The following is a 230,686-nucleotide window of genomic DNA, read 5'->3' on the forward strand; positions in this document are numbered from 1 at the left end:
ACTCAAATTTAACCGCATCTGGGAAAAGTTGAGGCGAGCCGTAGCTTGGGGAATAAATTTATCTAACGGACTCTCTATCGGCTTATCCGCCGGCAACGTTTTTAATGCCGGTGTATCGCTAATATTGACACCCGCGGTCTCTAACAAATCTGGGGTAAGTACCGGAACCAGCTCACTGTCGCCATTACGCTGGAATGTAATATCCCGTGAATCAAAAAAAGTGCCATTCACGTAAATGTCTACCCGATAAGTCCCAGGTGCCTGACCTCCGGCAGTTTCAAACTGTGATAAATCCACCGGTTGTCCTGAATTCGAACCAAAGTCCAACAAGGCCGGGTCAAAATAATCACGCGCTGTCGCCTGCACACCCCATCCAGTCAGAAATACCAGCACCATCCGACAGAAAATGAGAGAAAGGCGTAATTTCACTGAGCATTTTAATAAAACCAGAGAAATAGAAATATTTTGATTTACACGATGATAAATAGGCGGCCGTTCTAAACAGCAATTTATCATCGGAATTAACATTTTCATTATTAAAGTCGCCATCTCTTATTTAAATATATTTAACTCATATCTACTCTGTCGGTATCTGTAATATTGCTATTAGCCACATTTGTTATTAACCATATTTGCTATTAACCATATTTGCTATTAACCAGTTATTAACCACTGCCAGATACAGTAATAGATCGACTCTCTTCATCGGTGCCTAAGCCGAATTCATCAATGGCACGCCACGATATCGTGACATTATTACCAGGAAGTACTTTGCCCACCGGCAGTGACCAGCTCTGCTGACCAAATGGCGGCACCATCCTAAATAAATCCTGCTCCGGTACGGCAAACGAACTTACATGTAAAGCCTGCAATGTGATCCAAAACGGTGACGGATTAGTCAGCGTTACAACACTCTCTTTTACTGACGCGCTTAATTGTTTCACTGCGCCGGCAACGCCCTCTTTTGGCAATCCTTCAGGACGATAGAACACCTTCACCGCTAAAGCCGTCGTCATTTTCACCTTGCCTGAGAAACCTTTAGATACCGATGATGGTTTCTCAGAAGGCAACATACGCACATTGAGAAAGAACAGAGATTCCCGATCCTTAGGAAAATCCCCACCAGTACGAAGGATTTTCAGCACCTGCCGTTCATGCGCATCCACCTTGGCAATAGGCGGAATCACGATAAATGGCGCCTTAATATCCAGCGGTAAACCGGTGGCAGGGTCCAATTCCCGTACCGTTGACTGAATCAGATAATTGCTGTCGCTGTTATTAATGAATGTTGAAGGAACCCCATTGTTGAATGATTCAAGGTAAAGCACACGGGCATCATTGATATATAATGCCCCCATCAGAGCCTCTTCCGCCCTCAGTGGCAAAACCGGTAATATCATTGCCAGAGCGCATAACACAGACGTCACCCTCTGCTTTATTGAAACCTTACGTTCCGCCATGTGATGCTCTTCCAATCTCAAAATATACTCAGCCAGCCTGTAACGTACCGCTCTGTAACTTACTCACCCCGCCGATATCAGTGATCATCGACCATTCCACCTTACTTCCAGCTTTGCCCGCCAAGGGAAAAGTGGTCTGGCCGAAAGGGACCAATATTGACGGGGCTTTGTCAAAATCCACCGCCTTGCCGTCAAATTTCAGTTGAGCAAAAGTCTGGTAATACGGCGTTGGGTTGGTCACTACCACACTATTGCCTGATTGTGTAAACGTCAGCCGACCCCGGGCCTGTTCCGGTGTCATCGGCAGCTTATCCGGCCGGTAGATAAGTTTAATGTTCATCCCCAACGAGATAGACAGCGACGCGCCAATCTCATCTTGTTTGCCGCTGCTATTTTCCTGGCCGTTATCAACTGTTTTCTTCGCTGGGATCGCATTAATCCGAAAACGAAACAGAGACTCACGATCATCAGGAAAATCACCGCCGGTACGCATAACCCGCATCACATTCAAGCTATTGCCCTCCATACGGAACAACGGGGGCAACACAGTAAACTCCGATGAACGAGTATTTGGGTTATCCCACGGCGTCACCGCAGCTTGTACCAGATAGACCTCTTCGCCTGAATTTTGCAGTGAGATGCTTTGCACCTTGTCGCCCTGCTGATAAATAATGCGTGTCTTCCTCAACATAAGACCTGCGTGTGCTGATGACGACGCCACAACCGCCCATATCCCCAGCATCCCCATGACTATCAGCTTTTTCATATATCCCACTTCATCTCAGACATTCCTCCTCAAATACACCCGGCTTATAACGTTTTATCTACTTCAAGTGCTCATAGGAAAACTCAAAATGTATCTGCACATTCGCAGTTCCTCCGCATAACACATTGGTACCGTCACTTTTACACGTTGCTGGATTATTTTTATCACCTAAACCTCCGACATAAGCCCGGAACGTCCTCGTTGTTCCATCCCCCGCGGACGGTAGCGGCACCTTAAACGGATCATTAATAGGTTTCACCTTAACAAACTGATTGGTGCTAACGTCCAATAGCCTAATCCCCACTCCTTCGGCACTAGCAGTCCCATCCGCAGGCATGAACAGTTCCGAATCATCTGAGTTGCCAGCATACAGACTCCATATGTATAAAGCTGGCGATTGACCTGGACTACAGTGACTGAGCTGAACTTCCAAATCTAAGGCTGAACTTTCTACATATTTGCTATTTCTAAGTTGATTCGCATAGACCTGAGGCATAGTATCGTCATAACTACCACCACTAGATCCGCCATACTTGCCGTTTACACTCAATGCACAGGTCGGACGTAACAGATTGCCTTTAATTGTGATCTCAATATTCTTACCATCCGCCTGAACCGACAAAGACACACAACCAATGATCCATCCAATCAGTATCATGATGAGTAACGAATATTTCGCTCTGCTGTGACATGTTATTAACTCACGGTTTATAAGAGTGTTATTTTTCGCTTTCATTTAACTCTCCGCTCCCCCCCTAATTCCCCATTTTTATCATCCGTGATAAACCACATCTCACGGATAAGAGTAGGTAAACGCAACTCGCGCAATTAATGAGCCAGGTCGAATAACCTTACTATCTTTTCCACGCGCAACCGCTACTGTTACCGGAAGCTGTGCACGACCATCATCAAAAAATAGCGAATCAAGGCGATTCTCATGATTATTTATTACCAAGTTACCCCAATCTATTTTCCCTTCACCTCCTAAATGAACAATAAACCCCAACCCCTCAGAGGCGTTATCATAGGAACCAGAGACAGGACCACGGAATATTGAACCTTGTTCAGCGTCGATGGTGTTTCCTGACACAGTGATAACAGGTCTACTCGGTGAAACATCCGGATCACCACAATTGGTTAATTCCAGATTAAATCTCCTGGGGTTTGATATATGCCCTGCCTGACTGAACTCCGCCGCTGGCAACGAGCCGAAATTCAGCTCCGAGCCATTGATATCATCACCACTGATCCCTACGTCACAAGGTTCAGGCACAACAGTTATGAACAGATCTACGTTTATCCCACTCGATTTCGTCGATGGGAATGGGGGTTTAGGATCTTCGGATTCAGCCATAACGCTGCCTGCCAAGAACAGCGCAGCTAACATAACCCCCCAACAAAACCGGAGTACCACGATACGCAACGTCGAGCAGCCGCCATTACTCAGAAAAGCTGGTTGGTCGCCCACTCTGTTTTTTTCTTGCCTTGTCACTTTGTGTTCACCTTAAACTCACTCGTTTACAACTCTTCTGTTAATGAACCGCGCTGCAAACTCAACGATAATCAAATGTAAAATTCACGTTGGCATAGATTTTTCCTGGCTTTTTACAGACCATTACCGTCTCCCCGGCTGCCGGGGCGCATACCAGTGAAAATCTCACCGGCACAGAAGGAGTTTGATCGTTTATGACTGTGCCTTTATCCGCCAGATAAAATGGTTCACCATCCGCTATATTTGAGGACCACTCCGTTCCATTAAGCTTCTTCAAACGCACCGTGACGCCCACGGCCTTTGAAACCGAATCTTCGCTTTTTTGACTACGAAACAGCGTGTTATCATTTGTACCAAAATGCTCTCCGGTAATGGTAATCGCAGGAGCAACCCTATTTGCATCGATCACATCTGAGCAATTTCTCAGAGTGAGATTGGTTTCCCCGTAGGCGTTCCCTGATACCAAGCTGGCAAATTGCACTTTGCCCAAATCGATATTATTGTTATCCACAGTGACATCACACGTTCCGTAGGCAATGTCGGCCTTAAATGTGGCGATGGCAGAATTCGCTGCCCACAAGGGACCCGAAGAGAGCCACAGAATTCCTCCTATGCCGATGTAATTCAGGTATCTGCGTACACGCTGAATCCTTGAGATATCGGCTTTACTGAATTTCACCATTGAAGTTCTCTCCACCGCCGAGATCGCTAATCACCGCCCATTCCACTTTCTTTTTATTCTGATTATTTTGAGCGGGATAAACATGGCTACTGAAAGGCGCCAACATTTGTGGATGGCTTTCAGAAAACTTCACAGGTACGCCATCAACTTTGATCTGGGTAAAGCTGATGTGATAAGGCGAATTGTTGCTAACTTGAATGCCATCGGGAGCATGGGTAAAGCGCAGGGCTTTGTATGCCTGCTCCGGCGTTCCCACCAATCCCGTTGGCCGATAAAATAGTTTGATGGTATTGCCGATGGCATAAGCTATCCCACCGCCAATTTTGGCGCTTTCAAAGCGCTGGCCCGGCGGATTATTACTACCGGGAATAGCAGAGGCATTAAAATAAAAGACGCTTTCTCTGTCAGTCGGCAACTTACTGGTATCGCCTAAGATGCGCAGGACATTGGTTCCTTTAGGCTCCAAACGGAACAAAGGAGGAGAGACGTAAAATGGCGCTTTACCCTTACCATCAACGGTGCGAGTAATTTTAGTCGTCACTAGGTAAGGGATATTGGTTGTTGTATTGCGCACCGATACCGTCGTCGCTTCGGCTTTATCCTGTAAGAAAATAATGCGCGTAACATCGATGCCAAATCCGCCTTCGGCCTGACTCTGCGACGCGAACAGAAACGCACCCAATATAAGGCTTTTTACTATGATGTTGGGAAGTCGGAGTTTATTGATCATCTTTTGTTTCTCACTATTTTGGCTCTGCCCGCCAGTAACTGCCTAATAAAAGGCATCATCAATCATCTAAAATTTTTCGCCAAAGAAGCCCGAGGAGGTGCTCCTCAGGCTAAAACCACATAAACGTTAGTTATATGCATAGGAGAAGGTGATAGGGGCATTAACGTGCTGATTTGATCCCGGCTTAGGGACTATTGATGCCATATACGCAGTAAATGTTATGGACTGACCATTAAACTCTGCGCCCGTAGACCCCTTAGCTCCCAGAAGGACATTGCTATTGTTTGAGACAACTGTTTCTTTAGCATCTTTATCCTTATAAGTTAGTATTGCGCCTACATTCTTACCATCTTCACTGTTATTAAAGATGAGGTTATTCGATCCACCTAACACTGGTCCTGTCACATGCAATTGAACTTTGTCTGCCACGGTATTCTTGTCATCACAGTTACTAAGAGCGATAGTAATTGGTCTAGAAGACTCCTTAGCATAAGATACGATGCCTTTTTGATCCGTAAAGGCGCTAGCTAAAAATGCGTTTTCCGAAGCATTCCCCAAATTCACTTTCCCGTTTGCATTAGGGCTGGTTACATCACACGTCGCAGCCACAACGTTACCTGTAATCGTTACCATGGTATTCTTCCCCACATGTCCCTCCTCAGTCGCCTCACCTGCTGCCAAAGCAGCCGAAGCTGCCCCCATAACCAGCGCTGCCACCGCGCTTATCTTTAATATCTTTTTCATTTCATTAATTCCACTTAACCATCGAACAAAAGTCCAACATAGATTTACATATCATTTGCTGATAAACAGCAACACTCGGTTGTACATAAATTTGTCAAATTGGTCCTAATTGTAATGATTAACGTTTGCCCTTCATTCCCCAAACTCCTTGAAAACGTTCAGCATTACTCGCCGTATAACGTACAGTATGACGAATGTTTTTATGTCCAAGATAATCTTGTATCAGTCGGGTATCCACTCCCCGGTCTGCAAGGGCAAAACCACAGGCATGACGCAACATATGCGGATGCGGAACGACAGCAATATTCGCCAGTTGCCCTAATCGGCTAATAATCTGGTAAATCCGCTGACGCGTCAGCGGCTTCCCGGAACGAGACAAGAACAGCCAATCACTATCTGCCCCCAAAAAAGTTTTGCGTACTTTGAGCCACGCCTTAATTGCCCGAATTTCACGACGCAATAGGGGATGGTTGGTACAAAATCCCCCTTTTAGTCGCCGGATATACAGGCATCTTTCGTTCAATTCCATATCAGATAATCGTAAATGTCTGGCTTCGCTGACACGAAAACCGTGGATAAAACTCATGTACACCAGACAATAGTTCCGCTCTGGATTAGCACCGACTTTCGCCATTTCCAGCATGCTTTCTACTTCCGACTGAGTCAGATATTTTCTTTGGCCCATGATTATTTCTCCAAACATATTAGATAGCACAACCCAGCGGTTATCCCCTGACAGAACTATTTCCAACTTCGAGACATAAGCCAGAAACAGACTAAATCCGGAAATAAAATACACACCATTAATTTGCCCAAATGGTATGTTGTTCACCGGGGCTACAGAGGGTTATACAGATGAGAGGTAGGATTTAAACACCTTTTTTTGATTATTTTTTCATCTTATGAACTCGCTGTTAAATTTGGTTGAACCAAGCAAAGATGCAACAAGCGTTAGCACACGATACATAACCTTGATGATTGCAGGTGTTTAACCGCAATGTATTGACATGATTTTCAACCAATTATTAGGAAAATATTACGTTGCTTACATTAACCCGGTCTGTATTATTATGGAGAATAAGCAAGACCGGTTCGTAACCCATGCAACATGACGAACTGCCATGCCATCAATGGAGAAAAAAATCGTATGAAAGGCCAACTGCTTGATGCCATCCCTTTAACTTCCCTGCATGGAGTCGGGGCAAGTCAGGCAGCTAAACTGGCAAAAATGGGCCTGATCAACTTACAGGATCTGCTATTGCACTTCCCCCTGCGTTACGAAGACCAAACCCGCCTTTATACGATTAATGATCTTCTACCGGGTATCTCTGCCACAGTCACAGGTGAAATTCTCCATACCAATATTATTTTTGGCCGCCGCCGGATGATGATCTGCCAAATCAGTGATGGCACCGGTGTACTCACACTACGTTTTTTTAATTTCTCTGCGGCAATGAAAAACAATCTAGCAAAAGGCAAGCAGGTCGTTGCTTACGGTGAAATCAGAAGAGGTAGTCAGGGAGCGGAAATTATCCATCCTGAGTATAAGATTCAAACTTATGCTGGAAATGTACGGCTTCAAGAAACATTAACGCCTATTTATCCCACGACGGAAGGGATTCGTCAGGCGACTCTTCGTAAGCTGATTGAGCAGGCCCTGCAATTGCTTGATACCTGTGCTATCAACGAACTCTTACCGGAAGAGTTAAGCCGTTCGATGATTAGCCTGCCACAAGCATTACATACTCTGCACCGTCCCACACCAGATATTGTGCTGGCTGATCTGGAAACCGGCAAACACCCAGCTCATCGCCGTTTGATCCTGGAAGAACTGCTGGCTCACCATTTGAGTATGTTAGAAGTTAAGGTGGGAGCACAACGCTATCATGCACAGTCGCTGCCGACTGAAAACAAGTTAAAACAGCAATTCCTTAATCGTCTGCCATTTACGCCAACTAATGCGCAACAACGGGTTGTAGCGGAAATTGAGCAGGATCTGGCAAAAGATATACCTATGATGCGACTGATTCAGGGCGATGTTGGCTCAGGAAAAACGCTGGTTGCCGCGCTAGCAGCGTTACGTGCCATTGCTCATGGTAAACAGGTCGCCTTAATGGCGCCGACTGAATTACTGGCAGAGCAACACGCTAATACCTTCCGGCAATGGCTGGAACCTTTAGATATTCAGATCGGTTGGCTAGCGGGTAAGCAAAAAGGAAAAGCACGTCAGAAACAGCAAGAAGCCATTGCCAGCGGCCAAGTCGCCATGATTGTTGGTACGCATGCCATGTTTCAGGAGCAGGTGAAATTTTCCGGTCTGGCACTGGTGATTATTGATGAGCAACATCGGTTTGGTGTGCATCAACGTCTGGCTTTGTGGGAAAAAGGACGCGAACAGGGTTTTCATCCTCATCAATTGATTATGACGGCTACCCCGATTCCCCGAACCTTAGCAATGACTGCTTATGCTGATCTCGATACTTCTATTATTGATGAGCTGCCACCGGGGAGAACACCAGTCACAACGGTTGCGATCCCGGATACGCGCCGCGAAGAAGTGATCAAACGAATCAAAAATGCCTGCCTTGATGAAAACAGGCAAGCCTATTGGGTCTGTACGCTGATTGAAGATTCTGATGTGTTGGAAGCTCAAGCGGCACAAGTCACAAGTGAAGAATTGACGCTCGCCTTGCCAGAATTAAAAGTTGGGTTGGTGCATGGCCGAATGAAAGCCGCAGAAAAGCTGGCAGTGATGGAGGCTTTCAAATGTGGAGAGCTACAGCTTCTGGTTGCAACAACGGTTATTGAAGTGGGCGTGGATGTACCTAATGCCAGTTTGATGATCATTGATAACCCGGAACGGCTTGGCTTGGCGCAACTTCATCAGTTACGTGGACGAGTTGGCCGTGGCGCTATTGCCTCCCATTGTGTCCTACTTTACAAAACGCCGCTGAGCAGTACTGCCAGAATACGCCTGCAAGTGCTTAGAGACAGTAATGATGGTTTTGTTATCGCGCAAAAAGATCTGGAAATTCGTGGTCCCGGGGAGCTATTAGGAACACGCCAAACTGGGAATGCAGAATTTAAGGTGGCTGATTTGCTAAGAGATCAGGGAATGTTGCCGGAAGTTCAACGTATTGCCCGGCATATTCACCAGCGCTATCCTGAACATGCCCGTGCCCTAATTGAACGCTGGTTACCGGAACGGACACATTATAGTAATGCATGATTGAGAATATATCGGAGTGGGCTTTTCGTTTCTCAACGCAACCAAAAATACGGATATCTGGTTTTATCCCATAATTAAGATGCTCTGCTATAGAACTTGCTTTAAATTATTTCGTTTAATTGGTAATATATTATTTATTTGAGGTGGGAAATACCTATACCCAATAGATTTCGAGTTGCAGCGCGACGGCAAGTGAACGAATCCCCAGGAGCATAGATAACTATGTGACTGGGGTGAGTGAGTGCAGCCAACAAAGAGGCAACTTGAAAGATGACGGGTATATATGTGAATTCACTAATTTTGAACAGAAGAATTTAGAGGAGATATACATATTCATTGCCGTTATTACGTGAACACGTGACTCAATTTACTAATAATTAATTGTAAAACAGGGAATAAGAAATTATTGAGGTTTTTGTCGTAATACCCGTTGTATATAGATTATAAGAAATCAGTTATTTTGAGGTTTTTAATATTTATTTTACAAACTATTGGGTAAAATTATTTTCTTTTTATATTTATTTAAAAAGTAGTTTTGGTAATAACAAAATACGGGAGAGCTAATATTTCAAATTAAATAAACAATAGGCTAAGCCGGGATATTATAGCTCAGCCTTAGTTTTAGTGTTTTTTAGTGATTCATAATGACAATGGATTAATCATCATATTCACTGTGTACTATATTATCGTTATTAGTATTCCAAGCCACCATCTGACCATTCCTCCGTAAGACTGCGAATGCATTTTTTGACGCACTTAGGCTAACGATATCTTGTAATTGTGCAATTTCCGGCGGAATACTGCTGCCCGAAGATGAGTTACCCCAAGCGACGACACTGTGATTTGCCCGTAGGTACCCAAAAAGTCATCTTGGTTGGCGGTTGGCTATTTTAATTATTGGTAGCTCCATGCACTTTTAGCCATAATAGCTATTCGAGCCATTTTAGACGGAAGGTGATGTATGGAAATTATTCCCGCACAACTAGCTAAGAACCAGTTTGGTGATCTGCTTATGAAAGTTCAGCGTGAACCTGTGGAAATTAGTAAGCATGGTAAACGTGTGGCCGTGGTTATCTCTCCCGAAGAGTATGATCAGTTCGCACAGCTCAAGTTACAGAATTTAAAAGCCGTTCTGGCTGAATCTATTGCACAAGCTGATCGTGGCGAATTGCATAGTATTGATGATGTATTTGCACCGTTGACAGTTGATGAACTTGAAGGTAAGGCTTAAGGATGAGTGTCCGGTTTACTAAGAAAGCCAGAGAGCATATTCGTGCAATCAAACTCTATTCTATGCGTCGATGGGGGGCGAATGTCGCGGAAGCTTATTCAACTTCGTTACGTGTGACTATGACGGAAATTCTTGATCGTCACCCATCCCCCGCGTGATCGCAGTGAGGACCTTTGTTTAGGTGTACTGAGTTTCCCCGTAGAGAGCCACATTATTTACTACCGGGAAGTTCCGACTGGTATTGAAGTGTTGGCGGTGTTGCATTAGACGCAAGATCCACATAATCATCTATACCCTTCATCTTTCAAGTTGCTGCTTTGTTGGCTGCTTTCACTCACCCCAGTCACATAGTTATCTATGCTCCTGGGGATTCGTTCACTTGCCGCCGCGCTGCAACTCGAAATCTATTGGGTATATAATGAAGAGCATAAAACGTGGGATACTTTATTTAATTCATGACAAAACAATCAGTAGCGTTGGAGCGATCTCATTGTGGTATATTTATTATATAATTCGTTTACAAGCTATTTCATAAGTTTTCTCATCTTCCCGTTTACCAACAGCTATCACCCAGATTACGATCTCTTCTTCTATCACTTGGTAAACCAGACGAAAGCCTGAAGAACGGAGCTTAATTTTAAAGCAGCCAGCCAGATCACCGTGCAATCTGGCTGACTCAATATAGGGATTGTTCTGTAACTTCCGTAGCTTCTTTTTAAACTGATCGCGTATGGTCTGATCCAGTTTGCACCACTCTTTCAAGGCTCGTTCGTCGAAATCGATATTAAATATCATCAAGGTTTACCCTGATACGTCTAGCGGGATTTTTAAGACGGTTACGTACCACTGCTAAGATCTCTGCATCTTCATCATGATCTGCCACCATAACGGAAACTTCAGCGAACGGCAGCTTTTCATTCTCGACAACATAGCGCAGAAAGAGACGCAGCGCATCGGATGGCGATAAGTTCAGTTTCTCAAATGTCTGATACGCACTTTTTTTAAGTTCTTCATCAACTCTGATCTGAATAGTACTCATAACGTTATCTCCTGTAATGACATTTGTATTACATTTTATTGCATAACATTTGTAATGCAATAAAATTTTTTGCTATAAGTGGAGTATAGAATCGCTGGTAAATGAATTACACATGGCAGGTAAACAAAGTGAAATCCCGCCATAGGCTTATACCAGAAACCATTTTATGATCATTTAAAAAAATCGGGATTTGCCACTTTATCCGGATGACAATCCATAAGAAACATCATCATCTCAGTGGCATCTTTGCTCAGGTAGAAGCGGACCATTTTTTCATTGAACTCATGCAATTTTGCCGCAGGTACACTGATTGCATCGATGCCATTCGACATCAGGATACCATTCATCATAAAACGTGAAGTGCGTTTGTTACCGTCAAAGAAGAATTGCTGTAACGCCCCGAAAAGAAAGAATGCAGTTGCTTGTTCAAAAGGCTGACATTCACTCAACACAGCAATACCTTCGTGAAAAACGCGATTCAACTCTGGTGCGTCTGGCTCAGTAGGCAACGGCGTGTGGCGACCATATTCACCCAGTCCAACGTCTGGAGTGTAGTTTATCTCTCGGCCTTCCCCACGAAACGCTCCCCATTCCAAAGCTTCATTACGGGCAACTATACTATGAAGTTCAGTAAACGTAGCCTTGGTCAACTCAAATTGACCTTTTTTCACCAGAGATAACAGGCATCTGGAACTTTCTGCGAGATTCAGTACTTGCTCCTGATCAGAAACCTTCCTACCACCGACGGTTACACCGTCCAACAATGTTTTCACTTCTGGGAAGGTGAAGGGATTGCCTTCAAGCACGCTGGCATCCCAAACAAACTCCGGTAGCATCCGGTGAAAACGAAAGCATACCCGCTCAATAGAATGAATCGGAACAATAAGAGGAACCGCAGACCGGTCCCAATGAAACCCCAATGCGTTGAAAAGCTTCATCGTTGCCCATCCTTTTTACTACATTTGAATGCGCTAAATTATAAGTAAAACACAGTAAAAGACCATCTCACCAGAAACGCTCTCGTTTGACGAGCTAGTCTCTAAAAATCATTTGCTCCGTCAAGAGCAGGCCAGAGAAAACCGATTAAGCTCATGAGTGAAAAAAGATTTACAAACTGCGAATATATTGCGTTGTATTGTCGTTTTGACAGTGAAACTATGACGGTTCTTGCCTAATCAAAGAACACAACAACAATACTGCACCAACTGTATAGCTGGTGCAGTATCTAGCTAATTTACCCTACACCGCCGGGAATACCGGCAACAGCAGATAGAGTTTAATCACAATCGCGTTAACGATATCGATAAAGAATGCCCCAACCATCGGCACCACCAGAAACGCCACATGAGATGGGCCGAAGCGATCGGTAATCGCCTGCATGTTCGCAATGGCGGTAGGTGTCGCGCCCAAGCCAAAACCACAGTGACCCGCCGCCAGCACCGCAGCGTCATAGTTTTTCCCCATCACCCGATAGGTGACAAAAATTGCATACAGCGCCATAACGATGGCCTGGATGGTGAGAATGATCAACATCGGTAATGCCAACGATGCCATCTGCCACAATTTCAAGCTCATTAACGCCATTGCCAGGAACAGGGAAAGGCTTACGTTACCCAATACAGAAACCGCTCGGTCAAATACCCGATAAAAACCTAACACCGACAGGCTGTTACTCAGGATAACCCCGATAAACAGCACACAGACGAATGTTGGTAGTTCAAACCATGTACCTTGCAAAAATTCAGAGACAAAATTACCTGCCATCAGGCAGATAGCGATCAAGGCGATCGTTTCCAACATCACCAATGCGGTGATCATCCGCCCGGTATAAGGTTTTTCAAATGCGGTTGGCACTTCGGTATCGTCGGCCCTGAGTCCTGGGGTTTTGGTATTTTTCACCAGGAAACGAGCCACCGGACCACCAATCAAACCACCCAATACTAAACCGAAAGTCGCACAAGCCATTGCAACTTCGGTTGCATTTTCAAAACCATAACGCTCACTAAACAGTTTACCCCAAGCAGCCCCCGTTCCATGACCACCAGACAACGTAACAGACCCCGCCAGCAAGCCCATGAGTGGGTCCAGACCCAGCAGTTCAGCCAACGCGATACCTACCGTGTTCTGCACTAGTAACAAGCCAACAACGACGAAGACAAATGTGAGCAAGACCTTACCACCCGCTTTCAGGCTGGCAAGATTGGCATTCAAGCCGATAGTGGCAAAGAAAGTTAACATCAAAGGGTCTTTAAGAGACAGGTCAAAACTGATTTCCCAGCCGGTTGTTTGTTGAAGTATTAAAAGAATCAGAGCAACTAACAGGCCACCCGCGACAGGTTCAGGAATGGTGTATTTTTCAAGAAATGGAACTGATTGTACAAGTTTACGCCCAAGTAATAGTACTAATGCAGACGCAACAAGCGTGCCATAAACATCAAGATGATACATCTATGTACCCCAGCTATATTGTTAAAATTATGTAAGTTACGACGTTAGACTCATCCTTTAGAAAACGCCAAAAGCAGGCAACGCTGGATTAGAAAAAAAATCTGCAACAAATACAAGTTAAAACATATAAAAATGTGACCAGAGCAAATCATGATAAATAACAGAATTTTTAAGCAAACGATTGCTTTTACACGATTGATCATTAAAATGCGTTTTTTGTCAGTCCGGAATCACACCATGTTCACCTCATCCCCTGAACAAGCCGCAACAATCCCCGTGAAAAAACCAGATAGTGAATTGATTTATCGCTTAGAAGATCGGCCACCGCTGCTACAAACATTGTTTGCTGCCTGCCAGCATTTACTGGCAATGTTTGTCGCTGTTATCACACCAGCAATTTTAATCTGTCAGGCACTGGGGCTACCTGCTCACGATACACAGCGGATCATCAGTATGTCTCTGTTTGCTTCAGGGATAGCTTCATTAATCCAGATCCGAGCCTGGGGACCTGTCGGTTCTGGTTTACTTTCTATCCAAGGAACCAGTTTTAACTTTGTGTCCCCATTGATTATGGGCGGTCTGGCATTAAAAAACGGTGGAGCAGACATCCCGACCATGATGGCAGCACTATTCGGTACTCTAATGTTGGCATCCGTTACCGAAATTCTGTTATCCCGCGTATTACATCTGGCCCGGAGAATTATCACGCCGCTGGTTTCCGGTGTTGTTGTGATGATTATTGGTTTGTCTCTTATTCAGGTCGGATTAACTTCGATCGGTGGCGGATTCTCTGCTATCGAAAATCACACCTTTGGTTCTCCAGAGAATCTGTTTCTGGCCGGTGTTGTGTTGGCGGTGATTGTTTTGCTGAACCGCCAGCGTAATCCTTATCTACGTGTCGCTTCTCTGGTGATTGCAATGTCGGTCGGTTATGTTGTCGCCTGGCTTATGGGCATGCTGCCACAAGCAACAGTACCGGAGAATAGTTCATTAATAACGATTCCTACACCGCTCTATTATGGTCTTTCTTTTGACTGGCATCTGCTTCTCCCTTTGATGCTAATTTTTATGGTCACTTCACTGGAAACCATCGGCGATATTACCGCGACCTCTGACGTTTCGGAACAACCGGTCAGCGGCCCTCTATATATGAAGCGTATTAAAGGCGGTGTTTTAGCTAACGGTCTAAATTCAATGCTTTCTGCCGTATTCAATACCTTCCCGAACTCCTGCTTTGGACAGAATAACGGAGTTATCCAGTTAACCGGCGTTGCCAGCCGTCATGTGGGTTATGCCGTAGCGTTGATGCTGATTCTGTTAGGTCTGTTTCCTGCGGTGGCAGGCTTTGTACAACAGATCCCTGAACCGGTATTGGGAGGTGCCACTATCGTGATGTTTGGTACGATTGCCGCGTCTGGTGTCCGTATCGTTTCCAGAGAGGCTCTTAACCGCCGGGCAATTATGATTATTGCACTATCTTTAGCGGTTGGGATGGGTGTTGCTCAACAGCCACTTATTTTACAATTCGCGCCTGATTGGCTGAAAACGCTACTCTCTTCCGGTATTGCCGCTGGTGGTCTGACAGCCATCGTTCTTAATCTGATATTTCCTCAGGAAAAATAATATCCACTGAAAAGTCTAATATCAGGTTGCAGGCAATCACCGTAATAATCACGCACATAAAATCATAGTTGTGCGTGATTATGATTTAGCCTAGCGACTGGAAGGCCAAATAAAATCGTTACCAATCCAACCATGAAGATCATATTCACTCATACACTGCTCAGCAAATCCCTTAAATTGATCCATTAGCCCTGATTCTTGGGCCGTTAATAGCAGTTCGATTCTTATATTTTCATGGTTGCCAGAGTAATTGCGCTCATATAATTCATGCCTACCGGCAAATTCCGTACCGATAGAATCCCAAATCAGTTTCATCAGTTTTACGCGTTCAACAGCGCTATAACCGTTTGAGCCACGCACATACTTATTAAGATAGGGAGCAAGCTCCGGGTTAGTAAAATCTCTGGCATGAGAGTTAACATAAATCAGCGCACTCCCTAAATCCTGCTCAATAATTTCTTTTATCCGCGGGTAGCCCAGTGTCATAAACCAACGATAAGCCATGCCATATTCAGATCGCGGTAATAAAGCATCCCCATGCCAAGGTTGAGGTGATTTAACCATCGCATCACTAATTGCCCAAAACATATTACGCCATGCCAATACCTCACCAACACGTGTTTGCACACCACGAAAAGCCTGAGTCCCCGTCGCTTCAACGCCTTTAATAATTAATCCACAAAGAAAATCAAGTTTAACCGCCAATCGGGTGACACCATGTAACAATGCCCGATGAAAAAAGCCAGCTTCAGCAAAGAACGACGACGTTTTCTCAACATCACCATAGATAAATATGTTTTCCCAAGGGACCTTCACTTTATCTAAAACAATAATGGTATCGTTCTCATCAAAACGGGAAGAGAGTGGGTAATCAAAAGGACTGCCCATTTTATCCGCCGCCAGTGCATAAGAGGGACGACAAATTAATTTCAATCCCGGTGAATTCATCGGCAATGTACAGACCAATGCAAATTCTCGTTTTTTGATCGGTAAACCATAATGGCCGATAAAGTTGTAATGAGTGATCGCCGACCCCGTGGCAACAACTTTAGCACCGCTGACAATTAAGCCATCATCGCACTCTTTTTCCACATGAATACAAACATCACCAATTTCATCAGCGGGTAAATGACGATCTATTGGTGGGTTAATCAGCGCGTGATTCCAGTAGAGTACTTGTTCCTGTGAACGGGTGTACCAGGTTTTCGCATTATCAGCAAAATCACCATAAAACTCTGGATTTACGCCCAGTGTGGTAAGAAACGAAGCCTTATAATCTGGGCTTCTCCCCAGCCAACCGTAACTTATGCGCGCCCACGCGGCGATAGCATCACGATCAGCAATTAAGTCTTCCTGTGATCGCGGGATACGAAAAAAGGGATGTGTCACACCACAGCTACCCGTATCAGTCGCTGTAGTCAGTACGTCACGGTAAGCAGGATCGTGCAAGGCATCATAGAGTTTCGCCACCGCGCGAGCTGGATTTTGAAAAGCAGGATGGTTAGCAATATCGTGGATACGCTCACCATAAGCCCAAATTTCCCGACCATCATTTAACCCTTCCAGAAATTCCTTGCCATTTAGTGGACGGGTTATACGGGTATTATTTTCATCCGGCGATTCTTGTTTCATTTCATCTGACATAGTATATTCCTGATATTATTTATTCACTGGAAAATAAGTAGAATCAAACGTAACGTTTTATTCAAAACATCACTCTAATTAAGATAAAAATAGGCTTAATTATGCAAATAAATTATTATCTTATTGCTAATAACCTCGTAATACATTCATTTACCGGGAGAGTTTTACGATATAATTACACCACTCTTGATAATTTTAAGGTTATATTAATCACACAATAGAACTAAAAATACGCCCTAAAATTTTAACAAAAAATTCAGCTTTGTATAGGGAATAAAAATACAGTCAAATAAAAATAAACACTTACGACTTATTCTTGTTGAAATAAACTAACAAACAATAATGATTCATTTTCAATTTATTTTTCCATCTGAAAATCATTAAAACTGGCAATTAATATGGTTATTGATTGGCATCTCTGTTTTTTATTGTCCAATTAATGCTATATACCCAATGGATTTCAAGATGCATCGCGACGGCAAGGGAGCGAATCCCCGGGAGCATAGATAACTATGTGACCGGGGTGAGTGAGTGCAGCCAACAAAGAGGCAACTTGAAAGATAACGGGTATAAACGTTATAAATAATCACTCCTGCGTGTTTTTAACTTTTATGCGTCATATCTTGAGTGAACAAGAAAATTACGGCATAAAAAGAAGTTGTTTAGCCACTTAAGTTGGGGTTTGATGATGAAATGGTTAGGAAAATCGCTGGTTACTCTGTTATTACTGCTAATACTGGCCGTGGTCACTATTTATGTCGCGATACAGACAAACTGGGGAGCATATCAGCTTAGTCAATGGCTTAGTCATCACAGCCGTTATCAGGTTCAAATCGGCGATATTGAACATCGCTGGTTACAACCAGGCACTTTGGCATTTTCCAATATCGTCATTCGTAATAAGCAACACACTTTCACTTTAGAAGCGCAAGTTGCAGCGTTCGATTTCAACTGGCAACAACTCACTTCCCCGCGTCATTTTCATCGTCTGTTATTGCAGCAGGGCCAATTAACAATAAAAGGCCCGCAACAATCTTTACCTTTTAGCGCCAATATTCTGCAACTTAATCAGATGGCTATTCAGTCAGAAAATGCAGACTGGCAAATCCAGGGACAAAACATTACCGGCGGCATCACTCCCTGGAACCCGCAATCAAATAAATTGGCAGGCAACGGAAAATTCCAATTCAGTGCTGATAAACTGAATTTCAATGATATTTCTCTTGCAAAAGTCATTATGCAAGGAGATAGCCAGCAGAATACCCTGATTATCCGTTCACTGGGTGCAACATTGGCACAAGGTTCAATATCGGGTAATGGACAACGTCTGCCTGATGGTAGCTGGCAGTGGGATAACTTACTTATCAGCAATGTTCGTTGGCAAACGCCAATGACATTTGAGGAGTTATGGTTAAAAGTGAGTCAATTACCCGCAATCAGCATCAAAGATCTGAGCCTGACTAATGCTAAGCTGGAAGGTAAAAACTGGTCTGCTAACTATTTAGATGCCTCAGTAAAAAATATCGGCTTGGCTAACGGGAGCTGGCAAGCAAAAGAGGGCATCCTTGATTTCAACGTCATGGATACTACGCTGAATGATCTGCATTTCACCGACGCTATTGGTCACCTGCTTCTTGCCGGCAATGAACTCCGTATTACCAATCTCACTACTCGTTGGGAAAAGGGATTATTCCACGTCAAAGCTCAATGGAATCACCAAACAAAGCAATTCAATATCGCAAATGCAACGGTTGCCGGTTTAACTTATACCTTGCCACAAAATTGGTATCAGTCATTGAAAAAATCACTGCCTCAATGGATATCCGGATTTTCCATTAACCAACTGACGATTAATAACAGCTTGTTGATTGATATTAATCCCGATTTTCCATTCCAGCTTACCGCTCTCACTGGCTATATCAATGACATGGAATTACTGAAAGAAGGGGAGTGGGGAATCTGGAACGGTTCTTCAAACCTGAGCGCCACCAGCGCAACATTCAACAAAGTTGAATTACATCGCCCTTACCTTAAATTACACACAGAGGGCAATAAACTGATCATTGATCAATTAGATGCCTCTGTTGATGATGGATTGCTGAAAGTGAAAGGCACAGTCGATCAACAGGCACAGAAGCCATTCACTTTAGATTTCCGGGGAATAGATGCAGATTTAGCAATTTTGCCTCAATGGCAGTGGGTTCCGTTAAAATTACCGGGTAAAGGCAATTTTACTCTGTCGATACAAGGCGATCTTGCTGCTGATGATATTAAAAGTACTATCGATGGTACATTGACTGCCACGGATAAACAATCAGGCAAAGAAACTCAAGTAATCGATAAAGGGCAGATATCCATACAAAATTGTGAAACCTGCTCAGTTATTAGGCTATAACCGTGTAAACACCCAGTAACACCAAATAGCCCAAAAATTGGGCTATTTGGGATGAGATCACAGCTTAAATAGTTTTGCATGACTTCCAACCCGATATAAGAAAACCTCTTGCTCAGTTCTCTTATAAATCAATAGGAGATCCGGCTTTCCATGACATTCCAGATACCCAATATAATCCCCCTTCAATGAGTGCTCTTTATATTCACGGGGAAGTGGTTTTCCCGTGGCAAGCAGTTTTAATACGGTATTAATAACAGAAATAGCTGATTTATCATGCTGAAAGGGTTTTAAATCCTTTTTAAATGCAGATGAATATCGAATTTTTAGCATATTTTATTTAAAAATTTCATCCCAAAATTCATCTACGGTATCTACACTTGTACCACCACCACTTTCCAGCTCACGGATCGCCGCCTGCGTTGTGGCATTAGGAATGTGGCGTTCCTTTGTCGCTCGGGTTAATACCAGGCGGACAAAACTAGACATATCCAAACTGTTATCCTGAGCAGCTCTCGCTACCGCATTTTTTAGTTCTTCAGGAACACGAACTTTTAATATGGCCGTATTCATAGTATCCCCCTCTTCTGACTGTTTTCTCCCTTATCGTAGGACTATTGTGGACACAAATCAAGATTATCAGACTAATAAACACACAAAATCTGTATTCTATAGCGTTATGAAGGTACAAAAAATGGCGTGCATACTGCCTAAACCTGATGCCTTTATGTTGCGCGTACTCAACGAAGCTTAACCTTATAAAAGCAGCCTTTCATTTCTGCTGTTGACATGAAAAATACCACCAGTGGCATATTTAATGCCACTGCGAAATCTAAGCGATAGCCGTATAAGCATTTGGCAATACCATATAGGTGCCAGTAAACACGGCACCTACACCATGATCACCACTAACCGCCACTTCCAACTTCACTCTCGCTTTGCTGCCCTGTGCCAGGCGAGCCAAATCGCCACTCATATTTTTAAGGTCGGCAACAGCTCTTGGCCTGCCAACAACAGGCTTTTTATAGCGGATATTGGCATCAACCAGAATAATATCACCACCCAATTGGCGTTCTTGTAACAACAACCAAATCAACCCCCAACCGGTCAGCGTTGCCAGTGAGAACAGACTACCTGCAAAGAGAGTTTGGTGAGGATTTTGATTGCCCGATTCCGGCATCGTGGTAATAAAACTCTGACCAGTATATTGAGAAATCCGCACCCCCATTTTCTCACTGAGGGGAATATATTTGTACCAAGCTTTTTGCAGTTCATTACACCAATCCGGCCGGTGAAGAATATCATCAAGTGTTGCAACCGGTTTGATCATCAGAAAATGGCGAACTGGTGTCGTTTGTGGGCTGGTAATTGGCCCTCGATTTTCAAATCCTAATTTGCTGAAAAAATCTACCGCATATTCACGAGCACTGCATACTACCCGTTTCACACCTTCCTGACGGGCAACAGATTCCAAAGCCATTGCTATTAGCTTTCCCAGCCCTTTGCCCTGTACATGAGGATGTACTGCCAGGAAACGGATTGCCCCTTCGCTATCCGCATTGATATATAAACGTCCTACCGCTACCGGGTTACCTTTCTCATCCACGACCATTTGGTGATGAGCCATGGTATCGTAACCATCTTTCTCAGAGCCTACCGGCTGATTCAGCGGCTTACGCAACATTTCCCAACGAAATCGGTAATATGCTTCCAGTTCTTGTTCTGTTTCAGGTACTCGCAGATGATACATAGAAACTGCCCTTTTCTCTTGATCATGATGTGTAATCGGGGATGATTGCGCTTTACTGGCTGTTTTTCGTTCTAGACCTGCAACCAGAAAGTAACTGGCCCATTATTTATTAGGCTGACTTTCATATCGGCAGCAAACCGCCCGCTTTCTGTTTTTACACCACTTTGGCGACATCGTTCAACAAAATAGCGATATAATTCATCAGCCTTATCCGGGCTTGCTCCGCCAGAAAAACTTGGTCGCATGCCTTTTTGAGTATCGGCAGCCAATGTAAACTGGGAGACAACCAGCAAGCTGCCTCCGACCTGTTGAACATTCAAATTCATTTTGTCCTGCTCATCATTGAATATCCGATACCCTATCACCTTCTCACATAACCGTTTTGCCTTCTGTTGATCATCTTCCTTTTCAACGCCCAGCAACACCAGCAGACCGTGCCCAATTTCTCCAACAATTTCATTCTCAATAACAACATTTGCCTGTGTGACTCGCTGGATTAATGCAATCATATTTTTCCTTGTTCAGAGGTTAGCATCAGCATATTGCCCTCTATTATCCGTACAATCCCTTATTTTATTCAGAAAAACCAATCTCTTTGAAATAATCTGGTACTGTCTGCCTATCAACAACATGAATGCCCTTGATCCCTAGTGCACTGGCCGCTTCCACATTTTCCAGCACATCGTCGAAAAACACGGCTTGATCCGGTGAAAAACCTTCTTTCTCAAGAACATATTTGAAAATATCAGGCTCAGGTTTACGCATTGCCAAATCTTGAGACAAATAGAGGTAATCTGCTGACGCCGCAATTTCAGGGTAATTATGCGGCCAGTAATCCTGGTGCAGACGGTTCGTGTTAGATAACACCACTACCCGATGCCCTGCTTCACGCAATTTCTCCATTATCTGAATGACTTCCGGCCGTATATCAATAAAAATAGCCTGCCATCCCGCAGTAAACTGCTCAAAACTGAGTGAAATACTCATTTCCTGACATAAAGTATCAGCGAATTCCAGATCAGTAATTTGACCACGCTCATGCTTTTCAAACATTTCCCCCATAGAGAAACTTTTTGTCAATGTTGCAAGAGGTGTACCGCTAAGGTTACTCCACACAGCTAAAACTCTTTTAAAATCAATATCAATAATTACATTACCCATATCGAGAATATATAGCATAACCACCTCCTGGCTAATTAATAACTTTTTACTTTAATCGTATTTCCAATTAGAAAACAGTGTGGAAAAGTAAAAAGCGAATTACTTCACGGTATTTTTCTTATGAAACGATAAAGTAGCAACCAAATTAAAAACGTAGAGTAAGGTATTATAGTATATGTTGTGGTTTATCCTTTGTATTGCACTTCTTCTAGCTGGATATTTTATATATGGCAAGCTCATAGAAAAGATATTTGCTATTCGCCCAGAAAGAAAAACTCCCGCTATTTCTATGGCTGACGGTGTTGATTATGTCGCCATGTCCACCCCAAAAGTTTGGTTAATTCAGTTACTGAATATTGCTGGCGTTGGCCCCATTTTCGGCCCGATTCTTGGTGCTCTCTATGGTCCACTCGCCATGCTGTGGATTGTATTCGGCTGCATTTTTGCCGGCGCAGTACACGATTACTTCTCCGGTATGCTTAGCGTTCGTGCTCGCGGAGCATCAGTACCTGTCATCGTCGGAAATGAACTGGGCAAGACCATGAAGCATTTCATGAACATCTTTGCTGTCATCCTGTTGATGCTGGTTGGCGTGGTATTTGTTCTAAGTCCAGCCGGCTTACTGAACAACCTTTTCAAAGATTCTATCGGCTGGGATAACATTGGCATCTGGGTTGGTGTCATCTTTGCTTACTATATTCTCGCAACCCTGGTCCCTATCGATAAAATCATTGGCCGCCTTTATCCGCTGTTCGGTGCATTATTGCTGTTTATGTCTGTCGCGCTGATAGTCGGTTTAGTTATGAGTGATAAGCCTTTCTATTCACAAGGATTGGATTTCACCACTAACTTTAACCCAAAAGATCTGCCTGTTTGGCCATTGCTGTTTGTCACTATTGCCTGTGGTGCTATTTCTGGTTTCCACGCCACTCAATCTCCGCTGATGGCGCGTTGTATGCAGAACGAGAAGAATGGCCGCTTTGTTTTCTACGGTGCAATGATTGGTGAAGGTATTATCGCGCTGATCTGGTGTACGCTGGGTCTGAGCTTCTATGAAGATACTAATGCATTACAGGCGGTGATTGATAAAGGTACAGCATCTTTAGTCGTTCACGAAGTTTCCACTTCTCTGCTGGGCACTGTCGGCGGTATTCTGGCAATCCTTGGCGTGGTGATTCTGCCAATCACTTCTGGCGATACCGCATTCCGTTCTGCTCGTCTTATTATCGCTGAATTCCTGGATATTCCTCAGCAAAAAATGATTAAACGCTTATTACTCAGTGTGCCAATGTTTATTGTCGGCTATCTGATCACCAAAACTGACTTCAATATCATCTGGCGTTACTTCGGCTGGGCGAACCAAACCACAGCAATGGTCATGTTATGGGCTGCCTCAGCATGGCTGCTGCGCCGGGACAAATTCCATTGGATTACCACCTTACCAGCTATGTTTATGACAGCGGTATGCTTCACCTATCTGGCATTCGCTCCAGAAGGTTTTGCTTTAAACTGGAATACCTCCGTCATTATCGGTCTGTCAGCTATGGCAGTTGTCACCATCGTTTTCTTTGCTAAAGTCCGCTCTAAATCAGTTTCTAACAATATAGAAACCGAAGCGTTTAATGAGTAAAAACTAAAAGAGATAGTTAAAAAATTATAGCCCCTCACGATAAACAGCTGAGGGGTTTTTCATTCCAGATTTCTTTTATAAGGTAAAAAACATTTACTTCTCCAAAAAATGTCTGGAATAACTTCTTTATAAGTAATGAGCATCCAACCGATGATTTCTTATCTGAAAGAGCATCTATAATGTATATTTAAATATAGCTTCTCAATGGTATGGAGGAATGAATTGTAGAAAATTAGATAGGCCAAACCATTTAAAAGCAAACCTACCAATAATGGTCAAATTGTAGAATCTGCAAGCAAAGATACCCTTCACCACTTTTAATCGTTTCTTGCTTAACTATTAAATAAAAAACGACTCATTAAAACTCTCACAAGATTATAATCACGCTCATCCTTCTGAATAGTGGCAGACATAAACAATATTGACTACAATTGCTATTAGCAACACAATACGAATAGTGGGTTAAACCCTACACCATTCAAAATTCGCTTTAATAAATACAGGCTTGTACGTTTTCAAATGCGATACCAAAGGGAGTAACTCCCATTAATGGCACCAAAGCGTTTCTTTTAATGGACAACTTGCTTTTGGATAATTGATCGTTTGTTTCGAAGTAAATGATCCTAAACTTAGTACGATGAATTCACTACCCTGAAGGACTCAATCTACTACAGGGAAAGGTCTTAAATGTTTTTAGAAAACAGGAGAATCAACCATGTATATGTTTTTGCCTTTTTTACTCGCATTATTTGCGGTTATCACCACCCTATATGGAAAGTATAAAACCAGTTATGCTCTATGGGGTCTTCTTTTGGTGACGACTGTAGCTTGGTTTATCCATCATGCAACTAATTCGTTAAATCTATCTTTTTAACTGGGGACAATCTGATGAATCAGGTATTAGCAACAAAACAGAATACCAGCTACGGCATGATATTCAACATCATTGGATTATTTGGTATTAGTGCTGCACTTACCGTTGCCTTCTATTACCAATTAGTCCTTTCAGAACTTCCTTGCCCATTATGTTTACTACAGCGAACAGGCATGATAATGATAGGATTTGGTTTCTTATTTAATCTACGCTTTGGTATTAAAAGCGCGCATTATGGCATCGCACTTATTGGCTGTATCGTGACCGGGATTATTGCCATCCGGCAAGTATTCTTACATATACTGCCCGGTGATATCGGCTATGGCTCCGCCCTTTTTGGTATACATTTTTATACTTGGGCGCTTCTTTCCTCAGTGATTGCTATTATTGCCATATCCGTCATGTTGATATTAAAAAGCCTGGAAAAAACAACCGAGGAAAAGGGAAACACACCTGTTTTCGGTCAGATTCTTATTGGGTTCTTTGTCCTATTAATTACAGCAAATTTAATCTCTACCGTTTTGGAGTGTGGTGGCGGGCAATGCGACGACAACCCAACGTTCTACCAATTGCTGGGTAAATAATCTTATCTGTTTAAAATTAAAAAACTCAGGGCGCCATTGGCGCCCTAAGCATTAATATCGCAATAAGATTATGATGCCTCTTTACTGCGATACGCACGGCGACGTTCGTTTTCTGTCAGATAGCGTTTACGCAGGCGAATAGACACAGGAGTCACTTCTACCAGCTCGTCATCATCAATAAACTCCAAAGCCTGCTCCAGGGTTTTCTTAATATGTGGAGACAGGGTTGTCGCTTCGTCAGTGCCTGATGCACGCACGTTCGTCAGTTTTTTACCCGTCAAACAGTTCACTGTCAGGTCATTTGAACGGGAATGAATACCAATCACTTGGCCTTCATACACTTCTGCACCATGACCCAGGAACAACTTACCGCGATCCTGTAAGCTGTAAAGCGCATAAGCCACTGCTTTACCCTGACCATTAGAAATCATCACACCGTTCTGACGGCGACCGATTTCACCTGGACGAATATCATCATAGTGACTGAATGTGGCATACAACAGACCAGTACCAGAAGTCATGGTCATGAACTCAGTACGGAAGCCAATCAAGCCACGGCTTGGAATAACATAATCAAGGCGCACACGGCCTTTACCGTCTGGTAACATATCACGCAGATCCGCTTTACGCTCCCCCAACGCCTGCATCACATCACCTTGATGCTGTTCTTCAATATCCAGCGTCACCTGCTCGAATGGCTCTTGTTTACGGCCATCGATCTCACGGAAAATAACTTTTGGACGAGATACCGCCAGTTCAAAACCTTCACGGCGCATGTTCTCAATCAAAACAGATAAGTGTAACTCACCACGGCCAGAAACACGGAACGCATCCGGATCTTCGGTTTCTTCGACACGCAATGCAACGTTGTGAACCAGCTCTTTCTTCAGGCGTTCAAGAATCTGACGTGAAGTCACATACTTACCTTCGCGTCCACAGAAAGGGGAGGTGTTAACACAGAAATACATGCTCACCGTCGGCTCATCAACAGCCAGCGGAGGCAACGCTTCAACCGCATTGGTATCACACAAGGTATCGGAGATATTCAATTCACCCAAGCCAGTAATCGCAATGATATCACCCGCTTCTGCTTGCTCACTCTCAATACGCTCCAGACCCAAGTGGCCCAACACTTTACCAACTTTGCCGTTCCGGGTTTTCCCTTCGCTATCAATAATCGTGACGTTCTGGTTTGGTTTAACAGTTCCACGTTTGATACGACCAATCCCAATAACACCAACATAGTTGTTGTAATCCAGCTGAGAGATCTGCATCTGGAATGCGCCATTCAGGTCAACTTTCGGCGGCTCTACATGATCGACGATCGCCTGATACAACGGCGTCATATCTTCAGCCATATCTTCATGATCAGTACCGGCAATTCCCATCAATGCCGATGCATAGATAATTGGGAAGTCCAGCTGTTCATCAGTCGCTCCCAAGTTGACAAACAGGTCAAATACCTGATCGACAACCCAATCAGGACGGGCACCTGGACGGTCAACTTTATTAATGACCACAATTGGTTTTAAACCATGAGCGAACGCTTTCTGTGTCACAAAACGGGTCTGAGGCATCGGCCCATCCATGGCATCGACCAGCAACAGTACGCTGTCAACCATAGACATAACACGTTCTACTTCACCGCCGAAATCGGCATGTCCCGGAGTGTCTACGATATTAATACGGTAGTCATTCCATTTAATGGCGGTATTTTTTGCGAGGATAGTAATTCCACGCTCTTTCTCCAGATCATTGGAGTCCATCACACGCTCTGTCGCTGTCGCACGGTCACCGAAAGTACCGGATTGTTGCAGCAGCTTGTCAACCAGGGTGGTTTTACCGTGGTCAACATGCGCGATGATGGCGATATTACGCAATTTTTCGATCACAAACTTTGCCTCAGGCATTTAGAAATGGCGCGCTATTGTACACACATTAGTCGAAGGACTAAACAGGATCACAATAATCTATTCTTAACAACTTGGCACCTATGGAATTGTGATCCTTTTCACGCCCATAAACAGACGCATCCTCAGCACAAATGCACTAACATGGTGCGCGATAGTAACATAATTGCACCAATATGGTGCTTATTCCCTAAGAATAAGGATATCCCGTCATGGGCATACCCATAACACAGTATATTGCAAGGTGTTAGAAAGTTGGCACGTTTTTCGCAATTCATTCACAAACACGTAATAGTTTGCAAACGAGTAAATAGCCTTGTTAAGGTAAAAAATGATATCGCTGTGTTTTCTTTAAGTCTTATCACGACCATTTTATCAAGACCGACACAAACCAGGAGAAACCGAGTATGTCCGCTGAACATGTTTTAACCATGATTGAAGAGCATCAGGTGAAGTTTATTGATTTGCGTTTCACTGATACCAAAGGCAAAGAACAACATATGACCATTCCTGCTCATCAGGTTAATGCGGACTTCTTCGAAGATGGCAAAATGTTCGATGGTTCCTCAATTGGCGGGTGGAAAGGCATTAACGAATCGGACATGGTGCTGATGCCAGATCCAAGTACAGCCATGCTTGATCCATTCTTTGATGATGCCACGCTGATCCTGCGTTGCGACATCCTGGAACCAGGCACCATGCAAGGCTATGACCGTGACCCTCGTTCCATATCCAAACGTGCTGAAGATTTCCTGCGTTCAAGCGGAATTGCAGATACCGTCCTGTGTGGACCGGAACCTGAATTTTTCCTGTTTGATGACGTGCGCTTTGGCAGTTCTATGTCCGGTTCTTATTATCATATTGACGATATCGAAGCCGCTTGGAACTCTGGGACTCGATACGAAGGTGGTAACAAAGGCCATCGACCCGCGGTAAAAGGTGGTTATGCCCCAATGCCTCCCGTTGATTCTTCCCAGGATTTACGTTCTGCTATGTGCCTGACAATGGAAGAAATGGGACTGGTCGTAGAAGCTCACCATCATGAAGTTGGCACAGCTGGTCAAAATGAAATCGCGACCCGCTTCAACACCATGACCAAGAAAGCTGACGAAACTCAGATTTACAAATACGTCGTGCATAATGTGGCGCACAATTTTGGCAAGACTGCCACCTTTATGCCAAAGCCGCTGGTTGGCGATAATGGCTCCGGTATGCATTGCCATATGTCCCTATCCAAAAATGGCACTAACCTGTTTGCTGGGGACAAATACGGTGGCCTATCCGAACTGGCGCTGTTCTACATCGGCGGTATTATCAAACATGCCCGTGCCCTAAACGCGTTTACCAACCCGACAACCAACTCTTATAAACGTCTGGTTCCGGGCTATGAAGCACCCGTTATGCTGGCCTACTCTGCCCGTAACCGTTCTGCATCTATCCGTATTCCGGTTGTGGCAAGCACCAAGGCTCGCCGAATTGAAATACGCTTCCCGGACCCAGCAGCTAACCCTTATCTGGCTTTTGCTGCTCAGTTGATGGCTGGTCTTGATGGTATTATCAACAAAATCCATCCGGGTGATGCAATGGATAAAAACTTATATGACCTACCACCGGAAGAAGCCAAAGAGATTCCAACTGTCGCTTCTTCTCTGGATGAAGCATTGGCAGCCCTGGATACCGACCGCGAGTTCTTGACCCGTGGTGGTGTATTCACCGACGACGCCATTGATGCTTATATTGAATTGAAAAACAGTGAAATGGAACGTGTCCGTCTGACACCACATCCACTGGAGTTTGAACTGTATTACAGTGTGTAAATTAGCAGCGCCATTCCTGCTGATCATTTTTTGTTGCCGTGAAACCTTTAGCCCATCCCCGGATGGGCCCTTTTCCCTCTTTCCGAGTTCAGGCTTTTGCTAGGTTTTACGCTCGAACATGATACAGTGCACCAAAAAGGTGCAGGAGTGTAACCAGATGAAAACGGAAAATCTACCCGATACTGGGCAAATATTAAACTCACTCATTAACAGTGTGCTGGTACTGGATACCGACCTTGTGATCCGTTATGCCAACCATTCAGCGCTGCAATTATTAGCTCAGAGTGCCCGTAAACTATTTGGTACACCTCTTCCGGTACTGTTTAGTTATTTTTCACTGGATACAGAATTGATGCGTTCCAGTCTGGTTAGTGGCCAGAGTTTTACTGATAACGAAGTGACATTAGTGGTTGATAACCGCTCTCACATCATGTCGCTCAGTGCCCAACCAATTTCCGAACAGTTCATTTTGTTGGAACTGGCGCCTATGGATAGTCAACGCCGGTTAAGCCAAGAGCAGGTACAACAAGCCCAACAAATAGCTGCACGGGAATTGGTTCGGGGGCTGGCACATGAAATCAAAAATCCCCTCGGTGGATTGAGGGGAGCCGCGCAATTACTTTCAAGAGCGCTGCCTGATCCTGCTCTACAGGAATACACCCAGGTGATCATTGAACAAGCCGATCGATTACGTCATTTGGTAGACAGACTACTTGGGCCACAACACCCAGGCGAACAAATTAAGCAAAGCATCCATTATGTTGCTGAACGGGTCTATCAGTTAGTCTCACTGGAAATGCCGGATAACGTGACACTGATAAAAGATTACGATCCCAGCCTGCCAGAACTGGCTCACTACCCTGATCAGATTGAACAAGTGTTGCTGAACATCACCCGTAATGCCTTGCAAGCTCTAGGAAAACAGGGGGGTTCTATTACCCTGCGTACCCGAACCGCCTTTCAGATCACTCTACATGGTAAGCGCTATCGCCTGGCCGCCAGAATTGATGTAGCAGATAACGGGCCGGGTATCCCGCCACAGATACAGGACACCTTATTTTATCCAATGGTCAGTGCTCATGAAGGCGGAACCGGTCTTGGTCTATCCATTGCCCGCAATTTGATAGATCAACACTCCGGCAAAATAGAATTTACCAGTTGGCCGGGGCACACAGAATTTTCCATCTACTTACCGATCAAGAAATAGAGGATGACTATGCAACCAGGAAAAATCTGGATCGTCGATGATGATAACTCAATCCGCTGGGTACTTGAGCGGGCATTAAGTAGCACTGGGATGGAATGCAGCTGTTTTACCGATGCTGACAGCGTACTCACCGCACTGGCGCAAAACACACCTGATGTACTGATTTCCGATATCCGTATGCCAGGGATGAATGGACTCAACCTGCTGAATAATATCAAGCAGAGTAACCCATTACTGCCAGTCATCATTATGACTGCCCACTCTGATCTGGATGCCGCAGTCAGTGCCTACCAGCAAGGCGCTTTTGATTACCTGCCAAAACCCTTTGACATTGACGAAGCCGTCGCACTCATGGAGCGAGCGCTGAGCCATTCCCGTGAACAAAATCAGCCAACCAGAAACCCGCAGGCAGTCACGCCAGTTTCCGACATGATAGGTGAAGCGCCTGCCATGCAGGACGTTTACCGTATCATTGGCCGTCTCTCCCGTTCTTCTATCAGCGTTCTGATTAATGGTGAATCTGGTACAGGAAAAGAATTGGTGGCCCACGCCCTGCATCGCCACAGTCCACGGGCTAATCAGCCATTTATTGCGCTCAATATGGCAGCAATTCCTAAAGATTTGATTGAATCAGAGCTATTTGGTCATGAGAAAGGTGCTTTTACCGGTGCCAATCAGGTGCGTCATGGACGGTTTGAGCAAGCCAACCACGGCTCGCTGTTTCTTGATGAAATTGGTGATATGCCACTGGATATTCAAACTCGCCTGCTACGGGTATTAGCTGAAGGCCAGTTCTACCGGATTGGCGGCTATGCCCCCGTGAAAGTGGATGTGAGAATCATCGCAGCAACCCATCAGGATCTAGAACGTTTAGTACAGAAAGGCAAATTCCGTGAAGATTTGTATCACCGCCTGAATGTTATTCGTATGCAATTACCCCCTCTACGTGACAGAGTAGAAGATATCCCTCGCCTGACTCGCCATTTCCTACAACAGACCGCGAAAGAACTGGGCGTAGAAACCAAGATTCTGCATCCCGACGCAGAAATGGCTTTAATGCGTTTACCCTGGCCGGGTAATGTCCGCCAGTTGGAAAACATCTGCCGTTGGCTGACAGTCATGGCGGCAAGCCAGGAAATATTGGTACAAGATTTACCCTCTGAATTATTTGAACTCCATCGTACCGAAACCGGCACAACAATACCTGTCAATACAATACTTACAAGTCCAACACCTATAAATACAATGCAGGAAACTTGGCCGCAGCTACTTACTCATTGGGCCACAAATGCGTTGGAAAATGGTCAGCAGGATCTACTATCTGAAGCATTACCGTTATTAGAGCGTACCTTACTCAACTGTGCGCTTAAACATACCAAAGGACATAAACAAGAGGCTGCCCGGTTGCTAGGTTGGGGACGCAACACAATTACACGAAAATTAAAAGAACTTGGGCTGGAGTAAAGGAGATAATTATCTCCAGCTTTATCACTATCTCATGGAATTTAATATAACAGAAATTCCGGCAGTAAAACCTCTCGATATAGAATAAGGGGCGTTATAATTGATTGACTGGTCGTATTACATCTGATAAAAATGTTATCAAATGTGATTAACTTAGAATCAATCAAGAAATAAAATCGACAAAAGACAAGATTCAGCAGTATCACCCGCTAATTGAAAACTACAATTTTGTACACGTGAATAAAGCACATCTGAAAGAGTGGCGTTCACTGACAAGGACAAGTCCAATAACCTCATGCAACTGGTTGGAATGCAAGGCTCTCAGCCAACGTAGATGTATACAGTTACGTAACTCTGACTGAAGTTACGGGGATATTTTAAAAAAATCCTCAAAGAGGATCGCTGGCTTGAGGCTGTAAGGTTCGACAATACAGCAGCATATTGCGTCAATATATACCCAATAAATTTCGAGTTGCAGCGCGGCGGCAAGTGAACGAATCCCCAGGAGCATAGATAACTTTGTGACTGGGGTGAGAGAAAGCAGCCAACAAAGCAGCAACTTGAAGGATGAAGGGTATAAGTGCATTCTGGTAAGAAACCTAAAGAAATACACAATATTTCAAGCAACTGTTGTTACCTAATCAAGTAAGCAAAAACCTAATTTTTTCACCGAATCACAATCTCCGTTGTGATTTAGATTCAGACTAATATTGTAAAGTTGGTTCAAGATGATAAAGTTGTGCAGTATTATTTTTGGTGTCATTATATTTTATTCTCTTTTCGTTGGTATGATGCAAGTATTGTTGATAAATTTTTATATTTTCCGTGATTATTTTGGATGGTGGGAGATTCCAGCTAAAGTATCCGCAACTATAGCATCTGTTTACGTTTTTTACTTACTTTTTAATTTTTTACCTCTTATTATTGTTATTTTTATATGTAGTTTGGCTATAGTTGTCAATGTATGGCATTGGTCATTATGGACTTCGATATTTATATTTATTTGGCCGGTTATTGTTGTTTTTTTATATTGCATACTCACCAAAAGACTGAAATATAATACATCAGACTGATTTTTTAAAAAAATTAATTTGATGTGATATTCAATAATAATATAAATGATAAATCCAAGCATATTAATGAAAATAGGAAAATTTAAATACGATTCAGAAAACGGGAAAACCCATTGGGTTTATGGAAACTATTCAATTAAAACCACCCATTAAATGAGTTTTTAACTAAAAAGTAAAAAAATCTCGAAATCAGAATCGTTTTACAAGATTATTCTCTTTTACTTGCCCTTTTTTAAGGTTCGAAAATCTGCTTTTTTCAGTGGTTAATATCAGATAAAGGGGAAAAAATAGATACCATTAATGCCAAATTTTTAAAAGGTACAGAGTAACTAAAAACCCTGTTATGTTTAACATTTATCGGTGATTCTATCCTTCGTTTATTCTAACATTTACCTGATATGCCATAACGATTTAAAAAATCGAATACAGAGACATTAAATATTTTATATAATAGGAGGATTCAACCATAAGTAAAACCTTTTAAAATAAATCAGAGATAAAAAGAATATCATTCAAATAATAAGTTGATATTAAGGTGTTTTTTCTCCATTATTTTACAAAGCAAACTATAAAAAATAATAAAACGTATAACCCGGTTAATTTTTCAGGATTTAAATCCTGAAAAAGAGGTTGATTAAATTTAATAAAAATCAGATGTTAAAACAGTTAAAACAGTTAAAACAGTTAAAACAGTTAAAACAGTTAAAACAGTTAAAACAGTTAAAACAGTTAAAACAGTTAAAACAGTTAAAACAGTTAAAACAATAGGTTAAAAAAATGGTTTTTAATAGCAGTCTGAAACCGATCTATCATAAAAGTATCAGTGAAAAAAGGAACCAGATTTAATAACCTTTTCAACCGGGAAATAAATTTTTTTATAAACCAATTAAAAAGGTTAAAAATTTTTATTTAAAATCATGCTCTGAATAATCAAATCACACTTGAAAACTGACGTAGACGAACCTGATGGCGCAAATAAATATCAAAACACATACAAATATTACGAATCAGTAACCGACCTCGTGGCATCACTTGAATCCGTTTTTCATTCACTTCAACCAGCCCATCTTCCGCCAATGGCACCAATAATTGCAAATCTTCGGCAAAATAATGGGTAAAGTTCAACCCATATTGTTGCTCAATATTGGCAAAATTTAGGCGGAAGTTACAGATCAGCGCCTTAATAACATCACGGCGAATACAATCATCCTGGGACAGGGTTAAACCACGCCATAAAGCATGTCCCTGTTTTTCCAATTCCACATAATAGGTTTTTAACTCTTTCTGGTTTTGGGAATAACTATCGCCCAACAGACTAATCGCAGAAACGCCTATTCCCAGCAGATCACAATCTCCCTGCGTAGTATAACCCTGAAAATTGCGATGTAACTTCCCTTCCCGCTGAGCTACCGCTAGCTCATCATCCGGACGAGCAAAATGATCCATACCGATAAACTGGTAGCCACTTCCTGTCAGGGTCGCAATTGTTTGCTGCAAAATATCCAGCTTTTGCTCAGCACTCGGTAAATCATGCTCTTTGATTTTACGCTGAGCCGCAAATAAATTCGGCAAATGAGCATAATTGAAAATACTCATTCTATCCGGTGCTAACGCTAATACTCGCTCCAGAGTGAAAGCAAAACTTTCTGATGTCTGTTTCGGCAGGCCATAGATCAGATCAATACTGGTGGAATTGAAACCTGTTTCGCGGGCACGCGCTACCAAAGCAAAAATAAAGTCTTCATCCTGTTCACGATTAACCAGACGCTGTACTTCTTTATTAAAGTCTTGCACTCCCATGCTCAGACGGTTAAAACCCTGATGGTGCAAGTGATCAATCATATCTAGTTCAATTTCACGCGGATCAATTTCAATAGAAATTTCAGCATCTGGCAGAAAATCAAAATGGTCACGCAACACTCCCATCAATTTACTGATTTGGTCTTTATCAAGATAAGTTGGCGTACCTCCGCCCCAATGCATCTGGCTAACTTTACGGCCAGAAAACAGCTTTGAGCGCTCGCGGATTTCACGTTCAAGCAATTGCAGATATTGATCCACTTTATGCTTCTGACGGGTTATCAGTTTATTACAACCACAGAAATAACAGAGCTTATGGCAAAACGGGATATGAATGTACAGAGAGAGCGGCCGTTCAGGGTAAAGGACAGCCGCCTGCATGAATGCTGCATTATCATACTGTTGATTGAATTCCAGCGCCGTAGGATATGAAGTATAACGGGGGCCGGAATAATTGTATTTCTGGATCAAAGGCAGATCCCAGACAATGGCTTGCTCAGACACGCTTATTCCTTCCGATGTTTTTGCTCACCACAGCGTAACGCTTTCATGTGCTTGATATGTTGCACTGTAGTGATTCTGCGCAGCTGGGTTTTATACCGCGACAATCGCCATAGTTTACCCAATAACCATAACAAATAACATACTAATAGTATGGTTATTAGGATTAACCCGCCTTTGATCATGGAAGATTGAACTAGTTACCTTTCAGCAGTTGCATTATGTCATCCTGCTTCTCTTCTTCACTCTCTTCCTCATCCAGCTTAATCCCTAACTCTTCCATCAGGGCATCAATCCGATCCAGCGTCGTGTCAACATAAGTATTTTCTTCTTGAGACAACTTTTCGCCATTTTCCAGACGTTCCAACAATGCATCCAGACGATCATCGCTTTCCAGCATTGCCAGCTCTTCCTGCGGCGATATACGCGGTTTTATCTCGGTCTTCGGTTTAGTGGCGACTGGTTTCGTCGGTTGCTCTCCAATAATCAGTGGAACAGGCACCTTACTGCCAAGACGTGGATCAGATTGTTTCCTACTTGACTGATGCTTATCGCTGCTTCGCTCCTGATGGCGACTACCAGCCGGATTGCCACGATGTTTTTTCTGACGCTTACGAGCACGCCCTTCCGCATTTAGTTCTTCGCGACTTTTTCTTTTCTGTTTACCAGCCGATGCTCTCGCTGGTGCTTTTTTCTTTAACTGGTTCATAGCCCGTTACTCAGTTTGGTTTATCAGGGTATTGCTGCGCCGGAATCTAACAGAAACCGCACGTATAGAAAAGCGCCGTGGACAACTCTTTATGTTTAATAAATGTAGCCAAAATTTTCTACCATTCATGCATGGTTTAACCATCAACGAATATTCTATTAGCCTTGGCTTTTAATAAAATGATGAATCGATATGCCTATTTTTGATACTTCTTCCCACAAATCTGTTTACTGGTGGGTCGCTGGTTATGCTTTTTTATGGATTATAGTGAGCTATTCATTCGACCCAACTGTCCCTTATGATGCCGTCGAAGCATTGAACTGGGGTAAAAACGGAGAATGGGGTTCTCCCAAAAATCCGTGGTTAGTCGGTGCCATGATGCTACCTGCGATTTATATAAGTGGTATTTCATTAAGTTTTTACTGGTACTTCATCCACTTTATCGCTATCGCTATCGGCCTACTCGGCGTATGGCATCTTGCATTTCGGTTAACCGGAAAAAAAGAGCTGGCCTGGCTAGCTATGCTGACATTGAACCTGTCCGGTATTATTAATTTCGATATTATCCCTTATAACGATAATTATCTGCTAATTATGCTCTGGCCGTGGACTATGCTGTTCTTTCTGCGAGCCGTGTACGACAATCCGCGTTGGTGGTTAGTATTTGCCCTTTGTTCTGGGCTGGCAACGATGGGAAAATATTCCACATTGGCACTGGTTGGCTCGATTTTCCTATTAACCCTGTTTGTACCTAAAGTGCGTCAATGCTACCGCCAACCTGCTCTTTACATCGCACTAATCATCTGGTTTATGCTGGTTCTACCTAACGTCTGGTGGTTGTGGAACAATGACTTTGCCGCCTTCAAATGGGTAGATTCACAGATAGATAGCGGTTTTAATCTACACACCACACGATCATTATTATCGGTATTTTATCCACTGATCATTGTTAGCACCGTTATCTACGCACTCGGCGGCCGTATTAGCTGGCCAAAAGAACAACCGAACCGACTGGTAAACATCGCCATTCTGTTACCATTACTGATTATTTACTGCTGGTTCTCATTTAATGAGGGCGGAAGAATGACTGAGTGGTTACAACCCTTTATGTCGGTAGCATCAGCGCTGTTAGTCGGTTCTATCACCCGTTTTCCACAAAAATCATTACGCAGCACCCTGCAAGGACTCACTGTCGTCGCAATATTGGTTTGGATGGGATATGTGTTGATTATGGTTGCCAATGTCCGTGGTGCTGGTCATAAGTTCGAAGGTATCAAAGATTTTTCCTGGCAATTGGAACAACGCTGGCATCAACTCTATCCAACACCGCTCCATTATGTCGGAGGCGAATACTTGCATCAGTGGCTGACTTTTTACGCGCCAAGTCAGCCGGAAACAATCCAACCCTGGACGCTAGAAGGGCAAGCACCAAATATCTATAACCGGCATGTCAAAGAAAGCGATATTGTACGTGACGGTACTATTCTGGTGGGTGCAAAGGGTAAAACCTGTGAACAAGAAGATTTTCATGGCGTTTTACAAGACTGGCCAATACTCAGAATAAATAGCACTGATGAATTTCTTTTTCAGCCTGAACCTGAAACTCAGCCAACCCCGGTCTGTGTAGGCTTTGTGTCACCGGAAAAATATCAGTAATTTCCCCTGCAAGTTGAAAGCCTGTTAAGTGAACTGACCCCAGAAAGTTGGACATTTTAGTTAAACGGCGTGTAAGGCCTGGTTTCGATATTCTATCGGAGTTAGGCCTTTTAATTTCACCTTGATCCGTTTTGTATTGTAATATTCAATGTATTCTTCTATTTTTTCAATCAGTTCATCCGCACTTTTAAAGTGCTGCTGGTGATACATTTCTGTTTTGAGTAAGGCAAAAAAGTTTTCTGCCATCGCATTATCCAAACAGTTCCCTTTCCTCGACATACTTTGTTTAATATCTTTATCAGCAAGTTGCTTTTGATAAGCCCTATGCCGATATTGCCAACCTTGATCACTGTGAATGAGTGGCTTAGAGTGAGCATCTAGCCCATCTAATGCCCCTTTTAGCATCTCTGTCACTAAAGGCAGACTCGCCTTTTTCGCCACGTTGTAAGCGATAACTTCTTGATTAAATAAGTCAATAATAGGTGATAGATAGACTTTTTGTTCATTCACTTTAAATTCCGTCACATCCGTTACCCATTTCTCATTAGGTTTTGTCGCGCGAAAATCTCTTGCCAACCAATTCGGTGCTGTTTTTCCAACTTCCCCACGATAAGAACGATATTTCTTCGGCCTTACCGTGGATTTTAGGTTTAATTGCCCCATTAATCGTTGGACTGTTTTATGATTGATTTTAAAGCCATTTTTTCTCAATGCTAAATGAATGCGGCGATAGCCATAACGACCTTTATGCTCATGATAGATAGTTTTAATCATCTCTATTTCTTGTTCATAAGCACGCGTTTTTTTAAGCGCTTGGCATTGATAGTAAAACACGCTTCTTGCAAGATTAATGGCACAAAGTAAGTGCTTTAATGGATATTTCTTTTTAAGAGCTAAAACAATTAACGCTTTTTCTTTGCTAGTGGGCGTTTCTTCTGTTCCAGCTCTTCTAACTTTTTTAGGACAGCATTTTCTGCACGCAAATAAGCTAATTCTTCTTTAAGTTCCTCAACTGTCATTTTGTCATCAGACTTCGGCGGGGTTTTAGGTCGGGATTTCATTGGGGGTCTTCCTCGCTGATGACTTTCGAGTCCTTTGATACCGGTTTCATTATACTTATCAAGCCAGACTGATAAGGTACCTGGAGTCGTTAAATTGAGAACTGCACTAGTGTGAGTGAGAGACCAATCATGTGTCCACATTAATTTTAAAGCTTGGAATTTTGTTACAGCACAAAGAGAGTGAGACGTTGGCAAAAAGGCGTTATCGCCATGAATGGCAACAACTTGAGCCCAGTATCGAATTTGTCGAGAAGAGATTGAATATTCCGCTGATAGCTTATCCGATGTGTTACCTGCTAGACATCGTTTAGCAATAATGATTTTTAGTTCACGACTATATTTAGACATAAAAAAACCCCCAGTAAGTGGTTGTCCAACTATTGGGGGTCACTTCATAAGTCAGGCTTTCAACTTCTTATGCGCTTTTAATGCGCATCCACAAATACCATTTTCAGCACGAACAGCAAAGTCACCACCACACAAGGGCTGCTTTCATGACACAATACGCGATAAAACCAAGCGCAATGCCTCTGTAATTGAAAAACCAAATGGATAATCAATAAGTTAAATAAAATCATGATTATTAAATGAATATAAAGAACGAGATTGAAACAGATGCAATATTATAAATTCCCTACTTTGCTTAAAATAAGGAATTTATAATCTCAATACAAATTAGTTAAACAAAAATAAATATTAAAGCTGGGGGGCTAAAACTAATTTTTCTTTTCGCCAGAAACGGAAAAAGGGTATTTTTCGACGTTGCAGAGAGAAACGACGTGCAATATAGTTTGCTGCCAATTCCAGCGTCAGACACATCACAAAGTATATGAACGCGACAAATAAAAAGACTTCTGTTGGATAAACCATGCTACGGTTATTCACCTGAGTTGCTAAGAATGACAATTCTGCCACACCAACAATATACGCCAACGAAGTATCTTTTATCAGGGCAATCCACTGATTAATAAAAGAAGGTACCATCATGCGCAATGCCTGTGGCAAAACAATGTACCAAAGTACCTGCCAGCGGTTGAAACCCAATGATAATCCTGCCTGCCACTGTCCCGCCCCGATAGCAATAATTCCTGCTTTTACTCCATGCGCCAAATAAGCAGAAGTGATCAATGCCAAAGCACAAACCACGGTGGTAATTTCTGGAATTTCCATACCAAGCATCACCGGCAGCAGGAAATAAGTCCAAAAAATCAGCATAATAACGGGAATCGCACGGAAAAAGCCCAATACTGCGGCCAATAGGTTAACCCAGAAGCCTTTCTGCATTGCCAGAGCAACACCTGCAACCGTACCTAACACAATAGAAATCACACCGGCTATCAAGCTAATAACCAACGTCAACGCCGCTCCTTCAAGAGGACCATCCGGGAATGTCCCGAACAGTAGATAGCGCCAGTTTTCTGCAATGACTGAAAAATCCATTTTAATGTCCTCTCGCTATGGCTTGTTGCTGACGCCATTGTCCCCAGCCTTCCATGACGGCAATGGTGGCAATATACAGCACCGTCGCAACACCAAACGCTTCAAACGTTTTCAATGTTTCGGTTTCCACCTGACGGGAAGCATATGACAATTCAGCTACACCAATTGCCATGGTCAGTGACGAGTTTTTCACAATATTCATGTACTGCCCCAGTAATGGAGGCATTGCTATCTTCAACGCCTGTGGCAATACCACATAGCGCATCGCCTGCCAACCGGTTAGCCCCAATGCATGGGCGGCATATTTCTGCCCACGCCCAATACCTTGAATACCCGCACGTAGTTCTTCCGCCACAAATGGGGCTGAATAGAGCGTTAGGCCAATAAATCCAGCCAGAAATTCGAATGAAGGCCATGACAATGGTAAACCTAACAAGTTGATTTCATGCGGTGTATTCAACCAGAGCATCACGTCTTGCGGCAGTATTTGTCCGGATGCGAAATACCAGAAGAATAGCTGCACCAACAGAGGGGTATTGCGGAATAAGGTGGTGTAAGCCGTTACCGGCCAACGGAGAATTTTTAATTGGCTGTCACGAGCAGCAGCCAGTAAAAAGCCCAATAGCGTAGAAGCCACAACGGTACAAAAGGATATCCACAACGTAATTAGAAAGCCCTGCCAAAGCCATTCCAGATATTGGGGAGCAAGCAAGTGCTCTGTAACAAATAACTCAAACATATCTTACGATTACCAGGTATTACTTAATGGTAAAGCCCCGCAACAAAAAGGCGGGGCTTTGTCACTCATCAGAACTTAGCTTGCTGCTCTAAAGGCGCGAACTTAAAGTCACCGCGCGGCTGGGCCGACTTGGTATCTGGGCCAAACCAGTGGTTGTAAATTTTCTCTGCTTCTCCCTCTTTTTCCAGCTTCAGCAAAGTTTGGTTCACCACCTCAACCAAGCGCCCTTCCCCTTTCGCAGCAGCTACCGCCTGATATTCACGGGTGATGCTGAAAGGAGAAATCTCAAACTCAGCTTTTTGTGCTGCCGGTACGTTAGCCAGCAGACCTACCAGCTTAGCATCATCCTGAGTGATTGCTTGTACATTGCCGTTACGCAGTGCAGCAAATGCTAAAGGAGTATCATCATAAGAGATCACTTTTGCCGTCGGATAATGCTCACGCAGAGTAATTTCTTGTACCGTGCCTTTATCTGCACCGATGCGTAAGTTTTTAATATCTTCCGGAGATTTCAGCACACCCTTACGGGCAATAAACTTTTGCCCGGTGGCAAAATAAGGGATTGAAAAATCGACCTGTTTAGCACGTTCATCAGTGACCGTAAAGTTGGCCGCAATGAGGTCAATTTTCTTTGATGCCAACAGGGGTAAACGGTTTGCTGGGTTAGTTGGACGCAATTCCAATTTAACACCAAGGTCATTAGCAATTGCGTTAGCAATATCCACATCATAACCTGCCAGTTTTTTGGTTTGTGGGTCAATAAAACCAAACGGTGGATTACTGTCGAAAACAGCGATCCTCACTGTGCCGGCTTTTTTAATATCATCCAGTTTATCTGCCTTCGCAACACCCGTAACCAGTGCTAATCCGGCCAACAATGCCGTAACAAGAACGCGGGATTTCATTGAACACTCCTGATGGTAATTAATCATTTATTAATCATCACAAGCTATCAATTTCAATATAGTGCAGGAAATAATAAAAAAAACTATGTTTATAACTATACCCGTCATCTTTCAAGTTGCCTCTTTGTTGGCTGCACTCACTCACCCCGGTCACATAGCTATCTATGCTCCCGGGGATTCGCTCCCTTGCCGTCGCGATCCATCTTGAAATCTATTGGGTATATAACGAATTATAGCGCCAAAAATGCTGGCAAGAAAAATACCAGCATTGTCAGTTAGTTACTTGTTCTCTTTAGTCAACAATCTTTCCAGCTCATCACCACCCACATGCCGGAAATCCTGTCCCTTAACATAGTAGAAAATGAATTCACAAATGTTCTGACAACGGTCACCAATCCGTTCAATAGAACGGGCACAGAGCAGTGCTATCAGTACACTTGGGATAGTTCGAGAATCTTCCATCATATAAGTCATTAACTGGCGGACAATACCCTCATACTCTTTATCCACCTTCTTATCTTCGTGATAAATACGAATAGCTTCTTCCAGATCCATACGAGCAAAAGCATCCAACACATCATGCAACATTTGTATGGTATGACGGCCAAGTGATTCCAGGCTGACTAATAATGGCTGATGCTGATGTGAAAACTTTTCAAGTGCCGTCTGACAGATTTTTTTTGCCACATCACCGATTCTTTCCAACTCAGCAATTGTTTTCGAAATTGACATAATCAACCGCAAATCACTTGCTGTCGGTTGGCGCTTGGCAATGATACGAACACACGCTTCATCAATCGCAACTTCCATCATATTGACCCGATGATCGCCCTCAATCACTTCGCGCGCCAGTGCTGCATCCTGATTATGCATCGCGTTAATCGCTTTGCAGAGTTGCTCCTCCACCAGCCCACCCATTGCCATCAGTTCAGTACGGATATGCTCCAGTTCAGCATTAAACTGACCCGAAATATGTTTATTGAGATTCAGATTGTCCATGTTACGCCCCGTAATCAACCATAACGACCAGTAATATAGTCTTCAGTTTGTTTCTTTTTTGGTGTGGTAAACAACGTGTCTGTGTCACTGAATTCAATCAATTCACCAAGGTACATAAATGCGGTATGGTCTGAACAACGTGCCGCCTGCTGCATATTATGAGTCACAATTACCACGGTATATTCAGATTTCAGTTCGCTAATCAATTCTTCAATACGCCCCGTAGAAATGGGATCAAGCGCTGAACAAGGCTCATCCAGCAATAACACTTCCGGGCGGATTGCAATACCACGAGCAATACATAAACGCTGCTGCTGACCACCAGACAAACTGTATCCGCTCTGATACAACTTATCCTTGGTTTCATTCCACAATGCCGCTTTAGTCAAAGCCCACTGAACACGTTCATCCATTTCTGCTCTTGAAAGCTTTTCAAACAGACGAACACCAAAAGCAATATTGTCATAAATAGACATCGGAAAAGGTGTTGGTTTCTGAAATACCATGCCAACTTTGGCACGCAGCAATGCTACATCCTGTTTATCCATCAGGATATTATTGCCATCCAACAAAATTTCACCTTCCGCCCGCTGTTCACCATACAATTCATACATTTTGTTGAAAGTCCGTAACAGCGTAGACTTACCGCAACCAGACGGACCGATAAAAGCCGTTACTTTGTTCTTTGCAATATTCAACGTAATATTTTTCAGCGCGTGAAATTTGCCATAGTAAAAGTTCAGATTGTGAACCTGAATTTTGCTACCAGCGATATCATTAACTCTGCTCATTTACTTCTCTCTGTTGAAAATATCAGTCAGTGCTTTTTCTTGGCAAATAGCACACGCGCCACAATGTTAATCAGCAACACACACAGGGTTATCAATAATACGCCTGCCCATGCCAGTTGCTGCCATTCGGAAAATGGACTCATAGCAAATTTAAAGATAGTCACTGGCAGGTTAGCAATTGGCTGGCTCAGATCGGTACTCCAAAACTGATTGGAGAGAGACGTGAACAGCAATGGCGCAGTTTCCCCAGCGATTCGAGCGATCGCCAGCAACACACCCGTGATAATGCCGGATACTGATGCCTTTAGCGTAATGGCTGAAATCATTTTCCACTTAGGTGTTCCCAGTGCATAGGCCGCTTCACGCAGACTATCAGGCACCAGTTTCAGCATGTTTTCCGTAGTTCGGATAACAATTGGTACCTGTAACAACGCCAACGCAATCACCCCAGCCCAACCGGAGAAATGTTGCATTTTCATCACAATGACAGTGTAAACAAACAAGCCGACAACAATAGAAGGCGCTGACAGCAAGATATCATTTATAAAGCGGATCACCTCTGCCAGCCATGAACGGCGGCCATATTCTGCCAGATAGATACCCGCCATAATCCCCAAAGGGGTACCGATGATTGTCGCCCACAGGATCAGTAATCCACTACCAACAATGGCATTTGCTAAACCACCACCTGCTGTATTCGGTGGCGGTGTCATTTCAGTGAACAGTGCCAGCGACATCCCATCGAAACCCTTGGTGACTGTGGAAAATAGAATCCATACCAGCCAGAATAGACCAAACAACATAGTTGCCATTGATAACAACAGAGCAAGGCGATTTTTATGACGACGCCATGCCTGTTTGCGGCTACGTGCATCAACATTAACAGGCTGTTGTCCATCCATTATTGCCATATCAACGTCCCTCATCCTTCGCCAGACGCATAATCATCAGTTTTGACAACGCCAATACAATAAAGGTGATCACAAACAAAATCAGGCCAAGTTCCATCAATGCTGCGGTATGCAAGCCAGATTCTGCTTCGGCAAATTCGTTCGCCAATGCTGAGGTAATACTATTGCCCGGCATAAACAGTGAGAAACTGTCGAGCTGGTAGGTATTACCGATGATAAAAGTCACCGCCATGGTTTCCCCCAGCGCACGACCAAGTCCCAACATGACTCCACCAATCACACCATTTCGGGTGTAAGGCAACACAATGTGCCAGATAACTTCCCAAGTGGTACAACCGATACCATAAGCGGATTCTTTCATCATCACTGGCGTCTGTTCGAATACATCACGCATAACCGAAGCAATATAAGGGATAATCATGATGGCAAGGATGACACCCGCCGCCAGAATACCAATACCAAAGGCCGGACCAGAGAAAAGTTCACCCACAACAGGAATACTGGAAAGGATATGACCTACCGGCTGCTGGAAATAGGTAGCAAATAGAGGTGCAAAAACAAACAGCCCCCACATGCCATACACAATACTTGGAATGGCAGCTAACAGTTCAATTGCCACTCCAAGCGGACGTTTCAACCAATTAGGTGCCAGCTCCGTCAGAAATAATGCGATTCCGAAACTCACCGGCACCGCGATAATCAGAGCAATCAATGAAGTCACCAATGTACCGTAAATCGGCACCAATGCGCCAAATTGCTCTGTCGGGACATCCCACTCTTTATGCCAGAGGAATGCGATGCCGAACTGCTGGATACTGGGCCAGGAGGCGATAATCAGTGAGATAATGATGCCTCCCAGCAAAAATAAAGTAATCAGCGCCGCTAGTCGAACCAGGGCGCTGAAAATAAGATCGCCATTTTTACTGGGTGCTTTTATTGCCGTTTTCTGTTCGGCCATAGAGCTTATTCTCATCCGGGTTAACTCCCCCAACGCGAGGGGGAGAAATTAAAACTATACCCGTCATCTTTCAAGTTGCCTCTTTGTTGGCTGCACTCACTCACCCCGGTCACATAGTTAGCTATGCTCCCGGGGATTCGCTCTCTGGCCGTCGCGATGCATCTTGAAATCCATAGGGTATACAAATTTAATCGATATTTAATACAGTAACTATCAGAACAACTCAGTACAGTGCTTTGCCGCTACTATCTTTCACATGAGTTTTCCAGGCCGCACGAACTTGCTCAACCACTTCCTTTGGCAAAGTTGCATAATCCAAATCATTTGCTTGTTTACTGCCATTCTCATAAGTCCAGTCAAAGAATTTCAACACCTCAGCCCCCTTGACCGAATCTTTCTGCTGCTTATGAACCAGAATGAATGTGGTGGAAGTAATTGGCCAAGCATGTTCCCCTGACTGGTTTGTCAGATCCTGAGCAAACGTTTTATGCCATGCTGCTTTTCTCGCCGCGGCGCTGAAACTGACTTCAGTCGGACTGACAACGTTGCCATCAGCAGATACCAGTTTGGTATAAGCCAAATGATTCTGTTTAGCGTAAGCATATTCAACATAACCAATGGAACCTGTCAGACGCTGAACAAAGGCGGCAATCCCATCATTGCCTTTACCCCCTAAACCAACAGGCCAGCTTACCGTGGAACCCACACCGACTTTCTCTTTCCATTCTTCATTCACTTTAGAAAGATAATTGGTAAATACAAAAGAAGTGCCGGAACCATCAGCACGACGCACTACAGCAATATCCTGCTCCGGCAGCTTAACTCCCGGATTCAGTTTAGTAATCGCCGGGTCATTCCACTTTTTCACTTTACCTAAATAGATATCGCCTAAAGTTTTACCATCCAGTGTTAACTCACCGGATTTAATACCTGGGATATTAACCGCCAGTACTACCCCACCAATGACAGTTGGGAACTGGAACAAACCATCAGCCGCTAATTTTTCATCAGACAAAGGCGCATCAGAAGCACCGAAATCAACGGTATTTGCCAGAATTTGTTTTACACCACCGGAAGAACCGATACCTTGATAATTGACTTTATTGCCTGTCTCTTTTTGATAAGAATCAGCCCACTTCGCATACACAGGGGCGGGAAATGTCGCACCTGCCCCCGTCAAGCTGGTAGTCGCGAATACAGACAGAGTTGTCAAAGAAAACGTCGCTACCATTACGCTGACTACAGTAGTACGCATCAGTTTCATAATCCCTCCTAATGGGATATTGAGAATCAATAAAGGAATGTATTTCGTCAGATTAAAAAGAGTACCAAGAAGAAAATAGGTCAGTTTGGTTACAGCAAAATGTCTTAAATATGACATTTTTATGACAGCAAAATGGGACTCAGTCTGAGACTGACATAAAACTGTCATATTCGCAGATCATTAAAAATTATCTTCCACAACAGGAATACAGGCACGGATAGATAACCCCCCTCTGGGACTTGTGCCAACTTCAATTTTTCCTTCATGTGCATCAATAATCCGTTGAACAATAGCCAGACCTAATCCTGTTCCACTGTTACTACGTGCTCTTTCGCCCCGAACAAATGGTTGAAATAACCGAGGTAAATCTTCCTGTTTAATTCCGGCACCATTATCCTCCACCTGAAACCAGGCGAATTTATTTGTCTGACCGCTACTGACTTTAATCCAGCCATTGCCATAACGATTAGCATTGACCAACATATTCGCCAATGCCCGTTTAATGGAAATCGGATTGGCATTCACAGTTATTGGATTAAGCGACAAATTATTTTCAATATCTTGCTCATAGCCATTTTCTGCAGAAATAACTTCTTTGAGAATAGAATTAAGCTCGCAGAATTCCATTGGCATTTCCTGCCCAGTACGGAGGTAGTCAATAAATTGCTCAATAATGGCATTACACTCTTCAATATCTTTATTAATAGATTCGGACAGATAAGCGTCTTCCTTGCTCATCATTTCTGTTGCCAGCCGAATACGTGTCAATGGAGTGCGCAAATCATGACTTACTCCGGCCATTAATATCGTACGATCACTTTCTAGTAACTTTATTCCTGCGGACATCTGATTAAATGCACGAATAGAAGCCCGTACTTCCTGCGAACCCGCTTCTCGCACCGCAGGCATCATAATGCCTTTACCTGTCTGTCTGGCAGCATATTCCATTTCCAGCAAAGGTCGGTTCTGAAAACGGATATAAAGCCAGATACAACCCACTGTCAGTAATAAAATTGCCAGAATATAGCGGAAAATAGGAGAAAATTGATTTTGTTCGATTTCCGTCAGAGGAACCCTAACCCAAATATCAGGGGCAAGATAAGAATTCAACCAAAGTATAGGAGTATCTTTGCTTATCTCAAGACGTAAATCAGCTTCACCACCAAGGTATTGGCTCATCTTCTCACTCAAGAAATCATAATGCCTGGCCCAGCGTAAACCTTGCATCTCTGCGTCAGATTCAGAATAGAGCGTAATACCCAGCTCCTGATAAATCTCCCGGCGTACTATCGGGGAGATCACCAGAAAAGAGCCATCCTCCAACTTCAATTTTTCAGCCATTAAAGTACGAACTTCATACGCTAACACTTTATTGAACTGCTGCAAGCTTGGCATGATAACGAAATTGACAACAACCAAATAACTACTTACCAAACTGATAAACAGTATAGCCATGATCAAAAATAAAGTTCGGGTAAACGTACTACGCGGGGAAAATCGCAATAGTTTCATACACAGCTTCCGTCAGGCACAAAAACATAGCCCAAGCCCCAGATGGTCTGAATATAACGGGGATGTGCCGGATCTTCTTCAATCACACGACGCAGACGTGAAATCAGCACATCAATGGATCGCTTCATTGTGCTATATTCCCGACCAAGGGCCAGATTCATCAACTTATTGCGAGACAGTGGCACACTAGGATAAGAAACCAGCACTTTCAGTACGGAGAATTCACCACTGGTCAACGGTATATGTTCATCTCCCTGAAACATTTCTCGAGTACTCAGATTGAGACTAAACTTACCAAAATTAATAATTGCATCATCTTCAGTAGGTACACCCAGTAATTTATTCGCTTGACGACGTAATACTGCCCGAATACGTGCCAATAACTCACGCGGATTAAATGGTTTCGGAATATAGTCATCTGCGCCAATTTCCAGCCCAACAATCCGGTCTACCTCTTCTCCTCTTGCTGTCACCATAATAATCGGCACCGAATTATTTTGGTTTCTCAGCCTTTGACAAACAGAAAGACCATCCTCCCCGGGCAACATTAAATCCAACACGATTAAACTAATAGATTCCCTTGTCAGTAAGCGGTCCATTTGCTCCGCATTAGCAGCACTGCGTACCTGAAAACCTTGTTCCGTCAGATAACGTTCTAATAACGTTCGCAAACGCATGTCATCATCCACCACAAGGATTTTATTGCCTTCTTGCATTATTAAACTCCAAAATACTACATACTTTTACAAATTTACCATTATGAAGAAGATTAAACCAAGCATAGAGATCAAGTATATATTTTAAGGCAATTATCTATAAGGCCCATTTTCATACGTTATTAACTTGAATGATTAATCCAGTGGTTTACAATTAATAGCTACAATCCAATAAGCTACTGCCGCACATAGGATTTTTACGGTAATTTCTTCATCCACCAGTTTACTCATCAATGCTCTGGCTACCGGAGAATCAATAGAAATACATTTATTAATTGGATCAAATTCATCGGTCAGACTAAACGAAAAACATTCTCTGCCTCAATATCACTTTCTAACCTGACCTACACACTAAAACAAGTTTTTCCTTTCCAATAAAAAATTGGATCAACAACTTTCAATCCATCCTAACATTTGGATAAGAAAAATACCTACCGATCGATTTTTCTTAATCTTTGCTTACCATAGTAAACAATATTGAACACTATTTATCCAGTCAAATCTCATAATTTGTTTTCACTATCAGCAAGATCCACAGCATACCAGACTATGTAATACTCAAAGCTATAAACTATACGATGTATGTTATAAATATCAGAGTTAAATAGCATAATGCTCAGACTTTTAAGAAAATTCTGTTACCAACAGTGCTAACTAAAAACAGTTTATTGATCCCTCATTTTCCACCTTTAGCATCCACTTTCACCATAGCGAATAGAATGTCACATTTGCTGTCATACTGCCGAATAAACTCATTAATATTAATAAAGATAAATTCTGAATTACGACTGAATTTCTCACTGAAATAACATCGCTAAAGGGGTGATGATGACTATAACCACCCAGATATAGCTAATAGAAGGGACTTATTAATTCACGATTTTTAAAGAAAAATTTTCTCCCTAAACAATTTAAATACATAAATATAAAAAACGGTGCAAAAATCAGAAAATTAAAATTAACAATATAAATTTTTAATTATTAACCAATTAACTATTAACCATGTCATTTTTATCCTGGCAATGGAGAGTCAACATAATTGCAATGACATAAGTATTCCTTCTTATCTCCAAAGATTACGGTATCAAACGATTAAAAGATGTGTTGGAAGGGGTTAAACAATATACCCGTCATCTTTCAAGTTGCCTCTTTGTTGGCTGCACTCACTCACCCCGGTCACATAGTTATCTATGCTCCCGGGGATTCGCTCCCTTGCCGTCGCGATGCATCTTGAAATCTATTGGGTATATATTCAGCATCAGCGTGGCTGATGATTCTTCGGGCTTTTCGAGCCCGACCCAATTCCCCTCCCGCCTTATGTCGGCGGGAGTACCCTTTGGAGGAAAAGATGGCCGTTAACGTATTTCCTTTTGTGTCGTCAGCCCGTCTTTAATGCGACGAAACCACCGACCTCCCAATAACGCCACCACCAGTTCAAGAGAGGCGATTACAGCCAGGACCAGAATAAACAAGAGCTTGCCCGAGCTAACTAATATCCATCCACCGATTACCGGAAATCCAAATATACCCACAAAATAGGCGACAACGAACCAAGTGAGGGCCGCATGACGATCCTCAAGAGCAGAGTCGTTTACTGCCCATGTTTGAATAACAGGATATACCAATCCATACCCTATCCCCGTTAACATAGCCGCCACAATCTGGAACACAGGGTGAACCGGCATGCCAAGCAAGGCCAAAATGCCCATGATTAAGCATGACATCAACACAGTGACTAACGGGATACGGGGCATCGTCGATAAACGTCGGGCTAACAAAAGTCGCGACACAACTACAGTCGCTGCATGTACAGCAAAGAATGCACTTGCATTTGCACGAGTCCCTTCGACCAGCGAACTCTGGAATGACATCATTCCGGAGAATACGCCGCCACCCAGCCCTACCATTATGATGGGACGGATCGCACTACTTGTAGCAATCTTCGTTATTTTTTTCACCCAAGGTCTCAGTGATAACTCCTGTTGACCATTCGGTTCCCTGATCCCAAAGGTCGCCAGAAGTAGTGAGGCAAGGATGCCAACGACGCCAACAAAGAGAAACGTTGTTCGGATGGGCATTCCTACTTGCTCAACCGCTGTGGCGAGGAGGATGGGACTCCCGCAAATCCCAGCCATTTGAAACGCACTAAAACGGGTAAACCATTGGCCCCTGTCAGCATCGGTAACACGCTCCGACAACGCCATGGGCCCACTGATATAGAACATTCCCCAACCAAGTCCAATTAAGAACGCTGCGATACGCGGGATGTAACTCAATTCACCGTTGAAGCCGCCTAAAAGAAGATAACCACAAGACATCGCCAACGCTGCCAAGGCGGCAAGTCGCGATGCTTCCAACCGCCCGGCAAACCATCCGACCAAAGGAACACCAATTAAGGTGCCGACCAAGGCCACGCCGAGCGTCGTTCCAGCATCAATGTCACTCCCCCCTTGTGACCGAAAATACGCGGAAATAAGAAAGGTGGCACCATATCCCCCCGCAGTGAATAGGGTTCCGAACAGGAGAAAAAGTGCCGACATTGTTCGCATTATTCAAACTCCATCTTAATTATCATTGAGTAACGAATGACTTTGGTGCCATCGACCGCAATTTATTTACTGCTTTTTCCAGACGGAGACAAACATACCGTATCTCGTCCTCATTATTAAATCTGCCCAATCCGAAACGCACACTGGCTTGAGCGAGTGCATCACTGACCCCTATCGCCTTCAGTACATGTGACGGTGCCCTGTTAGCAGATGTACATGCAGACCCGGAAGACAGCGCAACCTCAGAAAGCTCCAGTAAAAGCGAGTCAGCATCTATACCGTTGAAGGAGACATTTAACAGACCAGGAAGGCATTCGGTGAGATGGCCGTTTATCCGAACATCAGCCACGTTCTCGATAATATACAACCGAAGCAAATCCCGTAAATAACGTAGCCTCATCGATTCAGCGGTTAAATTTTTAACAGACAGTTCGACGGCTCGCCCAAAGCCTACAATCCCCGGGACGTTAAGGGTCCCGGAGCGTAAGCCCCGCTCATGTCCCCCTCCAACGATAAGCGGGGTGAGACTGATATTCTTATCGCGTGAATTAATATAAAGTGCGCCGATCCCCTTCGGTCCATATATTTTATGCGCGGAAAATGAGGCAAGGCTAACGTTCATACGCTGTACATCAAATTCTATTTTTCCGAGCGCTTGCGTAGCATCTGTATGCAGAGGAATATCACGCGCCTTACAGATTGCGCCTATCTCTTCAATTTTTTGTATTGAACCAATCTCGTTGTTAGCCGCCATAATCGAGACGAGATAGGTATCATCTCTTATTGCACGAGATATTGAATCTGGGGATACGATGCCGTCGCTTTGCGGCGGTAAATAAGTCACTTCCGTTCCCATTGATTCGAGCCTACCACAACAATCAAGAACGGCCTTATGCTCGATTGTCGATGTGATGACATGCCCCCCTTTACCCCGATGTTGAAGGCCCATGATTGCAAGGTTGTTTGACTCGGTCGCGCCAGAAGTGAATATAATATCGGCATGACTCGTCGCATTTATTGATGTTGATATCACTTGTCTTGCATCATCAACCGCTTCCATCGCTTTCCACCCAAATACGTGGTTATTGCTGGAAGCATTTCCGTAAGCATTGGTAAAATAGGGCATCATAGATTGAAGTACATCAGGATCTAATGGCGTTGTAGCGTTGTTATCCAGATATATAGGTCGGGCTAGGTTATACATAATTTTCTACCTTAATAAAGATGAAATTATTTTCTTATTATCTGACTATATCTGCTGGGCAGTAATTATATCGCCTTTACTTACATCACCCTCTTCATTAACAAGATTAAGACGAATGGCGGTTGAAACACCAAGCATGTGGCTAAGCTGGAGCCCGCGCACATATGCCAGAGCTCTCGACCAAGCGCAGTCCTCAAAAAACACCTCCAGAATAGCGTCTTGGCCTTTGTGGTCGCCTGCGGCTTTCTCGAAATACTCCTTCGTAATTGCCGCACAGGTGAGTTTCTGAGTCGGCGCTTCGTAAGAAGCATCTGATGTCGGCGGCTTGCTATCAGCGAGGTTTTTGGACACCATCCGTCGTGTGACAGTTTCGGGTATTTCCCCCGAGGCAAGGATGTGGACAAGGTGCTGCCTGGCTGAATCTTCGTGAATAACGCGTATTTCACTGAGTGGGATCTGATATTTTTCAGCTACGGGCAAGAAGACATTCCTGATCGAGGCGTGGAGATGACTCAATCGGGGATTCCGCTTTTGAGAATTAGTGAGGTTCTCTGTCAGGAATTGGAGACGGAATATCCCATGATGATCGAACGCCATGGATATCCTCGGTAATTGGCCACATTTATCTTGGCTTTGCCTGGAGAACAGCAACGCAGCCTCAAAAGCTTTCAATTGAGCCTCGACAACTATCTCATTATCCTTATCGAGATAAACTCGTGAATTCCCTGCCAGTATGCTGACATTAGTATCTTGTTGATTCATTATTATACCCCCATGATAGATCGAGTAACTGCAAAGATCCGTTGATTATTAGATCGGGGGACGTTCAGAGTGGCTGGTATAACACATGGAAAATAGTGCGCTCTTTATAACTTAAAGTTCGCTAAATACCGTTTTCTCTTGCAACCCCTGTTATATGAAATAAGTATCTCTTATATCAGACAAGGGTATATTTCCCAGAAAAAAAGAAAGGGTAAAGATTCACACCGCTTTTTTATTCAAAAGTAGATCTTCATCTTATTTAAACTGAAAGTTAACGTGTCTCTTTTATATCAAAAGTAGATCTCCATCCTGTTTAAGATTTTGAACCGTCAAGATATCTATGGGTGACTATCGTATTCAGAGTTGGGAGCAAAAAGTTGTACTATCTCCGGTGCTGGATCTGTATAACGGTGAAATCATACATACCCTATGGATTTCAAGATGCATCGCGACGGCAAGGGAGCGAATCCCCGGGAGCATAGCGAACTATGTGACCGGGATGAGCGAGTGCAGCCAACAAAGAGGTAGCTTGAAAGATAACGGGTATATCAAAGCAAATTAACTACTGTATCTACATCAAACTAAAATGAAGACTAAGCTTATAACTCGTGAAGGCTATAACAAGTTAAAGAAAGAACTAGATTATCTATGGCGTGAAGAACGCCCGGAAGTCACCAAAAAAGTAACTTGGGCGGCAAGTCTCGGTGACAGAAGTGAAAATGCAGATTATCAATACAACAAGAAGAGACTACGGGAAATTGATCGAAGAGTCAGATACCTTACCAAGAGTCTGGAAGAACTGCGATGTGTTGATTACTCACCTCAACAAGACGGGAAAGTGTTTTTTGGTGCATGGGTCGAAATAGAAAATGCTCAAGGAGAGATCAAACGTTTCCGGATCGTTGGATACGATGAAATTTTTGGTCGTAAAGACTATATATCCATCGATTCTCCAATGGCTCGGGCTTTACTAAAGAAAGAAGTTGGAGATAGCGTAATCGTTCATACACCAACAGGAGAAGTGATGTGGTACGTGAATGAGATCGAATATGTGAAATAGTCTGGCAGGCTATTTCAACATGACACAGATTACCGACCTCTTAATGTATGAGATCTCTGACTTCGACTGACAAAATCTGTTTTCTTGGTTTGTATCTGGATGAGAACGATTCTACTTGCCTGGAATCACAAAATTTCACGCAGTGCAGTAAATCGGGTTAGCTCAAATGATATTGGCTTCCAAATCACTTATTGAATCTCAATATTCAACCAAAGTTAAAAATGTGACTTCCGTCACATCACACCACAATGAGCTTATTTTTCAGACAATTCCTAAAACAAACTAACCTCTCAGGGTGGTGGGTAACTTTTTTCCATAAAAAATCCAAAGAAAAGATTCGATTCAATAGCAATTACTAGAACATAACCAGCAACAAATTCGTTGAATTGTGGAGTAACCTGTCAGAATAAGATTAAGCATGAACTGGAAATTGTTTCTCCTAAAACGTATAAAGGGGTTTTTGCGAGTATTTGAAGCCTATTCACCAGAAGAAAACACACATGAATGAATCTCTGAGCCAAATTATTGCAAGTGAGCTACAGGCCCAACCACACCAGGTACTTTCAGCGATCAATCTACTTGATGAAGGGAATACCGTTCCTTTTATTGCACGATATCGTAAAGAAGTCACCGGGGGTTTGGATGATACCCAACTTCGCCAACTTGATAGCCGCCTTGGTTATCTACGCGAACTGTCAGACCGCCGCCAAACCATTCTTAAATCCATTGATGAACAAGGTAAGCTGACCCCAGAACTGGCCGAAGCCATTAATGGAACCCTGAGCAAAACAGAGCTGGAAGATCTCTACCTTCCATATAAACCCAAACGCCGCACCCGTGGGCAAATCGCTATTGAAGCGGGTCTTGAGCCTCTGGCGGACTCTCTATGGCAAGATCCGCAACAAGAACCAGACTTGGCTGCCGCTGCCTTTGTTGACACCGATAAAGGCGTAGCCGACACCAAAACTGCTCTGGATGGCGCTCGTTATATCCTGATGGAACGTTTCGCCGAAGATGCTGCATTATTAGCAAAAGTTCGTGACTATTTATGGAAAAATGCTCATCTGGTCGCCAAAGTCGTCACAGGAAAAGAGGAAGAAGGCGCTAAATTCCGCGACTATTTTGAACATCATGAGCCTGTCGCACAGGTCCCTTCTCACCGTGCATTAGCCATGTTCCGGGGCCGCAATGAAGGAATATTGCAACTTTCCCTGAATGCTGATCCCCAATTTGATGAACCTCCCAAAGAGAGCTACTGCGAACAGATTATTACGCAGCATCTTAACCTACGTCTGAACAATGCACCGGCAGATAGCTGGCGCAAAGCCGTAGTAAATTGGACATGGCGTGTCAAAGTATTGCTGCACCTTGAAACTGAGTTGATGAGCACCTTGCGCGAAAAAGCAGAAGATGAAGCCATCAAAGTATTCGCGCGCAACCTGCAAGATCTGCTGATGGCTGCACCAGCGGGTATGCGCGCAACGATGGGACTCGATCCGGGTCTGCGTACTGGTGTTAAAGTCGCGGTAGTCGATGCCACTGGCAAATTAATAGCCACAGACACTATTTATCCTCACACCGGACAAGCCAACAAAGCAGCCGCAAGCGTAGCCGCATTGTGTATCAAACATCAGGTAGAACTAGTCGCTATTGGTAACGGAACCGCTTCTCGCGAAACAGAACGTTTCTTCGCGGATATACAAAAACAGTTCCCGGAGATAAAAGCACAAAAAGTTATTGTCAGCGAGGCAGGAGCATCTGTTTATTCTGCTTCTGAGCTGGCGGCCCAAGAGTTTCCTGATCTGGATGTTTCACTGCGTGGCGCAGTTTCTATCGCCCGCCGTCTGCAAGATCCACTGGCTGAGTTAGTGAAAATCGATCCTAAATCCATTGGCGTGGGTCAGTATCAACATGATGTCAGCCAGACTCAACTTGCCAAGAAACTGGATGCAGTAGTCGAAGATTGTGTGAACGCTGTCGGTGTCGATCTGAATACCGCTTCCGTACCTCTGCTCACTAAAGTTGCCGGGCTGACGCGTATGATAGCCCAGAATATCGTGAACTGGCGTGATGAGAATGGCCGCTTCAATAACCGTGCACAACTCATGAAAGTCAACCGCCTTGGTCCAAAGGCTTTTGAACAGTGTGCTGGCTTCCTGCGTATCAATCACGGTGATAACCCACTGGATGCATCGACCGTTCACCCGGAAGCCTATCCGGTCGTTGAGAAAATTCTGGCAGCGACTGAACAGAAGCTTCAAGAATTAATGGGCAACCCTTCCTCACTGCGTGGATTGAAGCCTGAGGATTTCACCACAGAACAATTTGGGGTTCCCACCGTTAGCGATATTCTGAAAGAGCTGGAAAAACCGGGCCGTGACCCCCGCCCAGAGTTTAAAACTGCCACCTTTGCAGAAGGCGTGGAAACAATGAACGACCTGCGTCCAGGTATGGTACTTGAAGGTAGCGTGACGAATGTGACGAACTTTGGTGCATTTGTCGATATCGGCGTTCATCAGGATGGTCTGGTGCATATCTCTTCATTATCAGATCGATTTGTGGCAGATCCTCATACCGTGGTAAAAGCAGGCGATATTGTCAAAGTAAAAGTGCTGGAAGTTGACCTAAATCGTAAGCGTATTGCACTGACCATGCGCCTTGATGAGCAACCGGGAGAAACCAATTCACGCCGCAGCAGCAATCCCCAAGCTGACCGCCGTACTGAACGCAATGACCGGAGCCGTAATACTCCACGCTCTCCGGCCTCAGCCGGTAACAGTGCCATGAGTGATGCACTCGCCGCAGCATTCGGAAAAAAACGCTAAGATTCATATGCCTGCAAATAGATGCACTGCCTTGGCAGTGCATCTTTATCTTTTCAACCAGAAAAAATCCACATTCACTGATCAATACCAACCTTGGTTAATTCAATAACGAAAATGCAATTAATATTGAAATCAATGTTGGTTATTATTTCCATTTACAATTAATATGGATAGAATAAAAATCGTACTTTATATTAATAAATATGATTATCACTCTTACTTGCAAACATCGCGGAAGGTTATATGCAACTTCTTCCAGACCATAGTTACAAAATCATTGGCTTTTCTCCAAAGATCAGCCCTGCTTACCGGCAAAAATTGCTGTCATTAGGCATGTTACCCGGTTCCTCTTTTCATGTAGTCCGCTTAGCTCCTTTAGGCGACCCGATACAAATTGAGACTCGCAGAGTCAGTCTAATTCTGAGAAAAAAAGACTTGGAATTTCTTACATTAGACAACGCTCAGTGAAACGAATAATCCACTACAAACCGCAAAATTGTTATTCCTAATCTTAATTTGGCAACGAAAACATGAAAGCACTCACCATTGGCTTAATCGGCAACCCCAATGCCGGCAAAACAACATTATTTAACCAACTTACTGGTGCCCGCCAACGTGTAGGCAACTGGGCGGGCGTCACGGTAGAACAGAAAACGGGCCGTTTTATCACTGCGGATCATAAAATCGAATTAGTTGACCTACCAGGAACCTACTCTCTCACCACGATTTCCGAACAAACATCACTGGATGAGCAGATAGCCTGTCACTATATTCTAAGCGGTGATGCTGACATGCTGATTAACGTAGTAGACGCTTCTAACCTTGAACGAAATCTCTACCTAACACTGCAACTACTAGAATTAGGCATTCCATGCATTATTGCTCTGAATATGCTGGACATTGCTAAAAATCAACATATCCAAATTGATATTGCCGAACTGGAACAACGCCTTGGCTGTCCGGTCATTCCAATGGTGTCAACACGTGCTACCGGGCTAAATGAGCTGAAACAAGCAATAGACCATCATAAACAGAATTCTGGGCAGCCACTGATTCGCTACCCCGACAGTCTATTACAGGAAGTTGACAAGCTGTCTGGAGCAATTTCAGACAATTTTAATCCTCAACAACGCCGCTGGTTAGCACTTCAGATGCTCGAAGGGGATATTTACAGTCTGGGACGTTCCGGTCTTGCTACTTCAATGTTGGCTGAATCCAAAGAATGCTTACAACAACAGCAACATGAAGAACCTGAACTGGTCATTGCCGATGCACGTTATCAAGGTATCAACGCATTATGTATGGCAGTGATCGACACCCAAAAAGCCATGCCAAACAAACTCACACAAGCAATCGATAAAATTATCCTCAACCGCTGGTTGGGCGTGCCAATTTTCCTGATTGTGATGTATTTAATGTTCGTGCTGGCAATTAATATCGGTGGTGCATTACAGCCCATTTTCGACAGTGGTTCTATTGCTATTTTCATTCACGGCGTTCAATGGCTTGGTCATACGTTAAGCTTTCCTGAATGGCTGACAGTTTTCCTCGCGCAGGGTATCGGTGGCGGTATCAACACCGTGCTACCACTCGTGCCACAAATCGGCATGATGTATTTGTTCCTCTCTTTCCTTGAAGACTCCGGTTATATGGCACGAGCGGCGTTTGTTATGGACCGTCTGATGCAAGTCCTGGGGCTGCCGGGCAAATCATTTGTCCCGTTGATTGTTGGTTTCGGTTGTAACGTCCCATCAATAATGGGAGCAAGAACGCTGGATGCACCACGTGAACGCCTGATCACCATTATGATGGCACCATTTATGTCCTGTGGTGCACGATTGGCCATCTTTGCCGTATTCGCTGCGGCGTTCTTTGGCAAAAACGGTGCAACCATTGTTTTCTCCCTTTATATATTGGGAATTGTAGTGGCTATCCTGACTGGCCTGATGCTGAAATACACCATTATGCGTGGTGAAGCTTCACCCTTCGTTATGGAACTTCCGGTTTACCATATTCCACATCTGAAAACCCTGCTTCTGCAAGCATGGCAGCGCCTGAAAGGGTTTGTTATCCGTGCTGGCAAAGTGATCGTTATCGCCAGTATGTTTATTGGCGCCCTTAACAGCTTTTCTTTCTCAGGCCAAGCTGTGGATAGCATCAACGAATCCGCTCTGGCTTCGGTCAGCAAAGCCATTACACCTGTATTACAGCCAATCGGTGTTCACTCAGATAACTGGCAGGCAACAGTCGGTCTGATAACCGGCGCAATGGCAAAAGAAGTCGTTGTCGGGACACTCAATACCTTATACACCGCAGAAAGCATCACTAATGAACCGTTTGATGCAGATGGTTTCAACCTACTTGGTGAACTGAAAGATGCTGTTAACGAAACCTGGGATAGCCTGAAAGATACCTTCACTCTGAGCGTACTTTCCAACCCAATTGAAGCCAGCAAAGGTGACGGTGAAATGGACAGCGGTTCAATGGGAACAATGAGTACCAAATTCGGCTCTGCCATTTCTGCTTACAGTTATTTGATTTTTGTCCTGCTGTATGTCCCTTGTGTTTCTGTCATGGGAGCTATCGCCCGTGAAACCAGCCGTGGCTGGATGACATTCTCCATTCTGTGGGGGCTGAACGTAGCTTATTCAATTTCAACCCTGTTCTACCAGATGGTGACTTTTTCACAGCATTCGCAAAGCAGCCTGATCATTATTCTGACCGTCATTACATTTAACGCGCTGGTGTTCTACTTCCTGCGCCGAGCACGCAGCCGTGTAACGATGAAATTAATCAGCAACCCGGGAAATAACTGCCACTGCTCCAGTGGAAACTGTCACTAGGAGTTAAAAATGATTAGCCTGTTACAAGTAAGGGATGCCGTCGCTCTGAATGGACGGGCAGATGCTAAATTGCTGAGCCACCAGCTTTCTGCTTCATTATCGATGGTTGAAGCGATGCTTGAACAGCTCACCGTAATGGGCAAATTGGAAAAGATTAATGCAACTGCCTGCCTAAGCGGCGGTTGCAAACAATGTCCTGAAGCACAGAAATGTGATACGGCGGTTTATAGGATTGCTGGGGGGCATTAGTCATCTTATAGAATGGCTAATCATATTATAGCTAGTCTGGGATAAACCCTATTTTTTAAAGTGGGGTTTATCAACAATCTGTTGGTCCAAGGGTCATAAGCCACAACTAAACACATACAGTCTGTTAACTTACCGGCATTTGGAAAACAAATCTTCCCCCAAGCGCGGCAGCGTAACGGCTTAAAGTATCCAAATTTGGCACACTTTTGCCATTTTCCATACGACTAATGTTTTGTTTCTGTGTACCAATCTTCTGAGCAACATCTTGTTGAGTAAGATGTAACGCTTTACGTGCATCTTTAAGCTGTTTCATCAACGCCTTGCGGATCTGGATATCGTTATATGCTTCCAGAGTCGCGGCGTCTTCTAAGAGAAGCGTTTTAGCTTCAGAAAACGGGATAATATCATAATCATTATCAGACATTTTTAAGACTCCGTTTAATCTCTTGCATTCGTTGGTTTTGCTAGATCGATCGATTTCTTCGGCGTTTTTTGGGTTTTCTTTTGCAGTATATGAACAACATAAAACTGTTGTCCAACTGCAAAAAAGAAAAACCCCCTCGCAATACCCTCAGAAGCATTGACTCTTAACTCTTTAAGCCCGTTTTCCCATGTCTCTAACTTTAGGCTCTTTTAAATCTGTTCCAGCAACTTCTAGTTCTTCAATGGCCTCAATCATTGAAACTTTGAGACCAACAGGTAACTTAGAAAGCTCCTTAAATGCCGCTCTTATAATGTTTGCTGAAAACATAAAATTAATCCATTCAATTTACTACTTTAACATGCACACCAAAAGTAATCAAAATAGATTACTTTTGTGAGCGAAGCAAGCTATCTATTTATAGGGAACAAGCACAGATATGCTCCCAATAAAATCACTCAAAAAATTATGCGTACTAACACCCACGATAGCGTCAGTTCACCGACAAAATCAGCATTTTTTCACTTATGCAACGAAAAAATTAATTAAACCGCCGCATCCACGCGGCGGATACTTGACCATTTTAATAACTCATCAAACTCATAATGCTTCTCTACCCACAAATTCAGTCAATAACCCAACAAACTCATCAGGATGAGAAATAAAAGGTGCATGAGCGGCATGACGCATTATGGTTGAAACCGAACGCGGCCATTTTTCATCCAAGATATTGAGAATTTTTCTTGGCACCAAACCATCCAGATAGCCGTAAATCCGCAGGAATGGAATGGTCAGCGCAGCCAAAGATTCTCTTAAATCTTCAGTACACAAAATTTCCAAACCAACATGCAGCACTTCAACAGCAGGCATCGGCTGCACCAGTACAACTGATTTCAGTAGCCTTGCATCTTGACGGGCACTATCTGTACCCATCGTCTGTAAAGCAAGGAAACGCTCGACGGTACGCTGGAAATCTTCACTAAGTTGATGTTCGAAATCGCTCAAAACTTCCGGCTTAATCCCCGGCCAGTCACCTTCTGCACTGAAATGTGGTGAAGAAGCCACAGTAATTAATCCGGCAACCTTATCCTGATGATCAAGCGCAATCCGACTGGCAACCAACCCTCCCAACGACCAACCGAGCCACAGCGCATTTTCAGGGGCATGTCGCCAGACCTCATCCGCCATATCCGCGAGGCTCATCGGGCCATATTTCTGGCTACGGCCATAGCCCGGTAAATCCACCAGATGCAACCGAAAATGCGGAGCGCATCGCATTTCAATGGAACGCCAGACTTCCGCATTCAGCCCCCATCCGTGCAGCAGCACAAGATCACGCGAATCTCCATCAGAAGTCTGCCAAAACAGATCAGCCATTGTTATTCTCAACTTTATTTGCCATCAAGGAAGAAGCCTATGCTAACAATGGTTGGGTACTGTTGGCTATGCCATCAACCTCTTTGGTTTCCACATCATGGAATATGCAGTTTTTGCAACAAGCGGCTGAAACGTTTGATAAACATGTGCCCATGCTACGCCCTGCCCTCAGAATTAACTTCACTGCCTTGTGGGCGCTGTATCAAGACACCGCCTCTATGGGAAAATATGATAGCGATCACCGATTATCGCCCTCCATTGAGCGGCCTTATTCGCCGCTATAAATATCACTAGTGAATAGGTTAAAAGATCTAAGCCAAAGAAAGTGTAAAATGAAAAATAATTACTATTGTTTTATATAAGCATGCTTTACAACTAGGAGGATAAAATAAGAAAATGAGATTGTGACGATCAGAATGAGAAAAATATAAGGGGATTTATAATATGAAATTAAATATCCCATCAGAACAGGACTGACCGCTGCACCTAAACTGCCTAGGTTTTGTATTGCGAAGTAATGTCCCCTGAATCCCTCAGGTGCTATACTATCAGTAAGCGCGTAAAGGACAGGGATAAAAATGATCTCTCCCAACGAGAAAGAAAACATTGCAATTATCCAATAAATCAAGTTCTGTTCAGAATAGATAAAACCAAAAATACCGAGGATAAAAAAAATTGCTCCTCCCGTCAGCCATCTTCCGATATAATCATCTTTAATATACTTTCCAACATGATATTGAAATCCTATAACAACCATAGCATTTGTTACCATCATTGCAGCAATAGCTGTATATGAAAACTCCTTATTTGTATAAACAATTAAATATTGAGATAAGTAGCTAATGGTACTACCATATACAAAAGACCCGAGTACTGATGAAATCGTTATCAGAAAAAGCAAATGATTCTTTAAGGGCTTTATATTACTGATGGTATCTGCCAATAATCTATTATTCCTCTGAGATAATATAGGCAAGGAGTGAAAACATGAAGAATAGTATATTATAATAAATATCATCGGGAGCAATGCAGTAAGACCAGACAATATGAAAGGGAAACTATGATTATAACCTGAAAGCAAGGCACCAATTAATGGACCAACGGACCACCCTACATTAATAAGCGTGTAGTTTAAAGAAAATAATCTTATCTTAATACTTTGTGGTAAATAATCAGAAAAATAACTCTTTAATAGCACCTCAAATAATGAGTAAGCTAAGTTCACAAGAGCGAGAAGAAAAGAAATAAGGATACTATTTTTAAAATATGGAAAAATTAAAAAACAGAATAAAAAAGTCAAAAGTGAGGATAGAATAGGAAGTTTGAATTTTTTATTGTCAGCAAGCATACCTCCAATTAAGCTGGTTATTATTCCAAATACCATAGATGAAGATATAATATATCCAACAATAACAGGACTAAAATTAAGCTCTACAGATAAATATATGGCTAAATAAGGGAGTGATGCCCCGCGGCCAATCGTTAACAATAATGATGAAAAGAGAAAAAAAGATACTATTCTCTCGTTTTTAAATACATGTAATAAACTAATATTATAATTCATGATATTGATTAAATTCTCCCTTAGTTTATTTTCATATAATGGTCTATATATTTTTTATCATTATGAACACCATAAATACTTTCTAAAATAACATATAAATCCGTTATTAATTCCTGGTAATACCGCCGAAAACCCTTAAAACAAATGGAAAAGACCTTAAATATGGCGATTTTTCTTTATTTTCGCTAATATTATGAGAAAAATAATCACCCTCGATTACTTTCCGACTACCATCAGCTGATATCTTTTCAATACGAATATAACGTACAAGATAAAATCCAGTGGTAAGTATTACTTGCGATTGTAGAGTCTGCAAGCCATTTCTAAAGAAAATTATTAGGAAGAAAAAATTAATTAATGATAATATTAATTAATTTTCGGTATTGTTTTTCTAGACATATCCATCCAGAAATTAGCACAATTACTGTTATTTTCTAAATGTTTTATATGCAATGGGTTATAATGTAGTTGTCATAAAAAGCACTTTTAGTCAAAATTATAATTTTAACATTAACTTGCTGATATTTAAAAATAAAAAATCCCAAATGACATCAAGCTTCGACAATGAGAATAAATCTTATAAAAAATTGATTGATCTTCTATAAGAATGTTGTTATTAGAATGTGTGGTATTCGCCTCCTGCTCTATATATTTTTATTGATTAATACAACGTAACTAGTTGCATTGTGGCAACTTAAAATTCTTATAATCAATTATGATTTATCATAACCTGTATCAATTTTTTATTCTTTAAACCGCATTATACCGAGAGCATTGAATCATTTTATGCAAGTTGTAGCGTTATATGTTGTACCCGTATTTTCATATGAAATGTTCCGTATTGTGATCATGTCATTTAGGAGAAAATTATGGAAAACGTTCATGCTAAAACTATCAGTACAAACCATATCATCAGTTCAGCAATGGTAAGCCAGAATGAGCTGTGTCGTATATCAAACAATGCAGATGCTATCAGAGCTAAGGCAATGGAACTCACGGATTCTTGGGAGGGAGTGATGTTTGCCCTGTCTGCGGAAGAACTAGAAAATATTGCACTAGCGTTAGAGTTTTCACCAGATATTGCTGATAAGATCCACAATGAACTTAAAACATTACAATATGCAAAAATACAGTCTCAAGTTGGTCCTTCTTTTATCGCAACTTATCATGTCTTAGATGTCAGCTTGCTGGCTCTAAGGGGAGTAACAGATTTTGATAATGCCCTTTCCCATGTAAATGATTTTAATCTACAGTCCTTTCTGAACGAGAATCAGTACACCTTCCAGAAAATCCGTGCTGCTCTGCCGGGACATGCTGCACGTATGAATTTCAAGCCTGAAACCGCTGCGGCTGTTCTGAAAGCCTTAGGTGCAAATATTTCCCCAGATCTGCTTTATGAACTTTGTCCAAAATATGGCACAAGCTCAGTTATCGATCTGGAAGGTCGACGTGGTGTTACCACGGAATTTATCAGGAGTGTGACACTTACTCTCGGGATGACACTGGTATAGTTCATCATAATGCTCATATCTGGTGCTGTTTTTCTTTCAGCGCCAGTTTTTACGTATTCACAGCTCGGCCTGAATATAATCTTTCATCTGTTATTTTCTTGAAAACTATTTTATATATGGAAAGAAAAATGTGTTCTGATATAAATAGATTAGAACCTGGACTAATAAAGAAATATAAAGAAGAGGGGTTTCTTCTTATTCCTTCTCTTATTAGCGAAGAAGATTTGATCATCTTGGAAGCGACCATTCAAAATATCATCAGAGATGTCGAAAATCATGAAACAGCCACCCAAGTTATTGAATACGAAAATACTCAAGTTGATGGTCTCTGGCTGCCAAGAAGATTGTTTAATCCCTTTGAGTTACATGAGCAGTTCAGACGAATTGCCACTTCAGAACAGATTCTCGGGCATGTTATATCTTTGATAGGCCAGGATATAGCCCTGCAACATAGTAAACTTAACATGAAGCCACGAAAAGTCGGCGCTGCTGTAGAATGGCATCAGGATTTCACCTATTTCCCACATACTAATGACGATCTTGTTGGTGTACTTATTTATCTGGATGACGCTACTTCTGAAAATGGCTGCCTGGAAGTTTTGCCACGTCAACATACGCGATCTTTCGATCATTCACTTCCTGATGGCTCTTTTGCCGGGATGATTACAGAAGAAATAGATGAAGAAAATTATGGTCAGCCTGTTACGTTAGCAGCTAAAGCAGGAGGTACAATATTTTTGCATCCTTTTACTCCTCACCGTTCGGCTCCTAATGTTTCAGAGCAACCAAGAAAAACGTTGATTTTTGAATACAGGGCAGCTGATGCTTTCCCGATATATACAGGAAGCCAGCTAGTATCCATGGAGTCATATGTCCATCACCTTCATGGTAATCCTGCCACATACGCCCGCTTCGGTGGCCCCTCTCCTGCTATTTACACACCAAAAAATATACCTAAATCCCTCTATGAGCTTCAGGAGGTTTCGAGCAAAATTTTGAAACCAAAGGAGTGATTCTTATTAAAGTTTCCACTCTACAATTTATTTCGTTTGGGAGATAAAAAATGCTTAGTAATCAATGTGTAAATATTATCGATCAGTACAGGAATGATGGTTATGTTGTTATACGTAATGTTCTTAATCCAGTTACAGATCTTTTACCGGTTATAAAAGAATACGGTGAACTTGCAAATAAACTTGCCAATCAATGGCTGGGGCAAGGAATTATTACAAGTTATGATAAAAATGCACCCGAAGAAAATCGGCTTTTACAGTTAATGAAGCAAACTGACGGAAACTGTTTTCAGGAGCTTGATATTACGCTTCCGGTGGAAGCCGAAATTAAGGAGGACTCTCCGGTACATTTAGGAGAGGCAATATTCAATCTCTTGAGAAACCAGACAATTCTTGACGTAGTAGAAAATATTATTGGGTCTGAAATCTATTCAGTTCCCGTACAACACATGCGCATTAAACCACCCGAAGCACAAATTACAGATGAAACTCAAAGTCACACACTTACATTAACGGGAAAAACCTTTTGGCATCAGGATTTAGCAGTTGTGACCCAGGACGCTGATAATACAGATATGTTGAGTGTCTGGTTACCCCTGAATGAAGCAACCGAAAAAAATGGTTGCTTGGTTGTGATACCCGGAAGTCACACCAAGGGACTTGTGCACCATTGTGATACCCCTGTTTTACAAGGAATTCCCGATTCACTGATAGGTGAAAACATACGTCCTATTCCAGCGAAACCAGGAGACATGGTGCTCCTTCATCCACTGATGATACATGCATCTTTATCCAATATCAGCACGCACGGAAGATGGAGTCTTGATCTGCGATATTGCCCTACTGGTCAACCGACAGGTCGACGATGGTTTCCTGGTTTTATTGCGAGAAGTAAATCTCACCCTGAGAAAGAATTATCTGATTATGAGGTCTGGGTCGAATCATGGCACTTTGCAAGACAAACCTTAGCCGGGCAACCTCATCCAAAATTCGATCGCTGGGATAAAAATGATCCCAGCCCTTTATGCGCATGAGGAGAAACGAATGTTAGATCTCTCTCTACTTCGCGACTCTGGTACGTTTTCGATCGATGGCGGCTCCCCACGGCTTGCCCTCGTTCATCATGGCTTTCGTACGACGCAACTAGGAGCAACAGATAAAAGGCAGGATAAATATGCCGCCAGATATGCTTCGCTAGGATTGCTTAATCTGGCTCGTTCCGCTCAAGTGGACTTTGAACGTGGCCGTATACCTTTTCAACCTGAGATACAATATTTCGATGAGGATAATTTTACAGATGACGTTGAGCTGGCAAAAGCCATAAGCGATTGGTTAAGGCCATCAAAAGCGAGATTTGTATTGGTCAGCCTGTATTCACTAGCATTTGAAAGGACAAAGAATATGCTGTCCAATCTTAACCCCGAAGAAGTTTGCATTATGGTTGGAGGGGCACACCCAACCGTAGCTCCTGAAATTGATTTCGTGCATCTTGTAGCAAGAGGTGAAGGAGGAAATGCTCTAAGGCATGTTCTTAGGCTGTTCCTACATCCTGAATTTGGCATGGGGAACGAAGCGCGTGGTTTGTGTTTCATGTTGGATGGTAAAGTTCAAATGGGAGAAGTCGTATTTGATAAATCTCTTGAGGATATTCCCTCACCAGCCTTTTCCTATGAACTAATACAGAATGATACTAGCTTCGCTGGGCAGTCCCGGGAAAGATGGTGGAAAGCGGTAGGAGAATCGCAACAAATTTATATTTGTACACAAAGCTGCCGAGCTCGCTGTACGTTTTGTTCAACATATCTTATACATGGGAAGCTCGTTTCCCGACCAGTTGAGTTAATTGCAGGAGATATTGAACACCTTTTAACATTCGGTCATGACTCAATTCAGTTTCATGATGACGATCTACTTCAACATGAAAATTTACATGAACTTCTTGATTTGCTTTTAGAGTTTAATATTGCATGGACTTGCAATGCAAGATCAGAAGTAATAACACCAGCACTTGCTCGCCGAATGTACGATGCCGGATGCAAAAAAGTTTTTTTAGGGGTTGAATCGTTAGACCAGAGAAGCCTAAATTATTACAACAAAGCGACCACCGTAGAAATGAATATAAATGCGGTAAATGCATTAAATAGCTCAGGTATCGGAGTTATATGCGGATACATCATTGGCGCACCTCATGACACAGTTGAAAGCATCTTAGCTGATTTAGATCGAGTTTTAGCTTTACCTATATATTTCCTAGCCACAGCAATACTAACACCAGATATAGGCACTGTTGAATACCGCAGAGCCTTGCGGCGAATACCTTTGCTGCAAGAGTTAGGTAACGATGGAACGAAAATGAATATTAGACCACGTCCTGAGATATTTGGAACTTCTGCCCCATATGGTTTACCTACTGTAGCTGAAGCTATATCTAAAGAAGAGTTAAATGAGCTTTATGCTCTTATTAATTGTGAATTCTTCTTAAGGAAAGAATATATTAATAGAGTAATAAAATATACTTCAAATGATAGGCTAAATGAAGCGCTTTCATGGTGTTCACTACAGAAGCTGAAAGCAGAAGAATTAGCAGAAAGCGCAACACTGGCCTCAGTACAGGAGAGAACTGTTCAGTTACTCCAGAAAATAGATGCAGACTATCCGTATTATGGTGTCCTTTCTGAATTTGCTGAGGCTAGATAACTATGAAACCAGAAAAAGAAATTATCCCTTTTTCCCCCGAGATGATACAAAAGTTGATAAGTGAGGGGAAAGATCCACACTACTACGTTATTCAAGACTTCATGGAGGATAAATCATTAAATTTATCCGAATTGGATAAACAAAGCCTTGTTGACAGTCACTATTTGATTTCAAAAAAAATCATCAGCCCACACAGCACAGAAGATATATTTACTTTTATCAAAGAAATATTATCAATACCATCTTCACGAGAGGGTTGTATCGTGGAAGCAGGAAGTTATAAAGGCTCAAGTACAGCCAAGTTCAGCCTGGCTGCTAAGTTAACAGGCAGAGAACTTGTTGTTTGTGATTCTTTTATGGGCCTTCCGTTTCATAATGAAGTTCATGGCATTAGTATTGAAGGAAGAGAAGCAGTGTTTAGGGAAGGTGATTTCGCAGGTTCTCTTCAAGAAGTAAAAAATAATATTATAAAATATGGTAATATCAGTTCATGTACATTTATTAAAGGGTGGTTTGAAACGTCCTTAGCTAATTGGTCACGACCAATAGCTGCAATCTATCTGGATGTCGATCTTCAAAAATCAACTCGCGACTGTCTCAAATATCTGTATCCATGGTTAACACCAGGCGGTAGCCTTTATTCACAAGACGGCCATTTACCACTTGTTCTTGATGTTTTTGAGGATGTGAATTTTTGGCGCAAAGAAATAGGCACTCAGCCCCCCACAGTAGTGGGTATCAGGAAAAAGAAACTAATAAAAATAACAAAACCTGATACACCCTCTTTACCACTACTTTAATAATATTTCTTCAACCATCAATACGGAATTTATATCGTTTACCTATCCATATAAGCATGCCAGGGATAACCTCAATATTTTTAATTTCATTATCTTCTTTACTTTTATCAACACGAACAGCTCCTGAACGAATTAGCCGCCTTAGTTCAGAACGACTTATCGTTGGCAGGGCTACTGAACAAAGATCTAGCAGTGTTATATAAGAGCCTTTTGGTAAAATCAATACATCATGATCAGCTTCTTCAGGTGTCCGCTTTTGTACTACACGCTCAAAATGCTCAGCTGCTTCCTTTGCAGATATGTCATCGTGATATCTTTTAACAATATTATAAGCGATATCTTTTTTGACCTTCATTGGATTAAGGCCCAGTTCTAGTTGACTGACTATCGCAGATTGTTTTTCTGCCTCCATGTCTGTAGCAAGTGTCAAATAATTGATAATGACACTGTCAGGAATTGACATTACTTTGCCATACATATCATTTGCATTATCAGTTAACCCAATATAATTATTTTTTGACTTACTCATTTTCTCAATACCATCTAGCCCTTCTAATAATGGCATTGTTATTACTATTTGCCCTTTTTTCTCATAGGCTTCTTGAAGTGTTCTCCCTACCAAGTTATTAAATAACTGATCTGTTCCACCAAGCTCGATATCAGCATCAATCATAACTGAATCATATCCTTGTAGAATCGGGTAAATAATCTCATGTAAATGGACTGGTGATTTTGATTCAAATCGGGTTTTGAAATCATCTCGGTGCATGATTTGTGCAAGAGTAATTTTAGAGATTAACTTTATGACATTACTGAATGGCATATTACTAAACCATTCTGAGTTTTTCCTTATTTCAATATTTTCGATATTTATAACTTTTGCAAGCTGATTTATATAAGTCTGACTGTTTTTATTAATTTGTTCAAGTGTTAGTGGAGGACGAAGCTTATTTCTCCCTGTCGGATCACCAATTCCAGCCGTAAAATCCCCAATGATCACAACAATCCGATGTCCTTCATCCTGAAAATCTTTAAGCTTTTGTAATACAACCGAATGCCCCAAATGTAAATCAGGTGCAGTTGGATCAAAGCCTAATTTTATCGTCAGTTTTCTATTCTCTTGTCTTGCAAGAGCAAGTTTATCCTGTAGCCCTGAGGGTGGCTCCATAATTGCGATGTTTGAAAGCAACTTATCTATATTTTCTTTCATATAGTTAACCTAAATAATTATGTTTATTAATGATGAATAGAACAACTTTATACCATGTTTATAACAATCTCTATTGTCAAGTAAATAGTTATTCATTCGGGTCTTGTTGCATTAACGGCGATGTAGTACGCAAAAATATGTTGTTTGTTTTTTTACAGATGTACCTATCTCTATCAGAGACAAACAATCCCCTTTACCTTACATCCTCATTCGATCAACAAATTAAGGATCTTCGACAATTTTAGGTTTTTGCAAAGCCGAATAACCGGTTAACTTATCAACTGAAGTTAACTGTACTGAAAAAGATCCCTTATAAAACAAAAGACTTGTTTACCTGAAATCCGCTTAATCAAAGATTGCAGCCGGTCACCCATAGCATCATTTCGTAAAGCTCTTCGTTGCATGACTACTCTGGCACCATGGACCAGAATATATCGAGAGTATCGATTACCGTTTTTGGTGATGCAACCGAAAATGCGGAGCGCATCGCATTTCAATGGAACGCCAGACTTCCGCATTCAGCCCCCATCCGTGCAGCAGCACAAGATCACGCGAATCTCCATCAGAAGTCTGCCAAAACAGATCAGCCATTGTTATTCTCAACTTTATTTGCCATCAAGGAAGAAGCCTATGCTAACAATGGTTGGGTACTGTTGGCTATGCCATCAACCCCTTTGGTTTCCACATCATGGAATATGCAGTTTTTGCAACAAGCGGCTGAAACGTTTGATAAACATGTGCCCATGCTGCGCCCTGCCCTCAGAATTAACTTCATTACCTTGTGGGCGCTGCATCAAGAAACCGCCTCTATGGGAAAATATGATAGCGATCACCGATTATCGCCCTCCATTGAGCCGCCTTATTCGCCGTTATAAATATCACAGTACTCCACAGCTTGCGTCAGTTTTGGCGCGTCTGTTTCTGCTGCATTGGCAACAGGGCTATCGTGATGGGCGATGGTTTAAACCCAATATTCTGCTCAGTGTGCCACTGCATCGGCACAGACGCTGGAAACGGGGATTTGATCAAGGCGAATTAATGGCAAAGCAATTATCAGAATGGCTACAATGCGACTATCAGCAAAGCATTCTGCAACGCACGCGTGCTACACTACCACAAAGAAATTTATCAGCAGCACAGCGCAGAACCAATCTCAGGAAAGCATTTCAGCTTTGTGGCCCAGTTGCAGGACAACATGTCGCCATACTTGATGACGTTATTACCACTGGTGCGACGATAACTGAAATTTCCCGTTTGTTAATTCGTGCTGGCGCCCGTTCAGTACAGGTCTGGGCGATTTGTCGAACCTTGTAGTCAATATGAGAATGGGCGTATCATAACCAACTATAGCAGTCAACTATTGAGCAAATGACATGATTAATATTACTGAAGCAGCGCAAGCTCATTTTGCCAAATTACTGGCAAACCAAGAACCCGGTACACAAATCCGCGTATTTGTCATCAATCCAGGTACGCCCACCGCTGAATGTGGTGTGTCTTACTGCCCACCGGATGCCGTTGAAGCAACAGATACAGAACTGAAGTTTGAAAAACTGTCAGCTTACGTTGATGAACTGAGTGCACCGTTCCTTGAAGAAGCAGAAATTGATTTTGTCACTGATCAGCTAGGCTCCCAGCTAACACTAAAAGCCCCCAACGCCAAAATGCGTAAGGTTTCTGATGATGCTCCGCTTGTCGAGCGTGTGGAATATGTTTTGCAGTCACAAATTAACCCACAATTAGCAGGTCACGGTGGTCGTGTTAGCCTGATGGAAATCACTGATGAAGGTTTCGCTATCCTTCAGTTCGGTGGTGGTTGTAATGGCTGTTCAATGGTCGATGTCACCCTGAAAGAAGGGATTGAAAAAGAGTTATTGAACATGTTCCCTGAACTGAAAGGGGTAAAAGACTTAACCGAACATCAGCGCGGTGAACATTCTTATTACTAATAATTGATTTTCCCGCTCGGATAACCGTCGGGAAAACATCATTACAATAATAACCATTGGTATAGCCGCTAAATTCTAAGAGCAATTCAAAATATATGGAACATTTTCAAACAATCAGCCCCGAGCAAGCTTATCAACACTGGCAGGATAAATCCGCTATTATGGTAGATATCCGCGATCCACAGAGTTTCCAAGCCGGTCATGTATGTGGGGCTTTTCATTTAACCAATGAAACATTGAATGAATTTATGCTACAGGCCAATTTCGAACAACCTGTGATGGTTATGTGTTACCACGGCCACAGCAGCCAAAGTGCTGCGCAATACTTACTGAACCTGGGTTTCGAAGCCGTTTACAGCATTAATGGCGGCTTTGAAGCCTGGCTGAAAAACTATCCTCACGCTGTTGACTCCTTACGTAATCCGGCATAACAAACATCTCATGATCCGCGTAATCACTATTTCAAATCCGCGCCTGGCGCAAAGCTTTATCGATTATATGGCAACCCATCAGGTATACCTGACTATGCATCCGGGTCACGATGAACGCCATGTAGAACTGTGGCTAGAAGATGACACTAAACTCGCACTGGTTCAGCAAGAGCTGGAGAAATTTACCCGTGATCCACTGAACGAACGTTATCAGGCCGCCAGTTGGCAATCTGGCAAAATCAGCCACTCATTAAAATACCAGAATAATCTAAACTGGCATTATTTGAGCCGTCAGGCTGGCCCGTTAACGATCACCGTTCTAATCCTGAATATCGCCGTTTATCTCTGGATGCAGTTCGCCGGGGATTATCAGGTGATGTATTGGCTGGCCTGGCCTGACAACAGCCAACATATGGAGCTGTGGCGTTGGGTTACTCACGGTTTGCTGCATTTCTCACTACTACATATCATATTCAATCTGATGTGGTGGTGGTACCTTGGCGGGCAAACAGAAAAGCGTCTCGGTACAGGAAAACTGTTTGTTATTACTATTGTCTCCGCCGTTTTTAGTGGCTGGGGGCAATCACTATTCAGCGGCTCTAATTTTGGTGGTCTTTCCGGTGTTGTTTACGCCTTAATTGGTTATGTTTGGTTAACCGGTGAACGAGCCCCCGAACACGGCATTGGCGTTCCTCGTGGTTTGATGGCTTTTTCGATCCTCTGGCTGATTGTTGGCTACTTCGATACGTTTGGACTCTCTATTGCCAACGCAGCCCATTTCTCTGGTTTAACTATCGGCTTACTGATGGCACTGTGGGATAACCGCCATACATTTAAAAATAATAACCGGCATTTTTAAGAATTAGGGGACTATCGTGAAGCAAACTCAACGGCATGATGCAATAGTTGAGCTGGTACGTCTTCAGGGCTATGTCAGTACTGAAGAGTTGGTTGAACACTTTAATGTCAGCCCCCAGACTATTCGCCGTGACCTGAATGATTTGGCAGATAAAAATAAAATACAGCGGCATCACGGCGGTGCAGCATTGCCATCAAGTTCAGTTAATACCGCTTACCATGACCGCAAAATCATGTGGTCAGAAGAGAAAGCGCGTATTGCCCAACGGGTTGCCAGCCAGATCCCAGATGGCGCAACACTGTTTATTGACATCGGCACGACACCAGAAGCCGTCGCTCACGCACTGTTAAATCATAAAGATCTACGGATTGTAACCAACAACCTCAACGTCGCGACCCTGTTGATGGCAAAAGAAGACTTTCGCTTAATCCTTGCGGGGGGTGAGGTTCGCACTCGTGACGGTGGGATTATCGGCGAAGCCACGCTGGATTTTATCTCCCAGTTTCGGCTTGATTACGGCATTCTGGGCATTAGTGGTATTGATATGGATGGCTCACTACTGGAGTTTGATTACCATGAAGTACGCATCAAACGCGCAATTATCGAAAATTCCCGCTGTGTTATGCTGGTGACTGACCATTCTAAATTTGGCCGCAATGCCATGGTTAATTTGGGCAATATGAACCTTATTGATTGCTTATTTACCGATCAAACCCCTCCTGCAAGCATCCAGAAAGTGATTGAGCAACATAACGTTCAACTCGAACTTTGCTAACCATTTTTCTCTATACCCAATAAATTTCGAGTTACAGCGCGGCGGCAAGAGAACGAATCCCCAGGAGCATAGATAACTATGTGACTGGGGTGAGTGAAAGCAGCCAACAAAGCAGCAACTTGAAGGATGAAGGGTATATATTGGGGATAAAGCTATCCCCAATATATTCTTACAATTCCATCTCTATAATCTCCTAATTAATACCATGTCAATTATATAGGTACGACAATATTTGCCACCCATATCACGCAAACATGTTTTTTCTCAGTTAGTAGTTGGCTATTAATAAATTTATGACTACAATTGTGAGCGAAAACGAACATTAAAGAACTGTTTCGAACATTTAGGGGGATGCATGGAAACTAAAGACTTGATTGTTATCGGCGGCGGGATCAACGGCGCAGGTATTGCGGCTGATGCCGCTGGCCGGGGGCTCTCCGTTCTGCTGCTGGAGGCACAAGACTTAGCCAAAGCCACTTCATCCGCCAGTTCAAAACTGATCCACGGTGGCCTGCGCTATCTGGAACATTATGAATTCCGTCTGGTCAGCGAAGCGCTGGCAGAACGTGAAGTTCTATTGAATCTCGCACCACACATCGCTTTTCCAATGCGTTTCCGTCTGCCGCACCAGCCACACCTGCGCCCGGCATGGATGATCCGCATTGGCTTGTTCCTCTATGACAATTTAGGTAAACGTGTCAGCCTACCAAGCAGTAAGGGGCTGAAATTCGGTGCTAATTCCGTGTTGAAACCAGAATTGGTCCGTGGCTTTGAATACTCTGACTGCTGGGTTGATGATGCTCGTTTAGTTGTCCTTAACGCCCAGGAAGTGAAAAAACACGACGGTGAAGTCCGTACTCGAACAAAAGTGACTCGCGCATGGCGCGAACATGACGGTTGGATGGTTGAAGCCGAAGATCTGCGTACAGGTAAAACCCATACCTGGCGCGCAAAAGGTTTGGTTAATGCAACGGGTCCTTGGGTTAAAGAATTCTTTGACGATAGCCTGAAACTGAAATCACCTTATGGTATTCGTCTGATCAAAGGCAGCCATATTGTGGTACCAAGAGTGCATGATGAGCCACAAGCTTATATTCTGCAAAACGAAGATCATCGTATCGTATTTGTTATTCCGTGGATGGATGAATTCTCCATTATTGGTACAACCGATGTCGAATATACAGGTGATCCAAAAGAGGTGAAGATAGACGATCAAGAGATTAACTATCTGTTGAAAGTCTATAATGCTCATTTTAAGAAACAGCTTAGCCGTGAAGATATCGTTTGGACCTATTCTGGCGTCCGCCCACTGTGCGATGACGAGTCTGATTCACCTCAGGCAATCACCCGTGACTACACGCTCGATATTCATGATGAGCAGGGTAAAGCCCCATTACTATCTGTGTTTGGTGGTAAGTTAACCACTTACCGTAAGCTGGCAGAGCACGCAACCGAGAAGCTCATGCAATATTATCCTAATGCTGGAAAAGCCTGGACCAAAAATGGTCAATTACCGGGGGGTAATCTGGAAGGGTGCGATCGTGATGGTTATGCCCGTTTACTACGTAAACGCTACAACTGGTTACCGGAAGGTGTTGCTGTACGTTATGCACGTACTTACGGCAGTCACAGCGAACTGATTCTGCAAAGTGCTAATAATCTGGCAGATCTGGGTAAATCCTTCGGTCACGGACTGTATGAAGCAGAGCTTCGTTATCTGGTTGATAATGAGTGGGTTGTTGAACTGGATGACGCAATCTGGCGCCGGACCAAATTGGGTATGTGGCTGAATGAAGAGCAGAAGCAGCACGTTGCAGCATGGTTGGTGGAGAATGCTAAACCACGTAGCGAGATTTGATTTTTCTTCACAGAAAATCATTGATCTTCCAGTTTAGGAAACTCAATTACCGCGAGAATGTTAAAAACTTTCTCGCGGTTCTATTACGTTGAACTTATGTCCTATTTCTCCTTTAAACGTTATATTAGTCTTTCCAACTCAAAATTGACACAAAAATTAGCAAAATATTATATATATTAAGTGTAAAATACTGCCCTATTCTCCATGTTGGAGCAATTAACCTATGAACATTTTAAGATTCTTATATAAACAATACTTTTGATTCTTTTATATTATGGAGATAATATAGACACTTCTATTAACTGTTATGGGACTGATATAGGATGTTTATATGAGCTTTTCTATTTACTTAAAACTAAATGGCCGTAAACAAGGGTTAATATCATCAGGGTGTTCAACATCTGACTCTATAGGAAATAGATATCAAATTGGGCATGAAGATGAAATTCAAGTTTTATCTTTCGTTCATAGTCTAACTAGAGAACAAAATTCTGATCATCACCCAGTAGATTTCATAAAAATAATAGATAAATCATCTCCTCTACTTGGCATAGCTATTTCTAATAATGAAGTTTTAAATGCTTTTTTCGATTTTTACAGAATTAATTCTTTTGGTGTTATGGAAAAGTTCTACACCGTTGAGTTAAGAGATGCTTCTATTGTTGATATATGTGCTAACTATCCTCACAGTATAGACAGTTCAAATACAATACCATTTGAAACTATTTCTCTAGCATATAAAAGCATCACATGGAAACACCACATAGCTGGAACTTCAGGCTATAGCATATGGGATGATAGAGTGTATTGACACGTTATTAATCAATGCCATGCCTTATTGTTGAAGTTATTTTAACTTCAACAGTTTTTTCTTTACTTTTATTGTAACGAAATACGACGCTATAAGAATAATTATCCCTCCAATTATACCAAACCCTTCAGGAGTAATTACAAACCATGCTAAACAAAGAGCAAATGTTATGAAAATTCCAGCAAGATCTATTACAAAAGATTTAATCAAGTCCATTTTTCTTCACCAATTATCTCATGTTAAGTTAAAGGTAAATTAGTCTTTCTATTTCATCTAAAAGTAATTTTTCATCTTCTAAGGTCATGATATTTTTTCTATAAATATTTATTAATTTCTCCATGTATGGTTCAACCAAAAAATAAAGCATTTCTAATCCCTTTTTCTTTAAGGCTAAATATGTCACCGGAGATTCTATTTTTAATTTTCGTGCAGATCTAGCTGCTTTTTCAAATATCCCATAAATAGCAAGGGAGTTTATTGATATATTTAAAAATGTTGCTATTTTTGTCTTTACAGATGGAACGGCATTTATCTTAATCGATATTAAACTTGTTATTGCGGTAGCTACGCTAATCTTTGTTGCTGTTTGAACGCCATATGTTGCTACTATTAAATGAAATTTCTCAGATATAATTCTTTGTGTTCTCTCAGGAATAAAATCATACATTGTATTTATGATTGTAGACACAATATCATAAATGACATCTCCTTTTTTAAAAATCGTCTTAATAGCTGCATCAATCATTCTCTGGTCTTCATTGGATATCTGCTTACCATAAATATCTTTATACAAAAAAGCCTGAGAGTTTCTTAATCTAACTAAACCTAAATAAATATCCTCCATAGTTGAATATACAATTGGTGCAGATTTTCTTGTTACATTATCTATGTTTTTTGCTATAACATGATCAGACTGTTTTTTGTATGATAGATAATCCATAATAGAACTCCTTAGTCACCTATAGAATAGTCATCACGACATAGACATTTTCATTAATGTAACTAATATGTCAATAGAAAAAGATAATAGATGTTAAAAAATGATAACTAGCGAGATATTACATGATTATAGATATGAATATTAATGAATTATTGACAGCCGAAGCCTCATTTATGCTGGCAACCTTGACGTTAGAATCTAACATTATCGGGGTTATGAAATACGAAAATGGCGCCATTTTGATAACCCAAGATAGTCCATTCTACCCGAAGAACTATAAGTGGCCAGACCAACTACATGATAATGGCATAATCTCAATAGATGATAAAGAACTCGCCGTGACAAAAGTTTATACCGCTGGTCTTATCAATGGTAATTTATATATAGATCAGGAAATAACGAAACAAGCAACGTCGCCAGCTAAAATTATGCCAGCACATTACTTACCTGATTTACAGGGAATTTCAGAAAGAGATCTCATAGGGAAAACGGTAACTTTATCTATCAACGATAAGACAAGATATAGGGTAAGCGCCGCACACTCGATGGCTCACTTTATGTCTCTTGCTTTGAATAAAGCAACTAATCATATATGGTCTAAAGTATACGACACCGACGATTTAGGAAATTATAATTTAGATAAAGCCGCAATTTACCAATCTTCGATCACAGAACTTAAATCGGTGGATATTTATCGCTTTGGTAAATCACTTAAAAAGAAAGGGTTCGATAAAAATATATTAATTGAAAATCTGGATAAAATTAATAGAGAAGTGAATAGTACGCTCAATAATTGGCTGACCCAAGGAGTAGAAATCACTGTCGAATATAAATCAAAAGAGATCAGTGATACCAGATTATGGAAATCGACTATTGACTCCACAGTAGTCACTATTCCATGTGGTGGCACTCATATAAAAAATATCAATGAAGTCAAAGGGGTAAATATTGAAATAAAGATCGGTGAATCTGTTGATTTTATTCAAATAACGACTCGTTGTGAAATATAGAGCCATGAACCTCAATTTGCTTTATTTATTTTTTATCTTATATAATACTGGGCCAAAATTGGCCTATTATCAATAAATTGGTGCTAAGATTATGACATATTATAACTATCAAACATCGCTAATCTAAAGTTTATTCTTTATAATAAATAAAAAAGCAAAACCTTATCATAAATCTATTTTATTTTCTATTCGATAAGGATTGAATGACTAATAGAATAACTGCAAAAAAAGAAGAAAATTTTCCAGTTCCTTCTTATAACCTATATCCCTCATCTTCTTACGAAAATAAAATACTTCATGAATATACTTCTACATAAATTAAATACTTCTCTATTGTTCTACCATAAAAAATATCAATCCTTCTGTAATAAAGCTTTGACAGTATATCCTTGATTGGGATGATTCGGTGTTTGTGGAAATGCCATCATTAGGTTCTGCTTATTAAGCAGTGGTTTTATATGGCGCTGTCTGAGATTCTTTGCAGAACGATTAAGTAGTATGCTTAACACATCAATACGAATATAGTGAGACTCACAAAGTTTCATAATAATCGATTGCATTTGTTCTAGCTCTAATCGACGATTTTCACAAGCTGGTTTAGCAATTTCTCGCAATTTTTCTCTTAAATCGGATGTTATGTACTTTAAGTCATCAATAAATGGTAGGCTAAATGACGAAGGAGCAAGACGCCCTAACTCATCTCGGTGGATTTGAATACCTGAATATGAATGAGGCAAGCTAGATTCCTTATGAGGTAAGTCCGATTTATTGTTAATATTATTTATTGCTCCAACAGAGAAAAGTTCTTCAGGGTTTGGTAACGACACACCCGGCAATGTATAGGATTTATTATGTTTTTCACCCGATAAAACCTAAAATCCCTTATGTTCAAGACGGAAAAAGGCCAAAGCAACTTCTTGGAAGTGCAGCGTTGTTAACTCAAGGTCCGCTGATAATTAATCCGTCCTATTATTAATTCCATTCACCAAATCCACCGCTTCGCGAGTCAAACGGCCAATTTCCTGCCAGTTTTGGCTGTCCACCAGCACTTTACTAACCATCCATGAACCACCGCACGCCACAATGCGCGGCACAGCAAGGTAATCACAGATATTCTTCGGCCCTATTCCCCCAGTAGGCATAATTTGAAGTTCAGTATAAGGTGACAATATCGCTTTAATCATTGGCAAACCACCTGAAGGCTCCGCCGGGAAGAATTTCAACAGTTTCAGTCCCAATTCCATTGCACCTTCAATCGCACTTGGGTTATTTACACCTGGAATAATCGGAATATTCAGTTCCTGACAGGCTTTAACGGTATTTGGATTAAAACCCGGGGAAACGATAAAAGTCGCCCCTGCTTGTTTCGCTGCCATCACCTGCCCACGATTCAGCACCGTACCTGCACCAATCAGCATATTCGGCTGAGCCTTTCTCAGCAGACGAATAGCCTCCTCCGCTGCCGCAGAACGGAAAGTAATTTCCGCTACAGGCAACCCATTGTCAGCTAATGCTTTACCCAACGAAATAATATCTTCTGCCCGGTCAACCTCAATCACAGGTACAATTTTTAACTGGCGTAACTGCACAATGATTTGTTTCATCAGTTTTTCTCCTGCTCTGAAAAGAAGCTGTCAGTCATCGTTTTAGTAACGCTGCTGGGAATAATCGCCCCTTTATGCTGAATGACGATACCGGCAAGACGATGCCCCATGATTGCCGCTTGTTGTATCGGGCAATCCATCAGATAGCCAGCCAAAAATCCGGCATTAAAGGCATCTCCCGCCGCCGTAGTATCAATCACTTTGGCGACCGGTTCCGTTGGGATCAGTTCAAGCGGAGTACCCCGCCCCAAATTCTGATAATAGCAACCGACTTCACCGGCTTTAATAACTGCTTCTTTCACCCCTGCCCGTTTAAGGCGAGTCATGGTTGCTTTAACCGATTTATCACCCCATAGATTCTCCTCATCGTCATCCGTTACCAATGCCAGTGAAGTACAAGAGAGTAATTTCTGATAACACACTTGGGTTTCCGCTATACTTTCCCATAATGCTGAGCGGTAATTACTGTCAAAGACAATGGTTTTTCCTTGCTCAGCCAGTTCAGCCAGCAAGTTCAGTAATTTTTCACGATCATCGGCAGGCAAAATAGCCAGACTGATGCCACTGAGATAAACGACATCCATCTGTTGCAATGCTTGAGAAATAGAAGTGAAATCTGGGTGGCGCACCATATAACGAGCGGCAGAATCGTTACGCCAGTACAGAAAGGTACGCTCTCCCTGTTCATCAAGTTGAATCAAATACAATCCCGGTTGATGAGCCGGATCACGCAAAACCAGATGTGTATGAATACCCTCGTCTTGCCAACGTTTGATCATTCCTTCACTGAGTGAATCCATTCCCAACGCAGTAACAAAATTGACCGCAATCTTTTGCTGGCTTGCTCGTGCTAAATAAACCGCACTGTTCAATACATCACCGCCAAAAGTCTGGTGCAAGGTACCGAAAGGCACGCCATTAAGCTCAATCATACACTCACCAAGGAGTGCAATTTGCTTCATGAATTTTCTCCCGGCAAAGCAAAATAACGGCGAGCGTTGTTAAAACAAATATCCTCGACCATTCGACCTAACATCGTTCTATCGTTGGGAACTTCGCCATTTTCGACCCATTTCCCCAACAAATTGCAAAGAATACGACGAAAATATTCATGCCGTGTGTATGAAAGAAAGCTACGAGAATCGGTCAACATACCAACAAATCGACTCAACAGCCCAAGTTGGGAAAGTTGCTCAAGCTGGCGCAACATGCCATCTTTCTGATCATTGAACCACCAGCCTGAACCAAATTGCACTTTACCAGCGATACCACCACCTTGAAAGTTACCGGCCATCGTTGCAATCACTTCGTTATCTCGTGGATTCAGACAGTAAAGAATCGTTTTCGGCAGCTCATCCGTCACATCCATACTATCCAGCAAGCGAGATAACGACCGGGCGATATTGTTATCACCAATGGAATCAAAGCCACTATCCGCCCCAAGTAGACGGAACATACGAGTATTGTTGTTACGAATAGCACCGATATGCAACTGCATCACCCAGCCGCGGGCAGCATATTGCCGACCAAGCCACACCAGCACCGCAGTGGTGTACTGCGCAATTTCAAGCTCAGAGAGAGTGCCCCCTGCAAATCGTTTTTGCAGGATGCTATTTAATACCGCTTCATCAGGGATGGGGGCATAGCGTAAATTTTCTATGCCGTGATCAGCAGCTCGGCAACCATGAGCAGCAAAATGTTCAAGACGACGCCCCAACGCACTCAGTACGTCAGCAAAAGAAGAGATAGACACATCAGCCACAGCTTCAAGCTGTTGAATATATTCAATAAAACCCTCCAACTCGATTTTAAATACCCGGTCGGGACGCCAACTCGGTAATACTTCGATATCAAAATCCTCGTCTGTCGCGATTTGGCGGTGATATTCCAGAGAATCCACCGGATCATCCGTGGTTCCAACCATACGCACATTCATTTGCTGCATAATGCCACGTGCTGAAAATTCTGGAGTTGCCAACTTTTCATTGCATTGATGCCAAATTTCATCAGCAGTTTGCGGTCCAAATAATTTCCCGGTAATGCCAAATGGACGACGTAATTCCAGATGAGTCCAATGATAAAGCGGATTTCCTAATGTCAACGGTACCGTTTTTGCCCATGCTTGATATTTTTCATTATCACCGGTTTGCTTGCCGGTAATGAGTGATTCATCAATACCCACAGAACGCATTGCCCGCCATTTATAGTGATCCCCTTCCAGCCAAATCTGACCAAGATTATCAAACAGGCGGTTTTCAGCAATTTCGCGCGGATTGAGATGACAGTGATAATCGTAAATCGGCATATCTACGGCGTATTCATGATATAGCTGACGGGCAGTTTCATTGTTTAGCAGAAAATCTTCACACATAAAATTTTTCATATCGCTTTCCTGTCGCCCCATTCAGAGTGCCGCCACAGCCCGACGAGCGCCGTAATCTAGTAATCGCTGGTAAGCTTCAGTAACTACCCGCACAAAATGCGGATTGGCTAGCAATGGATTGCCAAAAACAGCCAACAATGCAGGTACCACATCAACAGATAACCCATACTTCTGGTAAATAGATTTAAATTGGTCAACCATTGGATCGCGCACATCAATCAATTTGCCTTGTTCATCTTGACCGCTGACATAGCACATCCATCCGGCGATACCCAATGCCAAGTAACGGTAATCGCTGCCATTTGCCAAATGATAAGCCACAGAATCAAACATACGCTGTGGTAATTTCTGGCTACCATCCATCGCTATCTGCCAAGTCTGGTGTTTAAGACTAGGATTACTGAAACGCTCAATCAGCAGATGGGCATATTGGGAAAGATCTGTTCCTACCGGCATCGTCAGAGTTGGTGCTTGCTCTTTCAGCATTAGATCCAAAACAGCCTGCCTGTAATCGGCATTAGCCATTGTGTCAGCAATATGCGCATATCCTGCCAAATAGCCCAGATAGGCCAAAAATGAGTGGCTACCATTTAACATCCGTAATTTCATGGTTTCAAAAGGCATCACATCTTTAACGAATTGGGCACCGGCAACATCCCAGTTTGGACGGCCATTAGCAAAGTTATCCTCAATCACCCACTGACAGAAAGGTTCACAGGTGATTGCACAGGGATCATATACACCTAACTGTTCAGCAATCTCTCCCAACGATTCTGATGTAGCAGCAGGAACAATACGGTCAACCATTGTGCATGGGAAAGTCACATTCAGTTCAATCCATTGCGCCAGTTTTTCATCGCGTAAACGGGCAAAACCCACCACCGCTTCACGAGCAACATTGCCATTTTCTTTGACGTTATCACAGGACATCACCGACAACGGCGATAAACCACGTTCATAACGTAAGCGAAGCGCTTCAACAATATAGCCAATAGCGGATGTTGGTGCGGTTGGGTTAGCTAAATCCCATTGAATTAGTGCATTATTTACATCAAGTTTTCCGTTGACTGCATCGATACAATACCCTTTTTCGGTAATTGTCAGAGAGACAATCGCAACCTGCGGTTGCGCTATGGTTTCCAGAATACCTTGCTGACCCACAAACTCAGGGTGTAAAGCATCAATCATAGAACCGATAACTTTCAGCTCAGTTTTTTCTGCTCCTTTCTCCGCAATAGTACACAAGCAATCCTGATCGTTAAGTTGCTGAATCAACCTATGACCGGAGAACAAACTAACTTCACAAATACCCCAGTCACTGTCCGTTTTTTCCAACATATGATGAGTAAAAACCGCCTGATGTGCCCGGTGAAAAGCACCACACCCCAGATGAACAATACGGGTAATCAACCTATTACGATCATAGGAAGGGAGAGAAACAGCAGGATTGATTTTGCAATTGGCTATATTGCGGCTCATGGAACAATTCCTTTTTAAAACGCAAATTACCTGAATAATCAGTAATTCAGTAACATTTGAGGCAACCACAAACTCAACTGAGGCATAAAAGTCACCAACATCAGGGCAATAATTAAGGCGCAATACATTGGTACCAAAGGCTTCAACACCTTATTAATGCTGACCTCACCAATGGAACAGCCAACAAATAGCGCACTACCTACCGGAGGCGTACAGATACCAATAGCCAAGTTAAAAGTCATAATGATGCCGAAGTGTACCGGATCAATTCCCATACTCTGTGCTACAGGCAGAAAAATCGGCGTAAAAATCAGAATCGCCGGGGTCATATCCATAAAGGTTCCGACCAGCAATAAAATGATATTAATGACCAGCAGAATAACCAGCGGGTTTTCCGAAACTACCATCAATGCATCAGCAATCAGATAGGGCAGATCAGCATTTGCCATTGCCCAAGACATTCCCATTGATGCACCAATCAGCAGCAGAACAATGGAAGTGGTCACAGCAGAATCCAAAATGATTTTCGGCAGCTTGATGATACTGACTTCGCGATAAATCAGTACTGCCAATACAAAGCTGTACAATACGGCAATTGCAGAAGCTTCTGTCGCGGTAAAAATACCGGCAATGATACCGCCCATAACGACCACAATCAGCATCAGGGAAGGCAATGCGCGAACCAAAGTGATAAAAAACTCGTTCCATGTGGGTCTTGGTGATACCGGATAGCCACGGCGTTTGGCAATAATTGCCGACACTATCATCAGAGATACCCCCATCAGAATGCCTGGAATATAACCTGCCAGAAATAGCGCCGCAATTGATGTACCACCGGAAACCAGAGAATAAACAATCAAAGTATTACTTGGTGGGATCAACAAACCAGCAGGGCAAGAAGCAATGTTTACAGCAGCAGAATACTCCGGTTCATAACCCTCTTTTTTCTGCATTGGTGCCATCGTTCCGCCGACAGCCGCAGCGGATGCCACCGCTGAACCCGAAATCGCACCAAAAAACATATTCGCCATAATATTGACGTGAACCAATGAACCGGGCAAGCGTCCCCCCATAACTTTCGCCAGATTAATCAACCGGGTAGCAATTCCCCCCTGATTCATAATATTCCCCGCCAAAATAAAGAACGGAATAGCCAGTAAAGAGAAGTTATCAACACCCACAGCCATACGTTGAGCAACAACAGTAACAGCCGCTTCTATGGGAAGCGTCATCATAATGGCCAGTAATGATGACAAACTAATCGCAAAGGATACCGGGATACCAAGTGCCAGTAATATCGCGAAACTACCGAACAAAACTAAAACAACTTGCCAATCCATAAGCTCATCCTCTTGTGTCTGGTGATTTCAACGACTTTCATAAACGACAGTGTCTTTACCTGAAAAATTCTGAATAAGAGCAACGCTATCTGTCAGCGTATAGAAGATCATCAGAACACCGCTGATTGGCAGACATAAGTAGACATACCCCATCTGTAGTCCCAACGCAGGCGTGATTTGCCCAGTCTCAAGCGTTGAAATAGCCAACACTGATCCGCCATACACCAGCACAACTGAAGCAAACAGAGCAATCGAGGCCAGTATGACTAAACCAACAATATTTTTGCCTATCCCCTTAAGTTTCATCGCTAACAGGTCGATAGCTAAGTGACGGTGTTGGCCTGTGGTATATGCCGCGCCAATCATGGCGACCCAAATAAACAGATAACGGGCGAGTTCATCAGTTACCGTACTCGGCGTACCAAGCACATAGCGGGAAACAACCTGCCATGTCACACAAAACACCAAAAAAACAAAAAGGCAGATTGTAAAAAATGCCAAGCCTTTATTGATGCAATCCACAAGGTTTTTCATGGAACTTGTCCTTTTATTGGCTTTAACAGAAGCCACATTTGGTCAACCAAATAGCAGAAAACTGCTTGACCAAAATCAGTAAAGAGAACGTTACGTCACCCGGATTATAAGATCCAGGTCAAAAAAACATCCAGTGAGCGGGATCACAAACTGACTGGTTTACTCACTGACGCGATTATTTTGTGATATTGGTCAACCAAATGGTATTTATTTTTTGACGACAGCAGAAGCGGTGCTTATGGTTTGGCCGTCAGTTCAGTTGTGCCCGTAACCTATTTACAGCAATTGGAGAACGAACAATGAACAATTCTAAGCGTATTTTATGTACTGTAATCGGCACGATATTTACCTTGGGAGCATCACAAGTCATAGCGGTGACAACATTAAAACTCAGCCATAACCATAACCGCGATCACGCAGTACACAAGGCAATGACTCAGTTTGCTGATGAAGTTCGCCAAAAAACAAATGGTGATGTTCGTATTCGGATCTATCCAGATGCACAATTAGGCAATCAACGGGAATCGATGGAATTGATGCAAAATGGTGCGTTGGATTTAGTCAAATCTAACGCCGCAGAACAGGAAGCTTTCTCACCCGCTTATTCCGCTTTTAATCTGCCTTATCTATTCCGCGATCAAGCACACTACGAAAAAATTAAAAATGGAGAAATTGGTAAAGAGATCCTCGCTTCCAGTAAAAACCGTGGATTTGTTGGTATAACCTTCTATGAAGCTGGTGCACGCAGCTTCTACGCCAAAAAACCTATTCGTACTCCTGCGGATCTCAAGGGCATGAAGATCCGAGTACAGCCTAGCCCAACAGCCATTTCAATGGTGAAAAACCTGGGAGGTAATCCAACATCTTTAGCTTACGGCGAATTGTATACCGCTCTGCAACAGGGTGTTGTCGATGCCGCAGAAAATAACATTCCTTCTTTCAGCCTGAGTCGCCACAGTGAAGTTGCCGGATATTTCTCACTGGATAAGCATACAATGGTGCCAGATGTGCTAGTTATTTCTAATAAATCTTTAAATAAGCTGTCATCAGAACAACAAAAAATCCTTATGAGTGCAGCGACCCATTCCTCGGAATATATGACCAAATTATGGGAAAAATCAGAGGAAAAAGAGCGCCAACATGCCGAAAAAATTGGGGTTAAATTCGTCGATGTTGATAAAAAATCGTTTGAAGAAGCGGTTAAACCTATATACGACGACATTAAGAAAAGCGATCCGATGCTTTACCATATGGTAGAGCGCATTCGCGCAGTAAAATAATCAATCATAGATGAAGATCTTTGGCCTTCACCTTGAAATGGTGTTTTTGGTTGACCAATTTTTGTTTTTAACTATGATCCGTGCAATTAATAGATAGTCATCGTAATGGTAGTAACATGATGAAGCATTTACTTGAGTCAAAACGTCCTTATCAAGAAGTCGGTATTTCATTAAGACAGATGATTGCTAACCAGCAATATCATATCGGGGATCGCTTACCGCCAGAGCGAGAACTGGCTGAATTATTAGGCGTTTCCAGAACAGTTGTTCGTGAAGCATTAATTATGCTCGAACTAGAAAATCTAATCGAAGTCCGTAAAGGTTCTGGGGTCTATATTATCAGCCTCCCTCACCTGCTGCCTGCTTCTTCATGCTCAGTCAATGCGGCAGGACCTTTTGAGCTATTACAGGCTCGCCAATTGCTGGAAAGTAATATTGCTGAATTTGCCGCCATGCAAGTAACACCAAACAATATTGCTAATATGCGTCGAGCATTACAAAAGGAATCCGAAGATTTGGCCTCCGGTGAAGATGAATCCGGTGACAGAGAATTCCATCTCGCCATTGCTGAAGCCACCCATAACAGTATGTTAGTTGAACTGCTTAAACAATCTTGGGCATGGCGGGAAAATAATCCCATGTGGCAGAAACTACATACTCGAATTACCGATAAAGATTATCGTAAAGAGTGGTTGCATGATCATCAGATCATTTTATCCGCCATGATCAAGAAAGATCCGGCAGCAGCTAAACAAGCAATGTGGCAACATTTGGAAAATGTGAAATTACGTTTACTGGAACTGTCTGATATTGATGATCCCTATTTCGACGGTTATCTCTTTAATTCGTATCCCTATGAAATAGCAAAGAAGCGTAATTAATCTAACGGAACAATTAATAAATAAGTTTTTATATCCAGTTGTTTTGATGACTGTTTTTCATTCTAGAGTTCATGTAAAGGTAGATAACAATGGAACAAACCTGGCGTTGGTTCGGCCCAAATGACCCTGTCTCTTTAGATGATATCCGTCAAGCTGGTGCAACCGGCATCGTTACCGCGTTGCATCATATTCCTAACGGACATGTTTGGCATCAAGACGAAATCTTGGCGCGTAAAACCCTTATCGAAAATAAGGGACTTATCTGGTCAGTTGTTGAAAGTATACCTGTCCATGAAGAAATTAAAACCCAGACCGGTCACTATCAACAATGGATTAATAACTATAAAACCTCACTGAAAAATCTGGCAGAATGTGGCATCAATACCGTTTGCTATAATTTTATGCCAGTACTCGATTGGACACGTACCGATCTTGAATACCTGCTCCCTGATGGTTCTAAAGCTCTACGTTTTGATCAAATTGCCTTTGCTGCATTTGAAATCTATATCCTCAAACGCCCGGGTGCAGAAGCTGATTACACCGTTGAAGAACAAGCTCAGGCAAAAGTCTATTACGACAATATGTCTGCTGCTGATATTGAGAAGCTGACTGCTAATATCATTGCCGGTCTGCCAGGGGCCGAAGAGGGCTATACGTTAGCAGAATTTCAGGCGCAATTAGATCGCTATCAAGATATTACCCACGATAAACTGCGTGAACATTTGGCTTATTTCCTGCACCAAATTGTTCCTGTATGTGAAGAATATAGTTTACGTCTGGCAATTCACCCAGATGATCCACCTCGCCCTATTCTGGGCTTACCACGTATTATTTCCACCATTGAAGATATTGAATGGCTGACAACCATTGAACCAAGCCCGGTTAACGGCATTACAATGTGCACCGGTTCCTACGGTGTTCGTAGTGATAATGATTTGGTTGAGATGATTAAGCGCTATGGCAACCGCATTTATTTCACTCACTTGCGCTCTACCCAACGGGAAGAAAACAGTAAAACTTTCCATGAAGCCGCTCATCTGGCAGGTGATGTAGATATGTATAACGTAATTATGGAAATCCTACGTGAAGAATATCGCCGTAAGGCGGCTGGAGATAACCGTTTAATCCCTATGCGCCCTGACCACGGCCATCAAATAATTGATGACCTAAAAAAACAGACTAATCCCGGTTATTCCTGTATTGGCCGATTAAAAGGTTTAGCCGAAATTCGTGGGCTGGAATTAGGTTTAAGGCGGGCATTTTTTGAAAACAAATAATTAGTTTGAATGATTCACTATATTTACTAGTAACCCTAAAAAGGGTTACTTTTTATATTTATCCACATCGATGTGATTATCAGGATGTTGAAATAAAAACTTAATTTATTATTTTAATTGTTTTTCTAACAGTAGAAAACAGAAAACCTTATCAAGCTCTCTGTTTTTCAATAAATAAGAATAAGTTATACCAATTTATTTTTTATTCTCACCAATCGCATAAGTCTTAGATTTATCTTTACCAGATGTCTGTAGGTTACGGCGCGTTTTCAATCCACCTTTCTTCCAATCTGGCCATTGTTCAACTATTTTACTCGCTTCACTTAAATAAGCTAAAAACTCCTCTTTCTTAGTCATTTCTTTAACTCCTTTATTAATCTATCTACATTAGCTGCTGATTCGGTTTCTTTCTCTATATAAGATAATGATAGCATCTTCATTCTGAGTTTTCCATCTCTCCTATCCCAATTAAGAGTTTTACCCTCTTTATTTTTTCTTTTGATTTTATAACCTACTCCTAGATTTATAGAGAATAAATTAAAGAAACAACGAGGCCCAACCCCCACAAATGGCTCAAAAATTACTTTATTGTCATCTACCCCAGGAGTTGAAATAGAATCAGGATGAAAATCAAAGGCTTTACTTTTAGGATAAGGTTCAATATATACAACTCGTTTTATACCACTGGCAACGATATGTTTTGCACAATTATGACATGGAAATGTAGTACAATATAATATTCCATTATAAGTACTAATATTACTTCTTGCACATGCTAAGATAGCTTCCATTTCAGCATGCACAACCCTCCCATACTCGGTAATATCCTTAATCTTACTTCTCAGAAGATATTCTTTAAATTCTTCCTTTTTTTCATCTTTGACATCTTTAAGTATATCTTCAATAATTAATCTTTTCTCTTTCGCATTTGAATCCTCACCTACTTTATAATCTCTACCATTTTTAGCATCTTCAATTTCATCTCCTACATATTCAGGCCAATATAATCCTCCGCCAAATTTTGGTACATCGTTAGCCCCAGTTGATATGATATTTTTATTTTTCGTTAATACAGCCCCAACCTGACGGGAAAGATCTCCAGATCGTAATGAAGCAGAAAAAGCCATGAACATAGCATATTCATCAAAGGTCGGAGTAACATATGGATTACCAAAAATAAGATCCAATATTCTCCATATACTATTGTCGGCCCTATTTTTATTCCCATCATAACTTATAAAGAAATCTGATAACTCATAAGTATCTCTTGTATGCTGTCCCCACTCATTTCCCTCATTGGAATCACGACTAATCAACTCCTTAGCCTTTTCCCTATCAATGCCTTTATCAACAGTAAGATTCTTTAATCTTTGAGACTCACTAGTATATACACCTATCAGGAAAAATCCATTCGCATAAATCTCCCTTAATGCATTGACCTCATCTGGATGTTTGAGAGAATTTATAATATATGCTCTCCTAATAGATGGTATTGGTAAGGAATTCTTCTTCTCTCTTCTTTTATTTATTTCGGCTACCGCAGCCAATGCCAATATAGAGTTATCCTGACTAACCTCTCTTAGATTATTACCCTCTGTCATTAAACAACTTATCTTTTCATAATTATCCTTTGTTAAGGGAATATCCCTTAATACTGAGATAATTTCAGAAGATATTCTTACCTCTTGTACATCATACCGGAACGCATTAAGTTTCTGTGTTATAGAATCTTTAATTATTTCTAAATCGGTTCCTACAGCACCAACCAGCCCAATAACGACTTCGGAATCAAAATCACAAGGCATCTGGTTATCCTCCGATAAATATGTTTTATTTATATCAATCATGTGAATTATTTCCACCTATTATTGTTTTATCTTATTTATTAAAAATAACAATTAATTACAGATAATGATATCTATAGAAAATAAATGATAACATTAAAATAAATATAATTTCGAAACCAAATAAAAATCCATTTAATTACTCTATCCTATATATCCTAGACTAAAATATTTTTTCAACATTAAGTTGGAGAAATAGTAATCAATATCACATAATTTATTTTCTATAATAAATTCACACTCCTTTTATTGTGATCAAGATTAAACTATATTTCTCAATTATGTATATATCACTATACTATTGTTAGTGGAAATCAAGGTAATTTATTTGGCAATTTTAGATTTCAAGTCACTGAAAATAGCTCACATAATCATTTAAAGTGCATAAGCTATGTAAAAAAACGGCCAGAACATCATCATGATAGTTCTGACCGAAAATAAATAGATTAGATAGAAAATATCTTTATGATCTCAACCAAATCTTTTCATCCTACCAGAAAAACACAGTTCTTAATTCCTATTTACAATTCTGTCAATTAAACCGGGACAAACTCTATCTTCCAACAACGTGAGTCATTGACATAAAGATGAGGTTTATTTGTATCAGAGTCCAATTTAAAATCAATAATCAGCTCTGTAGCCTGAGAAAAATAACTATTCTCGTAAGCCCATCGTAAGGCTTCTTTTTTTCCGGGCAAGACAACCGCATCGAGATAAAGCTTATCACCGGATGATTCAATATTAATAATCGATTCTGTTTCGTGATTATAATAGCGACCTGATAATCGCTGAATATCGATATCAGCTTTATCGATCATCTTTTTTAAATAAAAAATGTTGCCATTTTCATCAATCTGTTCCAATGCGATAACTTCATTATTGCCAATAACAGCTCTAAATCGGATGTCTCCCCCTTTCTCCTGGAATGTCCCATCAGCATTAAAAATAATCGGATTACCTTTCTCGAATAAATTACCTAATAAATAGCAATCTTCCTTGGTAATAATATAAGGATAGGGATCTTCTCCTTTAAACATACCGGTGATATCAATATTACTGGTTCGGCAATGTTCTGGCTCAGTTATATCAGTGTTAAATAATATATTCAGACATTGATTAGTAAATTCAACGGTATTAATACCTGTTGCAGCCGTAATCACGATACCTAATTTAATATCAGGTAAAACACAAACCTCAGCTTTAAAACCACCATAAGAACCATCGTGCCGTATTATCTTTTGCCCTTCACGTTGGCTGATCATCAAACCGTAAGCATAATTGTTACGATTTCCATTGGTTAAATTTGGTGTACGGGATAAATGAGGCAACATATCCCGAACAATCGATGGTGAATAAAATGCTTTCATCCAGCGACATAAATCACTTACTGTAGAACGAAGCCCCGCACTACCTATAGTTGAATCGTTGTGATCCGATCTTTTCCATTGTTTTGCATCTTCGTTATAAACATAACCTATCGCCCGATCATCGATAATCTCAGTAACCTCATCATAGAAAGAAGTATTATTCATCTTTAATGGAATAAAAATATTTTCTTTCGCATATTCTCTTAACGATTTACCGGAAACTACTTTGATAATTTCTGCCAGCAAATTATAGCCCGTATTGCTATAACGAAAGCGTTCTCCCGGTGTGAAATTAAGTGCCTGTTGCCGTTGAATTAGTTTTCTCAATAAACCCATACTGCGGTGGTCAAAATCTGAGTTTTTACCTGCCAAGCCATAAGGGACATATTTATCTCGTAACCCACTGGTATGATGAATAAGATGCTCAATGGTAATATCAGAGAAACGCGTTGGGAAATAATCCACATATTTCCCAACTTTATCTTTAACGTTGAGCTTTCCAGCTTTTTCCAGCAAAGCAATACAAAAAGCCGTGAATTGTTTTGAAACACTCGCCATATAGAATTTCGTATTTGGGGTTATCGCAGCAGAATGTTCAATACTGGCTTGCCCAATATAGCGCTTATAAATGGTTTCATTTTCATGAGTAACAGCAACCGCGAGAGCGCCGCCATTTTTCTTATTTTCAATATCAATTAAATTGTCTATTTTCTTCAGAAGAAACTTAATATTATCTCTAGATATCGTTAATGCCATCATGAATTTCCTTATTTAAGGTTATCGAACAGGCAGAATATAAATCGATCGTTCTGCCTGGAACAAAATGTATCTAATAAAAAAATATCTTTAAACGCTCAATAACATTAATTCTGTTCTGCTAAGGTAATATTATCTCCTATCAATTAAATTGCACGAGCTCTACATTCCAACAGCGTGAATCATTGATATAGAGACGAGGCTTATTAGTATCAGAATCTAATTCAAAATCAATAATCAGTTCAGTACTGGGGGAAAAATAACTATTCCCGTAAATCCGCCGTAAGACTTCTTTCTTCCCAGGATAGACAATTCCATCAATATAAATTCCATTGTCAGAAGAAGAAATAAATAGCATTGCTTCTGCTTCATGACTATAATAACGTCCTGACAATAGCTGAATATCAACACCCCCATCATCAACTCGCTTTTTAAGATAAAAGATATTGCCATTTTCATCAATCTGCTCCAATGCAATAACACTGTCATTTTCAATGATAGGTCTGAATCGGATTTTACCGCCTTGTTCTTGGAATGTACCGTCAGAGTTAAAAATAATCGGGTTACCTTTTTCGAATAAATTACCTAACAAATAAGTATCTTCCTTGGTAATAATATAAGGATAAGGTTCTATTCCTCGGAAAATACCCGTGATATCGATATCATTGGTTAAGCAATACGGTTCTTCTCGCTCAATATCGGTATGAAACAATATATCAATATGCTGCTCCACCCATCCAGTAACTTCAGCGCCTGTTGCAGCGGTAATCGCAATACCTAATTTAGCATCCGGTAAAATACAAACATGAGATTTAAACCCAGTATAGGAACCACCGTGTTGTATTATCTTTTGCCCTTCGCGTTGGCTAATCATCAAACCGTAAGCATAATTGTTACGATTGCCATTGGTTAAATCTGGTGTACGGGATAATTGAGGCAATAGATCCTGCACAATGGATGGCGAATAAAAGGCTCTCATCCAACGACACAAATCATTTACCGTAGAATGCAACCCTGAACCACCAACCACCACATCGTTGAGATCATCTCTTCTCCACTGATGCGACTCTTCGTTATAAGCGTAACCCATCGCTCGATCAGGAATAATCTCAGTGATGTCATCATAGAAAAAGGTATCTTTCATCTTTAATGGGACGAAAACATTTTCTTCCGCGTATTTCCTTAACGATTTACCCGAAACTACCCTGACTATTTCTGCCAGTAAATTATAGCCCGTATTACTATAGAGATAATATTCTCCAGGCGTAAAATTAAGTGCCTGTTGCCGTTGCATCAGTTTTCTCACCAACTCAATATGGCGGTGGTCAAAGTCTGAATTTTTACCTGCCAGACTATAAAATAAAAACTCATCCCGTAACCCACTGGTATGATGAATAAGATGTTCAATGGTAATATCAGAAAAATGCGCGGGGAAATAATCCAAATATTGTCCAACTTTATCCTTAATGCAGAGCTTTCCTTCTTTCTCCAACAGGGCAATACAAAAAGCCGCAAATTGTTTTGAAACACTCGCCAAATAGAATTTAGTATTAGGTTTTACAGCTACAGAATGTTCAATATCCGCTTTCCCAATATGGCGCTGATAAATGATTTTATTTCCGTGAGTAACCGCAACCGCGAGTGCTCCCCCCTTTTTTTTATTCTCAATATTAACCAATTCGTCTATTTTATTGATAAACAACTTAATTTTATCTGTAGATATCGTCGATTCCATTATTAGTTTCCTTATTTAATTTTATACAAACAGGTATATATATACCCTATGGATTTCAAGATTCATCGCGGCGGCAAGGGAGCGAATCCCCGGGAGCATAGCAAACTCTGTGACCGGGGTGAGTGAGTGCAGCCAACAAAGAGGCAACTTGAAAGATAACGGGTATATGCAATTTGAGCGCCTTACGTATATGCAGGCAGTCCCGTAAGGCAGAACATAAATATTTCAAGAGTATCTGCCATCCTGCCAGAACAACACAGTTATCAATGTATGTTTACTGTCATCTCAATCAAAACGCGACAAATTCTATATTCCAGCAACGACCATTACTGAGATAAAGCTGAGGTTCATTCGTTTCAGGGTCCAATGCAAAATCAATAATAAGCTTTGTGCTAGGAGAAAAATAACTATTCCCATAAACCCGATGTAAGACTTCTTTTCTTTCAGGAGAAATAATTGCATCGATATAAAGCTCATCACCAGAAGCTGCAACAGTGAGCACAGCTTCTGTTTCGTGGTTATAATAATGCCCTAACAGTAGCTGGATATCGGCACCACCATCATCAATCATCTTATCTAAATAAAAAACATTGCCATTTTCATTAATCTGCTCCAATGCAATAACATTGTCATTTTCAATAACAGGTCTGAACCGAATTTTCCCATCTTCCGCTTGGAATGTACCATCAGAGTTAAAGATAATCGGGTTACCTTTTTCGAATAAATTACCTAATAAATAGCAATCTTCTTTGGTGATAATATAAGGGTAAGGTTGTAATCCTTTAAAAATACCAGTAATATCGGCATCACTGGTCCGACAAGGTTGTTTTTCTGGTTTAGTATCATTAGGATTAAATAATACATCAAAACACTGTTGAACAAGTTTAGAGACATTAGTATTCATTGCAGAAGTAACAGCAATACCTAATTCAGCATCAGGTAAAATACAAACTTCGGATCTAAAGCCACCATAACCACCATCATGTCGTATTATCTTTTGCCCTTCACGTTGGTTAATCGCAAAACCGTAAGCATAATTGTTACGATTGCCATTGGTTAAATCTGGCGTACGGGATAATTGAGGCCACAGATCCTGAACAATAGATGGCGAATAAAACGCTTTCATCCAGCTACACAAATCATTTACCGTAGAATACAGCCCTGAACCACCAACCACCACATCGTTGAGATCATCTCTTCTCCACTGATGCGACTCTTCGTTATAAGCGTAACCCATCGCACGATCAGGAATAATCTCAGTGATATCATCATAGAAAAAGGTATCTTTCATCTTTAATGGAATGAAAACATTTTCTTCCGCATATTTTCTCAACGATTTACCCGAAACTACGCTGACTATTTCCGCCAGTAAATTATAGCCCGTGTTGCTATAGAGGTAATATTCCCCTGGAGTGAAGTTCAGTGAATATTGCCGTTGGGTCAGTTTTCTCACCAACTCAATATGGCGGTGGTCAAAGTCTGAATTTTTACCTGCCAGGCTATAAAGTAAAAATTCATCCCGTAACCCACTGGTATGATGAACAAGATGTTCAATGGTAATATCAGAAAAATGTGCGGGGAAATAATCCAAATATTGTCCAACTTTATCTTTAACGCAGAGCTTTCCTTCTTTCTCCAACAGGGCAATACAAAAAGCCGCAAATTGTTTTGAAACACTCGCCAAATAGAATTTAGTATTAGGTTTTACAGCTACAGAATGTTCAATATCCGCTTTCCCAATATGGCGCTGATAAATGATTTTATTTCCGTGAGTAACCGCAACCGCGAGTGCTCCCCCCTTTTTCTTATTCTCAATATTAATCAATTCGTCTATTTTATTGAGAAACAATTTAATCTTATCTGTCGATATCGTCGATTCCATCATTAACTTCCTTATTTAAAATTATAAAATAGAACATATATATTCAGTTTAATAGCAATACATATGTGGGCAGTACTGTAAGACGTAAACAGGAAATATCCAAGTGATAACGATTATCATTTAATATGTGAGCGGCAATATAAAGTAACCATGGGAACTGATGCTTACGAAAAACAGGCAGAACATAAATATAATAGTTCTACCTGATTTATCACTTTATAAGTTAAACTGCAACAAATTCTACCTTCCAGCAACGCGAATCACTGATATATAGGCTATGTTTATTAGCATTAGGATCAAATGCAAAATCAATAATAAGTTCAGTTCTCGGGGAGAAATAACTATTCCCATGAATCCGTCGCAAAACTTCTTTTTTACTAGGATAGATAATCCCACCAATAGCAATCCCATCACCAGATGATATAATATCAACCATCGCCTCTGTTTCGTGACTATAATATTTCCCTAATAATAGCTTAATATCGATATTCTCTTCATCTTTCATTTTTTTAAAATAAAAAACGTTACCATTTTCATCAATCTTTTCCAACGCGATAACGCTGTTATTTTCAACAATGGGTCTGAACTTAATTACACCTCCTTGCTCTTGGAATGTACCGTCAACATTAAAGATGATTGGTTTACCTTCTTCTAACAAATTACTTAACAAATAAACATCTTCTTTGGTAATAATATAAGGATAAGACTCTATCCCTCGAAAAATACCAGTGATATCAATATCACTAGTTAGGCAATGCGGTTTTTCTGGCTTAATACCAGTGTTAAACAATATATCAATATTCTTATCCACCCATTTAGCAACATTAACATTTGTTGCAGAAGTAATCGCGATGCCTAATTTAGCATCTGGTAAAATAACAATATTAGCTCTGAAGCCAGCATAAGTACCACTGTGGTGTATTATCCTTTGCCCTTCGCGTTGGTCGATATCCAAACCGTAAGCATACTTATTTCGATTGCCATTAGTTAAATCTGGTGTACGGGATAATTGAGGCAACAGCTCCTGAACAATAGATGGCGAATAAAATGCCCTAATCCAACGACACAAGTCATTCACAGTGGAATGAACCGCTGCACTACCTACCACAGAATTATTGATATCGCTTCTTATCCACTGGTGTGAATCTTCGTTATAAGTGTAACCCATTGCTCGATTAGGGATAATCTCAGTTATATCGTCACAAATAAGGGTATCTTTCATCTTTAATGGGGCAAAAACATTTTCTTCTGCATATTTCCTCAGCGTCTGACCTGAAACCACGCTGATTATTTCCCCCAGAAAATGATAGCCCGTGTTGCTATAAAGACTATATTCCCCTGGAGTAAAGCTAAGTTCCTGTTGCCTGTGGGCCAGTTTTCTGACTAAATCAGCATTGCAGTAGTCAAAATCTGAGTTTTTACCTGCCAGATTATAAAGTAAAAATATATCCCGTAACCCGCTGGTATGGTGAATAAGATGCTCAATAGTAATATCAGAAAAACGCGCAGGAAAATCATCCAAATATTTCCCGACCTTATCCTTGACGCTGAGCTTTCCTTCTTTCTCCAACAAAGCAATACAAAAAGCCGTGAATTGTTTTGAGGCACTCGCCAAATAGAATTTAGTATCAGGCTGTATAGCAACAGCATGTTCAATGCTAGCTTGTCCGATATGACGCTGATAAATCGTTTCATCACCGTGGGTAACAGCAACCGCGAGAGCACCACCCTTTTTTTTATCTTCAATATTAACCAGTTCGTCTATTTTCTTAATAAACAATTTAATATTATCTGTAGATATCGCTGATTCCATTATTAATTCCCTAATAATTTAACGTTATACAAACATGACTCATATATGCAATTTGGTAATACGATATATGCGGGCAGTACTGTAAAGTGGAAATAGACAACATCCAAGTAATAACGGTTATCATTTAATATGTAAGGAACAATACAAAGCAATTGGGGTTCTAAAATCCACGAATGAACTACGGCCAGGCTGATTACAACCCGGCAAATACAAGTTTATTCAGTAGAAAGCGATATTTTCTTTGTACGAAAGACCAAGATTAGCCCAGACAAGATAGCAACCATACCCAGCAAACTTAAATCAGGCAACGAATTTCCCAAAAACAAATAGTCCATTACAGCCGTAACCCCAGGAACAAGATAAAACAGACTTGTCACATTCACTAAATTACCCGCTTGAATAAGCCGGTAAAGTAATAATTGAGCCACAACAGAAATGACTAATCCAAGCCATAACAACGAAATAATAAAGCCAGGCACCAGCTGAAATTCAAAAGGCTGAAAAGGAACAAATAGTAAGCAAAGCAGTAGGCTAACACCATATTGTAGAGGTAAAACTACAGAAGGAGCTTGATGAATTCGTTTCTGTAAAATCGCACCGATACTCATACAAGCCAGTGCAACCAAAGCAAAAGTAATACCGGCCAGAGAGAATCTGGACAGCACAAGACTTTGATACACTACTAATATCAAACCCAGCAGCGCTAACAATAAACCCGCCAAACGTACAGCCGAAAAACGGCGCTCGATGACTAACAATGTAATAATCGGTTGAATTCCCATTACTGTAGCCAGAACTCCGGGGGTAATCCCATTGTCCAACGCAAAAAAATAACAAATAGAATAACCACCTATTAGCAGAACGCCGGTACTGGCTACTTGTTTACGCGTACCCTGTTCAGGCAAGAAATGGCCCTTACGCCCGAATAATAATCCCAAAAATATCAAAAAAATAAGCGCAACAGCAAAACGCATTAAGAGAATCGCAAATGCGGTACTATGGTCAAGTCCCCACCGCGAAAAAATCGCACCACTGCTCCACAATAAAACAAACAGCAAAGTCGAGCCATAAGAGACCCATAGGGCTTTAGAAATCATCGGAATCACACCTATCTTACGTTTTAACTAAGCCAGTACACAAATCTGGCAACACATTGCATGCAAACCATCTCTTAGAAACAAGAGTATTACACAGTTATATATAGATAATAAAGGAAGTGGCAGTGGAGCAAGGGGAGAAGTGAAAAAATGCATGTACAATCTACTGCTGTTAATGCTAAGCCAGTAGATGCAATCAGTGTACATGCAAGTAATAACATAGCATTCGTCTTATAATATTCTAAATTAATCATTTAAATGTAGATGCATATCTCGCTATGGTCAAATATCTGTGGGACTATTTTCAATATCATGATTTATGTCCACCAGACAAGATCGCCATTTTGCTGCACTCCCATAAAACAAGTCACAAGCAATCGTCGTTCTGGTGCAGATATAGCATTACCATTCAATACTGCATGTACTAAATTTCCATTCAGCAATACCAAATCCCCCGCCTTAATATTGATCACCATGTTTGCATGATTTTCCAGTAATTCTACTGGATAGGGAAAACCACTGTAAGTTAAACCAAGGGCACTACGTGATTGGTTGTCGGGTTGAATATTCCATACTTTTAATTGCCCCCCATTTTGGGGAACATCAGCGTAAAAATTTACCGCCATGACACGATTAATTTGTTGGACCTCAAAATCGCTCTGACGTGGATCGCTCAGCTGTGCAAGATCATCATGAGGTAATAACAGGAATTCACCGAAATTATTCCAATACACAATTTTTACATTACCCGCAGCAACACCATGATACATAGCAGGACGCGTTACCTGAGGGTTATCCCCACTAAAATGTGTTATTTGCTCTATGAAACGATCAATTGGATTGATCGTATCCTGGAAAATCTCACTAATTGCCGGGCGGAAATTTTCTACTTCTTCTATATATTGGCGGGTATTTTTTTCAATATGGGATGCCCCGATAAAATATCCCTCAACACCATCAATACCATCAATACCATCTCCGTAACGGGGAGTAAGTGCTGAAGAACGCCAAAAATTCTCAATTATTTTCTTTCTTTGTTCTGGTAAAAGAAAATGGTTAATCCGACAAACGGCAAGATGACCATCCAGAAGATCAGAAACTGCATTCATAGATATATTATTTGATGTTTCGTATACAATAAATTCTGACTTTGCCAGCTTTGTTCCCCTAATGCCGAATTTTTCTTGCATCATAGCAGACTCCTTCGTCAGACTCTGTATAAAGCTTATATAATTAACTGGAACTATTTTTTATTTATAGACCTATGCAATAAAGGTCTACGCTTGTGTAAAAAACCCAATATTGCAGGTACTGGGCTGACAATCCTTTCCTGTGCAGAAAGCTTGGTTGAATATTTTTGACGTAGATCAGGTAACGACTTCCAATGAGTGTTGCCTGAAATATGATGTTCCTGATGATAACCATCATTAAATGTCAATAAATTATAAATTCGTCCATAATAACTGACTGAATTTGCAAACCTGTTCTCCGGCTGAGCCCCATAATGCTCATAATAGTTTTGTATATTGACCAGAACAAAGGAAAAATAGAGAGCAGGTAAATAGCAAAATAAAACCCATTTCCAGGATAAGGTGAATAAAATAATAACCCACACCGCCTGAAATAATCGATCTAATCTCAATTGTAATAACTCTTCAACTTTCCTCTTCCTATCCATCGAAAGGAGTTTTTCATATCCTTTATCAGCTTTACTAAGCGGTTTTTGCCAAATAAATATAGCCCAGAACATACGAACAAAACTGTTATATAGAGTGAATATTCCACCAAGGGCAGAATAGTTCCAAAGAGTACTGTGCTCCCCTATCTCTTTTCCATTTATAAAAGTAGAAGAAGTATCTTGTGGTCCACTTTCACCAACTCCCCGGTCGTTATTATATTTATGGTGATTACGAACATGGGACAAATGATAAGCCTGTACAGACTGCCCAATATTCATTGAATTCAGGATAGACACAAACATATTCACGGTTCGAGAAACAAACCAGGGAGTATGGCTAAAAAAATGTGATATCACTATTATGTTGTAGGTTGTCATCAGTGTCAGCAACACAATGTTGCCCAACCAACCCATAATAGTGAAATTATCCCAATATACAACCAGAGTAACAGTGGCTATCGTATGCAAGATACTTAATATAAACATTACCGAATCCCAATAAGAATATCGCCAGATAGCCATAGCTGCTCCTAGTTAAAATAAGACTGTAAAATTCCGCGTCGCCTTACATCCACTGTTGCGCAATGGAAAGAACCCCCGAAGGAGTTAAAATTCCTGAAATTACATGGAATCGGAGTAAAGCCCCAACGTTTCATCGCCGCAATCATTGGTTCATCTTGCTTTTCAACAATGACTCGTTTTTCATCCAACATCAGAATATTCATGTTGATCCATTTACTGGTCATATACAGCGGATGCTCATCAGGAATAACCGGTTCAGGGGCACATAACACATCCCATCCTTTAAATAGTTCAGGAATCTTTAACACCTTTTCTGGATTAATCAGCAGTTTTCCAGGTGCCATCGGGAAAAACGTCGCATCAATGTGCATAGGGCTATCATCGTTAAATTCAAAAACGTGAATACGATAATCATCACCTATATGACGACGAAGCCATTCGATACCAAATTCATTAGTCACATGGCTCTTTTGCGCAATAATATCTCGCCCACAACGGATAAAGTCCGCAGCATCAAATGTCGGTTCAAATTCAGTCACCGCAAGACGAGTACTATCCTTACCATCAGGCTTATACCATTCAAAATCATATTGTTCATCTATTAACTGTGGTTTTGGCCCTGAGCTCCATCTCGCTCCTTGCTTAAAGTAATCTTTAAGTAAAGTTTTATATGCCGCGGTTTCAAAATAACGGGAACGCCATGCCAGCGGGCATTCAATAATATCATCACCAATAACTAACAGGGAATCACGAGGCATTGCACAATATAGTCCTGTGCTGCTCCAACCGGGCGCCCCAAATACCTGAGATTGATCCTGAGGCTCAGGTCGACGTACTTTAACACCTTCACTTTCGAGAATATGAACAAACTCTTCTAACTCTCTGGACGCTGCCTCAATCCGCTCTTTTGGAAATGACCGGCCAGCATTCCGATGAAAAGTCTCAATCTGATTCGGTGGTAATACCGGCTCTATCGCCATATGCCAGCCAGGAAATCTGGCACCATCAACAGCACCAACAATCACCTCTTCGAGTGGGTCCCATTCGTTAAAAGAATTAACTGGGGAAGAAATCTTACTATCACTATCTATTAAATTTGGATCAAGCATGTCTTCTCCTGATATCTGAATATTATGTCGCCTCAAAACTATATTAACTGTATTAATTGCGACCCTAACACCATCAATAACGACTCCTTAGTTTAAATATGCAGTCATGCGTAATATTATTAGATTACGTATCTTTCTGTTTAAAAATTCAATAACTATGACTTCCTCATGGTTAATAAATTTAGTCAAAGATCACAAAATTGGTTATTTAAAATAGTAAAAAAAATGTTAAAAATTTTATTTTTTCACCACAAGACATTAAATGACAGTAATAATATACCGAAACAACTTTATATATAAACCTAACTCAACGTTATAAACTTGTCTGCATGCAATAATATATGGACATTTAAATTTGTAAAGGAATTAAATCTAAATATTATAAAACCAAGATAATGTTATTATTTGCAATATCATTATTACTGTTAAAACATTACCACAAATAAACCACAATTTATTTATAAGATATTATTTTTCAAAATTATATAATTTACTCCAATAGAAACAGGCAGAACGTTAATATAACTATTCTGCCTGGAGTTAAGTGCATATAATAGAAAACATATCTAGGATTATAATAAAATCAATTTTATTTGATTATATCATTAAAACCAAACTCAGTTCTTCTACTGAATATATTATTCCATGCACTTATTCAGAGATTTAATAAATACTTATTAAATCTCTACACCTACTATATATTTTATCTTAGTAAGATTGCTTTTCGCAATTTTTACTTTCACGTCTAGTTTTTCATGAAGAACACGTAAAAGAGAAAGATAGAGCAGCACAATCTTCTCTTTATCTTTATCTCCATCAACCACTAATAGATGAAAATCATCAACAACACCTAAAATATTCAAACTAACAATGACTGAACTGGGTGACAGAATATCAATATTGACTTTCTCTACCTTACCTACCCTAAGCTCATCATCTACAATCAGCTCTTCATGTAACAAAATATCTTTCTTAATCATCATAATTATAAACTCCACAATTTAATATAACCAATTGATAAATAACTAATATTATTCCAACATACAAACAATTAGCTATTTATCTTGCCCATATAAAATTACAACCATTTTCACTAGAAAATAAGTGCCTATCAGGAATTTATCCAATATTTAGATAATATATACAGCATTTTTGATGCCATATTGATGCTTTATCTAATACATATAACTATAGATGCCATTAATGTATTGTCAATAAAATAAAAAAATAAATTTAATTAATTTAAAATCAATGTTTTATTAGACAAAATAAATAAAAAAGATACTACATCCTGTCATGGATATAATATCTCGTTAATTTTTTCCATCGAACATAATGACAGATATAAATGATAATGAGAAATAACTCTGCTATTTCCCTCTACGATATAAAAGGTAATATCTCAAAAACAATAAACAGTTTAACATTATATTTCATGGAAATTACAAGCGGGATATTAATCATGTCATTATTTATACGAAGTATACCCGTTATCTTTCAAGTTGCCTCTTTGTTGGCTGCACTCACTCACCCCAGTCACATAGTTATCTATGCTCCCGGGGATTCGCTCTCTTGCCGTCGCGAAGCATCTTGAAATCCATAGGGTATATTATAATGACATCTCATTTCCTCCATTATAATAACAAAAATATAAAATAAATATCATGTAATTATCTTATTATTAAATGAATTATAAATCATTAATTATCAATTTGTTATTTATATATATTTTCATTGCTAAATTAAATATAATCATTCACCATGAAATAAATTTACTTTAATCAAATGAAATATAGTGTTAATAATTACTACTATACCGAAATAATACTGTCAAAACGTGGTATCCATGTTAACTATACCACGCTTTATCCATTCCCGCCCGAAATAGTAAGCAATGATCTGATTATCATGAAAATTACAGCTTCTTACCCAGATACTCTGGATAACCAATTCCTTATATCTTCAACAATAGGAGTCACTTGTAAAACACCTTCACTATTCTTAAATCCATGACTTAGACCTGGATATTGATAAAAGGTAATATTATCTTTCTTTAATTGCTGCTCCATTGCCATAGCTGCACTCACACTAACGGAGTTATCATTCAATGTTTGAATAATCAGAATAGGTCTTTTTGTCTGATCTAATACTCTATATTGATTAATACCCAATGAAATTTTCCACCAATTGACTCCATGATTACTCATTTCCAGATTATTATTGGTATGTATTCTTTGCTGGAATTCTCTAAATCCTTTCATAGCCTGATTAACATGTTCTGGTGGAACTTCACTCTTTATACTGTGAATAACATCATCAGCTAAATACCGACCGCCGCCATTTAATGAGATTGTTCTATCAATATAATTAACTTGCGATGTAATTAAATTGGCAACCATTGCCCCTTCACTTCCACCCAAGATAATGATCTTTTTATATTTATTCTGATTCTTCAGATAACCGATGATCTGAATATAATCCTTAACCCGCTGTTCTGGCGTATCTGATTTTATATAAGCCTTAGGACAATCTGAACGCTCACCGGCATCAGACCAGGGAAGTAATGCATCGATACCATATTTTTCCACGGTTAACACATCTGTATCTGGATAAATATCGCTGAATGTCTCATTTACAAACTTATTATTGGCTATACTATTACAATCAGAACCTTGTATCAGCACTAATAGGTTTTTACCTCCTCTTTGCTTAAGATAGTAAGTTATTTCACTACCATCATGACGAAAAAATTGTTTATGCGTACTTGGGTAAACGAAACCTATATAACATGTAAAAATCAGAATTGACGTCAAAACCTTCTGCCGCAAATTAAAACAATATGCCTTCATTAACATCTCCTTTAGCTGATATGTTTAAAGACCACAAATCGGCAATATTGTTCCTGTCAGAAAAATTTTTAAAATTTGAAAACAGGATTCAGCGTTTTTTATCCAGAGTGCTAACTATAATCACTAAAACATCCATACATTTGGAGAGAAGAAATGAAAACAACTTTATCCACAAAAATCGGATTACCAAATAATTATCATATCGGCCAGCAAATCAGTGTCAGTGCAGCGATATCTATTCGCAGGAGATTTATTCAGGCAATGGGAATTCAACACCCTTCTGGATTATGGTGCTATCCAACCCCAAACAAATAATCAATCATTCAGAAGATGAATTACGCTGATATGGATTTTCTGTCAGCAAAGCCAAAGCATTACTCCGCTTAAGCCAATTATTAAATCTGGTGAATTAACATTAGAAATCTCTAATAGTGAACAAGACATTCAGCAGCTAACAAGTAATCTGATCGCGATAAAAGGCGTTGGTATGTGGACAATCAATTATTCCCTGTTACAAGGATTCAACTACTCAATTGGCGGAAGATCACAGGAGTCGAACCTGCCAAAGACCGCTGGCGGCCTCATCTGGATTTGAAGTCCAGCCACCCCACCGGGGACGATGATCTTCCATATGAATACTAAAGAATTATGAAAAGCAACTCATCATAGCGCATATTATCTGGCTTCTGAATCCATTTGCTGAAATCATTCTCAATTTCCTAAAAAGCATTAAATTTTATTGTTCATAAACTCAACATTCGCGTTGAGTTTGTCGAATTTTACCTACATCTTATTAGCCGATACCCATTACGATACAGGGTTGCCCCGCTCAGCAATGTATCCAAAACATAAATAGGACGCTTTATATGACTAACCCTTTACTCGTTCCATCAGGTTTACCAAAATTTTCTTCTATTAAACCAGAACATGTTGTTCCCGCTGTAAAAGAAGTGATTGCCAATTATCGCCAAACCGTCGAAAAAATACTGACCGAGAATACCGTTTTTACCTGGGATAATTTGTGTCAACCACTGGCCGAAGCAGGTGATAAACAATCCCGTGCATGGTCACCAGTTAATCATCTGAATTCAGTTAAAAACAGCCCAGAATTACGCGCCGTCTATGAAGAGAGTTTGCCATTACTGTCCGAATTCAGTACCTGGTTAGGTCAGCACAAGGGACTATATCAAGCCTATAAGTCATTACGTGAGAGTGCTGAATTTGAGAAACTCTCTCAACCTCAACGCAAAGCTGTCGAAAATTCACTGCGTGATTTTAAACTATCAGGTATTGGTTTGCCTGAAGAGAAGCAGAAACGTTATGGCGAGATTAGCGCACGTTTGTCAGATTTAAGTTCGTTATTCAACAATAATGTGCTTGATGCCACTATGGGCTGGACCAAATTAATTACTAACGTGAAAGAGCTGTCTGGTCTGCCTGAAAGCGCGATTGCCGCCGCTAAAGCTCAAGCAGAAGCTAAAGGACAAAAAGGCTGGCTACTGACTTTAGAAGCACCAAGTTACCAGCCGGTTATCACCTATGCAGATAACCGTGAACTGCGTCGCGAAATTTACCACGCCTACAATACCCGCGCATCCGATCAAGGCCCAAATGCAGGTAAATGGGATAACAGCGAAGTGATCGCCGAAATCCTCGCGCTGCGCCATGAACAGGCTCAATTGCTTGGTTTAAAAAATTATGCTGAACAATCCCTTGCAACCAAAATGGCAAAAACCCCTAAGGAAGTGCTGGATTTTCTGAATGATTTGACAAAGCGCGCGCGTCCACAGGGCCAAGAAGAAGTAGATGAATTAAAAGGTTTTGCTAAATGGCATCATTGCGCCCACAAACTGGAAGCTTGGGATATGACTTATTATGGCGAGAAACAAAAACAGTATGAGTTCTCTATCAATGATGAACAGTTACGTCCTTATTTCCCGGAACAAAAGGCTGTTGAAGGGCTATTCGAAGTTGTTCGCCGTATTTATGGTATTACTGCCAAAGAGCGCCATGATGTAGAAACCTGGCACCCGGATGTCCGTTTCTTTGATCTGTTCGATGACACAAATGAGTTGCGCGGTAGCTTCTATATGGATCTGTACGCACGCGAGAATAAACGTGGCGGCGCCTGGATGGATGAGTGTATCAGCAAAATGCGTCGTTCCAACGGAGAGCTGCAAAAGCCTGTCGCTTATCTGAACTGCAACTTCAACAGACCTGTTGGCGATAAACCCGCGCTATTCACTCACAATGAAGTCAACACACTGTTCCACGAGTTTGGTCACTGTCTACATCTAATGCTGACCCAGATTGAAACTGCCAGCGTTTCTGGTACTAATGGTGTACCGTGGGACGCGGTAGAAATGCCAAGCCAGTTCATGGAGAACTGGTGTTGGGAACCAGAAGCACTGGCATTTATCTCTGGTCACTACGAAACTCAAGAGCCTCTGCCGAAATCCATGTTGGATAACCTTTTAGCCGCGAAAAACTATCAGGCTGCTATGCGGATCTTGCGTCAGCTTGAGTTTGGTCAGTTCGATTTCCGTCTGCATGTTGAGTATGATCCAAAGAAAGGTGCTCAGACCATGAAGACCTTAAAGGAAGTGAAGAAATTGGTCTCCGTAGTGCCTTCACCTGAATGGGGCCGTTTTCCACACTCATTCACCCATATCTTCTCCGGTGGTTATGCCGCAGGTTACTACAGCTATCTGTGGGCTGATGTATTAGCAGCTGATGCTTATTCCCGCTTCGAAGAAGAAGGCATTTTTAACCGCGAAACCGGGCAATCTTTCCTTGATAACATTTTGTCCCGTGGCGGTTCAGAAGAGCCAATGGAGCTGTTCAAACGCTTCCGTGGCCGTGAACCAAAACTGGATGCAATGCTGCGCAAGGCCGGTATCAAAGGATAATTTAGGTGGATATCTGTTTAATCTGTGAACAAGGCGCTGATAGCAGCGCCTTATCTCAACTAGCAAAGCGCTGGCATCTCATACATGACGAAAGCGCAGTTATGGCGCTGGTTCTTACACCTCAACACCTCGAACTCCGCAAACTGGATGAACCCAAGCTGGGTGGCATCTATGTGGATTTTGTGTCAGGTGTAATGGCACATCGCCGCCGCTTTGGGGGTGGCCGAGGTGAAGCAGTTGCTAAGGCCGTAGGAATCAAAAAAGATTATCTGCCAACAGTCGTGGATGCTACCGCAGGTCTGGGACGCGATGCCTTTGTATTAGCATCACTGGGCTGTCATGTGAGAATGCTAGAACGCCATCCGGTGGTCGCTGCATTACTGGATGATGGGCTGCAACGTGGCTATCAAGATGCAGAAATTGGTGGCTGGCTGCAAGAACGTATGACACTGCTCCATGCCTCTAGCATCACAGCATTAGTTGATATTACCCCACAGCCTGATGTTGTTTATCTTGATCCTATGTATCCACACAAGCAGAAAAGTGCATTAGTGAAAAAAGAGATGCGAGTGTTTCAATCTCTGGTTGGCGCTGATGAAGATGCTAATCATTTGCTAGCCCCCGCTCGCGCTTTAGCAAAACGCCGTGTAGTCGTAAAACGGCCTGATTATGCAGAACCCTTAGCTGGAGTAGCTGCATCAGCGGCTATCACCACGAAAAACCACCGTTTTGATATTTATCCTTGCTGAAAAGTCAGCCGCATATTGCGGCTGATATCCTCAATTCACAAAATGCCTTGGGCAAGCATGGCATCGGCAACTTTTACAAATCCAGCAATATTTGCACCCTGAACATAATTGGTCTGTTTACCCTCGCCACCATACTTAACGCAGGCGTGATGAATATCCAGCATGATGTGATGCAAACGTGCATCCACTTTCTCCGCCTTCCAGCCTAAACGTGCAGCGTTTTGCGCCATTTCCAGACCAGATGTTGCCACGCCTCCTGCGTTAGCTGCTTTACCCGGTGCAAACAACACCCCCGCTTCAATAAAGGCTTCAGTCGCGGAAATAGTTGCAGGCATATTCGCACCTTCAGCTACAGCTTTAACGCCATTCTTGATAAGAACTTTGGCCGCATCCAGATCCAATTCATTCTGAGTAGCACACGGCAAAGCGATATCAACTGGCACCGACCAAGGTTGCAATCCCTTTAAGAAAGCCAGCCCCCGTTCTTTGGCATACTCTTCCACACGACCATAGTGCTGGTTTTTAATCTCTTCAAGATGAGCCAGTTTCTCCAGTGTAAACCCTTCCTCATCAACCACTGTGCCGCCAGAATCAGAAGCAGTCACCACTTTCGCACCCAATGCCATGCATTTTTCAATCGTATATTGCGCAACATTACCTGCACCGGAAACCGACACACGCATACCTTCAAAGCCCATTCCATGACGTTTCAACATAGCATTGGTGAAATAAACCAGACCATAACCCGTTGCTTCCGGGCGAATCAAACTACCACCGAAAGAGAGTCCCTTGCCAGTGAATACACAAGCCGTATTATTAGAGAGCTTTTTCATCATTCCTGACATAAAAGCCACTTCACGGCCACCCACACCAATATCACCCGCGGGAACATCGGTATCTGGTCCCAGATGGCGATACAATTCTGTCATTAACGCCTGACAAAAACGCATCACTTCGCCCTGACTTTTTCCTTTAGGATCAAAATCTGAACCACCTTTACCCCCACCCATTGGTAAGGTTGTCAGTGCATTTTTCAAGGTTTGTTCAAAGCCAAGGAATTTCAAAATAGAGAGGTTTACGGATGGATGAAAACGCATACCGCCTTTATATGGGCCAATGGCTGAGTTGAACTGTACCCGCCATGCACGATTTACCTGAACCTTGCCCTGATCATCTACCCAACAAACTCGGAACTGAATAACCCTTTCCGGCTCTACCATACGCTCCAGTAAACTTTGTTCACGATATTTTGGGTTTTGTTCAAGAAATGGCCATAGTGAGGTGAAAACTTCCCGGACAGCTTGGAGATATTCGGGTTGATACTCATCCCTGCGTTGAATTGATCCAAGAAATGAAGACAAAGATAGTAAACAGCTCATTTAACTCTTCCTTTTCTACTTCGGTTGTGATGTCTCCCCACAGTCTTCTGATAATTATTTTTGTTGAAAATGTGAGGTAAGTTGTGTTTGCTCTTTGAATATATCACTGTTCTATATTCACCTTTCAAGAATTTTTTTTAAAGAATGGTAAAAAAAATTTCTTGATTGCACTAGGAACAAACCAAACAACACCTCATCTCATCAAAAAAACGCCTGCATAAGCAGGCATTTTAACCGAATAGTTTTTCAATTTGTGGTTATTCATCATCACGCAGAGGAACGATCAGCATATCAACATGAACGGTGTTAATTAACTGACGAGCAGAAGACATCAGCTTGCTCCAGAAATCCTGATGATGACCACAAACAACCAGATCTATGTCATATTTTTTAATTGCATCAACCAATACTTGTCCCAGATCACCGCTACCACTCAAAGTTTCCTGAATACCATAATCTGACTCTGCGGAAAGATCTTTCAACGCATTGCGGGTCTCATCAGTAATACGTTGCTGCATGTCACCGAGATTAACGTCAATCAAACCGGTGTAGAGATCGGAATAGTTAACATCAACATGGATCAGGGAAACTTTGGCATTGTACGGTTTTGCCACGGAGACAGCTTTTTGCAGCAACACCTGACTTTCCGGGGATAAATCAACCGCAACAAGAATATGTTTATAAGCCATAAGCGAACTCCTTCCATAATGCTAGTTAATGAGTTGGCAGGGCAAATCGCCACTATGCTACGTTTATTACTGTTTAGAATGTCCTGAAAGTGCTGTTTCGATCACAACTCTTCGTATTTAGCTATCGAACAAAGAACATTCACCAAACAACATATACCACAATCGCTATTCCTTCCACTTGATGGAGAACAAAATCAGACTCTGGTTTTATGGTCTTTCTTGTTCACCCTATGCCTTTCCACTTTCAAATAGCACTTCTTACGTGAAATCCCAATAATCTGAGGTATTGATTGATACGACCCTCAAACAGAAACAAAGCATCTTCGCAAAGTTTATCCAATAACAACATACATTTATTGTAATCCTTAAACCACCTTCGTTGAAGGTAATGCTGTCCGGTTAAGACATCTTGAACAACTCTGTATCTTTGAAATAATTCAGAGAATCACCTCTTCTCTGGATTATTTTATGTTCTAACAGGATATTGAACTTGTCATTGAGACACTGGGCCCTCCGTCTTCCGACACGAAATTGCTCCTTTATGGATTGAACATGCTCTGAGTTCCACTTCTACAGCCAGTATCCGTCAGCGACGTCTGCCAGCACAACAGGCTGTATGGACAGAAAAACTCGTTGGACATCTAAAGTACTCACCAGGAAGTAAAGTTCCCGAGCCTGGAATCTACCACTGCACAGTCTATAGAAAAGAGATTACAAGCAATAAAGGAGCTCCGTTCCCTCCCTAAAATCACCACTAACATAGCTCAAGAGTGGCAATTGATTGTCAGAACCGATACTAATGGCGATCGGAATTAAATAATCGCTTTAATGAAATATGGGTTCATTTTCAGATAATGTTGGCTTGTCAGATTTGGATTGCAAATCACTATAATCAGGAAATAGACTTGTTCAATTTGTTTATTTTTATTAATGTAGATAACGATACATGACAATATTTTAAAGAAGAGGATTATGATGGATGTTTTAGATGAATTCTACGGAAGAAATCCGTGGGCCAGAGGATACTTTGATGATGCCACTCAGAAAGAAAGGCAGCTTATGAAGATTCAAATGGATAAACAAAATGAACTGATTATAGTTATGAATAGTGTTGCTAATAAATTTATAAAATGGAGCCTGGCTAAAGATCATTTCATCAATGAAGTTATCGCGTACTCTCAAGATATTACAGCAAAAATAAACACAGGGGAACTTTCAATACTTGAGGCAATAGACTTATTAGAAGAGGAAATAAAATCCTTAAAAGAACAAGATAGAATGATTTCGCAAAAAAATGTAAGGCAAGCGATTGTTGTACAAAAAGAGGTTATAGATAGCCCTAGAAATAGCAAAAGGCGTGAATTTGATAAATTAATTATTGCAGGTGTTGGTTTCATTTCAGGAGGGCTTCAAATAGTTGGCGGGTTAACTGTTACGAGACTTTCACGTTCTGGCTATGGAGGATTATTATTAGCTCATGGATATAATAATGTTATAGAAAACGGATATTACATACTTTACCGGGAAGATTATGCCGGCCCAGTAAGATTTGTGTATCGCCAGGTTGCAAAAGAAACATTCAATATGAATGAACGTGATGCTGATGCCCTCTACGCATCTGTTGATATAGGTATATCTCTTACTGGGATGTTAACTTACCAACTTCTACCCGATCATCAGAGACTATATCGATATACCTGTTATCTTTCAAGTTGCCTCTTTGTTGGCTTCACTCACTCACCCCGGTCACATAGTTAGCTATGCTCCGGGGGATTCGCTCCCTTGCCGTCGCGATGCATCTTGAAATCTATTGGGTATATATAAATACAGATCTCCTATACGGATTAAAGAATCGCGGAATAAAAATGATGAGTATAGAAGAAATCATTATTGAGATTGTTAGCGATATAAGTACTGCATATGGATATATGAGGAGTAATTAATGGGGTTTATCTATATATTATTATCTTTGATAATACTAAGACCTACATATGTTTTCATAAAAAAGCTTTTAATCTCAGATAATATCTATCATCATCTTTATGCTATAATATTACCATTATCTCTATCTGCTTTTCATCTTTATGTTTCTCATTTTGATTTTATCCCTTTACTAAATATAGACACAACAAATGATGATTTTTTACATTATGCTTCATTTGTTCTTGCGTATTCATGTTGTATCCCATATATCATTGCTCGTCGTAAACACAATACATGAATTATAAATAAGATAATTATCTAAGCATAACTAAGAATATTTAGTTATGCTCGGTCGTTAAATATGTTAATAGTTCCTATCATCCCAAATACTATAAGCACTGGTTCCTGCAATATGATGGGTCCACGTGATACTCTTGTATCGTAAAGAGAGAGTTTCCTGTGGCTCAGAACCTGTATGCGTTATATTATGTGGATGAACAGCTGTTAAATCGGAGATAGTGGCATCAACCACTTTTATGGTGTAATACAACTCTTGAGCACCTGATTGATTTGTTCTATAACACTCAAAAATAGCATCAAGTACTTCGTTATCTGAAATGGCTAACCCTAAAAGTGGAGATGATTTATCAATAGGTTTTTTTATTACGATGGGGTGATGGCTGACATTCTGTTCTCTGCTTATCGAATGAGAAAGGCTGTATACCAATATTTGGTCTGTATGATTCACCTGGCCCTTGTTTCCTATTGAATCGATGGATGAACAACCCGCCGAAATAAGCCCTTGCTTACGACCTTTTAAAGTTAAATAAATTAAGTTTGCCATTTACATTTCTATTTAGTGTTTTATCAATCTTCATAACACCTGAATTTGACTATTTTTCATTCTACAAAATTAAATTCCAGATTAGAAGCAGATTCATGACATTGGTACTTCCCCCTCTCTCTCATATTAATTCAGTCATAAATTTAGTTACCTACAATGAGTTAGACATGAAAATCAGTAAGACACGCAAAAAAGCCTTATTTCCCACTACATTGAATTACTCAGTGGTTACAACAACTCAGATAATGGAATCTATGATTAATTTCATTATATAAGCCGTACTTATTATCAAAATATCATCACATTAAGGGATTAACGCTTCTGACTATTACCATCTGGTATCGGCAACAATCACCACAACTTGACCGCCGTTTTATGACTTTGCCCAAATTTAAGCCACAAGAAAGGTTTTTTTTGTACTATCTGACTATCTTTCCTACAATAAATATAAGACGTCGCTACCTGCAATTTTGATTTTTTCCTTTTGTGACAGCTCTGGCTAACCATTCTAAGGAGGGGATTATGTTCAGTACAATTGCGCTGTTTTGGGCGCTGTGTCTTGTCTGCATTATGAATATGATGCGCTACTTCTCTTCACTGCGGGTATTGCTGTCTATTCTTCGTCAGTCCGATCCCTTACTTTACCAATCAGTAGACGGTAACGGCTTTTTTACTACTCATGGGCAGCTTAATAAGCAAATGCGGTTGGTGCGCTATATCAATTCACAACGTTACCTTGACCATCATGATCCGGAGGTGGTTCTTCTCTGTGAAAGGCTGAGGAAGCAATTTATTCTGACAAGTGCGCTGAGTGGATTAGTTGTTGTTTGCCTGATCTCTATGCTGATTTGGTACTAAAACAAAAGGCGGTATAGTTAACCCATACCGCCTTTCAATGTTATACCCTTCATCTTTCAAGTTGCTGCTTTGTTGGCTGCTTTTACTCACCCCAGTCACAGAGTTATCTATGCTCCCGGGGATTCGTGCACTTGCCGCCGCGCTGTGGCTCGAAATCTATTAGGTATATAACAATTAAATCAATTTCAAAGCAAACCAGTAGAGAGTACCGGACAGCGCGATTGAAACTGGTAATGTCAGTATCCAGGCCAACATGATGTTCTTGATTGTTTTACCTTGAACACCACCACCATCAACCAACATCGTCCCTGCTACCGCAGAAGACAACACCTGTGTAGTAGAGACCGGCATCCCGGTATAACTCGCGACACCGATTGAAACAGCAGCAGTCATCTGAGCTGAAACACCCTGCGCGTAGGTCATGCCTTTCTTACCAATCTTCTCACCGATAGTTACCGCAACACGTTTCCAACCAACCAAAGTTCCCAAAGACAGAGCCAGTGCTACCGCGATGATGATCCAGACTGGTGCATACTCAACAGTGTGCAATAAGTCTTTACGCAGCTTATTCAGGAAACGAGCATCTTCAGCCGTGGTTTCTGGCAGTTTTGCCACAGATTCCGCAGTATCCGCAATACACATCAACATACGACGCATATTGTTACGCTGTTCAGGGTTCAACTCACTGTAACTCTGAATGCCCTTCAATATGCTTTCTGTTTGATTAAGAACCACCACGGCACGGGTGCTGTCACAATGGAATTTCCCCTCCGGTTCATTCTCAACAATGGCTACCGATGGCGTCAGTTCAATGGCATGAGATAACGCCGTACCATGCTGCTGATAATATTGTTGCAGGTGAGTAACCGCATCGTAAGTACGAGCAATGTCATAACCATTAGCATTCATGTTTACGACAAATCCCGCCGGAGCGACACCGATCAACACCAGCATAATCAAACCAATGCCTTTCTGACCATCATTCGCCCCATGTGAGAAACTGACTCCCACCGCAGACAAAATTAGCGCAGTACGCGTCCAGAAAGGTGGCTTACGCTTACCGTCTTTCTTTTCACGCTGAGCTGGCGTCAGATGAATACGTTTGCGCTTCTTGGTACCACTCCAGTAACGACGCAACAGAAACACCACTGCCCCAGCGATAATCAATCCAATTAAAGGAGAGAGGATCAGTGACAGGAAAATCTGTATCATCTTCGGCACATTCAACGCATCAACCACAGAAGAGCTGGTCACAATGGCATTGGTCAAACCAATACCAATGATGGAACCAATCAAGGTATGAGAGCTGGATGCAGGTAAACCGAAATACCAGGTGCCAAGGTTCCAAACAATAGCAGCCAGCAACATGGAAAACACCATAGCAAGACCATGAGCAGAGCTGACATTGAGAAGAAGATCGGTTGGGAGTAAATGTACAATCGCGTAGGCGACACTTAATCCACCAAGAAGAACACCGAAAAAGTTAAATACCCCAGCCATGACGACAGCAAACTGTGCTCGCATAGCACGGGTATAAATAACTGTTGCTACCGCATTCGCGGTATCATGAAAGCCATTAATGGCTTCATAAAACAGCACAAACAGCAGTGCCAGTACTAACATTAGGCTGGTGTGAAAATCCAGGCCAGTAAAAAGATGTAGCATAAACGTTAAGCCAGTTAGTTGGACATGAACGCGGCGCATTATCAGTGACAAATGCTAGCGGGGGAAGTGAAATATGAACTTTTTTTGATTTCATGACAACCAGACAACAATAAGAAATATAAATATTCATTATATATCATACTGTTATATATATTTTGAAAAATTGACAATCCTAAGACAAAAAATAAGTTTACTTGACAAATTCAGGTCATATAGGGCTTTTTCTCCGTAAATTTATCAAAAATGCAACATGTTAGGGGAAATTCCCCACTAAATTATTCAGTTATAAAGAGAAAAACAGTGGAAAGATTTGATGCAATTATTATTGGTGCCGGTGCTGCTGGTCTGTTTTGCGCAGCTCAGGCCGGACAACTCGGCTTACGGGTGCTAGTTCTGGACAACGGCAAAAAAGCCGGACGTAAGATTTTGATGTCCGGTGGTGGGCGTTGTAACTTCACTAATATGTATACAGAACCATCGGCTTATCTTTCTACTAACCCTCATTTCTGTAAGTCTGCACTGGCCCGCTATACACAATGGGATTTTATCGAACTGGTTCAACGTTATGGTATTGCTTACCACGAAAAAACGTTGGGGCAGCTTTTCTGTGATGATTCAGCCCAACAGATAGTTGATATGTTACTGAAAGAATGTGAAGCCGGTCAGGTCAACATTCGCCTGCGCAGCGAAGTCAGTCACGTAGAAAAAAAGGAACAAGATTTCGTTATCACCGTTAATGGAAAGGAAGTAAGTACACGCTCACTTGTTATTGCTTCCGGTGGATTATCTATGCCAGGTCTTGGAGCAACCCCCTTCGGTTATCGAATCGCAGAGCAGTTTGGTCTGCAAGTCTTGCCAACCCGTGCCGCTCTCGTGCCTTTTACTCTGCATAAACCGTTACTGGAACAACTTCATGTACTTTCAGGTGTATCTGTTCCCGCCATTGTCACCGCCGCAAATGGTACTCTGTTCAAAGAAAATATCCTGTTCACTCACCGAGGACTTTCTGGCCCGGCAATTTTACAAATTTCCAGTTACTGGCAGCCCGGAGAGTTTGTGAGTATTAACTTACTCCCAGACACTGATTTAGACGCTTTTCTAGAACAAGAACGAAGTTCTCATCCAAATCAAAGCGTAAAAAATTCTCTGGCAAAATTATTACCGAAGCGGCTGACAGAATGTTTACAAATGCTCGACCAGATCCCAAATATTGCTCTTAAGCAATTAAACTCAATTCAGCAAAAGCAGCTCGTGTTAAACCTTCAGTCATGGCAAGTACAACCTAACGGCACTGAAGGCTATCGCACAGCTGAGGTGACAATAGGTGGCATTGATACTCACCAGCTCTCCTCCAAAACGATGGAGGCTAATCAGGTAAAAGGACTCTATTTTATTGGTGAAGTGGTAGACGTCACCGGCTGGCTTGGTGGCTACAATTTCCAATGGGCATGGAGTTCCGCTTGGGCATGTGCGCAGGCGCTATGATATTTGCGTAGAAACAATAAAGTTTGTCCATAAGACTTCTCAACTTATTAGTCCCAAAGCGCACTCATTGGTACTGCAAATTGTGTTCGGTATATGGCTGATTGGCAGGCAATTGTTACCTGTGTAAAGCAAGATTCCGCTTTGCCAATCTCTGTCAACCAATGAAGCTAATCTAGCCAGTCCCATGCCATCTTTAGGCGGTATGCTGGCTGTTTTTTTAACTTCCCCCCATATTCTTCGTCCATCTTCAATAACCAGATCAACTTCAATCTGATCTTTGTCACGATAGTGAGAGAAATACAGTTCATGTTCACTCCAACCCGATTGACAGATCAAATGCTGGTTTGTATAGCGTCTATGTGTTGGTTTCTGACGTTCTTACACGTCAATCAAAACTTTTTAAGCGTCTGTCAGTCTAGGCTTAAAAGCACGACTGTTACGAAAAGCCAGAGTGATTGGAGGCAAATTTATCGTCTCTGAGAGTCAACACGACCCTCAGAATGATATGCAGCACGCAGGAAGGTAAAGAACATAGTCAGACCTGAAGCTTACTGCAAAATTATATTAGTGGAACTTCAGAAGTTGGTTCACATATTAACCTACAAATCAAAACAGCAATTTCAGTACCAAAAATTCAGATCTTATCACCTAAACCACTTTCCCATTTTTATCGAAAAAGCACTTATTATCGAAATAACAGTTGCACACAAACTGGGGAGTAACATCGAAATAAAACCAAGAATAGTTCCATTGTTTGCAACCGAGTGATGCTCAGCCATCCCGCCCATAGCCATTTGCATGAAAACAGAGTTCGTCAGGTAGGTATAAACCAAACCGCAAATCCCCGTAATCAGCAGAAAACTTATGAACATAGCAACCACTGATCCCGTTATCTGAGGTAATCTTCCCCTAATTGAATGGATGGTGAGAGCGGTCAAGCAACCCGGAGCAAAACCCCATCCTAATACATACCAAATAGCCATTAACCCTTTTAGGGGGACATTGTGTGCCATTTCCAGAATATCAGCGCGCCACAATATAAGATTCAAACATGCAGCCAGCACAGCCAGAAATACGGAAATGGCAAAACTGTTAGGTAAACTAGATTTTTTACTCACTAAAACACCTTCAAGCAATCAAGGAATCTTGCACCTTTTACAGAGTTAAGCAGGAAGCTGCCCAGAATACCGGCCAAAAGTGCAGCAGTGTATCCTTTGATAAGGAACAGCAACGGCATTTCTATTGAGCCCCAATAATTCAGTCCAACGTTGTGGTCCAATCCCCAACACAGCGTTTGGCAAACACTAAACAGCAAAGCACTACTCACCGCAGTCATCGTATAAGCTCCTGTGCTTCCGGGGGTAAAACGTGATGAAACCAGATAGGTGAGTCCCCCAACAGCAGCGCCCATCCCGATACCACATAAACCAAGAGCCCATACGAGACGCCATACCAAAGGGCCATTATCGGGAAATAAAATAAAGCTCATTAAAAGAAATCCAAACTCCGCAATAAATCCCAAAGCAATGAACAGCTTAATTGTGCGTATAGCACGTTTTTCACCTTCCGCTATCGCGTATTCATTCACGGCTTGAGTAGACATTTTTCATCTCCTGAACAAGTTTGTTAAACATCTAATGATGTCATTCAGTTTTATCTGAAGCAGACTATATGCTCTGAATTGTATATATCAAGTTGCTGCTTTGTTGGCTGCCTTCACTCACCCCAGTCACATCGTTATCTATGCTCCTGGGGATTCGTTCACTTGCCGCCGCGCTGCAACTCGAAATCTATTGGGTATAAAACCGGACCGAACACTCTAGCAAAATGCTGTCAGATTGAGGAAAACACTGTACGGTACTTTTTTACCTGATTTTAATTACTTACCTTACTTAATTATGTGAATTATTACCCAATAAAGTAAGAACAATAGGAAAATAAATTATTCAACAAATCAAACAAGAAAAATAAAAATTATATTCAATGTAATTACTATGGTATGAAGATGAAAACCTGTCAATGCAAAACAAACAATTTAGAGAAAAGTAAAATATATAAAATTTTTAATGTCTTGATAATTCCCCCGTTTAACCTGACAGAAGCATAGCATTAAATGGTCAGTCGATAACTAACTACTTAACAAACGGCAAATGCCATAAATTTTTCAAAATTATTAGCAAGTTAATATTTTACTCTCAATTTTAAATGACTTCTAAAACACAATAAACAAGTCCTAATACTGAACTTTATAATAATAATGAAAATATTCAGACAAGATACTATTTTAATTTTATAGTTTGACAATAACGCTATCATTAGTTATTAATTTAATTAAGCAATGATAAGAAAATTACTTAATTATTTATATTTAACTTCCTTATAACCCATATTTATCAAGAGTGTTTAACTACTATGAATAGACCAGAACAAGAATTCAGTGCCAATGAAAGTGTTATAAAAGTAGATGGAAAGAATGTAAAGTTTTTCACCTCTACACCCCAGGGTCCAATTAAGAATAATGATAAGAAAAATCCTGTGGTCTTAGTGCATGGTACTGGCGGAAGTACACAGATACATTTCAGTTCTTTGTTTCAATTACTTGCTACAGAACACCGGGTTATATCACTGGATTTTACTCAACCAGTAAACGCAGACGAAACACTGACTCTTGAACACCTTGGAAAGCAGGTCGAAGCCGTTATTAAAACAGCAGCACCAGGAGAGTCTGTCACACTGATAGGTTATTCTTTGGGCGCTGCCGTTGTTGCTGCTGTTGCCGCTCAACATCCGGATCTGGTTCGTAATTTAGTTCTGATCGCAGGATGGATGAAATCAGATTTACAGCTAAAACGGTTTGCTGCTGTCTGGCACCAGTTATATGAAATCCAGTCCCCCGTTATTACAGAATTTATGATGTATTGCGCGTTCAGAGGTCCCTGTCATGTGAACATGCTTCCAGACCAGCTTGCAAACGGATTTGAAAATATCAATCCGGGGGAATTTGATGCATTGCAAATAACTCTTGATTCCCAAGTTGATATCACCCAACTTGTTCCTACCATAAAAGCCACGACTCTGATTATTGGTTGTAAATATGATCACATCGTTCCTACCTACCATAGTAAAGCACTTTTTGGCGCAATTCAGGATGCACGCTATACAGAGATAGAATGTGGACACGCTGTCATTTATGAACGTCCTTTCCAGTTGGTACGAGTTATTGACCAGTTCTGTACGGACCCTTCGTTTTATCCTGCCGGAACCATTATCCCTACAGATCAACCATAATCTCTCTTACCCTCTGGAGAACGATGATGAATAAAAGTGCACCAGACCATAATCCACAAATAGACATATCACGGGCCACTGATGTAGAAATTATTATCATCGGCGCAGGCTTTGCTGGCCTTGGTATGGGAACTCAGCTTAAACGCAGATCTCAGCACAGTTTTCTTATCCTCGAACGTGCCGATGATGTCGGAGGTACCTGGCGCGATAATACTTACCCCGGTATAGCCTGTGATATCCCCTCGCATCTTTATTCTTTCTCATTCCGCCCCAACCCTGACTGGTCTTATGTTTTTTCACCAGGACATGAAATACTTGCCTATCTTCAGGCTACAGCCAGAGATGAAGGGTTATTGCCTCATATCCGTTTGGGAACCAACGTTCAAAAAGCTTACTGGGATAACCAAGAAGAACGCTGGATAATTATCACAACCACAGGAGTTTTCAGTGGTCGATTCTTAGTAGCAGGCACCGGGCATTTAACAGATGAAAATATTCCACAGATCGAAGGTCTGAATAGTTTTACTGGGGAAGTTTTCCATTCAGCCCGCTGGAAACATCACATCCCTCTTCAAGGTAAACGGGTAGGTATCATCGGATCAGGCGCTTCGGCAATACAAATAGTCCCTGAAGTGGCTAACAGTGTCTCTGAACTCGTTATTTTCCAGCGAAGCGCTCCCTACATCCTACCACGCCCCGACCGAAGTTATTCAGAAGCTGAAAAGCGATTGTTCCGACGCGATCCGAAGTCTATTCCTGCTCTTCGTTCAGATATATTCTGGCACTTTGAGTCTCTGTATCCAGCTTGCCGTTCTATTCCTGAATATCTGGCAGAATTAAAACGTATAGCCTTCGATCATCTTAAACAGCAAATTTCCGATCCAGAATTATGCGCAAAACTCATCCCTAATTATGAACCTGGCTGTAAAAGAATCTTGGCTGCAAACAATTATTATCCCGCTCTTCTCCGAGATAATGTTCAACTCGAAACATCAGCCTTAAAGCGAATCGATGGACAAAACGCAATCTCAGTGTCTGGCAACAGTTATCCACTTGATTTACTTATATTTTGCACTGGTTTTCAAACCACCCAACCGCCTTATACCCATCTGATTCATGGCCGTGATGGCCTTAGCCTCGCAGACCACTGGACTCAAGGTATGGAAGCCTTTGCATCAACCACAGTTACAGGTTTTCCAAACTTCTTTATTATCAACGGACCAAGTGCAACGCTTACCCATAACTCAATTATCTACATCATTGAATCTCAAATAGAGTACATTCTTGGTGCTATTGAATACAGTAGGAAAAATAGCAACTATGTACTTGAGGTTTCTGCCGAAGCTCAAGAGAGTTATGTAAATGAATTACAACATCAGCTTAAAGATACGGTATGGGTTAGCGGTGGTTGTACAAGCTGGTACCTTGATCCCCGAAATAAGCGTCCAACACTGATATGGCCGGGCTTTGCTCATACGTTCAGAAAACATAATAGTAATTTTGATCCTGCTCCCTATATACATCGCGTTACAACATAATCAATAAACGCCAAAAGCAATGAGCAATGGTGCTGCGTTATTCCGCGTGTCACAAACGCAGCATTTTTCATGATGAAGCCCCAAAATACCTCTATTTATGATCTAAAAACATCTATTTTCGGATATTCATTCCTGAAACGGCAAAGGACTTTTCCCTCGAACTCAGTCCTTTGCCAATATTAATTAATCACTTTAGAACGGTTTCGTCGGTAGATATTTTCCATCTAGTGTAATCACAGCCCGCGAACCACCGTTAGGGTCATCGACCTTTTTGATATCAAGTTTGAAATCGATCGCACTAATAATGCCATCACCAAATTTCTCATGGACCAACGCCTTCAGCGTTGAACCATAAATTTGTACCATTTCATAGAATCGGTAAATAGTCGGATCAGTCGGTACACCACCGGGGATACTGCCACGCACAGGGATAGTTTGCAGCAGGCGAAGAGCATTCTCATCAAGTTCGAGTCGGTCAACCACAATCTTGGCGGCATTTTCAGGCAATGGGTGTTGACCAAGCAGTGCAGCAGTGACGAACGCAAGACTTAGACCCGTTCCTTGTGCAATATCCTCAAACGTCAAATTTTTGCGTATTTTGGCGTCGATGATAGCATCAGTAAGGATCTGGCGGGGAGTTTGGGAATATTGTGATTGTGTCATGATAATTCCTTTAGATTGATGAACTATTCAAGTTCCGCGGTAAGACACGGATTACATTGTAGAAACAGGCAAAAAGACAGGCCGTCTGGAACCAGCTCTATATTGGTAATTCGAACAATTGCGTTTTTACGCATCATCAAATCAAATTGAATGAACTTTTCTATTATGTCAAAGATCAGATAGTTATTATTTGTATAATACTTTCCGATAGTGACTAGTTAGCAAGCTAGGCAAGGCCCTCCGCATTCCCCAATCGCTGTTGATCTCCACCGAAAATTCCCTCAACAATAATAGGTGGCCCGAACAACCGCCCCGATTTAAGAAATTCCTACATTACTTGCCACGAACTGGCAAGCCTATGCTACGAACGCCATCCTGTGGCAGAACTAGCACAGCCACCGACCAAGCCGGCAACGTGACAGAACCATCCTCAGCTATTCTGATACCCGCCGCCAGAGAAGCATTGCCCAGCTCGCCCTGAATATCATTCAACTTCAATCCCCTGACGTTAAGATCGCTCACAGTAGCAGTCTGCGACGCAGCATTAATCATCACCACCAAACCGTCAAACCGCAAATCTCGGTCATCGTCAGTAGTATTACCATCATCTATAGTCATCACGAATAGTCCAAGTTGCTGATTCGGCCCAACATTACGGAAATCAACGCGTTGCTTAACCGATTTCCCATCGCCAAGAGTCATCAGTGGTGAAAATTGACGCAAGCGCAATAACTCCTGATAGAAGGATGTCATTTGTAACAACTCAGTTTGGCCCGGTTTATCCACCAGATTTTTCACTTGTTCAATTAATGCGTAATTTTCGCCGTCATCACGCCAACCGGGCATACCAACATCATAGTTGTTGTCCTGATAGGTGTAGCTGACACGATTAAACCAATCACCTGCATTGTAAGAATCACGAGTAAAAGACTTAGAGCGTAGTAGCTCTGATCCATGTTGCGCAAACGCCAGCCCCTGTCCCAGGAACGTAGTAGCTAGGGATATTGCCTGCATACGAACCCGTGTCGCCAAATTCGCCTCACGTGCGGCTTTGTAGCTGATGATGTCCCACAGTGTCTGATTATCGTGTTTAGACACATAATTGATCACTTCGGTTGGGTCAGCGGCATAACCAGCTATAGCCCCTTTATAATCAATTTCTCTACCAGTTTTCACCGCGCCATCTTTATTAATCAGCACAAAATCAGCCAAATTACCCGCCATACCAAGACGTACCAGATCCGCCAGATGACGCACCTCATCAGCATTTAACCAAGTCATTTCGTTCGGTAGTGTGCCCGCACCGTTACCCACACCTTGGTTAATCCGAATACTATTAGCGGAATCAAATGGACCCCCCCCCTGTACTGCGTCGCGCAGTCGATCAGAAAAAGTGCCTATCCCAGAACCTTTAAGATTAATTTGAGAAGCAATCTCGAAACGGTCATCCTGCCCAGAGTTCCAACCTTCACCCAGAAAGTAGACCGATGGGTTAATCATTCGTACCTTTGCCAACGCCGACAAGATTTGTGCTTTAGGATGGAAACCCATAAGGTCAAATCGAAATGCGTCGATTTTATAGTCCTTAACCCAAGTTACCAAAGAGTCTTCAATGAGCTTAGCGAACATACGGTGTTCCGGCGCGGTATCGTGACAACAGGTATTGGATTCAACGTTACCGCTAATTTCATTTAGGCGATGATAATACCAGGGGACTATCTTATCCAACACGGAGGATCTATCTGTTGGACCCGCTGCATCAGTGTGGTTGTACGCGACATCCATGATCACATTCATCCCCAGCTGTTGCTTGATAGCTTGGACCATTGCGCGAAACTCTTTTATGCGTACTGAACCTTCAGCATCAGTGGCATAAGAACCTTCCGGCACCGAGTAATGGAACGGATCGTAGCCCCAGTTATAGGAGTCAGTTTCTGCAATCATTGCATTAAGTTCTTGTACCTGCGGGTTATTAGCGCTGTCACCATTCTTGAGTTCCTGTAACACTTCGCCCACAGTCTGTAAGCCATTACAGTAATCAGCAAAACGGCTGTTCCTCACCATGGCATTGACCTGACATAAACGACTGAATGGGTGATTAAGATCAGCTACTTGGTTGCTGAACTCATTAATGGAAGCCACATCAAATACGGGTAATAGTTCCATATGAGTAACCCCTGCCTGACTCAGCGCCTTGAGATGTTTGAACATATCACTGTTATTCGCTGTCAGAGCCAGGTATTTACCCCGCCAAGCTTCCGGTACTGTGCTGTCTGCAATGGAGAGATCTCGGACATGAGATTCGTATATAGTCATACGCGCAATATCCGCTTGTGTACTTTGCGAACGCGGCATAATCAAGCTATCCCAGTTCTGCGGTTTTAACGCTTCATCATCCAAGTTAATTACTTGACTGTATTCCGAATTGGTAGACAAGCTGTGGGAATAGGGATCAGTAACTTCATAATGCTCCACGTTGCGAGAACGTGGATGGTACACCGTTAGAGCATAGCGGTAGTAAGCCCCGATCAAATCCTTATCGCCTTGCCATGACCAAGAACCACTAGCAGGATTACGGTTCATTGCATAGTTAGCAATTACCTGTTTATCTGTATCGTAGATAACCAATGCTACCTGTTGAGCCGTCGGAGCCCATAAGTGAAAAGTAACACCTGATCCGCTGACCAATGCACCATACTCGAGTGTATCAGCAGCATTAGCAAAACGATCATCTAATACACCAGCCGTTTGTACTTGAGTAGCTGATAATAGTAAGCCCTCTTTGTTGGTCGCCAACGCCACCAAATCACCGGTAAGTAACTTATCGACATCCGTATCCGCAGGCAAACGAAATGCGGTTAACTTCGTCAAATGGGGGAACCGCTCAGCTGTCTTCTGGCTTAAAGTCGTCGGTGTTAACGTCAGATAGCTATCAGTGAAGTTTCCTTCGTCATCAGCTCCTACCTTGTCGTTCCGGTTATGATACAAACGGACATAAGGCTTATCTGCTCCGCCGGACCACAGCAATGTTTGCTTATCGACCCAATGCGCCGAAGCCTGAGAAACGCCGAATACGGAATTAAAAGCTTCCGCACGACTACCGTAGATCTGATTACTGCCTGGTATCACAGAGATGGTACGGTTACTGAAATCGGAGAAGGAAATTTTCAGGTCATTGTCGATCAATTTAGTGTTGTTACCATCACGCACGATAAAATTAATACAACCCTCGTTCTTAGTTAATGGTACTACCCAGTAAGGCCCATAACTATCGCTACCAGTGGGAACTATACTGGTATCGTTCCAATTTAATGAAGGGAAAGCCAAAGAATCACAGCTTTCATCATTCCATAAGTACAGGCTGTTAGTACTGTAATCACGATCTGTTGTCGGGTTGTTTTTGTTTAATGCGGCTATGTCCACTAGATGGATCACTGCCTGTAAATCGCCGGCACGGGCAGCTTCACCCGGTATTTTAATAGGGAGATGCGCCATTGGCTCTTTCGGGGGATTGGGTGAAGGGCCATTGCTATCACAGCCTGACAGTAAAACAAATGTACCGCTTAATAGGGCCCGGTAAGCCTTTTTACCGAAGTGAGCTACCATAATCAGACCTTTATAATTGAAAGAAATTAGCGCCGATATTATTGTTAATACAACGAAGAGGAAATATTAAATAATGTCTCAAATAAAGCAGCATCATCCTAATTTTGATACTAAGGGGAGTAGAAGGCAGGAGGAGGGGCATTTTCGTGATATTGCGCACGATAATAATGTAATAATCTTTTATTACATAAGCTCGAAGTAAATTGCATAAAACACAGAAGAATTATTTTATATCTGACATTAATAGAGAATGTCGTCAGGCATTCTCTATTAAATTTATCCAAAATAAAGGCAAAATTTATCTTAAACAATTAATTCTAACCTATCACTAACTCTATTTATGAATCTTCCCAGTTAATGACTTCTGCCATGACCAAATGCAAATGTAAAATCTGTTACCTAAAAAACTTCAACATTCCATGCTTAAATGTTTCAGCTGGGACAATTTTAGTATGATAACCAAAGTTATTTCTTATGAATCCTGAAACTGGCAATAAACGCCCTACAGATGGCCTATAATGACCAGAATGATTCACTAAATACACCGCGTCCCTATATCGATACATATAACCAGCACTAATGACGCGACTCCCTCCCGCCTCTTTCGCTAAGACCGGGTGAGAAAGCATCTTAGGATTAACCTTTTTACTGATACTCCCGATAGCCAGTTTTCCTTCCACATTAAAGATAAATTTATGTGATTTGGTTGTGTCAGACAAAATATCTAGATCTCTGGTCTGCGTAATCACCCGTATATACCCAATAGATTTCGAGTTGCAGCGCGACGGCAAGTGAACGAATCCCCAGGAGCATAGATAACTATGTGACTGGGGTGAGTGAAAGCAGCCAACAAAGCAGCAACTTGAAGGATGAAGGGTATAGATGCATCGTCATAACGTCGCGCCCAACCAGCTAAGTTTTCTTCCATATCAAATAGATTTAGTTTGGTATTTCTCAAATCACCTATGCCTTCAGTCATCCATAACTCTCCAACTGTGTTTTGTTTAACATGTTAATAGATCCTCAAATGATTTTGATTTCTCATCTTCCAGATTGCTACTTTGCTACCAAGCAGTGAAGCCATCTTTATGGCTCATAGTTATTTTCCAATAGGTGACACTCCGCAATAAAATATTTCTTTGTTATTTCGGATTTGTCAGTTAACGGAGCACTTTTAGATGTTAAAGAAATAGTTTAGATATGAAACAAACCACATTATTTTGATAAGGACTTTAAATATAACACAAGAGAGATTTTATTTTTTTGGATAACACCATGAAGTTTATATTAATCATTGAAATAAATATGTTCGATGTTATATACATCGAACATATTTAAATTAAATCTATTTAATAATCACATAAACACAATGATATTAATTAATCATTATAAAAAAACCAATTAAAAATAAAACTCATTAGATATGACTTTTCAATTATTAACCATGCAAAAATATATAATTACGGGATATATTAAACCCGGCTTTATATCCATTATATTAATTACATGACAATATTTTTATTACAATTCCGATGAAACCTTTTGAATTGCATCAAGAGCACACTGTTGATCTAAAGAGCCACTTGGTGCACCACCAATACCAATAGCACCAATCACCTCATCACCAGATTTAACCGGAACACCACCAGCTAACAGTAGAAAACCGGGAATATCCCCTAAATACTGAGCACCAAGATTTGATTGTGCGGTTTTCATTACATCTTCTGACGTTCTCTGGGTAGATAATGCGGTATAAGCTTTCATTTTGCTCGCCTCAACAGTATGCAATCCAGCTTTATCCATACGCTGAACGGCTTTCAAGACCCCACTTTTATCAACAACAGCAACCGTCACGTTATAATTACTCGATTTACAAGATTGAATTGCCTCAGAAGCTAATTTATTCGCTAACTCAAGGGTAATATTACGTTCAGTAATTAGTGATGAGGCAAAAGCGGATTGAGCGAATAAACCTGCTGCCAGGATAGTATAGAAAAGAGAATGTTTCATAGTAAACCTCATTAAGTTGGTAAATTATCCTCTACTAACTTAATGAGATTTATAGACTGCATCTATTAGGTCGATTACTTATCAAACTTGGTAGAAATACTTAATCACAAAATGATAATGATTTAAGTAATTCATACTCTTTTACTAATTGTGGTAAAGAATGTATATCTAATTTATGAAATATATTGGCACGATGAACTTCGATTGTACGTGGTGATAATGCCAATTGTTGGGCAATTTGCTTACTGGTTTTGCCTTCCAAAATAATTTTCATCACTTCACTTTCACGATCAGATAATTGGCTGAATTTGACTTTCAATTGTTCGTATACCTGATGCTGCTTAAATATTTTTTGATGAAATGATAATGCATTTGAAACTGTTTCAATCAATAAATCTGCATCAATAGGCTTGGTTAAGAATTCAAAAGCACCATTTTTAAAAGCACGGCGACAAATATCAATATTGCCATGCCCTGTCATGATAATGACTGGCAACGTATTGTTGAGTTTCAGAAGATCATCCTGCAATGTCAATCCAGGTTTTCCCGGCATACGAATGTCCAATAAGATACATCCCTGAAGCTCTGAGATATTTTTCTTATTAATTACATCAAGAAATTCTTGAGCACCAGGAAATGAAACTACTGACCAATTCATAGTTTCCAATAAAATAGATAATGAATCACGGATCGCTTCATCATCATCAATAAGATAAATCATTTCCGCCATTATTCCTCCTTACCTTTCTTAGCTGGTAATAAAATAATAAAACGAGCACCGCCTGTCTCACAATTTTCAGCGCTAATATCCCCACCAAGTTTCTGAACTAATGTCTCCGTTAAAGTCATTCCCAATCCCATACCCTGCTGGCGTGTTGTAAAGAATGGAATAAATACGTTCTTTAAGGCTTCATTGCTTAATCCAGGACCGCCATCTGTTATCACAATTTTTATCATTTCATCAGCATAGGTGATATCAATACAGATCCAATTTTTATGCTCAGCCTGATTTTTTTCTTGCTGTGCCTGAATTGCATTGCTTATTAGATTGTGAAATATCTGTTCAATCCATAATGGATCAGAAAATATCATTGGCAAATCATCGCAAACATGTTTTATGACTTTTATTTTCCCCGTTTTAATTTCATTTTCGAGTAACGTTTCAACCCGAATTAATATCGATAGGATATTAACAGGCTGTAAAATAGTACTGCCAGTCGTCAGTTTCTCGTGATATTGCGTTAATAAATTTGCGATGCGTTGAGTTTGCAAAATTGATGAATCCAATACTGAAATAACTTTATCATATTGCTGCTTTTTGATTAGTCTCAACGCACTTTGGTTATAGCTCATAATCGCAGTTAAAGGCTGGTTTAACTCATGAACGATACCTGTTGCCACTTCATCTATCGTATTCAGGCGAGTGAACTCAAAGAAATGTGCTCGTAAATCAGAAACCTTTCTCAATCTTCTATTTTTCTGAATTAAAAAGATAAAACAGATAATCACTGCCCATAAAAAACTGAGACAAGTAATATAACCCCATGGCAGTTGCGACCATTGTTGATCATTACTCGCTTTGAGCACAAAAGGCTGAAAACGACTAGTCAGCTTTTTCTCCCAATGCCAAAAATACGGCCCTTCCTCCAGCCCCCATCTAATCAATGGGCGATTATTCCAATCTAATTGTACCGATCGAAATTGTGACAATAATGATAAATTTTTCATCAGAATATTAAGATCAATCAATAATCGGATACTATTGCGTGTACTATTAAGCCAATATCTTCCCTCTTCCGCTTCACTGATCATAGGGAAAATTAATACATGCACTGGAATCTCTTGTAATCCGATAATTTGCGGAAAATTTTCCTGTAACTGCTTTAATCCGATATTAGCATCCATAAGCGAAACAATAGCATCATGCTGTGCCAGCTTTTCGCTCAACTCTCGATAAAGGATATTAAATGAAACCGTTTGCTGTTGATAATTTTGATCCAATGAATGATTAATCATTCCCCAAGCAGTCAAAGCTGTTAACACCATCCACGCAAAAAAATGCCACATATGATTACCTGAAAGGATATCTTTCATGACGTTGAAAGACGTAAATAAGAATATATAAGGAAATGGCTATCAGATTCCAGCGCTGGATTAACCTTATGCATTTTCCCTACACACTTTTCAACCTAAGATAAACATTGGCTACAGGGAAAAGACGAGTATTTACGAAGATTCCCGCTAAACAATTGCAGGTAATTAGAATTCTATTTAGTGAATCAGCTAGATGAAATGATTCTCGTTCAATAAATTATCAAATGAAATCCTAAAAAACACTAATTTTATCAAAAAGTTAGAAAATAACTCCATAATTATTCCATATTTGACCAGAAAAAACGCTTTACAATCGATAGTGATAATTATTATCATTCGTATCGCTTTCAGATGAACCACCTTCAGGGTACATATGAAAGCACGACATTGCTCACATTGCTTCCAGTGTTTACTTTAGCCAGCCGGGTGCTGGCTTTTTTTTATTGGACAAGTTCGATCATTATTCATTCAGAATATTTGAATAATAATGTTAGGTTTTTAAGCTTTTATGCTCTCTCTTCTCAACTAGACTGTAAAAAAATATTGAGGAGAACTGAATATGATCCATTTACGCAAAGCATCAGATCGCGGTCATGCAAATCATGGATGGTTAGATAGCTGGCATACCTTCTCATTTGCCAACTACTACGACGCCAATTTTATGCGTTTCTCAGCGCTGAGAGTGATTAATGAAGATTTCATCAAAGCTGGTCAGGGTTTTGATCCCCATCCTCATAAAGATATGGAAATACTGACCTATGTTCTTTCCGGTACAATTGAACATCAGGACAGCATGGGAAATAAAGAGCAGATATCCGCTGGTGAATTCCAAATTATGAGTGCCGGTACAGGTATTCGTCATTCAGAATACAACCCAGACAGTGATAGCCAATTGCATCTATACCCTATGGATTTCAAGATGCATCGCGACGGCAAGGGAGCGAATCCCCGGGAGCATAGATAACTATGTGACCGGGGTGAGTGAGTGCAGGCAACTTGAAAGATGACGGGTATATATCAGATCTGGATTATTCCAGATAAAACAGGCTTAACACCACGCTATGAACAACACCGTTTTGAGGATGTACAAGGCCGTCAGTTGATACTTTCTCCTGATGCCCGAGATGGCTCAATGAAGATATTCCAAGATATGACCTTGTGGCGCTGGACACTTAAAAACAATGAAACTTCCGAATATGTTACAAAGAAAGACCGTCATATCTGGATACAAGTGGTACGTGGCAACGTCATTGTTAATGGTGTAAAAGCAACCACCAGCGATGGTCTGGCTATCCAGAATGCAACTAACCTTCAGCTCAGTGCCAATGATGACAGTGAAATACTGCTGTTTGACCTTCCCCAAAGATAAATTCCACATAAACCTCACCCATACGGATGAGGTTTACAAAATTGACAACTACAGTTTAGGGCCTGCTTTTACCAAAGCTTCCCCTGCCGGGGTATCCGTGTATTTATCAAAGTTATCAACAAAACGATTTGCTAAATCTTTCGCCTTCTCTTCCCATTGAGATTTATCTGCATAAGTATTACGTGGATCAAGAATATGGGTATCAACACCAGGCAATGCAGTCGGAACAGCCAGTTCGAAAATGGGTAATTCGATCGTATCGGCTTCCTCAATATCACCGCTCAAAATGGCATCAATGATTCCACGAGTATCTTTAATAGAGATTCGCTTACCCGTACCATTCCAACCCGTATTAACCAAATAAGCTTTGGCCCCTGCGGCTTGCATACGTTTTACCAATACCTCAGCGTACTGAGTTGGATGCAGCGTCAGGAACGCAGCACCGAAACATGCAGAAAATGTTGGTGTTGGTTCTGTCACACCACGTTCTGTACCGGCTAGTTTTGCAGTGAAGCCAGATAAGAAGTGATATTGGGTCTGCTCTGGTGTCAGTCGAGATACCGGAGGTAACACACCAAATGCGTCTGCCGTCAGGAAGATTACCTTAGTAGCATGTCCCGCTTTAGAAACTGGTTTAACAATGTTTTCAATATGGTAGATAGGATAAGAAACACGCGTGTTTTCAGTTTTTGAACCATCATTGAAATCAACTATTCCATCTGCCAGTACAGTAACATTTTCCAGCAATGCATCACGTTTAATTGCATTGTAGATATCAGGTTCTGCTTCTTTAGACAGATTAATCGTTTTCGCGTAACAACCACCTTCAAAGTTGAATACACCATCATCATCCCAACCATGTTCATCATCACCAATCAGCTTACGCTTTGGATCGGTAGAAAGCGTGGTTTTACCTGTACCAGACAAGCCGAAGAAAATAGCAACATCCCCTTTCTCACCAACGTTGGCAGAACAGTGCATTGAAGCAATCCCTTTTAATGGCAACAGGTAGTTCATCATAGAGAACATCCCTTTCTTCATTTCGCCACCGTACCAGGTACCCCCGATCAGTTGCATGCGTTCTGTCAGGTTAAATGCAACAAAGTTCTCTGAGTTCAAACCCTGCTCTTTCCATTGCGGATTAGTACATTTTGCACCATTCATCACAATAAAGTCAGGTTTGAATCCAGCCAGTTCTTCATCTGACGGCCGGATAAACATGTTTTTAACGAAGTGAGCCTGCCAAGCAACTTCGGTAATAAAGCGGACTTTTAGGCGTGTATCTGCATTCGCACCACAGAAAGCATCGACAATAAACAAACGTTTGCCTGAAAGCTGTTTAGTTACCAGACCTTTCAGATGCGTCCATGTTTCCTGCTGTAGAGGCTTGTTATCATTCTTGCCTTTTCCCTGGTCAGCCCACCATACGGTGTCACAAGTTACATCATCACGAACAATATACTTATCTTTAGGAGAACGGCCAGTGAAGATCCCCGTATCGACAGCCACAGCCCCCAGGTTGGTCAGAGTGCCACACTCGTAACCTTCGAGTGAAGGTTTGGTTTCTTCTGAAAATAACAGCTCATAGCTTGGGTTATAAACAATTTCTCTAATATCATGGATTCCGTAGTCCGCGAGTTCCTGCGGGGTAATACCTTTAACACTCATGTCATTGCTCCTGGGTAGTCACACTTTTTCTGTGAGCAATGATAGATAATTATGATTAATTAACAGCGATTGCTATCAAAAAATTGAAAACCTATCATTTTTTTAGGTTTTATTTAGGATAAAAAGCCCGTAATAATCCTTTGAGTATTATGTACATTAGTAAAAAGGCGCGAATCCGCGCCCTAACTAAAAGGTAAAAAGTCTTATTTAGCAAATTAATGTAACCGACTCTTTTTTTCTGACTTAATTTCAGCGATATCATTAGCATCAAAAATATAATGCGCACCACAGTACTCACACCCCATATTAATGTTGCCATCTTTCTGCAAAATATGATTAACATCTTCATCAGAAAGTGTCACTAACGTGTCAGCACACCGTTGACGAGAGCAAGTACAACGGAATTCAACCCCTTGTGGTTCATACAATGTCACATCTTCTTCATGATAAAGACGACGCAAAATCTCTTTAACTTCCAGTGAGAAGAGTTCTTCACCTTTAATGGTGGCAGTAAGTTGCACCAGATGATCAAATGCCTCCTCACTATTCTGTTCTGCCGTCGGCAGAACCTGTAATAGCATACCAGCAGCAGCGATATTTCCATCTTGACTACCGGTACGGATAAACAAACGAGTTGGTAACTGTTCAGACTGTCTGAAATAATCATCCAGACAATCCGCCAGAGTTTCACCTTCCAAAGCAACCACACCTTGGTAACGTTCACCATGAGTTGGGGTAATGGTAATCACCATATAACCCGTCCCAACCATCTGCTTCAGACTGCTGTTTTCAGCAATTAATCCGTCAATACGAGCAACACCGCGCATCTGTTGTTGGTGATTACCATTAATCACCGCCAATTTTACCGGACCATCTCCCTGAATTTGAACAGTAATATCTCCATCAAATTTCAGTGTCGCCGTTAATAAGCTGGTTGCAACTAACAATTCTCCCAATAATTGTTGTACTGGCTGCGGGTAACCATGATTTTCCAAAATATGCTGGTAAGTCTCACTGGCTAAAACCAGCTCACCACGCACAGAATAATTCTCAAATAAAAAGCGGTGTAATTGGTCTTGTTTAGACATAAATATCTCTCATCTTTATGAGCAGGCTATTCCGGCTCACTCAATTTGGTGTTTTTAAATTTAATCAACGTGCGCCTTTCTTTTTTATCCGGTCGGCGATCAGGATGAGGCATAGTTAATGCATTCATTTTACGGGCTATTGCCATTTTTTCCCGATTAGCAATACTTGCTTCAGTTTCTCGGTAAAGTTGCTGAGCTTCTGGCGCACTGCGCCGGTGACTGCTTAACGCAAGAACTTCAACTGTACGCTCATCATTACCCTGACGTAATTTAATCTCAGCCCTCAGTTCAACCAATTTACTCGGTTTACTTCTTTGACCATTATAGTGAACTTTACCACCATCTATCATTTCCCGCGCAACCGCCCGCGTTTTATAAAAACGGGCAGCCCATAGCCACTTATCCAGACGGACAGCTTGATTGGAGTCTGAATTATCCTTCATTATTTTCTCCTAATATCAGCGCTGGTAAAAAGCAGAGCGTAGCACACCATCGCCGATTATCGCCAACATGTAGGAGAGAAAGTCATATTGAAACAGTTATCGTAATACTGCTTAATTTTGCTGAAACGTTGTTTGTTTTGCCGATTTTTCTTAACAACTAATACAAGATTAATGATCAACGTAGCAAAAAGGACCAAGAGTAAAAGAGTGGTACCGATACAACGAGCAAGTGTCATGGAATCCAGCATGCTATGCAACACAATACGGTGGGTTCCATTAGCGTCCTCAGATAATTCCGTGATAATCCCCGTTGTCTCAAAGGGGGTTTGCAACAACATATCTGATAACCGCTGTAAATCGTGCCACTGTTCCAACGCACTATGATCATAAGAGATGCTCAGCGGCATCATATATTCAACCAACTGCTTGCCTTCATCACTGATCAGCAGAACCCCTCCTGGAGAAGGACTATTAAGCAGTATTGCTGCTTTGTCTATTTCCCGATAGATAAAGGACGATGTGGTCGCATCAACTAACTTCCCCAAGGCTTCAGCCCCTGCCGGACGCAATAAGACATTGATATCATCAAACTTGCCACTTTTTGCATCTTTTAACAAAGCTTCCCAATCATTAGCACTGCCAAGGTTAACCAAAGCATTCTTCAATCGAAAGCAGTCTGCTTCTTTTCCACATAAATTCTTCGTTTTCAATATAATATCGGAAAAATTATCCAACAAAATCATTCCAGATTTGGACATTTTCGGAGTCAGATCTGGATTAACGGCATCATTGTTTTCTTGTAGACGCAGTTGCTTATTAACAGTTGCAATTAGTTTAGCTGCATTTTCTATAATTTCTGATTCCGGCATTGGTAGTGGGTTAGTACTATTCCAATATATTCCTGAGCAATCGAACGGAGAAAAACGAACGTCTCCCTTGCCATTCATATTATCCGGCGGCATATAACACATGCCAATTCCTTTTGCTTTCAAGACATCCCCAACCCGCAACTCCATTCTGTCTATCGCATTAGCATCAGTGACAACCTTTGTGTTACTACCATGCAACCAGACAAAGCTGAGCTTCATTGGTACACTAATTGGCTGATAAAGGTAGAGCAGCAACATAATAAGCAAACTGCTACCAATCATCATTAGATTTTTCCCATAACGGTGATAGGGATAATTCTTCTCTTCATCATGCAGAGAAAGATAATGCCCTTGTCTGACGACCTGACCATTAGTGTAAATATCAATATTGGTTTGTTGATCAAGATTATGAATAATATAGGGCTGCCAATGAGTTGGATAAATCAAATCAATCCCACCCAGAGAAATATTACTCATTTGTCCTTGTTCAAATTCTCCAAACAATCCCCACCGTCTTGGCATACCAGTAAAACAATGAATATCCTGGCGTCTGCGTACCGAGAGTGGGCAGAATAACGACCAGAAGCTAACAGCTATTAAACTGCCTGCAATCAACATCAGCCATGGCAAAAGTAATGCCGGTGAAAGTAATGCAAGGAACCAAATCAAAAATCCGAGACACAGAAATCCCCCCTCCCAAATACCCGATGAGTGATTCAACCGGTATTCTTCCGGTGTCTCTTTGCGAATACCTTGGAATTTTACACTGGTATCGCCATTTTTCTGGATCGATGCCTGCTGATGAGATGCATCTGAAACTACCAGAGCTGAAGGGAAATCCCGCTGAAAGTCTTTTAAGAAATGGCCATTAATCGAAATGACAAGCGGTATTGTCGCAGTATGAACGACATCAATAATGTTTCTCTGTTTAATAAAGGGCTCAAAGAAAAATGGCAAATGAACTTCTGCCATATCAATATAATAACGCCAGCTATGTGGTTCATCTGTAGCAACAGCAAACCGGGTAATGGCATTACAGATAGTATAAATCGTGTCATTTTCGCCTACCAAGGCTGGCCAAGTTGTTTTATTGACACGATCTGTTACTGGCGGTAATACACGATTCAAATAACATTCAATGGCCTGATATTCATCAGCATTAAGTTTACGGCAAGTTGGCTCAGCAACAGAAGGCAAGTAACGGACATTATCATGCAACTTCCATCTGAAAATCAGAAAGGAAGCCATTATAATCAGGCTAATGATCAAGATAGCCAATATAATGACCGTTACGCTCATTCTTCCCTCCCACATCCATGACAATATTGCTGCTTGCAGAATAACAACCACACATTAAGCTCTGAATCAGGCCATTCCAATTTTTAACATATTTTACAATAAGTTATATAATATCACTTCGAACTACTTATAATATAACTCTATTTCCTATGAGGATTAAAGATAACAGTAACAGCAATGACCAGCGATAATCACTATCATTTATTAAAATAATCGGCCATATTTAGTCAAGCTATGGAGTGTCCCCAATTTCGCCATGAAATCTAAGGTTAACGAAATAATTCATGACGTAATGATGCATAGATACTCAACTCAATCAATATTAATACCGTCAGGGGCAATTATGAATGACCCGAAAAACCCTAAAATCTTGAACATAGAGAATATTGCCCATTCACGTTTATTCCACATTCAATCAGTAGATCTCGAATTCAGTAACGGCGTAAAACGTGTTTATGAGCGGATGCGGCCAGCCAACCGGGAAGCTGTTCTGATAATCCCAATCCTTGGTGATGAGTTGTTACTCATCCGAGAGTATGCAGTAGGTATTGAACAATACGAATTAAGTTTTCCTAAAGGTGCTATCGACCCTGGCGAAAGTATCCTTGAGGCAGCCAACCGTGAATTGAAAGAAGAAGTCGGTTTTGGTGCCAGGAAGATAGAACAATTAGCCAAACTCACCATGGCACCTTCCTATTTTTCTAACAAAATGAACATTGTTATTGCCGAAAATCTCTATCCAGAAAGTCTGAAAGGAGATGAACCAGAACCATTGCTACAAATACGCTGGCCAATAGCAGATATGATGTCATTACTAGATCACGCTGACTTCAACGAAGCACGAAATGTCAGTGCCCTGTTTTTGGCACAAAAATACTTACAGCATCGCTAAAGTTAACAAACAGGCACAACAGCTCTTCCCTGTCGTGCCTATTTTATTTATCAGAACAATTCTTGGCTTTCACCATCTTCAATCAAGGTTGTACCAACTTCCTGTATTGCACTTTCTGTAGGCTGAGTTCCATCAATGAAGTATTCACTGCGAGTATCCCCACCTCCGCCAGCAAGTTTCCCTGTCCTACGATCTATCACGACAGAAACAATACCCGGAGGAGGCGCTATTTCTTTTTCAGCAACCCCCTCCAGTGCCACTTTCATAAAGTCATCCCAAATTGGCTGTGCACTCTTCGCACCCGCCTCACCGCCACCAGCGGCAGTACGACCAAGACTTCTACGGTGGTCATCAAAACCAATCCAGACGGTTGTCACAATATCCGGTCCATAACCAGAGAACCAAGCATCTTTTGAACTGTTAGTTGTACCAGTTTTGCCACCAATATCACGACGTTTCAGATCACGCGAGGCGCGCCAACCCGTACCAGTCCAACCTGGCTCACCAAAAATATTCGAATTCAGGGCATCATGGATCAAAAATGCCAGAGGAGTACTGATAACATGAGGAGCATACTTTTGCTCATTTTCATTACCATCCATTACCGGTACTTTTTCTAATTCAGGTAACGGCAATATCTCCTGTTGGCTAACATGAGATTGAGCTACATTTTCAATCGAGTTTTCAGAAAGTTCGATTGAACGTGCAGTATCACCATAAATCACCGGAATATCACATTGCGAACATGCAACCTTAGGTCTGGCTTCAAACAGAATATCTCCATCTTCATTTTCAATCTTAGTAATGAAGTAAGGATCAACCAGATAACCGCCATTTGACATGACCGAATATCCACGTACCACCTGCATTGGTGTAAACGATGGAGCCCCCAAAGCCAAAGATTCTGTACGAACAATATTTTTCCCTGGGAAGCCAAATCGTTGTAAGTAGTCCGCGGCATAATCCACCCCCATTGCACGCATTGCGCGAACCATCACGACATTCTTCGATTGCCCTAACCCTTGACGCAAACGGATTGGCCCAGCATAAGTTGGCGGTGAGTTTTTCGGACGCCAATCAGTACCCGCTCCCGCATCCCAGCGGCTAATTGGCAGGTCATTGAGCAAAGAAGCCAGTGTCAACCCCTTATCCATCGCTGCCGCATAAAGAAACGGTTTAATATTAGAGCCAATTTGACGTAATGATTGAGTAACTCGGTTAAATTTACTCAAATTGAAGTCAAACCCACCCACTAGTGCCTTCACAGCACCATCATTAGGATCAATAGAAACTAGAGCAACATTAACTTCCGGTATTTGTGCCAACCACCAGATATCTTTTACTTTTCGCACCCAAACTTGTTCACCCGCCTGAACCACCTCATTCACACTACGAGGAACTGCACCCTGTGCATTATCAGATCTGAACTTTCTGGCCCAGCGAACACCTGCCATTGGCAATTCTACATTGCTGCCATCAGCCAACATTACTGTTGCCCGATCAGTACTTACTCTGGTCACCACTGCCGGCATTAACGGGTCATAATTTGGCAGTGTTTTCAGTTTCTTAAGGATCTGCTCCTGAGACCAGCCGGATTCACCTACTTTCCACAAGACCTCCTGCGCCCCGCGGTAGCCATGACGTACATCATAATCAATGGTGTTATTACGAGCCGCCTCTACGGCTGCTAACTGAAGTTTACGGGTAATGGTGGTATAAACTTTATAACCGTCGGTATAAGCATTCTCACCATAGCGCTCAATCATCTCCTGACGTACCATCTCAGATAAATATGGAGCAGAAAAAGCAATTTGAGGAGCATGGTAATTAGCCACCAGCTTTTCATTTCTGGCTTGATTATATTGCTGCTGAGTAATGTAACCCTGATCGAGCATACGACTCAAAACCACATTCCGACGGTTAATTGCCCGACCATAAGAATAAAGTGGGTTAAAAGTAGAAGGAGCCTTTGGTAAACCGGCAATCATGGCTATTTCGCTCAGTGTCAACTCATTGACGCTCTTACCAAAATAAACTTGGGCCGCCGCTCCGACACCATAAGCCCGGTAACCAAGGTAAATTTTATTGAGATAAAGTTCGAGAATCTCATCTTTATTCAGTAACTGCTCAATCCTGATAGCAAGAAAAACTTCCTTGATTTTACGCGTCAACGTTTTTTCAGGGCTGAGAAAGAAATTTCTCGCCAATTGCTGAGTAATAGTACTTGCCCCTTGTGAAGCACGCCCTGAACTCACGGCTACAGATGCTGCCCGGATAATCCCTACAGGGTCAACACCGTGGTGTTCATAGAAACGACTGTCCTCCGTTGCAATGAATGCTTTCACCATAATCGGTGGAATTTCGGACAGCGTAAGAGGCATACGGCGCTTTTCACCATACTGAGCAATAAGCTCCCCATCCGCACTGAACACCTGCATTGGTGTCTGTAATCGCACATCTTTTAATGTCGCCACATCAGGTAACTGAGGCTCGATATATTTGTACATGCCAAAAATCGAGACCGTTCCCAGAAAAATGCAACACACGACAAAGATTAAAAAATACTTTACGAACTTCACCTGAAATTTCCCATGCCACGTTAGTTGGGTGGTTTATAAACGATTGGCGCGTAGTATAAAGGTTACACAACACCTTGAATACGGTCTTTTATTAAAATTACTGATATGGAGATCGCCATATGTACTCACCAAAGTGGTATGTCGGATTGGACATCCAAAATGGCATCGTTCGTGCCGTCGCAGCTATAAAACGCCGTGATGGTTGGCAGCTTCGCCATTGCTGGCAATATCTTTTACCTGATGTGGTTATGCCAGAAGGTCGTTTACAACGACCAGAAATATTACGCGACATTTTAAATCAATGGCGGCAGAAATTACCTAAAAAAATCAGTTTCAGACTCGCTTTACCTGTGCAACAAACGTTGCAGCGGAATTTGATTTTACCTTCAGATATTAGCCTTAAAGAACCAGAACAAGGTTGGTTCATCAATGCCAGTGCCGAAAAACAATTTCCCTTTAATACCCGTGAACTGACATTGGATTATCGTATTATTGAGCAAAATGCCTATATCAGCGCGGCTCGCCAGAAAGATCTAGACCTCTGGCTACAATGTCTTGCACAAGCAGGCATATTTCCAGATGCCATTGACATTGCGCCTTGTGCTCTACGCTATATGGCACAATATTCTGGCGTTCCAATTAATAGTTGGTTGTTACATAGGCAACAATCCGGTTGGTTATGGGTATCTCCTGCCAATGCGCCTTTTGCCTATGATCTGGTATCCGCAAATACTGCTGTTTCTCCTCAACAGATTATTAGCCAATTACCTGCCTTATCTATCATTGAAGAAAAGATTTATTACAGCAGCTTCCAACACGAAGCTCTACCAGAGGGAACCTGCTCTTGGGACATGCTGGCAGCATTCCGTCACTATCATCCCCCGCTTCCAATTCAACTAATGGAGTATGTGATAGCAGGTGGTTTAGCACTCAGACCGGATGATAAATGATGTATCAGGTTAACTTTTTGCCTTGGCGACAAACTCGGCTGAAACAACGCTATCGCTGGTGGATTATTCTTCTCTTACTGCAATTGATATTGTGGCTAATAGTACTTATTTGGATCTCTTTCAAACAACAGGAAACAATTAACCGGTATCAAAGGCAACTGCAACAACTCAACCGGCAGCAATTACATTTGCAACAACAGATAACTCAAACAGAAGAGGCGTTTAATCTTTACAACAAGCTGACCTATAAATTAAAGCAACAACAAACACGGCTGAGACAGAATCAGCAGCATTTAAAATTATTTAATCAACTACCGGATTTACTTCCGGAAGGAAGTTGGCTGACAGCTTTCGATGACCATGCTGGTCAATTGAAACTCGTGGCTAATAGTTTGGATTATTCCAGTATGACATCACTGCTAGATAATCTTGAAAACAACGAACAACTTTCTGAAATTCAACTAAAAAAAATGACCACAACCGAGCAACAAATCAGGCAGTCTATTATCGACGCTAATTGGCAGACGGAGATACCCGATGATAAAAAGTGATTATTTATGGTGGTTTGCCAAGCCAGCTTGGCTGCTCTTTGTTTGGCAGCAAGCGAGCATTATCCCATTTCTACTCCTATTTTATCTTTTCTTCTGGCAAGAGAGCACTGAACAGGAAATTAACCTGACACAAGAAATAGTCGCCCAAGAAATTAATACAAAATCAACTAATGACCGACTAAATCAGTTACCTTTATTGGAAAATATACAACAACACATACACCAAATAGAAAACGAACTGAGTAAGCCATCACAAAATACCGTGAAAATTTCCGCAGTAAAACAACTGCAACAACCATTGATAAATTCCGGTGGGCAAATTCTTGAGTGGCAACGTAAGAAAGAAGGAGAAAAAACTCTCTGGCAAATAATGATTTATTTAAACTACGAACAAATGTTGGATTTCCTTAGTGCATTACAAACGTTACATCCACCGCTGCTAATTAAACAGTTTTCTGTTTCACCGTCAGGCGAGTTTCTAAATGTCAAAATGACCTTGTCAGAAACCTCATATGAGGAACTTTATGACTAAAAAATTCATTCTATTTATCATTTTTCTGCCCGTTATTTGTGTTGCAGAAATAAGAAATCCTTTTACTCCCCCGATAATAGAGCCAGAAGAACAACCAACTGAGCTAATTGATCAATCAGTCTATGACACTGAGATTCAGCACATTGCAACAACATTACAATATGCAGATGCAGAAAGAATTGCCCTTAATCTCAGGCAAAATACACCTGCGTTAATGACTAAAGAGGGTAAAGCTGATTTTGATCCTGAAACTAACAGCCTAATTTTAAAAGATACTCCTATCGCAATCGCCCAGATAAAAAGCTGGCTGAAAGAAATAGATACTCCACAGCAGCAAGTGCAGATTACTGCGCACATTGTGACTAGCAGCAGAGAAGCATTACATGAACTGGGAATTTATTGGGGAATACCGATAGGAGAACAGCTTAATACATCAACAGGTATAAATCGCCTCAATATCAACCAAGCAGCCAACGACAATATGCACCGATTCGCACTTAATATTGCCCGTATCCATACCAGTTTACTGGAACTGGAACTTAGCGCCCTGGAACAAGAAAACCTACTGGATATCATCGCTAGCCCAAGATTGACAGCTTCACATCAACAACTAGCCAGCATTAAGCAAGGCTCGGACATCCCCTATGTTAGTCAGGAAAAAGAGAAAAGTACCGTGCAATTTAAAGAAGCTGTACTGGGAATGGAAGTCACACCCCATATACTCAGAAAAGACAAAATCAGGCTCTCTCTAAAAATTAGTCAAAATATGCCGGGGATCTCAATAAGTCAGGGAGGAGGTGAAAATCTGACCATCGACAAACAGGAAATAATGACTCAAGTTACTGTAAAAAATGGTGAAACACTCATTCTCGGTGGAATTTTTCAACAAAAAAAAGGTGAGAAAACTCAGAAAATACCCTATCTATCAGACATCCCTCTACTCGGTTCACTATTTGATCAAAAAGGTCATAAACACAGCCGTCGGGAGCTGATAATATTTATTACACCTCAACTGATGGATATTTAACCACAAAAAATAATAAAGTATTTATATCAATGAATTAAAAATAAAAACCCCAACTATTCAGTATGATCATGCGCAGATTTTTTCAGCTAACCCTGTTTATAGATTTGACGCTGAGTCCGATTTAGCATACAAGAGTTAGCTAATTGAGTGGTCGGGTTAACATCACAATAAATAAGCCAATAAAACCAGGGCTTCTGTTACAGGAAGCTCATCGTTGATTTATATAGTTGCAAAACTGGCTGATGAACTGAGATAATTTTCTCATCTGATCTCACATTACCGCTCATGAGGTTTCAGTTTAGGTCCCGCTGCTGATTTGATTAGCGGGGCGGGTTATCATTAACGAATAGTCTTAGTAATACCAAAAACATGGCAGAGAAACGTAATATCTTTCTGGTTGGGCCTATGGGTGCCGGCAAAAGCACTATTGGTCGTCAGTTAGCTCAGCAACTCAATATGGAGTTTTATGACTCCGATCAAGAAATTGAGCGACGTACCGGAGCTGACGTGGGCTGGGTATTCGATGTGGAAGGCGAAGAAGGCTTCCGCGAACGCGAAGAAAAAGTGATTAACGAACTCACTGAAAAACAAGGCATTGTACTGGCGACTGGTGGAGGCTCTGTAAAATCCAGAGAAACCCGAAATCGTCTGTCTGCCCGTGGTGTCGTAGTCTACTTGGAAACCACCATTGAAAAACAGTTAGCACGTACCCAACGCGATAAAAAACGTCCTTTACTTCAAGTTGATGCCCCAGCACGTGAAGTTTTAGAAAATTTAGCGGACGAACGTAATCCTCTGTATGAGGAAATTGCTGATGTCACTATCCGTACCGATGAGCAAAGTGCAAAAGTTGTTGCTAACCAAATCATCGAGTTATTGGAAAAAAATTGATTCAGGCAAGTCTATACAGCGATAAATAATTAAGGCTAAGGCTGCTATGGAAAAGATCATTGTTACTTTAGGGGAGCGTAGCTACCCCATTACCATTGCAAAAGGATTGTTCGATGATCCTTCTGCTTTTGCACCACTAAAAGCAGGCCAGCAAGTTATGCTGGTAACAAATCAAACACTGGCTCCGCTGTATTTGGCAAAAGTAAAAGCCACTTTGCAGCAAGCCGGGGTTCGGGTAGATGAAATTATTCTGCCTGATGGTGAACAGTACAAATCTCTTTCCATATTAGACGATGTATTCTCGGCTCTGTTAGAAAATAACCACGGTCGAGATACAACGCTTATCGCTCTCGGTGGCGGCGTAATCGGTGATTTAACTGGTTTTGCCGCTGCCTGTTATCAACGTGGTGTCCGTTTTATTCAGATTCCTACCACCCTTCTTGCTCAGGTTGATTCTTCTGTTGGAGGAAAAACCGCAGTAAACCATCCTCTTGGCAAAAATATGATAGGCGCATTCTATCAGCCAGTTTCTGTGATGGTTGATCTCAATTGCCTGCAAACGCTTCCAGCCCGCGAACTCTCTTCTGGCCTGGCTGAGGTAATTAAGTACGGTATCATTCTTGACAGTGAGTTTTTTAGCTGGCTTGAAGATAATATGGATAAACTGCTAGCCCTCGACAACAAAGCAATGGCTTACTGCATCCGTCGTTGTTGCGAATTGAAAGCAGAAGTTGTCGCAGCAGATGAAAAAGAATTAAGCGGCCTGCGTGCTCTGCTGAATCTTGGTCATACATTTGGTCACGCAATTGAAACAGAAATGGGATATGGCGTCTGGCTACACGGAGAAGCTGTCGCTGCCGGAATAGTTATGGCGACAAGAACAGCCCAGCTCGCAGGAGATTTCTCTGAGCAGGATACTCAACGTATTATCCGATTGCTGAAAAGAGCAAATCTACCTGTACACGGACCACAGAACATGTCACCAGAAACCTATCTTCCGCATATGATGCGAGATAAAAAAGTCATAGCAGGGAAATTACATCTGATTCTTCCAATTGCAATTGGCAAAGCTAGTCTACGCGCAGATATTGGGTATGATTGCGTTCTTGAAGCTGTTCGTCAGTGTTTACCCTCTGAGAGTGTGTGATTATCAATAAATTAAATGTTTTTTTGCATACATCCGGTGGATGTGTCATAAAATAACTGCTTTGTCACAAATTTTCATTCATTCTAGTTGGGTCAACCTACCGGACCGACTTTAATTGCAATTGGCAGTATTAGCTCTGTTTGGAGGGCATATGGACGAATTCAAATCGGAAAACGCGCAAAGGGCAGATAACGAGTTTAGACCAGACACCTCAGATCGCCGCCCTTCACGATCACGTCAGCAATTAAACAAACCCAAGTTTGCAATCTCACGCCAACAAATGATGATTGGTGTTGGAATTTTGGTGCTCCTACTACTGATTATTGCCATCAGTTCTGCTTTAAAAGCGCCAACTGAACATGAAAAACAGCAATCGCCAAATGTTGCAGAAAGAAATATTGATTTATCAAGCTCATCAGCCAAAAAGGATGATAACGGTCAATCTGTAACATCAGAAAATACCACCACAGACGCAATGAACAGACCACAGGAAATTCATGTTCCTCCTGTCAGTGGTACCCCAATGCACCCACAACCGCCCCAAGTTAACAGTGGCGAAAATCAACAAATTGAATTATCCGGCAATATTCCTGACGTTTTGACTCAGCAACAAAGCAATATAAATCATGCGGTGCAGAACCTGAACAAAACCCAGCAACCACAAACAATAACGCCACCTCCCCCGGTACAGCAAAAATCGGAAAATATCCGTCCACTGAAACCAGAGGAATCAACTAAATCAAAACCATCAACAAATCATACTACTAATAGTAAAAATAATGTGGCCAACACTGGCAATAATCTGCTGAAAACCCCACCAAATCACTACACTTTGCAATTAAGCAGTGCCAGTCGTTCAGATACACTGACTTCTTTCGCTAAGAAGCATAACCTCACCCACTACAAAGTTTACGAAACCAAACGCAATGGGAAAACTTGGTTTGTCTTAATTCACGGCAATTACCGTTCTGTTTCTGAAGCTAAACGGGCTGTTTCATCCCTGCCAGACGAAATTCAGGCGAAAAAACCTTGGGTCAGAACGATGCAGCAAGTGCAACAGGACCTAAGAAAATAAAACAATATTTATTAGGCGCTGATATGCTGTCCCAAACAGAGTACAATCTGCGGCTCTGGAATGATTGAGTAATTAATTGACAGCATGAAAAAAAAACGCGCTTTCTTGAAATGGGCCGGTGGAAAATACCCGTTGGTAGATGATATCAAACGTCATTTGCCAGCCGGTAGTTGTCTGATAGAGCCATTTGTTGGCGCAGGTTCTGTCTTTCTGAACACAGACTACGATTCTTACATCCTCGCTGATATCAACAGTGACCTTATTAACCTATACAACACAGTAAAATTCAGGGCGAATGAGTTTATAGCTCATACCCGCCCTCTGTTTACCCAAGAATACAACTCAGCCGAGCATTTTTATCAGTTACGGGAACAATTTAACCAAAGTACCGACCCGTTCCACCGCAGCGTGTTATTCCTTTACCTCAATCGCCATTGTTACAACGGCCTCTGCCGTTATAATTCTCATGGTAAATTTAACGTACCTTTTGGCCGCTATAAAAAACCCTATTTTCCCGAAGAAGAATTATATTGGTTCGCTGAAAAAGCGCAAAATGCGACTTTTATTTGTGAGCACTATCAATACACGTTGGACAAAGCACATAAAGGCTCAGTTATCTATTGCGACCCGCCTTATGCTCCTTTATCAGCAACCGCAAACTTTACGGCGTACCACACCAACAGTTTTAACATTACCGATCAGGAAAATCTGGCACATATTGCATTTAAGTTATCATCAGAACGTGCAATTCCTGTTTTGATATCCAATCACGATACGCCAATGACACGAAAATGGTACTATCAGGCTTCACTTCATATTGTCAAAGCACGTCGCACTATTAGCAGGAATATCCTTGCTCGCAGTAAAGTAGACGAACTGTTGGCATTATATCGCTGACTGTTATCCACCCCCCTTTTGCCTCGCCATTAAGGGGTGATAGAAACGATTTGGAGAAGATAATGAAAGATTTTCTGATTGCCCCATCCATTTTATCTGCGGATTTTGCGCGATTGGGTGCAGATACCGCTGAGGTGCTAGCGGCAGGTGCTGACGTTGTTCACTTTGATGTCATGGACAACCATTATGTTCCTAACCTGACGTTCGGACCTATGGTCTGTCAAGCTCTGCGAAATTATGGCATCACTGCACCGATCGATGTCCATCTGATGGTTAAACCGGTTGACCGCATTATCCCTGATTTTGCCAAAGCGGGGGCGACTTACATTACCTTCCATCCAGAAGCCAGTGAACATATCGATCGCAGCCTACAACTTATCAAAGAATATGGTTGTAAAGCTGGTTTAGTATTCAATCCCGCAACGCCATTAAGTTATCTTGATTATGTCCTGGATAAATTGGACGTCATTCTTTTGATGTCAGTAAATCCTGGTTTTGGTGGCCAATCTTTCATTCCAAGGACACTGGATAAGTTGCGCCAAGTTCGTAAAATCATCGATAAAAGCGGCTATGATATTCGTCTTGAAGTAGACGGTGGTATTAAAACTAGCAACATTGCACAAGCTGCTGAGGCTGGTGCAGACATGTTCGTTGCGGGTTCTGCCATTTTTAGTCAGTCAGATTACAAAACAGTCATTGATAATATGCGTAGTGAATTGTCAAAGGTATCTCATGGCAAATAAGGTATTAAAAGGCATCCGTGCTGTCGCCTTTGATCTAGATGGTACATTAGTAGACAGCGCCGGTGGTCTAGCTGATGCACTAGATCAAGCACTGTTGGCCAAAGGTTTCCCTACTGCAGGAAAAGAACGAGTTGCAGCCTGGGTAGGTAACGGCGCTGACATTATGGTTGAACGCGCATTGACGTGGGCTAAAGTCGACTTAACCGTACAACTGCATACAGAAACCCGTAAGCTATTTGACCAGTTCTATGAAACAACTGTCACAACAGGTAGTCAGCTGTTCCCGGAAGTTAAAACCACATTGAAAGAATTGGCAAAACACAACTTGCCAATGGGTATTATCACCAATAAACCCACACCTTTTATTGCTCCTCTGCTGGCTTCCTTGGGCATCAGTGAATACTTTTCATTGGTATTAGGTGGTGATGATGTTAAAGAGAAAAAACCACATCCAGCACCTATTTATCTAACAATGGGAACATTCGGGCTGCGTAAGGAAGAATTACTCTTTGTCGGTGATTCTCGTAATGATATTTTAGCGGCGCAAGCAGCAGGTTGCCCTTGTGTGGGTTTAACCTATGGATATAACTACGGTGAATCTATTGCATTAAGCAATCCCGACTGCATATTAACAAATTTCTCGGATCTGCTACCCACAATTGGACTCCCATCTTTAAAACTTCAGGAAGCATAATAAAATGAATAAACCCACTGTATCTGAAAAACCAAACTCCCAAAAACCTATTGTATTCAGCGGCGCACAACCTTCCGGTGAATTAACCATCGGTAACTATATGGGGGCGTTACGTCAGTGGGTTAAAATGCAGGATGATTATGACTGTATCTATTGCATCGTAGACCAGCATGCAATTACTGTCCGTCAAGACCCAACAGCACTGAAAAAACGCACTCTAGATACACTGGCACTCTACCTGGCTTGTGGTATCGATCCGAAGAAAAGCACCATTTTTGTTCAGTCCCATGTACCACAACATGCTCAGTTAAGCTGGGTGCTAAACTGTTATACCTATTTCGGTGAACTCAGTCGCATGACTCAGTTCAAAGACAAATCAGCCCGTCATGCCGAAAACATCAACGCTGGCCTGTTTGACTACCCAGTGCTGATGGCTGCGGATATCTTGGTATACCAAACAAACCAAGTTCCAGTCGGTATCGATCAAAAACAACATCTCGAACTGAGTCGTGATATCGCTCAGCGATTTAACGCTATCTATGGCGATATCTTCACTGTACCAGAGCCATTTATCCCAACAGGTGGCGCTCGTGTTATGGCTCTGCAAGACCCAGAAAAGAAAATGTCCAAGTCAGATGATAACCGTAATAACATTATCGCTCTGTTGGAAGATCCAAAGTCAGCAGCTAAAAAGATCAAACGTGCAGTTACAGATTCGGAAGAACCCCCTCGCGTTCGTTACGATTTAGAACAAAAACCGGGTGTTTCTAACCTATTGGATATCCTAGTTGGCGTTACTGGCAAAACCATTCCTGAACTGGAAGCTGAATTTGAAGGCCAAATGTATGGTCATTTAAAAAGTGCTGTCGCTGATGCAGTTTCCGGTATGTTGACTGAATTACAAGAGCGTTTCCATCATTTTCGTAATGATGAAGCCCTGTTGAATAAAATCATGGCAGAAGGTGCAGCCAAGGCAAAAGCCCGTGCCCAAATTACGCTAGATAAAGTGTACGAAGCTGTTGGTTTTATAGCCCATCCTTAATTTAGAAATAAAATGTGCACGTTTACCACGTGCACATTTCAAACTGCCGATAAACCCATTTAAAAACAAGATGTCTCTTCTCATCAACGATGGTGAAAGCGTTTCCTGAACTCTTCGGACAATGGTGCCGGTATCGATGAGGTGATGACCGTAGTTTCCGGTGGACCATTAACTTGGTTCTTCGTATTGCCCGATGGAGTGACTGTACGCCTGACTATTGATCACGTTGGCCTGGACGATTCGGCTGTGCGCCTCAGTTATCCCGGTCTGGGTATACACGAAGGTTTCCTAGATGCGGAACAAGGTTTAATTATAGCGTATGCACATGGTCCAGAAACCTTTGTAATGCGCTACGATGAGCCCAGCGTATCCCACTCAGAATTGCTTGGCACTAACCCCTGGATTGATTTTTCGAGCAACACACCGAAACTGTTTAAGAAAGTGAAATAAGACGACGTTTGAATAATCAGCCGGTAATCGGCTGCTTTCTACGAGCAATTTTTAAACCTAATAGTTTTTTCCGTTTCCTGACATGTATTTAATTTTCTCATTTTCATTAAACTGATATTTAGGTTTTCTCGTTTTTCCTATATTTGATTTATTTTAGGTTTAAAATCAAAGCCTATTTATTCAATAGTTTTTAATATTGCTAAATGTTTTCATTCTTTTTTCTGATAATCTGGTTGATCTAAAGGCTTATCCGTTCTTTAAAACGATTATCTCTGATTTTTTGTAAGCTTTTTGTAATTATACAAAAATGTAAAATATTTTCTTGAGTAACTTGTCTAATACGATTAATCTTGTTAAATGTTTTAATATAATCTCATGCCATTATTATTAGATTAACACTGTCGTCGAAAACCCGTTTTTCCTGACGTTTTCTCTTCTAATGTCAGTATTGATTAAAGTTATCACCTGTTTTTTCATAATATGCTACCTCTTTTTTCCAGATTTTAAAACCTCACCGCAATATAAAAAACAGCTTTTCTTAACTGCTGTTTTATCACTTTCAGATAAGGTATTTAAATGAGTAAAAGTTTCCATAACCCTTTACTTTCAGATGAGTGAAAAACGATAATCCACATGATATAGCCTGAATAAGTCGGGATTTATCGCATTAATAAAAAGTGCTAAATCACAGGGTTAAAAACAGTAAAAACCATTTGTTAGTAAAAAAATGTGATGAAAAGACACTTAATACCCCATGTAAACTGCCAGTACAAATTTTTTCATTGATGAAAACCTGGCAGTAGTAGTCTAAACACTAAAAGTCAGCAACTTAAAATGTGCATGTTTACCACATGCACATTTTATTATTTCCCAAACAACCTACGATTAAAATCCTCAATCTTTCCAAGCATTACCCGCTTTTGCATAGTAAGGCTCCAACTGGCAGATAACGCAGCAGCACTCATTAAACGCCGATACTGTTCTTCATCAAATGGCATATTAAAAGCAATAGCTATCGCTTCTTTAACTAAAACATCACTATTACGGGAAACAAGAACAAGAGGCTCATCTGGACTGATATTTCCCGAAGCAATGACCCTATAAAGCCAACCACAACGTCCACTCTCCTGCATAATGGCAGAAAAATTGCTGATACCGGAATGAGAATTAAGCTTATAACAAGGTGAACGAGGCTGAGTTACCTGAATCATTGTCTCTCCCCAACTGAAAATATCACCTATACAAACATTTTCTTCAGTCAGCCCAGTTGTAGAAATATTTTCACCAAATGCCGGCGCAATAAAAAAATCTTCCTGCTCTGGAAATTGACGTATCCAAAAATCATAGTGTTCACGAGGATAATGGCAAAGCGCCCTATCAGGGCCTCCGTGGAAACGGGTTTCAGCCTGTTCATCACCTTCTAACCCAAGAGCAGTCAGATGCAGGCGGCCATCAACCATCCGTTTGTTAATCGCACTGGCAGACAGTTTTTCTGATATTTCAATTTTGCCTGTATATACCTGCGGATAATGCATAATTCACTTTCCTTAATTGAAATCAGCCCGGCATCATCATAAACCAATACCCAATCAATAAAAATGCCGGCAGTAATATCAGCCGGCATAGCAGAAAAAAGAAAATGAGTTAGAAAATTATTTTACTTTTGCCTGATAACGTTCTGCAGCTTCATCCCAGTTAACGACATGCCAGAACGCTTTAATGTAGTCAGGACGACGGTTTTGATACTGCAGGTAATAGGCATGTTCCCAAACATCCAAACCAATAATCGGATAGCCAGATGCACCAGAAATAGCTTCACCCATTAATGGGCTGTCCTGATTAGCAGTAGAGACAATCGCCAGTTTACCATCATCTTTCAGCACCAGCCACGCCCAACCAGAACCAAAACGGGTAGCTGCTGCCTGCTCAAATTTTTCTTTAAAAACATCAACGCTACCGAAATCACGTTCAATAGCTTCTTTCAATGGGCCTTTCAGCGTTGTTTTTAATTTCAGTCCCTTCCAAAACAGACTGTGATTAGAATGACCACCAGCATTGTTGCGTACAAAAGTACGTTTATCCGCCGGTATCTTATCTAATTGCTGGATCAAATCATCAATATCAAGTTTTGCCAGCTCAGGGCAAGCCTCCAAAGCACTATTGGTATTATTAATGTAAGTCTGATGGTGCTTGGTATGGTGGATTTCCATCGTCTGCTTATCAAAATGAGGTTCCAGAGCGTCATAAGAATAAGGAAGAGAAGGTAATGAATAGCTCATATCATGTACTCCAGTCATATAAGAATGATTCCAAGTCCACATCTCTGTGAACAACATGATCATTATAGTTAATTAAATATTATTGGAAATGATTATCAATACCATATTCTCACTATGGTTTTATCATACAACTGTGTTTCAGTAAGTTATTAGCCAATTTATCTATATTTAACATTATTCTTGGATTAGGATTTTAAATTACTATTTTTGGTTAGCGATTAAACCTAAATAAGCCAACCACACAAATGACAACATCATGAAAAATATTCTTTTTATTGCGTGATCTTCCGCGCAAAAAAAAAACAAAAATTCTCCTTACACTTTAGTTAACCTTGTTTTGACATAATATTAACATTCGTAAGGAGAATATAGTATGACCCAAATAATGAAATATCCCATTCCTGCAATCATTGCAGAACACACCTTGATGAATAAACAACAATATCAACAGAATTACCAATTATCGCTGCAAGATCCCGAAAAATTTTGGGGTGATAAAGGTAAAATTGTTGACTGGATTAAACCTTACACTAAAGTAAAGAATACCTCTTTTGACCCCGGACATATCAATATCCGCTGGTTCGAAGATGGAACGCTAAATCTCAGTGCAAATTGTCTTGATCGTCATTTAAAAGAGCGTGGTGATCAAACCGCTATTATTTGGGAAGGTGATGATCCAACAGAATCCAAAACTGTAACCTATCGAGAACTGCATCATGACGTATGCCAGTTTGCTAATGTACTGAAAAATCTCGGTATTAAAAAAGGTGATGTGGTTGCTATTTATATGCCGATGGTACCAGAAGCTGCGGTTGCTATGTTGGCATGTGCCCGCATTGGTGCTATCCACTCTGTTATTTTCGCAGGTTTTTCTCCTGATGCAGTATCTGGACGTATTATTGATTCAAATACCAAATTGGTCATCACCGCTGATGAAGGCTTGAGAGCAGGACGTACCATTCCCCTGAAAAAGAATGTCGATGATGCATTAAGTAACACAGCCGTTGTCAGTGTTTCCAATGTGATTGTTTTCAAACGCACTGGAAATATTAATAACTGGCACTCTGGCCGTGACCTTTGGTGGCATGAATTAACAGCAGGCGTTAGTGCTGACTGTCCCGTTGAAGAAATGAATGCAGAAGACCCGCTGTTTATTCTCTATACCTCCGGCTCTACCGGTAAACCTAAAGGCGTACTGCACACTACCGGGGGATACCTTGTATATGCATCCCTGACCTTTAAATATGTATTCGATTATCATCCGGGCGAAATCTACTGGTGTACAGCTGACGTGGGTTGGGTTACCGGGCATAGTTATCTTCTCTACGGACCACTTTCCTGTGGCGCTATTACTCTGATGTTTGAAGGTGTACCAAACTATCCTGCTGCTAATCGTTTAAGCCAGGTTATTGACAAACATCAGGTTAATATCCTGTACACAGCACCAACAGCGATTCGTGCTCTGATGGCTGAAGGGGACAAAGCCATCGAAGGAACAAAACGGACTTCCCTACGTATCATGGGATCAGTTGGTGAACCTATTAACCCGGAAGCATGGGAATGGTATTACCAGAAGATTGGTAATAAGCAATGTCCGATTGTTGATACCTGGTGGCAGACAGAAACCGGTGGTTTCATGATAACGCCGCTACCTGGGGCAACCGAGCTAAAAGCAGGTTCCGCAACTTTACCTTTCTTCGGTGTTCAACCAGCATTGGTTGATAATCTTGGCGAGCTATTAGAAGGTGCTTGTGAAGGAAATCTGGTTATTACTGACTCCTGGCCAGGACAAGCGCGCTCATTGTTTGGCGATCATGATCGCTTCGAACAAACCTATTTCTCCGCCTTTAAAGGGATGTACTTTAGTGGTGACGGAGCACGTCGTGATGAAGACGGCTATTATTGGATAACTGGCCGTGTTGACGATGTGTTAAATATCTCTGGTCATCGTTTAGGTACCGCTGAAATTGAATCTGCTTTGGTTTCCCATCCCAAAATTGCAGAAGCCGCTGTTGTAGGTGTTCCACATAACATCAAGGGACAAGCAATTTATGCCTATGTCACGTTAATTCACGGCGAGGAACCATCTCCCCAGTTATATACCGAAGTCCGTAATTGGGTACGTAAAGAAATCGGCCCGATCGCTACACCAGATATCCTGCACTGGACAGACTCCTTACCAAAAACCCGCTCAGGAAAAATTATGCGCCGTATCCTGCGTAAAATTGCTTCCGGCGATATTAGTAATTTAGGAGATACCTCCACATTGGCAGATCCAGGAGTAGTAGAAAAACTATTGGAAGAAAAACAAACAATGAATATCTCGTGACAGACTATGCCGCCGCAAGGCGGCTATAACCGATTAATATAATAAATATAAGAGGATACATTCTGATGAATGACGTCATTTACCAAGGGATCGAGAATAACCCTCGTTTCAAAGAATTAGTTAAAAAGCGAGGTCGTTTTGCATGGTTGCTATCAATAATCACGTTAGTTTTGTATGTCAGTTTTATTTTCACCATCGCATTTACACCCGAGTGGCTAGGCACTCCTCTTTATGCTGGCTCCCATATTACCCGTGGGATACCCGTTGGCATTGGCTTAATTGTTATTTCATTCATCCTAACTGGTCTATATGTAATCAGAGCTAATAGTGAGTTTGATTCCCTTACCTCACAAATTCTCATCGAGGTAAAAAAATGAAAAAATCTCTACTAACAGTAATACTGCTATTTTCTAATCTCACTTGGGCCGACGCAATCTCCGGAAGCGTAGAAAGGCAACCGGTCAACATTCAGGCCATTATTATGTTTGTCCTGTTCGTTGGCTTCACACTCTACATTACTTACTGGGCTTCAAAAAGGACACGCTCCCGTACCGATTACTACACAGCAGGCGGGCGTATTACTGGCTTCCAAAACGGAATGGCGATTGCAGGTGATTTCATGTCCGCAGCCTCATTTCTTGGAATTTCTGCTCTGGTCTATATATCTGGTTATGATGGATTGATTTACTCTATTGGCTTCTTGATTGGCTGGCCTATTATTCTATTTCTGATTGCCGAACGATTAAGAAACCTTGGGCGTTATACTTTCGCAGATGTTGCTTCTTACCGATTACAGCAACGTCCAATCCGTACATTATCTGCCATCGGCTCATTAGTTGTTGTTGCCCTCTATCTTATCGCTCAGATGGTTGGAGCTGGTAAGCTTATCGAATTACTTTTTGGTCTGGATTACCATATTGCGGTCGTATTGGTTGGCATCCTAATGGTGCTTTATGTTCTGTTTGGCGGAATGTTAGCAACGACTTGGGTGCAAATCATCAAAGCTATTCTATTGCTGGCAGGCGCTACATTTATGGCTTTTATGGTCATGAAAGCTGTGAACTTCAATTTCAACACTCTGTTTAAAGAAGCTGTTGCCGTTCATTCAAAGGGAGAAGCTATCATGAGTCCGGGAGGATTGGTTTCCGATCCGATCTCTGCACTCTCTTTGGGCCTTGCGTTGATGTTTGGTACCGCCGGCTTACCTCATATCATTATGCGCTTCTTCACTGTAAATGATGCCAAAGAAGCACGGAAAAGTGTTTTCTATGCTACTGGTTTCATCGGCTATTTTTACATTCTGACATTTATCATTGGCTTTGGCGCTATTTTACTTGTCAGCCCAAACCCTTTATTCAAAGAGGCTACAGGCGCTCTTATCGGTGGTACTAACATGGCAGCCGTCCACCTTGCTAGTGCTGTTGGAGGTAACCTGTTCCTTGGCTTTATCTCCGCAGTAGCCTTTGCCACTATTCTGGCCGTTGTAGCTGGTCTGACATTGGCTGGCGCATCAGCAGTATCACATGATTTGTACGCAAATGTAATTAAACACGGTAAAGCGAATGAACGAGATGAATTGAAAGTATCAAAAATTACTGTTGTGATACTTGGGCTTGTTGCAATCGGATTAGGTATTTTATTTGAGAATCAGAACATAGCCTTCATGGTTGGGCTAGCATTCTCTATTGCTGCAAGTTGTAACTTCCCAATCATTCTTTTGTCTATGTACTGGCGTAAACTTACAACCCGCGGTGCATTAGTTGGCGGTTGGCTTGGGTTAATCACAGCGGTAGTTTTAATGATTCTCGGTCCAACAATTTGGGTCAGTATTCTCGGCCATGAAAAACCAATCTATCCTTATGAATACCCAGCATTATTCTCAATGATTGTCGCTTTCATTGGTTCATGGTTATTTTCCATCACAGATAATTCATTACAAGGTATACAGGAAAGAGGAAAATTTAGAGCTCAGTTTATTCGATCACAAACAGGGTTTGGCATCGCCCAAGGAAAAGCGCACTAATACGATTTTATACCCACCTCTCTTTCGGGAGAGGTATTTTTTTAGAAAACCAATCTAAGTTCAGAACTATCTCACAAGTTAAACCCTTGTCTTACTCTCGGGTTAATGATTAACTTTTTCAATTTATTACTTAGAATTATTAACCTATATGCAAAATAAGTTATCTATTCTTATTATTTCGCTTTTAACCTTACTGCCAATAATCTTTATCGGTGATATAGCTCATGAATACAAACTGAGGATTGTATTACTAAACTTCTTTTTAGCAGGCACTAGCGCATTTCTCTATCGTTTTAATTACCTTAAACCTTTGGTTTTTATCACTTCTTTATTATGGTCGCTTAATATATCAACATCATTTTTCTTTTCTAATGAATACCAAATAAATTTCTCTTCAACCATTGCCAATACTTTTATAAATACAAACAGCAATGAAGCTGTAGGTATGTTGTCTTACAACAAACACTATGTATTATTCTTTATTTTCATGCTGTTAACCTATTTTTTGTCTATCCGGTGGCTGTCAAAGAATACAAATTATCGATTACTCAAATTCAGTGTATGGGCTTTATTTTTTACCTGTCTATTAGTTCCGATTGATTATTATATCTCAGAAAAAAAACTTTCAGATAATATTATTCTGACAGAATATTTCCTAATGGTAACACCATTTAATAACTCATCAGCAATAGTGAGAGCAATATACGAAAATCAACAAATCAGGAAAATTGCATCTGTTAATGTGAAATTTAATTATATACAAGAAGACAAAAATATTGATACTTACATATTACTAATAGGAGAATCGGCAAGAAGAGACCATATGTCTCTGTATGGCTATGATAAAGCTACAACACCAACATTAGATGCCATGCAGAAAAATATGCTAATATTCAATCAAGCCATTTCTCCAGCATCAGTTACTATATTATCCGTACCTATCTCACTCTCTAATATTACCTTATATCAATTAAGAGATAAGGCTCATTATGCTGACAATATTATATCATTAGCTAAAGATGCGGGGTTTAATACAACCTGGATAAGCAATCAAGGAAGATCGGGTAAAAGCAATAGCCTAATCACAGTTATTGCTAATATGGCTGAAAGCCAAAAATGGAATAAATATATTGGATATGATGAAGAGTTACTACCCTATTTAGATGATGCTCTAAAACAGAAAGGTAAGAAATTTATTATCATGCATATCTATGGCAGTCATGAACCATCCTGTAACCGATTTCCAGAGAATAAACTAATATCTTTCTCATCGAATAAAGATGATAATTGCTATGATAGCTCAATAGCTTATACAGATCTGCTAATAGACAAAATAATTGATAAACTCAAAGGGAATAAAGCATCTATTCTCTATTTTTCAGATCATGGACTACAACGATTAGATAAAGATGGTGACATTCGTTATCATCATGGTGTCAGTAACCCACGCAAAGATTCTTACAATATTCCTCTGCTTATCTGGTACGACGATAGCATTAATTCTCAATATCGCCATACTGGCGTGATAAATACCCCTTTCTCAACTACAGATAATTATTACCTTATTAGTGACTGGCTAGGCATTCATCATAAATCTCCAGAACACTGTCGTTCACCATTAAGCAATTGCTTCAAATCACTGAAAGAGCTAATGGTGATCGATGGTAATAAAAATCTGATGGAATACAGCAAACTCCCTGACGAGAAAGATATAAAAACTTCAGGCAAATGATTTAGTTTTTAATATCCAAGTACCTTAGCCATGATAACTGAGTCGCAGGGCGCCGCCCCGTAAACGCAAAAAACCCCCAGCTTTCGCTGAGGGTTTCTACTGTATTTCAAGCCTGGCAGTGTCCTACTCTCGCATGGGGAAGCCCCACACTACCATCGGCGCTACGGCGTTTCACTGCTGAGTTCGGCATGGGGTCAGGTGGGACCACCGCGCTATCGCCGCCAGGCATATTCTGTTTCATTCCCGCCGTTGCGACGCTCTCTGCCGCAACCACCGGAACCAATCTCTGAACAAGCTGAAATTCATCTCTCTTCTGACAGCTGTCCACTGTCTTCTGACACCAAAACACCTTCGGCGTTGTAAGGTTAAGCCGCTCGGTTCATTAGTACTGGTCAGCTCAATGCATCGCTGCACTTACACACCCAGCCTATCCACGTCTTCGTCTTAAACGTTCCTTCCGTGACTCAAGTCAAGGGAAGACTCATCTCAAGGCAAGTTTCCCGCTTAGATGCTTTCAGCGGTTATCTCTCCCGCACTTAGCTACCGGGCTATGCCATTGGCATGACAACCCGTACACCAGCGGTGCGTCCACTCCGGTCCTCTCGTACTAGGAGCAGCCCCTTTCAATCTTCCTACGCCCACGGCAGATAGGGACCGAACTGTCTCACGACGTTCTAAACCCAGCTCGCGTACCACTTTAAATGGCGAACAGCCATACCCTTGGGACCCACTTCAGCCCCAGGATGTGATGAGCCGACATCGAGGTGCCAAACACCGCCGTCGATATGAACTCTTGGGCGGTATCAGCCTGTTATCCCCGGAGTACCTTTTATCCGTTGAGCGATGGCCCTTCCATTCAGAACCACCGGATCACTAAGACCTACTTTCGTACCTGCTCGAGCCGTCACTCTCGCAGTCAAGCCAGCTTATGCCTTTGCACTAACCTCACGATGTCCGACCGTGATTAGCCAACCTTCGTGCTCCTCCGTTACTCTTTGGGAGGAGACCGCCCCAGTCAAACTACCCACCAGACACTGTCCTCAGCCCGGTTCACGGGCCCAAGTGAGAACATCGAACATTCAAGGGTGGTATTTCAAGGTCGGCTCCATGCAGACTGGCGTCCACACTTCCTAGCCTCCCACCTATCCTACACATCAAGGCTCCATGTTCAGTGTCAAGCTATAGTAAAGGTTCACGGGGTCTTTCCGTCTTGCCGCGGGAACACTGCATCTTCACAGCGAGTTCAATTTCACTGAGTCTCGGGTGGAGACAGCCTGGCCATCATTACGCCATTCGTGCAGGTCGGAACTTACCCGACAAGGAATTTCGCTACCTTAGGACCGTTATAGTTACGGCCGCCGTTTACTGGGGCTTCGATCAAGAGCGTCGCCTTGCGGCTAACCCCATCAATTAACCTTCCAGCACCGGGCAGGCGTCACACCGTATACGTCCACTTTCGTGTTTGCACAGTGCTGTGTTTTTAATAAACAGTTGCAGCCAGCTGGTCTCTGCGACTGGCTTCAGCTCCAGAGGTCAACTCCTTCACCTAATGCCAGCGTGCCTTCTCCCGAAGTTACGGCACCATTTTGCCTAGTTCCTTCACCCGAGTTCTCTCAAGCGCCTGAGTATTCTCTACCTGACCACCTGTGTCGGTTTGGGGTACGATTCAATATGACCTGATGCTTAGAGGCTTTTCCTGGAAGCCGGGCATCAACCACTTCACCGCCGTAGCGGCTCGTCATCACGCCTCAGTGTTCACAGAAGAGCGGATTTGCCTGCTCCTCCCACCTACCCGCTTAAACCGGGACAACCGTCGCCCGGATGGCCTAGCCTTCTCCGTCCCCCCTTCGCAGTCACATTCAGTACAGGAATATTAACCTGTTTCCCATCAGCTACGCTTTTCAGCCTCACCTTAGGGGTCGACTCACCCTGCCCCGATTAACGTTGGACAGGAACCCTTGGTCTTCCGGCGAGCGGGTTTTTCACCCGCTTTATCGTTACTTATGTCAGCATTCGCACTTCTGATACCTCCAGCAGGCCTCACGGCGCCACCTTCCACGGCTTACAGAACGCTCCCCTACCCAGCGACACTTACGTGTCGCTGCCGCAGCTTCGGTGCATGGTTTAGCCCCGTTACATCTTCCGCGCAGGCCGACTCGACCAGTGAGCTATTACGCTTTCTTTCAATGATGGCTGCTTCTAAGCCAACATCCTGGCTGTCTGGGCCTTCCCACATCGTTTCCCACTTAACCATGACTTCGGGACCTTAGCTGGCGGTCTGGGTTGTTTCCCTCTTCACGACGGACGTTAGCACCCGCCGTGTGTCTCCCGTGATACCATTCTTCGGTATTCGCAGTTTGCATCGGGTTGGTAAGCCGGGATGGCCCCCTAGCCGAAACAGTGCTCTACCCCCGAAGATGAACTCACGAGGCGCTACCTAAATAGCTTTCGGGGAGAACCAGCTATCTCCCGGTTTGATTGGCCTTTCACCCCCAGCCACAAGTCATCCGCTAATTTTTCAACATTAGTCGGTTCGGTCCTCCAGTTAGTGTTACCCAACCTTCAACCTGCCCATGGCTAGCTCACCGGGTTTCGGGTCTATACCCTGCAACTCATTTCGCCCAGTTAAGACTCGGTTTCCCTGCGGCTCCCCTATCCGGTTAACCTTGCTACAGAATATAAGTCGCTGACCCATTATACAAAAGGTACGCAGTCACCCCACCCCAAAACGCTCCACTGCTTGATTGTTGTGTTGGGCGTCGCTACCGCTCCGCCAACCGCGCATCAGTGATGCCGTTACGCATTTTGTGCACCACACAAAGCGAAACGCTTTGGTGGTGGGGCTCCCACTGCTTGTACGTACACGGTTTCAGGGTCTCTTTCACTCCCCTCACCGGGGTTCTTTTCGCCTTTCCCTCACGGTACTGGTTCACTATCGGTCAGTCAGGAGTATTTAGCCTTGGAGGATGGTCCCCCCATATTCAGACAGGCTTTCTCGTGTCCCGCCTTACTCATCGAACTCACACCCCACACACCTTCGAGTACGGGGCTATCACCCTCTCTCGCCGGCCTTTCCAGGCCGTTCCTCTGATGTGCAGGCTGATGCTGGTTCTGGGCTCCTCCCCGTTCGCTCGCCGCTACTGGGGGAATCTCGGTTGATTTCTTTTCCTCGGGGTACTGAGATGTTTCAGTTCCCCCGGTTCGCCTCATTAACCTATGAATTCAGTTAATGATAGTGCACCGCAGTGCACTGGGTTTCCCCATTCGGACATCGCCGGCTTATCACGCTTCATATCAGCTCACCGACGCTTTTCGCAGATTAGCACGTCCTTCATCGCCTCTGACTGCCTAGGCATCCACCGTGTACGCTTATTCGCTTAACCTCACAACCCGAAACTGTCTCGGATTGTGCAGCTTGAGAGACTCGTCAATAATACCTCGGTGATATTATCAACAGTTTCAATTTTTCAGCTTGTTCCAGATTGTTAAAGAGCTTATATCGCTAAACCGATTCTTAAAATCCGCTTAAAGATACATCAACGACCACGCCTTTCACCCGTCGTCCCGCAAGGTGGCGTCCCCTAGGGGATTCGAACCCCTGTTACCGCCGTGAAAGGGCGGTGTCCTAGGCCTCTAGACGAAGGGGACCCGATAGTCAGCTTCGCAGACGCACCCGTGCTCTACTTTCATCAGACAATCTGTGTGAGCACTGCACTCAACGCATCTCAGGTAAGGAGGTGATCCAACCGCAGGTTCCCCTACGGTTACCTTGTTACGACTTCACCCCAGTCATGAATCACAAAGTGGTCAGCGCCCCCCTCGCGGTTAGGCTACCGACTTCTTTTGCCACCCACTCCCATGGTGTGACGGGCGGTGTGTACAAGGCCCGGGAACGTATTCACCGTAGCATGCTGATCTACGATTACTAGCGATTCCGACTTCATGGAGTCGAGTTGCAGACTCCAATCCGGACTACGACAGACTTTGTGTGTTCCGCTTGCTCTCGCGAGGTCGCTTCACTTTGTATCCGCCATTGTAGCACGTGTGTAGCCCTACTCGTCAGGGCCATGATGACTTGACGTCATCCCCACCTTCCTCCGGTTTATCACCGGCAGTCTCCTTTGAGTTCCCACCTCAACGTGCTGGCAACAAAGGATAAGGGTTGCGCTCGTTGCGGGACTTAACCCAACATTTCACAACACGAGCTGACGACAGCCATGCAGCACCTGTCTCAGAGCTCCCGAAGGCACAACCTCATCTCTGAGGTCTTCTCTGGATGTCAAGAGTAGGTAAGGTTCTTCGCGTTGCATCGAATTAAACCACATGCTCCACCGCTTGTGCGGGCCCCCGTCAATTCATTTGAGTTTTAACCTTGCGGCCGTACTCCCCAGGCGGTCGATTTAACGCGTTAGCTCCGGAAGCCACAGCTCTAGGCCACAACCTCCAAATCGACATCGTTTACAGCGTGGACTACCAGGGTATCTAATCCTGTTTGCTCCCCACGCTTTCGCACCTGAGCGTCAGTCTTCGTCCAGGGGGCCGCCTTCGCCACCGGTATTCCTCCACATCTCTACGCATTTCACCGCTACACATGGAATTCTACCCCCCTCTACGAGACTCTAGCCAACCAGTCTTAGATGCCATTCCCAGGTTGAGCCCGGGGATTTCACATCTAACTTAATTGACCGCCTGCGTGCGCTTTACGCCCAGTCATTCCGATTAACGCTTGCACCCTCCGTATTACCGCGGCTGCTGGCACGGAGTTAGCCGGTGCTTCTTCTGCGGGTAACGTCAAAATTTAACCCTCTTCAGGCCAAACCCTTCCTCCCCGCTGAAAGTACTTTACAACCCGAAGGCCTGCTTCATACACGCGGCATGGCTGCATCAGGCTTGCGCCCATTGTGCAATATTCCCCACTGCTGCCTCCCGTAGGAGTCTGGGCCGTGTCTCAGTCCCAGTGTGGCTGGTCATCCTCTCAGACCAGCTAGGGATCGTCGCCTAGGTAGGCCATTACCCTACCTACTAGCTAATCCCATCTGGGTTCATCCGAGGGCGTGAGGCCCTTTCAGGTCCCCCACTTTGGTCTCGCGACATCATGCGGTATTAGCCACCGTTTCCAGTGGTTATCCCCCGCCCTCGGGCAGATCCCCAGACATTACTCACCCGTCCGCCGCTCGTCAGCAAAAGTGCAAGCACTTTCCTGTTACCGCTCGACTTGCATGTGTTAGGCCTGCCGCCAGCGTTCAATCTGAGCCATGATCAAACTCTTCAATTTAAAGTTTGATGCTCAAAGAATCGTCCTGTTAGTTCGTAATGAATTAACTGTTGTTCACTCTTCAAGACTTTAAAACGTATTTTTTGTGATACCGTCTTGTGAGTGCCCACACAGATTGTCTGATTAATTGTTAAAGAGCAGGCCAAATCAAAAATTAATATTCTCGGTCAGCCGGGCTGCGTATATTACGCCGTTTGCCCGCAGAGTCAAGCCCTTATTGGCTTTTCTCTGCCTGGCCTGACAACGTTTATCAGCGTTGTGTCGGTCAGTGGTGGCGCATTATAGGGCGTTCTTCAGCGCTGGCAAGTGTTTATTTGCAAAAAACTTTCGTTCGTGTTTTTTTTCAACAAATCTTATATTTTTGGTGGTTTTTTTATACAAAGACTAATGTTATCGACAGTAATTCTTCTCAAATTTAAAAGCTGTTGCTGGTAATCGCGCAATTCAAAGAACAAAAAAAGCGTCCCAGAAAAACCTTTCTTATTTCTCTTGGCTGAAAAAATCAGGTAATAGAGAATGATATTATATAGTAATGTGTTAGATTAATATCTAATCAAATACTGGTTAGACAAATAAGCAGGATTATTTAATGGTAAAAACCGCTCGTAATATGGCGGGGCTACCCTGGATTGCCGCAATAGCTTTCTTTATGCAAGCTTTAGATGCAACAATTCTCAACACGGCATTGCCCGCTATTGCTGAAAGCCTCGAACACTCCCCCCTAGCGATGCAATCTGCTGTTGTCAGCTATACTCTGACTGTTGCCCTGCTAATTCCGGTCAGTGGCTGGTTAGCAGATCGCTTCGGTACCCGCCGAATATTTATTTTTGCTGTATCCTTGTTTTCTCTAGGCTCCCTTGCCTGTGCTTTATCAGGCAATTTAGCTTTTCTGGTCGTTTCCCGAGTAATTCAAGGAATTGGTGGTGCAATGATGATGCCTGTTGCTCGTCTTGCCTTATTACGTGCATACCCACGTAGTGAACTTTTGCCCGTGCTGAATTTTGTCACTATGCCGGGATTAGTAGGGCCCATTCTCGGTCCTATGCTCGGTGGATTATTAGTAACTTATGCCACCTGGCACTGGATATTTATTATCAATATTCCAATCGGTTTATTGGGGATTATTTATGCTAAAAAGCATATGCCTAATTTTACAATGCCAAAACGTTCGTTCGATTTTTCCGGTTTCATACTTTTCGGACTGAGTTTAATAATGGTTTCTATCAGTTTGGATTTACTAGGAGAAAGTTCATTACCAAGTTATATACCATTCACAATTATGATTGTTGGTTTTACAATGTTATTTGGCTACTTGATGCACGCTAGAAAACACCCTCAGCCACTAATCAGTCTGAACTTATTCCGTACCCGTACATTTTCTATCGGCATCATCGGTAATATTGTTACACGCTTAGGAACTGGATGTATTCCTTTCCTGATGCCTTTAATGTTACAAATTGGATTTGGTTATCCAGCAGTCATTGCCGGTATGATGATGGCACCAACAGCTATCGGTTCCATTATTGCCAAGTCTTTTGTTACTAATGTACTGACCCGCTTTGGTTACCGTAAAATTCTGGTTAGCATAACAGTCATTATCGGCCTGATAATTTCTCAATTTTCACTGCAATCACCAGAAATACCCGTTGTTCTTTTAGTTATTCCGCTATTTTTACTAGGTATGGCTGTATCTATTCAGTTTACTTCAATGAATACCATCACTCTGGCTGATCTGACCAATAATAATGCTAGCTCAGGAAATAGTTTATTAGCTGTAACTCAGCAATTATCTATTAGTTTCGGTGTTGCAGTAAGCGCTGCTATCCTCCGTTTCTATGATTCCATGCCTCATGGAACAACAGTTGATCACTTCCATAACACTTTTATTACTGTCGGAATAATGACTTTACTCTCTTCTTCCACCTTCCTGTTACTACATAAGGAAGATGGAGATAATCTAATTAAGGAAAAGAACACTTAAGAACGAAAAACAGAGTTACGCTCAATTAGTGTTGGAGTTAATACTAGCAATTTAGGATCACTTTCCGGGTTACCCATCCGATAAAGCAAAGTATCAATAGCTAATTTCCCCAGTTCATCTTTCGGCTGATGAATGGTTGTCAAAGGCGGGATCATATAAGGAGCAAGATCGATATCATCATACCCAATGATGGAAATGTCATTTGGCACAGAAAGTCCAGCTTGGTAAAGAGCCTGATAAGCGCCAACAGCCATTGCATCATTACCGGCAAAAACAGCTTCTGGTGGTTCTGGATGCTGCAATAATTTCTGCATTGATTCAAAACCACCAGCAAACTCAAAATCACTATAAATTTCATATCCGTCAGGAATAGCATAGCCAACTTTTGCCATTGCCTTTCTATATCCTTCCAATCGATGACGAGCTGGAGTTTTATCTTGTGGGCCCGCAATACAAGCTATTTTTTTAAAACCACAGCTAATAAGGTGATTGGTAGCCATTTCCCCTCCCAACAAGGAATTATCCTGGATAATATCACCAACAATATCAAATGGAGACCAATCCATCATAACCATTGGTAAAGGAGGATAACGACGCAAAACATCGCAGGAAGTGCATTGGTTTTCAGCACACATGATAAGCAATCCATCTACCCGTTTTTGTAACAGAGTTTCCATGCTGTGGTCCATCCGTTTAATATCACCTTCTGTATTACACAGAATAAGACTGTAACCACGTTCATAACAACTTCGTTCCACTCCTCTTACAATTTCAGCATAAAAAGGATTATTACTGGTTGTTACCAACATACCAATGGTTTTGGTTTGCTTGACTTTGAGACTTCGAGCAAGTGCTGATGGCGCATAATTCAGTTGATTAATAGCATCATTAACTTTCTTTTTTACACCATCACTAACATAACGGTTATTGTTAATAACATGAGACACAGTTGATGTAGAAACACCCGCAAAGCGAGCAACATCTTTGATTGTAGCCACTGTTAGTCCTGTTCAGTTAAAAATGTATCAATTTCATTTCGCCATGGAATAGAAGGTTGAGCTCCCTGACGGGTTACTGCTATTGCAGCAGCAGAATGGGCAAATCTTACAGCCGATAACATTACTTTTCCTTCCAATAATGCTGTCGCTAATGCACCATTGAAGGTATCTCCTGCTGCAATAGTATCTACAGCTTTAACTTTAAATCCTGGAACAATTTTTCCTTTCTGACCTTTTTCACTCAACCATATTCCACAGCTACCTAATGTGATAATTACTGTTTCAATACCTTTACCATGCAACACCTTAGCAGCCTTTTCCGCATCAGAATTATCTTTTATTGTAATTCCTGTCAGATATTCAACTTCAGTTTCATTCGGAGTAATAATGTCCACCAGTGAGAGTAACTGATCAGATAATTTTTGTGCCGGCGCAGGATTTAGTATGACTTTCGTATTATTCTGTTTAGCTGTCTCTGCCGCAAGTTGTACAGTTTCCAATGGTGATTCAAGTTGTATTAATAATGCATCTGCTTCTTTGATAATATTTTGATAGCGATGAAAATATTCTGGTGTTAACGCAGCATTAGCGCCCGCATTAATGCAAATAACATTTTCACCTTGTTGATTAACAAGAATCAATGCTACACCCGTTGTTTCTCCTTCAATAGCTTCAATGCTAGAGGTGTTAACATTATCCATTGCTAATTGCTGGCAAATACGGGAACCAATATCATCCTGGCCTACACAAGCAATAAATGTAATGTCAGCACCACTGCGACCTGCCGCTACCGCTTGGTTAGCACCTTTACCACCAAAAGCAATCTGATATTGTTTCCCGATCACCGTTTCACCCGGACGAGGGAATGATTCAAGATTTAATATATGGTCAGCATTGATGCTGCCAACCACTGCAAGTTTTGCTGTACCCATTCTTAATCCTTTTCCGTCATGCCACTACCATGAATAGCAACGGCACAGTCATATATACCCTTCATCTTTCAAGTTGCTGCTTTCACACCCCCCAGTCACATAGTTATCTATGCTCCTGGGGATGCGTTCACTTGCCGCCGCGCTGCAAATTGAAATCTATTGGGTATAGGCTTATTTTTTAATAATTAACTCCAACTCTACAGGAATGACGGCATCAACTTTTTCACCTTTCAGCACCTTATCTGCCGTCTGAACGCCAATGATACCAATCTGATCAGGACGCTGAGCGATTGTTGCTCCTAATTTTCCACTTTGAACAGCTTTGATACCATCTTCAGTACCATCAAAACCAACAACCAATACATCGCTTTTCCCTGCTGCCTGCAAAGCACGCAGAGCACCCAACGCCATTTCATCATTTTGAGCAAACACAGCTTGTACATTTGGATGAGCCGTCAGTAAATTCTGCATAACATTCAAACCCTTGGTACGGTCAAAATCAGCAGTCTGATTAATCAGAACATTAAATTTATGCTCTTGCGCTACTTTATTAAATCCTTCACCGCGTTCTCGGGCAGCCGATGTACCAATAATACCTTCCAACTGAATAACTTGTGCCCCATTTCCTAGTATTTCAGCAATAAAATCACCTGCAATTTTACTTCCCCGTCGGTTATCAGAAGCAATATGGCTAACAACTCTACCTTTATTCGCCATCCGATCGAGAGTAATTACCGGAATTTCCGCATTGTTAGCCATGATAATGGCATTACCTACAGCATCAGAGTCTGTTGGATTAATTAGCATCAATTTAATACCACGTACTGTCAGATCCTGAACGTTAGCCAATTCTTTCGCAGGATTATCCTGAGAGTCCAAGACAATCAAGTTATAGCCCAACTTATTTGCTTCTTTTTGAGCGCTGTCTTTCATAGTGACAAAGAATGGATTATTCAATGTAGAAATGACCAATGCGATAGCATCTTTTGCCAGTGTATTCGCACTCATAGTCGCACTTAATGCAACAGCAGATAAAATTGCCGCCAGTTTCTTCATTTTCATTGTGTTATTTCCTGTAGGATAAGGTTATTTACCACTTTTGTTATCAATCAGAACTGCCAACAATATTACAATTGCTTTAACGATCATCTGGTAGTTAGAAGAAATACCTAATAAGTTTAAGCCATTATTTAAAAAACCGAGAATTAACGCACCAATTAGAGTACCAACAATTAACCCCTTACCACCTGACAGACGGGTTCCTCCCAATACTACAGCAGCAATTGCATCCAGTTCATAACCATTCCCTGCCATTGGCTGGGCAGAAGAAAGACGAGCGACCTCAATAATACCTGCTAGTGCGGTCAGCAAACCGCATAAGGAATAGACGATAATCTTGATTTTATCGACACTGATACCAGATAAACGGGTAGCGGATTCATTACCACCTAAAGCATAAATATAACGGCCTAAACGGGTATAGTGCAGGATATACCAAGCAATAACAAAAACTATCAACATCAACCATACTGGGGTAGGAATACCCAATGGACGACCAATACCAAACCAGCTAAACAGATCCGCGTTATCGCTAAATCCTGTATTTATCGGGCTGCCATCAGTATAGACACGAGTTATTCCACGAAGTAATAACATCATGACCAGAGTAGCAATAAAGGCTTGTATTTTACCTTTAGCAATTATTATTCCTGTACCAGCTCCGATCGCAGCACCTAAAGCTAAGCCACTGACTATAGCCACCAATGCATTAACATCCATACCAACCAGAGAAGCAGCTACTGCTCCTGTCAACGCGAGCAGTGAACCAACAGATAGATCAATACCCGATGTCAGAATGACCAGTGTCATCCCAACGGCCATAATGGCGTTAACTGATGTCTGTTGAAGAATATTAAATAAATTATCTAAAGTGAAAAAATTCGGACTAAGAGAGGAAACCACTATTATTAACACTAATAATGCAATTAGCGATTTTTGCGCCAGCAACCATTCTTTAGTGAACCAACGTTTAGGTGTCAATGATGCATTAGAATTCATACTGAATTATTCCTGAACCACATCGTAGTGTTTACCAACCGCTGCCGCCATTAAAGCTTTTTGAGTTGCTTGCTCAGCAAAGAATTCTGCGCTGATATGTCCTTCATGCATGACCAAAATTCTATCACTCATTCCTATCACTTCCGGCATTTCAGAAGAAACCAGGATGATACTCAGACCTCCTTTTTTGAACTGATTAATCAGCTGATAAATTTCTTTTTTTGCACCAACATCTATACCTCGAGTAGGTTCATCTAGGATAAGAACTTTTGGCCTGGTCATTAATCCACGAGCAATTGCTACTTTTTGCTGATTACCGCCAGAAAGCAGATTAATAGTCTGTTCCATTGAAGGTGTTTTTATATTAAACAGTTTAATAAAGTTACTAACTGCCTGCCGCTCTTCTTTATGGTTCAAACTACCTGATTTATTACTGAAATAACGTAAGGCAGTCAGAGACATATTCTCTTTAACTGACATTCCCAAAACTAAACCATCACGTTTTCGATCTTCTGAAATATAAACAATCCCATAAGCTAACGCATCCTGAGGATTACGAGTTATAACGGGATTCCCATCCAAAGTGATCTGTCCCTGTGTCTTTGGCAATGCACCATAAATAATTCTCATTAACTCCGTACGGCCAGCCCCCATCAGCCCCGATATACCCAGAATTTCTCCGCTATAAAGGGAAAAACTGACATTTCTCACACCGGGGCCAGAAATTTCCTCAACTTCAAGCCGTTTCTTACCACGAGGTAAATTCAAGCGGGGATATTGATCTTCCAGTTTTCGACCAACCATCATTTCAATTAAGTTGTCTTCTTTTAATTCTTTTACCTGTTTTTCATCAATAAATTGCCCATCACGGAGTATCGTAACATCATCACATATTTCAAAAATATCTTTCAGACGATGGGATATATAAACAATACCGCACCCCTGAAATTTCAATTCACGTATCACTCTGAACAGCGATTCAGTTTCTGTATCAGTCAGTGCATCCGTTGGTTCATCCATAATGATGACTTTGGATTCAAAGCTCAGTACCTTGGCTATTTCAACCATTTGCTGTTCACCGATAGAAAGCTCAGTTACCCGCCGGTGACTGCTATAACTTAGATTCAACTTTCTTAAAAGGCGATCCGCTTCCTGATACATCTTCTTCCAGTCAATGGTGCCGAACTTATTAACAAATTCGCGTCCCAAGAAAATGTTTTCAGCAATAGTCAATTGAGAAACAAGATTTAATTCTTGATGAATAATTCCGATACCCGCTTCCTGAGAAGATTTAGGGCTAGAAAAAGTCACTTCTTTACCCAAGTAACGAATCATGCCTGTATCTCTGGTATATATCCCAGTCAACACTTTCATCATCGTGGATTTACCTGCACCATTTTCTCCGACCAATGCCATAACTTTGCCCGGGTAAACTCGTAACGCCGCATCAGATAATGCTTTGACACCAGGAAAAGATTTACCAATTCCTTTTAGTTCTAGTACAGGTTGCATAACCGCCTCAGAAAGTTACACCAGCACAAAGGATGATATTGGCATAAGGAGAATTTTCCCCTGTACGAATCATCGCTCGGCTATGTTCCGTTTTCTCTTTCAATGTATTATGACTAATATATTCTATAGTGATTGAATTCCCTTGCTGTTTCTCAAGCTCCTTAATCTGAGCCAATATTAATTGATGAATCAAAGGATTATAGCTAATGATCTCCTTTGCTAAAAATGCAGCTTCAACCTGCATTTCATGTGTAACGACTTTGAGAACCGATATAAAGCAGGGAATCCCCTGGGTTAGCGCTAAATCAATCCGCTGGGCTGAAGAAGGAATTGGTAATCCAGCATCACCAATTGTAATCTGGTCAGTATGCCCCAACCGAGAAATTACGGCTGAAATTTCAGAATTAAGCAATACACCTTTTTTCATTTTTTATTCCATTAGCGAAACGTTTCGCTAATTAAGCAATATATAAAGTAACATTTTAAATGCAACATTATTGATACAAAAATGTGATCGTTATCGAAACGTTTCGCTAATAAAAAAACAAAAAACAAACGTTAACTTATTGAATATTTGACGCTGAATCGATTTTTAAGGTAAATATTATTTTCATGACAAAAACCTATGAATAAGACTTCTTTCACATATAGCTAATAATTTATTTAACCCAGTAGATAACATTGGTATGGATTATGCAAATAGCAGAAAAAATAGCTTGTTTAAGTAACTATTTGGAAAGTGGCCTGTATGAAAGACAACAGGCGATTCGTTTATGTTTGTTAGCTGCATTATGCGGGGAAAGTGTTTTTCTACTTGGCCCTCCAGGAATCGCTAAAAGTCTGATAGCCCGCCGACTGAAATTTGCGTTTCATGATGCTAGAGCATTTGAATATCTGATGACTCGCTTCTCCACTCCTGAAGAAATTTTCGGACCTCTTTCTATCCAAGCGTTGAAAGACGAAGGACGTTATCAACGCTTAACTACTGGCTATTTACCTGAAACTGAAATTGTTTTTCTTGATGAAATATGGAAAGCTGGCCCAGCAATTCTCAATACCTTGCTGACTGCAATTAATGAAAAAAAATTCAGAAATGGAGATATCGAAGAAAAAATCCCAATGAGGTTACTAGTAACAGCCTCCAATGAATTACCTGAAGCAGATAGTAGCCTTGAAGCTCTTTATGACCGAATGCTAATCCGTATTTGGTTGGATAAAATTCAGGAAAAACAGAACTTTCGAGCATTACTCACTAACCATAAAAATGAAATCGATAACCCTGTCCCTGCAAACATTCAAATAACAAGTGAAGAATTCCATCAATGGCAAAATGAAATTAATAAAATAGCCTTGCCAGATAATTGTTTTGATATTATCTACCAACTACGTCAACAACTTGATGTGACAGAACACTCACCTTACGTTTCAGATCGGCGTTGGAAGAAAGCAATTCATTTATTACAAGCCAGTGCTTTCTTCAATGGTAGAAAAGAAATATCATTTCTCGATTTAATATTACTAAAAGATTGTTTATGGCATGATCTTCACTCATTCAAACTATTACCTCAACATCTAAATACTCTAATAACCGAACAAGCATATCAGCAAAGAGTATTATCTCAGCAAATCGATTCACTTTATCACCAATGGATTCAAGTCCGTCAAGATAAAAACAATCAACAGGCATTCCAGTTAGGAAAAAAAATTCATCTTTTTAGGCACAAAACGCAATATTCGCTACCCGATCATATCAATGAAGAGAAATTGACCTTATTCCTGCATACACCTCTTTATGTCCATGATATTCAGGTCAATTTCATTGAAATAGAAAAAAAGATTCTTAATATCTGGATAAACAAAGGTGGAAAATTGCCAGCTCGCTTAAACAGTATTGGTTTTCCACAAAACATAACAGCCGAAATTAATTCAGCACACCAGATAGAAATTTTCGATATTAGCCGTCGCTCATCCACTTTATATTTACCAGATAGTCAATACCAACAAAATGAAAAAAGCAGCAAGTGGCTAGAGAGGTTTGACAAAATTAATCAAGATATTCACCACCAACGCCAATTATTTAACCAGCATAAACCATGTCTGTTTATTGAAAGTCATTGGCTTAATACGATAGAACAAAGCTTTATCCAACTGACAGATAAGCTCAACCAACTGAAAACAAAAATGGGCAATTAATTAAATGATTAGTCTAACAACCCTTGATCTTTTATTGTCAGTAAACGAAGGGGAGCTAATAGAAGAGCTCGTACTAACCCTCTTGGCTTCACCTCAGCTAGCTATCTTTTTTGAAAAATATCCTCGCTTGAAACGTGCGCTGTTAAAAGACATTCCCGGCTGGAAACAAGATTTACAACAAAGGATTAAAGAAGCATTAATTCCTGCTACTCTGGCAGAAGAATTTCAGTTATATCAACAACTACTACCTGCCAGCACAGATAATTTCTATCTTAAACTTCCCGAGATTCTGGAAACACTGAGCCGAATTGAATCACCTTTTTATACAGAAGCCCAGAAACTGGCAACTAATGCTATTGATCATTCAAATACACTGCAAACGTTGTTTATTCAACGATGGAGACTTAATTTGATATTGCAAACCACAAACTTCCACAAGGAATTATTGGAACAAGAAAAAGAGCAATTATTAGCGGAACTGCAACAGAGGCTGACACTAAGCGGTAATCTCGACCCTATTCTCAACGAAAATGACAGAGCAGCAGGGCGGTTATGGGATATGAGTAAAAGTCAAATAAATCATTCCCGAAATGATACGCAGTTATTGATTCACTATAGTGAGTTTCTTCGCCAACAACCTGAACTGGAAAAACTGGCTCAATTACTTGGACGCAGTCAATCTGCAAGATCAAAACTACAGGAAAACCATCTTCTCGAACCATTTACTACTATTGAGCGAACACCAGATACCATTCCTGAGCAGGTGAATGGTATAGGACAAAGTGATGATATTTTACGTTTGTTACCAACGGAACTAGCAATATTGGGAATTGAAGATCTGGAATATGAATTTTATCGTAGATTGATAGAAAAGCGTTTATTTACCTATCAATTACAAGGAGATAGCTGGAAACAGAAAACAACATTACGGTCAGTCACTCATTACAGCCAAGAAGAAAAACCGCGGGGACCATTTATTGTCTGTGTAGATACTTCCGGCTCTATGGGAGGATTCAATGAAAAATGCGCCAAAGCCTTTTGTCTCGCACTGTTACGCATTGCATTGGCTGATGATCGCAACTGTCATATCATGTTATTCGCTACAGAAGTTGTGCACTATGAACTATCTTCATCAGATGGTCTGGAACAAGCTATTCGTTTTCTTAGTCAGACTTTCACAGGAGGAACAGATTTAACTTTTTGCCTAACAAGTACAATAGAAAAAATGAAAGAGCAACACTGGCAAGATGCTGATGCTGTTGTTATTTCAGATTTCATTGCCCAACGTTTGCCGGGCTCACTAATCCATCAGATAAAAAATCTGCAACAGCATCAGCAACACCGCTTCCATGCGGTCTCCATGTCCCAATATGGTAAGCCCGGTATTATGCGGATATTCGATTATATCTGGCGCTTCGATACCGGACTCAAAAGCCGTTTATTGCGAAAGTGGCGTCACTGAGTAAATCAAAGCATGTCTTCTACAGTTTCACGTACTTCAGGCGACCATATGCTACATTGAACTTGGCCAATATGTTTCATTTGCAGCAGTAACATTACCAAACGGGATTGACCAATCCCCCCACCAATTGACTGTGGCATATCGCCTTTAAGTAACGCCTGGTGCCAGTCATATTGCAAGCGATCTTCATCACCAGTCAATGATAATTGGCGCTCCAATGTTGCTGCATCAACACGGATACCCATGGAAGAAATTTCAAAAGCATCCTCCAGAACAGGGTTCCAAACAATGATGTCACCGTTCAAACCAGCAAAACCATCACTGTTTGGTGTTGTCCAATCATCGTAATCTGGTGCACGAACATCATGAGATTGCCCATCAGATAATTTTGCACCGATACCAATAAGGAAAACAGCTCCCAACTCTTTAGCAATAGCGCGTTCACGTCCTTTTGCATCCAGCTCCGGATAACGGCTCAAAAGCGCTTCGCTGTGAACAAAGTGAATTTGATCTGGCAGGAACGGTGCCAGACCAAACTCTTTGCTGACAGCTTTTTCTGTTTCTTTTATCGCTTCGTAGATTTTACCTACTGTCTGTTTAAGATAAGCAAGCGAACGTTGCCCATCTCCCATCACTTTTTCCCAATCCCATTGATCAACATAAACAGAGTGGATTGGTGTTAAGCGATCCTCATCCGGACGCAATGCTTTCATGTGAGTGTAAAGCCCTTGTTCTGGCTGAAAATCAAAACGTCCCAATGTCTTACGTTTCCATTTAGCCAGTGAATGCACAACTTCGAAAGTTGAGTCCGGTAAAGTCTTCACTTTTACCTGAACAGCTTTTTCATGGCCAGACAAGTTGTCCTGGATGCCATCACCCAAGCAGCTCAACATTGGCCCTTGCACTTCAATTAAACCCAGCTTACTTTCCAGTAGGCGGGAAAAGAAGGATTTCACGAAACTGATTTGTTGCTGCTTCTCAATAAATGACTTTTTCATAATATTATTCTCGAATTCTTTAAATGACCCTGATGTCCTGTTGAAAACATTAAGCAATAAAATGGGGAACAAATTCAATATACTTTAATAAAAATAGTCTTTATTGTTTATATAATTCATTTTTAAGATGAAAAAAATGATTATTCAATAAAAAATGAGGTTAGAAATGTCAGAAATTTATCAGATCGATAATTTGGACCGTGACATACTTCACGCTTTAATGGACAACGCACGTACACCTTATGCAGAGCTCGCAAAGAAATTTGCAGTCAGCCCAGGAACAATTCACGTTCGCGTAGAAAAAATGAAGCAGGCGGGGATTATCACCGGTACCAGAGTAGATATCAGTCCTAAACAACTTGGTTATGACGTTTGTTGCTTTATTGGCATTATTCTTAAGAGCGCTAAAGATTACCCATCAGCGTTGAAAAAGCTGGGTAACCTTAATGAAGTGGTTGAGGTTTATTACACAACAGGTCACTACAGCATCTTCATTAAGGTCATGTGCCGCTCAATTGAATCTCTTCAAGATGTACTTATCAACAAGATACAGACTATTGATGAAATCCAATCAACAGAAACCCTGATCTCCTTACAAAATCCGATCATGCGGACAATTAAGCCATAATATAAAATTTGTTATAACCACATTATCCACAGGTAGATCCCAACAGATTCACAGAGTACAATAGCCATTCTTGAAATTTGTTGGGATAACTATGGCCACTATTACTTTAATCAGCGGCAGTACCATGGGTAGCGCTGAATATGTCGCTGAACATATGGCTGAAATTCTGGAAGATGTCGGTTTTTCCACTGAAATACTGCATGGCCCTTCTTTAAATGAACTTCCTCAAGAAGGGATCTGGTTGGTAGTAACATCTACACATGGCGCTGGAGAATTACCAGAAAACATACAACCACTAGCAGAAGAAATTGCCGAACAAAAACCTGATCTCAGCAAAGTAACATTTGGTGCTGTCGGTCTTGGTAGTTCTGAATACGATACTTTCTGTGGAGCAATAAGATCGCTTGACCAACTATTGATAGAAAATGGTGCCAAACGTCTCGGTGATCGTCTGGAAATTGACATCCAACAACACGAGATCCCCGAAGATCCCGCAGAGGAATGGGTTAAGATTTGGGCAACCTCGCTCTAATTTGAACAAAAAACAAGCGGTTGGTTGTGGATAACTCATATAAAAAGCCGGGGTTAACCCGTAGTTATCCATAGTATAACTATTTGACCATGATCGCTCTGTGAATAACTCCCGATTTAGATCCCAGCTTATACCCTCTAGGATCACGGATCATTCACAACAAATGATCCTTTACAATGTTATGATCTTAATAAGAAAAAATAACTTATCCACAAAAGATCATGATCCTAATAAAAGATCTAATAAAGAGATCTTTAAATAAAAAGATCTTCTTTTAATTACCGGCGATCTCACCCACTTGGTCTATCGCTTAAACTTGAGTAGAATTCTCTTCCCTTAATGCACAATTAGCATTCTTACAACGAAAGGTTCATCACCATGTTTTATCCAGAGCAATTTGACGTCATCATTATCGGTGGTGGTCATGCCGGTACTGAAGCTGCGATGGCAGCTGCTCGTATGGGCCGTCAAACCTTATTACTGACTCATAATATTGATACTTTGGGCCAAATGTCATGTAACCCAGCCATCGGTGGAATCGGTAAAGGACATCTGGTTAAAGAAATTGATGCACTCGGTGGCCTAATGGCCAAAGCAACTGATCAAGCTGGTATTCAATTTAGAACCTTAAATGCCAGTAAAGGGCCTGCTGTTCGTGCAACACGTGCTCAAGCTGACAGGGTTCTTTATCGTCAAGCTATACGAACAGCATTAGAAAATCAGCCTAACCTGATGATATTCCAACAACCTGTAGAGGATCTAATTGTTGAAAACGACATGGTCATCGGTGCAGTAACCCGTATGGGGCTTAAATTCAGGGCCAAAGCTGTTGTTTTAACAGTAGGTACGTTCCTAGACGGTAAGATCCATATCGGCTTAGAAAATTACAGTGGGGGAAGGGCTGGCGATCCCCCAGCAATTTCATTATCACAACGCTTACGCGAACTACCTTTACGTGTAAACAGATTAAAAACAGGTACACCACCGCGTATTGATGCCAGAACTATTGATTTTAGCCAATTAACCCAACAATTAGGTGATACTCCAACGCCAGTATTCTCTTTCCTTGGGAATGCGGGACAACATCCACAACAGATGCCATGTTATATCACCCACACCAATGAAAAAACGCATGATGTGATTCGAAACAACTTGGATCGCAGCCCTATGTATGCAGGGATCATTGAAGGGATCGGTCCACGCTACTGCCCTTCGATCGAAGATAAAGTCATGCGCTTTGCGGATCGTAATGCTCATCAGATTTTCCTTGAGCCGGAAGGATTAACTAGCAACGAAATTTATCCAAATGGTATTTCTACCAGTTTGCCATTCGATGTACAGATGCAAATTGTTCACTCCATGAAAGGGATGGAAAACGCCCGTATCGTTCGGCCTGGTTACGCAATAGAATACGATTTCTTTGATCCAAGAGATCTAAAACAAACACTGGAGAGTAAATTTATACACGGCTTATTCTTTGCTGGGCAAATTAATGGTACGACAGGTTATGAAGAAGCTGCGGCTCAAGGTCTTTTGGCAGGTCTTAATGCAGCTCGTTATGCTACAGAAGAAGAAGGGTGGTTCCCTCGCCGTGATCAAGCTTATATTGGCGTTCTGGTTGATGATTTATGTACTTTAGGTACTAAAGAACCATACCGTATGTTTACTTCCCGAGCTGAATATCGCCTGATGTTACGTGAAGATAATGCAGACCTTCGCCTAACAGAAAAAGGACGCAAATTAGGACTGGTGGATGATTCGCGCTGGGAGCATTATTGCCGTAAAGTGGAAATGATTGAACAAGAACGTCAACGTCTACGTAATATTTGGATTCATCCCCATTCTAATAATCTTATTGATATCAATGATATACTAAAAACGCCATTATCGAAAGAAGCCAATGGTGAAGATTTACTACGCCGTCCTGAAATGAATTATGAACTTTTGACGTCATTGCCTCTGTTTTCACCTGGCCTTAAAGAGCCACAGACAGCTGATCAAGTTGAAATTCAAGTCAAATACGAAGGGTATATTGCCCGTCAGCAGGAAGAAATTGAAAAACAATTACGTAATGAAAACACGTCATTACCGATTGATCTCGATTATTGCCAGATCAGTGGTCTTTCTAATGAAGTTGTCGCTAAACTCAATGATCACAAACCAAGCTCAATTGGTCAGGCTTCGCGTATTTCAGGAATAACACCTGCTGCAATTTCTATTTTGCTTGTATGGCTGAAAAAACAAGGATTACTGCGCCGCAGTGCCTGAGAGGATCTTTATTGTGCTTAACAAACTGGAATTATTGCTGACTAAAGCAAGAATAAAACTTTCACAACAGCAAAAACAGCAGCTTATAGCCTATGTTGATATGCTCAATAAGTGGAATAAAACCTATAACCTCACATCTGTTCGTGATCCTGAGCAGATGTTAGTGCGTCATATCATGGACAGCATTATTGTCAGTCCCTATCTGCAAGGTTATCGTTTTATAGACGTAGGAACCGGTCCGGGATTGCCGGGAATTCCGTTAGCTATTGTTCGTCCAGATTCTCATTTCACATTGCTGGATAGTTTAGGTAAAAGAGTCAGATTTTTGCGCCAAGTCCAGCATGAACTTAGTTTAGCAAATATCGAGCCAGTGCAAAGTAGGGTTGAAGAGTATCTTTCTGGGCCACCTTTTGATGGCGTTATAAGTCGAGCTTTTGCTTCACTGCAAGATATGGTCTCTTGGTGCAATCATTTATCTAAGCCTATTCATGGACGTTTCTATGCGCTTAAAGGTGTACTTCCTGAAGAGGAACTTACTATGTTACCTTCCGGAATATCTGTCGATTCAGTTATTCAGTTAGATGTTCCCGAATTGGAAGGGCAGCGCCATCTGGTTATCCTTAAATCAAACTAATTTTGTTATTTGTCAATAAAGTTATAAATAATTAGTGATGTTGAGCACAATTATACTGTAGTCAACATCACTAATTATGATTTGTCTCGTTTCAGCTTTAATTTACCGAGTTATTACATAAAAATAACACTATCTCGATATTAAGATAGTTGAGCTTTTAAAAAGCAGATAAAGCGTTTTTTCATCAGATTTGCTTTTTTAAAACAACTTAAAATTAGTTTGGTCATTTAAGTCAATAATATAATAACCTTATTTTCAATAGCTAAAATTAACATTTTGATTTAATTGAGAATATATTTTATTTTTATTTATGGTAAATGTTAAAAATAATTAATAAATGAAAATTTTCTGTGATTTAAATCACATTTAAATTTGAAAGTATGAAATTATTAAAAACAAAAAATCAGTACAATAATTAGCTTGTGATTTGGTGCCAAAGTAAAAAATTTAAATAATTGTTCACCTTTTCGCTACTTATGGATTGAATTCATTTTGGCTGCCCGTATAATTTGCACGTTTTTGTCACTTGACACTCTTAAGTAAAGGCAGTTTTATACAACACTCAGCAAAACCTGATATGCAAAGCGTGCAGGGGAGAAAACAAAAGTCATGTCTGTATCCCTTTACAGCGGTAAAATTGCACTGAAACTGCTATTTTTGCAGTTAATGACTTTTGTTATTCTCAGTGTGGCTTTTTGTACCAAAAGTATAGAATGGGGCGCTTCTGCTTTTGCTGGTGGATTAGCATGTTGGTTACCAAATGCCATCTTTATGCTATTTGCTGGTTTTCAAAAAGCAAAGGGAGAAGACGTTTCTGTGCGTGTTGCATGGTCTTTCGCTATTGGCGAAGGGGTGAAAGTTATTATTACGATAGCTGTGCTGATTGTTGCTTTAGGGGTGTTTAAAGCGGCGTTTGTACCGCTAGGTTTGGCTTATTTAGTGGTGCTGATTGTGCAGATCATCGCATCAGCTGTGATAAACGGTTAGGTTTTCAACAACAAAAGGGTAAGAGGCATCATGTCTGCATCAGGAGAAGTTTCAACTGCAAGGGACTACATAGGCCACCACCTGAATAACCTTCAGTTGGACCTACGTACCTTTGAGTTGGTCGATCCCAACTCTGGTGGTTCTGCAACGTTCTGGACGTTGAACATTGACTCGCTTTTTTTCTCAGTCGTATTAGGGATTTTATTTCTGTATGTATTCAGAAAGGTTGCGGTTAATGCCACCAGTGGCGTACCTGGCAAACTTCAGACTGCTATAGAATTGATCATGGGTTTTGTTGATAACAGCGTTCGTGATATGTATCACGGGAAGAGCAAAGTGATTGCCCCTCTGGCATTGACTGTGTTCGTCTGGGTGTTATTGATGAATATAATGGACCTACTGCCAATCGATTTTCTCCCTTATATCGGTGAACATGTCTTCGGCTTGCCTGCTCTGCGTGTTGTACCAACAGCGGATGTCAGTATTACCTTGTCGATGGCTATCGGTGTCTTTGTCCTCATCCTCTACTACAGTATTAAGATGAAAGGAATTAGTGGTTTTACAAAGGAGCTGACTTTACAGCCTTTTAATCATCCGCTGTTTATTCCAATTAACTTAATTCTGGAAGGGGTTAGCCTGCTTTCAAAACCGGTATCACTCGGTCTACGACTGTTTGGTAACATGTATGCGGGTGAATTGATCTTTATTCTTATAGCTGGTCTGTTACCGTGGTGGTCGCAGTGGATGCTTAGCCTGCCTTGGGCTATTTTCCACATACTGATTATTACGTTACAAGCCTTTATTTTCATGGTTCTGACGATTGTTTATCTGTCGATGGCATCTGAAGAACATTAATTTTTACCACAATAACTGTGTTTTAACTGAAACAAACTGGAGACTGTCATGGAAAACCTGAATATGGATCTGCTGTACATGGCTGCCGCTGTAATGATGGGTCTGGCGGCAATCGGTGCTGCGATCGGTATCGGCATCCTCGGAGGTAAATTTTTGGAAGGTGCTGCTCGTCAGCCGGATTTAATTCCTCTGTTGCGTACACAGTTCTTTATCGTTATGGGTCTGGTTGACGCCATTCCGATGATTGCTGTGGGCCTTGGCTTGTACGTAATGTTTGCTGTCGCGTAGTTTGTAAAAAAATTAGAAACTACGTCAACTCATTAATTTAAAAGAGGTATTGTGCTGTGAATCTTAATGCAACAATCCTCGGCCAGGCCATTGCGTTTGTCCTGTTTGTTATGTTCTGTATGAAGTTTGTATGGCCACCAATTATGGCGGCCATTGAAAAGCGTCAAAAGGAAATTGCTGACGGCTTATCTTCTGCGGAACGTGCCAAGAAGGACCTGGACTTAGCGCAAGCCAATGCGACCGACCAAATGAAGAGAGCAAAAGCTGAAGCTCAGGTCATCATTGAACAGGCTAATAAACAAAAAGCCCAGATCCTTGATGATGCAAAAGCTGAAGCTGAGCTGGAACGTAACCGAATCGTAGCGCAAGCTCAGGCAGAAATTGATGCCGAACGTAAGCGTGCTCGGGAGGAGTTACGTAAGCAGGTCGCTATGTTGGCTATCGCAGGTGCCGAGAAAATCATCGAACGTTCCGTGGATGAAGCTGCTAACAGCGACATCGTTGATAAACTGGTCGCTGAACTGTAAGGAGGGAGGGGCATGTCTGAATTTGCTACTGTAGCTCGCCCCTACGCCAAAGCAGCTTTTGACTTTGCTGTGGAAAAACAATCGCTCGAACAATGGCAGAATATGCTGGCGTTCACAGCTGAAGTGACTCGTAATGAGCAAGTTGGTGAATTGCTTTCCGGTTCATTGGCATCGGAAACGTTAGCCAATACTTTTATCGCAATTTGCGGTGAACAGGTCGATGAACATGCTCAGAACTTTATTCGTATAATGGCAGAAAACGGCCGCTTATTGGCGTTACCGGAAGTTTTGCAGCAATTTATTCAATTGCGTGCGTCACTTGAATCAACTGTTGATGTTGAAGTAATTTCTGCTACCGAACTGAGTGAGCAACAGCTGGCTAAAATTTCTACGGCGATGGAAAAACGTCTGTCACGCAAAGTTAAGCTGAATTGCAAAATTGATAAGTCTGTTATTGCTGGTGTGGTAGTCCGCGCAGGTGATTTGGTGATTGATGGCAGTATTCGTGGCCGTTTAGATCGCTTAACAGACGTCTTGCAGTCTTAAGGGGACTGGAGCATATGCAACTGAATTCCACCGAAATCAGCGAACTGATCAAGCAGCGCATTGCTCAGTTCAATGTAGTGAGTGAAGCTCACAATGAAGGTACGATTGTATCCGTTAACGACGGTATCATTCGTATTCACGGTTTAGCCGAAGTTATGCAGGGTGAAATGATCGCGCTGCCTGGTAACCGTTATGCAATCGCGCTGAACCTGGAGCGTGACTCCGTGGGTGCGGTTGTGATGGGCCCATATGCTGACTTAGCAGAAGGCATGAAGGTCAAATGTACTGGCCGTATTCTTGAAGTACCCGTTGGTCGAGGTCTGCTTGGTCGTGTAGTAAACACTCTGGGCGAACCAATCGATGGTAAAGGTCCTGTTGAGCATGATGGTTTCTCTGCTGTTGAAATGATTGCTCCGGGTGTTATCGACCGTCAATCCGTTGATCAGCCGGTACAGACTGGTTATAAATCTGTTGACGCTATGATCCCAATTGGTCGAGGTCAACGTGAACTGGTTATCGGTGACCGTCAGACGGGTAAAACAGCATTGGCTATTGATGCAATCATTAACCAGCGCGATTCAGGCATTAAATGTGTTTATGTCGCCGTTGGTCAAAAAGCTTCGACTATTGCGAACGTAGTTCGTAAATTAGAGGAGCATGGTGCTCTTGCCAATACTATTGTAGTCGTTGCGACTGCTTCAGAATCTGCTGCATTGCAATATTTGGCACCATATTCTGGTTGTGCAATGGGCGAATATTTCCGCGATCGCGGTGAAGATGCGCTGATTGTTTATGATGATTTATCTAAGCAAGCTGTTGCTTATCGTCAAATTTCTCTGTTGCTCCGTCGTCCACCAGGACGTGAAGCATTCCCTGGTGATGTTTTCTATTTGCACTCCCGTTTGCTGGAACGTGCTGCGCGTGTTAACGCTGAATATGTAGAAAAATTCACGAATGGCGAAGTGAAAGGTAAAACAGGTTCTCTGACAGCTCTGCCTATCATTGAGACTCAAGCTGGTGACGTATCAGCATTCGTACCAACAAACGTTATTTCAATTACTGATGGTCAGATCTTCTTAGAATCCAGCCTGTTCAACGCGGGTATTCGTCCGGCAGTTAACCCTGGGATTTCCGTATCCCGTGTAGGTGGTGCTGCTCAGACTAAAATCGTGAAGAAATTGTCTGGTGGTATTCGTACTGCTCTGGCTCAGTATCGCGAACTGGCAGCATTTTCTCAGTTTGCTTCAGACCTTGATGATGCAACTCGTAAGCAGTTGGATCATGGTCAGAAAGTCACTGAATTGCTGAAACAAAAACAGTATGCTCCGATGTCTGTTGCGCAACAGTCACTGTCTCTGTTTTCTGCGGAACGTGGTTATCTGGAAGATGTCGAAATCGCTAAGATTATTGATTTCGAGTCTGCGCTGCTTGCGTATGCCAGCCGTGAACATGCTGATCTTCTAAAAGAGATTGACCAGTCTGGTGGTTACAATGAAGAGATCGAAGCGAAGCTGAAAGCTCTGCTCGATTCCTTCAAAGCAACTCAGTCCTGGTAACACTATTCGGCCCAGTTTAATTAAACATGGGCCGTCTGGTTAATGAGGAGAATCAGGAATGGCCGGCGCAAAAGAAATACGTACCAAGATCGCCAGCGTGCAAAACACGCAAAAAATCACTAAAGCGATGGAGATGGTTGCTGCGTCCAAAATGCGTAAAACGCAGGATCGCATGGCGGCCAGCCGTCCTTATGCAGAAACCATACGTAGCGTGATTGGTCACCTTGCGTTAGGTAATCTGGAATATAAACATCCATACCTTGAAGAACGTGAAATTAAACGTGTCGGGTATCTGGTTGTTTCTACCGATCGTGGCTTGTGTGGTGGTTTGAATACTAATTTATTCAAAAAGCTGATGTTAGACATGAAAGGCTGGTCTGATAAAGGTGTCCAGTGTGATCTGGCGCTTATCGGCTCTAAGGCTGCTTCTTTCTTTGCATCTGTTGGGGGCAATATCGTTGCTCAGGTTACAGGCATGGGAGATAACCCTTCACTGTCCGAATTGATCGGGCCGGTTAATATCATGTTACGGGCATACGATGAAGGACGTCTGGATAAATTGTATGTGGTGACAAACAAGTTCATTAATACAATGTCTCAGGAACCGACTATTACTCAGTTATTGCCTCTGCCTGCCGGAGATGATGAGACGTTGAAGAAGAAATCCTGGGACTATTTATATGAACCTGATCCTAAGGCGTTGCTGGATATACTGCTGCGTCGTTATGTAGAATCGCAGGTTTATCAGGGCGTCGTTGAAAACCTGGCTAGTGAACAGGCCGCAAGAATGGTGGCGATGAAAGCCGCGACTGATAATGGTGGCAGCCTGATCAAAGAGCTGCAGTTGGTTTATAACAAAGCTCGTCAGGCCAGCATAACTCAGGAGTTGACCGAGATTGTCTCGGGTGCTTCCGCGGTTTAACAGCTAGGTTTACGAATTACGTAGAGGATTCAAGATGGCTACTGGAAAGATTATCCAGGTAATCGGCGCCGTGGTGGACGTCGAATTCCCTCAAGATGCTGTACCAAAAGTATACGATGCACTTGAGGTTCAAAACGGCGAAGCTAAGCTGGTGCTGGAAGTTCAGCAACAGTTAGGCGGCGGCGTTGTTCGTTGTATTGCAATGGGTACTTCTGATGGCTTAAGCCGTGGTTTAAGTGTGACTGATTTAAGTCACCCAATCGAAGTTCCTGTTGGTAAAGCTACACTGGGTCGTATCATGAACGTATTGGGTGAACCAATCGACATGAAGGGCGATATTGGCGAAGAAGAACGCTGGCCTATTCACCGTCCGGCTCCAAGCTATGAAGAGTTATCTAACTCTCAAGAATTGCTAGAAACGGGTATTAAGGTAATGGACCTGATTTGTCCGTTTGCCAAGGGCGGTAAAGTTGGCCTGTTTGGTGGCGCGGGTGTAGGTAAAACCGTAAACATGATGGAGCTTATCCGTAACATTGCGATTGAGCACTCAGGTTACTCCGTATTTGCCGGTGTAGGTGAACGTACCCGTGAAGGTAACGACTTCTACCACGAAATGACAGATTCTAACGTACTGGATAAAGTATCTCTGGTATATGGTCAGATGAATGAGCCACCAGGAAACCGTCTGCGTGTTGCGTTGACAGGCTTGACAATGGCTGAGAAATTCCGTGATGAAGGCCGTGATGTTCTGTTATTTGTTGATAACATCTATCGTTATACCTTGGCAGGTACAGAAGTGTCTGCATTGCTGGGTCGTATGCCATCAGCGGTAGGTTATCAGCCAACGTTGGCTGAAGAAATGGGTGTTCTGCAAGAGCGTATTACTTCCACCAAAACCGGCTCTATCACTTCCGTACAAGCTGTTTACGTACCTGCGGATGACTTGACTGACCCATCTCCAGCGACGACTTTCGCCCACTTGGATGCAACTGTAGTATTGAGTCGTCAAATCGCTTCTTTGGGCATTTACCCTGCGGTTGATCCGTTAGATTCTACTAGCCGTCAGCTTGATCCGTTGGTTGTTGGTCAAGAGCACTATAACGTTGCTCGTGGCGTTCAGTCTATTCTGCAACGTTATCAGGAACTGAAAGATATTATCGCTATTCTGGGTATGGATGAACTGTCAGAAGACGATAAACTGGTAGTTGCGCGAGCTCGTAAGATCCAGCGCTTCCTGTCTCAGCCATTCTTTGTTGCAGAAGTCTTTACTGGTTCACCAGGTAAGTTCGTTTCTCTGAAAGATACTATCCGTGGCTTTAAAGGTATCTTAGAAGGTGACTATGACCACCTACCAGAACAAGCGTTCTATATGGTAGGTACCATCGAAGAAGCTGTGGAAAAAGCGAAGAAACTTTAATACGGCTGACCGGAGGTTGACATGGCTGCAATGACTTACCATCTGAATGTTGTCAGTGCTGAAAGCCGGATGTTTGACGGCTTAGTACAGAAAATTCAGGTGACAGGTAGTGAAGGTGAATTGGGGATTTACCCAGGACACGCCCCACTACTTACTGCCATAAAACCTGGCATGGTACGTATTGTTAAGCAGTTCGGTGAAGAAGAGGTAATTTACCTTTCTGGTGGTATCCTTGAGGTACAACCGAGCGGCGTTATCGTACTAGCTGACACTGCGATCCGTGGTAAAGATTTGGATGAAGCTAAGGCGTTGGAATCTAAGCGTAAAGCTGAAGAACACATCCGCAATTCTCACGGTGATGTTGACTATGCTCAGGCATCAGCTGAATTGTCTAAAGCGATTGCAAAACTTCGTGTAATCGAGTTGACAAAAAAGGCAATGTAATACAGGCAGTTAAAGAAAAGAAGCCAGTTGGTGTAAGCTAACTGGCTTTTTTGTATTGCGAAATATGTAGTAATTTATCTCGCAAACAGGTTTACTTTTTTTATCTTAAATTGGAGTTATCAGGTTTCTTATGTCTAACAGTGCAAAAAGTGTTGTTATCCTTGCTGCGGGTAAAGGAACCCGTATGTATTCTGATCTCCCTAAAGTTTTACACTTGCTGGCAGGTAAACCTATGGTTCAGCATGTGATTGATACTGCAATGGCATTGGGCGCTAAAAATGTTCATTTGGTGTATGGGCATGGTGGTGATCTGATGAAGCAGACTCTTTCTGAGCAAAAATTGAATTGGGTATTACAAGAGGAACAGTTAGGGACTGGTCATGCAATGCAGCAGGCAGCGCCACATTTTACTGATGATGAAGATATTCTGATGTTATATGGCGATGTACCTCTTATTGGTACGGATACCCTTGAGCGTCTGTTGGCTGCTAAACCTGAAGGTGGTATTGGTTTATTGACAGCAATTCTGGATAATCCAACAGGTTATGGTCGTATTATTCGTAAAAATGGGGACGTGACTGGAATCATTGAGCAAAAAGACGCAACTGAAGAGCAGTGTAAAATCAGTGAAATTAACACAGGTATTTTGGTTGCTAATGGTGGTGATTTAAAACGTTGGTTATCCCAATTGGATAATAACAACGCTCAGGGTGAATATTACATTACTGATGTGATTGCCTTGGCTCATAAAGAAGGCCGAAAAATTGAAGCAGTACATCCAAGACGTTTGAGTGAAATGGAAGGTGTAAATAACCGCCTACAACTTTCTACTCTTGAACGTATTTATCAATCTGAACAGGCGGAAAAGTTATTGTTGGCCGGCGTTATGCTGCTAGATCCTACCCGTTTTGATTTGCGTGGCACGTTGATTCATGGCCGTGATGTCGTTATTGATACTAATGTTATTATCGAAGGCAATGTAACTCTCGGAAATAACGTGCTGATTGGCACAGGTTGCGTACTGAAGAACTGCATTATTGGTGATGATTCTATTCTTAGTCCATATACAGTCATTGAAGATTCTGAAATGGGGGTTGGTTGTACTGTTGGGCCTTTTGCCCGTTTACGTCCCGGCTCTAAACTTGCGGAAAAAGCCCATGTAGGGAATTTCGTTGAAATGAAGAAGTCTTATCTGGGTAAAGGTTCTAAGGCGGGACATCTGACTTATCTTGGTGATGCTGATATTGGTAGTGATGTAAACATTGGTGCAGGTACTATTACCTGTAACTACGATGGTGCTAATAAATTTAAAACTATTATTGGTGATAACGTTTTTGTTGGTTCTAATACCCAACTTGTTGCTCCAGTGACAATTGCTAAAGGCGCTACAATTGGTGCAGGGACGACAGTGACGAAAAATGTTGCTGAAGATGAACTGGTAGTGAGCAGAACTAAGCAAACACATATTCAGGGGTGGAAACGCCCTGTTAAGAAAAAATAAAATAATAATCCCCACTCTACAGGCTCGGGGACCGGCAAAGCCGGACAACAATCAGGCTCGTGACATTATATAAGGGCTTTCATCGGCCCTGTTTTTAGGAATAGAACTGATGTGTGGAATTGTTGGTGCAGTAGCACAACGAGATATTGCAGAAATCCTGATTGAAGGACTTCGCCGTTTGGAATACCGTGGTTACGACTCCGCTGGGTTGGCGGTTGTTGATAACGAAAAGAATATGCTCCGCCTACGTGAAGTAGGTAAGGTACAAATGCTAGCTGATGAGGTTGGTAAACAACCAGTCCTGGGTGGGACAGGTATTGCTCATACCCGTTGGGCTACACATGGTGAACCGAACGAGAGGAATGCTCATCCGCATATTTCCGATTATATTGCTGTTGTTCACAACGGCATTATTGAAAACTATGAAGAATTGCGGGTTCAATTAATTGAGCGTGGTTATTCGTTTGTATCGGATACTGACACAGAAGTTATTGCCCACCTTGTTCATTGGGAACAAAAGCAGGATGGCACTTTATTGGAAGCTGTCCAGCGTGTTATTCCTCAGCTTCGTGGTGCTTATGGTGCTGTTATTATGGATAGCCGTGATCCTGGAACAGTAATCGCTGCAAGATCTGGTAGTCCTTTGGTCATTGGTTTGGGTGTGGGGGAAAACTTCCTTGCGTCTGATCAATTGGCGTTGTTGCCTGTTACTCGTCGTTTTATCTTCCTTGAAGAAGGTGATATTGCTGAAGTAACTCGTCGTACTGTGCGTATTTTTAATTCTCACGGTGAGCCAATTGAACGGGAACAGATTGAATCTAACATTCAGTATGATGCTGGTGACAAAGGTATTTATCGTCACTATATGCAAAAAGAGATCTATGAACAGCCAATGGCAATCAAAAGTACTTTGGAAAATCGCTTAGGTCATGGGCAAGTAGATTTGTCTGAACTTGGCCCTAATGCAGCTGAATTGTTATCCAAAGTAGAACATATTCAGATTGTTGCTTGTGGTACATCCTATAACGCAGGTATGGTTTCCCGTTATTGGTTTGAAGCATTGGCTGGTATTCCTTGTGATGTAGAAATTGCCTCTGAATTTCGTTACCGCAAATCAGCACACCGTTCGGGAAGCTTACTTATTACGTTGTCTCAATCAGGTGAAACAGCAGATACATTGGCAGCCTTGCGTTTATCTAAAGATCTTGGATATCTCACATCGTTGACAGTCTGTAATGTAGCGGGTTCCTCTTTGGTACGTGAATCTGATTTTGCTCTGATGACTAAAGCTGGAGCGGAAATTGGTGTTGCTTCAACGAAAGCTTTCACAACCCAATTGACTGTATTGCTGATGCTGGTGGCTTATCTTGGACGTTTAAATGGTATTGATGCAGAGCAGGAACAAGAAATTGTTCATGCATTACATGCACTGCCAAGCCGCATCGAAGGCATGTTGTCGAAAGATAAAATTATCGAGGCGCTGGCGGAAGATTTTTCTGACAAACACCATGCATTGTTCCTTGGCCGTGGTGATCAGTACCCGATTGCGGTTGAAGGAGCCCTGAAATTAAAAGAAATTTCTTATATTCATGCTGAAGCTTATGCGGCAGGTGAATTGAAACATGGCCCGTTGGCACTGATTGATGCAGACATGCCTGTTATCATTGTGGCTCCAAACAATGAGTTATTGGAAAAACTGAAATCCAATATCGAAGAAGTACGTGCTCGTGGTGGACTGTTGTATGTATTTGCTGATCAAGATGCTGGCTTTACAGACAGTGAAGGAATGAAGATCATTCCATTACCGCATGTCGAAGAATTGATTGCACCAATATTTTATACCGTGCCACTGCAACTACTTTCCTATCATGTTGCTTTGATTAAAGGAACTGATGTTGATCAGCCGCGTAACTTGGCTAAATCAGTGACTGTGGAATAATCGTTTTATACCCAATAAATTTCGAGTTGCAGCGCGGCGGCAAGTGAACGAATCCCCAGGAGCATAGATAACGATGTGACTGGGGTGAGTGAAAGCAGCCAACAAAGCAGCAACTTGAAGGATGAAGGGTATATAAGTAAGAAGTTGAAATAAGCCTTTGTACATTGAAAGTACAGAGGCTTTTTTTTGGGTCTGAGAAAATTTTTCATTATTTTCTTGCTCATAAACACGAATCACGATAATGTTATAATATAACATTACAATTTCGGCGGAAGAAATGAAACCAAACATTCACCCAAACTATCGGGTAGTCGTATTTCACGATACCAGTGTTAATGCCTATTTTTCGATTGGCTCCACGATTCGTACAGAACGGACAATTACCTTAAATGGAGAAGAGTATCCATATGTCACTATAGATGTGTCATCGGAATCACATCCTTTCTATACAGGTAAACAGAAAACTTTATCTCAGGAAGGCAGTACGGCGCGATTCCAGAAAAAGTTTGGGCGTTTTATTGGCAATAAATAGATTGAGAGATCATAAAAATGCAGGTATTAAGTTCACTTAAAACAGCAAAAACTCGCCACCCGGATTGCAAAATCGTAAGCCGTCGTGGCCGGTTGTATGTTATTTGTAAGTCTAATCCACGTTTTAAAGCAGTTCAGGGGAAGAAAAAGAAACGTTGATATTAATGCTGATGGTAGAACTCGCAGCTTATAACTGCGGGTTTTCTGCCCTTTTGGGGTTGTATGTCTAACCATTTGGAAAATAGTTAGCATGAGATTTATTTGAGAAGAGATATAGCGAAGCTGTATTTTTTGTAGAATAAAATTTCATTAGATATTGATTGTACGGTACAAAATTAAACGTTTAGTTGGCTGCTATTGCTACAGATTTTTCCCTCAAAAGTAGTTCGTTATTTGTGCTTTTTAATGTATTTCATTGTAAATCACCGTTCTGGTCATTTGTTGACACCTGGATATAGCTAATTTTTCCCATATATACCCCTGCCTAATACCCATAAGAGACTATTCTTTTGGAAATCTCACAGAATTGTGAGTTTTGAAAAATCTTGGTTTGGTGGAAAAGCTAATTCCAGTCGGTGTACCTCTTCCCTGGCCGACTGAAACACCGCCAGAGGGATGGGTTCAGTGTAATGGTGCGGCCTTTGATAAGTCGAAATTTCCGAAATTAGCTAAGGCTTATCCTAGTGGTAATTTACCTGATTTACGCGGTGAATTTATTCGTGGCTGGGATGATGGGCGTGGGATCGATCAATCACGAGCATTGCTGTCCCAACAAAATTCAACACGATTGCCCAGTGTTTATGTTCACGCTGCTTCTGCTGATATCGGGATATTGGTATCACCTCCTGTTAATACATATTCCCGTACTTATCCATCAGAAATTATGGCCAGTGATTTTGAAGATAGTACTAACGGCAGTGGCCCCTATTACACGACAAGCTCGTCATTAGTACCAGGTGGTTCAGTTGGACTATCTGCTTTTCGAGTACGTCCGCGTAACATCGCATTTAACTACATTGTGAGAGCAGCATAACGATTACAAGCTATTTTAAATGGAAATAATATTTCTATATCACTGTATTTAATTATGATGTAGCTGCTCATTCTTGTGTTGAACAGCTACTTACCGAAGGACAGTGATATTGCTATTTATCACAGTGCAAAATTAGCATGCCAGGAATATACATCTAATTATCTTGGAAGAATAGTCTATAGCATCAGAGTTCTTGAACAATAAGAAATTACTCGGAAATGTTGGCATTCAAACACCCTGATAATATGTGGTATTACTGAACAAGGTTAATACTCCACTGGTTTCTGTTATAAATAAAGTTATTAAGACCGGGAGCTATCCTAACCCCGGTCCTTTTTATAAGCTACGATAATGGTGGACTTGGCCAGACAATTTCTGGTGTTGTCGAAATATCAATTCGATTAAGCATTATTCGGTATTTTTTCCATTTCAATAGAGTGTTTTTTTCTTCTTCAGTAGCTATATTTAAATCAATAGCATCTTGTAATGGAACTATAATATTGTTAGCTTTAACTAGTAACTGAACTCTCTCATATTCTGCTTTCCTAATTAATTCTTCTTTAGTTGCGACATAGGGAAATATTTTCTGTCCATCAAATATCCATTTATAATTGGTTTTCTCATTAAATTCTTTTGGTACTTCATTTTTATTAATTTCTGCAACAGAAAAACCAAGTGGTGCAAATTTAGATACATCAGTCGTTATTGCACGAATGAGACCATTAGCATCATACATAATCTTTAATGTTTCTGTTGAGAATTGATTTTGAGATGTATACCAGTCATTACCTTGCTTATCCTGAAGATAAAGTGCAAACTGTACAGCGTTTTCACTGTCAGGTATATATTGCTCAAATGGGCCAAGATTTACCAAATTCATTATTTTTATCCTCGTACAATAGTGATCCATTGACCATTCTTAAGAAATTGAATGGGACTCCAATATAACGTCTCGGCGGAATAATCCCTGTCTCTATTATAAAAACCAGTTAATACATTAGGACCATGGTATTCCAATACACCACCAGCTCCTACTTGTACTTCAGCACCAAGGCGGATGTTGGTAATGTAAAAACTATTGCATTCTTCTTTTGTATATGCTCCTAAGTTTCCAACAAAGGGAGGATTTGATGTATTATATTCCATAGTCCAAGGTGTCCATGCCAAATCATGATATTGGCTGCGCGTATATATTCGACTGCTGTTATAAACAAAATAGCGTTGAATAATTCCCGCAGCCTTCAACACAATAAGCGAGCCAGCAAGTTGTTCAGGATAATTAGCACCATTTTGAGCATGAATATTATAGTCTTGATAATAAATTCCCGGTGTTTTGTAATTATCTAAATTAGCTTTATCACCCAAATAAATAGCTTGACCATTAAAGATGTCTTGAGAAGTAATATCGACATCTCCGGATAGAGATTTCCCATTTATCTTACGGCTTCCTGTAATATATCGAGAATCGGATTCCGTTTGTGTATACACTTCAATATCTCCGGCGGTCGGTTTATTCAGAGTATTATATTCCCTAGCCCAAGATGTCCATACTCCTATGTCATTTAAGGAACGAGTGTATATCCGGCTGCTATTATAAACAAAATAACGTTGAATGATTCCCGCAGCCTTCAACACAATAAGCGAGCCAGCTAGAGGTTCAGGATAATTAGTCCCCGTTTCTGCTGAAGCATTAGCATATTGAACATAAACACCTGGTGTTCTGTAATCATTCAAATTGACTTTTTCAGGGATAGCTATAGCCTGCCCATCAAAGATATCCTGAGAAGTAATATTGATATCCCCAACCAACACCTTTCCGTTCACTTTCCGGCTATTAGGCACTGCATTTTTCGCCAAATTTACTGTTTCCAATAAACCAAGGTTTTTCAAAATTCCCTAATCCATGATAATTTCTATAATAATAGTATCCCACTGGTATTAAATAGGATTAAACATGGCGAAGATTGGCTATATCAGGGTGTCAACAAATGACCAAAACAGTGATTTACAGCGAAACGCTTTGATAAGTATAAATTGTGAGCGGATTTTTGAGGATAAAATCAGTGGAAAAACAGCCAATAGACCGGGTTTAAAACAAGCTTTAAAGCAACTTAAAAAAGGGGATACTTTAGTTGTTTGGAAGCTGGATCGACTGGGACGTAGTGTAAAAAATATGGTTACTTTAATTTCTGATTTAAGTGAACGTGGTATTCATTTTCAAAGCCTGACTGACAGTATTGATACCAGTACCTCTATGGGGCGATTTTTCTTTCATGTTATGAGTGCACTGGCGGAAATGGAACGAGAATTGATAGTTGAAAGAACAAATGCTGGATTAATAGCTGCTCGTGCTCAGGGAAGAATTGGTGGCAGACCGGTATCATTCTCATTCACTGAACAACAACAAGCCGCAAGATTGTTGGCTAAAGGCCACTCGCGGAAACAATTATCATTGATTTACAACACATCGTTATCCACGATATATAAATATTTCCCGGTAAATAAAACGGATTACCGATCAGCTAACTAAACGTTTACTTAGATAACAGATTGCTATTAAACATGGATTTACACATCTGGAAAAATTAATTTATTGGTAATGGAAAAACTATCAGTACCTGGAAATCATCAGATAAACTCGACCAATGAAGTTAATTTCATCAATTGCACAATCAAAGGTCACATCATTATCATATACCCTGATTTTACCAACCGGGATTTTTGTGATCTTTTTAATACTATGCATTCCTTCAATATCAATTAACCATAAACCATCCTGCACATCAGGTTCTGCTGTATCTAGCAAATACCAAGTGTCATTGTTGTCTATAATGAGAGGTTTTTTTATTTCTTTGGCAATGAGTTGATTATCTAAAGTCACAGGGTTGTCAGCGTTCAACTTTCCACCAACCAATTTAACCCGTTGTATTGTCGGAGTGATAATGTTTTCTAAAGATTCCCTTTTCTTTTCTCCATCAGGGAACATTTCTCCTTGTCCTGTGCTTAACCATAACAATGAAGCATTGGTTTCAAGGTTGCATTGAATAACCCAATCTGCGGGAAAACTATCTCTTAAATACCGGTTTGCCATTGTACTTTTAGACACACCTAAATGGTCGCTTAGTGCTTGACGTGATTTAAACCCATATGCACTAACAAGGCGTTCGATAGCTTGTTTTCCTCCACTATCTGCACCCATTTTTATCTCAGTTACATTTTTTTTCATTTAAAGTATAGTTTAGTGAGTCTGCCGTCTTCACAAAGCTCTCTAATTAAGAGCTGTAGTGAGTCCAAATAAATTTATTAGATCCAATGACTGATATTGCATCATAGGCATCTAAATTTCAATCTATATACTTTGTGAAACTATATAATCTAAATAAAGAGAAAAAATCTTCTAAGCAATAAAATAAGAAAAACTGATTAATTACAACGAATTGTGATAGGAAAGAAACCTTTTTAATCATTAATTATTTCAATAAAAACAATAATTAATATATTAACACTATCAAATATAGTTCTTAAAAAAGATAAAAAACCCCTTTAATTTTTTCTAATCAACGTGTACTGTCCTTATATACAGTTATGTTATACGGGGGGTAAGTTTGTCAGTGGACTTTCTTATGGAATCAGTAATAGCGCAACGTATTAATTTTATTGCCAGAATGGCAACAAGCTGTGAATGTAATCATGTTGAAGATAAAGAGCTAGCTTTGACTTGGATTGCAGAATTATCAACGCCACTTGCGAAACAACTTATTAACCGTCATGAAACATTTGAAGAATAAATGTGACGAATAAATAGTACGCATGTGGGATTTTTGTATGATAAATAATCTACAGTTTCTAAGTTGGTTATGATTACATTGAAAAATGAGCTGAAAAATAGATATTCCCCATGAATTCAGCAAATTTTAAAAGATATGATTAATTGTAGCCACTGAAAAGTGGCTTCTTGCTTTTCATTTGTACTATTACTCTAACAATGTTGTTTCATTGTTTCCTCTCTTCTATTGGCACACCATGGTACTCTAATTTAACAATATTTCCTGTAATAGAGAGTACCTAATGAAAATAATTTCACATCAAAATGATACTGTTGATGCCTTGTGCTGGCGTCACTATGGCCGAACTCAGGGTATGACTGAACTTGTCCTGGAAGCTAATCCAGGGTTGGTTGAATTGATATTTAAAAAATTTCCTGAATTGTCTGAATATAGCGTAATCCTGCCATATGGCACTGAAGTTGAAATGCCGGAAGTTATACCAACTACAACAAAACCTATTCTACAACTCTGGGATTAAAGATAACGAATTGGGGTGAATACAACCATACCATTTATGGTAGTGTTAGTTTGATTACTTTTTCATAGGGTTATAACGCTATTTTTACCAGAGTTGTTAGGAGTATGGCTTAATCTACTGGCCTTTTAAGAGCAAATAAAACCTATCCACATCTTGCAGGATATTTTGGAAAAACTAAAAATTGAATTTGTGTTTGGATCGAAATATGTCTGTTTGGAATTGGATAAGCAAATGGTTGAAGTGACTCATTGTAATTGTATTGTTTTACAGCATTCGAACGAGAATCATTAGTAATCAAAAATCAACTTACCTGTAGTATCTTATATCCAGTATGTGATTAAACGGTACGACATCGAAATTTCTTAGATTATTGTGTTAAGCGTTGACAAGACCCCCCCCGCAGATTATTAAAAAGCCTTTCTCTCTAAGGGAAAGGCTTTTTAATTCATGTTGTTATAGTTTTCCTCCTCTAAGAAATTTGTCTGACCTTTCCTACAATTCGCTTTTAATGTCCACCGCTACCTTTAATGTCATTCTTCCAAACATAAACCCATAACTACCTACATGGCATTTTTCCGAATATGGATACACAACTAACAGAGCTTCTACGCTTATTACGTAACCTGATCAGAACTGGTGTTGTTACCGAGGTAGATCATGCCCGAGGTATGTGCCGGATCGCGACAGGCAATCTTGAAACCGATTGGCGGCCTTGGTTGACCATGCGAGCAGGTCATTCCCGTACCTGGTGGGCACCCAGTGTTAATGAGCAGGTTTTATTACTATCCGTTGGTGGAGAGCTAACCACTTCCTTTGTATTACCGGCTATTTATTCCGATCAATTTCCAGCTCCGTCAGTTTCTTCCGAAGCTGTTCATATTGCTTTCCCTGATGGAGCCGTAATGGTGTATGAGCCGAAATTTGGTGCCTTAGTGGTAAAAGGTATCAGGACTGCCAGTGTGCAAGCTATAAATTCCATATCACTTGAGGCAACGAATATAGCACTAAAAGCACACGATAAAATCTCAATATCGGCAAATAACAAAATTGAATTGGCATCGCACAACGAAATCTCAATGTCGGCAGATAACAAAATTGGATTGTCATCGCATAACGAAATCGCGATGGGGGCAGATAACAAAATTGGACTGGAGGCGAAAAAAGACTTTGCACTGAAAGCATATGAAGTCAAGTGTGAAGCAACAAAAGAAATGAGTCTGAAAGCGTCGAAAATTAAATTGGACGGTGATGTTGAAAACACAGGCGGAAAACTCAGTTCTAACGGTGTGACCTTACATTCTCACCAACACTCTGGTGTCATGGCAGGCGGTGCGACAACAGGAGGCCCCGTATAATGATGTATCTTGGAATGAACCGGCAGACCGGTCGTAGCCTGACAGATTTGGAACATGTACGCCAGTCTGTCAGCGATATCTTACTAACACCCATAGGTAGCCGTGTAGAACGCCGTACTTATGGTTCTCTGCTACCTGAATTAATTGACTGGCCACAAAACGCAGCCTTACGCCTGCAAGTTATGGCCGCCTGTTATACAGCTATCAGCCGATGGGAACCGCGAATTAATCTGACAGCTATCACTATAGATACCCCAAAAGACGGAGATACTCAAAAAGACGGAGATACCCAAAAAAACGGCAAAATGACAATAGATATATCTGGTCATTATCAGCTGTCCCCTGGGGGTTTTTCTCTATCCATTCCTGTGAGGTAAAACAATGCCGAATATTGACCTAAGCCAATTGCCACCACCTAATGTAGTCGAGCCACTGGATTACGACATCCTGTTGGCTGAACGTAAAGCCAGATTAATATCTCTTTATCCTGAAGAACAACGGGATGCTATTACTCGAACATTGGAATTGGAGTCCGAACCTCTGGTTAAGCTACTTGAGGAAAACGTTTACCGGGAATTGATATTGCGCCAGCGGGTTAATGAAGCTGCCCGTGCAGTAATGTTGGCCTATGCAACTAATAACGATTTAGACCAGTTGGGAGCGAACTATAACGTTACTCGGGCAGTTATGGAGCCTGATAGTACCTTCCGTAAGCGCATCCAAAATGCCTTCGAAGGGCTAAGTGTTGCAGGGCCGATACGTGCATATGAATATCATGCTTCCAAAGTTAATGAAGGTATTCGTGTTAATAAAGATGATGAAAAAGGTAAAGGTGAATATCAAATTGTTGATGATGTTTCAGTCATCAGTCCATCACCAGCTAATGTGACCGTAACTATTTTGTCACAAAAATGGATATGGGAAAAAGATAAGGACGATAAGGTAGATGAAAAACATAACGGTGTACCTTCACAAGATTTACTGGATAAAGTGGTTGTAGCACTCAATGACGAAGATGTCAGGCCAGTTGCTGACCGGGTAAAAGTACAACCAGCCCAAATAGTGGAATATCAGATTGATGCTGTGCTCCATCTTGATCCGACACCCGAGTCTGAGCCTATTCGTAAATTGGCTCAGCAAAATATGGATAACTATATAAAGGATCAACATAAGTTAGGACGGGATATCCGGTTATCCGCTATTTATGCCGCGCTGCATGTAGCAGGGGTACAACAGGTGGAATTAAGAGCTCCGACGAAGGATATAATTCTGTGTGAAGATCAAGCTCCTTATTGCTCTAGTGCAAAATTAGAACTGGTTAAAACCCAGGCTTCTGATTGTTCCAAACCAAATCCAAATCTCATAATGGGAGGTTATGATGAATGACCGCCTGTTACCAACAGGTTCTACTGTTTTGGAGTTAGCAGCTGCTAAGGCATGTTCGCAATTGCAAAACATTCCAATACCGCTTCGCAAACTCTGGAATCCTGATACCTGCCCTGAGGAGTTATTACCCTATCTGGCATGGGCGTGGTCGGTTGATCGCTGGGATGAGAAGTGGTCGGTAAGTACTAAGCGGGGAGTGATAAAAAATTCGCTGTTTTTACACAGACATAAGGGAACTATTGGTGCCGTTCGTCGCGTGGTAGAGCCGCTAGGCTATCTTATTCAAATAAAGGAATGGTGGCAGAACAACGAAACACCGGGCACATTCCGGTTAGCGATAGGGGTACAGGAAAACGGCATTACCGAAGAAACTTTTTTAGAGCTGGAACGGCTAATTTTTGATGCCAAGCCTGTAAGTCGTCATCTGGTAGGTTTATCAATCAATCTGGATATTAAGGGCGAATTTTATTGCGCTGCGACGAGTTATAGTGGAGATGACCTTACTGTTTACCAATATCTCCCTGATGTCATCACAACTAGCGACAATGCTCCTTTAGGGGCTGCAATTCATTTGATCGATACAGATACATTGAGGGTTTCACCATGAAATACTTTGCAATTTTAACAAAACTGGGAGCGGCGAAGCTGGCAAATGCAGCTGCTTTGGGAACAAAAGTCGATATTACTCATATGGCTGTTGGTGATGGTGGCGGTAAATTACCTGATCCTGACGTTAATCAGACACAGCTAGTTAATGAAAAACGTCGAGCCGCAATTAATACATTGAGTGTCGACCCGGTAAACACCAACCAAATTATTGCCGAACAAATTATCCCTGAAGGTGAGGGTGGTTGGTGGATGCGTGAAATTGGCCTGTTTGACAGTGAAGGTAACTTGATTGCGGTGGCAAACTGCCCGGAAACCTATAAACCACAATTACAGGAAGGTTCGGGTAGAACACAAACTATCAGAATGATCTTAATTGTCAGCAATACTGATTCAGTAACATTGAAAATTGATCCTTCTATAGTTCTGGCAACTCGTGAATATGTAGATAGTTCTATTCTGAAACATGAAAAAAGTCGCAATCACCCAGATGCTACGTTGACAGAGAAAGGTTTTACAAAACTCAATAGCGCGACTAACAGTAATGATGAAACCACAGCAGCAACCCCTAAAGCAGTAAAAGCCGCTTATGATAATGCCAATAGTAAATTGGCGAAAAACCAAAATGGCGCGGATATCCCAGATAAAAATGCTTTTGTGAAAAACCTTGGTTTGTTGGAAAAGCTAATTCCGGTCGGTGTACCTATTCCCTGGCCAACTGACACACCACCAGAAGGATGGGTTCAGTGTAATGGTGCGGCCTTTGATAAGTCGAAATTTCCGGAGTTAGCTAAGGCTTATCCTGGTGGTAATTTGCCCGATTTGCGTGGGGAATTTATCCGTGGTTGGGATGCTGGGCGTGGAGTCGATCCATCTCGCACATTATTGGTATGGCAGGAAGGCTCTTATTTACTACAGGAAATTGCTGGTCAGCCTGCTGATAATGTTGTTAATTTTTCACTCAATGAACGTATAAAGTTACAGTGGGATACTCCCCAACATAAAGAGATTCCACTAAGAGCTAGATCTGTAGGTTCAGCAACAACCTGGACTACCAGTGCTGGTTACATAGGAGTATCAAGGCCACGCAACGTAGCGTTTAACTACATTGTAAGGGCAGCATAATGAGTATATCTGTACTTGAAGAGATCCCGGTGGGAATACCTCTTCCTTGGCCAACTAACATACCACCAAATGGATGGGTAAAATGTAATGGAGCAATCTTTGATAAATCTTTATATCCAAAATTAGCAGAAGTTTATCCTAGTGGTAGGTTGCCTGATTTACGGGGTGAATTTATCCGTGGATGGGATGATGGGCGTGGGGTGGACATTGGTCGATATCTGCTTTCCGATCAATTGGCTGATGTTGCTCCACATAATCACAGGCTTAGCCGGATGTGGTCCAACTCAAGTGCGGCTACAGCTGATGGTTTGGGAACACCGAACTATATTCTCAATAGTGTCACAAAAGAGGCTAACTACGGAATTGATAGCCGTAGATTGGGTATCGCTACCGGAATGGGAAATGGTGGCTTTGGTTATATGGATAATGCGATTTTTGCTTCAACAGGAACAGAAACACGTCCGCGAAACGTGGCATTTAATTACATTGTGAGGATTGCTTGATGAATAAAGCTGTACTTGTACTGGATGAAAATAATATTGCTATCAGTACTGGAAGTATCATTGTGTTTAATTACGATGCGATTACGCTGGAATATTTAAACAGTACTGATGAACATCTTTCCGTTGGCATTGGTCTTCCTGCTAATTCTTGCACAGACGCACCGCCTAATGCCCAAGAGGGATATGTTGCCTGCCGTTCATCTGATTTAACTGGCTGGCAAGTTGTGCCAGATTATCGAGGAAAAATAGCTTACAACACACAAACTGGGGAACAGAAAGAAATCATTAAACCCGGTGAATTGCCTGGAGAACTGACATTCAAACAACCTGTCACCGATTTTGATAAATGGGATGGTGAAAAATGGGTAACGGACATTGAAGCCCAAAAAGTCAGCCAGATTGAACAGGCAGAACAACAACGAGTCACTCTGCGCCAACGAGCTGATGAGGCCATGACTTTATTACAATATGCTATTGAGGCTGAGATGGCTTCAGACGCAGAGAAAGCATTGTTGCTTACCTGGAAAAAGTATGTAGTATTACTAAGTCGTGTTGATACTTCACTGGATTCAGATATTGAGTGGCCACAAATACCAGAATAATGAAGCTGTTAAGACCGGGTATTATGCTACTCTCCGGTCTTTTTCAATAATGCAAATGAATGGTGTATCTGAAGTAAGTAATAGAGTTTTAGGGGCCTTATGTATTTCTATACCATCCCATCAACTTAACATATGAGTTAGTAATTGGAATCGCAGCGCTAGCCCCCGTGCTTCCTGTATTGCCCGAAATTGTATGGCTATGTGGCCCTATTGATACCGTATGGGCATGAGCGCCATCAGTGCTGGTATTAAACTTGTAATTGTCAAAATCTGTCTTCCCAGACCCCTGATTGTTTTTAGAGCCGTCATAATAGCCATAACGTCCACCATCTTGTTCACCCCACCCGCTATCATGTTTGTGCTCTCCAGTGGTATTGGTGGTTCGAGTACCATAATCAAATATATCTGTCATTCCTGAAAGTACATGATTATGTGCTGGCATTTGTGCCACTGTCAGAGTTATCAAATCGTTACCACCCGTTGACAAAATATCAGCGCCATTAGCACTAGCCAATCGAACTGTTTTATTTTCATCAATATATTTCCATGTAGTACCAGGAAACAGTACATTTGGGTTTTTATTTTGAGCAAACCAAACAACCATTCCTACAGGATATAGTGTGTTAATAATAGTTTCCACCAAACCAAGATTTTTCAAAACTCACTATTCTGTGAAATTTCCGAAAGAATAGTCTCTATGGGTATTAGGCAGGGGAATATATGGGAAAAATCAGCTATATCCGGGTGTCAACAAATGACCAGAACGGTGATTTACAATGAAACACATTAAAAAGCACAAATAACGAACTACTTTTGAGGGAAAAATCTATGAAAAAACAATCAACAAACAGGGCTAAAAATTCCCAACAGTTAAGAAACAAGATTGATTTATAGAAGTTTCATTTCTCACTATCTATAAAGTACTTACAGGTAAATAATTAGAAAAAATAATAAATTAACTAACCTGATTTGTACCATCTGCCACACATTTCTTATCGAATGATTTAATAACTGGGATACCTCAACATAGCGGGACACCTTAATAGGAGAACCGCTAATATGGCACAAGATTATCATCATGGCGTCCGTGTACAGGAAATTAACGAAGGTACACGCACCATTACCACAATTAGCACCGCTATTGTTGGTATGGTCTGTACAGGTCCTGAGGCAGACGAAAAAGCTTTTCCACTAAACACTCCGGTTTTGATTACTGATGTTTCGATGGCAATAGGCAAAGCGGGTAAAACCGGTACATTGCCTCAAGCACTTAAAGCTATCGCAGACCAGGCTAAACCCGTTACTGTTGTTGTCCGTGTTGCACAAGGTGAAACGGAAGATCAAACGACCACCAATATCATTGGTACTACGACTAATGAAGGTAAGAAAACCGGTATACAGGCACTGTTGGCAGCACAAGGCCAATTAGGTGTGAAGCCACGTATTCTGGGGGTTCCAGGGCTGGATACAAAAGCTGTTGCTGTTGAATTAGCGACTATTGCTCAAAAACTGAGAGCAATGGCTTATATCAGTGCCTATGGTTGTAAGAATAAAGAAGAAGTTGCCAAATATCGTGAAAACTTCGGTCAGCGGGAACTGATGCTGATTTGGCCTGATTTCCTGAGTTGGGATACCGTTTCTAACAGCGAAGCTACTGCCTACGCTACTGCTCGTGCACTGGGCCTGCGGTCAAAAATTGATGAAGAAACGGGTTGGCATAAGACACTGTCAAATATCGGCGTCAATGGTGTGACTGGTATTTCAGCAGACGTATTCTGGGATCTTCAAGATCCAGCAACTGATGCTGGTTATCTAAACGAAAAGGGTATTACGACACTTATCCGCAAGAATGGCTTCCGTTTTTGGGGTTCCCGTACTTGTGCGAGTGATCCATTGTTCCAGTTCGAAAGTTACACCCGTACTGCTCAGGTATTGGCTGATACTATGGCGGAAGCGCATATGTGGGCAATCGATAAGCCACTGACTCCTTCACTGGTACGAGACATTATTGAAGGTGTTAACGCTAAATTCCGTGAATTGAGGTCCGGAGGATACATCATTAATGGTAAGTGCTGGTACGACGAAAGCGCTAATGATAAAGACACTCTGAAAGCGGGTAAATTGACCCTCGATTACGACTACACACCTGTACCACCACTGGAAAATATGATGTTACGCCAGCGTATTACAGATAAATACCTGATGGATTTCGCGAAAAGCATAAACGGCTAAGGGGGCACAGATGGCATTACCTCGCAAACTTAAATACCTGAATTTGTTTAATGACGGCAATAACTATCAGGGAATAGTAGAAGAACTTACTCTGCCTAAATTGAGCCGTAAATTGGAAACCTATCGCGGCGGTGGTATGAACGGTAGCGCGACCGTGGATTTAGGACTGGATGAAGGCGCATTGGATGTTGAATTTACGCTGGGAGGTATGGAAGCTCAGCATTATCGGCAGTGGGGGCTAACTAAAACCGACGGCGTAATGTTGCGTTTTTCGGGTTCCTGTCAGCGTGATGATACCAGTGATGTGATTGCTGTTGAAATCGTGATGCGTGGCCGCTTCCATGAGTTTGACCATGGCACTTATAAGCAAGGGGATAACACTCAGACCAAAATCAGCGCTAAAAACACCTATTTCAAACTGACATGGGATGGCCAAACGCTGATCGAAGTGGATACCGTTAACATGGTTGAAATTGTTAATGGTGAGGATCGTCTGGCAGATCACCGCCGCGCTATGGGTCTTTAATCTAATCGGATAAACAAGGTTGAACCATGACAGAAACACTCATTACTCAAAACGACGAGCAGCGCACAATCGTATTAGAAGAGCCACTTGCACGTGGTGGTAGCAACATCACTGAAGTGGTGATTCGCAAACCTAACAGTGGGGCGCTGCGTGGTGCTCGGCTACAGGCTTTGCTTGAGATGGATGTGGACTCAATGATGTTAGTTTTGCCACGCGTTACCACACCCGCTCTCACGAAAAGCGACCTGTTGGCAATGACACCCGGCGATCTGATTAATCTCAGTGTTGAGGTGGTCAATTTTTTGTTACCGAAGTCGGCGAAGTCCGGTTTCCAGACCGACTAACCGTAGATGATTTGGTGGCAGATATTGCCACCGTTTTCCACTGGTCTCCGTCAGTGACAAGTGAAATGTCACTGACGGAATTACTGGACTGGCGACATCGGGCCATCTTACGAAGTGGTGCAGAAAATGAGTAATACACAGTCACAGCTTAAATTGGTAATACAGTCCGTTAATAAGCTAACCAGCGTCTTGAAATCCGTACAGCGAAATAATAGAAGGTTGGCGGATTCTATCCGGCAAAACCGTGGTGAATTCAAGCGATTAAATCAGACTTGGGACGTCATTAAACCTTATTCTGCTCCTGAATATGCGCAGGGAACTGCGCATACTAGTAGCAAAAATTTTCTAATGCCGGATTATGATCTTAATGTTCAATTATCTAAAATTCAGGCACAAACCAATATTGAAAAAAATTCTCCTAAATACACCACGTTGCTCAATCAAAGTTATGAACGGAGTAAAAGAGCCGGGGTTTCTGCTAGTCAGGTTGTGCAGGAAACTGCGCAAACTAGTCGCAAAAAAGAAGAGAGTCGTAGTGAAAACCGTTATAGCAAAATAAAAGATTTTCGTGATCGTATTAGCCAACATGGCGCTAGTGCGAAATCGGCAGGCGTTAACATACTGACAACCAGTAAAAACTTTCTGATGCCAGGTTATGATCTTAATGCGCAGATGTCTAAAATTCAGGCACAAACTAATATTGAAAAAAACTCTCCTGAATACGCTATGTTGCTCAACCAAAGCCGTGAGTTGAGTAAAAGCACAGGGGTTTCTGCTAATCAAATTGCACAAGGACAGAGCCTTTATGCATCCAAGGGTTATTCCTCTGATCAGATAAAGAATATGATGCCCGGTACGGTATCAATGTCACAGGCTAATGGTGCAGATTTCGCCGCTACCATTGATATTGGCACTAATGTGCTGGAAGGGTTCAAATTACAATCCGAAGAGATGAGCCGTGTGAGTGATGTTTTAACGGCAACGTTTACTGGTTCAAAAACGACGTTGGCGGCATTGGGTGACACCATGAAATTTGTTGCGCCGACCGCTTCTTCTTTGGGGATTGATATTGAAACTGTTGCTGCTGCTACCAGAAAGCTGAGTGATGCCAATATCAAAGGAAGTGAGGCTGGAGAGGTTCTGAGCAGTATGCTGGGACGGTTGGCTGAACCGCCTAAAGCCGCTGCCGCTGCATTGGCACAACTAAGTATCAAGATCCGTGATGCTAAAGGTAATTTACGACAATTACCCGATATTCTCGTTGAACTGGATGATAAAACGCGCTCAATGAGCAGCAAACAACGTACAAGTTATTTCACGGCAATTGGTGGGGAAAATGCCGCTCCTGCTTTGGATGTATTGGTGAATCAGGCAGGGCAGGGAGAATTGCAATCTTTTATCGATAAATTAAGAAATGTTCAAGGTGAATCCCAAAAAGTTGCATCGACAATGACGAATAGCCTCACCGGTGATATCCAGAAACTCAATGCCGCTTGGAGTGATCTGGGCGTTCAGATGTTTTCTGGTGTAGAAGGTCCTGCAAGAGAAGTCACTCAGAAAGTAACAAATGTCGTCAATAAAGTCAGTGAATGGATGAAAGCCAATCCACGATTGGCAGCAACGCTTGCGACTATCACGATGGTCGTTGGAGGGGTGTTAACTGTTTTTGGCGCATTCGCACAAGCGATAGCTTCAATATTACTTCCACTAGCTGTAGCAAAATATAGTCTTACTCTCTTTGGTAGTACTGGTGTGAGAGCGCTTGGGTTAGTTGGAAATGCTCTGAAAATGTTGGGAAGTACCATGATGATCGTTGGTCGTCTGATGATGGCTAACCCGATCCTCGCTATTGTTGGTTTGATTGCTATGGCGGCTGTTTATATTTGGCAAAATTGGGAAACATTGGGGCCGAAATTTTCTCAGCTTTGGGAAAATATTAAAATCAGCTTGAGTGAGAAATGGGAATCAATTAAACAGAGTGCCTTGCAAATCTGGGATAATATTAAAAATAATATAAGTAATGCCTGGGAGTTAGTGAAACAGAATACATTAGATATCTGGGAGAATATTAAAATATCGATCTCGGATAAATGGAATGAAATTATTACTGATGTAATGAATCTGCCCAGTAAATTTAAAGAGGTTGGCACAGCGATAATTAATAGTTTGTTGGAGGGGATTAATGAAAAATGGGAGGTATTGAAAAAGAAACTGACCTCATTATCTGATTATATCCCTGATTGGATGCGGCCAGGTGAAGATACTTCAAAAGGTACCAATAATAACATGACTCATAATGTCAGTTCGGTTCTGCCTAAACATGATAAAGGTGGAATTATTCCAGCTGGAGGATTTGGTATTGTTGGTGAATATGGACCGGAGATTGTAACAGGCCCTGTTAATGTCATTAGCCGACGTCAGACGGCTAAACTTGCAGCCGCTGCTGCGTTTTCTTTAAGTGTAATGGCACCTTCTGCGGCAGCCAGAACAGCACCATTGCATATTCAGAGTTTACCTGTTCAGGCGTATCCACAGATTCAGGAGAAGGTGGAGAAGCGCCACCAAATACAATACCGTAATGAATCGCCGGTCTATCATATAAATATCTATGGGGCACCGGGGCAGTCTGCTCAGGATATTGCCGCAGTGGTCAGGCGCGAACTGGATGATCGGGAACGTAAACAGCAAGCTCGTTTACGTAGTTCATTCTCTGATAGAGGAGAATTCTAATTATGATGGCTGCACTGGGTTTATTTGTTTTTATGTTGAAAACCACACCATATCAGAATTTGCAATATCAGCAGTCATGGCGGCATGCTTTTAATAGCCGTATCGGGCTTCGGCCTGCTTGGCAATTTCTGGGGCCGGATAACGACACGATGACACTTTCAGGCTCGTTATATCCAGAAATTACCACCGGTAGCCGTTTGTCATTGATAGCTCTACAGATTATGGCTGATAGCGGTAAAGCTTGGTCCTTTATAGATGGCAGAGGCACAGTTTACGGCATGTTTGTCATTGAGAAGATCGAACAGACAAAAACGGAATTGATGTCGAATGGTGCTGCTCGCAAAATTGATTTTACTTTGTCATTGCGGCGAGTTGATAGTTCTTTAGGTGAAATGTTCGGTGATCTTCAGGACCAGTTCTCTATGCTTACAGACAATTCGGCAAGTAGAGTCAGAGGGGTATTGCCATGATGTCTGAGTTTGGCAGGGTTCCAGAAAAAGGCAGTGCGCCGGGATTTCTTCTGGAAATTGATAATAAAGATATCAGTGGGCGCATTCAATCGCGCCTGATATCACTGACGATGACAGATAATCGCGGTTTTGAGGCCGATCAGCTTGATATTGAGCTGGATGATGCAGATGGTAGCTTGATGTTACCTTCTCGAGGTAATGTGATTTCATTGGCATTAGGGTGGCGTGATCAGCCACTTATGGATAAAGGACGTTTTACCGTGGATGAAATTGAGCACAGTGGAGCACCGGATAAATTAACTATCCGTGCCCGTAGTGCCGATTTTCGTGAATCTCTCAATATGAGACGTGAAGTGTCTTATCATCAGAAAACGATAGGTGAGATTGTCCGTACTATTGCCGCCAGAAATAACCTTACCGCCGATTTGCATAAGGATATAGCGAAGGTATTTATTAATCACATCGATCAGACAAATGAATCTGATGGTAGCTTTCTTACCCGGTTGGCAAATCAGGAAGGGGCAATTGCCTCAGTAAAAAATGGCAAATTGATATTTATTCGGCAAGGGCAGAACAAAACAGCCAGCGGCCAAGTTATCCCTGCATTAGTGATCACTCGTCAGTCAGGGGATAGTCATAATTTTACTCTGTCTGATCGTGAGGCTTATACCGGCGTGGTGGCAAATTGGTTAGATACCCGTAAACCGGAGAAAAAGCACACTTTGGCAGTTAGGCGAGGTACAGGTAAATCAAAATCATATCTGATTGGTAGCACGGGTAATGTACTGGAGCTTTCCCGTGTTTATGCTGATGAAGCCAGCGCTAAGCGTGCGGCTAAAGTTGCTTGGGAAAAAATACAACGTGGTACGGCGACATTTTCAATTCAACTGGCTCAAGGGCGTGCAGATCTTTATCCCGAAGTACCCATACAAGTCACGGGCTTTAAACCTGAAATAGATGAAACGGAATGGACGCTAACAAAAGTTACTCACACGATAAATGGATCTAGCGGTGGTTTTACAACGGCGCTGACTCTGGAATTAAAAATTGATGATCTCGACATGAAATAATTGTTCTTTAAATGAGATCTCGTTGCTATATTGTTCTCGGAATGAGATTTAATGTTTTAGTTAAGGGTAAGAAATATGATCAAGTGTCCTCTTTGTGGTCAAGCTGCTCATGCACGCAGCAGTTTTGAGCATTCCAGTCAGACAAAAGAACGCTACAACCAGTGTCAAAATATCAATTGTGGTGCAACCTTCGTCAGCCATGAAACATTTGTCCGCTTTATTTCCAAGCCGGGTGAGGTGGTGAGTGTTAAGCCACATCCCAAAGAAAAGTCTAAAACTCAGTTGAATTTGGCTTGAAGAGTTACAGGCTAACTGTAAATGTTTGCCACCGATAGGTGGCTTTTTTATGTATGCAGAACTCGTTATGTACCTTTAATAGCTAACCACTTTGTTAAATATCTTGTGAATAGTTAATAAATTCTCTTGCGTCTGTGATCATATTTTGTCAGCTTTAGTGTAATCAGAATGTCTGATCAACACTCACCAAAGCAGGATAATAATGATGAAAAATGTGGGTCTTATCGGCTGGCGCGGTATGGTCGGCTCAGTATTAATGCAACGTATGATTGAAGAGCGGGATTTTGATGTTATTCGTCCGGTATTCTTCACGACATCGCAACACGGACAGCCAGCACCTGATTTTACCGGTCAGCAAGGTATTTTACAGAATGCTTTCGATATTGGGGCGCTTGGTGCTCTGGATATTATTATTAGTTGTCAGGGTGGAGATTATACTAATGAGATTTATCCAAAGTTAAGAGCAACAGGTTGGCAAGGATATTGGATTGATGCAGCTTCAGCGCTGCGTATGAATGATGATTCTATCATTATTCTTGATCCGGTTAACCATGCTCATATTCAGGAAGGTCTTAATAAAGGGATAAAAACTTTTGTTGGTGGTAATTGTACCGTTAGCCTAATGTTGATGTCTTTGGGGGGCTTATTTGCTAATGATTTGGTTGAATGGGCTTCTGTTGCAACTTATCAGGCCGCTTCTGGTGCGGGTGCTCGCCATATGCGTGAACTTCTGGTTCAGATGGGAGCTCTGCACACTCAGGTAGCAAAAGAGCTGCAAGATCCGGCATCGGCTATTTTGGAGATTGAAAGAAAAGTAACGGACTTTACCCGCAGTGGTGTTATGCCAACCGATCAATTTGGTGTGCCGCTGGCAGGTAGTTTGATTCCGTGGATTGATAAGCAACTTGATAACGGCCAAAGCCGTGAAGAGTGGAAAGGTCAGGTAGAAACTAACAAGATCCTGAATACCGGTAATAATATCGTTACTGTGGATGGTTTGTGTGTTCGTATTGGTGCTTTGCGTTGCCACAGCCAGGCATTTACTCTGAAATTGAAAAAAGATATTTCGATTCCTGATATTGAGCAATTACTGGCTGAGCATAATGATTGGGTTCGTGTTATTCCAAATGATCGCGAATTGAGTATGCGCGAATTGACCCCCGCAGCCGTAACCGGCACTTTGAATACTCCTGTAGGGCGTTTACGTAAGCTGAATATGGGGCCAGAGTATTTGTCGGCTTTTACTGTAGGTGACCAGTTACTATGGGGGGCTGCTGAGCCTCTGCGTCGCATGCTACGTATATTAGCTTAATCATTTTAATGTATTTGTTTATATGAAAATCCACTCGTTATTCGGGTGGATCTCTTTATATAGCATTTAATGGTTCTTTCTTGTTTCTTTATTGGTTTGTTATGTTACGTAAATTATATTTATGATTTGTACCTAAATATATAGTAAATCATTTTTATGGAGATGATGAGAATGTAACAAGATAAGTTACTGATTTTAAAAGTAAGATAGTTCTGAGTATTTATCAATTAGAAAAGGAAAAATAATGATGGATTATATTGACGTTATAATCTCCACTAAGTCTACTGGTGGGATATTTATATTTATATTTATATTTATATTTATATTTATATTTATAATATTCTATCTTTAAATTTTTTATCTCATTTTGTTTTATAAAAAATATTGTGGATAAAAAACGCAATTATATTTTATCTGTTTTTTTCTATTTTAATAATTATATTTGGTTATATGAAATTATTCGTTATTGGCTTTAATGAACACCATGATTTTATATCTAAATTCATTAACTTGAATAGTGAAGGTATTAAAATAGGAAGTATGATATTCTCTGTTTTATATGTTTTGGTCCTACCGAAAAAATTTAGTTAATAAAATAAGGCGTGAAATTATAATGCCTTGCTTCTCTCTTTTAATAAATCCTGTCATCCCAAATACTATAACTACCAGTTCCTGCGATAAGGTGATTCCCTGTAATATTTGTATATTTTAACGAAATACTTTTCTGTAGTGGAAGTTCATTATGATTTAATGAATGATGCAAATCACTTATTTCAGTGATGGTGTGAACGCCAGTGATCTCTAAACTAAAGTGGTTTGCTTGATATTTATTACCGATAGAATTAACAGAAGAACATCCCGCTGATATTAATCCTTGTTTTTTCCCTTTATTGTCATGTAAATCATGTCAGCCATATTATATCCTTAGATCATATTTAAGTTATGTTTACAAGAACATTAAATAAATTACACTTTATTGGTTATAAATAACAGATAAAAAAAGCACCCAATTGAGAATCAATATGGGCGCTTTTTAAATTGGTAATAATATCAGTTAGATATCAATATTTGCTGCTTTCAGCGCATTTTCTTCAATAAATGCCCGACGGGGTTCAACGGCATCACCCATTAGAGTTGTAAATAATTGATCAGTGGCAATGGCATCTTTTACTGTCACGCGCATCATTCGGCGGGTTTCCGGGTTCATGGTCGTTTCCCATAACTGCTCAGGGTTCATTTCTCCCAGACCTTTATAACGCTGTATAGACAGACCACGACGTGATTCTTTCGTTAACCATTCTAGAGCTTGCTCAAAATCACTGACAGGCTGGCGACGTTCACCACGCTCAATGTAAGCGTTCTCTTCGATTAAATTACTAAGTTTATCGCCTAACAAAGTAATACGGTGGTATTCACCGCCGTGGACAAAGTCGAAATCCAGTGGGTAATCGGTATCGACACCATGTGTACGAACACGCAGAATGGGTTCAAACATTTGGCGCTCACGATTTTCATGGAGTTGATAGCTGTAGCTGCTGCCGTTTTGTTCTCGGTCATTCAGGCGAGTTACCAGCGTTTCAATCCATTCCTGGACTTTTGTTTCGTCGGTTAGCGCTTCTTCAGTCAGCTTTGGATGATAAATGAGGTTATTTAGCAAACTTGCTGGATAGAGACGCTCCATACGTTTGATGATTTTCTTCACACCATTAAATTCTGTCACCAGTTTTTCCAGAGGTTCCCCTCTCAAGGCTGGTGTGTGATCGCTGGTGTAAAGGGATGCACCATCCAAAGCAATAGAGAGTTGGTACTCGTCCATAGCTTCGTCATCTTTAATGTACTGCTCCTGTTTGCCTTTTTTCACTTTATACAGCGGTGGCTGAGCAATAAACACATGACCACGTTCAATGATTTCTGGCATTTGACGATAGAAGAAGGTCAGCAATAGAGTACGAATATGAGAACCGTCGACATCCGCATCCGTCATGATAATAATACTGTGATAACGCAGCTTATCCGGGTTGTATTCGTCACGGCCTATCCCACAGCCCAATGCAGTAATCAGTGTTGCAACTTCCTGAGAAGACAGCATTTTATCGAAACGCGCTTTTTCGACGTTTAGGATTTTACCTTTCAATGGCAAGATTGCCTGATTTTTGCGGTTACGCCCCTGTTTTGCAGAACCGCCTGCCGAGTCCCCTTCCACTAAGTAGAGTTCGGACAATGCCGGGTCACGTTCCTGACAATCAGCCAATTTGCCTGGTAAACCAGCCAAATCAAGAGCTCCTTTGCGACGTGTCATTTCGCGTGCTTTACGGGCGGCTTCACGGGCTCGGGCAGCATCAATGATTTTACTGACGACTGTTTTGGCATCATTTGGATTTTCCAGCAGGTATTCCACCAGCTTCTCATTCATCAGTGTTTCAACAGCAGTTTTCACTTCGGAAGAAACCAGTTTGTCTTTAGTCTGAGAAGAGAATTTTGGATCAGGTACTTTAACGGAAATAACTGCAACTAAACCTTCACGAGCATCATCACCGGTAGCGCTGACTTTAGATTTCTTGTTGTACCCCTCTTTATCCATGTAGCTATTAAGGGTACGAGTCATTGCGGTACGGAAGCCAACTAAGTGAGTACCGCCATCGCGCTGTGGAATGTTATTGGTAAAGCAGTAAATATTTTCCTGGAAGCCATCGTTCCATTGCATTGAAATTTCAACACCGATGCCATCTTTTTCTGTCGAGAAATAGAAAACATTTGGATGGATTGGCGTTTTGTTTTTATTTAGGAACTCAACAAACGCTTTAATTCCACCTTCATAATGGAAGTGATCTTCAGTATTCGTGCGCTTATCAATAAGGCGAATGGATACACCGGAATTCAGGAAGGAAAGTTCACGTAGGCGTTTGGCCAGAATGTCATGCTGAAATTCAGTGTTGTTGCGAAAAGTATCCATGCTTGGCCAGAAGCGAACACGAGTACCTGTCTGTTCAGTTTCTCCAACGATTTTCAGTGGGCTTTGTGGCACACCAAGGTGATAAGTCTGTTCATGAACTTTACCATCACGGCGGATAACCAGTTCCAGCTTTTCAGACAAGGCGTTAACAACAGAAACCCCTACACCGTGCAGGCCGCCGGAAACTTTATAAGAGTTATCATCGAATTTACCCCCCGCATGCAGCACGGTCATAATAACTTCGGCTGCTGAAACACCTTCTTCTTCGTGTATGCCGGTAGGAATACCGCGGCCATCATCCTGTACAGAGACAGAGTTATCGGCGTGGATAGTAACGATAACTTCATTACAGTGGCCTGCGAGGGCTTCGTCGATAGCGTTGTCGACAACCTCGAAGACCATGTGGTGTAAGCCGGTACCATCGTCTGTATCGCCGATATACATGCCCGGACGTTTACGAACCGCATCCAGCCCTTTTAATACCTTGATACTTGAGGAGTCATATGTATTCGACATCAACGTTTCTCGCTCATTTTTAATCCTGTGGTTGAATCTCTATTTTGCCATTTTCCACGCGAAACATCCTGCTATTTCCATCAAGCATGTCTGTTACCTGTCCTGGGCTTATCGCACTGACAAATACCTGAGCTTGCGTGGATTTTAGACGTTCGGCCAGCAATTGACGACGGCCGGCATCCAATTCGGAGGCAAAATCATCAAGCAGATACAGACATTGTTGTCCGTTCTGTCGGGTGAAATATTCACCCTGTGCTAACCGCAGTGCGCACATCAACAATTTTAATTGACCGCGGGATAGCATATCTTCTACTGGAGTGCCTTCTACACGAATGCGCAGATCAGCCTTATGTGGGCCGGAAGCTGTGTAGGTTAACGCTCTGTCACGTTCAAACTGGCGCTCCAGTAATTCAGCATAATCACTCTCTTTGTCCCACCCCTGTTGGAAAGAGAAGCGCAATATAAATTCGGGTAAAAACTGTTTACAGGTATCAGCAATACCCTGAATGATGTTTGTAACATATTCAGTACGCCACTGGTTTATCTGGTTTGCCAGTGGTGCCAATTCTTGATCCCAAGGCCGTATCTGACTGTAATGGGTGACTTGTCGTAGTGCTGCATTGCGTTGTTTAAGCAGTCGCTTCAGATTTACCCATGCGGAAAAAAAGCGCGGATCATTGTGAAAACAACCCCAATCAATAAAAGCTCTACGGTACTTTGGTCCGCCATTTAACAGGGTAAATCCTTCCGGGGTGATAAGTTGCATAGGTAGCATTTTGGCTAGTTCTGCAATTTTACCACCATCGCTGCCATCGATTCTGACTTTACTATCGCCATTACGATTTTTACTCAGACCAATAGACGATTCCCGTGCATTTTCTCGTTGTTCCAGTCGTCCATGTAGCACAAATTCATCACAGTTATGGCGGATTACTCGCCCTGACTGAATGCTACGAAAAGAGCGCCCGTGACCTAGCGTATAAATCGCTTCCAATACACTGGTTTTGCCGCTGCCATTAGGCCCAACCAGAAAATTAAATCCGGTAGCTAGAGGCAAATCTGCATCAGCGATATTACGAAAATCGCGGATAAATAAACGCGTAAGAGTCATATACCTGAAATGTAGATCCTGTTACAGGCGCATTGGCATCACGACATAAGCCGCATTGTGACTGGCACAGTCTTCTATCTGAACACTGGAAATAGCATCGGTCAGCAGTAAACGAACCTCTTCACACCTTAATGTGTTGAGTACATCCAAGACATAACTGACGTTAAAACCTATTTCCATTTCAGTACCCTGATAACTAACATCTACAATCTCTTCGGCTTCTTCTTGTTCAGGGTTATTTGCTGTGATTTTCAGCTGGTTTTTACTGAAATAGAGGCGAACTCCACGGAATTTCTCATTAGAGAGAATGGCAGCGCGTGAAAAAGCCTGTTTCAGCATATCACAACTAGCTTCCAGGGTTTTATCTGGGTTCTTCGGTAATACGCGGCGATAATCAGGGAAACGCCCATCCACCAGTTTAGAGGTGAAAATAAAATCACCAACATGAGCACGAATATTGTTACTGCCGATTTGTAACTGTAGCGGAGTATCGCCGCCGTCCAGCAATCTCATTAGCTCAATAACGCCTTTGCGTGGCACGATTACCGAGTGGGAAGGCAGATTTTGACCGATGCCCATAGAACAGACTGCCAGACGGTGACCATCTGTTGCCACTGTACGCAATTCTTCGCCTTCGGTTTCAAACAACATACCGTTGAGGTAATAGCGGACATCCTGATGGGCCATAGAGAACTGGGTTGATTCAATAAGTCGTTTCAGTGTGGCTTGTGGCAGTGAAAATTCAACTTCGCTTTGCCAGTCATCAAGATTTGGAAAATCAGCCGCAGGTAATGTGGAAAGTGAGAAACGGCTGCGGCCAGAACGTACTAACAGGCGGTCACCATCCAGTTCCACACTGATTTCGGCACCATCCGGCAAACCGCGCCAGATGTCAAAGAACTTACGTGCCGGTACAGTGGTTGCACCTTCTTCGTGTGGTAATGAAAGCGTAACACGTGCCATCATTTCCATTTCTAAATCTGTACCGGTCAATAATAAAGAACTTTCTGTTACCTGTAGTAATAAATTACCAAGGATAGGCAGAGTAGGGCGCCCACCCAGCGGGCTACTGACCTGTTGCAGTGGTTTTAGTAATTGCTCACGTTCAATGATAAATTTCATAGCGCTAGGAAGACAATGTTCTGATTAAGTTAGAAAAATCCTCTTTGATGTCGTGACTTTCTTCGCGCAGTTGTTCTATTTTACGACAAGCATGCAGCACAGTTGTATGGTCACGTCCACCAAAGGCATCCCCGATTTCAGGCAAGCTGTGATTGGTTAACTCTTTTGCCAGCGCCATTGCCATTTGCCTTGGACGGGCAACGGAGCGAGAACGCCGTTTGGAAAGTAAATCGGCCACCTTGATCTTATAATATTCAGCGACTGTTTTCTGAATATTATCAATAGTAACCAGTTTTTCCTGTAGTGCTAACAAGTCACGTAATGCTTCACGTACAAAATCAATAGTAATCGCTCGACCGGTAAAATTGGCATTGGCTATTACCCTGTTTAATGCACCTTCGAGTTCACGGACATTAGAACGTAGGCGTTTAGCGATAAAAAAAGCGACTTCTCCCGGTAACTGAATTTCGTTTTCGTCGGCTTTTTTCATTAAAATAGCGACACGAGTTTCCAGTTCAGGTGGTTCAATAGCGACGGTTAACCCCCAGCCAAAACGGGATTTTAACCGATCTTCTACTCCATTTATCTCTTTTGGATAGCGATCTGATGTCAGAATAATCTGTTGATTACCTTCCAGTAATGCGTTGAATGTATGAAAGAACTCTTCTTGAGAACGTTCTTTATTGGCAAAGAACTGAATATCATCGATCAGCAATGCATCAACAGAGCGGTAATAGCGTTTGAAGTCTTCTATTGCATTGTTTTGTAATGCTTTGACCATATCCTGGACAAAACGTTCAGAATGCATATAAACCACTTTGGCATTTGCCTTACGTGCCATGATACTGTTACCTACGGCGTGTAACAGGTGGGTTTTACCCAAGCCAGTACCACCATAAAGAAACAGTGGGTTATAGGCGCCACCGGGGTTATCTGCTACCTGTCTTGCGGCAGCGCGGGCAAGCTGGTTGGATTTACCTTCAACAAAGTTGTCAAAAGTATGTTTTGGATTAACGTTAGAGCGATAGGACAGCTCTGGTTGTACCGCAGTATTATCCCAACTGGGACGTACTGATGTGTTCTGTGGTGCAGGTGTAACCGGTGCGTGAGCAACAACCCTTTGCGGTGGGCTGTCGTTTTGTGAAATAGGTTTATTGCCAACTTCGAAACGTAATAACGGTACTTCTGCTCCACAGAAATCATTCAACAATCCGTTGATATTGTTGATATATTTTTCTCTTACCCAATCTAAAACAAACCGGTTAGGAGCATAAAGTGCCAGAGTGTTACCACTTAACTCTGCCTGAAGGGGGCGTATCCACATACTGAATTCTGTGGCAGGTAATTCATCCTGCAATCGGGCAAGACATTGCTGCCAAAGCGAAAGTGACACGGCGGACTCCCCTAAAACAAGGCCAATTAACAATTAAAGAAATCGGAGTGGTTAGCTCATTATATTGTATTGGGTTCAAAACAATGATTCCTTCCAAGTAAAAGGAAGGATCAATTGTCATGCTTGCGGCGATTTTTAATCTTATCGCTCCCCAATGATCCGTAGATAAGATCTGGATCATGACGCGGGATCATAGCGCAAAAGGCGCTACAGATCTTCATTCTTTTACACAGTTTAAGCGCTTTTTATCCACAGGGAGAAATTACCTGTGAAATAAAGGGCAGTTAAGACACTTTAATGTAGTCATGGCATATATTAAACAAGGGTCGAGGATAAGCCGCTATTTAAGATAAAATTGAACCAAGGATCATAACAGAGAATGAAGATCAGGTCGTGATCATTGCGCTTTACTGAGCAGTCCGTATAATACTGGACCCTGCGTGCATTGCCAGAGTTTTTTGCCGGTAGTGGTTGGTGAGAGGTTCCTGTGTAAGCACGGGCAGGTTGTCGGTAAACATTCAACTCAGTAGAAAAGCCGGTTAGCTTGTGTCATGTTTAATTGACTCAGAGCTGTACATTTTATTACAATCCCGCTTCTTTTATATTGATGTTGCGATTTAGGCGTCAGTGTCTACTGCTCACTGGCTGCTAACGCGTTTACTGAATCAGTAATAATTTTAAGTTAGGTAGAAATCGCTATGAAACGCACTTTCCAACCGTCCGTACTGAAGCGTAACCGTACTCACGGCTTCCGCTCTCGTATGGCCACTAAAAATGGTCGTCAGGTTCTGGCTCGCCGTCGTGCAAAAGGCCGTGCTCGTCTGACCGTTTCTAAGTAATAAAGCTAACCATCTAGTGGTTACGCTCGCTTTTCCGAGGGAGTTACGCTTGTTAACTCCCAAGCATTTCACTTATGTTTTCCAGCAACCCCAACGGGCAAGTTCACCAGAGATTACTATCCTTGGTCGCCTTAATGAGCTGGGGCATCCCCGCATCGGTCTTACCATAGCCAAGAAAAATGTTAAACGTGCTCATGAGCGTAACCGAATTAAACGGTTGGCCCGTGAAAGTTTCCGTTTGAACCAACATAGTTTGCCTCCTATGGATTTTGTGGTATTGGTTAGGAAAGGGGTTGCTGAACTTGATAACCGTGAATTAACGGAAGCTTTGGGTAAATTATGGCGTCGTCACTGTCGCTTGGTTCGCGCCTCCTGATCGGATTAATCCGTGGATATCAGTTGGTGATAAGCCCGCTGCTGGGACCCCGTTGTCGTTTTAATCCTACATGTTCTCAATATGGCATTGAGGCATTGAACAGATTTGGAATGATAAAAGGCGGTTGGTTAACAGTGAAACGCGTATTAAAATGCCACCCTTTACACGAAGGTGGTGATGATCCCGTCCCACCTAAAAAAAACAACGATAATAGAGAACACTAACGATGGATTCGCAACGCAATCTTCTTCTCATCGCTTTGCTGTTCGTTTCTTTCTTGGTCTGGCAAGCATGGGAAGCAGATAAAAATCCGCAACCAACTACAGTACAGGCCACGCAACAAACGGATATGCCGAGTGGTGAGAATCAGGCAGTGCCAGGCAGCGGGAAAGGTAAACTGATCACGGTTAAAACTGATGTGCTCTCTTTGACCATCAACACTCGTGGCGGTGATATCGAAGAGGCTGATTTATTAGCCTACCCTGATACTTTGGGTTCAAACCAGCCATTCAAATTGCTGGAGACAACACCTGCTTTCACTTATCAGGCGCAAAGTGGGTTGACTGGTAAAGATGGCCCGGATAACCCGACGAATAGTGAGCGCCCGCTGTATACCACAGCACAGGATAGCTATGTATTGGATAATGGGCAGGATGAATTACGTATCCCGTTGAATTTCGTCGCTAAAGATGGCGTTGTTTATGTTAAAACATTTGTCCTGAAACGTGGTGAATATGCGATTAGTGTGGATTATCGTATTCACAACACGACAGAAAAACCGTTACAGATGACCTTCTTTGGTCAATTGAAACAGAATGTTGAACTGCCAAAACATCGTGATACGGGTAGCAGTAACTTTGCACTGCATACTTACCGTGGTGCGGCTTATTCTTCAGACGATAATAAGTATAAAAAACATAGCTTCAGCGATATTGAAAGTGAACCTTTGTCTGTCACTACTAAAGGTGGTTGGGTTGCAATGTTGCAGCAATATTTTGCTACGGCATGGATTCCTTCAGCTAATGAAACCAGCACTTTCTATACTGCCTCATTAGATAAAAAGATGGCTGCGATTGGTTATAAGAGTGCGCCAATTTCTGTTGCAGCTAATAGTGAAAAAACAGTTTCTTCTACGCTGTGGATTGGTCCAGAAATTCAAGATGAAATGGCGGCAGTAGCACCTCATCTGGATCTGTCTGTGGATTATGGCTGGTTGTGGTTTATCTCTCAGCCATTATTTAAGTTGTTGAAATTCCTGCATGGTTTTATCGGTAACTGGGGCTTCTCCATTATCGTTATTACCTTTATTGTGCGTGGTATCATGTACCCGCTGACCAAGGCGCAATATACTTCAATGGCGAAAATGCGTTTATTGCAGCCTAAATTAGCGGCTATGCGTGAGCGTATTGGTGATGATAGGCAGCGCATGAGTCAGGAAATGATGGCGCTGTATAAGGCAGAGAAAGTGAACCCGCTAGGAGGTTGTTTGCCTCTGTTGATCCAGATGCCAATCTTCCTTGCTCTATATTACATGTTGATGGGTTCTGTTGAATTACGTCATGCGCCATTCGCTGGCTGGATTAATGATTTGTCTGCACAAGACCCTTATTACATCTTGCCATTGTTAATGGGTGTGACGATGTTCGTTATCCAGAAAATGTCTCCGACGACCATCACTGATCCGATGCAGCAGAAGATTATGACCTACATGCCTGTTATGTTCACTATCTTCTTCTTGTGGTTCCCATCAGGTCTGGTTCTGTACTATATCGTCAGTAACTTGGTGACAATTATTCAGCAGCAGCTGATTTATCGTGGGCTGGAAAAACGTGGTTTGCATAGCCGCGAGAAGAAGCCGGCGAAATAAAAATAGCTTCAACCAGTATTCATTCTGGTAGTTGTAACATAAAAGGCGGTCATTGGCCGCCTTAACTATTTGAGCTAAAAAGTAAAAGGGAGATAACCATGAATACCACCGATACGATAGTCGCTCAGGCTACCCCGCCAGGACGGGGTGGTGTTGGCATCTTACGTGTTTCAGGCCCGAAAGCAGCACAAGTGGCTGAGGTGGTATTAGGTAAGTTACCCAAGCCCCGTTATGCGGATTATCTGCCATTTCGTGATGTAGATAATCGGGTACTCGATCAGGGAATTGCGATTTACTTTCCGGGACCTAATTCCTTTACGGGGGAAGATGTACTGGAGCTTCAAGGGCACGGTGGACCGGTTATTCTTGATTTACTGTTGAAGCGTATTCTGACCCTACCTGGTGTACGCATCGCTAATCCTGGTGAGTTTTCTGAACGTGCTTTTCTTAATGACAAACTGGACCTGGCTCAGGCGGAGGCCATTGCTGACCTGATTGATGCTAGTTCGGAGCAGGCGGCCCGTTCAGCGATGAATTCTTTACAGGGCGCTTTTTCTACCCAAGTTCATCAGATGGTGGAAGCACTTACTCACTTGCGAATTTATGTAGAGGCTGCGATTGATTTTCCTGATGAAGAGATCGATTTCCTTTCTGATGGGAAAATTGAAGCCAATCTGGATAACGTCATCGCTAAGCTTGATCGTGTACGTTCTCAGGCTCGTCAGGGTAGCCTTTTGCGTGAAGGGATGAAAGTTGTTATCGCAGGCCGGCCTAATGCTGGGAAATCGAGCCTGCTTAATGCGTTAGCGGGTCGTGACGCTGCGATTGTTACCGATATTGCCGGTACAACCCGTGATGTACTGCGTGAACATATCCATATTGACGGTATGCCGCTGCATATCATTGATACTGCGGGTCTGCGTGAAGCCAGTGATGAAGTGGAACGTATTGGTATTGAACGCGCATGGCAGGAAATTGAACAGGCTGATCGCGTATTGTTTATGGTAGACAGTACGACAACTGATGCGGTTGAGCCAGTAGAAATCTGGCCTGAATTTATGGCTCGTTTGCCGGAATCACTGCCTATCACTGTTGTCCGCAATAAAACGGATATGACTAATGAAGAGACGAGTATTACTGAAGTGAGAGGTTACTCGCTAATCCGCCTTTCTGCTCATAGTGGTGAAGGAATCGATTTGCTCCGCGATCATCTAAAGGAAACTATGGGTTTCAACAGCAATACGGAAGGGGGTTTTCTGGCTCGTCGTCGTCATTTACAGGCATTAAATACCGCGGCAGAGCATTTACAACAAGGTCATGAACAGTTGGTGGTTGCTCGCTCAGGTGAATTGTTGGCAGAAGAACTGCGTTTGGCACAACAGACACTGAGTGAGATCACGGGTGAATTCACTTCTGATGATTTGCTTGGAAGGATTTTTTCGAGTTTTTGTATTGGGAAGTGAAGGTGTGGGGCCTGGTAGACATTTATTCGAGGCGCTTCTGATAATAAGCTTCAGAGAGTCGCTTTGAGTGCAATCGCAGGATAATATAGGGAAATTTTGTAGCACAATTAACTGAGGAAGTATGCACATGGCCCGCGCTCCGATCCCTCGCTATGGGATAGCCGAGTGGTTCGGCAATGACATGACCGCAATGACACCAGAGGAACGCCAAAGCTTCGGGCAGCTTGCAGCAATTCAGGATGCTACTGGCGACATATCTAACGCACCAATTTGCCCATTTATCTCTACCTTAGTACCTAATGCTCGGTGCAACAAGGCCAGCGGGGTGTGTAGTATTCGCCGCTATGCTTCTGGACCGGATGGTGTCGGTGTCCCAGTGCCGGGTGACAAGGTAGTAACGGTTTGTCCATCACGGTTCTTACAAACGCTGGACAACGAGAAAACTCCGTTTGTCTGGATCGCTGAAAAGATGCTTGATATCAAAAACCCTACTGTAGTCAAGGAAACTCCGTTTCTTCGTAAGGTTTCCGACTCTATTGCTGATGCAACAGTATCCGATGATGAAGGTGATGGTAAGAAAGCTGGACGTATTGACTGGATCATAGTTAATCCAACCACAATGGAAGTTGGGGAACTGGAGTGGTGTGCGGTAGAGACCCAAGCTCTGTATTTCTCCGGTGATAAGATGCGACCTGAGTTTGACGCCTATGCCAAGGCTCCGGCTCCAGTGTTGTTCCCTGTCGGTCGTCGGCGACCTGATTATCGCAGCAGTGGCCCAAAGCGGCTATCACCGCAGTTAGATGTGAAAGTGCCGGTACTGAGGAACTGGGGCAAAAAGGTTGTTGTGGTCATAGATCGATATTTCTATAGCAACATGAATGCACTGACAGACGCTTATCCCCGTGCCAGAAATGACCAGGAAAAACGGGATAACTCGGATGTGGTATGGTTTGTTGTTGACTATGACGAATCGTTGAATATGACGGCTAGTGAGGTTATTTATACCACCTTAGAAAGCTCACGACGGGCACTTAATGCTACTGAACCATTGAGTAAGGCAGATTTTACCCGCAATTTGAAACAAGTCATTGATGATAAATCGCGGGCAAATAAGGTATTTAAGGCTTCATAATAAGCAGCTCATAGATAATTGCATGGTGCGTATTCTTCATGGGAACACGTTCAATTCTGAACCCGTAACGCTCGGCCAGCTCGCGTACTTCTGGAGCATCATCGTAAGTCATCATCACTGAGCCACGCACGTTAGCCATAAGAGCAAATAGCCCTTCGTGGTCAACTTCGTTATGGGTGTAAAGTCTGGAGCCTGCTTTCTTGCCTCCGGCAGTATAAGGCGGATCAATAAAGAAAAAGGCATTTGGATCATCGGCAAATCGGCGCACAACATTAAAGGCATCTCCTTGCTCGAAGTCTATACTATCTTTTAGTGTTCGCAGTAGCTTGATACGGGTTGCTAGAGTTTCGGGATACCAGCGTGATTTAAGCCCTTTTCCGGCTTCCCCTTCTTTAACCAACCCGGCACCGGCTGCCATTATGCCGCCTCGTTGCATCCGATTCTTGATGATAGTTCGAAATGCGCGATTTTTGGTAGATCGAGGTTTGTTATTAAGTACAGCCTTGACGTTCTCCAGTGTCACGTCAAAGCTGGTAATTTTCTTGGAAAGTTCGGCCACGTCATCATCAGAACCATGAAAAATAGTTTCCCATACGGCGGCTACGTCATCGTCTAGTTCACATAAAAAAACCCTTTTAGCCAGCCCTTCGGCGGCCATACTTAGGCCGCTAATCGCGCCACCGGCAAATGGCTCCACAAATACGGATGGTGCATGTTTTGCGGTCTTCAACCATTGGCGAATTTCTGGTACGAGCCAGGTTTTCCCGCCTGGATAGCGGAATGGGCTTAAATGGCGAACCTGAGCTATATTGGTAGGTTTTGATTTGGTATGCAGCTTATTTACCAGTGAGGCAAGTGTGGCTGCTTTTTCTGGATCGACAAAGTGTGATCTGAGAGAGTCTAATGCTGAACGGCATTCTTCATGTACAAGCACGGTTGATCGTGTAATACCTTCGGCCTTGAGGCGTTCTATTCTCCTACTCTGGCGTTGTGTTGCTGTTGCGTCCATGTTTATACCTTAACTGGTGTTACCGTGATCATTCACGGAATTCTATATAACAAACCAAGATAGGTCAAACCGTGAACGTTCTCGGTTAAATATTCATGAGATGCTCTGTAATATTATTCTGGGGAAAAGAGAATATTAATGCCCTAGTCCCTAGTGCTTTATTTATTAATTCAACTGCAATATTGCAGCAATCGGGTTTTGATATTTCTGAATGGGCACAATCTATCAATTCTATAGTTATTTTGTCGGAAGGCTCTAATTTGTCGATAAAGTATTTTTCATCATTGGAGAAAAACAACGACGCAGGTTTTATTGGCTTCACATTCAGGTAATCACGGATACGTGAGCCAAAGATGCAGATAGTATTCTGAACGGGTAAATGTGTATCTTCTGAAAGCCGCCATGCTACTGTAGCGCCGATACTGAATCCAACCAGTATCACTGGAGAATCAATGTATGTAAGGGCATCCCTTACTTTGCATGTGTATTCGTCTATTGATGACACGCTATGAAAGTATTCGTATGCCATGTCTTGATTTGGTACTTCATTTTCTTTTTCGTAGGGAGAAATGAATGACACATCACTACCTAAATGTTGTGCAATTATTTTTACATGTTCTGAAATTCCGTGAATATCCGTTAAAAATATAAATTTCATATAATGATCGTTAGCTTAATGTGAGAGAAGAATATGATCGATTATCTAGCTAAGAAAATCAATTAAATTGTGTTGAGAGATGTTAGTTCTGGTTATTTTAGTAAAATAATTTATGTATTGTAAAGTTAAACGTTAAGTCATTTGGTAAAATAATTTGTGTAAATAATCATAGAGGAATAAATAATATAAACAACTTATTCTAAAAATAGAATTTTTATATAATTTCAGCTATTAGCCATTGTTGTTTTAACGACAGATTATCTATCATTCTACTAATGAAATTATTGCTGTTTAGTGTCACTATTAATGAGTGGCGGATTCGACTAATAAGCTACCGTCTTGATGGTCAAGTTTTGATAGCATAGTTTTCATCATATGATTGCTGCCTATTTACTCTTTGTGCAACTAACTCCTTAATCTTGCAGCATGGGTATAAACCGTTGCCTTGCCTGGTTTACAAAAACCAACCAGTGTCAGATTACATCGTTCAGCGACTTCTACTGCCAATGAAGTTGCTGCTGAAACAGCAAACAAGATCTCAATACCACAGACGGCAGATTTTTGTACCATTTCATAGCTGGCGCGGCTGGAGATTAAAATGGCACCTTGCTGCCAGCTTAATTTGGCTTTCATTCCCAGCAGCTTGTCCAACGCAACATGACGGCCTACATCCTCGCAGCCACCCAATAACTCACCTTCTGGATTGATCCAGCTTGCTACATGGGTACATCCGGTTAGTGCACCGATATCCTGAATATGAGTTAATTGGGAAAGAGCATAGTCAAGATGGTTTAATGAAAAAGTTTGAGTAAAAGGTAATGGTGTAATCGGGCGGAAAATATCAGAAAGTTGCTCTGTACCACAGATCCCGCAGCCTGTCCGTCCTGCTATATTGCGTCTGCGCTCTTTTAGACCAGCAAAACGACGGCTGGAAAGCTCTATTTGCAACTCAATTCCACCATGACAATTGATCATCGTGTCAATGCCACGAATTTCTTGTTGAGATTCAATAATGCCTTCAGAAAGTGAGAATCCAATAGCGAAATATTCGAGATCTTTGGGACTGGCCATCATCACGACATGAGAGATGCCGTTGTAGACTAAAGCAACAGGAACTTCTTCTGCCACCCAATCCGCTTTTGATGTATTGAGATGATGCTTTTGTTGCACGTTCGTTTGTTTTATGCCCTCAATGACATCAAGTTGTAACAATTTCCCTGATCTTGTGTTATGCATTAGACGAATGACCTAATAGTATTGCTACATAATAATAAGTGGAAAAAAGAGTCTATACTATTTATCAGGTAATAAATCTGATCACGCTACGGAAAGTGGTTAATAAAAGAGACACATTTGAGATTTTTCCCGTGAGGGAATGGGCGTATGTTTAAAACAATGTGAGTGAGGAGATCCCCATGCAAGTCAGCAGAAGGCAGTTCTTTAAGATCTGCGCTGGCGGTATGGCGGGTACGACGGTGGCCGCGTTGGGCTTTGCTCCAACCGTAGCTCTTGCACAAACACGTAACTATAAACTATTGCGTGCGCGTGAAACCCGGAATACCTGTACGTACTGTTCTGTCGGTTGTGGGTTGTTGATGTATAGCCTTGGCGATGGCGCAAAAAATGCGAAAGAGAGTATTTTCCATATTGAAGGCGATCCTGATCATCCGGTAAATCGAGGTGCCCTTTGTCCCAAAGGGGCCGGTTTGGTTGATTTTATCCACAGCGAAAGTCGCCTGAAATATCCGGAATATCGTGCTGCCGGTTCTGACAAATGGCAACGTATCACTTGGGATGAGGCATTTGATCGCATCGCTAAATTAATGAAAGCAGATCGGGATGCCAATTTCGTTAAAACCAACCAAGAAGGCGTTACAGTCAATCGCTGGCTGACGACCGGTATATTATGCGCATCTGCTTCCAGTAATGAAACAGGCTATTTAACCCAAAAATTTAGTCGCGCTCTCGGCATGCTTGCCGTAGACAACCAGGCGCGTGTCTGACACGGACCAACGGTAGCAAGTCTTGCTCCAACATT

General features: G+C 41.7%; 209 protein-coding genes, 2 tRNA genes, 3 rRNA genes and 5 pseudogenes (2 of these 219 cut by a window edge). 111 read left to right on the plus strand and 108 right to left on the minus strand.

Features of this window, described 5'->3' with window-relative positions; genetic code table 11:
* From BDD30_RS20745 to BDD30_RS20785, 9 genes are all read right to left on the minus strand, one after another.
* Positions 1 to 534, minus strand: partial view of a fimbria/pilus outer membrane usher protein gene (locus tag BDD30_RS20745; protein WP_231849167.1) — the start only. It extends 2,202 nt beyond the left edge of the window; only the first 534 of its 2,736 coding nucleotides appear in the window; it begins with the start codon at positions 532 to 534; the stop codon falls past the left edge of the window.
* A gap of 131 nt (positions 535 to 665) precedes the next feature.
* A complete protein-coding gene (locus tag BDD30_RS20750; RefSeq protein ID WP_012776398.1) occupies positions 666 to 1,460 on the minus strand; it encodes a fimbrial biogenesis chaperone in 795 nt (264 codons plus the stop codon).
* 28 nt (positions 1,461 to 1,488) lie between these two features.
* Entirely contained in the window at positions 1,489 to 2,226 is a 738-nt protein-coding gene (locus BDD30_RS20755; RefSeq protein WP_231849166.1) for a fimbrial biogenesis chaperone, read from the minus strand.
* Between the two features lie 58 nt (positions 2,227 to 2,284).
* On the minus strand, positions 2,285 to 2,962 hold the full coding sequence (locus BDD30_RS20760) for a fimbrial protein (protein ID WP_041381464.1): 678 nt from the start codon (positions 2,960 to 2,962) through the stop codon (positions 2,285 to 2,287).
* 57 nt (positions 2,963 to 3,019) lie between these two features.
* Entirely contained in the window at positions 3,020 to 3,718 is a 699-nt protein-coding gene (locus BDD30_RS20765) for a fimbrial protein (protein ID WP_012776395.1), read from the minus strand.
* Between the two features lie 61 nt (positions 3,719 to 3,779).
* Positions 3,780 to 4,400: a fimbrial protein gene (locus BDD30_RS20770; protein ID WP_249039949.1), complete on the minus strand. Its 621-nt coding sequence runs from the start codon at positions 4,398 to 4,400 to the stop codon at positions 3,780 to 3,782.
* Positions 4,384 to 5,082, minus strand: coding sequence for a fimbrial biogenesis chaperone (locus BDD30_RS20775; RefSeq protein ID WP_231849164.1), 699 nt, complete (start codon positions 5,080 to 5,082; stop codon positions 4,384 to 4,386). Before BDD30_RS20775 ends, BDD30_RS20770 begins: the two co-directional genes overlap by 17 nt.
* 174 nt (positions 5,083 to 5,256) lie before the next feature.
* Positions 5,257 to 5,874, minus strand: a complete 618-nt coding sequence (locus tag BDD30_RS20780; RefSeq protein ID WP_012776392.1) for a fimbrial protein — start codon at positions 5,872 to 5,874, stop codon at positions 5,257 to 5,259.
* Between the two features lie 118 nt (positions 5,875 to 5,992).
* Positions 5,993 to 6,559, minus strand: a complete 567-nt coding sequence (locus BDD30_RS20785) for a tyrosine-type DNA invertase (RefSeq protein WP_012776391.1) — start codon at positions 6,557 to 6,559, stop codon at positions 5,993 to 5,995.
* A 462-nt stretch (positions 6,560 to 7,021) separates the two neighbouring features.
* Between BDD30_RS20785 and recG the strand changes: the two genes are divergently transcribed.
* The 4 genes from recG (at position 7,022) to BDD30_RS24450 (ending at position 10,492) form a co-directional block, all read left to right on the plus strand.
* On the plus strand, positions 7,022 to 9,103 hold the full coding sequence (gene recG, locus BDD30_RS20790; protein WP_041382638.1) for an ATP-dependent DNA helicase RecG: 2,082 nt from the start codon (positions 7,022 to 7,024) through the stop codon (positions 9,101 to 9,103).
* 224 nt (positions 9,104 to 9,327) lie between these two features.
* Positions 9,328 to 9,456: a hypothetical protein gene (locus BDD30_RS24830; RefSeq protein WP_282958058.1), complete on the plus strand. Its 129-nt coding sequence runs from the start codon at positions 9,328 to 9,330 to the stop codon at positions 9,454 to 9,456.
* A 608-nt stretch (positions 9,457 to 10,064) separates the two neighbouring features.
* Complete coding sequence (locus BDD30_RS20795; RefSeq protein WP_012776389.1) at positions 10,065 to 10,334, plus strand: type II toxin-antitoxin system Phd/YefM family antitoxin; 270 nt, start codon at positions 10,065 to 10,067, stop codon at positions 10,332 to 10,334.
* A gap of 2 nt (positions 10,335 to 10,336) precedes the next feature.
* A complete protein-coding gene (locus BDD30_RS24450) occupies positions 10,337 to 10,492 on the plus strand; it encodes a hypothetical protein (protein ID WP_231849163.1) in 156 nt (51 codons plus the stop codon).
* A gap of 346 nt (positions 10,493 to 10,838) precedes the next feature.
* On the opposite strand, the gene BDD30_RS20805 is transcribed toward BDD30_RS24450, so the two are convergent.
* The 4 genes from BDD30_RS20805 to gltS form a co-directional block, all read right to left on the minus strand.
* Positions 10,839 to 11,129: a type II toxin-antitoxin system RelE family toxin gene (locus BDD30_RS20805; protein WP_012776388.1), complete on the minus strand. Its 291-nt coding sequence runs from the start codon at positions 11,127 to 11,129 to the stop codon at positions 10,839 to 10,841.
* Positions 11,119 to 11,373 (minus strand): type II toxin-antitoxin system RelB/DinJ family antitoxin, encoded by a 255-nt coding sequence (locus tag BDD30_RS20810; protein WP_012776387.1) that lies wholly within the window; start codon positions 11,371 to 11,373, stop codon positions 11,119 to 11,121. The genes BDD30_RS20805 and BDD30_RS20810 overlap by 11 nt, the downstream gene beginning before the upstream one ends.
* 170 nt (positions 11,374 to 11,543) lie before the next feature.
* On the minus strand, positions 11,544 to 12,311 hold the full coding sequence (locus BDD30_RS20815) for a Fic family protein (RefSeq protein ID WP_012776386.1): 768 nt from the start codon (positions 12,309 to 12,311) through the stop codon (positions 11,544 to 11,546).
* Between the two features lie 301 nt (positions 12,312 to 12,612).
* Positions 12,613 to 13,821, minus strand: a complete 1,209-nt coding sequence (gene gltS / locus BDD30_RS20820) for a sodium/glutamate symporter (protein WP_012776385.1) — start codon at positions 13,819 to 13,821, stop codon at positions 12,613 to 12,615.
* 237 nt (positions 13,822 to 14,058) lie between these two features.
* Here gltS and BDD30_RS20825 point away from each other — a divergent pair, with 237 nt between their 5' ends.
* On the plus strand, positions 14,059 to 15,444 hold the full coding sequence (locus BDD30_RS20825; protein WP_012776384.1) for a uracil-xanthine permease family protein: 1,386 nt from the start codon (positions 14,059 to 14,061) through the stop codon (positions 15,442 to 15,444).
* A gap of 90 nt (positions 15,445 to 15,534) precedes the next feature.
* Here BDD30_RS20825 and BDD30_RS20830 read toward each other — a convergent pair whose 3' ends face one another.
* Complete coding sequence (locus BDD30_RS20830; RefSeq protein WP_041382637.1) at positions 15,535 to 17,076, minus strand: 4-hydroxyphenylacetate 3-hydroxylase N-terminal domain-containing protein; 1,542 nt, start codon at positions 17,074 to 17,076, stop codon at positions 15,535 to 15,537.
* A gap of 421 nt (positions 17,077 to 17,497) precedes the next feature.
* Between BDD30_RS20830 and BDD30_RS23805 the strand changes: the two genes are divergently transcribed.
* Both BDD30_RS23805 and BDD30_RS20835 read left to right on the plus strand, forming a co-directional pair.
* Positions 17,498 to 17,674 carry a hypothetical protein gene (locus BDD30_RS23805; RefSeq protein ID WP_170152972.1) on the plus strand — a complete coding sequence of 59 codons (177 nt, stop codon included), beginning with the start codon at positions 17,498 to 17,500 and terminating at the stop codon, positions 17,672 to 17,674.
* Positions 17,675 to 17,773: 99 nt separating this feature from the next.
* Positions 17,774 to 19,483, plus strand: coding sequence for an AsmA family protein (locus BDD30_RS20835; RefSeq protein WP_231849162.1), 1,710 nt, complete (start codon positions 17,774 to 17,776; stop codon positions 19,481 to 19,483).
* 57 nt (positions 19,484 to 19,540) lie between these two features.
* On the opposite strand, the gene BDD30_RS20840 is transcribed toward BDD30_RS20835, so the two are convergent.
* From BDD30_RS20840 to yihX, 5 genes are all read right to left on the minus strand, one after another.
* Positions 19,541 to 19,813 (minus strand): type II toxin-antitoxin system YafQ family toxin, encoded by a 273-nt coding sequence (locus BDD30_RS20840; protein WP_012776381.1) that lies wholly within the window; start codon positions 19,811 to 19,813, stop codon positions 19,541 to 19,543.
* Between the two features lie 3 nt (positions 19,814 to 19,816).
* Positions 19,817 to 20,053: a type II toxin-antitoxin system RelB/DinJ family antitoxin gene (locus BDD30_RS20845; protein ID WP_012776380.1), complete on the minus strand. Its 237-nt coding sequence runs from the start codon at positions 20,051 to 20,053 to the stop codon at positions 19,817 to 19,819.
* Between the two features lie 259 nt (positions 20,054 to 20,312).
* Positions 20,313 to 21,230: a fatty acid biosynthesis protein FabY gene (fabY, locus tag BDD30_RS20850; protein WP_012776379.1), complete on the minus strand. Its 918-nt coding sequence runs from the start codon at positions 21,228 to 21,230 to the stop codon at positions 20,313 to 20,315.
* A gap of 71 nt (positions 21,231 to 21,301) precedes the next feature.
* Entirely contained in the window at positions 21,302 to 21,739 is a 438-nt protein-coding gene (gene dtd / locus BDD30_RS20855) for a D-aminoacyl-tRNA deacylase (RefSeq protein WP_012776378.1), read from the minus strand.
* Positions 21,740 to 21,803: 64 nt separating this feature from the next.
* A complete protein-coding gene (gene yihX / locus BDD30_RS20860) occupies positions 21,804 to 22,409 on the minus strand; it encodes a glucose-1-phosphatase (RefSeq protein WP_041381462.1) in 606 nt (201 codons plus the stop codon).
* A gap of 157 nt (positions 22,410 to 22,566) precedes the next feature.
* On the opposite strand from yihX, the gene BDD30_RS20865 reads away from it, so the two are divergent.
* The 3 genes from BDD30_RS20865 to BDD30_RS20870 all read left to right on the plus strand — a co-directional run bounded on the left by BDD30_RS20865 (position 22,567) and on the right by BDD30_RS20870 (position 25,479).
* Positions 22,567 to 24,021: a carbon starvation CstA family protein gene (locus BDD30_RS20865; protein ID WP_012776376.1), complete on the plus strand. Its 1,455-nt coding sequence runs from the start codon at positions 22,567 to 22,569 to the stop codon at positions 24,019 to 24,021.
* Positions 24,022 to 24,742: 721 nt separating this feature from the next.
* The gene (locus tag BDD30_RS24455) at positions 24,743 to 24,895 is read left to right on the plus strand and encodes a DUF5993 family protein (RefSeq protein ID WP_041382636.1); all 153 of its coding nucleotides are present in this window, start codon (positions 24,743 to 24,745) and stop codon (positions 24,893 to 24,895) included.
* A 14-nt stretch (positions 24,896 to 24,909) separates the two neighbouring features.
* Positions 24,910 to 25,479 (plus strand): disulfide bond formation protein B, encoded by a 570-nt coding sequence (locus BDD30_RS20870; RefSeq protein ID WP_012776375.1) that lies wholly within the window; start codon positions 24,910 to 24,912, stop codon positions 25,477 to 25,479.
* A 68-nt stretch (positions 25,480 to 25,547) separates the two neighbouring features.
* On the opposite strand, the gene typA is transcribed toward BDD30_RS20870, so the two are convergent.
* The gene (typA, locus tag BDD30_RS20875) at positions 25,548 to 27,389 is read right to left on the minus strand and encodes a ribosome-dependent GTPase TypA (RefSeq protein ID WP_012776374.1); all 1,842 of its coding nucleotides are present in this window, start codon (positions 27,387 to 27,389) and stop codon (positions 25,548 to 25,550) included.
* Positions 27,390 to 27,796: 407 nt separating this feature from the next.
* Between typA and glnA the strand changes: the two genes are divergently transcribed.
* The 3 genes from glnA to glnG all read left to right on the plus strand — a co-directional run bounded on the left by glnA (position 27,797) and on the right by glnG (position 31,877).
* Positions 27,797 to 29,206: a glutamate--ammonia ligase gene (gene glnA, locus BDD30_RS20880; RefSeq protein ID WP_012776373.1), complete on the plus strand. Its 1,410-nt coding sequence runs from the start codon at positions 27,797 to 27,799 to the stop codon at positions 29,204 to 29,206.
* A gap of 157 nt (positions 29,207 to 29,363) precedes the next feature.
* Positions 29,364 to 30,413 (plus strand): nitrogen regulation protein NR(II), encoded by a 1,050-nt coding sequence (gene glnL, locus BDD30_RS20885; RefSeq protein ID WP_012776372.1) that lies wholly within the window; start codon positions 29,364 to 29,366, stop codon positions 30,411 to 30,413.
* A 9-nt stretch (positions 30,414 to 30,422) separates the two neighbouring features.
* Positions 30,423 to 31,877, plus strand: coding sequence for a nitrogen regulation protein NR(I) (gene glnG / locus BDD30_RS20890; protein WP_041381461.1), 1,455 nt, complete (start codon positions 30,423 to 30,425; stop codon positions 31,875 to 31,877).
* A 2,003-nt stretch (positions 31,878 to 33,880) separates the two neighbouring features.
* Here glnG and hemN read toward each other — a convergent pair.
* Together hemN and yihI are read right to left on the minus strand one after the other, a co-directional pair.
* Positions 33,881 to 35,254: an oxygen-independent coproporphyrinogen III oxidase gene (gene hemN / locus BDD30_RS20900; protein WP_012776369.1), complete on the minus strand. Its 1,374-nt coding sequence runs from the start codon at positions 35,252 to 35,254 to the stop codon at positions 33,881 to 33,883.
* Positions 35,255 to 35,447: 193 nt separating this feature from the next.
* Positions 35,448 to 35,960: a Der GTPase-activating protein YihI gene (yihI, locus tag BDD30_RS20910; RefSeq protein WP_012776368.1), complete on the minus strand. Its 513-nt coding sequence runs from the start codon at positions 35,958 to 35,960 to the stop codon at positions 35,448 to 35,450.
* A gap of 192 nt (positions 35,961 to 36,152) precedes the next feature.
* Between yihI and BDD30_RS20915 the strand changes: the two genes are divergently transcribed.
* Positions 36,153 to 37,616 (plus strand): ArnT family glycosyltransferase, encoded by a 1,464-nt coding sequence (locus BDD30_RS20915; protein ID WP_012776367.1) that lies wholly within the window; start codon positions 36,153 to 36,155, stop codon positions 37,614 to 37,616.
* Between the two features lie 60 nt (positions 37,617 to 37,676).
* Here the strand turns inward: BDD30_RS20915 and BDD30_RS20920 are convergent, their stop codons facing one another.
* From BDD30_RS20920 to BDD30_RS20995, 16 genes are all read right to left on the minus strand, one after another.
* On the minus strand, positions 37,677 to 38,609 hold the full coding sequence (locus tag BDD30_RS20920) for an IS3 family transposase (RefSeq protein WP_121302549.1): 933 nt from the start codon (positions 38,607 to 38,609) through the stop codon (positions 37,677 to 37,679).
* Complete coding sequence (locus BDD30_RS20925; RefSeq protein ID WP_012776365.1) at positions 38,519 to 39,025, minus strand: helix-turn-helix domain-containing protein; 507 nt, start codon at positions 39,023 to 39,025, stop codon at positions 38,519 to 38,521. The genes BDD30_RS20920 and BDD30_RS20925 overlap by 91 nt, the downstream gene beginning before the upstream one ends.
* 348 nt (positions 39,026 to 39,373) lie before the next feature.
* The gene (locus tag BDD30_RS20930; protein ID WP_012776363.1) at positions 39,374 to 40,117 is read right to left on the minus strand and encodes an amino acid ABC transporter permease; all 744 of its coding nucleotides are present in this window, start codon (positions 40,115 to 40,117) and stop codon (positions 39,374 to 39,376) included.
* A gap of 1 nt (position 40,118) precedes the next feature.
* On the minus strand, positions 40,119 to 40,856 hold the full coding sequence (locus BDD30_RS20935; RefSeq protein ID WP_012776362.1) for an amino acid ABC transporter permease: 738 nt from the start codon (positions 40,854 to 40,856) through the stop codon (positions 40,119 to 40,121).
* Between the two features lie 68 nt (positions 40,857 to 40,924).
* A complete protein-coding gene (locus BDD30_RS20940) occupies positions 40,925 to 41,761 on the minus strand; it encodes an ABC transporter substrate-binding protein (protein WP_041381458.1) in 837 nt (278 codons plus the stop codon).
* A gap of 279 nt (positions 41,762 to 42,040) precedes the next feature.
* Positions 42,041 to 42,760, minus strand: a complete 720-nt coding sequence (gene phoU / locus BDD30_RS20945) for a phosphate signaling complex protein PhoU (protein ID WP_041381457.1) — start codon at positions 42,758 to 42,760, stop codon at positions 42,041 to 42,043.
* A 14-nt stretch (positions 42,761 to 42,774) separates the two neighbouring features.
* Positions 42,775 to 43,551 carry a phosphate ABC transporter ATP-binding protein PstB gene (gene pstB / locus BDD30_RS20950; RefSeq protein WP_012776359.1) on the minus strand — a complete coding sequence of 259 codons (777 nt, stop codon included), beginning with the start codon at positions 43,549 to 43,551 and terminating at the stop codon, positions 42,775 to 42,777.
* A gap of 26 nt (positions 43,552 to 43,577) precedes the next feature.
* Positions 43,578 to 44,462, minus strand: coding sequence for a phosphate ABC transporter permease PstA (pstA, locus tag BDD30_RS20955; RefSeq protein ID WP_012776358.1), 885 nt, complete (start codon positions 44,460 to 44,462; stop codon positions 43,578 to 43,580).
* A gap of 1 nt (position 44,463) precedes the next feature.
* Positions 44,464 to 45,420, minus strand: a complete 957-nt coding sequence (gene pstC / locus BDD30_RS20960; protein WP_041381456.1) for a phosphate ABC transporter permease PstC — start codon at positions 45,418 to 45,420, stop codon at positions 44,464 to 44,466.
* Between the two features lie 223 nt (positions 45,421 to 45,643).
* Positions 45,644 to 46,684, minus strand: a complete 1,041-nt coding sequence (gene pstS / locus BDD30_RS20965; RefSeq protein ID WP_041381455.1) for a phosphate ABC transporter substrate-binding protein PstS — start codon at positions 46,682 to 46,684, stop codon at positions 45,644 to 45,646.
* A gap of 180 nt (positions 46,685 to 46,864) precedes the next feature.
* The gene (gene envZ, locus BDD30_RS20970) at positions 46,865 to 48,196 is read right to left on the minus strand and encodes a two-component system sensor histidine kinase EnvZ (RefSeq protein ID WP_012776355.1); all 1,332 of its coding nucleotides are present in this window, start codon (positions 48,194 to 48,196) and stop codon (positions 46,865 to 46,867) included.
* Positions 48,193 to 48,912, minus strand: a complete 720-nt coding sequence (ompR, locus tag BDD30_RS20975) for an osmolarity response regulator transcription factor OmpR (protein ID WP_012776354.1) — start codon at positions 48,910 to 48,912, stop codon at positions 48,193 to 48,195. Before ompR ends, envZ begins: the two co-directional genes overlap by 4 nt.
* Before the next feature lie 135 nt (positions 48,913 to 49,047).
* Positions 49,048 to 49,209 (minus strand): GreA/GreB family elongation factor, encoded by a 162-nt coding sequence (locus tag BDD30_RS25130; RefSeq protein WP_081461547.1) that lies wholly within the window; start codon positions 49,207 to 49,209, stop codon positions 49,048 to 49,050.
* A 1,058-nt stretch (positions 49,210 to 50,267) separates the two neighbouring features.
* Positions 50,268 to 51,461: an MFS transporter gene (locus BDD30_RS20985; RefSeq protein WP_012776353.1), complete on the minus strand. Its 1,194-nt coding sequence runs from the start codon at positions 51,459 to 51,461 to the stop codon at positions 50,268 to 50,270.
* A gap of 22 nt (positions 51,462 to 51,483) precedes the next feature.
* Positions 51,484 to 52,665: a cysteine desulfurase family protein gene (locus BDD30_RS20990; protein WP_012776352.1), complete on the minus strand. Its 1,182-nt coding sequence runs from the start codon at positions 52,663 to 52,665 to the stop codon at positions 51,484 to 51,486.
* Positions 52,666 to 52,710: 45 nt separating this feature from the next.
* The gene (locus tag BDD30_RS20995; protein ID WP_012776351.1) at positions 52,711 to 53,427 is read right to left on the minus strand and encodes a hypothetical protein; all 717 of its coding nucleotides are present in this window, start codon (positions 53,425 to 53,427) and stop codon (positions 52,711 to 52,713) included.
* Between the two features lie 340 nt (positions 53,428 to 53,767).
* Between BDD30_RS20995 and BDD30_RS23810 the strand changes: the two genes are divergently transcribed.
* From BDD30_RS23810 to BDD30_RS21020, 6 genes are all read left to right on the plus strand, one after another.
* A complete protein-coding gene (locus tag BDD30_RS23810) occupies positions 53,768 to 53,989 on the plus strand; it encodes a hypothetical protein (RefSeq protein WP_012776350.1) in 222 nt (73 codons plus the stop codon).
* A gap of 24 nt (positions 53,990 to 54,013) precedes the next feature.
* Positions 54,014 to 54,487, plus strand: a complete 474-nt coding sequence (gene greB / locus BDD30_RS21000) for a transcription elongation factor GreB (protein ID WP_012776349.1) — start codon at positions 54,014 to 54,016, stop codon at positions 54,485 to 54,487.
* A 500-nt stretch (positions 54,488 to 54,987) separates the two neighbouring features.
* Positions 54,988 to 57,312 carry a Tex family protein gene (locus BDD30_RS21005; RefSeq protein WP_041381454.1) on the plus strand — a complete coding sequence of 775 codons (2,325 nt, stop codon included), beginning with the start codon at positions 54,988 to 54,990 and terminating at the stop codon, positions 57,310 to 57,312.
* 243 nt (positions 57,313 to 57,555) lie between these two features.
* Positions 57,556 to 57,780, plus strand: coding sequence for a ferrous iron transporter A (gene feoA, locus BDD30_RS21010; protein WP_012776346.1), 225 nt, complete (start codon positions 57,556 to 57,558; stop codon positions 57,778 to 57,780).
* A 62-nt stretch (positions 57,781 to 57,842) separates the two neighbouring features.
* The gene (gene feoB, locus BDD30_RS21015) at positions 57,843 to 60,155 is read left to right on the plus strand and encodes a Fe(2+) transporter permease subunit FeoB (protein ID WP_012776345.1); all 2,313 of its coding nucleotides are present in this window, start codon (positions 57,843 to 57,845) and stop codon (positions 60,153 to 60,155) included.
* A gap of 9 nt (positions 60,156 to 60,164) precedes the next feature.
* The gene (locus tag BDD30_RS21020) at positions 60,165 to 60,404 is read left to right on the plus strand and encodes a FeoC-like transcriptional regulator (RefSeq protein WP_012776344.1); all 240 of its coding nucleotides are present in this window, start codon (positions 60,165 to 60,167) and stop codon (positions 60,402 to 60,404) included.
* 124 nt (positions 60,405 to 60,528) lie between these two features.
* Here the strand turns inward: BDD30_RS21020 and BDD30_RS21025 are convergent, their stop codons facing one another.
* The 3 genes and pseudogenes from BDD30_RS21025 to bioH form a co-directional block, all read right to left on the minus strand.
* Positions 60,529 to 60,828, minus strand: a complete 300-nt coding sequence (locus BDD30_RS21025; RefSeq protein WP_012776343.1) for a helix-turn-helix domain-containing protein — start codon at positions 60,826 to 60,828, stop codon at positions 60,529 to 60,531.
* A pseudogene (locus tag BDD30_RS21030) lies at positions 60,821 to 61,155 on the minus strand (type II toxin-antitoxin system RelE/ParE family toxin). The gene BDD30_RS21025 and the pseudogene BDD30_RS21030 overlap by 8 nt, the downstream one beginning before the upstream one ends.
* Before the next feature lie 270 nt (positions 61,156 to 61,425).
* Entirely contained in the window at positions 61,426 to 62,202 is a 777-nt protein-coding gene (gene bioH, locus BDD30_RS21035) for a pimeloyl-ACP methyl ester esterase BioH (protein ID WP_012776342.1), read from the minus strand.
* Between bioH and BDD30_RS21040 the strand changes: the two genes are divergently transcribed.
* Positions 62,202 to 62,486 (plus strand): hypothetical protein, encoded by a 285-nt coding sequence (locus tag BDD30_RS21040; protein ID WP_012776341.1) that lies wholly within the window; start codon positions 62,202 to 62,204, stop codon positions 62,484 to 62,486. The genes bioH and BDD30_RS21040 overlap by 1 nt on opposite strands.
* A 62-nt stretch (positions 62,487 to 62,548) precedes the next feature.
* On the opposite strand, the gene BDD30_RS21045 is transcribed toward BDD30_RS21040, so the two are convergent.
* Positions 62,549 to 63,766, minus strand: coding sequence for an MFS transporter (locus BDD30_RS21045; protein ID WP_012776340.1), 1,218 nt, complete (start codon positions 63,764 to 63,766; stop codon positions 62,549 to 62,551).
* Positions 63,767 to 64,635: 869 nt separating this feature from the next.
* On the opposite strand from BDD30_RS21045, the gene BDD30_RS21050 reads away from it, so the two are divergent.
* The 5 genes from BDD30_RS21050 (at position 64,636) to BDD30_RS21070 (ending at position 69,787) form a co-directional block, all read left to right on the plus strand.
* The gene (locus BDD30_RS21050; RefSeq protein ID WP_041381453.1) at positions 64,636 to 65,277 is read left to right on the plus strand and encodes a hypothetical protein; all 642 of its coding nucleotides are present in this window, start codon (positions 64,636 to 64,638) and stop codon (positions 65,275 to 65,277) included.
* A 116-nt stretch (positions 65,278 to 65,393) separates the two neighbouring features.
* Complete coding sequence (locus tag BDD30_RS21055; protein WP_081461546.1) at positions 65,394 to 66,290, plus strand: phytanoyl-CoA dioxygenase family protein; 897 nt, start codon at positions 65,394 to 65,396, stop codon at positions 66,288 to 66,290.
* 50 nt (positions 66,291 to 66,340) lie between these two features.
* Positions 66,341 to 67,324, plus strand: coding sequence for a phytanoyl-CoA dioxygenase family protein (locus tag BDD30_RS21060; protein WP_012776337.1), 984 nt, complete (start codon positions 66,341 to 66,343; stop codon positions 67,322 to 67,324).
* A gap of 10 nt (positions 67,325 to 67,334) precedes the next feature.
* A complete protein-coding gene (locus BDD30_RS21065) occupies positions 67,335 to 68,987 on the plus strand; it encodes a B12-binding domain-containing radical SAM protein (protein ID WP_012776336.1) in 1,653 nt (550 codons plus the stop codon).
* A 2-nt stretch (positions 68,988 to 68,989) separates the two neighbouring features.
* The gene (locus tag BDD30_RS21070) at positions 68,990 to 69,787 is read left to right on the plus strand and encodes a TylF/MycF/NovP-related O-methyltransferase (protein ID WP_012776335.1); all 798 of its coding nucleotides are present in this window, start codon (positions 68,990 to 68,992) and stop codon (positions 69,785 to 69,787) included.
* Positions 69,788 to 69,797: 10 nt separating this feature from the next.
* Here BDD30_RS21070 and tyrS read toward each other — a convergent pair whose 3' ends face one another.
* Positions 69,798 to 70,997 (minus strand): tyrosine--tRNA ligase, encoded by a 1,200-nt coding sequence (gene tyrS, locus BDD30_RS21075; RefSeq protein WP_012776334.1) that lies wholly within the window; start codon positions 70,995 to 70,997, stop codon positions 69,798 to 69,800.
* A 462-nt stretch (positions 70,998 to 71,459) separates the two neighbouring features.
* A pseudogene (locus tag BDD30_RS24460) lies at positions 71,460 to 71,588 on the minus strand (pimeloyl-ACP methyl ester esterase BioH); the annotation flags it as partial.
* Positions 71,589 to 71,627: 39 nt separating this feature from the next.
* Here BDD30_RS24460 and gntX point away from each other — a divergent pair.
* From gntX to BDD30_RS21115, 7 genes are all read left to right on the plus strand, one after another.
* Complete coding sequence (gntX, locus tag BDD30_RS21085; protein ID WP_041381452.1) at positions 71,628 to 72,311, plus strand: DNA utilization protein GntX; 684 nt, start codon at positions 71,628 to 71,630, stop codon at positions 72,309 to 72,311.
* 59 nt (positions 72,312 to 72,370) lie between these two features.
* On the plus strand, positions 72,371 to 72,946 hold the full coding sequence (gene nfuA / locus BDD30_RS21090; RefSeq protein WP_012776331.1) for a Fe-S biogenesis protein NfuA: 576 nt from the start codon (positions 72,371 to 72,373) through the stop codon (positions 72,944 to 72,946).
* 95 nt (positions 72,947 to 73,041) lie between these two features.
* Positions 73,042 to 73,377, plus strand: a complete 336-nt coding sequence (gene glpE / locus BDD30_RS21095; RefSeq protein WP_012776330.1) for a thiosulfate sulfurtransferase GlpE — start codon at positions 73,042 to 73,044, stop codon at positions 73,375 to 73,377.
* Between the two features lie 10 nt (positions 73,378 to 73,387).
* Positions 73,388 to 74,236 (plus strand): rhomboid family intramembrane serine protease GlpG, encoded by an 849-nt coding sequence (glpG, locus tag BDD30_RS21100; RefSeq protein WP_041381451.1) that lies wholly within the window; start codon positions 73,388 to 73,390, stop codon positions 74,234 to 74,236.
* A 16-nt stretch (positions 74,237 to 74,252) separates the two neighbouring features.
* Entirely contained in the window at positions 74,253 to 75,011 is a 759-nt protein-coding gene (locus tag BDD30_RS21105) for a DeoR/GlpR family transcriptional regulator (RefSeq protein ID WP_012776328.1), read from the plus strand.
* Between the two features lie 355 nt (positions 75,012 to 75,366).
* Complete coding sequence (gene glpD, locus BDD30_RS21110; RefSeq protein ID WP_012776327.1) at positions 75,367 to 76,869, plus strand: glycerol-3-phosphate dehydrogenase; 1,503 nt, start codon at positions 75,367 to 75,369, stop codon at positions 76,867 to 76,869.
* Positions 76,870 to 77,200: 331 nt separating this feature from the next.
* The gene (locus BDD30_RS21115; protein WP_012776326.1) at positions 77,201 to 77,680 is read left to right on the plus strand and encodes an Hcp family type VI secretion system effector; all 480 of its coding nucleotides are present in this window, start codon (positions 77,201 to 77,203) and stop codon (positions 77,678 to 77,680) included.
* Positions 77,681 to 77,924: 244 nt separating this feature from the next.
* Here BDD30_RS21115 and BDD30_RS21125 read toward each other — a convergent pair whose 3' ends face one another.
* Entirely contained in the window at positions 77,925 to 78,620 is a 696-nt protein-coding gene (locus BDD30_RS21125; protein ID WP_012776325.1) for a hypothetical protein, read from the minus strand.
* A 134-nt stretch (positions 78,621 to 78,754) separates the two neighbouring features.
* Here BDD30_RS21125 and BDD30_RS21130 point away from each other — a divergent pair, with 134 nt between their 5' ends.
* Positions 78,755 to 79,630, plus strand: coding sequence for an alanyl-tRNA editing protein (locus BDD30_RS21130; protein WP_231849161.1), 876 nt, complete (start codon positions 78,755 to 78,757; stop codon positions 79,628 to 79,630).
* 353 nt (positions 79,631 to 79,983) lie between these two features.
* On the opposite strand, the gene BDD30_RS21135 is transcribed toward BDD30_RS21130, so the two are convergent.
* From BDD30_RS21135 to BDD30_RS21165, 7 genes are all read right to left on the minus strand, one after another.
* Positions 79,984 to 80,457: a hypothetical protein gene (locus tag BDD30_RS21135; protein WP_147408146.1), complete on the minus strand. Its 474-nt coding sequence runs from the start codon at positions 80,455 to 80,457 to the stop codon at positions 79,984 to 79,986.
* A 129-nt stretch (positions 80,458 to 80,586) separates the two neighbouring features.
* Positions 80,587 to 81,234, minus strand: coding sequence for a bifunctional 4-hydroxy-2-oxoglutarate aldolase/2-dehydro-3-deoxy-phosphogluconate aldolase (locus BDD30_RS21140; protein ID WP_012776322.1), 648 nt, complete (start codon positions 81,232 to 81,234; stop codon positions 80,587 to 80,589).
* Complete coding sequence (locus tag BDD30_RS21145) at positions 81,234 to 82,196, minus strand: sugar kinase (protein WP_012776321.1); 963 nt, start codon at positions 82,194 to 82,196, stop codon at positions 81,234 to 81,236. Before BDD30_RS21145 ends, BDD30_RS21140 begins: the two co-directional genes overlap by 1 nt.
* Positions 82,193 to 83,617: a glucuronate isomerase gene (gene uxaC / locus BDD30_RS21150; RefSeq protein ID WP_012776320.1), complete on the minus strand. Its 1,425-nt coding sequence runs from the start codon at positions 83,615 to 83,617 to the stop codon at positions 82,193 to 82,195. The genes BDD30_RS21145 and uxaC overlap by 4 nt, the downstream gene beginning before the upstream one ends.
* A gap of 21 nt (positions 83,618 to 83,638) precedes the next feature.
* Positions 83,639 to 85,096, minus strand: coding sequence for a fructuronate reductase (locus tag BDD30_RS21155; protein ID WP_012776319.1), 1,458 nt, complete (start codon positions 85,094 to 85,096; stop codon positions 83,639 to 83,641).
* Positions 85,097 to 85,134: 38 nt separating this feature from the next.
* A complete protein-coding gene (locus BDD30_RS21160) occupies positions 85,135 to 86,436 on the minus strand; it encodes a TRAP transporter large permease (RefSeq protein WP_012776318.1) in 1,302 nt (433 codons plus the stop codon).
* 27 nt (positions 86,437 to 86,463) lie between these two features.
* Entirely contained in the window at positions 86,464 to 86,970 is a 507-nt protein-coding gene (locus BDD30_RS21165) for a TRAP transporter small permease (protein ID WP_012776317.1), read from the minus strand.
* A gap of 299 nt (positions 86,971 to 87,269) precedes the next feature.
* Between BDD30_RS21165 and BDD30_RS21170 the strand changes: the two genes are divergently transcribed.
* From BDD30_RS21170 to uxuA, 3 genes are all read left to right on the plus strand, one after another.
* On the plus strand, positions 87,270 to 88,250 hold the full coding sequence (locus tag BDD30_RS21170) for a TRAP transporter substrate-binding protein (RefSeq protein ID WP_012776316.1): 981 nt from the start codon (positions 87,270 to 87,272) through the stop codon (positions 88,248 to 88,250).
* Positions 88,251 to 88,369: 119 nt separating this feature from the next.
* Entirely contained in the window at positions 88,370 to 89,131 is a 762-nt protein-coding gene (locus tag BDD30_RS21175) for an FCD domain-containing protein (protein WP_041382633.1), read from the plus strand.
* 89 nt (positions 89,132 to 89,220) lie between these two features.
* Positions 89,221 to 90,408: a mannonate dehydratase gene (uxuA, locus tag BDD30_RS21180; RefSeq protein ID WP_012776314.1), complete on the plus strand. Its 1,188-nt coding sequence runs from the start codon at positions 89,221 to 89,223 to the stop codon at positions 90,406 to 90,408.
* Positions 90,409 to 90,603: 195 nt separating this feature from the next.
* Here the strand turns inward: uxuA and BDD30_RS23815 are convergent, their stop codons facing one another.
* The 12 genes from BDD30_RS23815 to BDD30_RS21240 form a co-directional block, all read right to left on the minus strand.
* On the minus strand, positions 90,604 to 90,765 hold the full coding sequence (locus tag BDD30_RS23815) for a hypothetical protein (protein ID WP_158307048.1): 162 nt from the start codon (positions 90,763 to 90,765) through the stop codon (positions 90,604 to 90,606).
* Positions 90,762 to 92,255: an anti-phage dCTP deaminase gene (locus BDD30_RS21185; RefSeq protein WP_041381449.1), complete on the minus strand. Its 1,494-nt coding sequence runs from the start codon at positions 92,253 to 92,255 to the stop codon at positions 90,762 to 90,764. The genes BDD30_RS23815 and BDD30_RS21185 overlap by 4 nt, the downstream gene beginning before the upstream one ends.
* A 533-nt stretch (positions 92,256 to 92,788) precedes the next feature.
* On the minus strand, positions 92,789 to 94,378 hold the full coding sequence (locus BDD30_RS21190; RefSeq protein WP_012776312.1) for a serine hydrolase domain-containing protein: 1,590 nt from the start codon (positions 94,376 to 94,378) through the stop codon (positions 92,789 to 92,791).
* A gap of 139 nt (positions 94,379 to 94,517) precedes the next feature.
* Positions 94,518 to 96,110 carry a serine hydrolase domain-containing protein gene (locus BDD30_RS21195; protein ID WP_012776311.1) on the minus strand — a complete coding sequence of 531 codons (1,593 nt, stop codon included), beginning with the start codon at positions 96,108 to 96,110 and terminating at the stop codon, positions 94,518 to 94,520.
* 289 nt (positions 96,111 to 96,399) lie between these two features.
* Positions 96,400 to 97,995: a serine hydrolase domain-containing protein gene (locus BDD30_RS21200; RefSeq protein WP_012776310.1), complete on the minus strand. Its 1,596-nt coding sequence runs from the start codon at positions 97,993 to 97,995 to the stop codon at positions 96,400 to 96,402.
* Between the two features lie 220 nt (positions 97,996 to 98,215).
* Complete coding sequence (locus BDD30_RS21205) at positions 98,216 to 99,805, minus strand: serine hydrolase domain-containing protein (RefSeq protein ID WP_012776309.1); 1,590 nt, start codon at positions 99,803 to 99,805, stop codon at positions 98,216 to 98,218.
* A 215-nt stretch (positions 99,806 to 100,020) separates the two neighbouring features.
* Positions 100,021 to 100,902: a DMT family transporter gene (locus tag BDD30_RS21210; protein WP_041381448.1), complete on the minus strand. Its 882-nt coding sequence runs from the start codon at positions 100,900 to 100,902 to the stop codon at positions 100,021 to 100,023.
* Positions 100,903 to 101,219: 317 nt separating this feature from the next.
* On the minus strand, positions 101,220 to 102,095 hold the full coding sequence (locus BDD30_RS21215; RefSeq protein ID WP_012776307.1) for a 2OG-Fe(II)-dependent halogenase WelO5 family protein: 876 nt from the start codon (positions 102,093 to 102,095) through the stop codon (positions 101,220 to 101,222).
* Between the two features lie 50 nt (positions 102,096 to 102,145).
* Complete coding sequence (locus BDD30_RS21220) at positions 102,146 to 103,102, minus strand: fatty acid desaturase family protein (protein ID WP_012776306.1); 957 nt, start codon at positions 103,100 to 103,102, stop codon at positions 102,146 to 102,148.
* A gap of 8 nt (positions 103,103 to 103,110) precedes the next feature.
* Complete coding sequence (locus BDD30_RS21225) at positions 103,111 to 104,211, minus strand: amidinotransferase (protein WP_049795176.1); 1,101 nt, start codon at positions 104,209 to 104,211, stop codon at positions 103,111 to 103,113.
* 677 nt (positions 104,212 to 104,888) lie between these two features.
* The gene (locus tag BDD30_RS21230; protein ID WP_249039950.1) at positions 104,889 to 105,191 is read right to left on the minus strand and encodes a Cro/Cl family transcriptional regulator; all 303 of its coding nucleotides are present in this window, start codon (positions 105,189 to 105,191) and stop codon (positions 104,889 to 104,891) included.
* Between the two features lie 945 nt (positions 105,192 to 106,136).
* Positions 106,137 to 107,066: an alpha/beta hydrolase family protein gene (locus BDD30_RS21240; RefSeq protein ID WP_249039951.1), complete on the minus strand. Its 930-nt coding sequence runs from the start codon at positions 107,064 to 107,066 to the stop codon at positions 106,137 to 106,139.
* Between the two features lie 147 nt (positions 107,067 to 107,213).
* Between BDD30_RS21240 and BDD30_RS23955 the strand changes: the two genes are divergently transcribed.
* A complete protein-coding gene (locus tag BDD30_RS23955) occupies positions 107,214 to 107,375 on the plus strand; it encodes a hypothetical protein (RefSeq protein ID WP_197535148.1) in 162 nt (53 codons plus the stop codon).
* 219 nt (positions 107,376 to 107,594) lie between these two features.
* Here the strand turns inward: BDD30_RS23955 and BDD30_RS23820 are convergent.
* Positions 107,595 to 107,689, minus strand: a tRNA-Sec gene (locus BDD30_RS23820).
* 237 nt (positions 107,690 to 107,926) lie between these two features.
* Here BDD30_RS23820 and prlC point away from each other — a divergent pair.
* Both prlC and rsmJ read left to right on the plus strand, forming a co-directional pair.
* Positions 107,927 to 109,969, plus strand: a complete 2,043-nt coding sequence (gene prlC, locus BDD30_RS21250) for an oligopeptidase A (RefSeq protein WP_012776302.1) — start codon at positions 107,927 to 107,929, stop codon at positions 109,967 to 109,969.
* A gap of 5 nt (positions 109,970 to 109,974) precedes the next feature.
* Positions 109,975 to 110,718 carry a 16S rRNA (guanine(1516)-N(2))-methyltransferase RsmJ gene (rsmJ, locus tag BDD30_RS21255; protein WP_012776301.1) on the plus strand — a complete coding sequence of 248 codons (744 nt, stop codon included), beginning with the start codon at positions 109,975 to 109,977 and terminating at the stop codon, positions 110,716 to 110,718.
* 35 nt (positions 110,719 to 110,753) lie between these two features.
* Here rsmJ and gdhA read toward each other — a convergent pair whose 3' ends face one another.
* Both gdhA and uspA read right to left on the minus strand, forming a co-directional pair.
* A complete protein-coding gene (gene gdhA, locus BDD30_RS21260; protein WP_012776300.1) occupies positions 110,754 to 112,097 on the minus strand; it encodes an NADP-specific glutamate dehydrogenase in 1,344 nt (447 codons plus the stop codon).
* A 257-nt stretch (positions 112,098 to 112,354) separates the two neighbouring features.
* A complete protein-coding gene (gene uspA / locus BDD30_RS21265) occupies positions 112,355 to 112,786 on the minus strand; it encodes a universal stress protein UspA (protein WP_012776299.1) in 432 nt (143 codons plus the stop codon).
* A gap of 972 nt (positions 112,787 to 113,758) precedes the next feature.
* Between uspA and BDD30_RS21275 the strand changes: the two genes are divergently transcribed.
* Entirely contained in the window at positions 113,759 to 114,544 is a 786-nt protein-coding gene (locus tag BDD30_RS21275; RefSeq protein WP_012776297.1) for a DUF4225 domain-containing protein, read from the plus strand.
* A 529-nt stretch (positions 114,545 to 115,073) separates the two neighbouring features.
* On the opposite strand, the gene BDD30_RS21280 is transcribed toward BDD30_RS21275, so the two are convergent.
* Complete coding sequence (locus BDD30_RS21280) at positions 115,074 to 115,553, minus strand: Hcp family type VI secretion system effector (RefSeq protein WP_012776295.1); 480 nt, start codon at positions 115,551 to 115,553, stop codon at positions 115,074 to 115,076.
* A 522-nt stretch (positions 115,554 to 116,075) separates the two neighbouring features.
* Here BDD30_RS21280 and uspB point away from each other — a divergent pair.
* The gene (gene uspB, locus BDD30_RS21285) at positions 116,076 to 116,411 is read left to right on the plus strand and encodes a universal stress protein UspB (protein WP_041381445.1); all 336 of its coding nucleotides are present in this window, start codon (positions 116,076 to 116,078) and stop codon (positions 116,409 to 116,411) included.
* On the opposite strand, the gene BDD30_RS23825 is transcribed toward uspB, so the two are convergent.
* Together BDD30_RS23825 and pitA are read right to left on the minus strand one after the other, a co-directional pair.
* Positions 116,370 to 116,510: a hypothetical protein gene (locus BDD30_RS23825; protein ID WP_170152973.1), complete on the minus strand. Its 141-nt coding sequence runs from the start codon at positions 116,508 to 116,510 to the stop codon at positions 116,370 to 116,372. The genes uspB and BDD30_RS23825 overlap by 42 nt on opposite strands.
* A gap of 75 nt (positions 116,511 to 116,585) precedes the next feature.
* Positions 116,586 to 118,076 carry an inorganic phosphate transporter PitA gene (pitA, locus tag BDD30_RS21290; protein WP_012776293.1) on the minus strand — a complete coding sequence of 497 codons (1,491 nt, stop codon included), beginning with the start codon at positions 118,074 to 118,076 and terminating at the stop codon, positions 116,586 to 116,588.
* 300 nt (positions 118,077 to 118,376) lie between these two features.
* On the opposite strand from pitA, the gene BDD30_RS21295 reads away from it, so the two are divergent.
* Positions 118,377 to 119,561: a BaiN/RdsA family NAD(P)/FAD-dependent oxidoreductase gene (locus BDD30_RS21295; RefSeq protein WP_041381444.1), complete on the plus strand. Its 1,185-nt coding sequence runs from the start codon at positions 118,377 to 118,379 to the stop codon at positions 119,559 to 119,561.
* A gap of 39 nt (positions 119,562 to 119,600) precedes the next feature.
* Here BDD30_RS21295 and BDD30_RS21300 read toward each other — a convergent pair whose 3' ends face one another.
* From BDD30_RS21300 to BDD30_RS21310, 3 genes are all read right to left on the minus strand, one after another.
* Positions 119,601 to 119,897 (minus strand): DUF4143 domain-containing protein, encoded by a 297-nt coding sequence (locus BDD30_RS21300; protein WP_012776291.1) that lies wholly within the window; start codon positions 119,895 to 119,897, stop codon positions 119,601 to 119,603.
* Between the two features lie 308 nt (positions 119,898 to 120,205).
* Positions 120,206 to 120,679, minus strand: coding sequence for a hypothetical protein (locus BDD30_RS21305; RefSeq protein ID WP_121302802.1), 474 nt, complete (start codon positions 120,677 to 120,679; stop codon positions 120,206 to 120,208).
* Complete coding sequence (locus BDD30_RS21310; protein WP_012776289.1) at positions 120,679 to 121,164, minus strand: hypothetical protein; 486 nt, start codon at positions 121,162 to 121,164, stop codon at positions 120,679 to 120,681. The genes BDD30_RS21305 and BDD30_RS21310 overlap by 1 nt, the downstream gene beginning before the upstream one ends.
* An 809-nt stretch (positions 121,165 to 121,973) precedes the next feature.
* Between BDD30_RS21310 and BDD30_RS21315 the strand changes: the two genes are divergently transcribed.
* A complete protein-coding gene (locus BDD30_RS21315; protein WP_012776288.1) occupies positions 121,974 to 122,849 on the plus strand; it encodes an alpha/beta fold hydrolase in 876 nt (291 codons plus the stop codon).
* Between the two features lie 23 nt (positions 122,850 to 122,872).
* The gene (locus BDD30_RS21320; protein WP_197535147.1) at positions 122,873 to 124,387 is read left to right on the plus strand and encodes a flavin-containing monooxygenase; all 1,515 of its coding nucleotides are present in this window, start codon (positions 122,873 to 122,875) and stop codon (positions 124,385 to 124,387) included.
* 192 nt (positions 124,388 to 124,579) lie between these two features.
* On the opposite strand, the gene cynS is transcribed toward BDD30_RS21320, so the two are convergent.
* The 5 genes from cynS to BDD30_RS21355 form a co-directional block, all read right to left on the minus strand.
* Positions 124,580 to 125,050, minus strand: a complete 471-nt coding sequence (gene cynS / locus BDD30_RS21325) for a cyanase (RefSeq protein ID WP_012776286.1) — start codon at positions 125,048 to 125,050, stop codon at positions 124,580 to 124,582.
* A gap of 333 nt (positions 125,051 to 125,383) precedes the next feature.
* Positions 125,384 to 128,656, minus strand: a complete 3,273-nt coding sequence (gene pulA, locus BDD30_RS21330; RefSeq protein WP_012776285.1) for a pullulanase-type alpha-1,6-glucosidase — start codon at positions 128,654 to 128,656, stop codon at positions 125,384 to 125,386.
* A 1,521-nt stretch (positions 128,657 to 130,177) separates the two neighbouring features.
* A complete protein-coding gene (locus BDD30_RS21345; RefSeq protein WP_012776282.1) occupies positions 130,178 to 130,666 on the minus strand; it encodes a GlcG/HbpS family heme-binding protein in 489 nt (162 codons plus the stop codon).
* 100 nt (positions 130,667 to 130,766) lie between these two features.
* Positions 130,767 to 131,396: a response regulator transcription factor gene (locus BDD30_RS21350; RefSeq protein WP_012776281.1), complete on the minus strand. Its 630-nt coding sequence runs from the start codon at positions 131,394 to 131,396 to the stop codon at positions 130,767 to 130,769.
* Positions 131,396 to 132,733, minus strand: a complete 1,338-nt coding sequence (locus tag BDD30_RS21355) for a sensor histidine kinase (RefSeq protein WP_041381442.1) — start codon at positions 132,731 to 132,733, stop codon at positions 131,396 to 131,398. The genes BDD30_RS21350 and BDD30_RS21355 overlap by 1 nt, the downstream gene beginning before the upstream one ends.
* A 586-nt stretch (positions 132,734 to 133,319) precedes the next feature.
* Between BDD30_RS21355 and BDD30_RS21360 the strand changes: the two are divergent.
* Together BDD30_RS21360 and BDD30_RS21365 are read left to right on the plus strand one after the other, a co-directional pair.
* A pseudogene (locus tag BDD30_RS21360) lies at positions 133,320 to 133,643 on the plus strand (pirin family protein); the annotation flags it as partial.
* Between the two features lie 132 nt (positions 133,644 to 133,775).
* Positions 133,776 to 134,129, plus strand: a pseudogene (locus BDD30_RS21365) (pirin family protein); the annotation flags it as partial.
* A 48-nt stretch (positions 134,130 to 134,177) separates the two neighbouring features.
* On the opposite strand, the gene pckA reads toward BDD30_RS21365, so the two are convergent.
* The 4 genes from pckA to BDD30_RS21385 form a co-directional block, all read right to left on the minus strand.
* Positions 134,178 to 135,797 (minus strand): phosphoenolpyruvate carboxykinase (ATP), encoded by a 1,620-nt coding sequence (pckA, locus tag BDD30_RS21370; RefSeq protein WP_012776277.1) that lies wholly within the window; start codon positions 135,795 to 135,797, stop codon positions 134,178 to 134,180.
* Positions 135,798 to 136,012: 215 nt separating this feature from the next.
* The gene (gene hslO, locus BDD30_RS21375; protein WP_012776276.1) at positions 136,013 to 136,885 is read right to left on the minus strand and encodes an Hsp33 family molecular chaperone HslO; all 873 of its coding nucleotides are present in this window, start codon (positions 136,883 to 136,885) and stop codon (positions 136,013 to 136,015) included.
* A 26-nt stretch (positions 136,886 to 136,911) separates the two neighbouring features.
* Positions 136,912 to 137,328, minus strand: coding sequence for a ribosome-associated heat shock protein Hsp15 (gene hslR / locus BDD30_RS21380; RefSeq protein WP_012776275.1), 417 nt, complete (start codon positions 137,326 to 137,328; stop codon positions 136,912 to 136,914).
* Positions 137,329 to 137,384: 56 nt separating this feature from the next.
* Positions 137,385 to 139,496 (minus strand): IgaA/UmoB family intracellular growth attenuator, encoded by a 2,112-nt coding sequence (locus BDD30_RS21385; protein WP_121302804.1) that lies wholly within the window; start codon positions 139,494 to 139,496, stop codon positions 137,385 to 137,387.
* Between the two features lie 343 nt (positions 139,497 to 139,839).
* Between BDD30_RS21385 and nudE the strand changes: the two genes are divergently transcribed.
* Positions 139,840 to 140,388, plus strand: coding sequence for an ADP compounds hydrolase NudE (gene nudE / locus BDD30_RS21390; protein WP_041381441.1), 549 nt, complete (start codon positions 139,840 to 139,842; stop codon positions 140,386 to 140,388).
* A gap of 50 nt (positions 140,389 to 140,438) precedes the next feature.
* Here nudE and mrcA read toward each other — a convergent pair whose 3' ends face one another.
* The gene (mrcA, locus tag BDD30_RS21395) at positions 140,439 to 142,967 is read right to left on the minus strand and encodes a peptidoglycan glycosyltransferase/peptidoglycan DD-transpeptidase MrcA (RefSeq protein WP_012776271.1); all 2,529 of its coding nucleotides are present in this window, start codon (positions 142,965 to 142,967) and stop codon (positions 140,439 to 140,441) included.
* 119 nt (positions 142,968 to 143,086) lie between these two features.
* On the opposite strand from mrcA, the gene pilM reads away from it, so the two are divergent.
* The 12 genes from pilM to BDD30_RS21455 all read left to right on the plus strand — a co-directional run bounded on the left by pilM (position 143,087) and on the right by BDD30_RS21455 (position 152,966).
* Positions 143,087 to 143,917: a pilus assembly protein PilM gene (gene pilM / locus BDD30_RS21400; RefSeq protein ID WP_012776270.1), complete on the plus strand. Its 831-nt coding sequence runs from the start codon at positions 143,087 to 143,089 to the stop codon at positions 143,915 to 143,917.
* Positions 143,914 to 144,468, plus strand: coding sequence for a PilN domain-containing protein (locus tag BDD30_RS21405; protein WP_012776269.1), 555 nt, complete (start codon positions 143,914 to 143,916; stop codon positions 144,466 to 144,468). The genes pilM and BDD30_RS21405 overlap by 4 nt, the downstream gene beginning before the upstream one ends.
* Entirely contained in the window at positions 144,455 to 145,000 is a 546-nt protein-coding gene (locus tag BDD30_RS21410; RefSeq protein ID WP_012776268.1) for a hypothetical protein, read from the plus strand. Before BDD30_RS21405 ends, BDD30_RS21410 begins: the two co-directional genes overlap by 14 nt.
* Positions 144,993 to 146,027 (plus strand): secretin N-terminal domain-containing protein, encoded by a 1,035-nt coding sequence (locus BDD30_RS21415; RefSeq protein ID WP_012776267.1) that lies wholly within the window; start codon positions 144,993 to 144,995, stop codon positions 146,025 to 146,027. Before BDD30_RS21410 ends, BDD30_RS21415 begins: the two co-directional genes overlap by 8 nt.
* 369 nt (positions 146,028 to 146,396) lie before the next feature.
* Entirely contained in the window at positions 146,397 to 146,918 is a 522-nt protein-coding gene (gene aroK, locus BDD30_RS21420; protein ID WP_012776266.1) for a shikimate kinase AroK, read from the plus strand.
* Between the two features lie 46 nt (positions 146,919 to 146,964).
* Positions 146,965 to 148,065, plus strand: coding sequence for a 3-dehydroquinate synthase (gene aroB / locus BDD30_RS21425; RefSeq protein WP_012776265.1), 1,101 nt, complete (start codon positions 146,965 to 146,967; stop codon positions 148,063 to 148,065).
* 151 nt (positions 148,066 to 148,216) lie between these two features.
* Positions 148,217 to 149,140, plus strand: coding sequence for an SPOR domain-containing protein (locus BDD30_RS21430; protein ID WP_041381440.1), 924 nt, complete (start codon positions 148,217 to 148,219; stop codon positions 149,138 to 149,140).
* Positions 149,141 to 149,224: 84 nt separating this feature from the next.
* Positions 149,225 to 150,037 (plus strand): adenine-specific DNA-methyltransferase, encoded by an 813-nt coding sequence (gene dam / locus BDD30_RS21435; protein ID WP_012776263.1) that lies wholly within the window; start codon positions 149,225 to 149,227, stop codon positions 150,035 to 150,037.
* A 62-nt stretch (positions 150,038 to 150,099) separates the two neighbouring features.
* Complete coding sequence (gene rpe / locus BDD30_RS21440; RefSeq protein ID WP_041381439.1) at positions 150,100 to 150,780, plus strand: ribulose-phosphate 3-epimerase; 681 nt, start codon at positions 150,100 to 150,102, stop codon at positions 150,778 to 150,780.
* Complete coding sequence (locus BDD30_RS21445; protein WP_012776261.1) at positions 150,770 to 151,474, plus strand: phosphoglycolate phosphatase; 705 nt, start codon at positions 150,770 to 150,772, stop codon at positions 151,472 to 151,474. The genes rpe and BDD30_RS21445 overlap by 11 nt, the downstream gene beginning before the upstream one ends.
* 4 nt (positions 151,475 to 151,478) lie before the next feature.
* Entirely contained in the window at positions 151,479 to 152,516 is a 1,038-nt protein-coding gene (trpS, locus tag BDD30_RS21450; RefSeq protein ID WP_012776260.1) for a tryptophan--tRNA ligase, read from the plus strand.
* Positions 152,517 to 152,660: 144 nt separating this feature from the next.
* The gene (locus BDD30_RS21455) at positions 152,661 to 152,966 is read left to right on the plus strand and encodes a hypothetical protein (RefSeq protein ID WP_049795175.1); all 306 of its coding nucleotides are present in this window, start codon (positions 152,661 to 152,663) and stop codon (positions 152,964 to 152,966) included.
* A gap of 863 nt (positions 152,967 to 153,829) precedes the next feature.
* Here the strand turns inward: BDD30_RS21455 and yiiM are convergent.
* Both yiiM and sodA read right to left on the minus strand, forming a co-directional pair.
* Positions 153,830 to 154,501 carry a 6-hydroxyaminopurine reductase gene (gene yiiM, locus BDD30_RS21460; RefSeq protein ID WP_012776258.1) on the minus strand — a complete coding sequence of 224 codons (672 nt, stop codon included), beginning with the start codon at positions 154,499 to 154,501 and terminating at the stop codon, positions 153,830 to 153,832.
* Between the two features lie 117 nt (positions 154,502 to 154,618).
* Positions 154,619 to 155,245 carry a superoxide dismutase [Mn] gene (sodA, locus tag BDD30_RS21465; RefSeq protein ID WP_041381438.1) on the minus strand — a complete coding sequence of 209 codons (627 nt, stop codon included), beginning with the start codon at positions 155,243 to 155,245 and terminating at the stop codon, positions 154,619 to 154,621.
* Positions 155,246 to 155,618: 373 nt separating this feature from the next.
* Here sodA and acs point away from each other — a divergent pair, with 373 nt between their 5' ends.
* From acs to BDD30_RS21485, 4 genes are all read left to right on the plus strand, one after another.
* Positions 155,619 to 157,574, plus strand: coding sequence for an acetate--CoA ligase (gene acs, locus BDD30_RS21470; RefSeq protein ID WP_012776256.1), 1,956 nt, complete (start codon positions 155,619 to 155,621; stop codon positions 157,572 to 157,574).
* A 65-nt stretch (positions 157,575 to 157,639) separates the two neighbouring features.
* Positions 157,640 to 157,951, plus strand: coding sequence for a DUF485 domain-containing protein (locus tag BDD30_RS21475; protein ID WP_012776255.1), 312 nt, complete (start codon positions 157,640 to 157,642; stop codon positions 157,949 to 157,951).
* Positions 157,948 to 159,597 (plus strand): cation/acetate symporter ActP, encoded by a 1,650-nt coding sequence (gene actP, locus BDD30_RS21480; RefSeq protein WP_012776254.1) that lies wholly within the window; start codon positions 157,948 to 157,950, stop codon positions 159,595 to 159,597. Before BDD30_RS21475 ends, actP begins: the two co-directional genes overlap by 4 nt.
* Before the next feature lie 148 nt (positions 159,598 to 159,745).
* A complete protein-coding gene (locus BDD30_RS21485) occupies positions 159,746 to 161,329 on the plus strand; it encodes a phosphoethanolamine transferase (protein WP_012776253.1) in 1,584 nt (527 codons plus the stop codon).
* Positions 161,330 to 161,439: 110 nt separating this feature from the next.
* Here BDD30_RS21485 and rrf read toward each other — a convergent pair.
* From rrf to BDD30_RS21505, 4 genes are all read right to left on the minus strand, one after another.
* A 5S ribosomal RNA gene (rrf, locus tag BDD30_RS21490) occupies positions 161,440 to 161,555 on the minus strand.
* 135 nt (positions 161,556 to 161,690) lie between these two features.
* Positions 161,691 to 164,712: ribosomal RNA gene (locus BDD30_RS21495) — 23S ribosomal RNA — on the minus strand.
* Positions 164,713 to 164,901: 189 nt separating this feature from the next.
* Positions 164,902 to 164,977, minus strand: a tRNA-Glu gene (locus BDD30_RS21500).
* An 82-nt stretch (positions 164,978 to 165,059) separates the two neighbouring features.
* Positions 165,060 to 166,604, minus strand: a 16S ribosomal RNA gene (locus BDD30_RS21505).
* Together the 16S, 23S and 5S rRNA genes with 1 tRNA gene alongside form the textbook arrangement of a ribosomal RNA operon.
* Before the next feature lie 589 nt (positions 166,605 to 167,193).
* Here BDD30_RS21505 and mdtD point away from each other — a divergent pair.
* A complete protein-coding gene (gene mdtD / locus BDD30_RS21510) occupies positions 167,194 to 168,585 on the plus strand; it encodes a multidrug transporter subunit MdtD (RefSeq protein WP_012776251.1) in 1,392 nt (463 codons plus the stop codon).
* Here mdtD and rbsR read toward each other — a convergent pair.
* From rbsR to rbsD, 6 genes are all read right to left on the minus strand, one after another.
* The gene (gene rbsR, locus BDD30_RS21515; RefSeq protein ID WP_012776250.1) at positions 168,582 to 169,583 is read right to left on the minus strand and encodes a ribose operon transcriptional repressor RbsR; all 1,002 of its coding nucleotides are present in this window, start codon (positions 169,581 to 169,583) and stop codon (positions 168,582 to 168,584) included. The two genes, mdtD and rbsR, sit on opposite strands and share 4 nt — an antisense overlap.
* Positions 169,584 to 169,585: 2 nt before the next feature.
* Positions 169,586 to 170,515 carry a ribokinase gene (rbsK, locus tag BDD30_RS21520; protein ID WP_012776249.1) on the minus strand — a complete coding sequence of 310 codons (930 nt, stop codon included), beginning with the start codon at positions 170,513 to 170,515 and terminating at the stop codon, positions 169,586 to 169,588.
* A 171-nt stretch (positions 170,516 to 170,686) separates the two neighbouring features.
* Positions 170,687 to 171,577 carry a ribose ABC transporter substrate-binding protein RbsB gene (gene rbsB / locus BDD30_RS21525; protein WP_012776248.1) on the minus strand — a complete coding sequence of 297 codons (891 nt, stop codon included), beginning with the start codon at positions 171,575 to 171,577 and terminating at the stop codon, positions 170,687 to 170,689.
* 24 nt (positions 171,578 to 171,601) lie between these two features.
* The gene (rbsC, locus tag BDD30_RS21530) at positions 171,602 to 172,573 is read right to left on the minus strand and encodes a ribose ABC transporter permease (RefSeq protein WP_012776247.1); all 972 of its coding nucleotides are present in this window, start codon (positions 172,571 to 172,573) and stop codon (positions 171,602 to 171,604) included.
* Positions 172,574 to 172,579: 6 nt separating this feature from the next.
* Entirely contained in the window at positions 172,580 to 174,085 is a 1,506-nt protein-coding gene (gene rbsA / locus BDD30_RS21535; RefSeq protein ID WP_012776246.1) for a ribose ABC transporter ATP-binding protein RbsA, read from the minus strand.
* A 7-nt stretch (positions 174,086 to 174,092) separates the two neighbouring features.
* The gene (rbsD, locus tag BDD30_RS21540) at positions 174,093 to 174,512 is read right to left on the minus strand and encodes a D-ribose pyranase (RefSeq protein WP_041381437.1); all 420 of its coding nucleotides are present in this window, start codon (positions 174,510 to 174,512) and stop codon (positions 174,093 to 174,095) included.
* 266 nt (positions 174,513 to 174,778) lie between these two features.
* On the opposite strand from rbsD, the gene ravA reads away from it, so the two are divergent.
* Positions 174,779 to 176,278, plus strand: a complete 1,500-nt coding sequence (gene ravA / locus BDD30_RS21545; protein ID WP_041381436.1) for an ATPase RavA — start codon at positions 174,779 to 174,781, stop codon at positions 176,276 to 176,278.
* A gap of 4 nt (positions 176,279 to 176,282) precedes the next feature.
* A complete protein-coding gene (gene viaA, locus BDD30_RS21550; protein ID WP_012776243.1) occupies positions 176,283 to 177,740 on the plus strand; it encodes an ATPase RavA stimulator ViaA in 1,458 nt (485 codons plus the stop codon).
* Positions 177,741 to 177,745: 5 nt separating this feature from the next.
* Here the strand turns inward: viaA and asnA are convergent, their stop codons facing one another.
* Entirely contained in the window at positions 177,746 to 178,738 is a 993-nt protein-coding gene (gene asnA, locus BDD30_RS21555; protein WP_041381435.1) for an aspartate--ammonia ligase, read from the minus strand.
* 166 nt (positions 178,739 to 178,904) lie between these two features.
* On the opposite strand from asnA, the gene asnC reads away from it, so the two are divergent.
* From asnC to BDD30_RS21650, 18 genes are all read left to right on the plus strand, one after another.
* Positions 178,905 to 179,366 (plus strand): transcriptional regulator AsnC, encoded by a 462-nt coding sequence (asnC, locus tag BDD30_RS21560; protein WP_012776241.1) that lies wholly within the window; start codon positions 178,905 to 178,907, stop codon positions 179,364 to 179,366.
* A gap of 91 nt (positions 179,367 to 179,457) precedes the next feature.
* The gene (mioC, locus tag BDD30_RS21565) at positions 179,458 to 179,898 is read left to right on the plus strand and encodes an FMN-binding protein MioC (protein ID WP_041381434.1); all 441 of its coding nucleotides are present in this window, start codon (positions 179,458 to 179,460) and stop codon (positions 179,896 to 179,898) included.
* Positions 179,899 to 180,276: 378 nt separating this feature from the next.
* Positions 180,277 to 182,166 (plus strand): tRNA uridine-5-carboxymethylaminomethyl(34) synthesis enzyme MnmG, encoded by a 1,890-nt coding sequence (mnmG, locus tag BDD30_RS21570; RefSeq protein ID WP_012776239.1) that lies wholly within the window; start codon positions 180,277 to 180,279, stop codon positions 182,164 to 182,166.
* A 13-nt stretch (positions 182,167 to 182,179) separates the two neighbouring features.
* Entirely contained in the window at positions 182,180 to 182,800 is a 621-nt protein-coding gene (gene rsmG / locus BDD30_RS21575; protein ID WP_041381433.1) for a 16S rRNA (guanine(527)-N(7))-methyltransferase RsmG, read from the plus strand.
* Between the two features lie 609 nt (positions 182,801 to 183,409).
* Positions 183,410 to 183,787 carry a F0F1 ATP synthase subunit I gene (gene atpI, locus BDD30_RS21580; protein WP_012776237.1) on the plus strand — a complete coding sequence of 126 codons (378 nt, stop codon included), beginning with the start codon at positions 183,410 to 183,412 and terminating at the stop codon, positions 183,785 to 183,787.
* Between the two features lie 30 nt (positions 183,788 to 183,817).
* Positions 183,818 to 184,642, plus strand: a complete 825-nt coding sequence (atpB, locus tag BDD30_RS21585) for a F0F1 ATP synthase subunit A (RefSeq protein WP_012776236.1) — start codon at positions 183,818 to 183,820, stop codon at positions 184,640 to 184,642.
* A 48-nt stretch (positions 184,643 to 184,690) separates the two neighbouring features.
* A complete protein-coding gene (gene atpE / locus BDD30_RS21590) occupies positions 184,691 to 184,930 on the plus strand; it encodes a F0F1 ATP synthase subunit C (protein ID WP_000429386.1) in 240 nt (79 codons plus the stop codon).
* A gap of 56 nt (positions 184,931 to 184,986) precedes the next feature.
* Entirely contained in the window at positions 184,987 to 185,457 is a 471-nt protein-coding gene (gene atpF / locus BDD30_RS21595) for a F0F1 ATP synthase subunit B (RefSeq protein ID WP_012776235.1), read from the plus strand.
* Positions 185,458 to 185,469: 12 nt separating this feature from the next.
* Positions 185,470 to 186,003 carry a F0F1 ATP synthase subunit delta gene (atpH, locus tag BDD30_RS21600; RefSeq protein WP_012776234.1) on the plus strand — a complete coding sequence of 178 codons (534 nt, stop codon included), beginning with the start codon at positions 185,470 to 185,472 and terminating at the stop codon, positions 186,001 to 186,003.
* 14 nt (positions 186,004 to 186,017) lie between these two features.
* A complete protein-coding gene (gene atpA / locus BDD30_RS21605) occupies positions 186,018 to 187,559 on the plus strand; it encodes a F0F1 ATP synthase subunit alpha (RefSeq protein ID WP_012776233.1) in 1,542 nt (513 codons plus the stop codon).
* A gap of 58 nt (positions 187,560 to 187,617) precedes the next feature.
* The gene (atpG, locus tag BDD30_RS21610) at positions 187,618 to 188,481 is read left to right on the plus strand and encodes a F0F1 ATP synthase subunit gamma (RefSeq protein WP_012776232.1); all 864 of its coding nucleotides are present in this window, start codon (positions 187,618 to 187,620) and stop codon (positions 188,479 to 188,481) included.
* A gap of 34 nt (positions 188,482 to 188,515) precedes the next feature.
* Positions 188,516 to 189,898, plus strand: coding sequence for a F0F1 ATP synthase subunit beta (gene atpD, locus BDD30_RS21615; RefSeq protein WP_012776231.1), 1,383 nt, complete (start codon positions 188,516 to 188,518; stop codon positions 189,896 to 189,898).
* A gap of 21 nt (positions 189,899 to 189,919) precedes the next feature.
* The gene (locus BDD30_RS21620; RefSeq protein WP_012776230.1) at positions 189,920 to 190,342 is read left to right on the plus strand and encodes a F0F1 ATP synthase subunit epsilon; all 423 of its coding nucleotides are present in this window, start codon (positions 189,920 to 189,922) and stop codon (positions 190,340 to 190,342) included.
* Between the two features lie 130 nt (positions 190,343 to 190,472).
* Positions 190,473 to 191,843 carry a bifunctional UDP-N-acetylglucosamine diphosphorylase/glucosamine-1-phosphate N-acetyltransferase GlmU gene (gene glmU, locus BDD30_RS21625; RefSeq protein WP_012776229.1) on the plus strand — a complete coding sequence of 457 codons (1,371 nt, stop codon included), beginning with the start codon at positions 190,473 to 190,475 and terminating at the stop codon, positions 191,841 to 191,843.
* Positions 191,844 to 191,952: 109 nt separating this feature from the next.
* Positions 191,953 to 193,782, plus strand: a complete 1,830-nt coding sequence (gene glmS, locus BDD30_RS21630; RefSeq protein WP_012776228.1) for a glutamine--fructose-6-phosphate transaminase (isomerizing) — start codon at positions 191,953 to 191,955, stop codon at positions 193,780 to 193,782.
* 277 nt (positions 193,783 to 194,059) lie between these two features.
* Positions 194,060 to 194,314, plus strand: coding sequence for a type B 50S ribosomal protein L31 (locus tag BDD30_RS21640; RefSeq protein ID WP_012776226.1), 255 nt, complete (start codon positions 194,060 to 194,062; stop codon positions 194,312 to 194,314).
* A gap of 17 nt (positions 194,315 to 194,331) precedes the next feature.
* A complete protein-coding gene (gene ykgO / locus BDD30_RS21645; RefSeq protein WP_012776225.1) occupies positions 194,332 to 194,472 on the plus strand; it encodes a type B 50S ribosomal protein L36 in 141 nt (46 codons plus the stop codon).
* A 376-nt stretch (positions 194,473 to 194,848) separates the two neighbouring features.
* A complete protein-coding gene (locus BDD30_RS21650; RefSeq protein ID WP_012776224.1) occupies positions 194,849 to 195,346 on the plus strand; it encodes a phage tail protein in 498 nt (165 codons plus the stop codon).
* 343 nt (positions 195,347 to 195,689) lie between these two features.
* On the opposite strand, the gene BDD30_RS21655 is transcribed toward BDD30_RS21650, so the two are convergent.
* A complete protein-coding gene (locus BDD30_RS21655) occupies positions 195,690 to 196,226 on the minus strand; it encodes a tail fiber assembly protein (protein WP_012776222.1) in 537 nt (178 codons plus the stop codon).
* A gap of 5 nt (positions 196,227 to 196,231) precedes the next feature.
* On the minus strand, positions 196,232 to 197,236 hold the full coding sequence (locus tag BDD30_RS21660) for a pyocin knob domain-containing protein (protein ID WP_049795174.1): 1,005 nt from the start codon (positions 197,234 to 197,236) through the stop codon (positions 196,232 to 196,234).
* Between the two features lie 64 nt (positions 197,237 to 197,300).
* Between BDD30_RS21660 and BDD30_RS21665 the strand changes: the two genes are divergently transcribed.
* On the plus strand, positions 197,301 to 197,876 hold the full coding sequence (locus tag BDD30_RS21665) for a recombinase family protein (RefSeq protein WP_012776220.1): 576 nt from the start codon (positions 197,301 to 197,303) through the stop codon (positions 197,874 to 197,876).
* Positions 197,877 to 197,957: 81 nt separating this feature from the next.
* Here BDD30_RS21665 and BDD30_RS21670 read toward each other — a convergent pair whose 3' ends face one another.
* Positions 197,958 to 198,572 (minus strand): phage repressor protein CI, encoded by a 615-nt coding sequence (locus tag BDD30_RS21670; protein ID WP_012776219.1) that lies wholly within the window; start codon positions 198,570 to 198,572, stop codon positions 197,958 to 197,960.
* 397 nt (positions 198,573 to 198,969) lie between these two features.
* Between BDD30_RS21670 and BDD30_RS23830 the strand changes: the two genes are divergently transcribed.
* From BDD30_RS23830 to BDD30_RS21710, 9 genes are all read left to right on the plus strand, one after another.
* On the plus strand, positions 198,970 to 199,134 hold the full coding sequence (locus BDD30_RS23830) for a hypothetical protein (protein ID WP_167319319.1): 165 nt from the start codon (positions 198,970 to 198,972) through the stop codon (positions 199,132 to 199,134).
* Positions 199,135 to 199,414: 280 nt separating this feature from the next.
* Positions 199,415 to 199,651 (plus strand): tail protein X, encoded by a 237-nt coding sequence (locus tag BDD30_RS21675; RefSeq protein WP_012776217.1) that lies wholly within the window; start codon positions 199,415 to 199,417, stop codon positions 199,649 to 199,651.
* 581 nt (positions 199,652 to 200,232) lie between these two features.
* The gene (locus tag BDD30_RS21680; RefSeq protein ID WP_012776215.1) at positions 200,233 to 201,006 is read left to right on the plus strand and encodes a phage baseplate assembly protein V; all 774 of its coding nucleotides are present in this window, start codon (positions 200,233 to 200,235) and stop codon (positions 201,004 to 201,006) included.
* A complete protein-coding gene (locus BDD30_RS21685; RefSeq protein ID WP_012776214.1) occupies positions 201,006 to 201,383 on the plus strand; it encodes a GPW/gp25 family protein in 378 nt (125 codons plus the stop codon). Before BDD30_RS21680 ends, BDD30_RS21685 begins: the two co-directional genes overlap by 1 nt.
* 4 nt (positions 201,384 to 201,387) lie before the next feature.
* Positions 201,388 to 202,392, plus strand: a complete 1,005-nt coding sequence (locus tag BDD30_RS21690; protein WP_012776213.1) for a baseplate assembly protein — start codon at positions 201,388 to 201,390, stop codon at positions 202,390 to 202,392.
* Positions 202,385 to 202,999 (plus strand): phage tail protein I, encoded by a 615-nt coding sequence (locus BDD30_RS21695; protein ID WP_012776212.1) that lies wholly within the window; start codon positions 202,385 to 202,387, stop codon positions 202,997 to 202,999. The genes BDD30_RS21690 and BDD30_RS21695 overlap by 8 nt, the downstream gene beginning before the upstream one ends.
* Positions 202,996 to 204,123, plus strand: coding sequence for a phage tail protein (locus BDD30_RS21700; protein WP_012776211.1), 1,128 nt, complete (start codon positions 202,996 to 202,998; stop codon positions 204,121 to 204,123). The genes BDD30_RS21695 and BDD30_RS21700 overlap by 4 nt, the downstream gene beginning before the upstream one ends.
* Entirely contained in the window at positions 204,123 to 204,626 is a 504-nt protein-coding gene (locus BDD30_RS21705) for a phage tail protein (protein WP_012776210.1), read from the plus strand. The genes BDD30_RS21700 and BDD30_RS21705 overlap by 1 nt, the downstream gene beginning before the upstream one ends.
* A complete protein-coding gene (locus BDD30_RS21710) occupies positions 204,626 to 205,228 on the plus strand; it encodes a tail fiber assembly protein (protein ID WP_041381431.1) in 603 nt (200 codons plus the stop codon). Before BDD30_RS21705 ends, BDD30_RS21710 begins: the two co-directional genes overlap by 1 nt.
* Before the next feature lie 97 nt (positions 205,229 to 205,325).
* On the opposite strand, the gene BDD30_RS21715 is transcribed toward BDD30_RS21710, so the two are convergent.
* Positions 205,326 to 205,886 carry a phage baseplate protein gene (locus tag BDD30_RS21715; RefSeq protein WP_012776208.1) on the minus strand — a complete coding sequence of 187 codons (561 nt, stop codon included), beginning with the start codon at positions 205,884 to 205,886 and terminating at the stop codon, positions 205,326 to 205,328.
* Positions 205,887 to 206,287: 401 nt separating this feature from the next.
* Here BDD30_RS21715 and BDD30_RS21720 point away from each other — a divergent pair, with 401 nt between their 5' ends.
* The 9 genes from BDD30_RS21720 to asd all read left to right on the plus strand — a co-directional run bounded on the left by BDD30_RS21720 (position 206,288) and on the right by asd (position 214,209).
* Positions 206,288 to 207,460, plus strand: coding sequence for a phage tail sheath protein (locus BDD30_RS21720; protein ID WP_012776207.1), 1,173 nt, complete (start codon positions 206,288 to 206,290; stop codon positions 207,458 to 207,460).
* A gap of 10 nt (positions 207,461 to 207,470) precedes the next feature.
* On the plus strand, positions 207,471 to 207,986 hold the full coding sequence (locus BDD30_RS21725; protein WP_012776206.1) for a phage major tail tube protein: 516 nt from the start codon (positions 207,471 to 207,473) through the stop codon (positions 207,984 to 207,986).
* Between the two features lie 26 nt (positions 207,987 to 208,012).
* The gene (locus tag BDD30_RS21730; RefSeq protein ID WP_012776205.1) at positions 208,013 to 208,330 is read left to right on the plus strand and encodes a phage tail assembly protein; all 318 of its coding nucleotides are present in this window, start codon (positions 208,013 to 208,015) and stop codon (positions 208,328 to 208,330) included.
* 14 nt (positions 208,331 to 208,344) lie between these two features.
* Positions 208,345 to 208,464, plus strand: a complete 120-nt coding sequence (locus BDD30_RS21735) for a GpE family phage tail protein (RefSeq protein WP_197535146.1) — start codon at positions 208,345 to 208,347, stop codon at positions 208,462 to 208,464.
* Entirely contained in the window at positions 208,457 to 211,060 is a 2,604-nt protein-coding gene (locus BDD30_RS21740) for a phage tail tape measure protein (RefSeq protein WP_041381430.1), read from the plus strand. The genes BDD30_RS21735 and BDD30_RS21740 overlap by 8 nt, the downstream gene beginning before the upstream one ends.
* A 2-nt stretch (positions 211,061 to 211,062) precedes the next feature.
* Positions 211,063 to 211,530 carry a phage tail protein gene (locus tag BDD30_RS21745; protein ID WP_012776203.1) on the plus strand — a complete coding sequence of 156 codons (468 nt, stop codon included), beginning with the start codon at positions 211,063 to 211,065 and terminating at the stop codon, positions 211,528 to 211,530.
* On the plus strand, positions 211,530 to 212,600 hold the full coding sequence (locus BDD30_RS21750; protein WP_041382621.1) for a phage late control D family protein: 1,071 nt from the start codon (positions 211,530 to 211,532) through the stop codon (positions 212,598 to 212,600). Before BDD30_RS21745 ends, BDD30_RS21750 begins: the two co-directional genes overlap by 1 nt.
* 75 nt (positions 212,601 to 212,675) lie before the next feature.
* Positions 212,676 to 212,897: an ogr/Delta-like zinc finger family protein gene (locus BDD30_RS21755; RefSeq protein ID WP_012776201.1), complete on the plus strand. Its 222-nt coding sequence runs from the start codon at positions 212,676 to 212,678 to the stop codon at positions 212,895 to 212,897.
* Between the two features lie 205 nt (positions 212,898 to 213,102).
* Entirely contained in the window at positions 213,103 to 214,209 is a 1,107-nt protein-coding gene (asd, locus tag BDD30_RS21760; protein WP_041381429.1) for an aspartate-semialdehyde dehydrogenase, read from the plus strand.
* Between the two features lie 631 nt (positions 214,210 to 214,840).
* On the opposite strand, the pseudogene BDD30_RS24465 reads toward asd, so the two are convergent.
* The 5 genes and pseudogenes from BDD30_RS24465 to dnaA all read right to left on the minus strand — a co-directional run bounded on the left by BDD30_RS24465 (position 214,841) and on the right by dnaA (position 221,304).
* Positions 214,841 to 215,124: pseudogene (locus BDD30_RS24465) on the minus strand (Hcp family type VI secretion system effector).
* Positions 215,125 to 215,263: 139 nt separating this feature from the next.
* Positions 215,264 to 217,678: a DNA topoisomerase (ATP-hydrolyzing) subunit B gene (gene gyrB / locus BDD30_RS21770; protein ID WP_041381428.1), complete on the minus strand. Its 2,415-nt coding sequence runs from the start codon at positions 217,676 to 217,678 to the stop codon at positions 215,264 to 215,266.
* A 19-nt stretch (positions 217,679 to 217,697) separates the two neighbouring features.
* Positions 217,698 to 218,789 carry a DNA replication/repair protein RecF gene (recF, locus tag BDD30_RS21775; RefSeq protein ID WP_012776198.1) on the minus strand — a complete coding sequence of 364 codons (1,092 nt, stop codon included), beginning with the start codon at positions 218,787 to 218,789 and terminating at the stop codon, positions 217,698 to 217,700.
* Positions 218,790 to 218,810: 21 nt separating this feature from the next.
* Positions 218,811 to 219,911 (minus strand): DNA polymerase III subunit beta, encoded by a 1,101-nt coding sequence (gene dnaN / locus BDD30_RS21780; RefSeq protein ID WP_012776197.1) that lies wholly within the window; start codon positions 219,909 to 219,911, stop codon positions 218,811 to 218,813.
* 4 nt (positions 219,912 to 219,915) lie between these two features.
* Positions 219,916 to 221,304, minus strand: coding sequence for a chromosomal replication initiator protein DnaA (gene dnaA, locus BDD30_RS21785; RefSeq protein WP_041381427.1), 1,389 nt, complete (start codon positions 221,302 to 221,304; stop codon positions 219,916 to 219,918).
* Positions 221,305 to 222,002: 698 nt separating this feature from the next.
* Between dnaA and rpmH the strand changes: the two genes are divergently transcribed.
* The 6 genes from rpmH (at position 222,003) to BDD30_RS21815 (ending at position 226,981) form a co-directional block, all read left to right on the plus strand.
* Positions 222,003 to 222,143, plus strand: coding sequence for a 50S ribosomal protein L34 (rpmH, locus tag BDD30_RS21790; RefSeq protein WP_015836465.1), 141 nt, complete (start codon positions 222,003 to 222,005; stop codon positions 222,141 to 222,143).
* 16 nt (positions 222,144 to 222,159) lie between these two features.
* Positions 222,160 to 222,519 carry a ribonuclease P protein component gene (rnpA, locus tag BDD30_RS21795; RefSeq protein ID WP_015836464.1) on the plus strand — a complete coding sequence of 120 codons (360 nt, stop codon included), beginning with the start codon at positions 222,160 to 222,162 and terminating at the stop codon, positions 222,517 to 222,519.
* Positions 222,483 to 222,743 carry a membrane protein insertion efficiency factor YidD gene (gene yidD, locus BDD30_RS21800; RefSeq protein ID WP_015836463.1) on the plus strand — a complete coding sequence of 87 codons (261 nt, stop codon included), beginning with the start codon at positions 222,483 to 222,485 and terminating at the stop codon, positions 222,741 to 222,743. The genes rnpA and yidD overlap by 37 nt, the downstream gene beginning before the upstream one ends.
* 2 nt (positions 222,744 to 222,745) lie before the next feature.
* Positions 222,746 to 224,386, plus strand: a complete 1,641-nt coding sequence (yidC, locus tag BDD30_RS21805) for a membrane protein insertase YidC (RefSeq protein ID WP_015836462.1) — start codon at positions 222,746 to 222,748, stop codon at positions 224,384 to 224,386.
* Positions 224,387 to 224,484: 98 nt separating this feature from the next.
* The gene (mnmE, locus tag BDD30_RS21810) at positions 224,485 to 225,849 is read left to right on the plus strand and encodes a tRNA uridine-5-carboxymethylaminomethyl(34) synthesis GTPase MnmE (RefSeq protein ID WP_015836461.1); all 1,365 of its coding nucleotides are present in this window, start codon (positions 224,485 to 224,487) and stop codon (positions 225,847 to 225,849) included.
* A gap of 127 nt (positions 225,850 to 225,976) precedes the next feature.
* On the plus strand, positions 225,977 to 226,981 hold the full coding sequence (locus BDD30_RS21815; RefSeq protein WP_049795235.1) for a NotI family restriction endonuclease: 1,005 nt from the start codon (positions 225,977 to 225,979) through the stop codon (positions 226,979 to 226,981).
* Here BDD30_RS21815 and BDD30_RS21820 read toward each other — a convergent pair.
* The 3 genes from BDD30_RS21820 to fdhD all read right to left on the minus strand — a co-directional run bounded on the left by BDD30_RS21820 (position 226,968) and on the right by fdhD (position 229,884).
* A complete protein-coding gene (locus BDD30_RS21820) occupies positions 226,968 to 227,915 on the minus strand; it encodes a DNA adenine methylase (RefSeq protein ID WP_197535145.1) in 948 nt (315 codons plus the stop codon). The two genes, BDD30_RS21815 and BDD30_RS21820, sit on opposite strands and share 14 nt — an antisense overlap.
* A gap of 160 nt (positions 227,916 to 228,075) precedes the next feature.
* Positions 228,076 to 228,648, minus strand: coding sequence for an alpha/beta hydrolase (locus BDD30_RS21825; RefSeq protein WP_015836458.1), 573 nt, complete (start codon positions 228,646 to 228,648; stop codon positions 228,076 to 228,078).
* A 405-nt stretch (positions 228,649 to 229,053) separates the two neighbouring features.
* Entirely contained in the window at positions 229,054 to 229,884 is an 831-nt protein-coding gene (fdhD, locus tag BDD30_RS21830) for a formate dehydrogenase accessory sulfurtransferase FdhD (protein ID WP_015836457.1), read from the minus strand.
* A gap of 179 nt (positions 229,885 to 230,063) precedes the next feature.
* Here fdhD and fdnG point away from each other — a divergent pair, with 179 nt between their 5' ends.
* On the plus strand, positions 230,064 to 230,686 hold the 5' end (the start) of the coding sequence (gene fdnG / locus BDD30_RS21840; RefSeq protein WP_015836456.1) for a formate dehydrogenase-N subunit alpha. 2,425 nt of this gene lie beyond the right edge of the window; the window shows 623 of its 3,048 coding nt (coding positions 1–623); the start codon lies at positions 230,064 to 230,066; the stop codon falls past the right edge of the window.

It is taken from the genome of Photorhabdus asymbiotica, from assembly GCF_003634575.1.
GTDB classification, from domain to species: domain Bacteria; phylum Pseudomonadota; class Gammaproteobacteria; order Enterobacterales; family Enterobacteriaceae; genus Photorhabdus; species Photorhabdus asymbiotica.

Coding starts and splice junctions, on each gene's coding strand:
- cynS (WP_012776286.1), bottom strand. CDS start 125,050: ATGACACAATCACAATATTCCCAAACTCCCCGCCAGATCCTTACTGAT.
- BDD30_RS21055 (WP_081461546.1), top strand. CDS start 65,394: ATGGAAAGAAAAATGTGTTCTGATATAAATAGATTAGAACCTGGACTA.
- BDD30_RS21750 (WP_041382621.1), top strand. CDS start 211,530: ATGTCTGAGTTTGGCAGGGTTCCAGAAAAAGGCAGTGCGCCGGGATTT.
- pilM (WP_012776270.1), top strand. CDS start 143,087: ATGTACTCACCAAAGTGGTATGTCGGATTGGACATCCAAAATGGCATC.
- atpD (WP_012776231.1), top strand. CDS start 188,516: ATGGCTACTGGAAAGATTATCCAGGTAATCGGCGCCGTGGTGGACGTC.
- BDD30_RS21455 (WP_049795175.1), top strand. CDS start 152,661: ATGACCGTAGTTTCCGGTGGACCATTAACTTGGTTCTTCGTATTGCCC.
- BDD30_RS23830 (WP_167319319.1), top strand. CDS start 198,970: ATGGAATCAGTAATAGCGCAACGTATTAATTTTATTGCCAGAATGGCA.
- recF (WP_012776198.1), bottom strand. CDS start 218,789: ATGACTCTTACGCGTTTATTTATCCGCGATTTTCGTAATATCGCTGAT.
- pstA (WP_012776358.1), bottom strand. CDS start 44,462: ATGGCAATAATGGATGGACAACAGCCTGTTAATGTTGATGCACGTAGC.
- BDD30_RS21355 (WP_041381442.1), bottom strand. CDS start 132,733: ATGTGGCATTTTTTTGCGTGGATGGTGTTAACAGCTTTGACTGCTTGG.
- atpI (WP_012776237.1), top strand. CDS start 183,410: ATGTCTGTATCCCTTTACAGCGGTAAAATTGCACTGAAACTGCTATTT.
- BDD30_RS21130 (WP_231849161.1), top strand. CDS start 78,755: ATGAATATTAATGAATTATTGACAGCCGAAGCCTCATTTATGCTGGCA.
- BDD30_RS21740 (WP_041381430.1), top strand. CDS start 208,457: ATGAGTAATACACAGTCACAGCTTAAATTGGTAATACAGTCCGTTAAT.
- tyrS (WP_012776334.1), bottom strand. CDS start 70,997: ATGAAAGAAAATATAGATAAGTTGCTTTCAAACATCGCAATTATGGAG.
- BDD30_RS21205 (WP_012776309.1), bottom strand. CDS start 99,805: ATGGAATCAGCGATATCTACAGATAATATTAAATTGTTTATTAAGAAA.
- BDD30_RS20770 (WP_249039949.1), bottom strand. CDS start 4,400: ATGGTGAAATTCAGTAAAGCCGATATCTCAAGGATTCAGCGTGTACGC.
- BDD30_RS20930 (WP_012776363.1), bottom strand. CDS start 40,117: ATGGATTTTTCAGTCATTGCAGAAAACTGGCGCTATCTACTGTTCGGG.
- gdhA (WP_012776300.1), bottom strand. CDS start 112,097: ATGAGCTGTTTACTATCTTTGTCTTCATTTCTTGGATCAATTCAACGC.
- rbsB (WP_012776248.1), bottom strand. CDS start 171,577: ATGAAAATGAAGAAACTGGCGGCAATTTTATCTGCTGTTGCATTAAGT.
- glnG (WP_041381461.1), top strand. CDS start 30,423: ATGCAACCAGGAAAAATCTGGATCGTCGATGATGATAACTCAATCCGC.
- BDD30_RS23810 (WP_012776350.1), top strand. CDS start 53,768: ATGGGTGACTATCGTATTCAGAGTTGGGAGCAAAAAGTTGTACTATCT.
- yidC (WP_015836462.1), top strand. CDS start 222,746: ATGGATTCGCAACGCAATCTTCTTCTCATCGCTTTGCTGTTCGTTTCT.
- BDD30_RS21655 (WP_012776222.1), bottom strand. CDS start 196,226: ATGAATTTGGTAAATCTTGGCCCATTTGAGCAATATATACCTGACAGT.
- dam (WP_012776263.1), top strand. CDS start 149,225: ATGAAAAAAAAACGCGCTTTCTTGAAATGGGCCGGTGGAAAATACCCG.
- BDD30_RS20815 (WP_012776386.1), bottom strand. CDS start 12,311: ATGAAGCTTTTCAACGCATTGGGGTTTCATTGGGACCGGTCTGCGGTT.
- nudE (WP_041381441.1), top strand. CDS start 139,840: ATGAATGACCCGAAAAACCCTAAAATCTTGAACATAGAGAATATTGCC.
- glpG (WP_041381451.1), top strand. CDS start 73,388: ATGATCCGCGTAATCACTATTTCAAATCCGCGCCTGGCGCAAAGCTTT.
- BDD30_RS21140 (WP_012776322.1), bottom strand. CDS start 81,234: ATGAAACAAATCATTGTGCAGTTACGCCAGTTAAAAATTGTACCTGTG.
- yihI (WP_012776368.1), bottom strand. CDS start 35,960: ATGAACCAGTTAAAGAAAAAAGCACCAGCGAGAGCATCGGCTGGTAAA.
- BDD30_RS20785 (WP_012776391.1), bottom strand. CDS start 6,559: ATGGGCCAAAGAAAATATCTGACTCAGTCGGAAGTAGAAAGCATGCTG.
- atpB (WP_012776236.1), top strand. CDS start 183,818: ATGTCTGCATCAGGAGAAGTTTCAACTGCAAGGGACTACATAGGCCAC.
- BDD30_RS21680 (WP_012776215.1), top strand. CDS start 200,233: ATGGATACACAACTAACAGAGCTTCTACGCTTATTACGTAACCTGATC.
- BDD30_RS20990 (WP_012776352.1), bottom strand. CDS start 52,665: ATGTATAACCTAGCCCGACCTATATATCTGGATAACAACGCTACAACG.
- greB (WP_012776349.1), top strand. CDS start 54,014: ATGAAGACTAAGCTTATAACTCGTGAAGGCTATAACAAGTTAAAGAAA.
- BDD30_RS24450 (WP_231849163.1), top strand. CDS start 10,337: ATGAGTGTCCGGTTTACTAAGAAAGCCAGAGAGCATATTCGTGCAATC.
- glmS (WP_012776228.1), top strand. CDS start 191,953: ATGTGTGGAATTGTTGGTGCAGTAGCACAACGAGATATTGCAGAAATC.
- BDD30_RS20870 (WP_012776375.1), top strand. CDS start 24,910: ATGAATCAGGTATTAGCAACAAAACAGAATACCAGCTACGGCATGATA.
- rbsK (WP_012776249.1), bottom strand. CDS start 170,515: ATGGGTACAGCAAAACTTGCAGTGGTTGGCAGCATCAATGCTGACCAT.
- BDD30_RS21725 (WP_012776206.1), top strand. CDS start 207,471: ATGGCATTACCTCGCAAACTTAAATACCTGAATTTGTTTAATGACGGC.
- BDD30_RS20925 (WP_012776365.1), bottom strand. CDS start 39,025: ATGTCTAAATATAGTCGTGAACTAAAAATCATTATTGCTAAACGATGT.
- gntX (WP_041381452.1), top strand. CDS start 71,628: ATGCTAACAATGGTTGGGTACTGTTGGCTATGCCATCAACCCCTTTGG.
- BDD30_RS21690 (WP_012776213.1), top strand. CDS start 201,388: ATGCCGAATATTGACCTAAGCCAATTGCCACCACCTAATGTAGTCGAG.
- BDD30_RS20985 (WP_012776353.1), bottom strand. CDS start 51,461: ATGCGAACAATGTCGGCACTTTTTCTCCTGTTCGGAACCCTATTCACT.
- BDD30_RS21210 (WP_041381448.1), bottom strand. CDS start 100,902: ATGATTTCTAAAGCCCTATGGGTCTCTTATGGCTCGACTTTGCTGTTT.
- bioH (WP_012776342.1), bottom strand. CDS start 62,202: ATGGCTGATCTGTTTTGGCAGACTTCTGATGGAGATTCGCGTGATCTT.
- hslO (WP_012776276.1), bottom strand. CDS start 136,885: ATGTCTAAACAAGACCAATTACACCGCTTTTTATTTGAGAATTATTCT.
- rpmH (WP_015836465.1), top strand. CDS start 222,003: ATGAAACGCACTTTCCAACCGTCCGTACTGAAGCGTAACCGTACTCAC.
- BDD30_RS21315 (WP_012776288.1), top strand. CDS start 121,974: ATGAATAGACCAGAACAAGAATTCAGTGCCAATGAAAGTGTTATAAAA.
- asnA (WP_041381435.1), bottom strand. CDS start 178,738: ATGAAAAAGTCATTTATTGAGAAGCAGCAACAAATCAGTTTCGTGAAA.
- pitA (WP_012776293.1), bottom strand. CDS start 118,076: ATGCTACATCTTTTTACTGGCCTGGATTTTCACACCAGCCTAATGTTA.
- BDD30_RS20940 (WP_041381458.1), bottom strand. CDS start 41,761: ATGAAATCCCGCGTTCTTGTTACGGCATTGTTGGCCGGATTAGCACTG.
- BDD30_RS21280 (WP_012776295.1), bottom strand. CDS start 115,553: ATGGCAAACTTAATTTATTTAACTTTAAAAGGTCGTAAGCAAGGGCTT.
- atpG (WP_012776232.1), top strand. CDS start 187,618: ATGGCCGGCGCAAAAGAAATACGTACCAAGATCGCCAGCGTGCAAAAC.
- BDD30_RS21215 (WP_012776307.1), bottom strand. CDS start 102,095: ATGATGCAAGAAAAATTCGGCATTAGGGGAACAAAGCTGGCAAAGTCA.
- BDD30_RS21730 (WP_012776205.1), top strand. CDS start 208,013: ATGACAGAAACACTCATTACTCAAAACGACGAGCAGCGCACAATCGTA.
- BDD30_RS21345 (WP_012776282.1), bottom strand. CDS start 130,666: ATGAAACATTCTCTTTTCTATACTATCCTGGCAGCAGGTTTATTCGCT.
- BDD30_RS21445 (WP_012776261.1), top strand. CDS start 150,770: ATGGCAAATAAGGTATTAAAAGGCATCCGTGCTGTCGCCTTTGATCTA.
- BDD30_RS21620 (WP_012776230.1), top strand. CDS start 189,920: ATGGCTGCAATGACTTACCATCTGAATGTTGTCAGTGCTGAAAGCCGG.
- uxaC (WP_012776320.1), bottom strand. CDS start 83,617: ATGAAAAATTTTATGTGTGAAGATTTTCTGCTAAACAATGAAACTGCC.
- nfuA (WP_012776331.1), top strand. CDS start 72,371: ATGATTAATATTACTGAAGCAGCGCAAGCTCATTTTGCCAAATTACTG.
- glnL (WP_012776372.1), top strand. CDS start 29,364: ATGAAAACGGAAAATCTACCCGATACTGGGCAAATATTAAACTCACTC.
- BDD30_RS21670 (WP_012776219.1), bottom strand. CDS start 198,572: ATGAAAAAAAATGTAACTGAGATAAAAATGGGTGCAGATAGTGGAGGA.
- rbsA (WP_012776246.1), bottom strand. CDS start 174,085: ATGCAACCTGTACTAGAACTAAAAGGAATTGGTAAATCTTTTCCTGGT.
- BDD30_RS21745 (WP_012776203.1), top strand. CDS start 211,063: ATGATGGCTGCACTGGGTTTATTTGTTTTTATGTTGAAAACCACACCA.
- glnA (WP_012776373.1), top strand. CDS start 27,797: ATGTCCGCTGAACATGTTTTAACCATGATTGAAGAGCATCAGGTGAAG.
- BDD30_RS21275 (WP_012776297.1), top strand. CDS start 113,759: ATGATGGATGTTTTAGATGAATTCTACGGAAGAAATCCGTGGGCCAGA.
- BDD30_RS21665 (WP_012776220.1), top strand. CDS start 197,301: ATGGCGAAGATTGGCTATATCAGGGTGTCAACAAATGACCAAAACAGT.
- mdtD (WP_012776251.1), top strand. CDS start 167,194: ATGGTAAAAACCGCTCGTAATATGGCGGGGCTACCCTGGATTGCCGCA.
- uxuA (WP_012776314.1), top strand. CDS start 89,221: ATGGAACAAACCTGGCGTTGGTTCGGCCCAAATGACCCTGTCTCTTTA.
- BDD30_RS20760 (WP_041381464.1), bottom strand. CDS start 2,962: ATGAAAGCGAAAAATAACACTCTTATAAACCGTGAGTTAATAACATGT.
- BDD30_RS21405 (WP_012776269.1), top strand. CDS start 143,914: ATGATGTATCAGGTTAACTTTTTGCCTTGGCGACAAACTCGGCTGAAA.
- BDD30_RS20865 (WP_012776376.1), top strand. CDS start 22,567: ATGTTGTGGTTTATCCTTTGTATTGCACTTCTTCTAGCTGGATATTTT.
- BDD30_RS21385 (WP_121302804.1), bottom strand. CDS start 139,496: ATGAGCGTAACGGTCATTATATTGGCTATCTTGATCATTAGCCTGATT.
- BDD30_RS21155 (WP_012776319.1), bottom strand. CDS start 85,096: ATGAGCCGCAATATAGCCAATTGCAAAATCAATCCTGCTGTTTCTCTC.
- BDD30_RS23955 (WP_197535148.1), top strand. CDS start 107,214: ATGAAAACAACTTTATCCACAAAAATCGGATTACCAAATAATTATCAT.
- BDD30_RS21070 (WP_012776335.1), top strand. CDS start 68,990: ATGAAACCAGAAAAAGAAATTATCCCTTTTTCCCCCGAGATGATACAA.
- atpE (WP_000429386.1), top strand. CDS start 184,691: ATGGAAAACCTGAATATGGATCTGCTGTACATGGCTGCCGCTGTAATG.
- typA (WP_012776374.1), bottom strand. CDS start 27,389: ATGCCTGAGGCAAAGTTTGTGATCGAAAAATTGCGTAATATCGCCATC.
- glpE (WP_012776330.1), top strand. CDS start 73,042: ATGGAACATTTTCAAACAATCAGCCCCGAGCAAGCTTATCAACACTGG.
- glmU (WP_012776229.1), top strand. CDS start 190,473: ATGTCTAACAGTGCAAAAAGTGTTGTTATCCTTGCTGCGGGTAAAGGA.
- mioC (WP_041381434.1), top strand. CDS start 179,458: ATGGCCACTATTACTTTAATCAGCGGCAGTACCATGGGTAGCGCTGAA.
- ykgO (WP_012776225.1), top strand. CDS start 194,332: ATGCAGGTATTAAGTTCACTTAAAACAGCAAAAACTCGCCACCCGGAT.
- BDD30_RS21145 (WP_012776321.1), bottom strand. CDS start 82,196: ATGAAGCAAATTGCACTCCTTGGTGAGTGTATGATTGAGCTTAATGGC.
- BDD30_RS21045 (WP_012776340.1), bottom strand. CDS start 63,766: ATGAATTATAATATTAGTTTATTACATGTATTTAAAAACGAGAGAATA.
- BDD30_RS20840 (WP_012776381.1), bottom strand. CDS start 19,813: ATGCTAAAAATTCGATATTCATCTGCATTTAAAAAGGATTTAAAACCC.
- rpe (WP_041381439.1), top strand. CDS start 150,100: ATGAAAGATTTTCTGATTGCCCCATCCATTTTATCTGCGGATTTTGCG.
- BDD30_RS20805 (WP_012776388.1), bottom strand. CDS start 11,129: ATGATATTTAATATCGATTTCGACGAACGAGCCTTGAAAGAGTGGTGC.
- mnmG (WP_012776239.1), top strand. CDS start 180,277: ATGTTTTATCCAGAGCAATTTGACGTCATCATTATCGGTGGTGGTCAT.
- BDD30_RS21695 (WP_012776212.1), top strand. CDS start 202,385: ATGAATGACCGCCTGTTACCAACAGGTTCTACTGTTTTGGAGTTAGCA.
- BDD30_RS21410 (WP_012776268.1), top strand. CDS start 144,455: ATGATAAAAAGTGATTATTTATGGTGGTTTGCCAAGCCAGCTTGGCTG.
- pulA (WP_012776285.1), bottom strand. CDS start 128,656: ATGGTAGCTCACTTCGGTAAAAAGGCTTACCGGGCCCTATTAAGCGGT.
- pstB (WP_012776359.1), bottom strand. CDS start 43,551: ATGAGCAGAGTTAATGATATCGCTGGTAGCAAAATTCAGGTTCACAAT.
- rbsD (WP_041381437.1), bottom strand. CDS start 174,512: ATGAAAAAAGGTGTATTGCTTAATTCTGAAATTTCAGCCGTAATTTCT.
- yidD (WP_015836463.1), top strand. CDS start 222,483: ATGGCGTCGTCACTGTCGCTTGGTTCGCGCCTCCTGATCGGATTAATC.
- BDD30_RS20825 (WP_012776384.1), top strand. CDS start 14,059: ATGTTCACCTCATCCCCTGAACAAGCCGCAACAATCCCCGTGAAAAAA.
- recG (WP_041382638.1), top strand. CDS start 7,022: ATGAAAGGCCAACTGCTTGATGCCATCCCTTTAACTTCCCTGCATGGA.
- asd (WP_041381429.1), top strand. CDS start 213,103: ATGAAAAATGTGGGTCTTATCGGCTGGCGCGGTATGGTCGGCTCAGTA.
- actP (WP_012776254.1), top strand. CDS start 157,948: ATGAAAAAATCTCTACTAACAGTAATACTGCTATTTTCTAATCTCACT.
- envZ (WP_012776355.1), bottom strand. CDS start 48,196: ATGAAACTATTGCGATTTTCCCCGCGTAGTACGTTTACCCGAACTTTA.
- BDD30_RS21230 (WP_249039950.1), bottom strand. CDS start 105,191: ATGATTAAGAAAGATATTTTGTTACATGAAGAGCTGATTGTAGATGAT.
- pstC (WP_041381456.1), bottom strand. CDS start 45,420: ATGGCCGAACAGAAAACGGCAATAAAAGCACCCAGTAAAAATGGCGAT.
- BDD30_RS21430 (WP_041381440.1), top strand. CDS start 148,217: ATGGACGAATTCAAATCGGAAAACGCGCAAAGGGCAGATAACGAGTTT.
- BDD30_RS23815 (WP_158307048.1), bottom strand. CDS start 90,765: ATGACTAAGAAAGAGGAGTTTTTAGCTTATTTAAGTGAAGCGAGTAAA.
- fabY (WP_012776379.1), bottom strand. CDS start 21,230: ATGTATCATCTGCGAGTACCTGAAACAGAACAAGAACTGGAAGCATAT.
- BDD30_RS21170 (WP_012776316.1), top strand. CDS start 87,270: ATGAACAATTCTAAGCGTATTTTATGTACTGTAATCGGCACGATATTT.
- feoB (WP_012776345.1), top strand. CDS start 57,843: ATGAAAGCACTCACCATTGGCTTAATCGGCAACCCCAATGCCGGCAAA.
- atpA (WP_012776233.1), top strand. CDS start 186,018: ATGCAACTGAATTCCACCGAAATCAGCGAACTGATCAAGCAGCGCATT.
- aroK (WP_012776266.1), top strand. CDS start 146,397: ATGGCAGAGAAACGTAATATCTTTCTGGTTGGGCCTATGGGTGCCGGC.
- BDD30_RS21115 (WP_012776326.1), top strand. CDS start 77,201: ATGAGCTTTTCTATTTACTTAAAACTAAATGGCCGTAAACAAGGGTTA.
- viaA (WP_012776243.1), top strand. CDS start 176,283: ATGATTAGTCTAACAACCCTTGATCTTTTATTGTCAGTAAACGAAGGG.
- BDD30_RS21720 (WP_012776207.1), top strand. CDS start 206,288: ATGGCACAAGATTATCATCATGGCGTCCGTGTACAGGAAATTAACGAA.
- BDD30_RS21700 (WP_012776211.1), top strand. CDS start 202,996: ATGAAATACTTTGCAATTTTAACAAAACTGGGAGCGGCGAAGCTGGCA.
- BDD30_RS21165 (WP_012776317.1), bottom strand. CDS start 86,970: ATGAAAAACCTTGTGGATTGCATCAATAAAGGCTTGGCATTTTTTACA.
- rbsC (WP_012776247.1), bottom strand. CDS start 172,573: ATGAATTCTAATGCATCATTGACACCTAAACGTTGGTTCACTAAAGAA.
- aroB (WP_012776265.1), top strand. CDS start 146,965: ATGGAAAAGATCATTGTTACTTTAGGGGAGCGTAGCTACCCCATTACC.
- hslR (WP_012776275.1), bottom strand. CDS start 137,328: ATGAAGGATAATTCAGACTCCAATCAAGCTGTCCGTCTGGATAAGTGG.
- mnmE (WP_015836461.1), top strand. CDS start 224,485: ATGAATACCACCGATACGATAGTCGCTCAGGCTACCCCGCCAGGACGG.
- BDD30_RS21050 (WP_041381453.1), top strand. CDS start 64,636: ATGGAAAACGTTCATGCTAAAACTATCAGTACAAACCATATCATCAGT.
- glpD (WP_012776327.1), top strand. CDS start 75,367: ATGGAAACTAAAGACTTGATTGTTATCGGCGGCGGGATCAACGGCGCA.
- BDD30_RS21320 (WP_197535147.1), top strand. CDS start 122,873: ATGATGAATAAAAGTGCACCAGACCATAATCCACAAATAGACATATCA.
- BDD30_RS20845 (WP_012776380.1), bottom strand. CDS start 20,053: ATGAATACGGCCATATTAAAAGTTCGTGTTCCTGAAGAACTAAAAAAT.
- phoU (WP_041381457.1), bottom strand. CDS start 42,760: ATGGACAATCTGAATCTCAATAAACATATTTCGGGTCAGTTTAATGCT.
- BDD30_RS21710 (WP_041381431.1), top strand. CDS start 204,626: ATGAATAAAGCTGTACTTGTACTGGATGAAAATAATATTGCTATCAGT.
- BDD30_RS21310 (WP_012776289.1), bottom strand. CDS start 121,164: ATGTCTACTCAAGCCGTGAATGAATACGCGATAGCGGAAGGTGAAAAA.
- BDD30_RS20915 (WP_012776367.1), top strand. CDS start 36,153: ATGCCTATTTTTGATACTTCTTCCCACAAATCTGTTTACTGGTGGGTC.
- asnC (WP_012776241.1), top strand. CDS start 178,905: ATGTCAGAAATTTATCAGATCGATAATTTGGACCGTGACATACTTCAC.
- atpH (WP_012776234.1), top strand. CDS start 185,470: ATGTCTGAATTTGCTACTGTAGCTCGCCCCTACGCCAAAGCAGCTTTT.
- ravA (WP_041381436.1), top strand. CDS start 174,779: ATGCAAATAGCAGAAAAAATAGCTTGTTTAAGTAACTATTTGGAAAGT.
- feoA (WP_012776346.1), top strand. CDS start 57,556: ATGCAACTTCTTCCAGACCATAGTTACAAAATCATTGGCTTTTCTCCA.
- BDD30_RS24455 (WP_041382636.1), top strand. CDS start 24,743: ATGTTTTTGCCTTTTTTACTCGCATTATTTGCGGTTATCACCACCCTA.
- BDD30_RS20835 (WP_231849162.1), top strand. CDS start 17,774: ATGATGAAATGGTTAGGAAAATCGCTGGTTACTCTGTTATTACTGCTA.
- yihX (WP_041381462.1), bottom strand. CDS start 22,409: ATGCTATATATTCTCGATATGGGTAATGTAATTATTGATATTGATTTT.
- BDD30_RS21025 (WP_012776343.1), bottom strand. CDS start 60,828: ATGTCTGATAATGATTATGATATTATCCCGTTTTCTGAAGCTAAAACG.
- BDD30_RS21350 (WP_012776281.1), bottom strand. CDS start 131,396: ATGGCGGAAATGATTTATCTTATTGATGATGATGAAGCGATCCGTGAT.
- fdhD (WP_015836457.1), bottom strand. CDS start 229,884: ATGCATAACACAAGATCAGGGAAATTGTTACAACTTGATGTCATTGAG.
- BDD30_RS20830 (WP_041382637.1), bottom strand. CDS start 17,076: ATGAAACAAGAATCGCCGGATGAAAATAATACCCGTATAACCCGTCCA.
- uspA (WP_012776299.1), bottom strand. CDS start 112,786: ATGGCTTATAAACATATTCTTGTTGCGGTTGATTTATCCCCGGAAAGT.
- BDD30_RS21485 (WP_012776253.1), top strand. CDS start 159,746: ATGCAAAATAAGTTATCTATTCTTATTATTTCGCTTTTAACCTTACTG.
- BDD30_RS21200 (WP_012776310.1), bottom strand. CDS start 97,995: ATGATGGAATCGACGATATCGACAGATAAGATTAAATTGTTTCTCAAT.
- BDD30_RS21020 (WP_012776344.1), top strand. CDS start 60,165: ATGATTAGCCTGTTACAAGTAAGGGATGCCGTCGCTCTGAATGGACGG.
- dtd (WP_012776378.1), bottom strand. CDS start 21,739: ATGATTGCATTAATCCAGCGAGTCACACAGGCAAATGTTGTTATTGAG.
- BDD30_RS21415 (WP_012776267.1), top strand. CDS start 144,993: ATGACTAAAAAATTCATTCTATTTATCATTTTTCTGCCCGTTATTTGT.
- BDD30_RS20810 (WP_012776387.1), bottom strand. CDS start 11,373: ATGAGTACTATTCAGATCAGAGTTGATGAAGAACTTAAAAAAAGTGCG.
- BDD30_RS21220 (WP_012776306.1), bottom strand. CDS start 103,102: ATGGCTATCTGGCGATATTCTTATTGGGATTCGGTAATGTTTATATTA.
- BDD30_RS21195 (WP_012776311.1), bottom strand. CDS start 96,110: ATGGAATCGACGATATCTACAGATAAAATTAAGTTGTTTATCAATAAA.
- BDD30_RS21815 (WP_049795235.1), top strand. CDS start 225,977: ATGGCCCGCGCTCCGATCCCTCGCTATGGGATAGCCGAGTGGTTCGGC.
- BDD30_RS20780 (WP_012776392.1), bottom strand. CDS start 5,874: ATGAAAAAGATATTAAAGATAAGCGCGGTGGCAGCGCTGGTTATGGGG.
- BDD30_RS21675 (WP_012776217.1), top strand. CDS start 199,415: ATGAAAATAATTTCACATCAAAATGATACTGTTGATGCCTTGTGCTGG.
- BDD30_RS20755 (WP_231849166.1), bottom strand. CDS start 2,226: ATGAAAAAGCTGATAGTCATGGGGATGCTGGGGATATGGGCGGTTGTG.
- BDD30_RS21475 (WP_012776255.1), top strand. CDS start 157,640: ATGAATGACGTCATTTACCAAGGGATCGAGAATAACCCTCGTTTCAAA.
- BDD30_RS21185 (WP_041381449.1), bottom strand. CDS start 92,255: ATGATTGATATAAATAAAACATATTTATCGGAGGATAACCAGATGCCT.
- sodA (WP_041381438.1), bottom strand. CDS start 155,245: ATGAGCTATTCATTACCTTCTCTTCCTTATTCTTATGACGCTCTGGAA.
- prlC (WP_012776302.1), top strand. CDS start 107,927: ATGACTAACCCTTTACTCGTTCCATCAGGTTTACCAAAATTTTCTTCT.
- BDD30_RS20750 (WP_012776398.1), bottom strand. CDS start 1,460: ATGGCGGAACGTAAGGTTTCAATAAAGCAGAGGGTGACGTCTGTGTTA.
- BDD30_RS21065 (WP_012776336.1), top strand. CDS start 67,335: ATGTTAGATCTCTCTCTACTTCGCGACTCTGGTACGTTTTCGATCGAT.
- BDD30_RS21175 (WP_041382633.1), top strand. CDS start 88,370: ATGAAGCATTTACTTGAGTCAAAACGTCCTTATCAAGAAGTCGGTATT.
- dnaN (WP_012776197.1), bottom strand. CDS start 219,911: ATGAAATTTATCATTGAACGTGAGCAATTACTAAAACCACTGCAACAG.
- pckA (WP_012776277.1), bottom strand. CDS start 135,797: ATGAGTGTTAAAGGTATTACCCCGCAGGAACTCGCGGACTACGGAATC.
- BDD30_RS21160 (WP_012776318.1), bottom strand. CDS start 86,436: ATGGATTGGCAAGTTGTTTTAGTTTTGTTCGGTAGTTTCGCGATATTA.
- BDD30_RS21125 (WP_012776325.1), bottom strand. CDS start 78,620: ATGGATTATCTATCATACAAAAAACAGTCTGATCATGTTATAGCAAAA.
- ompR (WP_012776354.1), bottom strand. CDS start 48,912: ATGCAAGAAGGCAATAAAATCCTTGTGGTGGATGATGACATGCGTTTG.
- BDD30_RS21705 (WP_012776210.1), top strand. CDS start 204,123: ATGAGTATATCTGTACTTGAAGAGATCCCGGTGGGAATACCTCTTCCT.
- BDD30_RS21825 (WP_015836458.1), bottom strand. CDS start 228,648: ATGAAATTTATATTTTTAACGGATATTCACGGAATTTCAGAACATGTA.
- BDD30_RS21225 (WP_049795176.1), bottom strand. CDS start 104,211: ATGCTTGATCCAAATTTAATAGATAGTGATAGTAAGATTTCTTCCCCA.
- BDD30_RS20995 (WP_012776351.1), bottom strand. CDS start 53,427: ATGAATCAACAAGATACTAATGTCAGCATACTGGCAGGGAATTCACGA.
- BDD30_RS20935 (WP_012776362.1), bottom strand. CDS start 40,856: ATGTTTGAGTTATTTGTTACAGAGCACTTGCTTGCTCCCCAATATCTG.
- BDD30_RS21640 (WP_012776226.1), top strand. CDS start 194,060: ATGAAACCAAACATTCACCCAAACTATCGGGTAGTCGTATTTCACGAT.
- BDD30_RS21005 (WP_041381454.1), top strand. CDS start 54,988: ATGAATGAATCTCTGAGCCAAATTATTGCAAGTGAGCTACAGGCCCAA.
- pstS (WP_041381455.1), bottom strand. CDS start 46,684: ATGAAACTGATGCGTACTACTGTAGTCAGCGTAATGGTAGCGACGTTT.
- uspB (WP_041381445.1), top strand. CDS start 116,076: ATGTTCAGTACAATTGCGCTGTTTTGGGCGCTGTGTCTTGTCTGCATT.
- gltS (WP_012776385.1), bottom strand. CDS start 13,821: ATGTATCATCTTGATGTTTATGGCACGCTTGTTGCGTCTGCATTAGTA.
- BDD30_RS20795 (WP_012776389.1), top strand. CDS start 10,065: ATGGAAATTATTCCCGCACAACTAGCTAAGAACCAGTTTGGTGATCTG.
- gyrB (WP_041381428.1), bottom strand. CDS start 217,678: ATGTCGAATACATATGACTCCTCAAGTATCAAGGTATTAAAAGGGCTG.
- BDD30_RS21240 (WP_249039951.1), bottom strand. CDS start 107,066: ATGTTAATGAAGGCATATTGTTTTAATTTGCGGCAGAAGGTTTTGACG.
- yiiM (WP_012776258.1), bottom strand. CDS start 154,501: ATGCATTATCCGCAGGTATATACAGGCAAAATTGAAATATCAGAAAAA.
- BDD30_RS21685 (WP_012776214.1), top strand. CDS start 201,006: ATGATGTATCTTGGAATGAACCGGCAGACCGGTCGTAGCCTGACAGAT.
- BDD30_RS21060 (WP_012776337.1), top strand. CDS start 66,341: ATGCTTAGTAATCAATGTGTAAATATTATCGATCAGTACAGGAATGAT.
- trpS (WP_012776260.1), top strand. CDS start 151,479: ATGAATAAACCCACTGTATCTGAAAAACCAAACTCCCAAAAACCTATT.
- BDD30_RS21190 (WP_012776312.1), bottom strand. CDS start 94,378: ATGATGGCATTAACGATATCTAGAGATAATATTAAGTTTCTTCTGAAG.
- acs (WP_012776256.1), top strand. CDS start 155,619: ATGACCCAAATAATGAAATATCCCATTCCTGCAATCATTGCAGAACAC.
- BDD30_RS21755 (WP_012776201.1), top strand. CDS start 212,676: ATGATCAAGTGTCCTCTTTGTGGTCAAGCTGCTCATGCACGCAGCAGT.